Origin of the sequence: Aeromicrobium camelliae (genome assembly GCF_003850045.1) — a bacterium.
GTDB classification, from domain to species: domain Bacteria; phylum Actinomycetota; class Actinomycetes; order Propionibacteriales; family Nocardioidaceae; genus Aeromicrobium; species Aeromicrobium camelliae.
On the sequence record NZ_RQJX01000001.1, the window covers coordinates 110,209 to 309,915 of the forward strand.

Consider the following 199,707-nt stretch of genomic DNA (forward strand, 5'->3'; position numbering starts at 1 on the left):
CCGCGGCGTCGGCAACGGCATGTCGATCCTCATCTTCGCCCAGGTCGTCGCGACCTTCCCGAGCGCGATGTGGCAGATCCGCGTGCAGCACGGCTGGACGACCTTCACGCTCGTGACCCTGGTCGGTCTGGTGATCGTGGCTGCGGTCATCTTCATCGAGCAGGCTCAGCGCCGCATTCCGGTGCAGTACGCCAAGCGCATGGTGGGGCGCCGCATGTTCGGCGGGTCGGCGACGTACATCCCGCTCAAGGTCAACCAGGCCGGCATCATCCCGGTGATCTTCGCGTCGAGCCTGCTGTACATCCCTGCGCTGGTCGCGAACTTCAATCCAGGCAAGTCCTGGTCGCAGTGGATTCAGGACCACTTCGTCACCGGTGATCACCCGTACTACATGATCACCTTCTTGCTGCTGATCATCTTCTTCACCTACTTCTACGTCTCGATCACGTTCAACCCGACCGAGGTCGCGGACAACATGAAGAAGTACGGCGGGTTCATCCCGGGCATCCGCGCCGGCAAGCCGACCGAGGACTACCTCGCGTACGTGCTCAGCCGCATCACCGCGCCGGGTGCGCTGTACCTCAGCATCATCGCGTTGATCCCGATGCTGGCCATCGCGTTGCTCGGCGCCAGCCAGAACTTCCCGTTCGGCGGAACGTCGATCCTCATCATCGTGGGTGTGGGTCTCGACACGGTCAAGCAGATCGAGAGCCAGCTCCAGCAGCGCAACTACGAAGGGTTCTTGAAGTAATGCGTCTTGTCATCATGGGTCCGCCGGGGGCGGGCAAGGGCACACAGGCCGAGGGGCTGGCTCGTCGCATCGGCGGTGCTCACATCTCGACGGGCGACATCTTCCGCTACAACGTCTCGCAGCAGACCGAGCTCGGTCAGACGGCCCAGCGCTACATGGACGCCGGCGAGTACGTGCCCGACGAGGTCACCAACGCGATGGTGCGCGACCGCCTCTCCCAGGAGGACGCCCGCGAGGCCTTCCTGCTCGACGGGTACCCGCGCACGCCCGACCAGGTCGACGAGCTCGACTCGATCCTCGCCGATCTCGGCACGAGCCTCGACGGGGTGCTCGCGTTGACGGTCGACAGCGAGGAGCTCATCGCGCGTCTGCTCAAGCGGGCTGAGAGCAGCGGCCGCACGGACGACACCGAGGACGTCATCCGTCACCGCCAGGAGGTCTATACGGCCGAGACCGCGCCCTTGCTGGACGTGTACCGCGAACGGGGTCTGCTCATCGAGATCGACGGCATGGGCACCGTCGACGAGGTGGCGAGCCGCATCGACGCGGCCTTGCCGCGCACCTGACCTCACCCCCACCAGCTCCCCAGCGCAGCCGGCGCGGGTCGGCGCACCAGCGAGTGGTGCAGATTCGTCGCGAGATCGTCGATTTCGTCGCGCATCTGCACCACTCGCTGACGTTTCTGCGCCACTCGGCGCCGCCCGCGTCGACGCCTACGACAGCACGACCTTGGTCCAGCCGCTCTCGCGGCGATCGAACGTCTCGTAGGCCTCGAGGACCGATGGGATCGACTCCGCCTGCGTCAGCACGGTGGCCGGATCGACCGCCCCGGTGCGCACGAGGTCGATGAGTGTCGGCAGGTATCTGCGGTGGTGGCAGTTGCCCATCTTCACAGTCAGGTTCTTGTTCATCGCCTGACCGGTCGGGAAAGAGGTCATCTGCGGCGAGTAGACGCCGATGATCCCGATGCTGCCCGCCTTGGCCACGGCCTCCACCGCCCACTGAAGCGCTTGGCTCGGAGCATCACCGGCGACCCAGGTGTCGCCGTCCGGGTTCTGCTCGGGCGCGACCTGCTCACGCTCCTGCGCGAACGTGGACGCCTGCTGATCGGCCTTCTCGGCGGCGGGCCCGCTCTTCGGCCGCTGTGCGTCGACGCCGACCGCTTCGACGACGCGGTCCACGCCGATGCCGCCCGTGAGGTCCTTGACGACCTCGATCGGGTCCTCGGCGTTGAAGTTGATGATCTCCGCTCCCCGGCTCCTCGCCTGCTCCAGGCGGCTCGCGACCCCGTCGATGCACAGCACACGCCCGGCGCCCTGCTGGAACGCGCTCGTGATCGCGAACTGACCGACCGGTCCGGCACCGAGGACGAGGACGGTGTCTCCCGCACCGATCTCGGCGAGGCGGCAGCCGAACCACGCGGTCGGATAGATGTCCGAGAGCATGATGGCCTGAGCGTCGCTCACGTTCTCCGGTAGCCACACCGGACCGACGTTGGCGAAGGGGATCCGAGCGAACTCGGCCTGCAGGCCGTCCACCGGGCCGGTCGTCTGCGGACCGCCGAAGAAGCAGGTGCCGGCAGCCGGACCGTTCGGGTTGGCGTTGTCGCATTGCGCGAAGTAGCCGGCGCGGCAGTACGAGCAGTAGCCGCAGCCCACCGTCGAGGGAATCACCACGCGGTCGCCGGGGCGCAGATTGCGGACGTCGTCACCCACCTCGCGCACGATGCCGACGGCCTCGTGCCCGAGGATCGTGCCTTCGACCATGCCGCTCATGGTCCCGCGGACGAAATGCAGATCGGTGCCGCAGATCGCGCTCGTCGTGATCTCGACGATCGCGTCGGTGCGGTCCTGGATGGTCGGATCGGGAACCTCTTCGAGCCGGATGTCCCCGACTCCCTGCCAGACGACGGCCTTCATCGAGCAGCCTCCTTCGATCGGGTGTCAGTAGACTCGTGCCCGACATCGCGCGGCCCGACGCATGCGCGAGCGAATGGACGGGGTGGGCATGTTCGGCAGGGGACGGATCGAGACCAAGGGCGTCGACGAGATCGCGCTCATGCGTCAGGCGGGTCTCGTGGTGGCACGAACTCTGCAGTCGCTGCGCGACGCGGTGGCGCCGGGCGTCTCCACGGGGGACCTCGACGCGTTCGCGCACGAGCGCATCCGCGAACAGGGCGCGACCTCCAACTTTCTCGGCTACCACGGCTTCACCGGGGTGATCTGCACGTCGGTCAACGACGAGGTCGTCCACGGCATCCCCGGCGACCGCATCCTCCGCGAGGGCGATCTCATCTCCATCGACTGCGGGGCCGTCGTCGCCGGCTGGCACGGTGATGCGGCCATCACGGTCCCGGTAGGGGAGGTGGCGCCGGAGATGCTCGAGCTGTCCCGGGTGACCGAGGAGTCGCTGTGGCGCGGCATCGCGGCGATGGGCACCGGCAGCACCGTCGGCGACATCTCCCACGCCATCGAGACGTACGTGGACGACCAGGGCGAGTACGGCATCGTCGAGGGGTTCACCGGCCACGGGATCGGCACAGCCATGCATCTTCCGCCGGACGTGCCGAACTACGGTCGGCCCGGCCGCGGACCCAAGCTCGCGCCCGGCGTGACGCTCGCGATCGAGCCCATGGTCACGCTCGGCACTTCCCAGACCCGGATTCTCGAGGACGACTGGACGGCGGTCACGACGGACGGCTCCTGGGCCTCACACTGGGAACATACGGTCGCCCGCACCGAAACGGGCGTCTGGGTCCTCACCGCCGAGGACGGGGGAGCAGCCAAACTCGCCGAACTCGGCGTCCCGTTCGGCGGCGCCTAGAACCCCGATGTGCGCCCGATCCGGCCACCGAGGTGTCCCTCGGTGATCGAACTGGGCGCATATCGGGGTACGCCGGCCCTATGCTGAGCCTGGTCTGAGGAGGGCTTATGGCATCGGGAGTGCGTCGGCGCGCGTCAGTCGGAGCGGGCCTCGTCGGTGCGCTCGTGTTCGTGGAGTTCGTGAGCGGATTCCTCCAGGGTTTCTACACTCCGCTGGCCAGCGACATCGCCCGGCATCTGCAGGTCAACGACGCCGACGTCAACTGGCTCGAGGCGGCCCAGCTCCTCGTCTCAGCGCTCGTCGTCCCCGCGTTGTCCAAACTCGGCGACCTGTGGGGACACCAGCGGCTGCTGTTGTGGTCGGCCGTGGTCGTCGCCGTCGCGAACTGGGGCATCGCCTTCGCGCCGACCTTCCCCACCTATCTCGTGTTCTGGGCTCTGCAGGGCGTCTTCACGGTGTGGCTCCCGCTCGAGGTCGCACTCATCTACCTGCGTAGCCGCGGGCTCCTCGACCGCCCCTCCGCCACTCGTCGGGCGACCGGCGTCATCGTCGCCGCACTGCAGGCCGGTGCCATCGCCGGTGCGTTGGGAGCCGGGGCGGCGGCCGGTCTGTTCGACGAACTGTGGATGGTGCTCGCCATCCCGGCCGCGCTCAGCACGGCGGTCGTCGCGGTCATCCACTGGGGTGTCGAACGCGAGCACGAATGGCAGGCCGGCGTTCTCGACGGAACCGGCCTCGCGCTGGTGAGCGTCAGCCTCCTCCTCGTGACGGGTGGCCTGTCGCTCGTCCGGATCGTCGGGGTCGGATCGGTCTGGCCGTGGCTGGCCATCGTCGTCGGCCTGCTCGTGCTGGTCCCCTTCGGTCGCCATGAACTCCGCGCTGACGACCCGCTCATCGACCTGAGGGTCCTGCGTCAACCGGCCATGTGGCCCGTCCAAGCCACGGCGATGCTCTTCGGCGTGTCCGTGCTCGGTGCGCAGATTCCGTTGTCGACCTTCGCGCAGACCGACCCGGACGAGTACGGCTTCGGCCTCGGGCTGTCCGCCTCGCAGGTCTCACCGATCATCGGCGCCTACGTGGTGTCCCTCCTGGTCGGGGCGTTGGTGTTCGCCCGGGTGTCGCAGCGGTTCAGCCCGCGGTCGTGTCTCATCGGCGCGGCCGCGCTCGTCGGGATCGGGTATGGCATCCTCGTGCCGTTCCACGGGACCGTCGCCCAGGTCCTCGCCGGCATGATGGTGGCGGGACTCGGTTCGGGTGCGCTCGTCGCCGCGCTGCCGGCCGCGGCAGCCGCCGCGGCCCCCGAGAACCGTACTGGCGTCGCCACCGGGCTGACCAACACCACCAAGACGATCGGCGGATCGTTCGCCTCGTGCGTCTTCGGCGTGGCTCTCGCCGCCGGTGCGAGCGGTACCGCCGCATCGCTCTCGGGGTACTACACGGTGTGGCTCGTGTGCTCCGGCACGGCCTTCGTGGCTGCGATCCTGCTGCTGTTCGTGCCCCGACTCGCCTTCGCCGATCCCGAACCTTTCCAGGAGGTTGTCCCGTGACCACGGCCGCCGAACGGTTGTCCCGTCTCATCCAGTGCCGCACCGTCTCTGCGCCTGACGAGCGTGACGAGTCCGAGTTCGAGCGGTTCCGTGCCACCTTCGCCGAGCTCTACCCGCGACTGCACGCCGAGCTGGAGCTGACGCAGTTCGAGGGTGGGTCCCTGCTCTTCCGCTGGCCGGGGACCTTTGCCGAGCGCCCCATCGTGCTGATGGCGCACTACGACGTCGTGCCGGCGCCCCCCGAGCGATGGGTGAGCGACCCGTTCGGCGGGGAGATCCGCGATGGTCGGGTCCACGGGCGCGGGGCGCTGGACGACAAGGGCCCGCTGGTGACGGTCGCCGACGCGGTCGAGTCGCTGCTGGCGGAGGGCTTCGTCCCGGCGCACGATGTCTACCTCTCCTTCGGTGCGGACGAGGAGGTCTTCGGTACCGGTGCCGTCGCCGTCGTCGATCACCTCGAGGCGGCGGGCGTCCGGCCGTGGCTCGTGTCCGATGAAGGGGGAGCCGTCGTCGAAGGTGCGCTTCCCGGGGTCGAAGGTCGGACCGCCATGATCGCCGTCGTCGAGAAGGGCACCGTCGACGTCGAGTTGCTCGCGCGTGGGGGAGGGGGTCACGCGTCCACGCCGTCCAAGGGTGGTGCCACGGCGCGGCTCGCGCGGGCGATCACGCGGTTGGAGCGCCGCCCGGCTCCGCCGCGTCTCACCGAGCCGGTGACGCTCATGCTGACGACTCTGGCTCAACGGGCCAGCGGGCCGTTGGCCGCGGTGCTCGCCAACGTCCACCGGGCGCCCCGTCCGGTGGCGGAGTTGCTGGCCAGGCTCGGGCCCGAGACGGCCGCGATGGTGCGCACCACCGTCGCGGTGACCCAGCTGTCCGGCAGTCCTGCGCGCAACGTGCTGGCGACCGAGGCCCGGGCGACGCTCAACGTGCGTCTGCTGGTCGGTGACACGAAGGCCACGCTCGTGAAGCGCTTGACCCGCGTGCTGCGGGGACTGGACGTGGAGATCGTGAGTGTCCGCGGCGAGGACCCGCCGCCGATCTCCCGCACGGACAACGAGGCGTGGCAGGCCATGGTCGACGCGCTCGCCGTCGCGATGCCCGACGTGCTGGCGGTCCCGTACGCCCAGACAGGAGGCACCGACAGCCGGCACTTCACCCGCATCAGCGACTCGGTGTACCGGTTCGCGCCCCTGCTCATGAGCCGCGAGCAGCGCGACGCCATCCACGCGCCGAACGAGTACGTCGAGGTCGAGGCGCTCGAGCGAGGAAGCCAGTTCTTCCGCGCGCTGCTCACCGCCCACCGCTGAACCCAGATGTGCGCGCCATTCGTCGACCGCGCGCGGTCTGGGTTGACCGAACGCGCGCACATCTCGGGTCTCGGTGAGCAGGACGAATCCCGATTTGAGTCTGGCGCGGTCGGCTGAGTATCATGGGGAGTCGGCCTTGTCAGGCGCGTTTTCCCCTGCCCTCGGGTAGCCGCTTCGTGCGGTGGGTGACGCGCGTGGCGTGGTCAGGTCGATGAAGGCAACCGAAGAAGAGGTCATGGCGAAAAAAGAAGGCGTCATCGAGATGGAGGGCTCGGTCATCGAGGCCCTGCCCAACGCGATGTTCCGCGTGGAGCTGGCCAACGGCCACAAGGTCCTCGCGCACATCTCGGGCAAGATGCGTCAGCACTACATCCGCATCCTCCCCGAGGACCGCGTCGTGGTGGAGCTCTCGCCGTACGACCTCTCCCGCGGTCGCATCGTCTACCGCTACAAGTAAATCGTCACGTTCGCACCGAAGAGAGAGTTTCTCGATGAAGGTCAACCCGAGCGTGAAGAAGATCTGTGACAAGTGCAAGGTGATCCGTCGCCACGGCCGCGTCATGGTGATCTGCGAGAACCCGCGCCACAAGCAGCGCCAGGGCTGAGCAGCTGCGTCAGCAGCTTCTTCACACAGCACCCATCGTCTGACGGCTCGCCTGCGTGAGCAGGCGCCACCCCCGGCGCAGAGGCCGGGGCCCGGCCCGAGGGGAGTATCCCCTCGGAAGGCGGCCGGGATGCCTCAGGCGTCCACACCTCTGTTGAAGGAAAGGAACTGCCACCATGGCACGCCTCATTGGAGTCGATCTCCCGCGCGAGAAGCGCATCGAGATCGCACTCACGTACATCTTCGGCGTCGGCCGTACCCGCGCCGCCGAGACCCTTGCCGCGACCGGCATCGACCCGAGCACTCGCGTCCACGAGCTCACCGACGACCAGCTCGTCGCGCTCCGTGACCACATCGAGGGCAACTACCAGGTCGAGGGTGATCTCCGCCGTGAGATCACCGCCGACATCCGCCGCAAGATGGAGATCGGCAGCTACCAGGGTCGCCGCCACCGGGCGCACCTGCCCGTCCGTGGCCAGCGCACCAAGACCAATGCCCGTACGCGCAAGGGCCCGAAGCGCACCGTCGCCGGAAAGAAGAAGTGAGTTAGACGATGCCTCCCAAGAACACTGGCGCCAAGAAGGTGCGCCGCAAGGAGAAGAAGAACGTCGCTCAGGGCGAGGCCCACATCAAGAGCACGTTCAACAACACGCACGTGACGATCACCGATCCCTCCGGTGCGGTGATCGCGTGGGCCTCCGGCGGAACCGTCGGTTTCAAGGGCTCGCGCAAGTCGACGCCCTACGCCGCTGGCATGGCCGCCGAGGCCGCCGGCCGTCAGGCGATGGAGCACGGCATGAAGAAGGTCGACGTCTTCGTGAAGGGTCCGGGTTCGGGCCGCGAGACGGCGATCCGGTCGCTCAGTGGCGTCGGCCTGGAGGTCGGCACCATCTCCGACGTGACCCCCACGCCGCACAACGGCTGCCGTCCGCCCAAGCACCGTCGTCTCTGACGACCGCGTCGATTCTTTCCTAGGAGTTTTCACCCATGGCCCGTTACACCGGACCCCTCACCAAGAAGTCGCGCCGCCTCGGCGTCGACCTCGTCGGTGGGGACAAGGCCTTCGAGCGCCGTCCCTACGCCCCCGGCCAGCACGGCCGCGCGCGCGTCAAGGAGTCGGAGTACCGCACCCAGCTGCAGGAGAAGCAGAAGGCGCGTTACACCTACGGCGTGCTGGAGAAGCAGTTCCGCAAGTACTACGAGACCGCGCACCGCAAGCCCGGCAAGACCGGTGACAACCTGCTCGCGCTGCTCGAGAGCCGTCTCGACAACGTCGTGTACCGCGCCGGCCTGGCGCGTACGCGTCGTCACGCCCGCCAGCTCGTGACCCACGGTCACTTCCTGGTCAACGGCGTCAAGACGAACATCCCGTCCTTCCAGGTCAGCAAGCACGACATCATCGACGTGCGCCCCAAGTCCCTGGAGATGACGCCCTTCATCGTGGCGCGCGAGACCCACGACCCGGACACCGTTCCCGGGTGGCTGGACGTCTCGCCTGAGCGCGGTCGGATCCTGGTTCACCAGACCCCGGTCCGCGAGCAGATCGTCGTCCCGATCCAGGAGCAGCTCATCGTCGAGTTCTACTCGAAGATCTGATCGCTTCTACCACCGTCCATTGACCCGAGCCGTCAAATAGCGGTCGGCTCGGAAAGGAACAGTCACCATGCTGATTGCACAGCGTCCCGTCCTGACCGAAGAGGTCGTCGACGACTTCCGTTCGCGGTTCGTCATCGAGCCCCTCGAGCCGGGCTTCGGCTACACCCTCGGCAACTCGCTGCGTCGCACGCTGCTGAGCTCCATCCCGGGTGCGGCCGTCACGTCGATCAAGATCGACGGCGTTCTGCACGAGTTCTCGACCATCCCCGGTGTCACCGAGGACGTCACCGAGATCATCCTCAACCTCAAGAACCTCGTCGTCTCCTCCGAGAACGATGAGCCCGTCGTGATGTACCTGCGCTCCGAGGGCGCGGGCGACGTCACCGCGGCGGCCATCACGCCGCCGGCGGGTGTCGAGGTGCACAACCCCGACCTGCACATCGCGACCCTCAACGACAAGGGCAAGCTCGAGATCGAGCTCGTCGTCGAGCGGGGCCGTGGCTACGTGTCGGCCGCTCAGAACAAGACCGGCGAGGAAGAGATCGGCCGCATGCCGATCGACTCGATCTACAGCCCGGTCCTGAAGGTCACGTACAAGGTCGAGGCCACGCGTGTCGAGCAGCGCACCGACTTCGACAAGCTCATCATCGACGTCGAGACGAAGCCGTCGATCCTGCCGCGCGACGCGATCGCGTCGGCCGGTTCGACCCTCGTCGAGCTCTTCGGTCTCGCCCGTGAGCTCAACGTCGAGGCCGAGGGCATCGACATCGGTCCGTCGCCGGTCGACGAGGCGCTCGCCGCCGATCTCGCCCTGCCGATCGAGGATCTCGATTTCACGGTCCGCTCGTACAACTGCCTCAAGCGTGAGGGCATCCACACCGTGGGTGAGCTCATCGGGCGCAGCGAGCAGGATCTGCTGGACATCCGCAACTTCGGCTCGAAGTCGATCGACGAGGTCAAGGCCAAGCTGGCCGAGATGGGTCTGGCCCTCAAGGACAGCCCCGCCGGATTCGATCCCAGCGCGGTCGTCGACAACTACGACGACGACGCGAGCTACGCCGAGGACGAACAATACTGAACTGTTCCGTGGATCGTCCCCATGGAACCCAAGTTCTCTGAGACTGGAGTGACAACATGCCCACCCCCACCAAGGGAGCACGCCTCGGCGGCAGCCCCTCGCATCAGCGCCTGATCCTGGCCAACCTGGCTCAGTCGCTGTTCGAGCACGGCAAGATCACGACGACCGAGGCCAAGGCCCGCCGTCTGCGTCCGTACGCCGAGCAGCTCATCACCAAGGCCAAGGTCGACACGCTGGCCAACCGCCGTCAGGTGCTCAAGGTCATCCGTGACAAGGGCGTCGTGCACGCGCTCTTCACCGAGATCGGCCCGGCCATGGCCACCCGCCCGGGCGGCTACACGCGCATCACGAAGATCGGCCCCCGGAAGGGCGACAACGCCCCCATGGCCGTGATCGAGATCGTGGAGGCCAAGGAGTTCGACGCTTCGGCGCCCAAGGCTGAGACTGCCGCGGCCCCCGTCGAGGAGCCGGCTGCCGAGGCTCCGGCCGAGGAGACCGTCGCCGACGAGACCGCGGAGGCTCCGGCCGAGGAGTCGACCGAGGCTGACGCCGAAGACGAGTCCAAGTAAGTACCCGCTCGAAGGCCCCCGACACCGCTGGTGTCGGGGGCCTTCGGCGTTGCGGGTGCAGCGTCAGTCGAGGTGCAGGCGCATGAGCACGCGCGGGAATCCGTTGAGGACCGACGACGTGTCGGCGGCCTTGTGGAACCCGGCGCGTTCGAAGAGCCGTCGCGTACCCACGTAGGCCATGGTGAGGTCGACCTTCTGCCCTGCGTTGTCGACCGGGTATCCCTCGATCGCGGGCGCACCGCTCGCGCGGGCGTACGCCACCGCCCCCTCGAGCAGCTGATGGGAGATCCCGCGCCCGCGGAATCCCGGCCGGACGCGGAGGCACCACACCGACCAGACGTCGAGGTCGTCCACATGAGGGATCTTGCGGTTGGTAGCGAAGCTCGTGTCGCGGCGAGGGTGGACGGCGGCCCACCCGACGACGTCGCCCTCGTCGTACGCGAGCACGCCGGGTGGGCCCTCGCGCATCAGCTCGCGCACGTAGTCACCACGCGCGGTCCCGGTGAGTTCGCGGTTGAGCGAGTTGGGGATGCGATAACTCAGACACCAGCACACGTTGGCGTCCGGCCGTTTCGGGCCCACCATCGTGGCGAGGTCATCGAAAACCTCCGCCGGACGCACCTCGATCACCATGGTTCCACCATGGCGCTCAGCACCGACAGTGGCTAGGGGCGCCGGACCGACAGCACGCGGAAGCCTTTCTCACTGGCCTCACGGGTGGTGGGGTAGCCCTCGGACTCGAGCCAGCGGTGCAACGAGTCCGCGCCGAGATTCTTGCCCACCACGAGGCGGGCTTCGCCGCTCCCGCTGAGCCGGGGCAGCCAGGTCGACAGCAGCTCGTGCAGAGCCTGCTTGCCGATCCGGATCGGCGGATTCGACCAGATCGCGTCGAACGTGAGGTCGGGCGGCACCTCCTCAGGACGACACGCCGTGACGTCGAGGGCGTGGCGCTCGGCGTTGTAGCGAGTGAGTTCCAGGGCGCGGTCGTTGACGTCGACCGCCCAGGCCGTCAGTCCCTCCGCCGCGAGTGAGCACGCGATCGCGCCCCATCCGCAGCCCAGGTCGAGCACAGTGCCGGGGCTGAGCGGGGGAGTGCTGTGGCGCAGGAGGACGTCGGTGGCTTTGTCGAGGCCCTGGTGCGAGAACACCCCCGTCGCCGTGGTGTACGTGCGCTCCGTGCCCCAGACCGACACGGTGATGTCGCGGCGCCGTTCCGCCACGTTCGGGTCGGCGTCGAAGTAGTGATCGGCCACGGGTCCAGCCTACGGCGCACCCCGGCCCGCGCTTCCCCTCCCCGCGAGTGGCGCAAGATGGGGCTGATCGCGGGCCTAGCCGACCCATTCTGCGCCACTCGGCCCTCACTTTGCGCCACTCGCGGGCGGGCGAGCGGCGGCGGGCCGAGGGCGACAGACTCGTAGCATGCGTGAGTTCGTCGTCCTCGGGACCGCCTCCCAAGCGCCCACTCGCGAGCGCAACCACAACGGCTACGTGCTGTTGTGGGACGGGGAGGGCCTGCTGTTCGACCCGGGGGAGGGGACCCAGCGGCAGATGATCCGAGCAGGAGTCTCCGCGCACCAGATCCACCGCATCTGTCTGACGCACGTGCACGGCGACCACTGCTATGGCCTGCCCGGCGTGCTCTCACGGATGGCGCTCGACGGCGTCGACCATCCCGTGCACCTGCACTACCCCGCGACTGGCGAGGGGGTTGTGCGTGCCTTGGTCTCCGTCGCGTCGCCCGGCGTCGATCTTCGTCTGCACCCGCATGGCGTAGCGGGCGCCATCGCGCCAGGGCTGGAGGTGCATCCGTTGCACCACCGCGTCGAGACCTACGGGTACCAGCTCGCGGAACCGGCCGGACGCACGATGCTTCCAGGGAGGCTCGCCGCTAGCGGCATCTCGGGTGCAGACGTGGGGCGGTTGCAGCGCGAGGGGCGGCTCGGTGACGTCAGGCTGGAGGACGTCAGCGTGCACCGGCCTGGCCAGCGATTCGGCTTCGTGATGGACACCGCCTGGTGCGAGGGGGCCGAGCAGATCGCCGAGGGTGCCGATCTGCTCGTGACCGAGTCGACGTTCGCCGAGTCGGAGGCCGAGTTGGCCGTCGAGTACCGGCATCTCACCGCGCGGCAGGCCGGACGGCTGGCTGCCCGCGGCGGCGTGCGGCGGTTGGTGCTCACGCACTTCTCGGCGCGCTACCCCGATGCCGCGCCGCTGGGGGAGGAGGCACGCGCCGTGGCCGAGGATGCTGAGGTGCTCGTCGCGGAGGATCTGGATCGGATCGCCGTGCCGTCGCGGCGCCGGCTCGAAGCGGTCGACTGAGTCCTCTGCTCGTGTCGGCGAGTGGCGCAAAGTGACCACCGAGTGCCGCAGAATGGGTCAGATTATGCGCTGATCGTCCCCATTGTGCGCCACTCGGCGAGCACTGCGAACGAGACGAGCGCGACGGGAAGGGCGGCAGAACGCGGAGGCGGGCGAACGGGCTCAGCCGAGCTGCGCGCGCAGCCGGTCGAGGAGTGCGCGCTGGCCCGCCACGATGACCTCGGACGCGGTGTCGAGGTCGAACCACTCGACGCGATCGACCTCGGGGAACTGCTGCCTGGTGCCCGACCGAGGCGGCCACTCCATCTCGAACGTCCCCGGAGTGATCCTGGCCGGGTCGAGGTCTCCTTCCACAGCCCATGCCTCGACGAGCTTGCGCGACTGGCGCACCTCGCCGAGCGGAAGCCGTGTGCCGGTGGGGAGCGGCACGCCGAGTTCCTCCCCGAACTCGCGGCAGGCCGCCGCCCACGGATCTTCGTCAGGCTCGACCTCGCCCTTGGGGATCGACCACGCGCCCTCGTGCTTGCGCGACCAGAACGGACCACCCATGTGACCGAGCAGGACCTCGACATCGGGGCTGCGGCGGAACAGCAGGATGCCGGCGCTGCGGACGGTCATGGCTCGTCGCGCCGACGACGTGACTGCTGGACCCGCTCCGCGAGCTGGTCGTCGGCGGGGTAGCGGACCTCCTCGAGCACGAGGCCGTGCGCCGGCATGACCTTCACCCTCGGGTCCCGCTCACGTCCGGCGAGGATCTCGGCGGCGAACTCGGGCGGATACCGGCGCTCGCCCACGGCCACGAGGCACCCCATGAGCGACCGGACCATCGAGTGGCAGAACGCGTCCGCTCGCACCGTCGTCGCGAGGGTCTCGCCGCCGCGGATGGTGCGCAGGTCGAGGAGCGTGCGGACGGTCGTAGCCCCCTCGCGTCGCTTGCAGAACGCGGCGAAGTCGTGCTCGCCGAGCAGGTGCTGGGCGGCTTCGTTCATCAGGTCGATGTTCAGGGGCCGTGGATGCGCCACGATCATGCGTCGCGCGAGCGGATCAGGGCCCGCGGGGTGGTCCGTCATCCGGTAGATGTAGCGGCGTTCGAGTGCCGCGAACCGGGCGTCGAAGTGCTCGGGCGCGGCTGTGACCGACTTGATCCGGATGTCCTGCGGCACGATCCGGCGCAGGCGTCGTTCGAGCACGCCCGGATGAGAGTCGACGTCGACGTGAGCGACCTGCCCGCGAGCGTGAACGCCGGCGTCGGTGCGGCCCGCGCAGGTCACCTGCGGAGGCTCGGGGAGGCGCAGGACGGTCGCGAGCGCCGCCTCCAGCTCACCTTGCACCGTGCGTAGCCCCGGCTGGGTCGCCCATCCCCGAAAGTCGGTCCCGTCATAGGCGAGGTCGATCCGCATGCGCACCGCACCAGCCTAGCTTTCGCCGCTTCTGACGAGGTCACGGCGGCCGACCAACGACAACGGGGAGGATCGCGGTCAACTGCTGACCGCGATCTCCCCGTTGCGGGAAGTTTCTCTACTTCTCCTGGTAAACCTCAGCTCCAGCGCTGGGCGGCCGGGATGAAGTCGAGCTGGCGCTCGCCGGTGTAGATCTGCTTGGGGCGAGCGATCTTCTGCTCCGGGTCGTCGACGAGCTCCAGCCACTGGGCCAGCCAGCCCGCGGTGCGCGGGATGGCGAACAGCACCGTGAACATCTCCGGCGGGAACTGCAGCGCCTCGTAGATGAGACCCGAGTAGAAGTCGACGTTCGGGTAGAGCTTGCGCGACACGAAGTACTCGTCCTCGAGCGCGATCTTCTCGAGCTCCTGCGCGACCTCCAGGAGCGGATTGACGCCCGTGACCTCGAAGACGTCCTCGGTGGCCTTCTTGATGATCTTGGCCCGCGGATCATAGTTCTTGTAGACCCGGTGCCCGAAGCCCATCAGACGCTCGTCGCCGTTCTTGACGCCCTCGATGAAGGCCGGAACGTTGTCCTTCGTCTTGATGCGCTTGAGCATGCGCAGCACGGCTTCGTTGGCGCCGCCGTGCAGCGGGCCGTAGAGCGCCGCGATGCCCGCGCTGACCGCCGAGTACGGATCGACCTGGCTGGAACCGACCGAACGCACGGCGTTCGTGGAGCAGTTCTGCTCGTGGTCCGCGTGGAGGATGAACAGCACCTCGAGGGCCTTGCTGAGGCGCGGGTCCGGCTCGTACTTGGACTCGCTCATGCGGAAGAGCATCGAGAGGAAGTTCTCGGTGTACGTCAGATCGTTGTCCGGGTAGACGTACGGCTTGCCCTGCGCGTGGCGGAACGACCAGGCGCCGAGCGTCGGCATCTTGGCGATGAGCCGGACGATCTGCTCATGGCGGACCTGGGGGTCCTTGATGTTGCGGGCCTCGGGGTAGAACGTGGACAGGGCCCCCACGCTCGACAGCAGCATCCCCATCGGGTGCGCGTCGTAGCGGAAGCCCTGCATGAGCGATTTGAGGTTCTCGTGCACGAACGTGTGGAACGTGATCTCGTGCACCCACTGGTCATGCTGCTCCTTGGTGGGCAGTTCGCCGTGGATGAGCAGGTAGGCCACCTCGAGGAAGGTCGAGGACTCGGCCAGCTGCTCGATGGGGTAGCCGCGGTACTCGAGGATGCCGCGATCGCCGTCGATGTAGGTCACCGCGCTGCGGGTCGAGGCCGTGTTGGTGAAGCCGGGATCGTAGACGGCGAGTCCGGGCTCCTCACCGGTCTTGCCGATCTTGCCCACGTCGCTCGCGCGGATCGTGCCGTCGGTGATGTCGAGTTCGTACTCGTCGCCGGTACGGTTGTCGCGGACGGTCAGCGTCTGTTTCTGGGTCACGTTGGGTCTCCTGTGACGAAAGACGGTCGCGCTGCCCATGGTGGAGCAGCACCTCTAACCTAGTGGTCGTGCTCACATGATGCGATCGTGGGTCCATTTCCAGCACCCCGTTTTGACCGGGTTGGGGTCTGCCGGTTATTCTTGACTGTCGTGGTGCCCACGGCCGACGAGCCGGGCGCGCCCTCCATGAACCCAGTAACAGACAAGCGAGAAGGTCACGCCGTGCGCACGTACAGCCCGAAGCCTGCTGACATCGACCGTCGGTGGCACGTCATCGATGCCGAGGACGTCGTTCTCGGCCGTCTCGCCGTCCAGGCGGCGACGCTGCTGCGCGGCAAGCACAAGCCGACCTACGCGCCCCACGTCGACAATGGCGACTTCGTCATCATCGTCAACGCCGAGAAGGTCGCCCTGTCGGGCAACAAGCGCGGCGACAAGAACGTCTACCGTCACAGCGGGTACCCCGGTGGCCTCAAGCAGATCGCGTACGGCGACCTGCTCACCAAGGACGCCCGCAAGGCCATCGAGAAGTCGGTGCGCGGCATGCTCCCCAAGAACCGCCTGGGCCGTCAGCTCATGACGAAGCTGAAGGTCTACGCCGGCCCCGATCACCCGCATGCCGCCCAGAAGCCCCAGCCGTTCGAGATCACGCAGATCTCCCAGTAAGCGAGAAGAGCAGGTACATCGTGGCTGAGTCCACCACCGAAGAGGTCGAGTACACCACCAACGCCGAGGGCGTCGCCTACACCTCGGAGACCGTGGCGAGCGTCGGTTCGTCCGACAAGCCGTCCATCATCGCGCCCGCCGGCGCGACCGGTCGCCGCAAGGAGGCCGTTGCGCGCGTGCGCATCGTCCCGGGCACCGGCACCTGGACGGTCAACGGCAAGCCGCTCGAGGAGTACCTGCCCAACAAGCTGCACCAGCAGATCGCCAAGGAGGCCCTCGCGACGACGGGTCTCGAAGGCAGCTTCGACGTCATCGCCCGCGTCAGCGGCGGTGGCATGACCGGCCAGGCCGGCGCTCTGCGCCTGGGCGTGGCCCGTGCTCTCAACGCCGTCGACGTCGAGGCCAACCGCCCGACGTTGAAGAAGGCCGGCCTGCTGACCCGCGACGCGCGGATCAAGGAGCGCAAGAAGGCCGGTCTCAAGAAGGCCCGTAAGGCTCCGCAGTACAGCAAGCGCTGACCCGTCCGTGGGCCGAATTTTCGGTACCGACGGAGTTCGGGGCCTGGCGAACAGGGATCTGACCGCCGAACTCGCGGTCGATCTCTCCGTCGCTGCCGCCCACGTGCTGGGCGAGGCAGGAGCCTTCGCCGATCAACGGCCCACTGCGGTCGTCGCCCGCGATCCTCGCGCCTCGGGGGAGTTCCTCGAGGCCGCGGTGGTCGCGGGTTTGGCGTCCGCGGGGGTCGACGTCCACCGTCTCGGTGTCGTCCCGACGCCGGGTACGGCGTACCTCACCGCGCTGCTCGCGGCCGACATGGGCGTCATGATCTCGGCGAGCCACAACCCGATGCCCGACAACGGCATCAAGTTCCTCGCGCGCGGCGGGCAGAAGCTCGCCGACGAGATCGAGGAGGCCATCGAGCGCCGACTCGCCGAACCGTGGGACCGTCCGACCGGCGCGCACGTCGGCCGCGTCGGCGATAGCCACGCCGGGCTCGGTGCTTACGTCAAGCACCTGGCGGGCAGCGTCGAGGAGCGCCTCGAAGGACTCAAAGTCGTCCTCGACTGCGCGAACGGCGCGGCGGTCGAGGCCGCCCCGGAGGCGTTCCGCACCCTCGGCGCCGAGGTTGTCGCGATCCACGCGGAGCCCGACGGACTGAACATCAACGAGGGCTGCGGTTCCACCCATCCAGAGGACCTCCAACGGGCCGTCGTCGAGCTGGGCGCGGACGTCGGCTTCGCCTTCGACGGCGACGCCGACCGGTGCCTCGCGGTCGACGCGCAAGGCAATCTCGTCGACGGCGACCAGATCCTGGCGATCCTCGCGCTGCGCGCTCAACGCGACGGCCGGCTCGCCCACGACACCGTGGTCGCCACGGTGATGAGCAACCTCGGTCTCTCGCTCGCGTTGGACGCGGCCGGCCTCACCCTCGTGCGTACGTCCGTCGGTGATCGCTACGTGCTGGAAGCCATGCGCGCGGGCGGGTTCACCCTCGGTGGTGAACAGTCCGGTCATGTCATCATGAGCGACTTCGCGACGACGGGCGACGGCACGTTGACCGCGGTGCACCTCGCTGCCGAGATGGTGGTGTCGGGGCGCCCGATGAGCGACCTCGCCGCCGTCGTCACGCGTCTGCCGCAGGTCCTGGTCAACGTTGCCGACGTCGACAAGTCCCGCGCGGCCACCGACCCGGTGCTGCAGGGCGAGATCGCCGCGGCCACCGCCAAGCTCGGGGATACCGGCCGGGTGCTGTTGCGCCCGTCCGGCACGGAGCCGGTCGTCCGGGTGATGGTCGAGGCTCCGACGGAGTCGGAGGCGAACGAGGTGGCCGACCATCTCGCGGACGTCGTCCGCACCACGCTCGCTCTCTAACTTTCGGCGCCTCGGCGGCGATAGGCTCGCGCCGTGGTCATCATCACCGCGCTCGACGTCGCTGACGACGACGCCTACGCCGCCTTCCACGCGCTCTACGCCCGGTCGATCGATACAGAGCTGGACCCGCCGTGGGAGTTCCGTGAACTGCGGATGAAGCTCGCCGGCGACGAGTACGTGCAGTCGGTCGCGCTGGTGGCCGTCGACGGCGACGAGGCGGTCGGCGGTGCGTGGGCCGAACTGACGCTCAAGGACAACCTGCAGAACGCCTTCGCCACGATCTTCGTCGATCCCCAGCACCGCCGTCGCGGATTCGGTTCAGCGTTGTGGCGCGAGCTCGCCGTAGCGTTGCGCGACCAGGGCCGCACGGTCGTGGCGGGCGAGGCGGTCAAGCGCGTCGACGCCGTGGAGAGCGACAGCGAGCGGTTCGCCGAGACGCTCGGCTTCCACGTGGATCTCGTCAACGCCATCCGCGAGCTGCCACTGCCGGCCGACCCGCCGAAGGCGCCTGCACGGGACGGTTACCAGCTGGCGGCCTGGCGCGGTCTCGCGCCGGAGCAGTGGCGAGCGGAGTACGCCCACCTGCGCAGCCTCATCACCCAGGAAGCGCCGCTGGGGGAGGTCGCGTGGGAGAACGAGTTCTGGGACGCCGCCCGGCTCGAGCTCGAAGCGCGGCAGTGGCAGGAGAGCGGCCGCGTGGCACAGATCGTGGCGGCCGTCGCCCCGCACGGTGCGCTCGTCGGCCACACGCAGCTGATCGTGCCGGATGCGAGTGACGAGGTGTACCAGTGGGACACCCTCGTGCTTCCCGAACACCGCGGCCACGGACTGGGACTGAGCCTGAAAGCAGCCGCCATGCGCGAGGCCGCCGACCTGGTCGCGGGCCGGCGCCGCATCACGACATGGAACGCCGCGTCGAACGAGCCGATGATCGCCGTCAACGAGCGCCTCGGCTATCGACTCATCGGCTACGCCACGGAGTACGCGATCGACCTGTCGGACGCGTCACCCGCCGAGCGGTGAGACACCTGCTCGTCGACTACCGCTCGGGCAGGGGCTGGCGTGCGGGTGAGGCGGCGGCGATGTCGATGTCGACGACCTCGGAGTCGAGCGTCAGCAGGACCTTCCGGGCCCGCGCCTGGCCGGTGTGCGGATCGTATGCCGTGAGCACGTAACGGCCCGTCGGCGGAAGCTGGAAGACGTACCGCCCCTCGCCGTCGCAGCGGGTGGCGCCGACCTGCTTGCCCACCGCTTCGCTGAGCGCGACCAGGGCACCGGCGGCAGGCATCCCCTTGCGGGTCACGGTGCCGGACACGGTGAGCTCCTCCGAGAACGTCAGGTGCTGTTCGACCTCGCCGCCGGAGAACTCGAAGACCTCGGCGGCCGGTGCCCAGCCGACGGCGTTCGCGATGACGACGTAGGTGCCGGGGCCCGGAAGCACGACCGAGTACCGTCCGTCGTTGTCGGCCCGGCTCCAGTCGAGCTGTTCGCCGTGGGCGTCGAGCACCGAGACGAGGATCGTGCCACGGGCGCTGCCGTCCGCCCGGGCGAGCGTGATCCGGCCGCGGACCACGGCTTCCTGCTTCTCGCGACCCTGGGCCCGCGCGAGCTCCTGTTCCTGGTGGGTGCGACGGTCCCGCGGGATGAGCGTCGCGAGGCCGGTGCAGATACCGGCCGCGAGCGCGCCCAGCCACAGCACAGCGTGGAAGGCCTGCTGCGAAGCGAACGACATCCCGCCGGCCTCGATCGTGTAGGTCGCCATGATGGCCGCGACCACGGTGCTGGCCAGCGACGTGCCGATCGAGCGGACCAGGGAGTTCAGGCCGTTCGCGGACGCGGTCTCGGTGATCGGCACCGACGACATGATCAGCGTCGGCATCGCCGCGAACGCGAGCGCGGTGCCGATGCCGACCAGCGTCGAGCCGATCACGACCGCGGCCACCGAGTCGGCGTAGAAGACGCGACCGATGTACGTGAAGGCCATCAGGGCCGAGCCGACGAGCAGCACCAGCCGACCGCCGAAGCGCCCCAGCAGCCAGCCGGAGATGGGCGAGATGGCGACCATCGCGAGGCCCGACGGCACCATCGCCAGACCGGCCGACGTCACGTCGAGCCCGAACCCGACGCCGCTCTCGACGGGCTGCTGCAGCACCTGGACGGTGACGAGCATGTTCACGAACATCGCCATCCCCGCGAAGATCGAGGCGATGTTCGTGACGAGCACGGGGCGGCGAGCGCTCGTCCGCAGATCGACCATCGGCTGGTTGATCCGCAGTTCCACCGGGATCCACACGGCCAGCAGCGCCACCGACGAGGCCAGCAGCACGAGGACGACCGGCTCGCCCCATCCCCAGACACTGCCCTTCGAGATCGGCAGCAAGAGGCACACGAGCGCAGCAGAGAGCAGCAGGGCGCCGCCTACGTCGAAACGGCCGGGGGTGCGCACCGGGGACTCGTCGACGACGACCAGGAGCGATACGACGAGCGCCGCGCCGGCCACGGCGCCGAACCAGAAGATCGAGTGCCAGCCGAACACGTCGCTGAGCACGCCCGCCAGCGGGAGGCCGAGCGCCGAACCGATGCCCATCGTGGCGCTCATCAGCGCGACCGCCGTGCCGATGCGCTTGGGTGGCAGCTCATCGCGGAGGATGCTGATCCCCACGGCGATCAGCGACGCGCCGAAACCCTGCAGGGCCCGCCCGACGATCATGGTCAGGAAGGAGACCTCGAGGGCGCAGATGACCGAACCGAGGATCATCGCGCCGAGTGCGACCAGCAGCATGCGGCGTTTGCCGTACATGTCGGCCATCCGCGCGATGATCGGCGTACCCACCGCCGCGGTCAGCAGCGTCGCGGTGACGAGCCAGGACGAGTCCGAGGCGGAGATGTCGAGCAGCTCGGGGAATGCTGGCAGCAGCGGGATGACGAGCGTGAACTGCAGCGCAGAGACCATGCCGCACAAGGAGAGCACCAGGATCTTGAGCCAGGCTGGCGCACTGCGCGGCATATCGCTCCTTCGAGTCGGCGAAGTCGGTCGTCAGGGCCTGCTCCGAAGGGGACGGGCCTCGGAACGTCTGCGGCGCGCAGGGAGCGACAGCGCAGTCCGCCGCGGGGCGCAGGAAACCCACCCTAGCCGAGTGAGGACGAGGCGCCGCGCCCGCTCAGAGCTTGCGGAGACGAACCCACTTGACCGTGTGATCGGAGCCTTTGCGCAGCACGAGGTCGGCGCGGCCGCGGGTGCTGGCGATGTTCTCGCGCAGGTTCGGCCAGTTGATCGTGTGCCACAGTTCCTCAGCCCGGGCGACGGCCTGATCGTCGGTGAACGAGCTGTAGCGGTGGAAGTAGGAGGCCGGATCGGCGAACGCGGTCTCACGCAGCCGCAGGAAGCGTTCGATGTACCACCGGCGGATGTCCTTGCTCGAGGCGTCGACATAGATGCCGAAATCGAAGAAGTCGCTGATCGCAAGGCCCGGGCTGCCGTCTCCTCGTGCGCGTGCCGGTGCGAGGACGTTCAGGCCCTCGACGATGACGATGTCGGGCCGGCTGATGGTGACGACCTCGTCGGTGACGTCGTAGGTCAAGTGCGAATAGACCGGCGCCTCGACGTGGTCGGCGCCGCTCTTGACGCTCATGACGAAGCGCAGGAGTCGTTTGCGGTCGTAGGACTCCGGGAACCCCTTGCGGTCCAGGATGCCCCGCTTCTCGAGTTCGGCGTTCGGCAACAGGAAACCGTCGGTGGTCACGAGCGCCACGTTCGGATGTTCCTCGCGCTGCGCCAGCAGTTCACGCAGCAAGCGCGCGGTCGTGGATTTGCCGACCGCGACCGAGCCGGCCAGGCCGATGACGAACGGCACCTTGGTGGCCTGGGGATTGCCGAGGAAGCGTTCCGTCGCGCGGTAGAGCGTGTTGGCCATCCGCACGCGGAGGCTGATCAGCTGGGTGAGGGGGAGGTAGACCTGCCCCACCTCGTCGAGATCGAGCTCCTCGCCCAAGCCGCGGACGCGCGCGATCTCCGCCTCCGTCAGCGGCACAGGGGAGTCGTCGGCGAGCTCGGCCCAGGCAGACCGTTCCAGCTCGACGAACGGCGTCAGCTCGCGTGACATGGGGACCATTGTTGCGATCACGGCTCCTGACCTCGCACTGGGTACCCTGGAAGCTATGTGCGGAATCGTGGGATACGTGGGGACGCGCCCCGCCGTCGACGTCGTGATGGGTGGTTTGCGCCGCCTCGAGTACCGGGGGTACGACTCCGGCGGCGTCGCGCTCGTGACGGCCGAGGGCATCGCCAGCGCGAAGCGCGCGGGCAAGCTCGCCAATCTCGACGCCGTGCTGGCGGAGAAGCCGCTGCCGCACGCCACCACCGGGATCGGGCACACGCGCTGGGCGACCCATGGTGCGCCGAATGACGTCAACGCCCACCCGCACCTCGACGCGACCGGACGGATCGCAGTCGTACACAACGGCATCATCGAGAATTTCGCCCTGCTGCGCGAGGAGCTCGAGGCCGAGGGCTATGAGTTCCTCTCCGAGACCGACACCGAGACCGTCGCGCACCTCGTGCACCGTGCTCTGCAGGCCACGCCTGATCTCGGCGATGCGGTGCGCGAGGTCTGCCGCCGGCTCGAAGGCGCGTTCACGCTCGTGATCGCCGACGCCGACACACCCGACAAGGTGGTGGGCGCGCGCCGCAACTCCCCGCTCGTGGTCGGGCGCGGCGACGGCGAGAACTTCCTCGGCTCCGACGTCGCGGCGTTCATCGACTACACCAAGTCGGCCATCGAGCTCGGCCAGGACCAGGTCGTCGAGATCACCGCGGACGATGTCCGGGTCACCGACTTCCACGGCGTCCCGGTCGACACCAAGGAGTACACGGTCGACTGGGACGTGTCCGCCGCCGAGAAGGGCGGCTACGACTGGTTCATGGTCAAGGAGATCCACGAGCAGCCGCAGGCCATCGCCGACACGCTGCTGGGCCGCATCGGCTCCGACGGGCGCCTGCAGCTCGACGAGATGCGACTCTCCGACGGCGAGCTGCGCGAGGTCGACAAGATCATCGTCATCGCCTGCGGCACCTCGTACTACGCCGGCATGGTGGCCAAGTACGCGATCGAGCACTGGACCCGCATCCCGTGCGAGGTCGAGCTCGCCTCCGAGTTCCGCTACCGCGACCCGATCCTCGACCACACGACGCTCGTGGTGACGATCAGCCAGTCGGGCGAGACGATGGACACGCTCATGGCGATCCGGTACGCCCGCGAGCAGCGCGCCCGGGTGCTCTCGATCTGCAACACCAACGGCTCCACGATCCCGCGCGAGTCCGACGCCGTGATCTACACGCACGCCGGACCGGAGATCGCGGTCGCCTCGACCAAGGGCTTCCTCGCCCAGGTCGTCGCCTGCTATCTGCTCGCCCTCTACTTCGCCCAGGCCAAGGGAGTGAAGTACGGCGACGAGATCCGCTCGATCCTCGACGAGCTCGAGAAGATCCCCGCGGCGGTGCAGACCGTACTCGACCGCGGCGAGCAGGTGCGCAAGCTCGCCAACGACCTCTCCGACAGCCGCTCGATCATGTTCCTCGGCCGCCACGTGGGGTACCCGGTCGCGCTCGAAGGAGCGCTCAAGCTCAAGGAGCTCGCGTACCTGCACGCTGAGGGCTTCGCCGCCGGTGAGCTCAAGCACGGTCCCATCGCGGTGATCGAGGACGGCGTTCCGGTCTTCGTCGTCGTGCCGCCCAAGGCGCGCGACCAGTTGCAGGAGAAGATCCTGTCCAACATCCAGGAGGTGCGCGCTCGCGGTGCGCGCACGATCGTCCTGGTCGAGGAGGGCGACGACTCCGTCGTGGCCTACGCCGACGAGGTCATCCGGCTGCCGAAGGTGCCCACGCTGCTGCAGCCGCTGGTGGCGACCGTCCCGCTGCAGATCTTCGCGTGCGAGATCGCGACCCAGCTCGGTCACGACGTCGACCAGCCGCGCAACCTCGCCAAGTCGGTCACCGTCGAGTGACGGCATGCTGACCGCTCATCGGGTCGCCGACATCCGCGCTGCCGAGAAGGCTGCGGCGGCGTCCGCCGGGTGGGACGGCCTCATGCAACGCGCCGTCGCCGCCCTGACCGACGTCCTTGCCCGAGTCCTCCCCGAGGACGCCGTTCCGATCGTGCTCGTCGGTCCAGGCAACAACGGTGGCGACGCCCTGTTCGCTGCCGCCGCGTTGTGCCGTCGGGGGCGTCGCGTCGACGTCGCGCTGCTCGACCGCGGCCACGTCCATGAGGCGGGCCTCGCCGAGGCCCTCGCTTCGGGCGTCCGTGTAGTCGACGGACCCGTCGACCATGACCACGTCGTCGACGCCGTGTTCGGCATCGGTGCCCGCGCAGGGCTCGACGGGCGCGCCGCCGAGTGGGCCGGGTGGGTCGAGGGGCGACGACCGTTCGTCGTCGCGGTCGACGTGCCTTCCGGCATCGGCGTGGACGACGGCGTGCGACCGGGTCCGTCGATCCCCGCCGACGTGACGGTCACCTTCGGCACGGCGAAGGTCGGGTTGCTCGTCGGTCCGGGCGGACTGTCCAGCGGTCGCGTGCTGGTTCGTGACATCGGCCTCGCGCCGCACCTGAGCGCGCCTGCCGCCGAGGCGATCGAGGCCGGCGACGGACAGCGGTATCGGTCGATCGTTCCCGGTCCCGAGGCGCACAAGTACTCACGCGGCGTGGTCGGCATCGAGGCCGGCTCGCCGGCATACGCCGGAGCCGCGCATCTGTGCGTCGCCGGCGCCCAGGCCGGGCCGGCGGGCATGGTGCGGTTCGTGGGTGAACCCGACCTCGCGGCCCGCGTCGTCGACCGCGCTCCCGAGGTCGTGGCGGGCCGTGGCCGCGTCCAGGCATGGGTGGTAGGCCCCGGCGGCCAGGACAGTCCCGATCCGCTGATCTCGGCGCTCGCCGACGACGTCCCGGTGGTCGTCGACGCCTCCGCGCTCGCGCATCTGCCCGAACGGCTGCGGCCCGATGTCGTGCTGACCCCGCACGCGGGCGAGCTCGCGCGGCTGCTCGACGTCGAGCGTGCCGAGGTGGAGGCGGACCCGCTGCTGTCGGCGCGGCGCGTCGTGGAACGTTGGAACGCGACCGTGCTGCTCAAGGGCCCGCGCACGCTCGTCGTGTCGCCGGACGGGCGGGTGCGCGTCAATCTCTCAGGAACCTCCTGGCTCGGTACCGCCGGCGCAGGAGACGTGCTCGCCGGTTTCGTCGGATCGCTGCTGGCTTCCGGTCTCGACGCTCTCGAGGCCGCGTCGGTCGGCGCCTACCTGCACGGCGTCGCGGGAGCGCGGGCTGCGCGCGGCGGACCGTTCCCCGCCCACGTCGTCGCCGACGAGTTGCGCGGCGTGCTGCACGACTTCCTCGAGGGGACGCTCGACGACGAGGAGGCACGATGACACCGCAGGCTGAGCTCGTCGTCGACCTCGACGTCTACCGCCAGAACCTGGACGTCCTGCGTCGTTTGGCGCCCGGCGCCCAGCAGATGGCCGTGGTCAAGGCCAACGGCTACGGCCATGGCATGGTGCCGATGGCGCGGGCCGCGCGTGACGCGGGCGCCGAGTGGCTCGGCGTCGCCACCGCTGAAGAGGCCCTCGCGCTGCGATCCGCGGGGGACTCCGGGCCGGTGTTGTGCTGGCTCGCGGCGCCCGGCGCCCCGTTCGCCGAGTTGATCGACCAGGACATCGAGGTCACCGCCTCCTCGGCCGAACAGTTGGAGGAGATCCTCGCCGCGGCCCCACGACGGCCCCGCGTCCAACTCAAGGTCGACACCGGCCTGTCGCGCAACGGCGCCCGCTTCGGTCCGGACTGGACGGCGCTCGTGCATGCCGCGGCTCGTGCCCAGGCCCTCGGGCGCGTCGCGGTCACCGGCGTGTGGTCGCACTTCGCCTGTGCGGACGAGCCCGGGAACCCGGCGACCGACGAGCAGGAGAAGGTGTTCCGCTCCGCCGTCGACGAGCTGAGCGCGGCGGGTGTCGACCCGGGAACGCGCCATCTGTGCAACTCCGCCGGCGTCCTCACCCAGCCGAGTGCCCACCTCGATCTGGTGCGCGTCGGAATCGCCTCGTACGGCATCGCTCCGGACGCCGCCGTTCCGGTGCCCGGCGTCCGGCCGGTGCTGACCGCCCGGGCGCGGCTGGCCCACGTCAAGGACGTCGAGGCCGGAGCACGGGTCTCCTACGGCTACCGCTGGCAGGCCGAGCACGCGACGCGGCTCGGACTCGTGCCCGTCGGGTACGGCGAGGGCATTCACCGGACCGCCTCGAACCGCGCCGAGGTGGGGTTCGCGGGCGGGCGGCTCCCCGTGCGTGGAACGATCTGCATGGATCAGTTCGTCGTCGAACTCGGCGACGTGCCGGCACAGCGCGGTGACATCGTGACGCTGTTCGGCCCGGGTGATGACGGCGAACCGAGCGTCGAGGACTGGGCCGTCGCGGCCGGGACGATCGGCTACGAGATCGTCACGCGCCTTGCCGGCCGGTGGGCGCGCACCTACCGAGGAGAGCGATGAGCAAGTACGTCACCCGCGTGGCGGCCACTGCGGGGGCGTTTGCGGCGGCCGGCGCCGCGGCCACGCTCTTCAAGAACCGTTCCACGCAGCGCCGCCGACTGCGGCGGGCCGAGGAGATCCCCTTCGGCACCGTGCACGGCGAATCGCACGTCCTCGCCGCGCACGACGACGTCCCCCTGCACGTCGAGGTCGACGATGGCCCACCCCCCACGGTGGTCTTCCTCCATGGGTGGCTCTGTGACCTCGACACCTGGCACTACCAGCGCGTCGCGCTGCGCGGGGAGGCACGCCTCGTCTTCTGCGATCTGCGCTCGCACGGCCGCTCCGGCCGCACTGGACCGACCAACTCCAGTCTCGACGACCTCGCCGACGACCTCCTGACCGTCGTCGAGAGCCTCGTTCCCGAGGGCCCCATCCTCCTCGTGGGTCATTCCATGGGCGGCATGGCGGTCATGCGTTTCGCGGCCCGCCACCGTGCCGTGTTCGACGAGCGGGTCGCGGGCGTCGTCCTCATCGGCACGAGCGCGGGCAAGCTCATGCGCAAGAGCCCCGCGCTGCGGTACATCGCGGTCCTGATGAGGGCCACCACGCCGTTGCTGGACTGGGGCCGCCAGTTCAACAGCTATTCGATCATCAAGCGGTGGGCGCTCGGACCGAACGCCACGGAGACCGCCGCCGATCTCTCCAACGAGATGATCCTCCGAGCCCCGTCGCACGTCATCGCCGACTTCTATCCCAACTTCCTCGATCTGGACCTGGGGGAGGGGTTGGAGTCGATCTCGAAGGTGCCGACGGTCGTCGTGGGCGGAACGCGTGACGTCCTCACGCCGTTCTCGCACAGCCGCTGGCTCGCCGACCACATCGAGGGCGCCGAGCTCGTCATCATCAACGACGTCGGCCACATGATGATGTTCGAGGAGCCCGAGCAGGTGACGGAAGCGATCGAACGAGTGTTGAAGGAGGCCGTGTGACCGCGCTCGACGTCATCGAGGCGGGTCCGGAACACGCTGCGGCGATGGTGGAGGTCATCCATCGTTCGTTCGCCGCCCGCCCGCCGCTCGATCCGCCCACCACGGCCCTCGACGAGACGGTGGAGACCGTTGCGGAAGCGCTGCGCGCGTCCGGCGGGCTGCTGGCGCTGCGGCGAGAGCGGCCCATCGGCGCGATCCTGTTCGACGAGTCGCGTGCGGGCACCCTCGGTCTGCGCCGGGTGAGCGTTCACCCGCAGGGCCGTGACCGTGGCGTCGCGTCGGCGATGGTCGGCGTCGCCGAGGACATCGCCGAAGAACGCGGCAAGGACGGCATCTGGCTCGATGTGCGCGAGGAACTGCCGGACACCGTGCGGTTCTGGACGCGCAAGCTGTACCAGCCCGTCGGCAGGACCGGGACGATGATCCACATGGCGAAGACGCTCTGGCTGTCGCGCGAGGTCCCCGACGTCGACGCGATGCACGCGCTGGCCGACAAGCTCGCCACCTTGCTGCGAGCTGGGGACCTGCTGGTGCTGAGCGGTGATCTCGGCGCCGGTAAGACGACCTTCATCCAGGGTCTCGGTGAGGCGCTCGGAGTCCGTGGTCCCATCACCTCGCCCACGTTCGTCATCGCTCGCAATCACCCCTCGCTCCTCGGGGGTCCCGGGCTGGTTCACGTCGACGCTTACCGCCTGACCGACGCGGCCGAGATCGACGACATCGATCTCGACGCGACCACGGAGGAGTCGATCACGGTGGTCGAGTGGGGTGAGGGACGTGCCGAGCAGCTCGCCGACAGCTGGCTGTCAGTGACGATCGAGGCGCGAGAGGCTGACGACTCCGATCCGCTCGGTACGGCGGTGGGCGTGAAGTCGCCCGACATGAGGGTCGTGACGATCCGGCCGCACGGCCCGCGGTGGGTGGGCGTTCCGCTTCGCTCCACCCTGCTGTCCTGACGGCGGGCTCCTCCCGTCGTCGCCGAGCCGTCGAGGGGCGAAGCTAGGCTTGAGGCGTGCTGCTGCTCGCGTTCGACACCGCCACTCCCGCCATCACCGTCGCGGTGCACGACGGAACCGACGTGGTCGGCGAAGCGGAGGGACGTGGTGCCATGGCGCACGGCGAGCTTCTCGCCGCGCAGATCAAGAGCGCGCTCGACTCGGCGGGTGCGTCGATGCGCGACGTCACCGATGTTGCGGTCGGTGTCGGGCCCGGCCCGTTCACCGGGCTGCGTGTCGGCGTCGTGACCGCCTTGACGCTGGGACAGACGCTCGGTGCCCGCATCCACGGCGTGTGCTCGCTCGACATCCTCGCGGCCGACGTCGCCGGTATGGACGAGTTCGTCGTGGCCACCGACGCCCGCCGCAAGGAGGTCTACTGGGCCCGTTACCGCGAGGGTCGGCGGATCAGCGGCCCGGCGGTCGACCGGCCGGCCGTCGTCGCTGAGCTCGGCCTTCCGGTGCTCGGAAGAGGCGCGGAGCTGTATGCCGAGGTGCTCACCCGCGCGGACGGACCGCTCGATCCCTCCGCTGCCGCGCTGGCGCGGCTCGTCGCGAGCGGTGACGCGGCCGAATTGCCACTCGAGCCCCTCTACCTGCGGCGACCGGACGCCACCCCGCAGCCGAGCACGGCATGACCGTCAGGCCCGCCGTCCCCGCTGACCTCCCGTCGCTCGTCGCGCTCGAAGCGGCGTGCTTCGCGGCCGAGGCGTGGAGCGAGTCGCAGGTGAGGGAGGAGCTGACCGGCGGGCGGACCGTGCTCGCGCTCGACACGGAGTCCGCGCTCGCCGGTTACGCCTCCGTCTCGGTGGTGGCCGAAGATGCCGAGTTGTTGCGCATCGCGGTGGACCCCGGACAGCGTCGCGCCGGCTTCGGCCGATCACTGCTCGATGCCGCCCTCGACGCGGCGCAGCACCGCGGAGCTGCGCGCATGCTGCTGGAGGTCGATGCCGAGAACGTCGCGGCGATCGGCTTGTACGAGTCGCGCGGGTTCGCCACCCTCGCGCGGCGACGCGGGTACTACCGCGGGCGTGACGCACTCGTGATGGAACGCCTGCTGCCATGAGCGGCGTCATCGAACAGATGCAGTCCTGGCCCTGGTTCTGGGCCTGGCTGGGGTTCTTTGTGGTCGCTGTCCTGCGCGCGGGAGGCACGTACCTGATCGGCCGGGGCGTCACCGCCGGTCTCGTGCAGTGGCGCCGTCCCAACGAGCGTGTGCTCGCGATGATGGACCGTGTCGGCCGCTGGGGCCCGCCAGCCGTCACGGTGAGCTTCCTGACCGTCGGCGTGCAGACGGCGGTCAACCTCGCGGCGGGACTCATCGCGATGCCCTGGCCGCGCTACCTGATGGGGCTGATCCCCGGCGCCGCCCTCTGGGCCTCGATCTGGTCGACGATCGGGATGGCGGCGTTCATGGCGGCCCTCGCCGGACTGCGCGGCGAACCGTTGGTGCTCGTCGCACTCGCCGCCGGGATCCTCATCGTCGCGACGCTGATGTGGCGTTCGCGACGTCGTGCTCACTCGAGTTGAGATCACTCCCGATCGTGGCAGGGTGAAGACATGAGCACCGGACGCGACGACATCCCCGCCGACCCGCAGTACCCCAGCCAGGAGCCGGACTCGACGCTGATCGACCGTGGCGTCGACGACCCGCTCGACGAGGGCTTCGTGGCACCGGAGAAGTGGTCGGCCGGCGAGGGGTACGGCACGACGGCCGAGGAACAGCGCGAGGGGGAGTCGTTCGAGCAGCGCCTGAGCCAGGAGATCCCCGAGCCCGACCCGTACGAGCAGGCAGCCGTCGAGGAGGAGAACCTCGACGACGGCGAGGTCGGCTCCGAGCGTGCGGGCCGCTTGGCAGAGCCCAACGGCGGCATCGGTGAGGACACCGAGGGTGCCCTGGTGGGCGACGACGTGGGCATCGACGCCGGCGCGGCGAGCGCCGAGGAGGCCGCCGTCCACACCATCGATGACGAGGAGTGACAGCGCGCTCGTCGTCGGTTTCGACCTGGACATGACCCTGGTCGACTCCCGCGCGGGCATCAAGGCCGTCTACGACGAACTCTCCGCACGCACCGGTGTGACCATCGACTCCGATCTCGTGGTCTCGCGGCTCGGTCCTCCCTTGGAGACCGAACTGGCGCACTGGTACGAACCGGCTGATGTCCCTGCCGCTGCTGCCCTCTATCGCTCGATCTACCCCGATCTGGCGATCGACCGGGTGGCGACCCTGCCCGGGGCCCAGGACGCACTCGCGGCGGTGGCGGCGGTGGGCAGGGCCGTGGTCATCACGGCGAAGGCCGAGCAGAACGCCCGGCGACACGTCGAGCATCTCGGGCTGCCCGCCGACGACGTCGTCGGCGACGTGTGGCGGGCTCAGAAGGGCGAGGTGCTGCGGCGCATCGGTGCGGCGGCGTACGTGGGGGACCACGTCCACGACATGGACGCCGCACGACTCGCCAACGTCCCGGGCATCGGTGTCGCGACCGGCCCGTGTGACGCCGAGGCTCTCGAGGCCGCCGGTGCGAGCGTCGTGCTGCCGAGCCTCGCGGCCTTCCGCGACTGGTTCAGTGAACACCTGTTAGCTGTAGAGTGAACGAATGCGCGACCTCACGTATCCGCCGGTCATCGTCACGGCCAAGACGCTGTTCAAGCTCTTGGGGATGCGATTCCAGATGTCCGGCACCGAGCACATCCCTCGCAGCGGCGGTGCGGTGCTCGCGGCGAACCACGTCGGCTACGTGGACTTCGTCTTCGATGGGCTGGCAGCCCAGCCGAGCGGGCGTCTCGTGCGCTTCATGGCGAAGAAGGAGGCGTTCGAGCACCCGGTCTCCGGGCCGCTGATGCGCTCGTTCCACCACATCTCGGTCGACCGCGAGAACGGCGAGGACTCCTTCCGCCAGGCGGTCGACTACGCCCGGTCCGGCGAGATCGTCGGCATCTTCCCCGAAGCGACGATCAGCCGCTCGATGGAGATCAAGGAACTCAAGACCGGCGCCGTGCGCATCGCCGCGGAGGCCGGCGTCCCGTTGATCCCCATGGTCACCTGGGGCACGCAACTGCTGAAGACCAAAGACCACCCCAGTGATCTGTGGGGGAGGGGCAAGACCATCGCCCTGCACGTGGGCGAGCCGCTCATGGTCACGGGGGCCGACCCGGTGGCGGAGACCGAGCAGTTGCACGCGGCCATGAGCGCGTTGCTGGACAAGGCGATCACCGAGTACCCCATCGCGCCCGAAGGGCAGTGGTGGGCGCCGGCCCGTCATGGCGGACTCGCGCCGACGCCCGAGGAGGCCGCGCGGCTCGACGCAGAGGAGAAGGCGGCGCGAGCCGCGCGTCGCTCCGCTCCCGAGGCCTGACCCGGCTGCTGGCAGAATGGACCGATGAGCGAACCGCTGGTCCTGGGTATCGAGTCCTCGTGCGACGAGACCGGTGTCGGCATCGTGCGCGGCACCACCGTCCTCGCGCACGCCGTCGCCTCCAGCGTCGATGAGCACGTCCGCTTCGGCGGCGTGGTTCCTGAGGTCGCCAGCCGCGCGCACCTCGAGGCGATGGTCCCCACCCTCGAGCAGGCCTACGCCCAGGCGGGCGTCGACGTCAGCGAGGTCGACGCGATCGCCGTGACGTGCGGGCCAGGGCTGACCGGCGCGCTGCTCGTCGGCGTCGCCGCGGCCAAGGCTCTCGCCCTCGCCCACGACAAGCCGCTCTACGGCGTCAACCATCTCGCCGCCCACGTGGCCGTCGACCAGCTCGAGCACGGCCGCTTCGGAGAGCGGGTCGTGGCGCTGCTCGTCAGCGGCGGCCACACCGAGCTGCTGCTCGTCGACGACATCGCCACCGACATCACACTGCTCGGTTCCACCATCGACGACGCCGCCGGCGAGGCGTTCGACAAGGTCGCGCGTCTGCTCGGACTCCCGTACCCCGGCGGCCCGCAGATCGATCGGGCGGCGCGCGAGGGTGACCCGACGGCCGTCGACTTCCCGCGCGGTCTCACCACGGGCCGCGACGTCGAGCGCTACCGGTGGGACTTCTCCTTCTCCGGGCTCAAGAGCGCCGTCGCTCGCCATGTCCAGCACGAGCAGCGCATGGGACGGGAGGTCTCGGTGCCCGACATCGCCGCGTCCTTCCAGGACTCCGTGTGCGACGTCCTGAGCAAGAAGGCCATCGCGGCGTGCGTGGCCCACGACGTGCCCCGTCTCGTCCTCGGCGGCGGTGTGGCGGCCAATCAGCGGCTGCGGCACTTCATCCTCGAACGGGCCGAGGCGGCCGGTGTCGAGGTGCGCATCCCACCGCCCTCGCTGTGCACGGACAACGGCGCGATGGTCGCCGCCCTGGGCGCGGAGCTCGTCGCGCGCGGCGTCGCTCCGTCGTCGCTGGACCTACCGGTCGACTCCGGGATGCCGGTCACGCAGATCGTCGCCGCCTGAGGCTGGCGCGAGCAGACGGTCGAGCATCGCTTCGGCCGAGACGCCCTGTTCTGCAGCAAGTGTCCGCAGCCGCCTCGAGCGCGCAGCGTCGAGAGTGAGCGGAGCCTCGATCGGGTCGCGACGTTCCTCGCGGCCACCGAAGACGCGCAGGGCGATCAGCGTCAGGCTCCCGAGCGTGTCCAGGATGGCCAGGACTCCGAGGATCCTCATCACGCCGTCGCCGAACTCGCCGTTGCTCAGCACGAGCATGGTGATGAGCGCGGCCAGCGCGACCGCGACCGCCGCCGTGGCGATGAGGAGCCAGTCCAGCCGGCGCCGGGCCTTGCTGCTCAGCCCGCCCAGGAGGCTGAGCTGGGTCAGCGTCAGCGCCCACGTCACGGAGATGCCGTAGACGTCCCACCAGGCCTCCTGGCCCGAGACGTTCAGCCAGATCATCGCGAGGGACATCAGCACCGGGACGACGGTCACCGCTGCTGCGAGCGCACCGACCGGCCACCACCGACTGGAGGCGGAGGTCAGATGACAGAGGGCCGCCAGGGAGGCGAGCCCGACGACAAGCGTCGTCAGCAGGATGTCGGCTTCGAACGAGCCGAAGGGCCCGGGGCTCAGCAGCGCGTAGATGCCGAACGCCGCTGCCACGGAGAATGCGCCGATGACCAGCCAGGCGACGATCCGGCGCAGGGATTCCATGAGCCGAAGCATGGCATAGCCGCGACCTGCCGCCGGCCAAGCGGCCGCGGCGGCTGTGCCCGTCACCGAAAGGCCTCATCGCGCGCAGGGGCGGACCCAGAAGACGCGGCCGGCACCGTCGACGCGCGTGAGTACGAGGGTGGCCGGGACGGAACCGCGTGCTTTCAGCCGAGCGACCAACTGCTCGGGAATGATGTCGACCCCGCGTTTCTTGATGGTCAGTGTGCCGAGGTCGCGCTCGCGCAACGCCGACCGCAAGGCCTTCTCGCGGAACGGCAGCTCCTCGACGACCTCGAACCAGCGGCCGAGCTCCCCCTCGGGCGCGGTGTCGGTCGTGAGGTAGGCGATGTGCGGATCGAGCAGCGTCCCCCCGAGATCCTCGGCGAGCTCGGCCACGAGTCCCGCCCGGATCACCGCGTCGTCGGGCTCGACGAGGTAGCGACGCGGGGCACCGGTCACCGGGACCGTGCCGCGAGCTGTGAGCGTCGCGCCAGACGGGAGCGCCGTCGCCCTCCGTTCCACCTGCGCGAGCGGCTTTCCCCACAGACAGGCCTCGACGAGCGAGCCGCCGTCGCTCACCCACTCGGCTTCGACGCCCTCGGGGACCGCGTCGTGGGCGATCCCCGGCATGAGCTTGGCGACGGCAGGTCCGTCGAGCAGCGCGGCCACCCAGTCCCACGGCGGGACGAGACCATCCAGAGTCGTGACGCGACCCCGCCCGTCGCGGCGCGCGGGGTCGACGAACACGACCTCGTCGGAGCGAGGTGTGATGGTCATCGCGTCCGCTTCGACGACGTCGCCGGGAAGCCCGAGCGCCGCGAGATTGGCTCGGGCGATGGCCGCGCGGACGGGATCGAGTTCCACGCCGCGCACCTGGAGTCCGGCGCGGGCGCAGGCGATGAGGTCGCCACCGATGCCGCACCCCAGGTCGAGGACGGCGCGGACTCCGGACGCGACGAGGCGCGCGGCGCGGTGCCGGGCGACGGCGCCTCGGGTGGACTGCTCCAGGGCGTCGTGGGTGAAGTAGAGGTGCGCGGCGTCGGGCCCGAACTTGGCGGTCGCTCGTCCGCGCAGATGGCATTGGGTGACCGCCGCGGCCACCAGGGCCGCGTCGTACCGCTCGCGCAGGCGGCTTCCGAGCGCGAGGTCGGATTCAATCCCCGCCCGCGCTTGCACGTCGGCTAGCAGTTCCTGCCCCTCGGGCGACAGGAGGCGGTCGAAGGTCGCGCGGTCCACCCCGCCATTGTGCCGGGGAGTCACGCGCCAAAAGGGCGAGGCGTTCTTTAGCACTCCCTTGGGGCGAGTGCCAGGGTTTTGCTATCGTGCTGGTTAGCACTCCGGTTCGCCGAGTGCCAGCTTCATCGGTGGCCTCGACCCCCGCGACGGCGCGGCCACCGCCATACCTGAATTCGTAGCAGTAACCGTCGAAAGGGGAGGTCGACCAGTGTCGGTCACCATCAAGCCGCTCGAGGATCGGGTCGTCGTCAAGGCGCTCGAGGCCGAGCAGACCACCGCGTCCGGTCTCGTGATCCCGGACACCGCCAAGGAGAAGCCTCAGGAGGGCGAAGTCGTGGCCGTCGGCCCCGGCCGCTTCAACGAGGACGGCGACGACCGCATCCCGGTCGACGTCAAGGTCGGCGACAAGGTCATCTTCAGCAAGTACGGCGGAACCGAGGTCAAGTACGGCGGCGAGGAGTTCCTCATCCTCTCCGCTCGCGACATCCTCGCGATCGTCTCGTGATGTCCCGCCCCGGCGCCGTGTTGGCGCCGGGGCGCCCACACTTTCGTTGAACCCATCTGTCGAAGAGGTCTGATCCCTTAATGCCCAAGATCCTGGAATTCGACGAGGACGCCCGCCGCGCGCTCGAGCGCGGCGTCGACAAGCTCGCCGACACCGTCAAAGTCACGCTCGGCCCGAAGGGCCGCTATGTCGTGCTCGACAAGAAGTGGGGCGCCCCCACCATCACCAACGACGGCGTCTCCGTCGCACGTGAGGTCGAGCTCGACGATCCGTTCGAGAACCTCGGCGCGCAGCTCGCCAAGGAAGTCGCCACCAAGACCAACGACGTCGCCGGTGACGGCACCACCACCGCGACCGTTCTGGCGCAGGCGATGGTGCACGAGGGCCTGCGGGCCGTCGCCGCCGGCGCCAACCCCGTCGGACTCAAGAAGGGCATCGAGGCGGCCGTCGAGGCGGTCTCGAAGCAGCTCCTGGAGACGGCGCGCGAGGTCGACGACGTCGCCGACATGACCGCGGTCGCCACCGTGTCCTCGCGCGACGGCCACATCGGTGAGCTCATCGCCGAGGCCTTCGACAAGGTCGGCAAGGACGGTGTCATCACCGTCGAGGAGTCCAACTCGATGGGCACCGACCTCGAATTCACCGAGGGCATGCAGTTCGACAAGGGCTACCTGTCGCCCTACATGGTGACCGATACCGAGCGCATGGAGGCCGTCCTCGACGACCCCTACATTCTCGTCAACCAGGGCAAGATCTCGGCCGTCGCCGAGCTGCTGCCGCTGCTGGAGAAGGTCGTCCAGGCGGGCAAGCCGCTGTTCATCATCGCCGAGGACATCGAGGGCGAGGCGCTCTCGACGATCGTCGTCAACAAGATCCGCGGCACGTTCACGTCGGTCGCCGTCAAGGCTCCCGCCTTCGGTGACCGTCGCAAGGCCATGCTGCAGGACATCGCGACGCTCACCGGCGCCACGGTCGTCACGCCCGACGTGGGCCTCAAGCTCGACCAGGTCGGTCTCGAGGTGCTCGGCACCGCGCGTCGTGTCGTGGTCACCAAGGACGCCACGACCATCATCGACGGCGGCGGCGACCAGGCCGAGGTCGACGGCCGGGTTCAGCAGATCAAGGCCGAGATCGAGCTCACCGACTCCGAGTGGGACCGCGAGAAGCTCCAGGAGCGGCTCGCCAAGCTCGCCGGCGGCGTCTGCGTCATCCGTGTGGGCGCGGCCACCGAGGTCGAGCTCAAGGAGAAGAAGCACCGCATCGAGGACGCCGTCTCGGCGACCCGCGCGGCCATCGAGGAGGGCATCGTCCCCGGTGGCGGCTCCGCGCTCGTCCACGCGGTCAGCGTTCTCGGAGACGACCTGGGTCTCACCGGCGACGAGGCCGTCGGTGTGCGCATCGTCCGCAAGGGTGCCGACGCCCCGCTGGAGTGGATCGCCCGCAACGGCGGCCAGCCCGGCGAGGTCGTGGTGTCCAAGGTCCGCGAGAGCGGCGACGGCTACAACGCGGCCACCGGCGAGTACGGTGACCTGCTCGCGCAGGGCATCCTCGACCCGGTCAAGGTGACCCGGTCGGCGCTCGCGAACGCCGCGTCCATCACCGCCATGCTGCTCACGACCGAGACCCTGGTCGTGGACAAGCCGGCCGACGAGGACGACGATCACGCCGGTCACAACCACTGACCGTCACCCGTCACGCAGTAGGGCCCGGAGCCGTTCGGCTCCGGGCCCTACTGTCATGTCGACGACATGGCCGCTGGTCCTGAGCGAAGGCGCGAGCGCGTTGCGCGATAGCGTCGTAGCGCACCCGTGACCACACGGCGAGGAATGGGAGCATGAGCGCACCGATCGACCTGGCCTACCCGTTCGCAGGCCGGTGGCGCGTGCAGAACAGCCCCGCGAACCGGGTTCCCAGTCATGGAACGCGCGTGTTCGCGACGTCCCACGCCATCGACTTCGTGCCGGTCGCGGCCGACGGTCGGACTGCGCCGATCACGCTGTCGACCCTTCTGCGGCCCGAGCCTCCTCGCAGATTCCCCGGTTTCGAACGGCCGCTCCTGGCGCCTATCGACGGCATCGTGATCGCGGCGCACGACGGCGAGCCCGATCATCACGCCTACCGCGGACTTCCCTCGATCGTCTACGCGCTGACGCAGCGGCGTCGGGTCGCGGCCGGCTGGGCCGCGCTGGCCGGGAACCACGTCCTGATCGACAGGGACGGTGTCATCGTGGCGCTCTGCCACCTGCGGCAGGGCAGCCTCCAGGTCGAGGCCGGTCAGCAGGTGCGGACCGCCGATGTGCTCGCTGCGTGCGGGAACTCCGGAAACAGCACGGAACCTCACGTCCACGTTCAGGCGATCGACCACCCCGACATCGGGCGCGCCAATGCCGTGCCCGTGACGTTCAACGGGTCGTTACCGGCCAGCGGCGAGGTCGTGCACGCAGGAGAGCCGCGCGGTTAGCACGACTACCAGCTCCTGCTCTCATGACGCCGGGGCTGCGGAGCGCGTCGTCAGCCGGCGAGTCAGCGTCCCGGCGAGGACGAAGAGCGCGGCGAGCGCCACCCAGCCGGGAGTACCTCCCTCGACGGCGAGCACCGTCACCACGGCGGGAGCGATCATGGACGAGACCGCCGTGCAGCCGTTGAGCACCCCTTGGTACGCCCCCATCTGCTCGTGGTCGGCGAAGGCGTACCCCAAGCCCCAGCCGGCAGCGGAGCCGATCACCTCGGCGACCGAATGCACGCTCGCCGCGACGACCGCGATGACGACCGCCAGAAGCAACGGCGCCTCAGCGACCGCCGCCCACGTCAGGCTTGCGATGGCCATGAGCAAGCCGGCCCGCGCCATGAGTCGACCGGCGATGACGGGGTCGTCCGTGCCCCGGGAGAGCCGCACCTGCAGGGTCACCACGACGATGGTGTTGAGCACGAGTAGCGGAGACACCAGCGCGGCTGGAACCTCGGTGTGGTCCACCAGCCACAGCGGCACGGCGACCTCGTACACCGCGAACTGGAACATGAAGAGCGCGTTGAGTGCCGCGAACGTGACGTATCGACGGTCCCGCCAGGGCGAGCCTCCGCGCTGCGCCCTCGTCACCGCGCCGGCGTTGCTCGCGCCGGCGGGAAGTCCCAGGGCGACCATGGCGGCGACCGCGTACGCCGCCGCCGCGACCGCGAAGGCAGCCCGGAAGGCGCTGGCGGTCCCGATGGCGAGCGGAATCGCAGCGGCCAAGCTGCCGACGGCGATACCGGCGTTGACGGTGACGCGGAGTATCGCGCGCGCACTGACCCGGTCGGGTCCGCTGAAGGTGGTGCCGACGACCGTGCTGCGGACGGTGCTGCCGGCGCGGTTGCTGCCGGTCAGCACGCAAGCGGAGATCGTCGCCGCCACCAGGCCGGGGGACAGCGCCAGCGCGGCGAGGGCCACCGCTTCGCCGACGAGACAAGCGGGGAGGAGGCGCCGCGACGGAAGCCGGTCCGCGAGCCGCCCGGCCAGGATGCTCGTCGCCACGCCGATCGCCCCGGCCGCGGTGAGGACGGCGCCCACGACGGCCGGGCGGGCGTCGAAGGTGAACGCGAGGTGCAGTGCGAGAAGCACGACCGAAATGCCACGCCCGAGGGAGTTGACGGCTGTGGCGGTGACGAGCGGGGCGAAGGCTGGATGGCGACGCAGCGAGGAGGGCACGTGGCGATCCCACCGGCTCCTGCCGCGCAAGGGAATGGATGTAGCGTTCAGCTACATGCTCACGTACGAGCTCACCGGGCCATCTGTCGGAGACGTGCGATTCGGGATGTCGCCGCTGACCGAACTCACGCTCAGCCTGCGGACCTTCGTCGATCCGTCGCGCTACCCGCTGCAGCTTCCGTGGGTCCGGCGCACCGCGAGCGCCCGCCAGTCGCTGGACCGGCGAGCGCTCGCCGGCCTCGTGGACCGCCGTCTGTGGACGCCCGACTTCCTCAACCCGCGTCCATCGTCGCCACTGACCCGCATCGAGGACGAGTTCGACGCACTCGCCCGCATCGACGCCGCAGCATTTCGCGCCGGACTGAAGTCGGTCCACGGGATGGTGCCGCCGGTGTATCGAGGACCCCACGCGGCGGCGGTCGAACGGATGGTGGCCGCGCTGCGAGATCTGTGGGAGGCCTGTTTCGTGCCGTATTGGGACCGGATGCGGGCGGTGCTCGAGGCCGACATCGTGCATCGAGGCCGGGTGATCGTCACGGAGGGGCTCGGGACGATGGTCGCTCAGTTGAGCCCCGGCCGGATCACCTGGAGCGGGTCCGCCGTCCATGTCGCGCTGCGAGATCCGCGCGATCGTCGCGTCGAGGTCGGCGCCGAAGGCTTGATGCTGGTCCCGACGCTGTTCTCGACGGGAGCCTCGGCGCCGGTGGACGACGACGGTCCTCCGCAGGTGCTCTATCCGGCCCGCGGCCAGGCGGCATTGTGGGAGGCGCAGCCGCGGCGCGGACATCGCGAACTCGTCGACCTCCTGGGGGCGCCCCGGGCCGGCCTGCTCGCGCTGCTCAGTGAGCCGGCATCGTCCACCGAGTTGGGCATCCGTCTCGGGATCACCGCCTCCGCAGTGAACCAGCACCTTCGCGTGCTGCACCGGGCCGGCTTGTTGAGCAAGGCGCGCCACGGCCGCAGCGTGCTCTATCTGCGCAGTGAACTGGGTGAGCGGCTCGCCGTCGAATCCGACTGGTGACTCCCTCCCGCGCAACGGGTGACAGCGGACAGAGTCGATGTTACATTGGCAGTGTCACATCGAAGGGGATGATGCACGATGACCGCAACCGCCGTGGAGTTCCGCCAGCAGATCGACCCCGACGGCACGCTCGAGCGCTTGCTCGAGTCGGCCGCGACCCTCTCCTACGATCCCGACCAGGAGATCGACTGGGACGCCCCGCTCGACCCCACCAAGTACGGCCTCAATCCGGAGTGGTCGACGCTGTACGGCACGCGTCTGTGGGACGAGATGAGCGAGGAGCAGCGGATCGCGCTCACCCGCCACGAAGTCGGTTCGATCATGAGCACCGGCATCTGGTTCGAGATGATCCTTCAGCAGATGGTGCTGCGGGACCAGTACTGCGGCGTCTACGGGGGCTCGGAGTTCCAGTTCGCGCTCACCGAGATCGCCGACGAGTGCCGCCACTCCCTGATGTTCGCCAAGACGTGCTCCAAGATGGGCGTCCCGCACTACAAGCCCAAGCGGCATGTGCGGGAGCTCGCGCGAGGCCTCAAGACCTTGGCCGGCGGCGAGATCGCCTACGGCGGCATCCTCGTGGCCGAGGAGATCCTCGACGTCATGCAGCGGGACTGGCTGCGCGGCGAGAACGTGCTGCACGAGGTCCGCACGACGAGCAAGATCCACGTCGTGGAGGAGGCGCGGCACATGAAGTTCGCCCGCCACGAGATCCGCGAGCACCTCAAGGACGCCAGCCCGCTGCGCCGCAAGGCGAGCGCCGCGTTCATCGCCGGCGCGGCCAAGTTCGTCGTCGAGTCGATGGTCAGCGACGAGGTCTACGCCAACGTCGGCTTGGACCGCGAGCGAGCCATCGCCGAGGCCAAGGCGAACACGCACCACCACAACCTCATGCGGATGAGCTGCGTCCATCTCATGGACTTCCTGTCCGAGGCCGGCTTGCTGACCCCGTACGCCATGCGGTTGTACCGCAGCGTCCACATGCTCTGAGCGCCGTCCATGGCCTACGCGATCACGCAGAGCTGCTGCAACGACGCCTCTTGTGTGTCGGTCTGTCCAGTCGACTGCATTCACCCGACCCCTGACGAACCCGACTTCGGCACGACCGACATCCTCTACGTCGACCCCAAGGTCTGTATCGACTGCGGAGCCTGCGCGGACGCGTGCCCGGTGTCGGCCGTCAAGCCCGTCGACCTCTTACGCGGCGGCGAGGAGGTCTTCGCGCAGCTCAACGCCGACTTCTACGCCGACCGACCCGAACGCACCTCGCCCGCTCGGCACACGTGGGAGGACATGGGGCCGACGGTGGATCGCCCCTTGCGGGTCGCCGTGGTCGGCACCGGCCCGGCAGCGTCCTACGCGGCACGGCACCTGCTGCTGTCCACCGGCGCGTCGGTCACGATGCTCGACAAGTCGCCCGTCCCCGGTGGCCTCGTGCGCGGAGGGGTCGCGCCCGATCACGCGGACACGAAGGGGTTCTCCTCGCTGTTCGCCTGGGCCTATCAGCATCCGCGGACGTCGATGTACATGAACGTCGAGGTCGGCGAGCACGTCACGCACGAGGAACTGCTGCAGTTTCACGACGCGGTGATCTACGGGGTCGGCGCGCGGCTCGATCGGCCGCTCGGAGTGCCGGGTGAGGAGCTCGCCGGCGTCTACGGTTCTCCCGATGTCGTCGGCTGGTACAACGGGGCGCTCGACGTCGCGCCGGACACGGTCCGGCTCGACGGCGAACGGCTCGTCATCGTCGGCAACGGCAACGTCGCGCTCGACATCGCCCGGCTCGTGCTGTCGGACCCGCGGCAGTTGCGCCGCACCGACATGCCGGACGCCGCGGTCGACGAGATCGCCCGCAGCGCCATCCGGGAGGTCGTCCTGCTGGGGCGCCGTGGTCCCGATGTCGCCGCGTTCACCCGCCCCGAGCTGCTGATGATGCCGCCGGGCATCGAGGTCGTCGTCGCGCGCGATGAAGCCATCGAGGCGGTCCTGGACGCGGCGGAACCCGGCAGCAAGGCGGCGCTGCTGGCGGCGCTTCCGCGCCGTGACATCGACCTCGCCGCCGCCCCCGACCCCGGTGCTCGGCTCGTCTTCGCCTTTGGTCGGCAAGTCACCTCCGTCGAAGGCGGCGATCGCGTCGAGGCGGTCCAGATCGCGCCGACCGGCCGTCCCGACGAGGCCATCAAAGTGCCAGCGGGAACGCTGATCCGGTCCACCGGGCACCGCGGCCGGGCCATCCCGGGCCTGCCCTTCGACGAGCTGACGAGCACGGTGCCGAACGTCGATGGCCGCGTCATCGATCCCGCCACCGGCCAACCCGTCCCCGGCGCCTACGTCACCGGGTGGATCAAACGGGGTGCCAGTGGCGGTATCGGCACCAACCGGGTGTGCGCCCACGAGACGGTGACGGCGATGCTCGAGGACGCTGCCGCCGGTCGGTTGCACATGCCGTCGGGCTCGCGCCGGGCCCTCAGCGCGCTGCTGCGACGCCGCGTGCCACAGCTGGTCACCCGCCGCCGCATGCTCGCGATCGAGGAGGCCGAGCTCACGCGCGGTCGAGTGGCCGGGCGGCCTCGTGTCAAGTTCACGTCCGTCGATCAGATGCTGGCCGCCGCGGGAGGCGCCCGGCGCTGAGGCGTTCTTCACCTCCGCCCGCCTGGCCGCTCGTTCAGGGGTCGGGTTACGTTCGACCGGTGACGTCTGCGCAGGGCCATCGACCGGGCAGCGCGGCGTACCGACGACTGAACTGGGCCATGCTCATGGCGGGCATCGCCGCCTTCGGGATGCTGTACAGCACCCAGCCACTCCTACCGCAGATCGGCGACGCGTTCGCGGTGTCGCCGAGTTCTGCCGCGCTCACCGTCTCGGCAGGCACCGGCGGACTCGCCATCACAGTCGTCCTGGCCACCTGGATCGGCGAGCGGGTCGGACGTGCACGGGTGATGCGCCTCGGACTGGTCGTCGCCGTCGTCGCGCAACTCGTCAGCACCGCGATGCCGACCTTCGAGCTGCTGATCGCGGCGCGGGTGGTGCTCGGTCTCGCGCTCGCCGGGCTGGTGGGAGTGGCCATGGGACACGTCGGTGCCGAAGTGCATCCGGCCGGGCTCGGGCAGGCGATGGGCCTCTACGTGGCGGGTAACAGTATCGGTGGGGTTCTCGGCCGGCTCGTGACGGCGGGAGTGTCGGAGTTCGCCTCGTGGCGCCTCGCCGACGCGGCGCTGGGCATGTGCGCCGCTGCCGCCACCGTCGCCTTCATCGTGCTCCTCCCCGCGAGCGATCAGGTGCCGCGTCGACACCTGCCTCCGCAACCGCGGCCCGACCGTGCAGCGTGGCTACGGCCCCAGGTCTGGGCCCTGGCGCTCGTGCCGTTCCTGCTGATGGGCGGCTTCGTCGCGCTGTACAACTACCTGACCTATCGGCTGGTGGGTCCGCCATTCTCGCTCTCGCCGGCCGTCGTCGGGCTCGTGTTCCTCGCGTACCTGGCCGGCAGCGTCACCTCGGCAGTCGCGGGGCACGCCGCCGACCGGATCGGGCGCGTCCGGGCCATCACCGCGTGCCTCGCTCTCATGGCGCTCGGCATCGTCGCGACGTTGCCCGACGCCCTGTGGCTGGTCGTCCTGGGTCTCGTCGTGCTGACCGCCGGCTTCTTCGGTGCGCATGCCGTGGCCAGCGGCTGGATGCCCCTGGTCGGGCGGGGACTCGGGCCGCTCGCCAGCGGGGTCTACGTGTCGGCCTACTACGCGGGATCCAGCGTCCTCGGCGCCGCAGTCGGCATCGCGTGGACGCACGGAGGGTGGTCGGCCACCGCCGGGACCGTGCTCGGGCTCACAGCGCTGGCCGGGGTGTGTGTTGTTGTGGTGGCGGCTCGTAGAATCGATCCATGAGCGAGGTCGGAATCCCGGACAAGTTCGCGAGCCTCGGGCTCACCTATGACGACGTGCTGCTCCTGCCGGGCGAGACCGACGTCATTCCCAGTGAGGTCGACACCACGGCGCGCCTGACGCGTGAGATCAGCCTGCGCATCCCGCTGCTGTCCAGTGCGATGGACACCGTGACGGAATCGCGTATGGCGATCGCGATGGCGCGCGAGGGCGGGATCGGCATCCTGCACCGCAACCTGTCGATCGAGGATCAGGCCTACCAGGTCGACCTCGTCAAGCGCACCCAGACCGGCATGATCCCCAACCCGGTCACCATCAACCCCAAGGCGACCCTCGAGGAGCTCGACGAGATCTGCGGTGAGTACCGCGTCTCGGGCCTGCCGGTCGTCGACGCCGACAACACTCTCCTCGGCATCATCACCAACCGCGACCTGCGCTTCGTGCCGGTAGCGGAGTGGGCGCACAAGACCGTCGGCGACGTGATGACGCCGATGCCCCTCATCACCGGTCCGGTCGGCATCAGTCGCGAGGACGCAGCCGAGCTCCTGCGTGCGCACAAGCGCGAGCGGCTGCCGATCGTCGATGAGGACGGCCGCCTCGCCGGGCTCATCACGGTCAAGGACTTCGTCAAGTCCGAGCAGTTCCCGCTGGCGAGCAAGGACGCCGAGGGCCGGCTGCTGGTCGGTGCGGCGGTGGGCTTCTTCGGTGACGCGTACGAGCGTGCGGGCCGGCTCATGGAGGCCGGTGTCGACGTCCTCGTCGTGGACACCGCCCACGGACACGCCAAGGCCCTGCTGGAGATGGTGCGCAAGCTGAAGGCCGATCCGGCGTTCGATCGCGTGCAGATCGTCGGCGGCAACGTGGCCACGCGCGCCGGGGCCCAGGCCCTCGTCGACGCAGGCGTGGACGCGGTGAAGGTCGGCGTCGGTCCCGGCTCCATCTGCACCACCCGCGTCGTCGCGGGTGTCGGCGTTCCCCAGATCTCCGCCGTCTACGAGGCGTCGCTCGCCACCAAGCCGGCGGGTGTGCCGCTCATCGCCGACGGCGGCCTGCAGTACTCCGGCGACATCGCCAAGGCTCTGGTGGCCGGTGCCGACTCCGTCATGGTCGGCTCGCTGCTCGCCGGCTGCGAGGAGAGCCCCGGCGAGCTGATCTTCGTCAACGGCAAGCAGTACAAGTCCTACCGCGGTATGGGCTCGGTCGGCGCGATGGCCTCGCGCGGCAAGAAGTCCTACTCCAAGGACCGCTACTTCCAGGCCGACGTCACGAGCGACGACAAGATCGTGCCCGAGGGCATCGAGGGACGCGTCGCCTACCGCGGCCCGCTCGCCAGCGTGGCCCACCAGCTCGTCGGCGGTCTGCACCAGTCGATGTTCTACGTGGGCGCTCCGACGATCCCGGAGCTGCAGGAGCGCGGACGCTTCGTGCGCATCACGGCCGCCGGCCTGAAGGAATCGCATCCGCACGACATCCAGATGACGGTCGAGGCGCCGAACTACACGGTGCTCTGACCCGGACGGGGCACGACTAGGCTTGGTGGCATGAGCATCGACATCGGCATGGCCAAGCGAGGGCGGCAGGCGTACCACTTCGACGACATCGCGATCGTGCCGAGCCGCCGCACGCGTGACCCCGAAGAGGTCTCCACGCACTGGCAGATCGACGCCTACCGCTTCGAGCTCCCGGTCATGGCCGCGCCGATGGACTCGGTGATGAGCCCCGACACCGCGATCGCACTCGGTCGTTTCGGCGGTCTCGGCGTGCTCGACCTCGAGGGCCTGTGGACCCGGTACGAGAACCCCGAGAAGCTCCTCGAGGAGATCGCCACGATCGACGGCACCAGCGCGACCCGCCGGCTGCAGGAGATCTACAGCGAGCCCATCAAGCCCGAGCTCATCACCGCCCGCCTGCAGCAGATCCGCGAGGCCGGCGTGACGGTGGCGGGTGCCCTCTCGCCGCAGCGCACCAAGCAGTTCGCCGACACGGTGGTCGAGGCCGGTGTCGACCTCTTCGTCATCCGCGGCACGACGGTCTCGGCTGAACACGTCTCGGGCCAGACCGAGCCGCTCAACCTCAAGGAGTTCATCTACGAACTCGACGTCCCGGTCATCGTGGGCGGTTGCGCGACGCACCAGGCGGCCCTGCACCTCATGCGTACCGGTGCGGCCGGCGTGCTCGTCGGCTTCGGTGGGGGAGCGGCGCACACGACCCGTTCGGTGCTCGGTGTCGCGGTCCCCATGGCCTCGGCCATGGCCGACGTCGCCGCCGCGCGTCGCGACTACCTCGACGAGTCCGGCGGCCGGTACGTGCACATCATCGCCGACGGTTCCATCGGCCGTAGTGGCGATATCGCCAAGGCGATCGCGTGCGGTGCCGACGCCGTGATGATCGGCTCCCCGTTCGCCCGCGCAGCCGAGGCGCCGGGCCGCGGCTACCACTGGGGCGCCGAAGCGTGGCACCCCGACCTGCCCCGTGGCGAGCGCGTCGACATCGGCACGGTCGGCACGCTGGAGCAGGTGCTGTTCGGTCCCTCGTCGGTGCCCGACGGCACGATGAACCTCATCGGTGCGCTGCGTCGCGCGATGGCCACCACCGGCTACACCGACCTCAAGGAGTTCCAGCGGGTCGAGGTCGTCCTCGGGTGACCGAGTGGCGCGAGGTCGGCTTCGACGACCTTGCTGCTCGTGCCCTGCGCTCGCAGATGTCCGCAGAGATGAACGAGCTGTACGGGCGTCCCCGGGCGGCCGCCCAACCCGACGCGGGGATCGACCCGGACAGTGTTCTCGTCACTATCGTCGGCGACGAGGTGGGCGAGCCGGTGGCTACTGCATCGCTGCGCCAGCTCGGCGCTGACGTCGAGCTCAAGCGAATGTACGTCGTGCCGGAGGCGAGGGGGCGGGGACTCGCCAGCGAGCTGTTAGCGCAGCTGGAGGCGCGCGCAACGGCGTTCGGAGCGACTCGTTTGGTGCTCCACGCCGGGGAACGTCAGCGCGCTGCTGTCGACTTCTACCGCTCGCGTGGGTACGCGCCGATCCCTCTGCTGGCGCCCTACCGAGGGGTCCCGGAGTCCCTCTGTTTCGCCCGGGCTCTCGCCGGGCGGTGAGTTAGCGCGCAACGGCCGTGCTCCACGTGCTAGCTCGGTCGGCCGCGAATATGACATTGCCTATGTCATATTCCAGATACTCGCGGTATCCTGACCGACATGCTCGAAGCCAGCCAGACGACTCCGGTGCTGCCCGAACGACGGATCGCCGAGCTCACCGGGCTCGTGCGCACGTCGCTCACCGAGACCCGTCGCACGGTCTCTCCGCTGACCGGCGGGGAGGTCGCGACGATTCCTGTGTCGAGCGTCGACGACGTTGACACTGCGTTCGCCGCCGCACGCCGGGCGCAACGCGACTGGGCGCGCACGGCTGTGGCCTCGCGTCAGCGGATGCTCCTGCGCCTTCACGATCTGGTGCTGGACCACCAGGAGGAGCTGCTCGACCTCATTCAGCTCGAGTCGGGCAAGTCCCGTGCACACGCCTTCGACGAGGTCGCGCACCTGGCGCTGACCGCCCGGTACTACGGCCGCCGGCTCGCCAAGATCGTCGGGCCGCACCGTCGGTCGGGCGTGTATCCCGGTCTGACCCGGGTGCAGCAGGTGCAACAGCCCAAGGGTGTGGTCGGTGTCATCAGTCCCTGGAACTACCCGTTGACGATGGCGATCTCCGACGGGCTCGCCGCGGTCGCCGCCGGCAACGCCGTGGTCCACAAGCCCGACAGCCAGAGCCCGCTGACGGCGCTCGCCGGGGTCGAACTCCTCCGCCGCGCGGGCTTCCCGCCTGAGCTGTGGCAGGTCGTGAGCGGGCAGGGCTCGGTGGTCGGGCAGGCCATCATCGAACGCGCCGACTACATCTGTTTCACGGGCTCCACCGCCACCGGCAAGCGTGTCGCCGCCCAGTGCGCTGAGCGCCTCATCGGGTGCTCGCTGGAGCTCGGTGGCAAGAACCCGATGATCGTGCTGCCGGGGGCCGACGTGGAGAAGGCCGCGGCCGGCGCCGTCTCGGCGTGTTTCTCCTCAGCCGGGCAGCTGTGCGTCTCGATCGAACGGATCTACGTCCACCGGCGCCAGTACGACGCCTTCCGCGACGCGCTCGTGCGCCGGGTGCAGGCGATGAGCTTCGGCACGGCACTCGACTGGGACGCCGACATGGGCACGCTCGTGTCGCCCGCGCAGCTCGCGACGGTCGAGAAGCACGTGGAGGACGCCCGTGCGCACGGTGCGACGGTCCTCACCGGCGGGCGCGCGCGTCCCGACATCGGCCCGTGGTTCTACGAGCCCACGGTGCTGGAGAACGTGCCGCCGACGGCCGAGTGCTTCGCGGAGGAGACCTTCGGCCCCCTCGTCTCGCTCTACTCCTACGACTCCGTCGACGAGGCCGTCGCGTTCGCCAACGCCGGCGTCTACGGCCTGAACGCGAGCGTCTGGGGACCGTCGCGGACCGCACGTCGGGTCGCGTCCCGGCTCAAGGCGGGCACCGTCAACGTCAACGAGGGCTTCGCGGCGACCTTCGGCAGCATCGATGCCCCGATGGGCGGGATGCGCGAGTCCGGCATGGGTCGACGCCAGGGCGCCGAGGGCTTGCTGCGGTTCACCGAGAGCCAGGCGATCGGCGCTCAGAGCCTGTTGCCGGTCAGCGGTCCGGCCTTCGTGGGTGCCGGCCGTTTCGCACGGGTGCTGACCTTCGGCCTGCGCGTGCTGAAGGCGATGGGCCGCGCATGAGGGACTTCGACTACGACGTCATCATCATCGGGTCGGGCTTCGGCGGCAGTGTCGCGGCGCTCCGGCTCGTCGAGAAGGGCTATCGGGTCGCGGTGCTCGAGGCCGGTCGCCGGTTCCGCGACGACGAGTTCGCCAAGACCTCTTGGCACCTGCGCGACTACCTGTGGGCGCCGGCCCTCGGCTGCTACGGCATCCAGCGCGTCAACCTGCTCAAGGATTCGCTGATTCTGTCGGGCGCGGGGGTGGGCGGCGGTTCGCTGGTCTACGCGAACACGCTCTACGAGCCCCTCGACCCGTTCTTCAAGGACCCGGCGTGGGGCTACATCACGGACTGGAAGGACGAACTCAAGCCGTACTACGACCAGGCCAAGCGCATGCTCGGCGCCGTCACCTATGACCGCGAGACGCCCGCCGACCGCGTGATGCGCGAGGCTGCCGAGCGCATGGGCGTGGAGGGTACCTTCCACTACGCGCCCGTGGGCGTCACCTTCGGCGACCGGCCGGGCGCGGACGTCGGCGATCCCTACTTCGGCGGGGTGGGCCCGAGCCGGAACGCGTGCACGCACTGCGGCGAGTGCATGACCGGATGTCGCCACAACGCCAAGAACACGCTGGTGAAGAACTACCTGTACCTCGCGGAGCAGGCCGGCGCGGAGGTCCGGGCGCTCACCACGGTCACGCGCGTCCGGCCGCTGCGACGCGGAGGGTACGAGGTCACCACCAAGCCGACCAACAAGCGCTTCGGGGGGCGGCGCACCCTGACGGCCGAGCAGGTCGTGTTCGCGGCCAGCACTCTGGGCACGCAGCGACTCCTGCACGCCATGCGCGACTCCGGTGACCTGCCGCGCATCTCGCGCCGTCTCGGCATGCTCACCCGGACCAACTCCGAGGCGCTGCTGGGCGCCGTCGCGAGCAAGCGCGACATCGACTACTCGCAGGGCGTCGCGATCACGTCGTCGATCCACCCCGACGAGTACACCCACATCGAACCGGTGCGCTACGGCAAGGGCTCGAACGCGATGATGCTCGTCCAGTCAGCACTCGCGCCTGAGGGCACGGGCAAGCACCGGCTGCGAGTCTGGGCGACGAACATGCTCAAGCTCGTACCGTCGATCCTCAAGGTGTACGACTGGCGGCATTGGTCCGAGCGCACGGTGATCGCGCTCGTCATGCAGGCTCACGACAACTCGATCACGACCTTCACCCGGCGCACCCTGTTCGGCAAGCGCCGGCTCACCACCAAGCAGGGGCACGGGCTGCCCAACCCCACCTACATCCCGGAGGGGCATCGCGCGGTCGAGGAGATGGCCGACATCATGGGCGGCATCGCCGGCGGCACGGTGGGGGAGCCGTTCGGGATTCCCATGACCGCGCACTTCATGGGCGGGTGCGCGATCGGCGAGTCGGCCGCCGACGGCGTGATCGATCCCTACCACCGGCTCTTCGGGCATCCGGGCCTCCACGTCGTCGACGGATCGGCGGTGAGCGCCAACCTCGGCGTCAACCCTTCCCTCACCATCACCGCGCAAGCCGAACGTGCGATGGCGCTGTGGCCGAACAAGGGCGAGACCGACCCGCGACCGCCGCTCGGTGGGCGCTATCGACGAGTCGCGCCCGTCAGCCCGAAGAACCCGGTGGTGCCGGAAGCCGCACCGGCAGCGCTGCGACTGCCTATCGTCGAGGTGAGCTGACGTCCGCATCGTGGACGTGAAGCGCGAACTATCGGCGAGAAAGTGGCCGGAGTCCAGCACCGACACGCGTGTGACAGAAGATACTTCTGTGAAAGGAGTTTCCTCTGAGGCAGAAGACGACTAGCGTGAGGGGCTATGGCCGCTCGCCGTGTCCTCGTGTTTCCGATGGTCGCCGCCCTCGCCCTGCTCGGGGCGACGGCCGCGCCGTCCGTTGCTGCCCCCGATGACGAGGATCGCGTCGCCGCGATCCAAGTCGGACTCGTCGAGTCTCGCCAGAGCGTGAATGCGCTGTACGCCGAGGCGGCTGCTCTCTCCGAGCGGTTCAACGGCGCGGTCGTGGCCGCCGAGGATGCCGAACGCGAGCTCGCTGATCTTGACGGCCGGATCTCCGCTGCCGAGCGTGAGCTCGAGGGAGAGCGGGCCGTGGTCGAGGAACTCACCATCGACCAACTCACCGACCAGCGGCCGGTCGTGGTGTTCCAGTCGCTCCTCGACGCCGAGGACCCGTTGCAGTTGCTGGAGCGATCCTCGGCCTACGCGAGCACGCAGGATGCGATGGCCGGCCAGATCGCTCAGCTCGAAGCCAAGCAGGCCGTCGTCCGCAGCGTGCGTGCCCAGGCCGCAGCGGCTGCCGAACGCCACCAGCAAGCCGTCGACGAGCAAGCGGCGGCACGGACTCGTATCGAGAACCTCATCGCGACGGCCGAACAACGCCAAGACGAGCTGGTCGGTGAACGCGGTGACCTGCTCGCCGAGCTGGCCCGGCTCGAGAACAGCACTGTCGAAGAGGTCACGCAACGCCAGGACCGGATCGACGAGCGGCTCGATGCGGGCGGCGTAGCGCCCGACCCGCAGCGCGGCGAGACGGTTTCTCCGGTGCCCGCCCCTGCGCCAGCTCCGGCGCCGAAGCCCTCGACCCCGCCCCCGGCGCCGAAGCCCTCGACCCCGCCGCCGGCCAACGCCAGTGCCGTGGAAGCGATGATCGCCTACGCGCGAGCGCAGCTGGGTAAGCCCTACGGCTGGGGGGCGGCCGGGCCGGGCTCCTTCGACTGCTCGGGCCTCACGATGCGTGCGCTCGAAGCCGCAGGCAGGCCGGTGCCGCGCACCGCTGGGGCCCAGTACCAGGCGCTGACCGACGTTCCGGTGTCACAACGGCAACGAGGTGATCTCCTCTTCTACGCCAACGGCAGCGGGATCTACCACGTCACGATCTACCTGGGTGGCGGACAAATGATCCATGCACCCCGCCCTGGCCGCACGGTCGAAATCGTGCCCGACAGTTGGATGGGCGAGCCGACGTACGCCGCCCGCCCGTTCGCCTAGAACCCAGATTTGCGCCCAGTTCGTTGACGAGGGGTCGGGTCGGTTGACAATTGGCGCGCAAATCTGGGGTCTCGGCGTCAGCGCTCGGGCCGGAAGATCCCCGCGGGGGTGAGCGCGAGGTCGACCGGGACGTCGTGGGGCTCGGCGGGGATCGTCTCGAGCAGTTCATCGGAATAGACCACGGCGCAGACGAGCCCTGAGAAGCGCGCGAGAGCTCGGTCGTAGTAGCCGGCCCCGCGCCCCAGGCGCCGACCACGATGGTCGACCGCCAATGCCGGGACGAAGGCCACGGCACAAGACGACAGCGCCTCCGGCCCGAGCCGCTCGCCCGCCGGTTCCGGGATCCCGTAGGCGCCGGGCTGGTTGCCCTCGTCGCCGACAAGGACCCAGTCGAGGGTGTGATCGACCGGTCGGCTCGACGGCGCGATCACCTCGAGCCCGTGCCCTCGCAGTCCGGCGATGAGAGCCCCCGTGTCCGGCTCGTGCTCGAACGAGAGGTAGCACGCCACGCGCGCTCCGCGGGCCAACGCCGGGGTGGCGAGCGCGTGAAGGGCCAGGGCCTCACCGGCGTCACGGCGCTCCTCCGCGGTGCGCCGGGCGCGGCGGTCGAGAAGATCACGTCGCAGGGCGGCCTTCTCCGCGAGAACAGAAGCGGACATGCCATTAGCCTAGGGCGGGTGACAGGACTCAATGCAGCGCAGGATCGCATGCGGGCCGCGGGGCTCCCTGCGGCCGCGATCGACGTCTTCTCCTCCTTCTACGAGCAGCTCGTGCGCGGTGCCAGCGGGACGATTCGCGAGGCCGACGTCGAGCCGCTCACGGGTATCGACGCCGTCTCCGATCTCGCCTTCAGCGAGGACGAGCAGCGAGCTGCTGCCAAGGTCACCGCGGTCATCAAGCTCAACGGCGGGCTCGGCACCTCGATGGGGATGGATCGGGCGAAGTCGCTGCTCGAGGTGCGCGACGGCCTCACGTTCCTGGACATCATCGTCGGACAGGTCCGCTACGTCCGCGAGCAACTCGGCGTGCAGTTGCCACTGCTCTTCATGAACAGCTTCCGGACGCGGGAGGACACCCAGGCGGTGCTCGCGCGGTACCCCGATCTTCGAGCCGGTGACCTTCCCCTCGACTTCCTGCAGCACAAGGAGCCCAAGCTGCTCGCCGACTCGCTGGAGCCGGTCGACTGGCCCGCGGACCCGTCGATGGAGTGGTGCCCGCCGGGCCACGGTGATCTCTACACGGCCCTGCTGACGTCGGGCGTGCTCGACCGGCTCATCGACGAGGGCTACCGGTACGCCACCGTCTCCAACTCCGACAACCTCGGCGCCGCGCCCGACCCGCAGATGATGGCGTGGTTCGCGCAGTCCGGTGCCCCGTACGCGGCCGAGGTCTGCCGCCGCACCGAGGCCGACGTCAAAGGCGGCCACCTCGTGGTGCGCAAGTCCGACCGCCGGATCGTGCTGCGCGAGACGGCGCAGACCGCCAAGGAGGACATGGAGGCGGCGAGTGACCCCTCTGTCCACCGGTACTTCCACACCAACAACCTCTGGTTCGACCTCCGCGCGCTCCGCGACATCCTCACCGAGCGCCGTGGCGTCCTCGGCCTGCCGCTCATCCGCAACGAGAAGACGGTCGACCCGACCGACCCCGACTCGCCCGCGGTGATTCAGATCGAGTCCGCGATGGGTGCTGCCGTCGAGGTGTTCGACGGCGCGACCGCCATCGAGGTGGACCGCTCCCGGTTCCTGCCGGTGAAGACGACGAACGACCTCACCGTCCTGCGTTCGGACGTCTACGAGCTGGGAAGCAACGGCCGTCTTCGAGCGCGCGCGGAGGCGCCTCTGGTCTCCCTGGATCCCGCGTACTTCAAGCGAATCCGCGACTTCGAGCAGCGGGTGCCGTCGCCCCTCTCGCTGGTCCGCGCGCGCCGGTTCACCGTGGAGGGGGACTGGACCTTCGGCGAGGACGTCCAGGTCATCGGCGATGTCACGTTGTCGGCATCGCAGGGCGAATCGCGGACAGTCGCGTCGGGAACGGTACTGCGCGCGGGTTAGGCTGACTGTCATGCCAGCGGGAGACTCGACCAGCGGAACGTCCGCGACGCAGTCCAGCACCTCCGGATTGCCCCAGCGACCCCGCCCTCACAGCATCGCTCCGGGCCGGTTGACCGTCGAGGATCACCTCGAGACGATCCTGCGCGGTATCGGCCCGCTCGGCGCCTACGATCAGCCGGTCGTCGAGTCGCTCGGGCTCTCCCTCCACGAGGAGGTCGTGAGCGACATCGACCTGCCGCGCCATGACAGTGCGGACGTCGACGGCTACGCCGTGAGCTCCGCGGATCTTGCGCGTGCCAACACCAGCGACCCGGTGGAACTGCCGATCGTCGGTGAGATCGTGGCCGGGTCCGGCAAACCGTTCGCGATCAGCGCGGGCACGTGCGTCTCGATCATGACCGGCGCCCCGCTGCCGCACGGCGCTGATGCCGTGGTCCCGATGGGTGACGTCGAGGGCGATCATCAGCGCGTCGTCTTCCGCCGTCCCGCCTCGCCGGGGCAGCGCGTCCGGCGCCAGGGCGAGGACGTCACGGCCGGCTCCGTCGTGCTGCCCGAGGGCGCGGTCCTCGGTCCGCGCGAGATCGGCCTGCTCGCGGCCGTCGGTCGTTCGCGCGTCAAGGCGCGTCCCCGTCCCCGCGTGGTGATCCTGTCGACCGGCCGCGAGCTGCGCGAGCCGGGCGAGCATCTCGGCCACGACTCCGTCTACGACGGCAACTCCTCGATGATCGCCGCCGCCGTGCGCGCGGCCGGAGCGATCGCCTTCCGCGTCGGCGCGGTCGGGGACGACCCCCGGCAGTTCCAACGCGTCCTGTCCGACCAGCTGGTGCGCGCCGACCTGGTGATCACCACTGGAGGGCTCGGCCATTCGCGTCGCGACGTCGTCCGCCAGGTGCTCGGGAGTCTCGGGACCGTGCAGTTCCACGACGTCGCGCTCGAACCCGGCTCGGACCAGGGATTCGGCCGGGTGTACGACGAGCAGACCCCCATCATCACGTTGCCCGGCGACCCGGTCGCCGCGTTCGTGTCGTTCGAGGTCTTCGTCCTGCCGGCGATCCGCCGGCTCATGGGCCGCGTTCCGTATCGGCGTCCGCAGGTGCATGCCGTCCTGGCGCAGGACATCGTGTCCCAGCCCGGCCACCGCGAGTACGTCCGCGCGGTCTTCGAGGTCACCCACCGCGGCGCCAAGGTCACGCCCGTCGAGGGCCGCGGTGCACACCTCGTCGGGCGGCTCGCGCAAGCGAACGCGCTCATCGTGGTGGGAGAGGACGAGACCGCGCTCAACCTGGGCGACACGGTCCGCACGATCGTTCTCGATCGTTCGTTCTGATGGCGCTCGGCTGGCCGGTCACCCTGCGCCACGGCGATGTGGGCGTGCGGCCGTTGAGCCGACGTGATGCGCCGGTGTGGTCGCGTCTGCGGTCCGAGAACCTCGAATGGCTGACCCCCTGGGAGGCGACCATGCCGCCGGGGGCGGGACGACCGCCGCTGTCCTATGTGGCGATGATCGGGGCGTTGCGCCGGCGTGCACGTGAGGGGACCGCGATGCCGTTCGCGATCACCTGGCAGGGCGCCATGGTGGGCCAGCTGTCGGTCAACGGCATCACCGGCGGCTCGGCCCAGACGGCGAGCATCGGCTACTGGATCTCGCGATCGCACGCCGGCCGCGACATCGTGCCGACCGCGGTCGCTCTCGTCACCGATCACCTGCTCACGACCGTCGGGCTTCACCGGGTGGAGATCGCGATCCGTCCGGAGAACACTGCGAGCCTGCGCGTCGTGGAGAAGCTGGGCTTCTTCGAGATCGGGCTGGCGCCGCGCTACCTGCACATCGCCGGGGACTGGCGCGACCACCGGCTGTTCCAGATCACCGCGGAGGACGTTCCCGAGGGTCTGCTGGCGCGTTGGGCCGCTCGACGCGGATGAGGCGGGTGTGACGCGAGTGAACTCACGAGCGACACACGCCCGCTGCTCCCACAGAAACTCGCGCTCAAGGCCTACGGTTTTGACGTGGCCTCCAGCGGATTGATCGTCGCGTTCGTCGTCGCCTTGTGGGCGGCGTACTTCGTGCCGCTCGTGCTGCGGCGCTACGACGAAGCCAACAAGAACTCCGCACTCGACACGGAGGGCCCGATGCGACGCGTGGTGACACCCCCTCGTCCCGACCAAGCCGAGCCCGCACCGCCGCGCGCCGAGCGCGCACCGCGGCCGAAGCCGAAGCCCACCATCACGCGGGAGACCGCGCGGATCGCTGCACGCCGGCGCCGCCGCACCCTGCTGACGCTCGTCGCCGTGCTCGCCATCGTCGGTGGCGTCGCCGGATTCGGGTACCTGCCGCTGTGGTCGATCGCCGTTCCGGCGGGGCTCATCGTCGCCTGGCTCATCGCCTGCCGTCTGATGGTGCGCCAGGAGCTGGGTCTCGCCACCCCGCGCGAACGAGCCCCCAAACCCACGCGCGCGCCCAAGGAGCGGTCTGCAGCGACGGCTCCGCGACGCGGCGCCGGTCGCTGGTCGTCGGTCAAGAAGGCCGCCTCGTCGTGGGCGTCCTCGTCGACGGACTCCGGCTCGTCCCGTCAGCTCGAGGACGAGGACACGATCATCGTCCAGGTCGACGACATCGACCCCGACCGCAAGCACGTCATGGAAGACGTCCCGCTGACGTCCGACGCCCTCGACGAGCAGCTGCAGATCGCCGTGCCGAGTGTGGGCACGAGTGGCGAGATGCTCTGGGATCCGCTGCCGGTCACTCTTCCGACCTACGTCACCAAGCCGCGCGCCGGCCGCACCGTCCGCACGATCGATTTCACTCAGGCCGGCGCCTGGACGTCTGGTCACGTCGAAGGTGAGGACGTCGACTTCCCGGCGCCGAACGCCGACGAGAACCCGGACACCAACCGCCGTGCAGTCGGCCACTGAGGCAGTGGTAAACTCATCGGCGATGGGGCATTGGCGCAGTTGGTAGCGCGCTTCGTTCGCATCGAAGAGGTCAGGAGTTCGAATCTCCTATGCTCCACATCCAGAAGGGCCCGCCGCCGGCGGGCCCTTCGTCGTTTGTGCCGGACGGCCCGGCCTTGCGGGCGGGCAGCAACTCACGAGTCGTCGGAGTCGAGGATCAGCTGGCGCACCCGCGCCACCTCCGGAAGCTCCGCGGAGCCGTCGTGCTCGGAGGGTGGCTCGTCGGCGGCGCCCCGGGGATCGACGAGGCGTCGTAGCCCGGCGCGCAGCAGCGGGCCGTCGAGCGCGCTGATGCCGCCGAGCGTCAGCTTCGACACTCCCTGGTCGAGTGCAGCCATGAGCCGGGCGACATCGTCGACCGGAAGCTGTTCGTCGTCGGTGCGGTGGGCGGCGGCCACTTCGCGATAGCCGTCGATCATGAGCTGCACGCGTTCACGAAGGGCGTCGGTCAGCGTTGCGTCCCGCGCGGCAGTGGCGATGAATTCCAAGGTCGCGAGCCCGAGCCCCCGCACCAGCGCGGCGATGCTGCCGTTCGTCGTCGCCGTCCAAGCGCTCCTCGCAGCGGGCATCATCATCGGTTTCGGCTTTCTCATCCCCGGGATCGACACGGCGGCCGCCCAGTTCCTCTCGACGGGCGCCCCGACGGTGCTCCTCATGATCGCCGGTCTGGTGATGGTGCCGATGGGGGTGGCGCAGGCTCGCTCGAGCGGCACCTTCACCTACCTGCGTGCGCAGCCCGTTCCTCGACCTCTGCTGCTGGTGGCCGACCTGACGGTCTGGCTCGCGGTCGCGGTCCCGAGCGTCGCCGTGGCGGTGATCGTGGCCCAGTTGCGTTACGGCTTCCGGTACGACATCGACTGGCCGCTTCTGGTCCTGGCGGCGCTGCTGACGGCGCTCACCGCCGCGGCCGTCGGCTACGCGATCGCGGTCGTCCTTCCGCCGCTCCTGACGCAGATCGTCACCCAGGTGCTGGTGTTCTTCGTCATGCTGTTCTCGCCGGTCACCTTCCCGGCCGGCCGGCTGCCCGAGTGGTACCAGAGCATCCACGACTGGCTTCCGTTCCGGCCTGCGGCAGATCTCATCCGCGCGGGCCTGCTCCCGCAGACCCATGGTGCGAGCGACCGGGACCTGGTGGTGCTGCTGCTCTGGTGTGCTCTCGGCCTCGTCGTCAGCGTTCGGGCGATCGTGCGCCGCGCCTAGGGAGCACCCTTCTCGCTCGCGAGTCGACGTCGAACGCCCGGCGTGGGTTCTAGGGTGACCGTGTGGCTTTCGTCTTCATCCGTCCCGAGTCCCGCGAGTGGCTCGAGTCCGCCAGGACCGAGGGTGCCGCGCCTGCCTTCGCCGGACGTGCCGCGACGGCGTTGCGCGCGGACTACGAGCGCTGGGCGCGCTGGGCACTGGGCGTCGGGGCCTACCTGCTGGCCGTCGTCGGCGCGTTACTGACGGGTGGAGCGGTCCACGCCGTCCAGACGTCCGGGGCTGTCGTGCTGCTGGACGTCCTGTTGGGAGGGCTCGGCGTCATTCTCGGCGCGCTTGGAGCATTCCTGCTCATCCGGTTGTGGGTGACGGGTCGGCGGCTCACCACGGCAGCGTCATGGTGGATGCGATTGCCCTACGTCACCGGGGTCCGTCAGCGGCGCGCCCGTGGTTGGCTCGACGCTCGCACCGTCAACTTCGAGCCGCGGATCTTCGTGCGGTTGATGACCTGCTCGGTCACGTTCATCCTCGGTGTCTCGGGGTGGGCGGTCTTCGGCCGGGACGTCGCCAACGGGTTGTCCGGCCTGTCGCTCACCTTTCTCCTCGTCGGGGTCCTCAGCGTGAGTTGCCTGCTCGGTCAGGCAGGCGGCGTGATGCGGGTCGTGTCCGGGCTCGCCGAGGGCGATCCGTTATGGGTTCGGCTGCGAGGACTGATGAGCAGGTCGTGACGCCGGCTCAGATCCAGGTGCCGAGCCACATCCGCTGACGCCAGGAATCGTAGGGAAGCAGGACATCGGTCCAGATCGGGTAGAAGTACACGAACAGCCCGGCCACGACGAGGGCGTATGCGCAGATCGCGGTGAGGGACCAGGCGCCACGGCCCTGATCGGCGAGTCGGCGATGGACTCCGTTCGCCGCGAGCCCGACGGCGATGACGAGGAACGGCACCATCGCGACGGAGTAGAACGAGAAGATCGGGCGATCGGCCGTCGCGAACCAGGGGAGCCAGGTCGCCGCGAGTCCGACGAGCGGAATGCTCAGTCGCCACTGTCGTCGACGCAGAACGACGCCGAGGACGGCGACGATCGCCAGGGTGCCGATCCACCACACGGCGGGATTACCGAGAATGAGCACCTCGCTGATACAGCTCGAGTCCGAGGGCGCTCCGCACTGCTGCGCCGGCACGTCGGTGTTCGTGTCCACTGCCACGGGCCGCCACGGTAGGAGCCAGCCGATCGGGTGTGACGCGTACGGATGCGTCTTGTCGGCGAGGTAGTCCCCGGTGTGGAAGTCCCACGTCATGAGGTGGAACTGCCACCAGGAGCGCAGAGCATCCACGACGCCACCGATCGGGCCACCCGTCGGCTCAGCCAGGTGTCCCCACGCGGCGTAGTCCCCGTAGCCGTGACCGAAGCGCCGCTCGTACTCCTCACGATGCAGGAACCACCCGGTCCAGCTGATCAGATAGACGGCGCCCGCCACCAGGACGAGCCGCGCGAACGAGGGGAGTCCCGCCCGCAGCACTCCGTTCCACCACGGCGCGGGAGCCGCCCCCTGGGCGCGGGCCCAGCGCCGGCGGGCCGCCACCTCCCACACCACGACCGTCAGACCGAACGCCGCGAGGACGTAGAGCCCGCTCCACTTGGTGGCGGCCGCCATACCGAAGGCCAGACCGGCCGCGAGTTGCCAGGGGCGCCACCCGCGCCAGCGGTTCTCGACGGCGAGGCGACGCTCAAGCCAGTCACGATCTGCCACGAGGCACGCGACGGCGCAGACGAGCCAGAGCGTCAGGAAGATGTCCAGCAGTGCGAGCCTCGACATGACGAAGTGAACGCCGTCGAGAGCGAGCAGCAGACCGCCGAGCGCGCCCACCCAGATCGCGCCGGTCAAGCGGATCAGTAGCCGGGCGAGCACGAGGACCGTCAGCGCTCCCGCTACGGCCGCGCTGATGCGCCAGCCGACGGGAGTCAGTCCGAACAGCGCCTCGCCGAGGGCGATGAGCCACTTGCCGCCGTCCGGATGCACGATCCACGAGGGTTCGGCGGCGAACAGGCCGGACACGTCACCCGCGGCGATGCGGTCGTCCGCACCGTCGATGAAGTCGAGCACGTACCCGTGCTGGAGTAACGACCATGCGTCCTTGGCGTAGTACGTCTCGTCGAAGGCGAGCCGTTCGGGAGCGGAGAGCCTCACCACGCGGACCGCGAAGGCGAGCAGTGTCACGGCGACGGGGACGATCCACGACCAGGCACGCCAGGACACTCGCGACAGCACGGGCCCCAGCCTAGGGTGTGCGCCATGTTCGGACGGCCTGCGAGGATGACCACGTGTTGATCCTCGCCGGAACCCCGATCGGGCAGGCTGCCGATGCGTCGAGCCGGCTGGGCCCGGCGCTCGCGTCCGCGGACGTCGTCGCCGCGGAGGACACGCGCCGGCTGCGTCGACTGGCCGCTGATCTCGGCGTCGAGGTGCCCGGCCGGGTCGTGTCGTACTTCGAGGGCAACGAGGAGCGACGCACGGGCGAGTTGATGGAGGACCTGCGTGCGGGCCGCACCGTCGTGCTCGTCACCGACGCAGGAATGCCCAGCGTCTCCGACCCCGGCTACCGTTTGGTCGCCGCGGCGGTCGCAGAGGACGTCGAGGTCTCCGCCATCCCCGGCCCGTCCGCCGTGCTCACCGCGCTCGCCGTCTCCGGGCTCCCGGTCGACCGCTTCAGCTTCGAGGGGTTTCCGCCGCGCAAGCAGGGGGAGCGGTCCCGGTTCCTCGCCGACCTCGCAGCTGACCGTCGCACCATGGTGTTCTTCGAGTCCCCGCACCGGACGGCGGCGACGTTGCGCGCAATGGCCGACGCCTTCGGCGGCGACCGGCCGGCGGCGTTGTGCCGAGAGCTGACGAAGACCTACGAGGAAGTGGTCCGCCTTCCGCTCGCCGAACTCGCGACCTGGGCCGAGGAGCAGGAGCACGGAGTTCGCGGCGAAGTGACCCTGGTGGTCAGCGGAGCCGGTGATGCCCCGACGGTTGAATACGACGAGGAGACACTCGCGTCGCTGGTCGCCGAGGCCGAAGCGACCGGGCTCAGCCGCAAGGACGCGATCGCCGAAGTCGTCGCCCGCACCGGCATGCGGAAGAAGATCGTCTACGCCGCCGCCCACCGGGCCGACTGACGACCGGAGCTAGAGCGCGATCTCCGGCTTGATCTGCGAGACCCGCCAGAGCCGGCGCCGGTACGCCGCGGCGCAGGTGAGCGCCAGGCAGCCGACGAGGTAGGCCGACAGCACCGCGACGACGCGGGGAAGTCCCTCCAGGGACGCGCCGTACATCAGATGGCGCAGCCCGTCGACCGCGTACGTCATCGGCAGCACGTGGTGGACGGCCTGGAGCACCGGCGGGAGCGTCTGCCAGGGGAACGTGCCACCGGCGCTCGCCAGTTGCAGCACCAGGAGCACCAGTCCGAGCAACTGCCCGACCGGCCCCAACCAGGCATTGAGCGTGTGGACGATCGCGACGAACGTGACGCCCACCAAGGCGAGGAGCGCGGCGACGTATCCGGCTCGCACCCAGTCGATCTCGACCGCGAATCGCACCACGAGGAGCATCACGACGGTCTGCACCACGGCGATGGCCGCGGGCGTGAGCCACCCTCCGAGCGCAGTGCTCAACGGCGACTGGCGCGCCGCGATGGCCCGGTTCGACAGCGGGCGCACCAGCAGGAACATCACGTACGCCCCGACCCACGCACCGATCGACAGGAAGAACGGCGCGAGCCCGGCGCCGTAGGTGTCGGCGGAGGCCTGGGCGACGTCCTTCGTCGTGATCGGAGAGGCGATCGTGGAGGCGGTGTCCTCGCGACGCTGATCGTCCAGATCGGGAATCGAGGTGATGCCGTCACGCAAGCCGTCGGCGAGCCGCTGCGCGCCGGCGTCGGCGGTCTCGAGACCCTCGGCGAGCTCACCAGCGCCGGACGCGAGTTGCTGGGAACCGGAAAGGGCCTCCTGCTGGCCGCCGACGAGTCGAGCGTTGCCCGCGGTGGCCGCGTCGAGCCCGTCAGCGAGGCGGGTGCTGCCGGCAGCGAGCCGATCGGCGCCGTCGGCCACCTGACGCGATCCCTCCGCGAGCCGGTCGAGTTCTCCAGCGGTGGTCTGGATGCGCGTGTCGAGATCGTCGAGCGGTGCGGCGAGGCTGTCGAGCCGCTGCAGGATCGCGGCGCGTTCGTCCGCCGGGACTCCGGCGTCGATCAAGCTCTGCTCGATGTCGGACCGGATGCGTCCAAGGTTCCCGTTCGTCGCGCGTGAAGCGCCGGCCACGGCGTCGGCGATGCGGGCGATCTCGGCGTTGCCGTCGGCCACCTGCCGCGCTCCCGCCGCGAGTTGCGCGCTGCCGTCGCGGAGCTGATGTGCGCCAGCGGCCGCCTGGCCGAGCCCGTCGCCGAGCTCCTGCTGCCCCGCGAGCAGTTGCTGCTGCCCGGCGCTCAGCTGCTCGGCACCCGCCTGCAGCTGGCCCGCGCCGGCGCGCGCATCGCCGAGCCCGTCGGCAAGGCGTTGCGCGCCTTCACCGGCCTGGCTGAGCTGGTCGTGGAGGGTCGAGAAACCGAGGAGGAAGGCGCTCGCCGCCTTCTCGCTGACGTTGGCGGCGATCGAGGAGCTGACGCGGGTGAGCACCTGGTCGGCGATCGTGGCGGAGAGATAGTTGTTGGCCTCGTTCGTCGTGAGGACGAGTTGGGCCTGACGCGGTTCGAAGTCCGACGTCGAAGCGAGCGCGCTGGAGAAGTCGCGGGGAATGGTCAGCGCGAACAGGTAGGTGCCGTCCTCTACTCCACGGGCCGCCTCAGCGTCGCTGACCTCCCGCCAGTCGAACGAACCGTCCTCCTCGAGATCGTGGGCGATGTCGCGGCCGGCGTGCACCTCGCCGGCCTGGGCGGATTGCGCAGGGACGTCGTCCACGACGAGGGCCGCCTGCACCGACCCGAGCTTGCCGTAGGGATCGTGATTGGCCCATAAGTAGAGCGACGCGTACAGCGTGGGGATGAGGGCGATGGCCAGGACCGCGAGCGCCGGGAGCCGTCCCGCGGTCAGCCTCCGGAACTCGCTGATCGCCATGCGCACGGACGTCATGCGACCACCTCCTCGCCCGCGCTGCCGAGCGCGAACCGATCGTTTTCGAGAACGCGAGCCGTCGTGGCCATGAGTTGCAGAATGACGATGAGGTGCCGCTGCGCGAGGCGCTCCGCGACGGCGTAAGCGTCGTCGGCGCTGGTGCCGTAACGGTCGGGACAGCAGATGACCAGGGCTTCCGTTCCCGGACGCAAGGCGGCGAGTTCGGCCAACATCATCACCCGCACGGCTCCGGGAACCTCTTCCATGCGGGTGCCGTGCCATGCGTCCGCGTCGTGGCGATCGAGCCAGGTGCGCACCGCCCGCTGTCCGGCGGGCCGGCCGGCCATCGCCAGTTCTTCGGCGACGATGGTCGAGAGCTTCAGCACCTCGTCGGGTTCGGAGACGTCCGGGACGTCGACGAGCGCGACGGACTCGCGGAGGGTCTGCGCCGCGCGCGCACCGTCCACGAGCACCTTCCCGCCGTCTGGCCGAAGGCGGCCGCCGAGGACGAGCGACAAGGCCGTATGCCCTGCACCGGGCGGCCCTTCGACGACGCAGACGTCGCCGCTGCGCGCCTGCAGGTCCGTGGGGCGCAGGACCGTGGCGTGCGGTCCTTCGACCGAGATCGCGATGGCCTCGAGTTGCATGCTCTCCGCTCCTTCACAGGCCCCGCCGCGGTGGCGGAGGGGTTCGACCGCACCATCGTCCTCCATCGCCACGACGGCGACGAGACAGGCCGGAGGGGTGAGGGGTGCGTCTCACTAGACTGGAGCCCATGGCCGATCGGACCTTCTACGTCACCACGCCCATCTACTACGTCAACGACGCGCCGCACATCGGCCACGGCTACACGACGGTGATGGGCGACATCCTCACCCGGTGGCATCGCCAGCGCGGCGAGCGGGTCTGGTACCTCACCGGAGTCGACGAGCATGGGCAGAAGGTGCTGCGCAAGGCCGAGGCCAACGGCGTCTCCCCGCAGGAGTGGGTCGACCGGCTCGTCGAGGACGAGTGGAAGCCGATGCTCCAGACCATCGACGTCGCCAACGACGACTTCATCCGCACCACCGAGGCGCGACACGAGGCCGGGGCTCAGGCCTTCTGGCAGGACCTCTACGACCGAGGCGCGGTCTACAAGGGCTCGTTCTCGGGGTGGTACAGCGTCAGCAGCGAGGAGTTCGTCGGTGACGACGACGTCGTCGACGGCGAGGGTGAGGACGAGGGCTTCAAGGTCTCAGCGCTCGACGGCAGCCGCCTGGAGTACATGACCGAGGAGAACTACTTCTTCCGGCTCAGCGAGTACGCGGACCGGCTGCTCGCGCTCTACGAGGAGCATCCGGAGTTCATCCAACCCGAGTCCAGCCGCAACGAGATCATCTCCTTCGTCAAGCGCGGCCTGAAGGACTTGTCGATCTCCCGGTCGACCTTCGACTGGGGCATCCCTGTGCCGTGGGACCGCGAGCACGTCATGTACGTGTGGATCGAGGCGCTGCTCAACTACGTGACCGCCGCCGGGTACGGCGTCGACCCGGAGCGTTTCGAGGAGCTCTGGCCGGCGAACGTCCACATCGTCGGCAAGGACATCGCCCGCTTCCACGCGGTCATCTGGCCGGCCATGTTGATGGCCGCCGGTCAGCCCGTGCCGCATCGTGTCTTCGCCCATGGCTGGCTGCTCGTCGGCGGGCAGAAGATGTCCAAGAGCAAGGCCAACGGCATCCACCCCAACGAGATCGTCTCGACGTTCGGGTCGGACGCCTACCGCTACTACTTCAGCCGGGCGCTCACGTTCGGCAGCGACGGCTCCATCTCGTGGGAGGACATCCACGCGCGCTACCACGCCGAGCTCGCCAACGGCTTCGGCAACCTCGCCTCGCGGGTAGCGGCGATGATCGGCAAGTACTTCGGCGGCGCGCTTCCCGCGGCTGGCGAGCAGGGGCCGGCGGAGAAGGCGCTCATCGACACGATCGGCGCCGCCGTGTCGGCCGCGGACGCCGCGATCGAGCGCATCGCGCCGCAGGAGGCGATGGTCGAGGTCTGGCGGATCGTCGACGCGCTCAACGGCTATCTCACCGAGCAGGCCCCGTGGAAGGTGGCCAAGGACGAGAGCCAGGGCGATCGCCTCGCGACCATCCTGGCGACCGCCGCGGAGGGACTGCGCGTCCTGGCCGTCGTACTCAATCCGGTCACCCCCAAGGCCTGCGCTTCGCTGTGGGAGTCCCTGGGCGCCGAAGGTCCGCTGGGCCCGCTCGCCGATCAGCGTCTCGACGACGTCGCTCGGTGGGGCCAGTTGCCTGCGGGGACGCCGATCACGAAGGTCCCGTCCCTCTTCCCGCGCATCGAGTTGCCGGAGCAGGACAGCTGATGACCGATCTCACCGAGGGCTGGCCGGACGCGCCCGAGCCATTGCCCTCACCCGTAGTCGACAACCACTGCCATCTCGACCATCGGGTGCGCGGCGGCCTGGTGATTCCGACGGAGGAGGCGCTCGATCGCGCCGCCGCGGTCGGCGTCACGCGGATCGTGCAGGTGGGCTGCGATCTGCCCAGTAGCCGATGGGCGGTGGACGCTGCGCGCCGCTTCGCATCGGTCGTGGCGGCTGTCGCGATGCACCCCAATGACGCCGCCCGGCTCGACGACGTCATGTTAGATGGCGCACTCTCGCAGATCGACGAGATGGCGGCGGATCCGGTCGTCCGGGCGGTCGGGGAGACGGGGCTGGATTACTTCCGCACGGGCCCTGAACTGCGGCCGCGGCAGCACCGTTCCTTCCGCGAACACATCCGGATCGCCAAGCGTCACGACCGGACCCTGGTGATTCACGATCGCGACGCGCACGACGACGTGCTGGCCATCCTCGACGACGAAGGCGTGCCCGATCGCGTCGTGATGCACTGCTTCTCCGGGGGCCCGGATTTCGCCAGAGAATGCCTGGAACGCGGGGCTTTCCTCTCCTTCGCCGGCGCAGTGACGTTCAAGAACGCGGCGTACCTGCGCGAGGCGTTGCAGGTGACGCCGCTCGACCGCATCCTCGTCGAGACCGACGCGCCTTTCCTGACCCCCGAGCCGCATCGTGGACGCCCCAACGCCTCCTTCCTCGTGCCCCACACCGTGCGCCTCATCGCGGAGGTCCTGAAGGTCGATCTGACCACCCTGTGCGAGCAGATCAACGCCACCACCGATCGAGCGTTCGGGGGGCCCTGGCCGTCCAGAAACTGACGAGAAACTTGACTGCCCGTGGCAGCCTCGGACAAGGTGAACAGGTTGTCAACGATGTTTGTCGAGGTTTGATCCGTGCAGTTGTCCGTTCCCGAACTCCATCCGAAGAACGTGCTCAAGCTCGTCGCCGCGGTCGTCGCGGTGGTGATCGCCACGGCCGGGCTGGTGGCTGCGGCCGAGTTCGACCAGAAGGTCACGCTCGACGTCGACGGTGAGATCACCACCACGCGGACGTCGGCGGAGACCGTCGACGAGCTCCTCACCAGCCAGGGTGTCGAGCCGCGTCCGGAGGACAAGGTCTCCCACAAGCTCGACGCTCCGCTCCCGGACGACGAGACCATCACGGTGCGCTACGCCAAGCCGGTCACCGTCGTCGTCGACGGCCAGACCACCGACGAGGTCACGCACGCCACGTCTGTCAAGGAGCTGCTGTCCGATCTGGACGTCGACCCGGCCAAGGGTGCGTACGTCTCGGAGAAGCTCGACGCCAAGCTCAACCGCTTCGGCGAAGAGATCGTCGTGAGCAGCCCCAAGACCATCACCGTCACCGCGGACGGCAAGGACCAGCAGGTCGAGACCAACAAGCCCACGGTCCAGGACGTCCTGGACGAGGCCGGGGTCAAGGTTGACGAGGACGACGAGGTCGAGCCCGGCCTCGAGAGCTACCTCGCCAAGGACACCAACGCCCTGCGCGTCGTGCGGATCGAGAAGGTCACCCGCACCGAGACCGTCCCGGTCGACTTCGAGGTGCAGGTCCAAGAGGACGCCTCCTTGCCGAAGGGCGAGAAGGAGGTCGTCACCGAGGGCCAGCCCGGTGAGGCCACCGAGGAGGTCCAGCTCGTGCTGGCCGACGGCCAGGTCCGCGAGCGCACCGTCGTCTCGCGGAGCACGGTCCGTGAGCCCGTCTCCCAGGTCGAGAAGCGCGGCACGAAGCAGCCTGACACCGCTCCCGCGGTCGCCGACGGCAGCGTCTGGGACCGGCTGGCGCAGTGCGAGTCCGGTGGTAACTGGGCCGCCAACAGCGGCAACGGTTACTACGGCGGCGTCCAGTTCAGCGCGCAGACCTGGCGTTCGGTCGGCGGAACCGGTCTGCCGCACGAGCACAGCCGCGAGGAGCAGATCCACCGCGCATCGATCCTGCAGCAGCGTGCCGGCTGGGGTCAGTGGCCCGCCTGCTCGGCGAAGCTGGGCCTGCGCTGACGACGTTCGAGCCCCCGCGCCTGCTGGGCGCGGCGGACATTCGTCGCATCGCTGGCGAGGTCGGGCTGCGTCCGACCAAGCAGCGAGGGCAGAACTTCGTCACGGACGGCAACACTGTTCGCCGCATCGTGCGTGAGGCCGGGATCGGTCCCGACGACGTCGTCGTCGAGATCGGTCCCGGTCTCGGCTCGCTCACCCTCGCCTTGCTGGGTGAAGCGGCCCACGTCACCGCGATCGAGATCGACGACGTGCTGGCCGCGCGCCTTCCTGCGACGGCGGCAGAGTTCGCCGGCCTTTCGGCCGATCGGCTGACGGTGGTGCATGCGGACGCGTTGCGCGTGGAGACGTTGCCCGGCCCTGCTCCGACGGCGCTGGTCGCCAACCTGCCCTACAATGTCTCGGTCCCGGTGCTGCTGCACATGCTCCAGACTTTCGAGTCCATCACGTCCGTACTCGTCATGGTGCAGGCGGAGGTCGCGCATCGGCTTGCGGCAGGCCCTGGTTCGCGGACGTACGGCGTGCCCAGCGTCAAGGCGTCCTGGTACGCCGACGTGCGGTTGGCGGGAGCGATCGGCAGGACGGTCTTCTGGCCGGTACCCAACGTCGACTCCGCGCTGGTCCGGTTGACGCGTCGTACCCCGCCCGACGCCGACCGCCAGGCCACCTTCGACCTCGTCGACGCCGCCTTCGCGCAGCGCCGCAAGACACTGCGGGCGGCACTCACCGGCCACTTCGGCGGTGCGGACGCGGCCGAGCAGGCGCTCCACACGGCCGGCATCGACCCGCGCGCCCGGGGCGAGCAGCTCACCGTCGAGGACTTCGCCCGGCTCGCGAGCGAGCGCCGCTAGGCGAATGCCCTACGTTGGTGCGGTGCGAAGTGTGAAGGTGCGCGTCCCGGCGAAGATCAATCTGGCGCTGCATGTCGGTGCCGCTCGCGCCGACGGCTACCACCAGCTCTCCACCGTCTTCCATGCCATCGACATGTACGACGAGATCACCGCGACGGCCACCCACGACGGAGCGATCAACGTCGAGGTGGTCGATGTGCAGGGGCAGCCGATGCCTCACGTGCCGGTCGACCGCACCAACCTCGCCGTCCGCGCTGCCGCCGTGCTGCGCGACCGTCTCGACGAGCCCGACTTGGGTGTTCATCTGCACATCCGCAAGACCATCCCGGTGGCTGGAGGCATGGCCGGCGGTTCCGCCGACGCCGCCGGTGCGTTGCTCGCGTGCAACGACGTGTGGCGCGGAGCGCTGTCGCGGGACGAACTCGACGCGCTCGCGGCGACGCTCGGCAGCGACGTGCCGTTCCTGCTGCACGGCGGCAACGCGCTGGGGGCAGGTCGGGGTGAACTGATCACCCCGGTGTTGTCGCGCTCGACGTTCCACTGGGTCCTCGGGGTGTATGCCGAGGGCATGTCGACGCCTGCGGTGTACGCCGAGTTCGACCGGCTGGCCGGCGGGCGCGGCGTCAATACGCCCGATGAGCCTCGCGATGTCCTCGCAGCGCTCGGCAGCGGCGACCCCGACGCGCTCGCGGTGGCGCTGCGCAACGACCTCGCGCCTGCCGCACTCTCGTTGCGTCCCGAACTGCTGCGCGGTATCGAGGCCGCGGGCCCCGCACCTGCGCTCGCCGCCGTGATTTCCGGATCGGGACCGACGACGGTCTTCCTGGTTCCGGACGCCGAGAGCGCCGAGCTGCTCGCGCTCGACCTGCGGACCCAGGCCGTCTTCGACGACGTGCTGATCGCGCGAGGGCCCGTTCCCGGAGCGCGGGTGGTCGGCTGATGCCACCGCTCATCGTGGGAGAGCGGCTCGCCATGTCGTTCCCCACCAAGGACGTGCTGTCTGACGTCACGCTCGGGATCGCCGAGGGCGACCGCATCGGCGTGGTGGGCCGCAACGGCGACGGCAAGTCGACGTTGCTGCGCATCCTCGGTAAGCGCATGGAACCCGACGAGGGGCGCGTGACATGGCGCCGCGACCTGCGGGTCGGCTATGTCGACCAATCCGATGCCATCGACACGGAGCTGACGGTCGGCGCCGCCGTCGTCGGCGATCGCGCCGAGCACGAATGGGCCGGTGACGCGCGAGTCCGCGACGTCATCGACGGGCTCCTCCCGCAGGACGTGTCGTGGGACGCGACGATCGGGAGGCTCTCGGGCGGACAGCGGCGGCGCGTCGCACTCGCTGCCGCGCTGATCGAGTCGTGGGACGTACTGATCCTCGACGAGCCCACCAACCATCTGGATATCGACGCCGTGGTGTGGCTCGCGGAGCACCTGAAGAAGCGTTGGCCGGCGGGAACCGGTGGATTCGCCGTCGTCACGCACGACCGGTGGTTCCTCGATGAGGTGTGCACCACCACCTGGGAGGTGCACGACCGCACGGTCGATGCCTTCGAGGGCGGTTACGCCGCGTACGTCCTGCAACGCGTCGAACGGGACCGGCAGGCCGCCGCCAGCGAGGCTCGCCGTCAGAACCTCATGCGCAAGGAGCTCGCGTGGCTGCGGCGCGGTGCGCCGGCGCGCACGTCGAAGCCCAAGTTCCGGATCGACGCGGCGAACGAACTGATCGAGCGCGAACCGCCTGTCCGCGACAGCGTCGAGCTGACGCAGCTGGCGACCGCGAGGCTCGGCAAGGACGTCGTCGACCTGCTCGACGTGAGCGTGCAGGCTCCGGACGGTCGGACGATCCTGCGCGACGTCGAGTGGCGGATCGGGCCGGGGGAGCGGGCCGGCATCCTCGGCGTCAACGGGGCCGGCAAGAGCACGCTGCTGGGCGTCGTGACGGGTGAGGTGAAGCCCTCGGCAGGACGGGTGAAGCGGGGCAAGACGGTGCGCATCGCGACCCTCAGTCAGTCGCTGCACGAGCTCGACGCGATCGCCGACGAGCGGGTCAGCGACGTCATCGGCCGGCAGCGGGCAACGTACGTCGCGGGTGGCAAGGAACTCACGCCCGGACAGTTGCTCGAGCGGCTCGGGTTCCGCACGCAGCAGCTCTCCACGCCGATCCGCGACCTGTCGGGCGGTCAGCGCCGGCGGCTCCAGCTCCTGCTGATCATCCTGCAGGAGCCGAACGTGCTGATCCTCGACGAGCCGACGAACGACATGGACACCGACATGCTGACCGCGATCGAGGACCTCCTCGACACGTGGCCCGGGACGCTGCTCGTCGTCTCGCACGACCGGTACCTGATGGAGCGGGTGACCGACCACCAGTACGCGGTGATCGGCGGCCATCTGCGCCATCTTCCTGGTGGTGTGGACGAGTACCTGCGGCTGCAGCGTGCCGTCGAAGCGCGTGAAGCGGCCGAGGTGGCCGAGGCCGCTTCGGCGAGCGCTCCGGTGTCCCGTCCGTCCGCCCGGCGCGAGCGCGAACTCAAGAAGGAACTTGCGCGCGCCGAACGGCAGGTGGAGCGTTTGACGGCGCAGGTCGAGGACCTCGACGCCCAGATGGCGCAGGCCGCCACCGACCCCGATCGCCTCATGTCACTCGACGCCGAACGGCGGGCGGCGGCTGGAGAGCTGGAGGCTGCGGAGGCGGCCTGGCTCGACGCTGCCAGTGAACTCGACGCCCTCTGACGCCATCCCCGTCACTGCCCGCCGGTCTCTGCGCCGGTCACTGCCCGCCGATCTCCGCGAGTGGCGCAAACTGGGGCCATTGCGGCCCCGGACGTCCCCATCCTGCGCCACTCGGTGTCCACTTTGCGCCACTCCCCGGGGGAGCGGAGTGCCACTCGCGGGGGAGCAGAGAGGAGCTCGCGAGGAGCAGGTGCCGACGGAGACGAGCCGGCCGTTACTCCGAGAAGGGTTGCGTCAGCACCCGCAGCGACGAGGCGATCGACTCCCGGTCGGCGGCCGGCAGACCGGCCAGCAGCCGCGACTCATGGTTCATCAGCTCGTCGAGCGCCGCATCGACGCGCTCGCGCCCGGCGGTGGTCAGTCGTACCAGGACACCGCGCCGATCGGACGGGGCTGGCCGCCGTTCGACGAGGCCCTTGCTCTGGAGCCGATCGACGCGATTGGTCATCGTTCCGCTCGTCACCATGGTGGCGGTGACGAGTTGGCCCGCCGAGAGCTCGTACGGCTCGCCGGCCCGTCGAAGGGCGGCCAGGACGTCGAATTCCCAGGGCTCGAGCCCTTGCGCGGCGAAGGCCTGCTTGCGCAGCCGGTCGAGATGTTTGGCGAGACGAGTGACGCGGCTGAGCACCTCCATGGGGGACACGTCGGTCTCCGGGCGCTCGCGGCGCCACGCGGCGACGATCCGATCGACCTCGTCCATGGCGGGAGTCTACCCGTCAAGAATCTTGAGGCCGAGAATCTCGGTCTGCGACGACGGTCACCGTCACCTGGGACGCGTCGCGGTCGGTTCGGTACGCTGGACGCGCTTTCCCCGGTTGGTCTGTCGGCAGGGCCCGCCTGACTTTGAATCAGGACTAGCGACGTAGGTTCGACTCCTACCCGGGGAGCCACGCTCTCGACTTTCCCCGCTCTCGACCACGAAGGAGCCGCGCGTGGACGCGAACGTCACCGCGATCGTGCTGGCGGCGGGTGCCGGCACCCGCATGAAGTCCGAACGAGCCAAAGTCCTCCACGAACTGGCCGGCCGTCCGATGCTCGGCCACGCGCTGGCCGCCGTGCAGGAGTTCGGAGCTCGACGACGCGTCGTGGTCGTCGGCCACCAACGTGAACAGGTCGAGGAGGCGCTGACCACCTTCGACACCGATGCCGTGGTGGCGGTGCAGCACGAGCGCAAGGGCACCGGCGACGCCGTGCGCGCCGCCCTCGATGCTCTCGGCGCGGAGCCCGAGGCGCTCGGCACCGTTCTCATCACCTACGGTGACGTCCCCCTCCTCCAGCCGCAGACGCTCGCCGACGTCGTGACCGCGCATCGCGAGGCAGGTCGCGCCGTGACCATCCTGTCGGCCCACGTCGGCGATCCCACCGGCTACGGGCGCATTCTCCGCGACGATGCCGGTGGCGTCGTGGCCATCCGCGAGCACGAGGACGCCACCGACGCCGAACGTGAGGTGCGCGAGATCAACAGCGGCATCCTCGCCGTCGACGGCGCCTTCCTCGTGCAGGCCCTGGCTCGATTGACGCCGCAGAACGCGCAAGGCGAGCTGTACCTGACCGACATCGTCGGCTTCGCGGTCGAGGACGGGCTGCCCGTCGGCGCGCACGTGCTCGAGGATGTGTGGCAGACCGAGGGCGTCAACGACCGCGCCCAGCTCGCGCGCCTCGCTCGCGAGCTCAACCGGCGCATCACCGACCACTGGATGCGTGAAGGGGTCACGATCGTCGATCCGGCCACCACGTGGATCGACTCGGACGTCACCCTCGCTCCCGACGTGACGGTCCTTCCCGGCACGCAACTCCTCGGCGCGACCTCCATCGCGACCGGCGCCACGATCGGCCCCGACACCACGCTGCGCAACGTGGAGGTCGGCCCGGGCGCGAGCGTCGTGCGGACCCACGGAAGCGACTCGGTGATCGGCCCCGACGCGTCCGTCGGTCCGTTCGCCTATCTGCGCCCTGGAACCGAACTCGGCACGGCCAGCAAGGTCGGGACATTCGTCGAGACCAAGAACTCGACGCTCGGCGACGGCGCCAAGGTGCCGCATCTGTCGTACATCGGTGACGCCACCGTCGGTGAGGGCACCAACCTCGGTGCCGGCGCGATCACGGCCAACTACGACGGCCAGCACAAGCACCGCACGACGATCGGCCGCCACGTCAAGACCGGCTGCGACAACGTGTTCGTCGCGCCGGTCGAGATCGGCGACGGGGCGTTCACGGGGGCAGGCACGATCGTGCGCGACGACATTCCCCCGGGGGCGCTTGGCGTGAGCGCTGGGCCACAGAGGATCATGGAGGGGTGGGTCGCACGTCGTCGGCCCGGCTCGGCGTCGCACGAGGCCGCCTCCGCAGCACAGCAGGAAGAGAACAACCGGTGACCAGCAGTAGTCTCAGCGAGCGCACGCCGACCCGCAACCTCATGCTCTTCTCGGGCCGGGTGCACCCGACCCTGGCCCACGAGGTCGCCGAGCTGTTGCAGGTCGACCTCGTGCCCACCACCGCGTACGACTTCGCCAACGGCGAGATCTACGTCCGGTTCGACAAGTCGGTGCGCGGCTGCGACGCCTTCGTCATCCAGAGCCACGCAGCTCCCATCAACGAGGCGATCATGGAGCAGCTCATCATGATCGACGCGCTCAAGCGCGCCTCGGCCAAGCGCATCACCGTGGTGCTCCCGTTCTACGGCTACGCCCGCCAGGACAAGAAGCACCTCGGCCGTGAGCCCATCTCGGCGCGACTGATCGCCGACCTCTTCCTCACCGCCGGCGCTGACCGGCTCATGACCGTCGACTTGCACACGGCGCAGATCCAGGGCTTCTTCGACGGCCCGGTCGACCACCTGCTGGCGATGCCGATCCTCACCCGGCACGTCAAGAAGAAGTACGCCGACAAGCCGCTCGCCGTGGTCTCGCCCGATGCCGGTCGCATCAAGGTCGCCGAGTCCTGGGCCAACTCGCTCGGGGGAGCGCCGCTGGCGTTCATCCACAAGACGCGCGACATCTCCCGTCCCAACGAGAGCAAGGCCAACCGCGTCGTGGGCGACGTCAAGGGCCGCATCTGCATCCTCGTCGACGACCTGATCGACACCGGCGGCACGATCGTGCAGGCCGCCGAGGCGCTGATGGCCGAGGGTGCGGCCGAGGTCGTCATCGCCGCGACCCACGCGGTGTTCTCCGGCCCTGCGGTCGACCGGCTCAAGAACTGCAGCGCGCGCGAGGTCATCGTGACCAACACGCTCCCGCTGTCGGACGACAAGCACTTCGACAAGCTCACGGTGCTGTCCATCGCGCCGCTGCTCGCGCAGGCCGTGTCCGCGGTCTTCGAAGACGGATCGGTCACCAGCCTCTTCACGGAGTGACTCCGTGCTCCACCGCGGCCGGGCCCTCGGTCTCGCGATGCTCATCGGGGTGCTTTACTCCCTGATCGCGGTGGCGGGAGCCTTCCTCGTCGGTGCCGAGAGTCCGGCGCTCGCCGCGGCGACCGCCGTCGTCGCGGTCATCGGCCTGGTGGGCGGCTGGCTCACGACGGGTGTGGCGGTGCTGACGTTGCGCGCGACGCGTGACCGCGACCCGGACGACGACGTCGCCGTGTCGATGGCGACCCTGGCGGGGAGTGTGTTCATCGCGGTCTTCGGCTTCCTCGCCCTCCGCGCGCTCGGAGCATTGCCTGCGGTGGTCGCGGTGGCTGTCCTGACCGTCGCGACGCACGTCGTGCTGCGCCGCGGGCTGCCCCGGTTGCTGCTCTGAGCGGGGCTGAACGGAGCGATTTCCGTGCCCGACCTGCCGTGGGGTAGACTCTCCGGGTTGCCTCGGCGAGGGCCCACGCGGCCGTGATCGACGCGGCGCTCGAGTGCGAGTGCTGAGTCGAGCCTTGTCCAAGGCGGCCGAGACCACCTGAATGACGACGTATTCGAGGAGCTTCACCCCCGTGGCCGAGATCAAGATCGCCGCTGAAACCCGTACCGAGTTCGGCAAGGGCGCTGCGCGCCGCATCCGACGCGCCGACAAGGTGCCCGCAGTCCTCTACGGTCACGGCACCGATCCGGTGCACGTGACGCTGCCGGGCCACGACCTCATGCTGGCTCTCAAGAATTCCAACGCGCTGCTCACGATCGAGCTGGGCTCCGAGAGCCACCTCACCATCCCCAAGCAGGTGCAGCGCGACCCGCTCAAGGGCTTCATCGAGCACGCCGACCTCCTCATCGTCAAGCGTGGCGAGAAGGTTCAGGTCGACGTTCCGATCACCGTCGTCGGTGAGCCCGGACCCGACGCGCTCCTCGTGACCGAGAACGCGTCCGTCTCGATCGAGGCCGAGGCCACGCACATCCCGTCCGAGATCGAGGTCTCCGTCGCGGGTCTCGAGGCCGGCGCTCAGGTGACCGCCGCCGACCTGCACCTGCCCGAGGGCGCTGCGCTCGCGGTCGAGCCCGAGCTCCTCATCATCAACGTCACCCACGCTCCCACGGCCGCCGAGGTCGAGGCGGAGCTCGAGGAGGCGGAGGCCGACGCGGGCATCGAGCACGACGCGCCCGAGGCCGAGGTCGGCGCCTCCGAGGAGAGCTCCGAAAGCTGATGACGTGGCTCATCGTCGGGCTCGGGAATCCGGGCCCGACGTACGCTGCGACCCGGCACAACGTCGGGTATCTGGTCGCCGACGCGCTCGCGGAGCGCGTCGGCGGTCGTTTCACCACGCACAAGTCCCGGCGCGCCGACGTCGTGGAGGGACGGCTCGCCGGTGAGCGGGTGGTGCTGGGCCGAGCGCGCTCCTACATGAACGAGAGCGGGGGACCGGTCGCCGGTCTCGCCCAGTACTACGACGTCGCTGCGGACCATCTCGTCGTCATCCACGACGAACTGGACATCGACTTCGGCGCGCTGCGCATCAAGTTCGGCGGTGGCGACAACGGCCACAACGGGCTCAAATCCATCCGGCAGGCGCTCGGTACCGGTGACTACTACCGCGTGCGCGTCGGCATCGGCCGGCCCCCGGGCCGCCAGCCCGTCCACGACTTCGTGCTGAAGCCGTTCTCGTCGACCGAGCGTCGCGAGCTCGGGGTGAACGTCGAGGAGGCGGCCGACGCTGTCGAGAGCCTGCTCGTCGACGGTCTGGTCAAGACCCAGAGCGCGTTCAACCGCTGAGCCAGGTTCTCCGGCAGCCCTCCGGCCCGAGATGTGGTCGCTTCTCGGTCACCGGCCTGCAGTTCAGTGACCCGAAACTGACCACATCTCGGGCCGGAGGCCGTCCGGGTGAGGTGTGGAACCACGGCGTAATCTGGATACGATGACCTCCCCCTCCTCTCAGCGCGCCCTCGTCGGTGCGGTGTCGCACGAGCCCGCCGTCGCCAAGGCGCTCGCGGACCGTCACGACGGTGCCCCCGACGTCCGGCTCACCGCCCCCGCGGCCCTCAACCCGTTCCTGGCCGCGGCGCTCGCGCGCGACGAGGCCTGCGTCCTCGTGGTCACCGCCACCGCCCGCGACGCCGAGAACCTCGTCGACCACGTGCGCACGCTCGTCGACGACCCCGATCACGTGGCCTACTACCCCGCCTGGGAGACGCTGCCGCATGAGCGTCTGTCGCCGCGGTCGGACACCGTCGGGCGTCGACTCGCCGTGCTCCGCCAGCTCGTCCACGGGGGAGACCAGCGGCCCCGAGTCGTGGTCGCTCCCGTCCGTTCGGTGTTGCAGCCGCAGGTCAAGGGGCTCGCCGATATCGAGCCGGTCGAACTCGTCACCGGCCAGGACATCGAGCTCGACGAAGTCGTGCGTCGGCTCGCCGGCGCTGCCTACACCCGCGTCGACCTCGTCGAACGCCGAGGCGAGTTCGCCGTCCGCGGCGGCATCGTCGACGTGTTCCCGCCCACCGAGGAACACCCGATCCGCGTCGAGTTCTGGGGCGACACCGTCGACGAACTGCGCCACTTCTCGATCGCCGACCAGCGCACCGTCGAGCCGGTCGAGCGGCTCTGGGCCCCGCCGTGCCGCGAGCTGCTGCTGACCGACGAGGTCCGCCACCGCGCTGCCGTGCTCGCCCAGGAGCATCCATCGCTGCACGAACTCTTCGGCAAGCTCGCCGAGGGGCACGCGGTCGAGGGCATGGAGTCGCTGGCCCCGGTGCTCGTCGGCGAGATGGAGTTGCTGGTCGACCTCCTTCCGAAGTCGTCGACGGTCCTGGTCTGCGACCCCGAACGTGTCCGAGGACGTGCTCAAGACCTCGTCACCACGAGCGAGGAGTTCCTCGCGGCCTCGTGGGCGGCCGCAGCGACGGGCGGCGAGTCGCCGATCGACCTCGGCGCCGCGGCATTCAAGGATCTGGAAGAGGTGCGCGAACACGTCGCCACCGCCGGCCACACCTGGGCCGACGTGGGACCGTTCGCGATGGGCGACGAGAGCCTCGTCGTCGCGGTGGAGCCCGCTCCCCGCTACCGCGGCGACACCGAAGCCGCGCTCGCCGATCTCCAGACGTGGCAGCAGGCGGGGCACGCCGTGCTGTTGACCGTCCCCGGTCCCGGCCAGGCGCAACGAACGGTGGAGTGGCTGGCCGAGCACGACGTCGCCGCCCGCCATGTCGAGGTGCTGGAGCCTGGCGCGGGTAGTTCCGAGCGGATCGTGCAGGTCGCGGTGGCCGATCTCGACGAGGGCTTCATCGCGGCCGATCTCGGCTTCGTCGTGCTGACGTACGACGACCTCGTCGGGCAGAAGGCCGCCGACCGCGCGGAGCGGCGCATGCCGGCCCGGCGCCGCAAGCAGATCGATCCGCTCGAGCTCAAGGCCGGCGACCCTGTCGTCCACGAGCAGCACGGCGTTGGTCGCTACATCGAACTCGTCAACCGTGTCGTGCACGGCGCCGAACGCGAGTACCTGGTCCTCGAATATGCGCCCAGCAAGCGCGGCCAGCCGCCGGACCGCCTGTTCGTGCCGATGGACCAGCTCGACCAGGTCAGCCGGTACGTCGGCGGTGAGGCGCCGACCCTCGACCGGCTCGGCGGCAGCGACTGGACGCAGCGGAAGAACAAGGCGCGCAAGGCCGTCCGGCAGATCGCCGGCGAACTCATCAAGCTCTACGCGGCCCGCCAGTCCACGAAGGGGCACGCGTTCGGGCCCGACAGTCCCTGGCAGCGTGAGCTCGAGGATGCGTTCGCGTTCGTCGAGACGCCCGACCAACTGTCGACCATCGAGGACGTCAAGCGCGACATGGAGCGGGTCGTCCCGATGGATCGCCTCGTCTGCGGCGACGTCGGTTACGGCAAGACCGAGATCGCCGTGCGGGCGGCGTTCAAGGCGATCCAGGACGGCAAGCAGGTCGTGTTGCTGGTGCCCACGACCCTGCTCGTGCGTCAGCACTACGCGACGTTCGCAGAGCGCTTCGGCCAGTTCCCGGTCACGATCCGCGCGCTCTCGCGCTTCCAGTCGGAGAAGGAGTCTCAGGCCACCCTCGAAGGGCTCGCCGACGGGTCGGTCGATCTCGTGATCGGCACCCACCGCCTGCTGCAACCAGGCATCCGGATCAAGGACCTCGGGCTCATCATCGTCGACGAGGAGCAGCGCTTCGGCGTCGAGCACAAGGAGGCGCTCAAGCACCTGCGCGCCTCCGTCGACGTGCTGAGCATGTCGGCCACCCCGATTCCCCGGACGCTGGAGATGGCGATCACGGGCATCCGCGAGATGAGCACGATCGCGACGCCACCGGAGGAACGGCACCCCGTGCTGAGCTTCGTCGGGCCGTACGAGGACCGGCAGGTGGCCGCCGCCATCCGCCGCGAGCTGTTGCGCGAGGGTCAGGTCTTCTACATCCACAACCGGGTCAAGAGCATCGACAAGGTGGCGCAACGGCTGCGCGACCTCGTGCCCGAGGCCAGGATCGCCACGGCGCACGGGCAGATGAGCGAGCAGCAGCTCGAGAGCGTCATGGTCGACTTCTGGGAGAAGCGGTTCGACGTCCTCGTGTGCACCACGATCGTCGAGTCGGGCATCGACGTGTCGAACGCCAACACGATGATCATCGAGCGGGCGGACATGTTCGGCCTGTCGCAGTTGCATCAGCTGCGCGGACGAGTCGGCCGGAGCCGGGAGCGGGCGTACGCCTACTTCCTGTATCCGCCCGACAAGCCGCTCACCGAGACGGCACACGACCGGCTCGCCACGATCGCACAGTTCTCCGAGCTCGGCGGCGGCATGGCGGTCGCGATGAAGGACCTCGAGATCCGCGGCGCTGGCAACCTGCTGGGCGGCGAGCAGTCCGGACACATCGCCGACGTCGGGTTCGACCTGTACGTGCGTCTGGTGGGGGAGGCCGTCGCGGAGTTCCGCGGCGAGGGCGAGCCCGAGCGCGAGGTCAAGATCGAGTTGCCGATCGAGGCGCATCTCCCGCACGACTACGTGCCCAGCGAACGCCTCAGGCTGGAGATGTACAAGCGGCTCGCCGACGTGCGGGCGCTCTCGGACGTCGATGAGCTGCGGGCCGAGCTCGACGACCGGTACGGCACGCCGCCCACGCCGGTCGAGGTGCTGCTCGACGTGGCGCGGCTGCGGGTCAAGGTGCGCGAGAGCGGGCTCAGCGAGGTCACCGCGGCCGGATCGAACATCCGCTTCGCTCCGGTCAAGCTCCCCGAGTCCGCGCAGCTTCGGCTCGCCCGGGTGTACCCGAAGAGCCTGTACAAGCAGGCCGCGGAGGTGGCGCTGGTCCCGCATCCGAAGACGGCGCCGGTCGGCGGCAAGCCGCTGCGCGACCGGGAGCTCATCGAGTGGGTCTCCGGCGTTCTCGACACCCTCGCGGGCTGAACCGACGTGATCTGGGTCATGGGTAGTCTGGTCTCGCCCGTGTCCCGAGGAGGTTCCATGAGCGCTCGCTCTCGTCTCGTCGTCCTTGCCGCCGCAGCGGCCGCAGCGCTGACCGCCTGCGGTCCCGTGCAGCCCGGCAGCGCCGCGGTGGTGGGCGACGCGCGCATCTCGATGGCGGAGGCCGACGAGGTGAGCGAAGGGTACTGTGCGCTCTCGCTCGCGACCGCCACCGCTCAGGGCACCTCGTCGCTCCCCAACGGCGACGTACGGCGACAGGCGTTGTCGCTGCTGATCATCGAGTCGGTCGCTGAGCAGGTAGCCGACGACCAGGGGCTCACCGTCCCGTCGGCAGGACTCAGCGACCAGGAGACCGAACAAGCGCGTCAGCTGTTCGGCGAACGCACCGATCTCGTCATCGCGACCATCGCGCGCAACGAGCGGGCACTGGCGGTCGCCCGACAGCTCGCCGAGCGCGAGCTCGGGCCCCGTGCCGAGCAGATGAGCGAGCAGGAGCTCGCGCAGGCCGGTCAGCAGCTCCTCGTCGAGCGGGCTGACGAGCTGGACATCGAGATCGATCCGCGCTTCGGTATGAGCGGGATCGGTGAGGTCGTCGCGCCGACGGGTTCGCTGTCGGTTCCGGGGCCCGCCGTGGACGGTCAGGAGCTTCCCGAAGCCCTGACGTGCCGCGCATGAGCGACTCCCTGCGCGAGCTCGTCGAGGTCATGGCGCGGCTGCGGGCCGAATGCCCGTGGACGCGCGAGCAGACGCACGAGAGCCTGCGCCGTTACCTCATCGAGGAGGCCTACGAGACACTCGAGGCGCTCGATGCGGGCGACTCGGATCACCTCCGCGAGGAGCTCGGCGACCTGCTCATGCAGGTGGTGTTCCACGCGGAGATCGCCGCTTCCGACGGCGAGGGCTGGGGGATCGACGAGGTCGCGGCCGGTATCCGCGACAAGCTCGTGCATCGCAATCCGCACGTGTTCGGGGACGTCACCGTCAGTTCGGCCGCGGAGGTCGACGCCAACTGGCAGCGGCTCAAGGCCGAGAAGAAGCAGCGCACGCATCCGATCGAGGGCATCCCCTCGGAGCTCCCCGCCCTCATGTACGCCGACAAGGTGCTGGATCGCGTCGCGTCGCAGCCTGCCCAGAGCGACGACATCGGAGACCGGTTGCTCGCCCTCGTCGCCGAGGCGAAGGCGCAGGGAGTGGACGCCGAAGCCGCCCTCAAGAGCGCCGCGCGCCGCCACGCCGACCAGGGCTGACCCACCGCGCGGCTGCCCCGAGCACGGTGAGCCCACGCGCTAGGCTGAGGTCGTTCCCACCCGACCCACCACAGGAGCACGGTCTTGGCCATCATCGACGCAGTCGGCGCACGCGAAATCCTGGACTCCCGAGGCAACCCGACCGTCGAGGTCGAGGTCGCTCTCGACGACGGCACGATCGGTCGCGCGGCCGTCCCTTCGGGCGCGTCCACCGGCCAGTTCGAGGCCGTGGAGCTGCGCGACGGTGACTCCCGCTACGGCGGCAAGGGTGTCCTCAAGGCGGTCGAGGCCGTCAACGGTCCGATCGCCGACGCGCTCGCCGACCTCGACGCTGACGACCAGCGCGCCATCGACGCCGTGATGATCGACCTGGACGGCACCGCGAACAAGGGCGGCTTCGGTGCGAACGCCATCTTGGGCGTCTCCCTCGCCGTGGCCAAGGCGGCGGCCGAGTCGGCCGGGCTCCCGCTGTTCCGTTACGTCGGCGGCCCGAACGCGCACGTCCTGCCCGTGCCGATGATGAACATCCTCAACGGCGGGGCGCATGCCGACTCGAACGTCGACATCCAGGAGTTCATGATCGCGCCGATCGGCGCCGAGACGTTCGCCGAGGCGTTGCGCCAGGGCACCGAGGTCTACCACGCGCTGAAGGCCGTCCTCAAGGACGAGGGCCTGTCGACCGGCCTGGGCGACGAGGGCGGTTTCGCTCCGAACTTGCCGTCCAACCGCGCCGCGCTCGACCTCATCGCCAAGGCCGTCGAGAAGGCCGGATACCGCGTCGGCACCGACATCGCGTTCGCGCTCGACGTCGCGGCGAGCGAGTTCGAGTCCGACGGCGTGTACACCTTCGAGGGCGAGTCGCGCACGGCCGAGCAGATGACGGCGTACTACGCCGAGCTCGTCGACGCCTACCCGATCGTCTCGATCGAGGACCCGCTGAACGAGGAGGACTGGGACGGCTGGGTCACGATCACGCAGGAACTCGGCGACCGCGTCCAGCTCGTCGGCGACGATCTCTTCGTCACCAACGTCGAGCGCCTCACGCGCGGCATCGAGCAGGGCGCGGGCAACGCGCTGCTGGTCAAGGTCAACCAGATCGGGTCGCTCAGCGAGACCCTCGACTCGGTCGACCTCGCGCACCGCGCCGGATTCGCGTGCATGATGAGCCACCGGTCGGGCGAGACCGAGGACACCACGATCGCCGACCTCGCTGTCGCGACGAACTGCGGCCAGATCAAGACCGGCGCGCCGGCTCGTTCGGACCGCGTAGCCAAGTACAACCAGCTGCTGCGCATCGAAGAGCTGCTCGGCCCGGCGGCGGTGTACGCCGGTGCCGGCGCGTTCCCGCGCCTGTCGCGCTGACGTCCGATGCCCGCGTCCCGACGTCCCCCGGCGCGAGGCGCGGCTCCGTCTCGTGGGAGCCGCGGCGCCTCTTCGCAGGCGCCGCGGCGGCCCACGCCCACCCGCACCCCGGTCAGCCGGCCCACGGGCACCCGGTTCACCGCCCGCGCGCTCATCCTGCTGGCCGTCGTGGTGCTGCTCGTCGCCTCGTACACCGCCACGCTGCACGCCTGGTGGCAGCAGCGCAGCGAGATCAGCGCGTTGGAACGAGCCAACCGGCAGGCCGAGCAGGACATCGAAGACCTGCACGACGAGATCGACCGCTGGGAGGACCCGGCGTTCATCAAGCAGCAGGCCCGTGACCGCTTCGGGTGGGTGATGCCCGGCGAGGTCGGATACCGGGTCATCGGAGTGGACGGTCAACTGCAGGGCGAGGTCGGCCGGCTCGACGACCCTCCCTCGCAAGCGGACCGGGCCTGGTACGGCAAACTATGGGGAAGCGTGGAGCAGGCCGGTGAGCCACCCACGAGCCCCCAGGAGCAGGACCCCGACGAGGTGTTGGAGAACCCGTGACCTTGAACGACGACGACGTCGCGACCATCACCGAACAGTTGGGACGTCCGCCGCGGGCGATGGTCGAGGTGTCATCGCGCTGTCCGTCCGGCCACCCCAACGTCGTCAAGACGGAGCCGCGGCTGCCCGACGGCACCCCGTTCCCCACGCTCTACTACCTGACGTGCCCGCGCCTCGCGGGCGCCATCGGCACGCTCGAGGCGTCGGGGCTGATGGCCGAGTGGACCGAGCGGCTGGCCGAGGACGAAGAACTCGCCGCCGCCTATCGCCGCGCGCACGAGAGCTACCTCGCCGAACGTGAGGCGCTCGGCCACGTCGAGGAGATCGCCGGCATCAGTGCCGGCGGTATGCCCACGCGGGTCAAGTGCCTGCACGTGCTCGCCGGACACTCCCTCGCTAAGGGACCCGGCGTCAACCCGCTCGGCGACGAGACCCTTCGCCTGCTCGGCGACTGGTGGACCGGCACGTCCTGCGCCTGACCCGAGTGCTGCGGCGGCTGAGGCGCGTGGAGGATTACCAGGTGATGTAGGTTTTCCCTCACTCCTCCCGGAGAGTTCGCCCGGAGGAGTGTCAAAGAACCTACATCACCTGGTAATCCGCGGACCCGGCCCCGGCCGCTCGGCGCGGGTCACCAGATGGTGACGCGTTCCTCGGGGTCGAGCCAGAGTGCGTCGTCGGGGGTCACGTCGAAGGCGGCGTAGAAGGCGTCGATGTTGCGCACCACCTGGTTGCACCGGAACTCCGGCGGCGAGTGCGGGTCGACGGTGAGTCGGCGGATGGTCTCGGCCGGCCGCGTCTTGCCCTGCCACGCCTGCGCCCACGAGAGGAAGAAGCGCTGATCGGCGGTCAGCCCGTCGATGGGGTCGGGCTCGTCGTCGCCGAGGGCGAGACGCAGCGCCTTGTAGGCGATACCGAGGCCGCCGAGGTCGCCGATGTTCTCACCGATCGTGAGGGCGCCGTTCACCGTCTGCCCGTCCGCCCCCTCCGGTGACAGCCCGTCGTACTGGGCGATGAGCGCGGCGGTCAGCTGCTCGAACGCCGACCGGTCCCCGTCGGTCCACCAGTTGCGCAGCGCGCCGGTGCCGTCGTACTGCGACCCCTGATCGTCGAAGCCGTGACCGATCTCGTGGCCGATCACCGCCCCGATCGCGCCGTAGTTGACCGCGTCGTCGGCGTCGGCGTCGAAGAACGGCGGCTGGAGGATCGCGGCGGGGAACACGATCTCGTTCATCGTGGGGTTGTAGTAGGCGTTGACGGTCTGCGGCGTCATGTACCACTCGTCGCGGTCGATCGGCTGCCCGATCTTGGCGAGTTCGATGTCCATGCCGAACGACAGCGCGCGCCGGGCGTTGCCGAGCAGGTCGTCGGGCTCGGCGACGAGCGCGGAGTAGTCGCGGAAGGTCTCCGGGTGCCCGATCTTGGGCGTGAAGGCGTCGAGCTTCTCGTGCGCGCGCTTCTTCGTCTCGTCGCTCATCCACGACAGTTCGCTGATGCTGCGCCGGTAGGCCTCGATGAGGTTCTCGATGAGCTCGGTCATCCGCTCCTTGGCGGCGGGCGGAAACTCGCTGCGGACGTAGATCTTGCCGACCGCCTCGCCCATGGCGCCCTCGACGAACCCGACACCGCGCTTCCAGCGCGGTCGCAGCTCGTCGGTGCCCTGCAGGGTGCGCCCGTAGAAGGCGAAGTTCTCGTCGACGAACGCCGAGGAGAGATACGGGGCCGCCGCGTGCACGACGTGCCAGCGCAGCCAGTCCGCCCACGCGGGGACGAGCTCGTCGGTCAAGACGGTGGCGAGCCCCTCGAGATACGACGGCTGCGACACCACGACCTCGGCGAGCACCTCCGGACCGATCCCCGCGGCCTCGCGCCACGCGGTCCAGTCGAAGACCGGCAGCATCGCGCTCAGCTCGTCGGCGCTGCGCAGGTTGTAGGTCTTCTGCGCGTCACGCGTGGCGACCCGGTCCCAGTGCTTCGCCGCGATCCGCCGCTCGAGGTCGAGCACCCGCTCGGCCCGCTCGCGTGCGGCGTCGAAGCCCGCGAGTTCGAGCATCGTGGCGACGTGCCCGACGTATGCGTCGCGGATCGGGGCGAAGGAGTCGTCGCGGTAGTAGGACTCGTCGGGCAGACCGAGGCCGCTCTGCACGAGGTGCGCGATGTAGCGGTCCGGATTGCCGCGGTCGGGCGCGATGTAGACGCCGATGATGCTGGCCACGCCCGAGCGCTCGAGCGACCCGAGCGTCCGCACGACGTCGGCCACCGAACCGATCGCGTCGACGCGATCGAGGTCGGACGCGAGGGGAGCAGCGCCCACCTGCTCTACCCGCTCGACGTCCATGAAGCTGCGGTACAGCGCCCCGATCGTGCGCTCCTCGTCGGATGCGGGTTCGTCGGCGCATCGCTCGACGATCCCGCGCACGATCTTCTCCGCCTCGTCGAGCAGCTTGACGAAGGCGCCCGCCGTCGCACGGTCGGCCGGAATCGGGGTCTCCCGCAGCCATGGGCCGTTCACGTGGCGGAAGAGGTCATCTTGCGCGCGGATCTGCGGATCGAAGGCGGTGGTGTCGAGTCCATGCGTCACGCGGCCAGGCTAACAGCGACGCCGAGTCCCCACGTCCCACTCATGAATGGGCGGGAGCGTCCGGCCGCGGAAAGGCGAGGGCGGTGACCCGCCGCGCGAGCGAGAGGTAGGCTCGCGGCGTGTCGAAGAACGTCGCGGTAGCCCTGGAAGTCGTTCGCACCGAGCAGATCGCGCCGAAGTTGCGCCGGCTCGTGTTCGGAGGGCCCGGCTTCGCCGCCTACCGCGATCGCGACATCGCCGCGACCGACAAGTACGTCAAGCTCATCTTCCTCGCTGACGGGGTGGAGTACCCCGAGCCGCTGGATCTCGATGTCGTCCGCTCGTCCTTCCCGCGCGAGGCTCAGCCCGTCCTGCGTACGTACACCATCCGCTGGGTCGACGAGGAAGCCGAGGAACTGGCGATCGACTTCGTGGTCCACGGCGACGAGGGCATCGCCGGGCCGTGGGCCGCGCAGGCGCAGCCGGGCGACGTCATCCACGTGAGGGGGCCGGGCGGTGCTTACGCTCCCACACCGGACGCCGATCACCACCTGTTCGTCGGCGACGAGTCCGCCTTGCCGGCGATCGCCGCGTCGGTGGCCGCGTTGCCCGCCGGGGCGCCGGCTACCGCGTTCCTCGAGGTCGACGGACCGGCGGACGAGATCGAGCTGCCGACCGACGGACACCTCGAGGTGCGGTGGCTGCACCGCGAGGGTGCGCACGCGGGTGCCACCACGCTGCTCGACGACGCCGTGCGGGCGTGGACGTGGCCGGAAGGCCGGGTCCAGGCCTTCGTGCACGGGGAGTCCGCCTTGCTCAAGAGCGTGCGCCCCTACCTGCTCGACGGCCGGGTGGACCGCAAGGACCTCTCCGTCTCGGCGTACTGGCGCGTCGGGGAGACCGAGGAGGGCTTCCGGGTGTGGAAGTCCACCCAGGAGGAGGCCGTCATGCGGCCGGGCGCATGACCTCGCCCCGTGTCGTCGCCGTCCTGCTGGCCGGCGGTACCGGGACCCGGGTGGGCCACGAGACTCCGAAACAGTTGCTCGAGGTCGCGGGACGGCCGGTCATCGCGCACGCGCTCGGCGCCTTCGATCGGTGCGACGCGGTCGACGAGATCGTCGTGATGATGGCGGCCGGCCACGTGGAGGATGTCGAGCGGATCGTCGAGGAGTACGGATTCGCGAAGGTCAGCCGGGTGCTTCCCGGCGGCGCGACGCGAACGGACTCCACCCGGCGAGCCCTCGACGCCGTGCACGAGGACTGCCTGGTGCTGTTCCATGACGCGGCACGCCCCTTCGTCACTGAGCGCATCATCGTCGAATGCGTCGAGGCACTGCGAGGCGGTTACCGCGCCGTCACGACGGCCATCGACTCGGCCGACACCGTGGTGACGGTGGAGGGCGGACGCATGACCGGCAGCCTGCGGCGCGCGTCGCTGGCGCGCTGCCAGACGCCTCAGGGATTCGCGTGCGCCACACTTGTCGAGGCCTACCGCCGCGCCGACGCCGACCCGGAGTTCACGGCGACCGACGATGCCTCGGTGGTGTCGCGTTACCTGCCCGACGAGCCCATCGGGATCGTGGCGGGTGACCCACGTAACTTCAAGATCACCGACGCCATCGACCTGCGCATCGCCGAGGTGCTGGCGGACGAGTCGTAAGGTCTGGGGAGTGGCCGCCCGGCTTGCGATACTGGGTAGTATTCCCCAGGCGCATCCCGGGTACCTTGCCTGACACAGAAAGCCATCGAGAGCACGTGACGACCTCCGTAGACCTGACCGAGTATCGGCAGCCCGGCCGTGGCCGGGGACTGCTCGACGTCTTCAGCTGGCGGTACCTGCTGCGGCTCCTCGTCCGGCAAGGAACGCAGACCCGCTACCGCAACTCCGTGCTCGGCTGGACTTGGTCCTACGTCAAGCCCGCGGCGCAGTTCCTCGTGTTCTACATCGTGATGGGCGTGTTCTTGCAGTTCCATCGCGACATCGAGAACTTCGCGGTGTACCTCTTCGCCGGCATCGTGGTGGTCAACTTCTTCAACGAGGCCTTCGGCAACGCGACGCGGTCGATCGTCGACAACGGCGCGCTCGTGAAGAAGATCTATCTCCCGCGCGAGCTGTTCCCGATCGCGGCGATCCTCGTGGCCTTCATCCACTTCCTGCCGCAGGCCGCGATCCTGCTCGTGGTGTGCATCCTGCTCGGCTGGATGCCGAGTGTCGCCGGAATCTGCGGAATGCTGCTCGCGATCGCCATCGTCGCGGCGATCGCCCTCGGACTCGGGCTGTTCTTCGGCGCCCTCAACGTGGCATACCGCGACGCCCAGAACTTCGTCGAGCTGATCCAGTTGTTCTCGACGTGGTCGGTTCCCGTGCTCTACACCTGGCAGATGCCTGCCGCGCAGCTTCCCGACTGGCTGTTCGCGATCTACATGTCGAATCCGCTCGTCGTGGCCGTCGAGTTGTTCCACGAGGCGATGTGGCGGCCCACGACGTCGTCGGCGTTCCCGCCGGCGGAGGACATGCTGCTGCACGGTGGCGTGGCGATCGCGATCTGCATCGTCGCGCTCACCATCGGTCAGGCTGTCTTCCGCCGCTTCGAGCGTCGTTTCGCCCAGGAGCTCTGATTCCGTGACCCACGAGGCCGCCTCCCCCGAACAGTCCCTGAGCCCAGCGCGCAAGCCGAGCATCATCGTCGAGGGGGTCCGCAAGACCTTCCTGCTGCGCCGTTCCCACTCCTTCAAGGAGGCGGCGATCGGCTGGATCCGCGGCAAGGATGTGTGGTCCAAGAAGTTCCAGGCGATCGACGACGTGAGCTTCGTGATCGACGAGGGCGAGTCCGTCGCGATCCTCGGCTACAACGGTTCCGGCAAATCCACCATGCTGAAGATGATCTCGGGCGTGCTGGAACCGGATGCGGGGCGTGTCCTGGTCCGTGGCCGGCTCGCCGGCCTGATCGAAGTCGGCGCGGGGTTCCACCCGGATCTGTCCGGCCGAGAGAACGTCTACCTCAACGCCGCCATCCTCGGCATGAAGAAGCATGAGATCGACGCGCGCTTCGACGACATCGTCGAGTTCAGCGGCATCGAGCCGTTCATCGATCAAGAGGTCAAGCACTACTCGTCGGGCATGTTCATGCGGCTGGCCTTCTCGGTCGCGATCCACGCCGAGCTCGACATCCTGCTCGTCGACGAGATCCTCTCCGTCGGTGACGCCCCGTTCCGCGCCAAGTGTCAGGAGAAGATCCACTCCCTGGCCGAGGCGGGCAAGACGATGGTGATCGTGAGCCACGACCTGGAGATGGTGCGCGACCTGTGCGAGCGGGGCATCGTGATCCGGGAGGGGCGACAGATCTTCGACGGCCCGATCGAAGAGGCCCTGAAGAAGCTCGCCGGTTAGGCCGGCGCGAGCTGGTCCGCTGACGTGCGGCTCGATCGGTGCTGCACGTACAGGGTGAGGCACGCCAGGAGGGCGCCCACCGTGAGCATGGCGAACCCCGTCCAGACGACCGCGGGGTAGACCGGCGCCTGAGGCCGATCCCACACTCGCGCCAGCACGGCGTCGAACTCCGCTGCCGTCATCGCGAGCCGGGCCCCGAGCCACGCGAGGATCACCAGCCAGCGCAGCGGCGCGCGCCAGAGTGCGAGTGCGATCAGCGGCGCGACGAACGGCACCCATGCGAAGAAATAGCGCGGCAGGGCGGAGCCTGCTCCCGCGACGTGCTGGATCTGCATCGCGGCGACGACGGTGAACACCAGCAGTGCGATGACCAGCGCGAGCGGGTGGAAACCGGACCGCCGCGGCCGCAGGGCGATGAGCAGTCCGGCGAGCGCGGGAAGGACGAGCAGGACGAGAGTTCCGTACTGCGGCGCCAGCGTCCACGGCATGGCATCGATCGTGCTCGTCGCGAACTGCTGGAGCATGGTCGTCCAGAATTCGCTGTCGGACGCGACCTCGAGGAACGGGCGGGGGACGCGCGAGGTGTGAGCGACCGCCCAGTCGGGGTGTCTGCCCGAGAAGTTCCCCGTCAGTTGGAGATTGCGCACGTAGAACCATCCGCTCGCGACGAGCACCGCGCAGCCGGCGGCGAACGGCAGCGCGACGGCGCGAAGGAACGGTCGCTTCTCGCGCCACCACCGCTGGATCAGGAGCAGGACGAGCAGCACGAAGCACAGCGGGAGGAGTGAGATCCGGGTCAACGCGGCTGCACACAGCGCCAGGATGAAGCCGATCGTGTACCAGCGATGGGACGGTGAGCGGGTCATCGCCAGCAGGAACGCCGCGGCGAGCGTGATAGCGAGGGCGGCGAGGATGTCGTTGTAGACCGAACCGCCGAGGCGGATGAACCAGACCGAGGCACCGGTGACCACGGCCGCGAGCGTGCCCACAGCAGGAGTCCCCGGGAGGGCCAGTCGCCCGAACCAGCGCACGGCGAGCACCAGGGCCGCCGCGAGGCAGCACACGACCGCCCGGGCGGCGAGCCCGGCCGCGTCGACGTGACCGGCGTCCGCGAGCGGACCGACCACGGGGGCCAGCAGCAGATAGAACAGCGGCGGGTGGTGCGCCGTCCACTGCACCGGCGGATGCACCCCGGTCGTGTTGTCCAGGCTCAGGCCGTCCTCGAAGACGGGGAGCCGGCCCTGCCACACCTGGTAGGCGTAGTCGACATGGGCGGCCTCGTCACCGCTGGAGTACACCGGGGACACCGCCAGATAGGCGAGCGGACCCCCGAGCCCGATCAGCAGGAGGGCCAAGGTCTCCAGATGACGAGTCCAGGCGCGCACGTCAATTCCGCCGTCCGCTGAGCAGGCCCACGCCGGCATAGCCGAAGTCGCACAGCGTCAGCAGGAACCGGCTGAGCAGCACGAGGGTCAGCACCTGGCCGGTGTCGAGCCCGGCACCGGCGAGTCCGGCCGCGAGGATCGCTTCGCGCACGCCGACACCCGCGGGGGAGACGACCACCACGAAGCCCGCGACCCACGCCAGGGCGTAGCTCGCGGTACCGAGCAGCCAGGTGCGGACGGACAGGTCGAGTCCGAGGTCGACGGCGAGGAACCAGATGTGCAGTCCGGCGACCAGCCAGCCGAGGATCGCCCAGCCGGCTGCGCGAGCAAGCCCGCGCGACGTGAGCGCGTGCTCGAGCGCGGGACGTCGCGTCACGGTCAGTAGGAGGCCGATCAGACGGTTCATGACGGGCGGCAGCAGCATCACGAGGAGTACCGGGGCCAGGACGAGGAGCCATTCCCATCGTTGCAGAGCGGCGGCGGGGGAGAGCACGAACGCCAGGGTGCCGAGCGCGAGACCCGTCATGAGCGACACGAGGACACTGACCGCCATAGCGCTCACCGAGCGGCGGCGCGGGATCTGGTGCTCCGCGCCGAGCTCGGCCGCGGCGAGGAAGTTCCACACTCCACCCGGGATGTACTTGCCGATCTGGCTGACGCCGAACATTCGCACCGAGACGGGAACGCTGAGGGGAGACCCGAGATCGCGCAGGACGGCCCGCCAGGACAGCATCGTGCACCAGATATAGACGATGCTGGCAAGCACGGAGCCGACGATCGCCGGCCAGTGCAGCTGCTGGATCGCCACGCCGATCTCGTCCCAGTTCCGGGCCACGGCGACCGCTCCGAGAACGATCGCCACGGCGAGGAACGCCCATTTCACGGCGGGGGACCGCAGCGCGGTCAGCACTGCGCTCATGCGGCGAGGGACCTCAGGGCGGCTTCGAGTGGTTCGACGACCCGCTCGGCACGGAAGGAGGCCCCCTTGGCGGCGCACGCGGCACGCGCGCGTTGCAGGGTCTCACGGTCGCGGGCGATCGCGACGAGAGCGTCGGCGAGCGCTCGGGAGTCCGCCGGCGGCACGAGGACGCCGTCATCGCCCAGTGCGCGCCGCTGCGGCGGCGTGTCGCTGGTGATGACGGCGCAGCCCGCCGCGAGGCCTTCGTACACCTTGTTCGGCACGACGCGGCGCGCCTTGTGGGAGTCGCCGAAAATCCCCAGGCACACGTCGTGCCGGGCGACGAGGCCGGGAAGATCGGCCGGATCGACCCAGTCCACCCACGTGACGGCCTCGTCGTCGGCCAGGATGCGTCGTGCTTCGGGGTAGTCCTGACCGGTGCCGACCATGGTGACCTGGAGTTCGGGCAGTCGTTGGCGGGCCGATCGGACCGCCTCGGCGATGACCGGCGCGCCCTGCAGCGGCGTGAACAGGCCGAAGAACACCGCGCTGGGCGAGGCGTCCTGCGAGGCGTCGTGTCCGGCCGCGTACCACTCGCTCGTGGCGCCGACGGGGACGACCAGCCCGCGGATGCGACGGGGAAGCAGCGCGCGATGCTCCTCGGTGTCGACGACGGCGAGGTCGCAGCATGCGAGCGCGAGCCGGTCGAGCAGGCCGAGCAAGCGCACGCGAAGTCCACGCGCTCCGCGGTCCTGAGCGGTGTCGGCGGCGAAGATGAGGTGATCGAGGACGATCGGCGTGCGGGGGAACAGCAGCCGGGCGAGGACGACGTCGAAGTGACCGAGATAGCCCACGATCACGACATCGGGCCGGTGCGACCGCGCCGTACGCCGAGACGCCACCGCGAGCGACGTCCAGCGCGCGAGGAGCCGCAGAACGAGCAGCGGCAGCCGCCACGGCTGCTGGAGCATCGTCACCCGCTCAGCGGTGGACAGACCGAGCGGCCGGTTGGCCTCCGCGACGTCGTGGCCGCGCTGGCGCAAGCCGTCGAGCAGGATGCCGACGCGCGGATGCTTGGCCCGTTCGTACGTGCCGAAACCGAGGACTCTCAACGCCAGTGCTCGCTGCTGGTCTTCACCGGCGGCTGCAGCTGGTCGTCCTCGATGCTGCGGGCGAGCGGGGAGTCGGTCTCGTCCGCCTCGGGCACGGGCGGCAGAAGCCGCTCGGGGGAGTATTGGAGTCTCTTGATGCGTTCGAGCGACTCCTCGATGAGGGTGCGGTTGGTCGCCAACAGGTCGGAGATGACCAGGAGCGCGAACGACAGCAGGGCGCCGACGAGCATCGCCGTCCCGAAGATCAGGGACTGGATGTGGCCGCCGCCTTCGCCACTGACGAAGTAGTAGAGGAATCGGACGAACGGGATCATGGCCGCGACGAAGAACAGCATGGCCAGCGTCAGGAACACCGTGTGCGGCTTGAACATGATGTAGCTGCGCATGATGGCCTGACCAGACTTGGCCATGTGCTGGAAGATGTTCGCGAACAGCCGCGATTCGCGCGTCTTCGGGTTGGTCGTGATCGGGACGCTCTCGATCCGCAACCGCTTGTTGCCCGCCTGGATGATCGTCTCCATGCAGTAGCTGAACTGCGTGATGATGTTGAGCCGGATCAGCGACTCGCGGGTGTACGCGCGAAAACCGCTCGCCGCGTCGGGGAGCTCGGTGCCGGCCGCCTTGTTGACGACCTGGCTTCCGACGGCCTGCATGAACTTCTTGAAGGCCGAGAAGTGCGCGATGGTCTTGGTCTGCCGGTCGCCGATGACGATGTCGGCACGGCCCTCGAGGATCGGCTGGACGAGGTCGCCGATCCGCTCCTGCGGGTACTGGTTGTCGCCGTCGGTGTTGATGACGACGTCGGCGCCGTGCTGAAGCGCGTAGTCGACGCCGTCGCGGAAGGATCGCGCCAGGCCCATGTTGCGCGTGTGCTGCACGAAGTGCCGTACGCCGTGCTCGCGGGCGACCTCCACCGTGCGGTCGGTCGACCCGTCGTCGATGACCAGCACCTCCAACTCGTCGACGCCGGGGATCGACTCGGGAATCGTCTCCAGCACCGCCGGGAGGGTCGACTCCTCGTTGAGGCAGGGAATCTGTACGAAAACGCGCATGTCTACTTTCGAGTGAGCTCGGGGATCGACGCGTGCTACGCCTCGGACATGGTAACCGAGGCGAAAAGAGCTGAGGTCCCGTTGACGGGCCGACGAGGCCCGAACGTCTAGGCTGGGTCCTCGGCACACGCCCGACCGAGGCCAGGAGGCTCCCTCCACATCATGAGCACGCGAGAACGTCACGCCACCGGCGCCGAGCCGGGGGGTGCGGCGGACGCACCCCAGCAGGGGGCGCCGCCACGCGACGATCGACGGTCCTGGTGGATGTTCTCCGCGATCCTGGCGGTCATCGCCGCAGCAGGAACGCACATCACGGTGGCATGGAGTGCGCGTTCGCCCTCGTTCCCGTTCGATGAGATCACGTACCTGCAGATGGCACGGCTGATCGCCGGAGATCCTCCGGCCGGTCCCGTCGACAGCGGCGGGTACTACCCGGGGTGGTCGGCCGTCATCGCCCCGGTGTGGTGGGTGACGCAGGACCCGCTCACGGTGTACCGAGCCTCGATCGCGATCGCCGTCGTGCTGGCGGTGCTGACCATCTGGCCGCTCTCGACCCTGGTGCGTCGGTGGGGGCTGACCTGGCCTCAGGCCGTGACCGTCGCGGCAGTGGTGATGTGCCTCCCGAGCCGCGCACTGCAGTCGGACTACGTGCTCAGCGAGAGCCTGCTGATGCTCCTCGTGGTCTGCGCCGTCCTGGCCGGAATGCGGCTCTGGGAACGCCCGAGCGTCGCCCGGGCGCTGCTGCTCTCGACAGTGGTCGCGCTCGCGTATCTCACGCACGCCCGGGTTCTTCCGTTCGTCCTCGCGGCCGGCATCTGGCTGCTGTTCTTCTTCCGCCGCTCCTGGCTCCCGGCGCTGTGCGGGCTCGTATCCCTGGCGGGTCTCAGTTGGGGTGTCGGCGAGCTCGCGACGGCGCTGAACGATCGACTGGTCGAAGGCGCGTTCGCCCAGACCGAGGGGTTCACCCAGAACCTCGAGACGACGACGGCCGGGTTGCTGGCGGTCGCGGGGTCGGGTCAAGTCTGGTACCAGCTCGTCGCGTCGTTCGGCGTCGTCGCCCTCGGTGCGATCGCGGTCGTCGTGGGGGTGGCGCGCGATCTGCGGCACTGGATGGTCGGACCCGCGGGGTTGGTTCTCGGCGTGGTCCTCGCGATGGTGCTGCTGTCGATCCTGGCGTGGTCCGGAGAAGCCAACCTGTACCTGAACGAATGGCGTCGTCTCGATGCCTGGCTGTACGGGCGCTACGCCGATCCCTTCACGGCGGTGGTCGTCGCGATCGGTCTGGCCGTGATCGTACGGGGGGCGTCCTGGAAGGTCCTGGTGAGCAGCGCGGTGGCGGCCGCGGGTGTGCTCGCTGTCGTGCTCGTCAAGGTCGCGCCCCTCGCACCCACTTGGGGCTTCATCACCCCGGCGCACATCCCCGGCGTGATGCCGTGGTGGTGGTTGCTGCCGGACGAGCCGTTCGCGCCCGGACTGCTGCCGTCGTTCACCAACGAGAACCGGTTCTGGCTGGTCGCCTCCCTGTCGGTCGTCGTCGGTCTGGGGCTTGCCATGGTCCTGCGGCGCCGCCCGCTGGCGTTCATGGCGATCTTCGCCGTGGCGGCGGTGACGGCCAGCGTGGTCGCCAACGAGGCCTCCGGCGGCTTCCAGGCCCGCGAGGGCGGACAGCCCGGCATGGTCCAGACGCTGCAGGAGGTCGAGCGAGTCGCCGGAACGCCCATCGACGAGGTCGACTTCGACCGCGAGTGCCGCGTCCCGGGGAACCTGTCGCCCGAAGCGCAGAATCTCCTCGGGTTCTGGCTGAGCCCCCGCGACTTCGAGGTCGTCTGGCCGTCGAAGGAGGACTTCACCGCCGATCTGGTCGTCTCCTGTCAGGAATGGCCCGAGGCCGAGGCTCTCGGGGCGAGGGCGGTGCGGGGCGGCCGCGATTACGGCAGCCAGCTCTGGGTGCTCCCCGGTGAACTGCAGGACCGCCTCGATCGCGCCGGACTTCTCACCGCGCCGACCAACTGACGCGGGCCGATTTCGGCTCGCACGCCTACGTTAGACTGACGCGGTTCGTCCCTCGACAAGACTGGAGTGCGCACTGATGCAAGCTGACCTCGTGGTCGTCGGATCGGGCTTCTACGGCCTGACGATCGCCGATCGGGCCGCCGATGAACTGGGACTGAAGGTCCTCGTCGTCGAGCGTCGTGAGCACATCGGTGGCAATGCCTACAGTGAGGACGATCCGGACACCGGGATCGAGGTGCACCGCTACGGCGCGCACCTGTTCCACACCTCCAACGAGCAGGTCTGGGAGTACGTCAACCGCTTCACGAGCTTCACGAACTACCAGCACCGCGTCTACACGAACCACCGCGGCGTTGTGTACCCCTTGCCGATCAACCTCGGCACCATCAACCAGTTCTTCGGGGCGGCGTACTCGCCGGCCGAGGCCCGCCAGCTGATCGCCTCGCAGGCGGAGGAGTTCGACACCGCCAGCGCGAGCAACCTCGAGGAGAAGGCGATCTCGCTCATCGGACGACCGCTCTACGAGGCGTTCATCCGCGACTACACCGCCAAGCAGTGGCAGACCGATCCCACAGAGTTGCCCGCCGAGATCATCACCCGGCTTCCCGTGCGCTACACCTACGACAACCGGTACTTCAACGACCGCCACGAGGGTCTGCCGGTCGACGGTTACACGGCGTGGCTGGAGCGCATGGCCGACCACCCGAACATCGAGATCCGGCTCGACTCGGATTTCTTCGATGCGTCGCAGCCGGTGAACAAGGGCTCCGTCGTGGGCCAGGTGCCGGTCGTCTACACCGGTCCCGTCGATCGCTACTTCGACTACGCCGAGGGTGCGTTGTCGTGGCGAACCCTGGATTTCGAGCGCGAGGTCGTGGACGTTCCCGACTTCCAGGGCACCTCGGTCATGAACTATGCCGACCGTGACGTGCCGTTCACGCGCATCCACGAGTTCCGTCACTTCCACCCCGAGCGGGCGGACCGTTACCCCAACGACAAGACCGTCGTCATGCGCGAGTTCTCGCGGTTCGCGGAGTCCGGCGACGAGCCGTACTACCCGATCAACACGGCAGCGGACCGCGAGGGCCTGCTCAAGTACCGCGAGCTGCAGAAGGGTGAAGACCGGGTGCATTTCGGCGGCCGCCTGGGCACCTACCAGTACCTCGACATGCACATGGCGATCGGCTCCGCGCTGTCGGCGTTCCGCAACACGATCGCGCCGATGTTCGGACGCAGCGAAGCCTGACCGCTCCAGTGACAGGAGAAGGGCGCACCCGCGATCGGGTGCGCCCTTCTCCTGTCACTGGACCTTCATCCGCGTGCTGTCCCGGATCAGCGGACGATGAGTGAGGTCTGATCCGGATAAGGAAGGGTGGGCGTCAACCCTGGTAGACGCCGCTCCTGCACCTGGGCCGCACGGATCGCGCGACGGTAGCGTGCACGGCGACTGTTGTCGAAAACGATGAGCCCGTCCGGGGCGAGTCGTTCCAAGGCGATGGTCAGACACGCCTCCCGTGCGCGGCCGTCGATGACGATGAGATCGAACTCCCCTGGGACGTTCTCGATCGAACGGACGTAGGCGGTGAAGTCGAGGCCGCCGTGGCCTTCCTTGGCGGAGGGCGTGACCACCACGTCCGAGGTGATCGGTTCGACGATCTGCATGGCGCTGTTGCCACGGGCATCGAAAGCCGTGCGCATCCCCTCGGCGAATCCACGATGGTGCTCGACGGTGAAGACCTCGTCGGCCCGGCGGGAGAGCCACAACGTGCTCGCGCCCGAGCCGTACTCGAACACCCGGACGGGCGACCGTCGAGCTGACAGCCACGCTTCGGTGATGTCGATCGCGCGGTATGTCCACCAGGGCACATCGAGTTCAGCCATCGCCAGCGAGTCGTGAACGCGCGTGAGGCTGAACGCCCAGTGCTTGAGGCGATGGTCACGCGACGGTGGTGTCTCTCCGAGCACACCGACGGCGGTGAGTGCTCGACCGAGTCGCCGAGCACCGACTGCGTAGCTCGACTTCGCCTGCGTCAGCAGATCAGCACTTCTCATCTGGCGTCTCCTGGGACTCTGCGTTGTCGAGAAAGTGTCTCAGATCACGTGAGCCGACCCGCCGACTGATCCCCGCGAGTCCGACGAGCCCACCGATTCCGTCCGCGATCATGAGAGCAACGCGCGAAACGAGAGCGATCGCTGCAGCCGGACCGGCGCTGAGGCCGGCGAGCGCGATAAAGACGACTTCCCGTACTCCGGCACCTGCGGGGACCGGAAACAGTAGGAAACCGAGGATCCACGCCGTCACGGCCGCAAAGGCCACGTCAGGAAAGCGGCCAGGGAACGCCAACGCTTGCGCGATGCACCAGGCCGCTCCTCCCAGGAGCAACCACGCAGGGATGCCCCAGACGATGAGCGCGATCATCTGACCCCATCGCGCGGGATGGAGATCCAGCTTTCCTCCCGTGGCCCTGCGACCGAGAGCGAGGATGCGGCCGAACGGCACGGGGTGGACGATGCCGACTCCCAGCGGGACCAGGACGACCGTGACGACATACCACCCAGGATCGCCGCCCCCGACGAACACCCACGGGATGAGCGCCGCACACACGAAAGCCGCGCTCAAGCACATCGTTCCGTATGAGACCAACGTGGTCCCGTACGCCACGGATCGCGGTACCCCAGCGAGGCGGTACGCGAGCTCTCCACGACCGAGGACCGCCCACACTCCGCCGGGAACGTACTTGCCGAGTTCCCCAGCGAAGTACCAGGAGATCGTGGCGCCCAGCGGCGTCCGGTGACCGAAGACGGCCAAGCACCGCTGCCAGAGCACACCCAGCGAGGCCATCGATGCGCCACTCAGCGCGAGGGCTGCCACAAGCCAACGCACATCCGCTCGACGGACCGCGGTCGAGATGTCGGCCCACTCCTGAACGATGGCGCGGATGCACAGCGTCAACGCGAGAACGCCGAGGACGATGCCACCGATCCGCACCAGCTTCATCGATCGAGGACGACGATCATCCGCCGTCATCCCTGTCCACTCCTGACAACCCGTCGTCTCGGGTAGCGAAGCGCTCGTCTCATTCGGTCGAACCACCAGGCGTGTCGGAAGCGGGGCGGGCGAGCGTCACTCTACGCGACGGCGGCGGCGTGTCGGACCCTCATGGGGAGCGGAGCATCCGGACCTTAGACTGGGCGCGCCCAGGACGACGCGCTGCGACGCGGGGCGGAGAGGAGCGCCGGCTGCCGTGCACACCGTAGATGACCTTCCTCCGACACACGAGGCAGCCGTCGCGCCCTCGCCTCCTGGTTCAGGCGTCTGGCGGGCCTTGGCCGTCGTCGCGGTCGCAGCGGCCGCGGCAGCACATGCGTGGGTCGCACGCGGCGCTCGTCATCCCTCGTTCCCGTTCGACGAGATCATGATGTTGCAGATGTCGTGGTCGATCTCCGGCGGGGAGCCGCCTTATGTCGTCGGGGCCGGCTACTATCCCGGATGGTCGTTCGTCATGGCGCCGCTCTGGTGGATCACGGACGACCCGATGGTGGTGTATCGAGCCGCGATCTGGCTCGGCGTCGTCGTCTCACTCGTGACGATCCTTCCGCTCGGTCGGGTGATCGAGCGCTTCGGCCTGACGCGACCTCAGGCGGTCGTCGTGGCATCGATCGTGGTCGCGCTCCCGGCTCGGGCGATCCAATCGGACTACCTCTTGAGCGAGCGGCTGCTCTTCCTGTTCGTCGTACTGTCCGCGTTGGCCGTCATGAGGGTGACGGAGCGCCCCACCGTGTTCCGCGCCGTCGCCGTGTCTGCTGCGCTGGCGTTCACGCTCTTCACTCATGCCCGCGTCCTGCCGGTGCTTCTGGCGGCCGCGATCTGGATGGGCCTCTTCGCCGTACGGCATCGGCGCGTTGGCATCGCTGGCCTGGTGAGCCTCGTCGCGTTCGGCGTGGTCACGCATTACGGCACCCGGGCGCTCATCGTGACGTTGCTCGGCAAGGAGTTCACCCAGGACGAGCACCTCGGCGAGCTTCTCGCGTCCGTCACATCGTCGTCGGTGTCTCAAGCGGCCCTCGGTCAAGCGTGGTACCAACTGGTGGCGTCCTTCGGGGCGATCGCGCTCGGCGTGGTGGTCCTCGTGGCGGTCGTGTGGCGAGAACTTGTGGTTCAGCGTGTGCGAGCCGGTTGGGGCACGTACCTGTTCGGGACGACGACCGCCATCTTCCTCGTCTCGTCGCTTCGATGGGCCGACCCCTGGTGGCGCGAGGAGAACCCGTGGGTACGACTCGATGTCTGGGTGTACGGCCGCTACATCGATCCGTTCGCTGCGCTCGTCGTCGCTCTCGGCGTCGCGGCGCTCGTTGCCGGTCTTCGTCTGCGCACCCTCGGCGTGTCCCTCGGCGTGTCCGCAGCGGTGGTCGTGCCCACCGTTCTGTGGGTCGCGCCGCAGGCGCCCACCTGGGGGTTCGTCACGCCCGCGCATATTCCGGGCATCCTCCCCTGGACATGGTTGTTGCCCGATCACGACTGGGCGCGGGACGTGTGGGTCTGGCCCACTCTGGTCAACGAGAACAGATTCTGGCTCGTGGCGTCGCTGGCGGTCCTTGTCGCTCTGGCGATCGCGGCCGGAGTCCGACGACATCCGCGCGTCGTCGCGACTGCGGCGCTCGCCGTGGCGGTGGCTTCGACCGTCGTGGCGAACCGCGCATCGGACGTCTTCCACGACGAGCAAGGGAGATCACCCGAAGGACTGGAGGTGGTCGACCGACTGCGAGCGTTGGACGAGGACCTCGTCATTGGATTCGACAAGACGTGTCCGGAGCGCCCACGAAGCGCGCGTCCCAGTAGCGAGAACTACCTGGGCTACTACATGCTGCCGTCTACGGTCCACTTCTTCGCGCCGCCCGACGAGCCGATCGTGGGCGACGTGGTGATCGCCTGTGAAACCTGGGAGCTGGGCGCGCAGGCCGGAGCCCGTCGCATCGAGGGATTCAGTTATCCGTTCAGTCGGCTCTGGGTGATGCCGGGAGCACTCCAGAACGAACTGGACGAACGAGGCCTGCTCGACGACGCCGGACAGTGATCCTCCACCGCCAAGCCTTCATCCGCCGGGATTCAGGGTCTTTCGCCACATCTCGGGGGACGTGATGTCGGCCATGGCGGCGCGGTACTCCTGCGCGAGGCGATTCCAGTTCTTCTCGACCTCGTGCAGTGCCGCTCGGTTGCGGCGGAACTGCACGCGGAAGAACTCGCGGTCGCGGCGGTAGATCACCGCGGAGGTGCGCTGCGCGTCGGTCACGACCGCGGACTCGTAGCGCGGCATCCGCCACCAGGTCGCGTCGCGGCGCACGAGCTCGACCTGCGGCTCGGCGTCCTGCGGCTCCGACGGCATCGACCAGTGACGTGCGAAGTGGCGCGCCGTGAAGGCCGGCAGCATCGGGCGCAACGGGGGAGCGTCGATCTCGATGTCGAAGGTCAGACGACCTTCCCGCGAGAAGGGGATGTCCTGAGGAGCGTTGTGCACCTGGTTCTCGACGAAGCGGCCACGTTCGGCCCGCAGCTCGCCCAGGATCGTGCTGATCTCCTCGTGCAGATGCTCGGGACCGCGCAGCACGTCGCGGTAGGCCCGCTCGCGGATATGGGCGGCGTAGTACTCCATGCACAGCAGGTGCTTGACGTCGATGCGGCCGAGGTTGGAGAACAACCGGCCGCCGGACGGATAGTCCGAATGCACGAGCGCGGCGATGAGTCGGTTGCGCGCGTGGAAATAGGCCTGCCAGTCGCGGGAGTCGTCCTTGTCGACCCAGGAGACGTGCCACAGCGCGCTGCCGGGCAGGGAGACCGTCGGGACGCCGATCGCCCGGGCGCGGACCGAGTACTCGGCATCGTCCCACTTGATGAAGACCGGCAGCGACAAGCCGATGCGCTTGATCGCCTCGACCGGAATGAGGCACATCCACCAGCCGGTGTAGTCAGCGTCGTCGCGGCGATGCGTCCAGGGGGTCGCGCGCAGGTTGCGTTCGCGGAAGTTGTGGCGCGAGTGAGCCGGCGGACCGGGACGCCACATGAAGTACTTGAGGTCGAGGATCTCGGCCCAGGCGTGCAACACCGACGGGTTGAGCAGATCGAACATGTGGCCGCCCACGATCGTCGGTCGCGTGGTGAACCGGCCGAACTGCACGATGCGGTAGATGGCCTCGGGCTCGATCTCCACGTCGTCGTCGAGCAAGAGGGTGAAGTCGCTCGCGCCCGCGTCGAGCGTCTCGAGCATCGCGCGCGAGAACCCGCCCGAACCACCGAGGTTGGCCTGATCGATGACCTGCAGCTGCGAGGACAGCTGTGCTGCCGCGTCCGCGAAACCGGGCTCGTCGGCGACCTTCGCCGTGCCCTGGTCGACGAGGTAGATGGTGTCGAGGACGGAGAGGGCGGTCGGAGCGTCAGCCAGGGCGCGGAGGGTGTCGACGCAGTAGTCGGGCTTGTTGAACGTCGTGATACCGATCGACGCCTTGCCCTGCGTGCGAGGGGTCGCCTCCGTCGACCAGGTGGCGCCGACGAGCTCGATCGGGGTGCCGGTGTCGGCCGGCAGGAGATCGAACCAGAACCAGCCCCCGTCGTTGTGCCCCTGAAGGGAGAGGTCCACGCGGGTCGTGTGGCGGCCCGAGAGCGTCTCGGTGTGGGTCACTCGGGACTGCGAGCTCGCGTCGGAGGTGAAGACCTCGAGTGTGCCCTCGCCCTGCGTCTCGACCGTCAAGGTCACCTGCTGGACGTTCGTCCACTGACTCCAGTAACCCGCCGGGAAGGCGTTGAAGTACGTGGCGTAGGAGACGCGCTTGGGCGCGCCGGTGTGGTCGACGTACAGCGCCGAGAGGTCACGGTCGTCGGTCGGTCCCGGTACGACGTGGGCCAGCACAGTCACGAGGCATCAACTTCCTTGCAGATCGAGGGCCGCAACGGAGCGAGCGTACTGGGATGACCCAACGCCCCCCGTCGCTGGTTGAGTCAATTCTCGCCTGTCCCGGGCGAGGTGCTGAGGGCGGGCATGGGTCGCCACGATCGGTCGCGCCAGATGGTCCGTCCGTCGCGCCACCCCTTGACCAGCACGCCGACCCCCTTGAGGCTGCGTTCGACGGCGACGAGCCGGAAGACCTCCTTGGCGAAGGTCAGGGCGGTGCCGAGAGCGAACCCGACCCGGTTCAACTGCCCGTGCTCGGCGAAGTACCGGCCGACGTAGGCGCGATTGCGCATGACGTGGTACTTGGCCAAGGGACTCGAGTCGTTGAGGTGGCGCAGGCCGAGGTTGATCTGGCGCTGCTCGCGTTTGCGCTTGAGGACGAACGCGTCGACGTACGCCACCTGCGTGTAGCGCGAGGCGAGCCACGCGTAGACCGCGTCGTCCCAGGAGATGAAGAATCGGGGGTCGGGCAGCCCGATGCGGCGCACGATGTCGGCGCGGATGAGCATGCCCTCGAACGTTCCGGAGTTCGTGATCGCGTACCCCTCGGGGTTGAACGCCTTGCTCGTGTAGGGCAGCGGCACGCCGAGGAACTGGTTGAACTTCGCCTGCCAGAAGAACGGCGAGCCGTCGACGTCGTAACGGCGCCCGTGCAGCACCGCGAAGCGCTCCATCCACGGGGCGAAACGTTCGAGCGCCTCGGGGAGGATCTCGACGTCGTCGTCCATGAGCCAGACCCACTCGGCACCGTGATCGAGGGCGACGCGTGTGCCCTCGCTGAAGCCGCCCGCGCCGCCGGTGTTGATGTCGAGACGGTGGTTGACGAGGACGCCGTCGGCGAAACGGTCGCGGTACGACTCGATGATCGCGGGGGTGTCGTCGGTACTCGCGTTGTCGACGACCACCACCCGGAACGGCTGCGTCTCCAAGCGAGCCGCGCTGTCGAGCAGCTCGGCGAGGAGGGCCGATCGGTTGAAGGTGACGATGGCGATGGCCAGCCGGTCGGTCGTCGAGGTCACCGCATCAGGGTAGCGGTGCGGCCGAACGCCGCGTCTGATCGCCGTCTGCGCCCCGCACGCGGTACGGTCGTGCGGTGGTGAGCTCCTCGTGGCGCTGGCGCATTCCGCCTGGCATAGCGCACCCCGTGCGGTTGCTTCCGCTCGTGTTCCTGGGACTCATCCTCGTCGGCACGGTGTTGCTGCTCATGCCGTTCGCGCGCGAGGGCGATTCGGCACCCACCTTCATGGACGCCTTCTTCACGGCGACGTCCGCGGTCACCGTCACCGGTCTGGCCACCGTGGACACGGGCACCTACTGGTCGATGATCGGCCAGATCATCATCCTGGTCCTCGTCGAGATCGGCGGCATCGGCATCATCGCGCTGGCCACGATCCTCGGCCTGTTCGTCGGAGGCCGCTTGGGTCTGCGCACGCAGATGCTCGCCCAGGTCGACATGCACGTCGTGAGTCTCGGCGAGGTCAGGCCGCTGTTCCGACGCGTCACCGTGACCCTGGTGAGCTTCCAGGCAGTCACCGCTCTCATCCTCACCATCCGCTACCGCCTCGTGTACTTCGACTCCCTGCCCGAGGCGGTCTGGCACGGCGTGTTCGACGCGGTGATGGCGTTCAACAACGCGGGATTCTCGCTCAACTCCGACAGCCTGACCCGCTACGCCGGCGACGTGGCCGTCATCATCCCGATCTCCGTCGCCGTCTTCATCGGCGCCGTCGGGTTCCCCGTGCTCGCCGAGCTGTACCGCGGCTGGCGGCGCCCCAGTCGTTGGACCATCCACACCCGTCTGACGGTGTGGGGGTCGTTGATGCTCTTCGCCATCGGCTCGCTGGCGTTCCTCACGATCGAGTGGGCCAATCCCGCGACGCTCGGCAACATGCCGCTCGTCGAGAAAGTCGTCACGGCGATCGAGGGCGGCATCATGCCGCGGTCGGGCGGCCTGCAGAGCTTCGACTGGAATCACGTCGAGGCGGAGACGCAGGGCATCGCCGTCGTCATGATGTTCATCGGTGGAGGCAGCGCGAGTACGGCCGGCGGCATCAAGGTCACGACGTTCCTGCTCCTGGCCTTCGTCATCCTCGCCGAGCTGCGGGGCGACCCGGAGGTGCAGATCGGCCGTCGCTCGGTCAGCGGTCGCACCGTCCGCACGGCGGTCAGCATCGCGCTGCTGGCCGTGATGCTCGTCTACGGCGGGACGTTGCTGCTGATGCTCATGTCCGGTGCCTCCTACATCGAGGCGCTGTTCGAGACGACGTCCGCCTTCGGCACCACCGGCCTGTCGACGGGCCTGACGCCCGAACTCAACGCGCCGTCGCAACTCGTGCTCATCGTCTTGATGTTCGTCGGGCGAGTGGGCACCATTGCGGCAGCGTCCGCGTTCGTACTGCGGCGTCGTCAGCCGCGGTACCACCTTCCCGAGGAGCAACCGATCATTGGGTAAGAACGACAATCCCCTCACCGCCCCCGTCCTCGTGGTCGGGCTCGGCCGGTTCGGCTCCTCGGTCTCGCGTTCGCTCGAGCGCCTCGGTCACGAGGTGCTCGCCGTCGACGAACGTCCCGACATCGTGCAGAAGTACGCGAGCGACTTCACCCACGTGGTGGCGGCGGATACGACGGACACCGAGGCGTTGCGCCAGATCGGCGCCGAGCAGTTCGATCGCGCGGTCGTCGGCATCGGGACCGACATCGAGGCCAGCGTCCTGACCGTCCTGAGCCTCGTCGAGCTCGGCGTCGAGGAGGTCTGGGCCAAGGCCATCAACGCCAAGCACGCGCGCATCCTCGAGCGGGTCGGTGCCACCCACGTCGTGCGACCCGAGTCCGCCATGGGCGAGCGGGTCGCGCACATGGTCACCGGGGCAATGATCGACTACATCGAGTTCGACGACGGCTTCTCGATCGCGCGGACCCGCGCGCCCCGGGTCGCCTTCGACCAGACGCTCGCCGAGGCCGCGCTGCGCAGCAAGTACGGCATCACGGTCGTCGGAGTCAAACGGCGGGGCGAGGACTTCACTTACGCCCGGCCCGAGACGCTCGTCAACGCCTCCGACGAGCTCATCGTCTCCGGCCCCACCCGCAAGGTCGAGGAGTTCTGCGCCCTTCGTGGATGAACCGGCTCTCGTTTGCCGTGCGGTTGTGCTGCGACGGGAGTAGCGTCACCGACTGTGATCGCAGCAGACTCGACGTTCCGGTTGGACGCGAACTTCGTCGACTACCTCATCGTGGTCGCGTACTTCGCCGTGGTCTTGGGCATCGGGCTCTTGGCGCGACGACAGGTCTCGTCCAGCATCGACTTCTTCCTCTCCGGCCGGTCGCTGCCGGCGTGGGTCACCGGCCTGGCCTTCGTCGCCGCCAACCTCGGCGCCGTCGAGATCATGGGCATGTCGGCGAACGGCGCGCAGTACGGCATGGCGACGGCGCACTACTTCTGGGTGGGCGCGGTGCCGGCGATGCTGTTCCTCGGCGTCGTGATGATGCCGTTCTACTACGGCTCCGGTGTCCGCAGCGTGCCCGAGTTCATGCGCAAGCGGTTCGGTACGGGCGCGCACCTCGTCAACGCCCTCAGCTTCGCGATCGCCCAGCTGCTGATCGCCGGCATCAACCTGTTCCTGCTCGCGACGATCGTCAATCGTCTGCTCGGGTGGTCGCTGTGGGTCTCGCTCGTCGTCGCCGCGGCGATCGTGCTGAGCTACACCGCCCTGGGCGGGTTGTCCGCGGCCATCTACAACGAGGTCCTGCAGTTCTTCGTCATCGTCGCCGCCCTCGTGCCGCTCACCACCATCGCGCTGCACAAGGTCGGCGGCTGGGACGGCATCCGCGAGCAGATCCAGCCCGGACCTGAGCAGCTCAGCTCGTGGCCCGGCACCGACCTCACCGGTATCGACAATCCGTTCTGGTCGGTCGTGGGCATCGTCTTCGGCCTCGGCTTCGTGCTCTCGTTCGGTTACTGGACGACCAACTTCGTCGAGGTCCAGCGCGCGATGGCGGCGGACTCGATCTCGGCGGCGCGACGTACGCCGATCATCGGCGCGTTCCCCAAGATGTTCATCCCCTTCGTCGTCATCATCCCCGGCATGATCGCCGCGATCATCGTGCCGGAGCTCGCAGCGCTCAAGGGCGGTGACGCGGTCGAGGGGGTCACCTACAACGACGCGATCCTGCTGCTCATGCGCGACCTGCTGCCCAACGGCATGCTCGGCATCGCGATCGCGGGTCTGCTGGCCTCGTTCATGGCGGGCATGGCGGCCAACATCTCGGCGTTCAACACGGTCTTCAGCTACGACCTGTGGCAGCAGTACGCGGTCAAGGACCGCGAGGACAGCTACTACACGAAGGTCGGCCGGCTGGCGACCGTCGCCGCCACGGTCGTGGCGATCGGCACCGCCTTCATCGCCTCGAACTACAGCAACCTGATGGACTACCTCCAGACGCTGTTCGGGTTCTTCAACGCACCGCTGTTCGCCACCTTCATCCTCGGCATGTTCTGGAAGCGGATGACACCGACGGCGGGCTGGACGGGTCTGGTCTCCGGCACCCTCGCTGCGATCGTGGTGGCGATCCTCAGCCAGGATGCGCTCGGCGGACTGAGCCTGGGCGTGCTGCCGTTCAGCGGTCAGGGCGCGAGCTTCGCTGCGGCCGGCGCGGCCTTCGTGGTCGACATCGCCGTCAGCGTCGCCGTCACCTTCGTGACCGCTCCGAAGCCGGAGAAGCAGCTCGTCGGGCTCGTCTACTCGCTGACGCCCAAGGAGTCGCTGACCGACCCCGACCAGGCGTCGCTGCCCTGGTACCAGTCGCCGGTCAAGCTGGCCGGTATCGCGCTGGTCATCGTCATCATCTTCAACGTGATCTTCTGAGGACACCACCATGAGCGAACCGACTACCAAGAAGACCGCCGGCGCCTTCGACATCCGGTACATCATCGGAGGGCTGCTCGGCTTCTACGGCGTCGTCCTCGTCGTCGTCGGCCTGTTCTTCACGTCCGAGGAGGATCTGGCCAAGGGCGACGGATTCCACGTCAACCTCTGGACCGGGATCGCGCTGCTCGTGACCTCTGCGATCTTCGCTGCCTGGGCCCGCTGGCGGCCCATCATCGTCGAAGAATCGTGACACCGGGCCGAGGTCCGGTCGTGATGGCGGCGCCGATGCTCGTCCTGTCTCCGGGCGCACGCGGGCGCCTGGCTAGCATTGACAGGTGACCACGACCCCGCAGCACTCCGCGTCCACGACCGAATCCGGCCACCGCTACACCAGCGAGCTCGCCGAGCGGATCGAGCTGCGCTGGCAGGACCGCTGGGAGTCCGAGGGGACGTTCGACGCACCCAACCCGGTCGGCGACCTCGCCGAGGACGGCGCCGCCGAGCGTCTCGAGGGCGACAAGTACTTCATCATGGACATGTTCCCGTACCCCTCGGGAGCCGGTCTCCACGTCGGTCACCCCTTGGGGTACATCGCCACGGACGTCGTCGGCCGTTACCGCCGCATGCGTGGGGACAACGTCCTGCACGCGCTCGGGTACGACGCCTTCGGACTGCCCGCCGAGCTGTACGCGGTGCAGACCGGGCGCCACCCGCGCGAGACCACGCTGGAGAACATCGCCAACATGCGGCGTCAGCTCCGGCGGCTGGGCCTCGGCCACGACCCCCGCCGCTCGTTCGCGACGATCGACCCCGACTTCGTCCGCTGGACCCAGTGGATCTTCCTGCAGATCTTCAACGCCTGGTACGACGAGGAACTCGATCGCGCCCGCCCCATCTCCGAGCTCATCGAGGAGTTCGAGAATGGGGCGCGGGACGTCCCCGGCGGCGCCGTGTGGGCTGACCTCTCGGCCAAGGAACGCGCCGACGTCATCGACGGCTACCGGCTGGCCTACCTGAGCGAGGCGCCGGTCAACTGGGCCCCGGGCCTGGGCACCGTGCTGGCCAACGAGGAGGTCACCGCCGACGGCCGCAGCGAGCGCGGCAACTTCCCGGTCTTCCGCCGCAACCTCAAGCAGTGGCAGATGCGCATCACGGCCTACGCCGACCGGCTGCTGGACGACCTCGACCGCGTCGACTGGCCGGAGCCGGTCAAGCTCATGCAACGCAACTGGATCGGTCGATCGCACGGCGCCCACGTCCAGTTCGAGGTCCCCGGCATCGACGAGCCGATCGTCGTCTTCACGACCCGTCCCGACACCCTGTTCGGCGCGAGCTACATGGTGCTGGCGCCCGAGCACGACCTGGTCGAGGCCCTGACCACGGACGCCTGGCCCGAGGGCACCGACGCGCGCTGGACCGGGGGAGCGGCGACGCCGGCGGAGGCGATCGCCGGCTACCGTGCCGCCGCCGCGGCCAAGTCCGACGTCGAGCGTCAGGAGAACAAGGAGAAGACCGGCGTCTTCACCGGCTCCTTCGCGATCAATCCGGTCAACGGCGAACGCATCCCCGTGTTCGTCGCCGATTACGTGCTGATGGGCTACGGCACCGGCGCGATCATGGCGGTTCCCGGTCACGACGAGCGCGACTTCGAGTTCGCTGAGTCGTTCGGCCTGCCCACCCCCCGCGTCGTGCAGGGCGAGGGCGAGGACGCGCTCCCGTTCACCGGCGACGGTGTCGCGGTGAACTCGGCGAACGACGAGGTCAGCCTGAACGGCCTCACCGTCGCCGACGCGAAGTCCCGCATCATCGCGTGGCTGGAGGAGAAGGGGCAGGGCGAAGGCACCACGACCTACCGGCTGCGCGACTGGCTGTTCAGTCGCCAGCGCTACTGGGGCGAGCCGTTCCCGATCGTCTACGACGAGAACGACGTGCCGATCGCGCTGCCCGAGAGCATGTTGCCGGTCGACCTGCCCGACGTTCCCGACTACTCGCCGCGCACCTACGCGCCCGACGACGCCGAGAGCGAGCCGGAGCCGCCGCTGGCGCGTGTGCGCGAGTGGGTCGAGGTCGAGCTCGACCTCGGCGACGGCCCGAAGAGGTACCGGCGCGAGACCAACACGATGCCCAACTGGGCGGGATCGAGCTGGTACGAGCTGCGGTACACCGATCCGCACAACCGCGACCGCCTCGCCGACCCGGCGAACGAGAAGTACTGGCTGGGCCCCCGCACTCCGGGCGGCACCGGCGGCGTGGACCTCTACGTCGGAGGCGTGGAGCACGCGGTGCTCCACCTGCTGTACGCGCGGTTCTGGCACAAGGTGCTGTTCGACCTCGGGCACGTGACGAGCGAGGAGCCCTTCCACCGACTGTTCAACCAGGGGTACATCCAGGCCTACGCCTATACGGACGTCCGCGGCACGTACGTCCCGGCCGACGAGGTGACCGAGGCCGACGACGGCACCTACTGGTACAACGGCGAACGCGTCGAACGCGAGTACGGCAAGATGGGCAAGTCGCTCAAGAACGTCGTCACGCCCGACGAGATGTACGAGGCCTACGGCGCCGACACGTTCCGCGTGTACGAGATGAGCATGGGTCCGCTGGACGTCTCGCGGCCCTGGGAGACCCGCGCGGTCGTGGGCTCGCAGCGGTTCCTGCAGCGCGTGTGGCGCCTTGTCGTCGACGAGGAGACCGGCGCTACCCGGGTCACCGACGACGCGCTCGCGCCGGCGACCCTGGGGGTTCTGCACCGGACGATCGACGGCGTGCGCGGCGACATGGAGGAACTGCGCTTCAACACCGCGATCGCCAAGCTCATCGAGCTGACCAACCACCTCACCAAGGAGTCGGTGACCGGCCGGGCCGCCATCGAGCCGCTCGTGAAGATGCTGGCGCCGTTCGCGCCGCACCTCGCCGAGGAGCTGTGGGAACGGCTCGGACACACCGAGACGATCACGTACGCGCCCTACCCGGAGGCCGACGCGCAGTACCTGGTGGCCGAGCAGGTGACGTGCGTCGTCCAGGTGCAGGGCAAGGTCCGCGGCAAGCTGCAGGTCAGCCCGGACGTCTCCGATGACGAACTCACCGCACTCGCCCTCGCGGAGCCGAACGTCGTGCGCACGATCGACGGCCGGGAGATCCGCAAGGTCATCGTGCGGGCGCCCAAGCTCGTCAACGTCGTCGTCTGACTCCCTCCCGGGCACCGCACCGCGGCGATCGCGGGTGGTTAAGGTGACGCCATGACCATTGCGATCGTCACGGATTCGACGGCATCGCTCGATCCGGACGACGCGCGTCGCGAGAAGATCGCGGTCGTGCCGACGACGGTCGTGGTCGGGTCCGAGGTCTTCACGGAGGGGGTCGACATCACGGCCGACCGGATCGCGGAGGCGCTCGCGCAGAAGGTGAAGGTCAGCACCTCGCGCCCGTCGCCGGAGACGTTCGCCGCCGTGTACGCGGGCCTGGTCGCCGACGGCGCCACCGAGATCGTCTCGGTCCATCTCAGCTCCAAGGTCTCCGGCACGATCGATTCGGCCAGGATGGCCGCCGCACGCTGCCCTGTGCCGGTGCACTTCGTCGACACCCGCCAGGTCGGTATCGCCACCGGCTTCGCGGCCGCCGCGGCAGCGCGTCTTCGCGACCTCGGCGCGTCGAGCGCCGAGATCGTGGCGGCGGCTCGCGCGGCGGGGGAGCGGTCGACCGTGCTGCTGTACGTCGACACCCTCGAGTACCTCAAGCGCGGAGGCCGGGTGGGCGTCGCCGCGTCCGTCATCGGCTCCGCCCTCGCCGTGAAGCCGATCCTCACCGTCCGCGACGGCGAGGTCGTTCCGTTGGAGAAGGTGCGGACCGCGTCGAAGGCGCTCGCCCGAGTCGTGGAGCTCGCGCGGCAGGCCACCGAGCGGTTCCCGGCAGGCTTCGTCGCCGGGGTGCAGCACCTCGCGGCCCGCGAGCGCGCGGAGGATGTCGCTGCCCAGCTCGCCGAAGTGTGGGGGTGGGACCACGTTCCGGTCGACGAGGTCGGTGCGGACATCGGCGCTCACGTGGGGCCGGGGATGATCGCGGTGACGGTCACGGGCCGGTAGACGAGCGCCGTCCACAGCTCGCTCGGGTCCACAACAGCGGTCGCACGGCCTGACGGCGTCGACCGCATCCGCCTAGCGTCGGCGACGTGGTTCAGGGTCCAGCTCCAGAGGAGACGCGCGCGGAAGTGGCGCGGCGTCGGCTCGCCGAGCTCGCCGCGGCCTTCGACGCCCAGTGGCAGCCCGACGACGAGCCCGCTGACGACGACGCTTCGCCTCCCCGTCATGCTCGCCTCCGCGACCGTCACCTCGCGCTCGTCGGCATCGCGGGGGTCGCGGTCCTCGTCCTCGTCGGTTGGTGGGTCCTGGCCGGCCGGCCTGAGCGCATCGACGAGCCTGTCGCGATCGCCCCGTCGTCCGAATCGGCCACCGCGCCGGTCGTCGACGAGCTCGTCGTCGACGTGGTCGGTGCGGTCGCGCGTCCGGGGATCGTCACGGTGCCACCGGGCAGCAGGGTGCACGAGGCGATCGAGGCCGCCGGCGGCCTCGTCGGCCAGCCGGACACGACGTCGCTCAACATGGCCCGGGAGCTGACCGACGGCGAACAGCTACTGGTCGGCATCGCGCCGCCCGCCGCAGGGCCGACCGGGACGGGCGAGGGGCAGGCGCTCGACCTCAACCGGGCGGATCAGCCCGCGCTCGAGGAGCTGCCGGGCATCGGCCCGGTCACGGCCACGGCGATTCTGGACTGGCGCTCCGAGAACGGGCCGTTCCGCAGCGTGGAGGACCTGCTCGACGTCAAGGGGATCGGCGAGGCCACCCTCGCGGAACTGCGCGACCACGTCGTCGTGCGATGACGCAGTTCGTCGCAGGCCCTCGCGGGCTCCACGACCTGCGCGTGGTTCCCGCGGCCGTCCTGGCCTGGGGTGCGACGGCGTGGGCTGTCGACCAGACAGCCGGATCGGTCGTCGTCCTCACTCTCGCTGCGCTCGCCGTCGCGGCGCTCTTGGTGCGCCGCTCCGTCCTCGCGTTCCCGATGCTCGTCCTCGCGATCGTTCTTCTCGGGACCGCCGCACGGGTGGCGGTCGTCGAGGCCGACCCGCTTCGGCTCTGGGCCGAGGAGGGGCGATACGTGACGGCCGAGGTCGAGGTGCGTCAGGACGCGCGCATCGTCGGACACCTCGGCCAGCAGTCCGCTGTCGTCGCGGTGCTGGTCCGCGAAGCGGAGAGCAGCGCGGGCGGAGTGCGGACCAGAGCCCGGGCCACGGTCTTCGTCCGCGACGACCCGACCGAGCTCGTGGTCGGCCGCCGTGTCCTGCTGGAAGGGCGACTAGCGCCGGCGGAGCGCTCGGACGAGGTGGCGACCGTGAGTGCGACGCGCGTCAGCCCAGCACGCGAGGGACCGTGGTGGTGGGAGGCGAGCGAACGGGTGCGTGAGGGCATCCGGACGGCCGTCGCCCACCACGACGGCTCCGCCGCTGCCCTCGTCCCCGCGTTGGTCAGCGGCGACGTCTCCGGTATCGACGAAGCGCTCCAGGACGACTTCCGGCGCGCCGGACTCACTCACCTGACCGCGGTCTCCGGCAGTAACCTCACCATCGTCCTGGGCGCCGTGCTCCTGGTCGTGCGCCGGACCCGCCGCACCGGTGTGATCCTGCTGGCGGCGCTCGCGGCGATCGCCGTCTTCGTGCTTGTCGCCCGGCCCGAACCGAGTGTGCAACGGGCGGCGATCATGGGCACCGTCGCGGTCATCGCGATGGGCCGCGGCACGCGCGACGGTCTCCGCGCACTCGCATGGGCCGTGCTCGGCGTCCTCGTGCTCGATCCGTGGATGAGCCGGCAGGCCGGGTTCATTCTGTCGGTGTGCGCGACGAGCGGCATCGTCCTCCTGGGTCCGCCGCTCACCGATCGCCTGGAGCGGTGGATGCCCTCGTGGGCTGCGATGGCGCTCGCCGTGCCGCTGAGCGCTCACCTGGCCTGCGTTCCCACCATCGCGGCGATCTCCGAGGAGGTCTCGCTGGTCGCGGTGGCGGCCAACGTCGCCGCCGCGCCCGCCGTCGCGCCGGCCACGGTGCTCGGCCTGCTCGGCGGGCTGCTCGCGCTCGTCGCAGAGCCGCTGGCACGGGTCAGCGGCTCCCTGGCGGTCGCAGCAGCCTCCCTCATCGTGGCGGCCGGCCGGCAGGCGGCGTCCTTCGACGGCGCCGCGGTGGCGTGGACGCGCCCGTGGTGGGTGCTCGTCCTGCTGCTTCCCCTCATCGTCGTCGGCATCCTGGCGGTCGCCCGCCGGCCCGTGATCGCCGCCGGTCTGACCGTCGGGCTGCTCGTCGGCATCGTGCGGCCGCCGCAGACCGGATGGCCGCCCTCGCAGACCGTGATGGTCGCGTGCGACGTCGGTCAGGGCGACGCCAGCGTCGTTCCCACGGCACCCGGCGAGGCCATCGTCGTCGACGTCGGGATCGAACCGGGGCCGGTCGACAGGTGCCTGCGTCGCTTGGGGGTCGAGCGGATCCGACTTCTGATCTTCAGCCACGCCGATGCCGACCATGTGGCGGGATGGCGCGGAGCGATCAGGGGACGGACAGTCGATCAGGTGCTTGTCGGGCCGTCCGGTGGCCCGGAGGTGCCGGGCGTCCCGCAGGTCATCGCGGCGCCCGGAGACACCCTCCGCGTCGGTGACGTGACGGTCGAGACGTTGTGGCCGCCCACGCAGGGCGACGCGGCGCCCTCCGATCGCAACGACGTCAGCCTGCTGCAACGCGTCACCGTGCACGGGGTGCGCGTGCTGTTCACGGGAGACTTGGGCGAGAAGGCCCAACGGCGAGCGATGCGATCAGCGGACATCACGGCGGACGTGCTCAAAGTCGCCCATCATGGCAGCGCGGACCAGTCGGCGGAGTTCATCGAGCGGACCGGAGCGCGGGTCGCCACCGTGAGCGCCGGGGCCGGCAACGACTACGGGCATCCCACGGCGACGGCGCTGCGGCTCTTGCGCGAGCACGGCGTTCAGTGGTGGCGCACCGACGTGCACGGTGACGTGGCCGTCACGCGGGACGGGGGAGCTCTGCGCGCCGTCACGCCGTGACGGACCTGTCGGCCGGCGTCGTTATCCTCGAGGCGTGGCCACGGCATTCGGCAAGATCCTCCTCATCACCGGCAATGCCGAGTTCCTGGCCGAGCGCACGCGGATCCGCGCCGTGCGGGCCGTGCGTGAGGAACAGCCCGACGTCGAGCTGACCGAGGCCGTGGGCGGCGCCGTCGTCGCCGGTGAGCTGGCTGCGCTGACGAGCCCGTCACTGTTTTCCGCCGCCACCGCACTCGTGCTCACCGAGCTGGAGAACCTGCCCGAGGCGCCGGCCACCGAGCTGATCGCCTATGCCGCCGACCCGCAGCCGGACGTGGCGGTGATCTTGATCCACAGCGGAGGCAACAAGGGCAAGGGCGTGCTCGACAAGCTCCGCAAGGCGTCGGCCGTGCACGAGGTCAAGGTCCAGGCGCCCAAGTACGAGCGCGACTACGCCGCATGGGTCCGCACCGAAGCCCGTGACCTCGGCCGCTCGATCGACGAGCAGGCCGCGGGGCTCCTGGTCACCTCCGTGGGCCAGGACCTGCGCGCCCTCGCGGGCGCACTCGATCAGCTCGCCGTCACCACTGAGGCTGGAGCCCCGATCACCGGCGCCGTCGTGCGCCAGTACTTCGGCGGCCGAGCGGAGGTCCGCGGCTACGAGATCGCCGATGCCGCCATCGCCGGGCAGCTCGCCGACGCCCTCGAACGCGCCCGCTGGGCCGAAGCCGCCCGGGTCGCGCCCGTGCTCATCACGTCGGCCTTCGCGTCGGGGCTGCGCCAGCTCGCCACCCTCGCCAGCGCGCCGGGCGGGCTACGCGACCAGGACCTCGCCGCCCAGGTCGGTGCTCCACCCTTCAAGATCCGGGTGCTGCGTCAGCAGCTGCGCTCCTGGGACAGCGACGGTCTGCGTCGAGCCCTGGACGCGGTCGCCGACGCCGATGTCGAGGTCAAGGGCGGAGGCTCGGAGCCCGGCTATGCCATCGAGCGCATGATCCTGCGCGTCGCGGCGGCCCGTCAGCGCGCCTGAACGCAAGCGCACGCCCCCGGGAACGACGATGCCCCGCTCCCTGGGGAGCGGGGCATCGATGTCAGCGCGGGTGCGTCAGAGCGCAGCGGCCTTCTTGGCGATCGCGGACTTGCGGTTCGCCGCCTGGTTCTTGTGGATGACGCCCTTCGAGGCGGCCTTGTCGAGCTTGCGGCCGGTCTCGCGAGCGAGCTCCTTGGCCTTGTCGAGCTCTCCGGCCTCGACGGCCTCGTTGAAGCGGCGGACCGAGGTCTTCAGAGCCGAACGCACGGACTTGTTCCGCTGGCGCGCAAGCTCATTCTGACGGTTGCGCTTGATCTGCGACTTGATGTTCGCCACGGGGCAAAACCTGTTCTCTCATGAAACGACGGGTGACGCGGTGATCGCGGCCGGCCGGCTTGAGGCGCGGTCGAACACGCGATCGTCAACGTTACCAGTCCCAGGGGCACCGACTCAAATCGAGGCGACCCCTAGGATGGTCGACGTGTCCATTCTCTACACCGTCCTTGTCGTCCTGCACATCGTGTGCTGGGCCGCCGCCCTCGTGGTGTACCTGCGCGACATCCGTGCACCGCGAGTCGCGCCGGGGATCGCCCACAGCATCGCGGGCGCTCTCGTCACGGGTCTGATCCTGGTGGCGATGTGGGAGATGACCGATGTCAAGGACGGCGACCCCAATCACGTCAAGATCGGGATCAAGCTGGTCGTGGCGCTGATCGCGACCATCCTGGCGTTCACCCAGCAGAAGAAGCCGGCCCCGAATCCGATGGCGCATGTCGTCGCGGGCCTGGTCGTGGTGAACATCGTGATCGCTCTGGTCTGGTAGACGGTAGGTGACCTCCATGTTGGGCCCGGAACCCGGCTCCACGCCCCCCGCGCTGCTGCGGAACTTCTGCATCATCGCGCACATCGACCACGGCAAGTCCACGCTCGCCGACCGCATGCTCCAGCACACCGGCGTCGTCGACGAGCGTGCGATGCGCGCTCAGTACCTCGATCGGATGGACATCGAGCGCGAACGCGGCATCACGATCAAGAGCCAGGCTGTGCGCATGCCGTTCGCCAAGAGCACGGGCGACGATGCCGGCACGGTGTACGTGCTCAACATGATCGATACGCCCGGACACGTCGACTTCACGTACGAGGTCAGTCGCAGCCTCGAGGCGTGCGAGGGCGCGATCCTGCTCGTCGACGCCGCTCAGGGCATCGAGGCGCAGACGCTCGCCAACCTCTACCTCGCACTCGACGCGGATCTGCACATCATCCCGGTGCTGAACAAGATCGACCTCCCCGGCGCGCAGCCGGAGAAGTACGCCGAGGAGATCGCCGGGATCCTCGGCGGCGACCCCGACGACGTCCTGCGGGTCTCGGCGAAGACCGGCGAAGGCGTGGAGAACCTCCTCAACGTCATCGTCGACCAGGTGCCGCCGCCGGAGGGCGACGCCGACGCGCCCGCTCGCGCCCTGATCTTCGACTCGGTCTACGACACCTACCGTGGCGTCGTCACCTACGTCCGGGTCGTCGACGGCAGCCTCAGCCATCGCGACCGGATCAAGATGATGTCGACCGGCGCCGTCCACGAGATGCTCGAAGTCGGCGTCATCAGCCCCGAACCGCTGAAGGAGAGCCGCCTGCGCGTCGGCGAGGTCGGCTACCTCATCACCGGCGTGAAAGAGGTTCGGCAGTCGCGCGTCGGTGACACCGTCACGTCGGCCGGCAAACCCGCCGCCGAGCCGCTGGGCGGCTACCAGCACCCCAATCCGATGGTGTTCTCCGGTCTGTACCCGATCGACGGCGACGACTACCCGACACTGCGCGATGCGCTCGAGAAACTGCAGCTCAACGACGCGGCGTTGCAGTTCGAGCCCGAGTCGTCCGGCGCCCTGGGCTTCGGCTTTCGCATCGGCTTCCTCGGGTTGCTGCACCTGGAGATCGTGCGGGAGCGACTCGAGCGAGAGTTCAACCTCGACCTCATCTCTACAGCACCCAACGTCGTCTACCGCGTCGAGATGGAGGACGGCAGCGAGGTCGTCGTGACCAACCCGAGCGAGTACCCGACCGGGGGCAAGATCGCCAAGGTCTACGAACCGATCGTCGACGCGACGGTGCTCGCGCCCTCGGAGTACATCGGCGCGATCATGGAGCTCTGCCAGATGCGTCGCGGCAAGCTCCAGGGGATGGATTACCTGTCCGAGGACCGCGTGGAGATCCGCTACACGCTCCCGATGGGCGAGATCATGTTCGACTTCTTCGATCAGTTGAAGTCGCGCACGAAGGGCTACGCCTCGCTGAACTACGAGCCGTCCGGGGAGCAGCCTGCCGACCTCGTGAAGGTCGACATCCTCCTGCAGGGCGAGATCGTCGACGCCTTCAGCGCGATCGTCCACCGCGACAGCGCGTACTCGTACGGGGTGGCGCTGGCGGGCAAGCTCAAGGAGCTCATCCCGCGCCAGCAGTTCGAGGTGCCCATCCAGGCGGCGATCGGGGCGCGCATCATCGCCCGCGAGACGATCCGCGCCATGCGCAAGGACGTGCTCGCCAAGTGCTACGGCGGCGACATCAGCCGCAAGCGCAAGCTGCTGGAGAAGCAGAAGGAAGGCAAGAAGCGCATGAAGATGGTGGGGCGGGTCGAGGTGCCGCAGGAAGCCTTCATCGCCGCGCTCTCCACGAGCGAACCCAAGTCGTCCTGACCGGCGTCGATGCGAAGCAGGTCGGGCGCGAAAGCACTGTGTGAAGCGGGCCGGATGGGTTAGGGTGATCCACACCACAACCCCCTGGTGAAGGAGCACGATGTCCGCTGCCACTCCCACGCCCGAACAGCTCGAGATCGTCAACAGCCGCGCTCGCAACGTGGGCGAGATGTTCTTCGACCGCGTCGCGAAGTCCGGGAGCCGCGAGGCCTTCCGGTTCCCTGATGCGAACGAGAACTGGCAGTCCATCACGTGGGCCGAGGCCGGTGAACACGTGACGAAGCTCGCGGCCGGGCTCATCGCGCTGGGCATCGAGCGCGAGCAGCGTGTCGCGATCGCGTCCAACACCCGCTACGAGTGGATTCTGGCCGATCTCGCGGTCAACGCCGCCGGCGCGGCCACCACGACCGTCTACCCGACCACGGTGGCCGACGACGTCGAGTACATCCTGGCCGACTCCGACAGCCGCGTCGTGTTCGCCGAGGACGACGAGCAGATCGCCAAACTGCGCGAGAAGCGCTCCGAGCTGCCGAGCGTCGTCAAGGTCGTGACCTTCGACGGCCAGGTCGACGGCGACTGGGTCATCGGCCTGAGCGAACTGGAGGAGCTCGGCGAGAAGCACCTGCAGGACCACCCCACGGTCGTCCAGGACCGCGTCGCCGCCACGCAGCCCGACGACCTCGCCACCCTGATCTACACGTCCGGCACCACCGGTCGCCCCAAGGGCGTCCGGCTGAGCCACGACGGCTGGACCTACGAGGGCGCCGCGGTCGCGGCGGGCGGGTTCCTGTCCGTCGACGACCTCGAGTTCCGCTGGCTGCCGATGGCGCACTCGTTCGGCAAGGTCCTGCTCACCACCCAGTTGCAGGTCGGGTTCCCGGCCGCGATCGACGGCCGCGTCCCCAAGATCGTCGAGAACCTGGCGATCGTCCAGCCCACCTTCATGGGTGCTGCCCCGCGCATCTTCGAGAAGGCCTACGGCCGCATCGTCGGCATGATGGAGGAAGAGGGCGGCGTCAAGCTCAAGCTCTTCCGTTGGGCCGAGAGGGTGGGCCTGCAGCATTCGCGTCTGGAACGTGCCGGCAAGCCGATCCCCGCGCCGCTCAAGATCCAGTACGCCCTCGCCGACAAGCTCGTGTTCACCAAGATCCGCGCGCGCTTCGGTGGCCGGGTGCGGTTCTTCATCTCCGGCGCCGCGGCCCTGTCCAGCGATATCGCCGAGTGGTTCCACGCTGCCGGCGTCCTGGTGCTCGAGGGCTACGGCCTGACCGAGACCTCCGCCGGGTCGTTCGTCAACCACCCCGACAACTTCAAGATCGGCACGGTCGGCCTCCCGATGCCCGGTACCGACGTCATGATCGCCGAAGACGGCGAGGTCCTGATCAAGGGTCCGGGCGTCATGCGCGGGTACCACAACCTCGAGGCCGAGTCGGCGTCCTCGCTCACCGAGGACGGGTGGCTGGCCACCGGCGACATCGGCCACGTCGACGCCGACGGTTTCCTGACGATCACCGACCGCAAGAAGGACCTGTTCAAGACTTCGGGCGGCAAGTACGTCGCACCCTCCCACATCGAGGGCATGTTCAAGGCGGTCTGCCCGTTGGCCAGTCAGATGGTGGTGCACGGCAGCGAGCGCAACTTCTGCTCGGCGCTCATCACCCTCGATCCGGACGCCGTCGACGGCTGGGCGCAGCAGCACGGCATGGCGGGCAAGTCCTACGCCGAGGTCGTCTCCTCGCCGCAGATGCAGCAGGAGATGGAGGGATACATCGCCGAGCTCAACAGCAAGCTGAACCGCTGGGAGACGATCAAGAAGTGGGCGATCCTCGACCACGACCTCTCGGTCGAGTCGGGCGAGATCACCCCGAGCCTCAAGGTCAAGCGGCGTGTGGTGGAGGAGAACTACAAGGACATCCTCGACGGCTTCTACACCGCCTAGAATCTTGCTGCCGGCCGCTAGGCTGGCTCGCGTGACCGCCGAAGGAGCGACCGCCAGGGAGTGGGGTCGCTCCTTCGGCCTGTATCTGCACGTGCCGTTCTGCGACGTCCGCTGCGGCTACTGCGACTTCAACACCTACACCTCCGACGAGCTCGGCGAGGGTGCGACGCGGGCGCAGTACGCGGACTCGGCGCTCGCCGAGATCGCCCTCGCACGTGAGGCGGTAGGACAGCGCCGGGTCGACACCGTCTTCGTCGGCGGGGGAACCCCCACGCAGCTTGCCTCGTCCGAGCTCGTGCGGATGCTGCGGGGCATCGAGGACGCCTTCGGGTTCGCGCCCGACGTCGAGGTCACGACGGAGGCCAACCCCGACAGCGTCACGCCCGCCTCGCTGGCCGAGCTGCGCGACGGCGGGTTCACGCGGATCTCGTTCGGCATGCAGTCGGCGGTGCCGCACGTGCTGGCGATGCTCGACCGGACCCACGACCCGGCCGGGGTGCCGCAGGCCGTGCGCTGGGCGCGCGAGGCCGGGTTCGACCAGGTCAGTGTCGACCTCATCTACGGCACGCCCACCGAGAGCGTGGACGACTGGCGCCGCACGGTCGAGGACGCGCTCGCCATGGAGCCCGACCACATCAGCGCCTACGCGCTCATCGTCGAGCAGGGCACGGCCTTCGCCCGCAAGGTCAACCGCGGCCAGGTCACGATGCCCGACGACGACGAGACGGCTGACAAGTACGTCCTCGCCGATGATCTGTTCGCGCAGGCCGGGCTGCAGTGGTACGAGCTGTCGAACTGGGCTCGCGACGACGCAGCCCGCTGCCGGCACAACCTCGGGTACTGGTACAGCGGCGACTGGTGGGGGATCGGGCCGGGCGCCCACTCCCACGTGGCAGGGGAGCGGTGGTGGAACGTCAAGCACCCCGCTGCCTACGCGCAGCGAGTGTCCGCCGGTGCGTCCCCGCGCATGGACGGCGAGCGCCTCGACGACGCGTCACGCCGACTCGAGGACGTCATGCTGCGCATCCGGTTGCGCGAGGGGATCGAGCGGAGCGCGCTGGCGGGCGACCCGGAACCGCTGATCGCCCAGGGTCTGCTCGAACCGCGCGGTGATCGCGTCGTGCTGACGCTCGACGGCCGGCTCCTCGCCGACCACGTCGTCCGCGAACTCACCTAGCGGTCCGTCACCCCACGGTGGCGAAGTCGATGAGTTCCTCGACCCGGCCGAGGAACGCCGGTTCGAGGTCGGTGTAGGTCCGCACCCGCGACAGGATGTGCTTCCACGCCCGGGCGATGTCCGCCTGGTCCGCGTGCGGCCAGCCGAACGCGGCGCAGATGCCGCGCTTCCAGTCCGTGCCACGGGGGATGGTGGGCCACTCCCGGACGCCGATCCGTTCGGGTTTGACCGCCTGCCACACGTCGACGTAGGGGTGGCCGACGACGAGGACGTGCGGATGAGCACTGAACTGCTCGGCGATCCGCGACTCCTTGGACCCGGGGACGAGGTGGTCGACGAGGACACCGAGTCGTCGCTCGGCGGTGGGCGCGAAGTCGGCCACGATGGCGGCGAGATCGTCGATGCCGCCCAGGTACTCCACGGCGACACCTTCGGCGCGCAGATCATCGCCCCACACCTTCTCGACGAGCTCGGCGTCGTGGCGCCCCTCGACGTAGATCCGGCTCGGCAAGGCGACCTTGGCGCGCGTGTCAGCCGCCACCCGCGACCCCGATGCCGTGCGGGTGGGTGCGGCGGGGGCGTTGCGGGCGGGGGCGACGAGCACGACCGGCTTGCCCTCCATGAGGAAACCTGGCCCGAGCGGGAACGTCTTGCGACGCAGTCGGCGATCCTCGAGTTCGACGACGCCGAGGTCGCGCTCCACCCGCATGATCTCGCCGACGAAGCCGGTGGTGGCCTCCTCGACGACCAGGCCGGGATCGGCGGCCAGCTCGATCGAGCGGCCGCGCGGCGGGCGGCGCCAGTCGCCGGACAGCACGTCCTGGCCGTAGCGGTCAGAGCCCATGAACGACCTCCAGGAGTCGCTGGTGGAACCGCTCGACGTCGTCCTTGGAGCCGGAGTCGAGCGTGGTGTCGACGATGAGTCCGAGCGCGAGGTCGATGGCGGCGGGCCAGCTCGGCGGAACGTCAGCGGGCACCTGCTCGGTGACGAGGGCCCCGAGCGCCACGTGGGTGTCGCCGCCGTCGCTCACGACCATCGCGAGTTCTCCGCCTTCGGGTCCGTCGCCGAGGAACGAGACCTCCACGAAGGCCGTGCCGAGCTGCGTCGCCCACGCTCCGGCGAGGGAGCCGCCACGCGACTCGTGCGCGACCACCGAGCCGTCGGGCGCGGTGACGCGGTACGGCGTGTACACCAGCGTCGCGCCCTGCGAGCTCACCGCGATCGCGCCGTCGTCGCGCACCTCGAGATCGACCACCTCGCTAGAGTGGCACTTGGAATCCACGAGTGCCAGTGCGACACGGGGAGGTGAGCGCGATCATGTCGGAGGAACGTCGGCTCGAGGTGCTGCGCGCCATCGTCGAGGACTACGTCGCGACGCAGGAACCCGTCGGATCGCGCGCGCTCGTCGAGCGGCACCACCTCGGCGTCTCGCCTGCGACGATCCGCAACGACATGGCCACCCTCGAGGACGAGGGCTACATCACCCAACCGCACACCAGCGCGGGGCGCATCCCGACCGACAAGGGCTACCGGATGTTCGTCGACCGCCTGGCCACGGTCAAGGCGATGTCGCCGGCGGAGCGGCGGGCCATCGAGACCTTCCTGGCCGGCGCGGTCGACGTCGACGACGTGATCCAGCGCAGCGTGAAAGTCCTCGCGCAACTGACCAACCAGGTCGCGATCGTGCAGTACCCCTCGCTGACCCGCTCCACCGTGCGGCACATCGAGCTCGTGGCGCTGGAGTCCGCGCGGATGCTGCTCGTCGTCATCACCAGCAGCGGCCGCGTGGAGCAGCGCATCGTCGAGCTGGAGGAGACCCCGAACGAGGAGCTCGTCGCCGATCTGCGGTCCCGCATCATCCGCGCGACGGTGGGCGAGCGGCTTCCCGAAGCCTCGCTCAACCTCGCCGAGATCATCGGCACCTTCGCCCCCGGCGACCGGCCGATCGTCACGAGCATCGTCACGACATTGAGCCAGACGTTCTCCAACGAGCGATCCGACGAACGCATCGCTGTCGGCGGCACCGCCAATCTGGCGCGGTTCGGCGCCGATTTCGACACCGCCATCCGGCCCGTGCTGGAGGCGCTGGAGGAGCAGGTCGTGCTGCTGAAGCTGCTCGGCGAAGCCAGCCGGCCGCGCCCCACCGACCATCCGCAAGTGCGGATCGGCTCCGAAACAGGTCACGAGGGCTTCGCCGGAACCGCCGTCGTCTCCAGTCCGTACGGGTCGGACGCGGAGATCCTGGCGACGCTCGGTACCGTCGGACCCACCCGCATGGACTACCCGGGCACGATCGCCGCCGTCGGTGCGGTCGCCCGTTACGTCGGCCGGATCCTCGCGGACGGCTGAGGAAGAGACATGGCACAGGACTATTACGAACTCTTGGGCGTGACGCGTCAGGCGACGCCCGAGGAGCTGAAGAAGGCGTACCGCAAGCTCGCGCGCCGACTGCACCCGGACGTCAACGACGCTCCCGACGCGGCAGAGCGGTTCAAGGAGGTCTCGCAGGCCTACGAGGTGCTGTCGGACCCGCAGAAGCGTGCGGTCTACGACCGCGGCGGCGACCCGTTCGGTGGCCGCGGCATGGGCGGCGGCTTCGGCCAGGGCTTCAGCTTCGACGACATCATGGACGCGTTCTTCGGGCAAGGGGCGTCGTCGCGCGGCCCTCGCTCGCGCGTCCAGCGCGGCTCGGACGCCCTGTTGCGGGTGGCGATCACGCTCGCCGACGCGGCGTTCGGCGTGACCCGCGAACTCAAGGTCGACACCGCGGTCGTCTGCGACGTGTGCGCGGGCTCGGGGGCTCGCGAAGGCTCGGAACCGGTCACCTGCGGTACCTGTCACGGTCACGGCGAGGTGCAGTCGGTCCAGCGGTCGCTGCTCGGTGACATCCGCACGTCCCGACCCTGCCCGACCTGCCACGGCTTCGGCACCGTGGTCCCCGACCCGTGCCAGGAGTGCGGCGGTGACGGGCGTGTCCGGGCGCGGCGCAGCATCACCGTCAACATCCCCGCCGGCGTCGATGACGGCAACCGCATCCAGCTGGCGGGTGAAGGTGAGGTGGGCCCTGGCGGCGGGCCGGCGGGCGATCTCTACGTCGAGGTTCGCGTCCAGCGGCATGAGTTCTTCACCCGCAAGAGCGACCAGTTGGCCTGCCAGGTGACCGTCCCGATGACGGCGGCGGCGCTCGGCACGCGGATCGAGATCCCGACCTTGGAGTCCGAGCGGGCCGACCTCGCGGACACCGCCCCTTCGACCGTGCCGATCGACGTCCCCCCGGGAACCCAGTCCGGCGAGACGATCGTCGTTCGCGGTCAGGGCGTGACCCGGTTGCGCGGCAGCGGCCGCGGCGACCTGGTCGTTCAGGTCGTCGTCGAGACGCCGAGCGGCCTGGACGAGCGGCAGCGCGAGCTGCTTCTCGAACTCGCCCGCCTCCGCGACGAGGAGCGTCCCGAGACGGTCGTCAGCCACGCGCACAAGGGCGGGGTTTTCGGTCGCATCCGCGACGCCTTCAAGTGACGTTCCGGCCACTCATCCGCACGTGAGCAGGTGACGGACCGCCCGGCGTTCGTACACTGACGCCATGGCCTCCGACTGTGTGTTCTGCAAGATCGTCGCGGGAGAGATCCCGGCCGAGATCGTTGCCGAGTCCGACCAGACCATCGCGTTCCGCGACATCAACCCCAAGGCGCCCGTGCACGTCCTGGTGATCCCGCGCGAACACCAGCCCGACATCGCCAGCCTCGCCGCTGCGTCTCCCACCGTCGCGGCGGAGATGCTCGAGCAGAGCCGCGTGGTCGCGCGGCAGGAGGGCTACGAGGACTACAACCTCGTGTTCAACACCGGCGCCGACGCTGGGCAGACGGTCTTCCACGCACATGCGCATGTGCTCGCGGGAGTGGACGTCGCCAAGCTCTTCCTCGCCTGATCGTGCTGTCGGCGCGAATGGCGACGCGACAGTGCGCGGCCCCGTAGACTGGACAGCGTATGACTGATGACATTCGCGCTCGCCACGTGTTCACCGTGCCGTCGAGCGTCCCGGCAGTGGCCCTGTTCGGTCCTGCCGACGAGTTCCTGCGCCTCATCGAGGACTCCTTCGAGGCGCGTATCCATGCCCGCGGCAACGAGATCACGGTCGAGGGCGAGCCGCCCGAGGCCGCCCTCGTCGAGCGCCTGCTCGACGAACTCGTCACGATTCTGCGCACCGGGCAGTCGCTGAGCCGCGAGACGGTCGAGCGCAGCATCTCGATGCTGCGCGCCGAGACCCAGGAGCGTCCCGCCGAGGTGCTCAGCCTCAACATCCTGTCCAACCGCGGCCGCACGATCCGGCCCAAGACTCTCAACCAGAAGCGGTACGTCGACGCGATCGACGAGCACACCATCGTGTTCGGGATCGGTCCGGCCGGCACCGGCAAGACGTATCTCGCGATGGCCAAGGCCGTGCAGGCGCTGCAGGCCAAGGAGATCACCCGCATCATCCTGACCCGGCCGGCGGTCGAGGCAGGCGAGCGACTCGGCTACCTGCCGGGCACGTTGAGCGAGAAGATCGATCCCTACCTGAGGCCGCTCTACGACGCGCTGCACGACATGCTCGACCCCGACTCGATCCCCAAGCTGCTGACCAGCGGGGTCATCGAGGTCGCGCCGCTGGCGTACATGCGCGGGCGCACCCTCAACGACGCGTTCATCATCCTCGACGAGGCGCAGAACACCACCGCCGAACAGATGAAGATGTTCCTCACCCGCCTGGGATTCAACTCCAAGATGGTCGTCACGGGCGACGTCACGCAGGTCGACCTCCCCGGCGGTGCCACGAGCGGCCTTCGGGTGGTCGAGGGCATCCTCGGCGACGTCCGCGACATCCACTTCTCGCGGCTGACCAGCAACGACGTCGTCCGGCACAAGCTCGTCGGGCGCATCGTCGCGGCCTACGACACCTACGAGGCCGGTCGCCGTGACGTCAAGGGAGCTCATGAGCGAGCCTGAGCGACGCGGGACGTCGGCATGAGTGTCGACGTCCTCAACGAGTCCGGGGTCGACGTCGACGTCACCACGTTGACCCGGCTCTGCCGGTTCGTGCTGCGGCGCATGCGGTTGCATCCGCAGACGGAGATGACGATGCGGCTCGTCGAGCCCGCCACCATCGCCACGCTCAACGAGCAGTGGATGGGCAAACAGGGGCCGACCGACGTGCTCTCCTTCCCCATGGACGAGCTCACGCCCGGCCGGGATGAGCCCGATGACGACGAGGACCCGGGCTACCTCGGCGACATCGCGTTGTGCCCGCAGATCGCCGAGCAGCAGGCGCCCGCCGCCGGGCACGACCGCGACGACGAGATCGCGCTGCTGACGGTCCACGGGATGCTGCACCTCATGGGGTACGACCACGCGACGCCCGAGGAGCACGCCGAGATGTTCGGCATCCAAGGGCGCTTGCTGGTCGAGTGGCACGAGACCGCCGCAGGGAAGGACCCTGACGCGCCGTGACCGTGACGCCGTTGCTGCTCGCCGTGGTGCTGGCCGTGGTGGCCGGCGTCCTCGTCAGCATCGATGCGGCCATCTCGTCGTTCTCGCGCGCTCGCGCGGAGGAGTTGGCGGAGTCGGGCAGCGCCGGGGCCAAGCGGCTCGGCACGATCCTGGAGGACCCGGCCCCGTACCTCAACACCGTCCTGCTGCTGCGCATCCTCGCCGAGACGGCGAGCATCGTCCTGGTCGCCGCCGTGATCGCCGATCAGGTCGAGGGCCTGTGGAGCAACGTCCTCATCGCCGTCGCGATCATGACCGTGGTCAGCTTCGTCGCGATCGGCGTCGGGCCGCGCACGGTCGGCAAGCAGCACGCCGAACGCATCGCGATCGCGTCCGCGTGGCCGGTCATCGTGCTCACCGCGCTGCTCGGCCCGTTGCCGAAGTTCCTCATCCTCGTCGGTAATGCCCTGACCCCCGGTAAGGGGTTCAGCGAGGGACCGTTCGCGTCCGAAGTCGAGGTCCGCGAACTCGTCGATCTCGCCGCCGCCTCCGCCGTCATCGAGAGCGACGAGTCGCGCATGATCCAGTCCGTCTTCGAACTGGGCGACACCATCGTGCGCGAGGTCATGGTGCCGCGCCCTGACCTCGTCTTCATCGAGCAGCACAAGACCCTGCGCCAGGCCATGAGCCTTGCTCTGCGCAGCGGGTATTCCCGTATCCCCGTGGTGGGGGAGAACCTCGACGACGTCGTGGGCATGGCGTACCTCAAAGACATCACCAAGCGCGTCTTCGACAACCACGTCGCCGAGACCACTGAGAAGGTCGACTCCATCAGCAGGCCGTGCATGTTCGTCCCCGACACGAAGAAGGTCGACGACCTGCTGCGGGAGATGCAGGCCGAGCGCACCCACGTGGCGATCGTCGTCGACGAGTACGGCGGGACCGCCGGGATGGTGACGATCGAGGACATCCTCGAGGAGATCGTCGGCGAGATCACCGACGAGTACGACACCGAGCCCGACGAGCGGGAGCGGCTCTCCGACGGCTCCTGGCGGGTGAGCGCGCGCTTCGAGGTCGACGATCTCGAGGACCTGTTCGGCACACCCGTTGAGGACGACGACGTCGACTCGGTCGGCGGTCTCATGGCCAAGCACCTCGGCAAGGTGCCGATCCCGGGCAGCGTGGTGGAGGTCGACGGTCTGCGTTTCGAGGCTCAGGCGCCAGCCGGTCGGCGCAACCGCATCGGGCGGGTGCTGGTCAGCCGTGCCGAACCGGTGGACGGCGAAGCGCCGGAGCGCTGAGGTCGAACAGCACGATCGTCTCGTCCCGACCGTCGGCGGCGGCCAGGAGTGTGCCTCGATCCCACGCACCGCTGCGGCCCGCGGGGGCCCACCCGCCCGTCGGGGCGGCATGATTGGCGAACGCGACGACGCCGCCGAGCAGCGTCGAGGCGGATGCGGCCTGACGCGCCTCCAGTTCGTAGCCCTCCGCCGAGACGAGCGAACCGAGCAACCAGGCGTCGGCATCGAGCGTGGCCGCTTCCCTCACCTGCTCCTGCGAGCCCAGGTCGGCGCACACGCCCACGGCGATCCGGCTGTCGCCGACCGACACCACGAGCGGCGTGGTTCCCGGCGTGAAGACGTCCGTCTCGCGGCCGAAGAGCCGCCGTTTGGCGTAGACGCGGATGTGCTCGCCGTCCACGACGAGCGCGGCGAGCCGCCGTCGCCCGTCGAGCATGGTCGGCGCACCGACGATCGCGGTCGCGCCGGTCGCGGCGCACGCCTCCCGCAGCGGCGCGAGCCGCGGGTCGTCGGAGGTGAGGGTGAGGGCGGGGTCGGCCGCCACGCGATCGAGCTCGTAGCCCGTGAGCGAGAGTTCCGGATAGCCGACCAGGCGGGCGCCGCGCGCCGCTGCCTGCCCGATCCACGCGGCGTGGCGCTCCACGTTGCCCGCGAGGTCGCCGGGGACGCTGGCGGACTGGACGAGAGCGACGTGCACGATGCGAGGGTAGCGGGGGTCGCCCGTTACCCTTCACCTCATGGACTTGTCGGCTGAAGACGCCAAGCTCGTCACGCTCGCCCGGGCTACCCGCGCGCGTAACGGGGTCTCGCAGGGTGCGGCCGTGCGCGACCTCGACGGCCGCACCTACGCCGCGTCCACCGTGGCGATGGACGCGCTGCAGCTCTCCGCACTCGACCTCGCCGTCGCGATGGCCGTGTCGTCGGGCGCCAAGGGCCTGGAGGCCGCGGCGGTCGTCACCGAGGGCGACGTCCCCATCCGCACCGACACCGTCGCGGAGTTCGGCGGGGCCGGCGTCCCGGTGATCGTCGCCGACGCTGCGGGCACCGTCGACACCGTGCTGGACGCCTGATGAGCGAGGTCTTCCGCTCCGGATTCGTCTGCTTCGTCGGCCGTCCCAACGCCGGCAAATCGACGCTCACCAACGCGCTCGTGGGTGACAAGATCGCGATCACCTCGTCGCGTCCGCAGACCACACGGCACGCGGTCCGTGGTCTCGTCCACCGTCCCGACGGCCAGCTGGTGCTCGTCGACACTCCGGGGCTTCACAAGCCGCGGACGCTGCTGGGCGAGCGGTTGAACGACCTCGTCCGTTCGACCTGGTCCGAGGTCGACATCGTCGGTATGTGCTTCCCGGCCGACCAGCGGATCGGCCCGGGCGACCGATTCCTCGTCCGCGAGCTCTCCTCGCTGCGTCGCAAGCCGATGTTCGCCATCGCCACCAAGACCGACCTCGTCTCGCCCGAGCGGCTCGCCCAGCACCTGCAGGCCATCGTCCAGGCGGGACAGGATGAGGGCATCGAATGGGCCCAGATCGTGCCGGTGTCGGCCGTCGCCGGCGAGCAGGTCGAGCTTCTCGCCGACCTGCTCCTCGACGCCCTGCCCGAAGGTCCTGCCTTCTACCCGGAGGGGCAGCTCACCGACGAACCGGAAGAGACCCTCGTCGCGGAGATCGTGCGCGAGGCAGCGCTCGAAGGCGTTCACGACGAACTACCCCACTCGCTCGCCGTCACGGTCGAGGAGATGGTTCCGCGTGAGGACCGGCCCGCGGACAAGCCGTTGTTGGACGTACGGGTCAACGTCTACGTCGAGCGTGACAGCCAGAAGGGCATCATCATCGGCAAGAAGGGTGCGCGGCTGCGGGAGATCGGGGCGACCTCCCGGCAGCAGATCGAGCGTCTGCTCGGAACCCCGGTGTACCTCGACCTGCACGTCAAGGTCGCGAAGGACTGGCAGCGTGACCCCAAGCAGCTGCGCAAGCTGGGCTTCTAGCGCGTCGTGAACTGCTGCGCGCCGGTGGGCTCGTCGTCGTTGACCTCGACCGACTCGACCTGAGCGCGGCTCGGGCCGGTGTGACACCAGTCGATCAGCTGCTGCACCGCGGCCGACGGCCCTTCGAACACCGCCTCGACGCTGCCGTCGGAACGGTTGCGCACCCAGCCGGCGACACCGGCACGATGCGCCTCCTGTTCGCACGACGCGCGGAAGAACACCCCCTGGACGAGGCCGCGGACGATGACATGGCGAGCGATCACGTCGTCGGTCATGACTCCATCACACCATCGCGAGGCGCGTGGCGTGCTCCGATGGCACGATGCGGGCATGGATCCCGTCGAAGCCCTGCGCGAGATCGGTTTCTGGCTCGAGCGTGAGCGGGCCACGTCGTACCGGGTCGAGGCCTTCCGGCGTGCGGCGGCCGTCCTGGCGCCGCTGAGCGCGGAGGAGGTGGCACGCCGGGCCGAGCGCGGCGAGCTCGCGAGGATGAAGGGGATCGGCCCCAAGTCTCTCGCCGTCGTGGAGGAGGCGCTTGCCGGCGAGGTGCCGGCCTATCTGGCTGACCTCCGTTCCCGCAACGATGCGCCGCTCGCTGACGGCGGCCGGGACCTGCGGGCGCAGCTGCGCGGCGACCTTCACATGCACTCGGACTGGTCCGACGGAGGCTCGCCGATCGAGGAGATGGTGCGGGCGGCGCGGTGGCGTGGCCGTGAGTACGTCGCGCTCACCGACCACTCGCCGCGCCTGACGGTGGCGAACGGGTTGAGCGCCGATCGCCTGCGCACCCAACTCGACGTCGTCGACGCCATCAACGAGGAGTCCGATGACCTGGTGCTGCTGAGCGGCATCGAGGTCGACATCCTCGAAGACGGCCGGCTGGATCAGGACGACGACCTTCTCGATCGGCTCGACGTCGTCGTGGCGAGCGTCCATTCGAAGCTGCGGATGGATCGCGGTCCCATGACACGCCGCATGATCCGAGCCGTCGAGCACCCCCGGACCACGGTCCTCGGGCACTGCACGGGTCGACTCGTGGAAGGTAGCCGCGGCAAGCGGCCGGAGTCGCAGTTCGACGCGAAGGCGGTGTTCGAGGCGTGTGCCGCGAACGGCGTGGCCGTCGAGATCAACTCACGGCCGGAGCGCCAAGATCCGCCCGAGCGTCTCATCGAGGTCGCGCTGGAGGCGGGTTGTCTCTTCGCGATCGACACCGATGCTCACGCGCCCGGCCAGCTCGACTTCCTCGACTACGGTGCGGAGCGAGCGGCGGCGGCTGGGATTCCCGCAGAGCGCATCATCACGGCCTGGCCCCTCGACCGTCTCCGCGCCTGGGCCCGGGGTAGTTGAGGGAGATTCGCAGTCACGCAGTGACGTCGATCCTCCCCGCAGGTGACAGATTCCCTACTGAACCTGGTAAACCGTCACGGGTCAGGAGGTGAGGACGGCGCCGAGGGTGCCGCCGAGTTCGTAGGCGCGCTCGAGGTGGTGCTCGGTGACCTCGCCAGTGAACACGAGGGGTTCGGCGGCCAGTCGCCAGCCCAGCCCGGTCGTGATCGACTCCATCGCCCGTTCGGCGCCGGTCGTGTCGTAACCGCCGTGAATCCAGTAGGAGAACGGGCGCTGCGCGGTCGGCTCACGCACCGCGTCATAGGTGGTGTCGAAGAAGTGCTTGAGCGCGCCGCTGATGTACCCGAAATTGGCGGTCGTGCCGAGGAGGTAGCCGTCAGCGGCGAGAACGTCGTCGACGGTCGCCTCCAGCGCCGGACGTTCGACGACCTCGACGTCCTCGAGGGCGTCGTCGCGCGTCCCGGCCAGCACGGTGTCGGCGAGCCGTGCGACGTTCTCCGTGGGCGAGTGGTGGACGACCAGTAGACGAGGCATGGCCCGACGGTAATCGCACCGCTCGTTCTCGCGCACGCCGACCACGAGGTGCCTAGGATCGTTTCATGGATCTCGCCGCGGCAGCCCGCGCCCTCCACGACAACGTGAGTCGGGTCATCGACGGCAAGCCGGATGCCATCGACACGGCCATCGTCGTGCTGCTGGCCGAAGGTCATCTGCTCATCGAGGACGTCCCGGGCGTGGGCAAGACCGCCCTGGCCCGCGCGCTCGCTCGTTCCGTGGACGGCAGCGTCAACCGGGTCCAGTTCACCCCCGACCTCCTCCCCTCGGACATCACCGGCGTCTCGGTGTTCGACCAGGCCACGGCCCGTTTCGAGTTCCGCCCCGGAGCCGTCTTCGCCCACGTCGTGATCGGCGACGAGATCAACCGCGCCTCGCCCAAGACGCAGTCGGCCCTGCTGGAGGCGATGAGTGAGCGCCAGGTGTCGGTCGACGGCACGACGTATCAGCTCAGCCGGCCGTTCATGGTCGTCGCGACGCAGAACCCGCTCGAGATGGAGGGCACGTACGCCCTGCCCGAGGCGCAGCGCGATCGGTTCATGGCCCGCATCTCCATGGGATATCCCGACGCCGCCGCCGAGTTGGACATGATCCACGGTCACGACCGCACCGAGCCGATCGACGCCCTCGAGCCGGTGGTGTCACTGGAGGACTTCGCCGCCATGATCGCTGAGGCGCGCGCTGTCCACGTGTCCGACGCGGTCGGCCGCTACGTCGTCGACATCGCCACCGCCACGCGCTCCGACGAGCGCCTCCTGCTCGGCGCCAGCCCGCGCGCCACCCTCCAGCTGGTCCGTGCGGCCAAGGCCTATGCCGCCGTGCGCGGGCGCGAGTTCGTGGTGCCGGACGACATCGACGCCCTGGCGGTGTCGGTTCTCGCGCATCGCCTCATCGTCCAGCGCGGCGAGCCAGAGGCCGAGCACATCGTCCGTTCCATCGTCGACCGCACGCCGGTGCCGACAGGTTCGTGACCGTGTCCTGGTCACGCTGGCCGACGCCGACCCGACGTGGGGCCGCCTTCCTCGTCGCGGCGGTCCTCGCGGTCGTGTGCGCGTTCGCGTGGTCGGTGCCGGTCCTCGTGCAGGTGGCCGGGGTCCTCGTCGGCATCCTCGCGTTGGCGCTGATCGCCGTCGCCTTCGGTCGTCCCGCGTGGAGCGCCGAGCGCGACGTGGATCCGCGAGTCGCCGATCCCGGCGAGCCGATCGGGGTCCACGTCCGTCTGAGGCGCGAAGGGCACAGTGCGCTCGACGTCGTCGAGTGGTGGGAGGACGCGTCGGGCGGTGGTCACAGCGGCGTGCTGCTCGACGAGGGCCGCGGCCGCGCCCCGGGCGCCCGTTACGAAGTCCGGCTCTCGCAGCGCGGCCGCCACCGGATCGGTCCGACGAGCGTGCGGGTCAGTGATCCCTTCGGCCTGGCTAGCCGCTGGGTCGAACTGCCGGGGGAGTCCTCTGTCGTCGTGCTTCCGCGGCGCGTGCCGCTCTCGTCCGACAGTCCGCTCATGCAGGTCCTCGGCGGCCGCGACCATCTCGTGGAGCACCGGGCCAGTGCGCGTGGTCTCGGCGAACCCGACGTCCTGGCCCGCCCGTACCGCTTCGGCGACCCGGTCAAGCTGCTGCACTGGAAGGCCACCGCCCACCGCGGTTCGCTCATGGTGCGTCAAGAGGAGCAGCAGACCCGCCGGCGCGTGGTGCTGGTCGTCGACACGCGCGGCGGCGACGAACGCGACCTCGACTGGCGAGTCGATGCGGCGGCGTCGGTGCTCGAACGGTTGCACCGCGACGATGCCGACGTCCAGGTCGTCGTCGACGAAGCGACGGTGGACGTGGCACCCGACGTGGCACCGCAGGAGGCGCTGATCGCGCTCGCCCTCGCCGCGCCGAGCGCGAGCATCGCCCGATGGGGCGATCTCGGTGCCGATCGACTCGTCTTCGCGGGACGCATCGACGTCGAGACGGCTCGCCATTGGCTCGGCCAACCCGATCGCGCCCCGGCCGCCGTCTTCGTCCACGCCTCGAGCGACGCCGACGCTGTGGAGATGCTGCGGCGCGAGGGGTGGGCGTGCGTGCGGTACCGCGACCGTGACGACGTGGCACAGCTCTGGATCGAAGCCGAGGTGCGGTCATGACGCCGAGGCCGGGCAACGGCGCCAGCCTGGCGGCTCTCGTCGGCCTCCTCGGTGTGCTGTGGGGATTCGGCAACGTGCTGCAAGGCGACGTCTGGTGGTGGCGCGTCGCCCTGGTGATGGTCGGCGTGCACGCGGTCCTGTTCCTCCTTCGCCGCCGCGGGCTCCGGTTGGCGCCGCTCGCCGGTCTGGTCGCGCTCGGGCTGCTGGTGGTGTGGGTCTTCGTGCCGGGCAGCACCCTGCTCGGTATCCCGACGCCGGCGACGGCGCACGCGCTGCGGCAGCATCTCAGCCTCGCCATCGCGGTCGTCGCCGAGGAGCAAGCACCTTTGATCCCGCCCGAGCCGCTGATGACCGGCATGGCGCTCGGTTTCGGCATGTTGGTGATCGTGGTGGACGCCTTCGCGCGGTCCCGCCGGTTCGCGCTGTGGGGCGTCGGCGCCGTGTACGCGACGGGGCTCGGGATCGCGTCACTCATCGTCGGTGCGAACCCGCCGCTCCTGGCGTTCGTCGTCGCTGCAGCGGGCTGGCTCGCCATCGTCGCGGCGCGCTCGTCCGTCCCGTCCACGTCCCGGCTGGTACTCGCCTCGGTCATGGGAACCGTGGCGCTGGTCGCCGGCGTCCTCGCTCCCTCGGTCGTGGCCGCCGATCTCACGCCCGCCGCCTCGACGTGGGGTCGGGCGCCCGTGGACGTCTTCGGGCGCGGCATCAACCCCATGGTGCGGCTGGGGGAGAACCTGCGGCGCGGGGACTCGGTCGAAGTGCTGCGCTCCATCACCACCGCTGAGGAACCGCCCTACCTGAAGGTCGCGACCTTGGTGGACATGGAGGGCGGCACGTGGGCGCCGATCGACGATCCCGACGGGCTCCCTTACGAGCAACCGCTCGAGGACATCGATCCGGACATCGAGAGCACCGTGGAGGAGATCAGCATCGCGGTCGACGACCTCGACTCGACGATGCTGCCGATGCCGTACCCCGCCGAAGGCGTCCGCGGACTGGTGGGCACGTGGTCCTGGCATCCCGTCGGCGGAACGGTGCGGTCGCGAACCGAGACCACCCGCGGCCAGACCTACGTCGCCGACTACGTGGAGCTCGACCCCGATGCGAATCAGATGCGCGAGCGCCAGGCGCTGCTGCCGCCGGCGATGATGGGGCGCTATCTCGCCCTGCCCGACGACACGCCACCGCAGATCGCCGCCGTGGCGCGCTCCCGGACGGCAGGGCTGACCAACGACTACGACCGCGTCGTCGCGCTCCAGGACTGGATGCGCGAGGACTTCAGGTACTCCGAGACCTCCCCGGTGGCGGAGGGCTACGACGGCAACGGCGTCGAGGTCATCGAGCGCTTTCTGGTGGAGGAGCAGGCCGGCTACTGCGTCCACTTCTCCTCCGCGCTCGCCGTGATGGCTCGCTCGCTCGGTATCCCGGCTCGCATCGCCGTGGGGTACGCACCGGGTGAGCCGGCCGGGCGAACCAACGACGGCGAGCGTGTCTACTCCACGTCGTCTGATGCGCTTCACGCCTGGACGGAGATCTACTTCGAGGGCGCAGGCTGGGTGCGGTTCGACGCGACCCCCGGGGTGGGCCGGGCAACCGGCTTCGACGAGCCCACGATCTCAGGGCAGGCTTCCGTCGGTGATCTGCCCAACGCGGGCAACGCCACCGGCGGGACGCCGCAGGACCCGCGGTCGTTGACGGAGGGGGAGCAGGGAGCGGACGCCGCGGACGAGGGTGCGGCGGGCGGTCCCTCGCAGGCGGTCGTCGCGGCCGTCGGCGGCATCGCGGTGACACTCCTGCTGCTCGTCCCCGGAGTTGCTCGACGCGCACGGCGATGGTGGCGCTGGCGCCGAGGCCGGGACCAGGCCGAACCGCTCTGGCGCGAGATCACCGACACCGCCACGGATCTCGGGATCGACGTCCCGATCCGAGCCACGATGCGGCGCCAGGCCGAGCCGCTGAAGGACCACGCCGGTCCCGGGCTCGTGGCCGTCGTCGCATCGGTCGAACGCGAACGGTATGCGGCGTCGCCGGGGAACGTCGCGGTGCTGGACGAAGCCCGATCCAGCGTTCGTGCTCTGGAGGATTCCGTGCCCACTTGGCGCCGCTGGCTGGCCCGGTACTTCCCGCGGTCGCTCGTCCGCCGCTCAAACTGAGTCCTATCCGCGCCCGTGCGGCTCCAGCCAGACCGAGGCGTCCGGGCCCTTGGGCACGATCTGCGTCGGGTTGATGTCGGTCTGCACGACGTAGTAGTGCGCCTTGATCTGCTCGAAGTCGATCGAGTCGCCGAAGGCCGGAATCTGGTAGAGGTCGCGAGCGTAGCCCCACAGGTTCGGCATCTCGGTCAGCTTGTTGCGGTTGCACTTGAAGTGGCCGTGATACACCGCGTCGAAGCGCGCGAGGGTGGTGAACAGCCGGACGTCGGCTTCGGTGACCGCATCGCCCATGAGGTAGCGGCGCGTGGAGAGACGGTCCTCCAGCCAGTCCATCGCGGTCCAGAGCCGGTCGTAAGCCGCGTCATAGGCCTCCTGGGAACCGGCGAAACCGCAGCGGTATACGCCGTTGTTGACCTCGTGGAAGACGCGCACCATGAGGTCCTCCATCTCGTCGCGCACGTCGTCGGGCCACAGGTTCGGCGCGTCCGGCTTGTGGTGGTCGCGCCACTCGAAGAAGAAGTCGTGGGTGATCCACGGGAAGTCGTTGGTCACGACCTTGCCGGTCTCGACCTCGACGATCGCGGGAACGGTGATGCCGCGCGGGTAGTCCGGGTACCGGGCGAAGTAGGCGTCCTGCAGTCGCTCGATGCCGAGGACGGGGTCGACGCCGTCGGGATCGAGATCGAACGTCCAGCTGCGCTTGTCGTGGGTCGGGCCGGGCATACCGAGGCTGATGACCTCCTCGAGTCCGAGCAGTGAGCGCACGATGATCGATCGGTTGGCCCACGGGCAGGCCTTGGCCGCGATGAGCCGATAGCGGCCCGGCTCGACCGGCCAGCGCGGCGCGTCCGAGGGGCTGCTCTTGCCCGTTCCCGCGCGGTCGTCAACCGGCGCGCCACCGTGCGCCGTGATGCGGTCGGGGATGTAGTTCATGTCGCGGTCGAACTCCTCGCCCGCGGTGACGTAGGCGCCGGAGGTGGAGTGGTCGGACTCGGTCGAGGAACTCATGCCACCAGTCTGCCCCAGGGGCGCGATCACGGCCTTCGATCCATGAGGTGCTACTGTGGCCGTGACATGCGCTACGCGAACCTCCTCCTTCGCTGCCGCGTCGAGGTCCACTAGGTCGGGCCCCTCGGCGCGGAGTTCGTCGTGACCGGCCGCACGTGACGAACCACATGTCCCCGAGGAGCCCATCGTGAAGAACAACATCGTCTCTGCCCAGCAGACCTCTCCCATGCCGTTCGGGCGCTACCGCGCCTTCGAGCCCATCGATCTGCCCGACCGCACCTGGCCGTCCCAGACGATCACCGCAGCGCCGCGCTGGCTGTCCACCGATCTGCGCGACGGCAACCAAGCCCTCATCGACCCCATGACGCCCGCGCGCAAGCGCCGCATGTTCGACCTGCTGCTGCGCATGGGCTTCAAGGAGATCGAGGTCGGCTTCCCGTCGGCCAGCGACACCGACTTCCAGTTCGTGCGCGACCTGATCGAGCAGGACCTCATCCCCGATGACGTCACCATCTCGGTGCTGACCCAGGCCCGCGAAGACCTCATCGAGCGCACCACGCAGTCCCTGCGGGGCGCGAAGCGCGCGAACATCCACCTGTACAACGCCGTGGCCCCGCTGTTCCGGCGCGTGGTGTTCAACGCCTCGCGTGACGAGGTCCGCGCCATCGCCACCCGCGGGACCGAGATGGTCATGAAGTACGCCGAGCAGAACATGGGCGACACCGCGTTCGGCTACCAGTACAGCCCGGAGATCTTCACCGGCGCCGAGCTGGATTTCTCCGTCGAGGTCTGCAACGCGGTCATGGACGTCTGGCAGCCCGAGGACGGCCGCGAGATCATCCTCAACCTGCCGGCCACGGTCGAGATGGCGACGCCCAACACGTACGCTGATCAGATCGAGTGGTTCAGCCGCAACGTCGAGCACCGCGAGCACGTGGCGATCAGCCTGCACCCGCACAACGACCGCGGCACCGCGGTCGCGGCGACGGAGCTGGCGATGATGGCCGGAGCCGACCGCGTCGAGGGCTGCCTGTTCGGCCACGGTGAGCGCACCGGCAACGTCGACCTGGTGACGCTCGGCATGAACCTGTTCAGCCAGGGCATCGACCCGCAGCTGGACTTCAGCGACATCGACGAGATCCGCCGCACGGTGGAGTACTGCACCAACCTGCCGGTCCACCCGCGCCACCCGTACGCCGGCGACCTCGTCTACACGGCCTTCAGCGGCTCGCACCAGGACGCGATCAAGAAGGGCCTGGAGGACCTCGAGCGGGCCGCCGCCGAGCAGGGCGTGCCCGTGGCCGAGGTCGCGTGGGAGGCTCCGTACCTGCCGATCGACCCGCACGACGTCGGCCGCACCTACGAGGCCGTCATCCGGGTCAACAGCCAGTCGGGCAAGGGCGGCGTCGCCTACATCCTCAAGGCCGAGCACCAGCTGGACCTGCCGCGCCGGCTCCAGATCGAGTTCAGCCGCGTCGTCCAGCACATGAGCGAGGGCGAGGCCGGCGAGATCGAGGCGTCCCGGATCTGGGAGGCGTTCCGCCGCGAGTACCTGGATCGCGAGGAGCCGTACGCGCTGGAGAGCTTCAGTTCCACGACGACGGCCGAGGGTTACGACGAGCAGATCGTCGACCTGATCGTCCGCGGCGAGCACCGTTCGTTCAAGGGTGAGGGCAACGGCCCCGTGGCGGCGTTCGTCGACGGCATGCGGCAGGCCGGCGCCGACATCCGCGTGCTCGACTACAGCGAGCACGCGCTGTCTGCCGGCGGCGACGCTCTCGCCGCCGCGTACGTCGAGTGCGACATCGCCGGTGAGGTCGTGTGGGGTGTGGGCATCCACGCCAACATCGTCACGGCGTCGCTGCGCGCGGTGGTCTGCGCCGCGAACCGCGCCGCCGCCACCACCATCCCCGCCGTCTGACCCGCGCTCCGCACCGCGGGGAGCGTCAACCTCCGCGAGTGGTGCAGCTTCGTCACTCAGCCGCGTCACACGCGACGAATCTGCACCACTCGCGGATCAGGTCAGGGGAGCAGCAGGAGCTTTCCGGTCGTTCGGCGCCCGGCGAGATCCTCGTGCGCGCGGCCGGCGTCCTGCATCGGATAGGTTCCGCCGATCCGTACGTCCAGCTCGTCGGCGGCGATCGCCTCGAACAGGTCAGATGCGCGTCGCTCCAGCTCCTCGCGGTCGGCGATGAAGTGCGCGAGCGACGGGCGGGTGAGGACGAGGGACCCCTTGGCGTTGAGCGTCTGCGGGTCGACGGGGGAGACCGGCCCGCTCGAGGCGCCGAACAGCACCAGCGTCCCGCGGGTGCGGAGCGCGTCGAGGCTGCCGTCGAACGTGTCCGCTCCGACCCCGTCGAAGACCACCCGCGCGCCAGTACCGCCGGTCAACTCACGCACCCTTTCGGTGAATCCGTCGTATCCGACGATCACCTCGTTGGCACCGGCGGCCCGCGACAATGCGGCCTTCTCCTCGGTCGAGACCGTCGTGATGACCCGAACGTCTTCGCGGGTGAGGAGCTGGGTCAGCAGGAGACCCACCCCGCCGGCGCCCGCGTGCACGAGCACGGTGTCGCCCGGTTCGAGCGCGACGATCGAGTGCGTGAGAAAGTGAGCGGTCATACCCTGCAGAAGCACGGCGGCTGCCTGCTCGTCGCTGACGCCGTCAGGAACCGGCACCGCGAGCGCCCCCGGCACCGTGGCGAACTCCGCGTACCCACCCGTGCCCATCGCCCAGGCGACTCGGTCGCCCTCCGCAAATCGATCGCGCAAGTGCTCGCCGACGTCGACCACGCGACCGGCGCCCTCCTTGCCGGGGGTGAACGGCAGCGGCGAGTCGTAGATTCCGGTGCGCAGGTAGATGTCGATGAAGTTGACCCCGGCGGCCCCGACCTCGACCAGGAGCTCATCGGGCCCCGGCGTCGGCCGCGGCACCTCCTGCCAGGTCATGACCTCCGGTCCGCCGGTCAGTTCGATGACGATCGCGTGGCTCATGGCGCCAGCCTAGGCCTCGGCGGGTTTCTCCCGGGCGGCGTCGACGCCGAGGGCCGCGAGAAGCCGCGGCAAGGCGAGAGCGGCCACCGATGACACCGCCCACACCACCAGGGCACCCCAGAACCAGGCGCTCAGCCCCGAGATCCAGATGGCCCCGCCGAACCACGAGGCGATGACGAGTGCGATCACGGTGGCGCCGATACCGCTCAGCCCCACGAGCGCGCGAGCTCGGGCTTCCGCCACCCGGCCGAGCCACGCGGTCACGACACTCTGCACGATGGCGTAGATCACGACCGTGGTGACGAAGCCGAAGAGCCGCACGCGGAACCCGTCCACGAACCCTGCGGCGGCGAGCAGCCCGAGGGCGGCGGAACCGAGGAAGACGCCGATCATGACGAGAAGCCTGGCCATGGCGGTCAGCCTACGGTGTCGTACCGGCTCCCCCGAGGTGGTTCGCGGCACAATGGACAGGTGAGCCTCTACCGTGATGCCGCCATCGTGCTGCGCACCCACAAGCTGGGTGAAGCCGATCGCATCATCACGCTCCTCACCCGCGAACGCGGCGTGGTCCGGGCGGCGGCGCGCGGCGTCCGCAAGACCTCGAGCCGGTTCGGCGCCCGGCTGGAGCCGTTCATGCACGTCGATCTGCAACTCGGCGAAGGCAAGTCGCTGGACTTCATCACCCAGGCCGTCACCATCACGCCGTTCGCCAAGTGGCTCGGCGACGACTACGGCGCCTACACAGCAGGCTGTGCGATGCTCGAGACCGCTGAGCGCCTCGTCGCCGACACCGCCGAGCCCTCCGTGCCGCAGTTCACGCTCCTCGTCGGCGCCCTGCGCGCGCTCACCGAGAAGCGACACGACCCCGGCCTCATCCTCGACTCGTTCCAGCTCCGCTCGCTCGCGATCGCGGGCTACGCGCCCTCGTTCGGTGCATGCGCGCGCTGCGGCCGGGAGGGTCCGCACCGGTTCGTGCACGTGCCGTCCGGGGGTGTCCTGTGCGATCACTGCCGGGTGGCCGGTTCGACCGTGCCGTCGCCGGCCACGATCGCGCTGCTCGGCGCCCTGCTCGCCGGGGACTGGCCGTCCGTCGACTCCTCCGACGACCGCTCCCGGCGCGAGGCCACCGGTATCGTGGCCGCTTACTTGTCCTGGCATCTCGAGCGCGGCCTGCGCTCCCTGGCTCACGTGGATCGATACTCATGACCCAGCCGGCACCCCGGCCTCCGCGTCCGCACCCCTCCGGTGCGCGTCCCCCTCACCTCGCTCCCGATCAGGTTCCGGCCCACGTCGCCATCGTCATGGACGGCAACGGCCGCTGGGCCAAGCAGCGCGGGCTTCCGCGTACGGCCGGCCACGAGATGGGGGAGGCCGCGCTCTTCGACGTCGTCGAGGGGGCCATCGAGATCGGCGTCAAGGCCGTCTCGGCCTACGCGTTCTCCACCGAGAACTGGAAGCGCTCGCCCGACGAGGTGCGGTTCCTCATGGGCTTCAACCGCGACGTCATCCGCCGGCGCCGCGACGAGATGCACGAGCTCGGCGTCCGCGTGCGCTGGGCCGGACGGCGGCCGCGGTTGTGGCGCAGCGTCATCCGCGAGCTCGAGATCGCCGAGGAGATGACCCGGCACAACACGGTGATGACGCTGACGATGTGCGTCAACTACGGCGGCCGAGCCGAGATCGCCGATGCCGCCGCGGCGCTCGCCCGCGACGTCAAGGCCGGACGTGTCGACCCCGACCGCATCACCGAGACCACGTTCGCCCGGTACCTGGACGAGCCGTGGATGCCCGACGTCGACCTGTTCTGGCGCACGTCGGGCGAACAGCGCACGAGCAACTTCCTGCTGTGGCAGTCGGCGTACGCGGAGATGGTGTTCAGCGACATCGCCTGGCCCGACGTCGACCGCCGTGCGCTGTGGGCCGCCGTCGAGGAGTACGCTGCGCGCCAACGCCGCTTCGGGTCGGCGTAAGGAACAGCGCCCGCAGCGTGACCGTGTCGCCTGGGTAGGGTGAGGGCATGCGCGTGGCTCGTTTCTCCCTGGACGATGAACCCCGATTCGGCGTGGTCGGTGACGATGGCGGAACGACCGTCGTCGCCCCGCTCAAAGGCGATCCGCTCTACGCGGGCTTCGACCTGACCGGGCAGAAGCTCCCGATCGACGACGTCCGCCTCCTGGCGCCGGTCATCCCGCGCAGCAAGGTCATCTGCGTGGGCAAGAACTACGCCGACCACGCCGCGGAGATGGGCGGCGAGGTGCCGGCGGAGCCGCTGATCTTCCTCAAGCCCAACACCAGCGTCATCGGCCCCGGCGATCCGGTGTTCTACCCGCAGCAGACCGAGAACCTGCACTTCGAGGGTGAGCTCGCCGTGGTGATCGGCCGCATCTGCCGCAAGGTCGCTGCCGCCGACGCCTCGAAGGTGATCTTCGGCTACACCGTCGCCAACGACGTCACAGCTCGCGATCTGCAGGCGCGTGACGGCCAGTGGGCGCGGGCGAAGGGCTTCGACACGTTCTGCCCGCTCGGCCCGTGGATCGAGACCGAGCTCGACCCCGCCGACCTGCGGGTCACCACCGAGCTCAACGGCGACGTGAAGCAGGACGGCCGCACGAAGGACATGATCTTCTCGGTGGCCGACGTCATCGAGTACGTCACGAGCTTCACCACCTTGCTGCCCGGTGACGTCGTGCTCACGGGCACGCCGGCGGGCGTCGGACCCATGCAGGTCGGCGACACCGTCAGCGTCACCGTCGAGGGCATCGGCACACTCACCAACCAGATCGTCGCCGATGAGGACGACGAGGAAACGGAGACCTACGCATGACCGCCAGCGGCAAGCCCGTCGTGGCTCGCTTCTGCCCTTCGCCCACCGGCAACCCGCACGTCGGGATGGCCCGTACGGCGCTGTTCAGCTGGGCCTTCGCCCGGCACCACGGCGGCACGTTCGTCTTCCGGATCGAGGACACCGACAGCGCTCGCGACACCGAGGAGTCGTATGGGCTGCTGGTCGACGTCATGCGCTGGCTCGGCCTGGACTGGGACGAGGGCGTCGAGGTCGGCGGCCCGAACGGTCCCTACCGTCAGTCCGAGCGCATGGACATCTACGCGGACGTCGCGCAGCGGCTCATCGACGCGGGGTGGGCGTACAAGGCGTACGACACCGCCGAGGAGCTCGAGGAGCGCCGCGAGAAGGCGCGCGCCGAGGGGCGCCCCAGCGGTTACGACGGTCTCCACCGCGACCTGACGCCCGAGCAGCAGGCGGCGTTCGAGGCGGAGGGCCGTCAACCGGTCATCCGCTTCAAGATGCCCGAGAAGGACTGGACGTTCGACGACCTCGTCCGCGGTCCGATCACCTTCGGCGCGGAGAACGTGCAGGACTTCGTCATCGTGCGCGCCAACGGCCAGCCGCTGTACACCTTGACCAATCCCACGGACGACGCCCTCATGGGCATCACGCACGTGCTGCGGGGCGAGGACCTCCTGAGCTCGACGCCCCGGCAGATCGCGATGTACGAGGCGTTCGCCGAGATCGGCGTCGGCGACGGCTCCACGCCGCGGTTCGGCCACCTGCCCTACGTCATGGGCGCGGGCAACAAGAAGCTGTCCAAGCGCGACCCCGAGTCCAACCTGCTGGCGTACCGCGATCAGGGCTTCCTGCCCGAGGGGCTCTTGAACTATCTCGCGCTGCTCGGCTGGGCGATCGCCGAGGACCGCGACGTGTTCACGCTCTCGGAGATGGTGGAGGCGTTCGACGTCTCCCGCGTCAACCCCAACCCCGCGCGTTTCGACCTCAAGAAGTGCGAGGCCATCAACGGCGACCACGTGCGGATGCTCTCGGTGGAGGAGTTCACCGAGCGGTTGATCCCGTACTTCCAGAGCGCCGGCCTCGTCGCCGACCCGATCACGGACGACCAGCGCGCCGCGCTCGCCGCCGCGGCCCCGCTCGTCCACGAGCGCACCAACCTCCTCACCGAGGCGGTGTCGATGCTGCGCTTCCTGTTCGTGAGCGATGACGCGTTCACGATCGACGAGGCCGACCGCGCCAAGCAGCTCGACGACAACGGGCTCCAGGTCGCGCGCGCGGCGCACGAGGCGCTCGCGGGTCTCGACTCCTGGACGACCGACGAGATCGAGGCTGCACTCCGTGCCGCGCTCATCGACGGTCTCGGGCTCAAGCCCCGCCTGGCCTTCGGGCCGGTGCGCGTGGCCGTCACCGGAAGCCGGGTCTCTCCGCCGCTGTTCGAGTCGCTCGAACTGCTCGGTCGCGAGACCTCGCTCGCGCGATTGGCGGCAGTCCTAGACTGATCGCCGATGCCGCGACCCCGGTTTGGGGGAGCGTGGGGGCGTCGGGTAAAGTCGTCCTTCGGTTCGAGGCGTTCCTCGGAACGGCCGAACCAGTGGGGTATGGTGTAATTGGCAACACGGCTGATTCTGGTTCAGTTGTTCTAGGTTCGAGTCCTAGTACCCCAGCGGAGACCTCCTCAGCAGCGTCTGATAAGGTTTTCACCGCCTGGCCCCGTTGTGTAGCGGCCTAGCACGCCGCCCTCTCAAGGCGGTAGCGCGGGTTCGAATCCCGTCGGGGCTACCAGTGCGACACACCCCCGGTCTCCTTCCGAGACCGGGGGTGTGCTGGTTTTCGGGCCCCCTAGGATCGGTGCCCATGGACGTCCTGCGCTCGGTCCCGCTCTTCGTGCTCGCGGCGTTGTTCGAGATCGGCGGGGCATGGCTCGTCTGGCAGGGGATCCGCGAGCACCGCGGGTGGCTGTGGATCGGCCTCGGCGTCATCGCCCTGGGCCTGTACGGCGCCGTGGCCACGCTGCAGCCCGACGCGAACTTCGGCCGCATCCTCGCGGCCTACGGCGGGGTGTTCGTCGCAGGCTCGCTCTTGTGGGGGATGGTGGTCGACGGTTTCCGCCCCGACCGTTGGGACGTCATCGGCGCGCTCGTGTGCCTGGCCGGCGTCGCCGTGATCATGTACGCCCCGCGCCCCGCCTGAGGGTCGTGTCCGATTTCCGCCAGTAACGGTTCCGCGCACGGGTCATGATGGTGGCGTGCTCGATGATCAGCGGTACCGCGCCGTGCAGGCCAAGGACGGTCGTTTCGACGGGGTGTTCTACACCGCCGTGCGGACCACCGGCATCTTCTGCCGCCCGTCGTGCCCTGCGCTGACTCCACGACGCGAGAACGTGACATTCTTCTCCACCCCGGCCGCGGCGGTGGGCGCTGGATACCGCGCGTGTCGGCGCTGCCGTCCCGATCGCACGCCAGGCTCACCGGAGTGGAACGTGCGGGGCGACCTGGTCGCACGCGCGATGCGGCTGATCGCGGACGGCGTGGTGGAACGGGAGGGCGTGCCCGGGCTGGCGCGCCGACTCGGGTACAGCGAGCGTCAACTGCACCGCTCGCTCACCGCCGAGGTGGGTGCGGGCCCCCTCGCGATCGCCCGCAGCAACCGGGCGCAACTCGCCCGGACGCTCATCGAGACCACCGACCTGCCCCTGTCCGACATCGCCTTCGCCGCCGGTTTCGGGTCGATCCGTCAGTTCAACGACACGATCCGCCGGGTCTACGCGGTCAGCCCCCGAGAGCTGCGCCGAGGGCCGCGCGGCGCCACGAATCGTCTGACGCTCCGCCTGCCGGTCCGTCGACCGTTCGACGGTGAGGGGCTCCTGGCGTTCCTGCGGCCACGGGCCATCGAGGGCGTCGAGCTCATCGGTGACGACACGTATGCCCGGGTCATGGCGCTGCCGCATGGCCCCGCAGTCGTTCACCTGACCCTCGCCGACGACCACGTGCGCGCCGATCTGGAACTCACGGATCTGGCCGACACGCAAGCCGCAGTCCAGCGCTGCCGCCGCCTGCTGGACCTCGACGCCGATCCGCTCGCCATCGATGCCGCGCTCGCCGCCGACCCGGTGCTGGCGCCGCTGGTGGCCGCGCACCCCGGCGTGCGCCTCCCCGGTCAGGTGGACGGTTTCGAGGTGGCGGTCCGCGCCATCGTGGGCCAGCAGGTGTCGGTCGCGGGCGCACGGACGATCCTCGGACGCATCGCCGCGCGTTACGGCGCCGACGCCCCCCTGCCGATGGCCGCGGAACTCGGGCTGCGGCGCACGTTCCCGCGCCCGGAGGACCTCGCTGATGCTCCCGACGACGAGTTCTCCATGCCGCGGTCGCGGGCGGCGGCATTCGTGCGGATCGCGCGGGCGATGGCTGACGGGGAACTGACGCTCGATCCGGGGGCCGACCGCGACGAGGCGCGTCGGCGTCTCCTCGCCGTTCCCGGGATCGGTCCCTGGACGGCTGACTACATCGTCCTGCGGGCGTTGTCCGACCCGGACGTCCTCATGACCACCGACCTCGTGCTGCGCCGCGAACTGACCGCGCGCGGCATCACCACCGAACAGACCCACCGTTGGCGCCCCTGGCGCTCGTACGCGGCCGTGCACCTGTGGCGCGCGCCCACCGAGGAGAGGACCGACTGATGAGCACACGCTGGATGGACTCACCGATCGGCGGACTGCGCATTCACGTGGCCGCCGGGCTCGTCACCCGGATCGAATTCGACGCACAACGGCGAGGCCGGCGGATCGACGACCTGCTGCTCGACTGCGCCGAGGCGCAGCTGAGGGAGTACTTCGCCGGCGAGCGACGCGAGTTCGACCTTCCGCTCGCGAACGACGGAACGGAGTTCCAGCAGAAGGTCTGGAACGCGCTCCGGTCGATCCCGTACGGGCAGACCGCGACCTACGGCGAGATCGCGGCGCGTCTCGGGTACACGCCCGGGATCTCCCGTGCGGTGGGCGCCGCGAACGGTGCCAATCCGATCCCGATCGTGGTGCCGTGTCACCGGGTGATCGGAGCCGACGGCACCCTCACGGGATACGCGGGCGGGGTCGAGCGCAAGAGGGTGCTGCTGGAGCTGGAGCAGCCGGCGCTGTTCTGAGCCTGTGGATGAAGCGCTCGACGTGGGGGCGGGCGCGATGGAGGCTGAGGCCATGATCCTCGTGCAGACCGAAGCCGACCTCACCCGCTTCTGGCGTCTCGTCCGTGCCGGACTCGACGTCCCGAGTCCCCAGGTCTCGTTCGTCCTCATCGACGCCCACGGCGCTCCCTGCCCGCAGGTGACGACGATCGACGGACTCCCTTCACGGCCCACGACTCAGGTCGTGGAGCAGCTCGCGGAGGTCGTCGAGGAGTCGTACCGGCGCCTCACTCCGGGCGGGACGGCGGGACTGCTGTGGTCCCGGCCGGGGCGCGGTCCGATCCGTGCCGGTGAATCCGCATGGATGCGCCTGGTGGGGGACAGTCTCCGGCGCCGGCGGGTGGTCGCCTGGCCGGCGCACGTCGCCAACGACGCATACCTGCGCATCGTGGGCGCGGACGATCTCGCCGCGTGACCCGGTCAGCGACGAAGGTTCTGGGAGAGCCGTTCGGCAGCCGCCACCACCGCGGGGGCGTGCATCCGACCGGGCTGGCGCGTCAGGCGCTCCAACGGGCCGGACACCGACACCGCGGCGACGACCTTGCCGGAGGGTGAGCGCACCGGAGCCGAGACCGAACCCACGCCGGGCTCGCGCTCGCCGACACTCTGCGCCCAGCCGCGGCGGCGCACCGCGGACAGCTCGGCTGCGGAGAACGTCGCCTTGAGCAGGCCTTTGTTCATCCGCTCCGGGTCCTCCCACGCGAGCAGGATCTGCGCCGCCGAGCCGGCCGCCATGGTGAGCTGACCACCGACGGGGATGGAGTCGCGCAGACCGGTGGGACGGTCGGCCGCCGCCACGCAGACGCGGAAGTCGCCCTGTCGGCGGAACAATTGTGCGGACTCGCCCGTGATGTCACGCAGGCGCGCGAGGACGGGGCCGGCGGCCGCGAGCAGCCGGTCCTCACCGGCGGCAGCGGCGAGTTCGCCCAGCCGCGGGCCGAGGATGAAGCGCCCCTGCATGTCGCGAGCAACCAGGCGGTGATGTTCGAGGGCCACCGCGAGACGATGGGCGGTGGGACGGGCGAGCCCGGTCGCGGCGACGAGGCCGGCGAGGGTGGCCGGACCCGGTTCCAGAGCGGCCAGGACGAGGGCGGCTTTGTCCAGAACGCCGACTCCGCTAGAGTTGTCCATGCCTTGATACTGCCGTATCGCATGTTGAGACGCAAGTTCCCCGTCGTAGAAGGGCACCGTGATGCCGAAGACACTCGCCGAGAAGATCTGGGACGACCATGTCGTTCGTCAGGCCGAGGGAGAGCCTGACCTGCTCTTCATCGATCTCCACCTCATCCACGAGGTCACGAGCCCCCAGGCGTTCGACGGCCTCCGGCTCTCGGGCCGCACCGTGCGCCGCCCGGATCTGACCCTGGCGACCGAGGACCACAACATTCCCACGACGGACCTCGACAAGCCGATCGCCGACCCGGTGTCGCGCACGCAGGTCGAGACGCTGCGCCGCAACGCCGAGGAGTTCGGTGTGCGCCTGCACCCCATGGGCGACATCGACCAAGGCATCGTCCACGTCGTCGGCCCGCAGCTGGGTCTGACGCAGCCGGGCATGACGATCGTGTGCGGCGACTCGCACACCTCCACGCACGGCGCGTTCGGGTCGATCGCCTTCGGCATCGGCACGAGCGAGGTCGAGCACGTGCTGGCGACCCAGACGCTGCCGCAGGCCAAGCCGAAGATGATGGCCGTCGAGGTCACCGGCGAACTGCCCGCGGGCTCCACCGCCAAGGACCTCATCCTCGCGCTCATCGCGCAGGAGACCACCGGCGGCGGGCAGGGTTACATCGTGGAGTACCGCGGTGAGGCCATCCGCAAGCTCTCGATGGAAGAGCGCATGACGATCTGCAACATGTCGATCGAGTGGGGCGCGAAGGCCGGTCTCATCGCGCCCGACGAGACGACCTTCGAGTACATCAAGGGCCGCGCTCACGCACCGGCCGGCGACGAGTGGGATGCCGCCGTGGCCTACTGGAAGGGCCTCGTCACGGACGAGGGCGCGACCTTCGACAAGGTCGTCACCCTCGACGCCTCCGCCGTCACGCCGTTCGTCACATGGGGCACCAACCCCGGTCAGGGCGTTCCGTTGTCGGAGCGCGTGCCGGACCCCGCCTCCTTCGAGGACCCGATCGAGCGCGAGGCGGCCGAGAACGCGCTGCGCTACATGGGCCTGGAGGCCGGGACGCCGATGCGCGACATCGCCGTCGACACCGTCTTCATCGGTTCGTGCACCAACGGCCGCATCTCGGACCTGCGTCGCGCCGCCGAGCTCATCAAGGGCCGCAAGGTCGCCGAGAACACGCGCGTCCTGGTCGTGCCGGGCTCGGTCCGGGTCCGGCTGCAGGCCGAGGAAGAGGGCCTCGACGTCATCTTCAAGGAGGCCGGCGCCGAATGGCGAGGGGCCGGATGCTCGATGTGCCTGGGGATGAACCCCGACCAGCTCACGCCGGGGGAGCGCAGCGCCTCCACCTCCAACCGCAACTTCGAGGGCCGGCAGGGCAAGGGCGGTCGCACGCACCTCGTCTCGCCCGATGTCGCCGTCGCCACCGGGGTCTTGGGCCATCTGGCCAGCCCCGCCGACCTGGACAAGGCAGGAGTCTGACCATGGAACGCTTCACGACCCACACCGGCGTCGGCGCTCCGCTGCGGCGCAGCAACGTGGACACCGACCAGATCATCCCCGCGGTCTACCTCAAGCGGGTCACCCGCACGGGGTTCGAGGACGGATTGTTCGCCGCCTGGCGAAACGATCCGGAGTTCGTCCTGAACCAGGACGCCTACCGCAACGCCACCGTGCTGGTGGCCGGGCCGGACTTCGGTACCGGCTCCTCGCGCGAGCACGCCGTCTGGGCGCTGCAGAACTACGGCTTCAAGGTCGTCATCAGCCCCCGCTTCGGCGACATCTTCCGCGGCAATTCGGGGAAGGCGGGCTTGCTCGCCGCGCAGGTCGACGACAAGGTCGTCACGGCGTTGTGGGAGTACCTCGAGGCGAACCCGGGCGCCCCGGTCACGGTCGACCTCGAAGCGCGCACGGTCAGTGCCGGGGAAGGGCTCGATCGCATCGAGGACTCGTTCACGATCGACGACTACACGCGCTGGCGTCTGCTTGAAGGGCTCGACGACATCGCCATCACGTTGTCCCACGCCGACGAGATCGCGGCCTATGAGGCCGCGCGCCCGTCGTTCAAGCCCGCGACACTCTGACGTTGCTCCGTCGCGCTGACGAGCCCCCGGTGATCAGATCACCGGGGGCTCGTCGCATCTCGTCGGCAGGAAACGGTCGAAGAATAACCATATAAAGCTCGCCATATGGTTATGGTGTGTGGTGGCGATGGCGGCCTGGGGATAAACCGGGCCGGACACCCCCGATCTGTCAGCTCGGCTCCCTACCGTCATCGCCACTACCCGTCTGCAACGAAGGGACACCCGGTGACCAGCACTGTTCAGGAGACCTGCCCGCGGTGGTGCGAACGCGACCACGCCACCGACGACCCGCCCGAGTCGCGCTTCCACGAGCAGGTGCTCGCGGACTTCCCGGCCGTCGTGGGCCACCGTCCCGACCTCGCCGACCCGCCCGTCGGCCTCGCCGAGGACGTCGTCGTCCGGCGCGTCCGCTACTTCCATGCGCCCCAGACGTGGCTCGTGATCGAGGAGGCCGAGGACGCCGCGCGGCATCTGGTGCTCTCTCTCGACGCCGCGGCCCCGCTGATGTCGGCGCTGCAACTGGTGACGCGCGACGGCGGCTGACAGCGGGAGGCCGTCCGATCCCGGTAGTCTCGGGGCATGCCTGCCCCACCGATGTCGCGCACCATGCGCGTGATCATCTGGGTGCTGCGTCCCCTCCTGATGGTGCTCACCCGGCGCGACTGGCAGGGCGCGGACAAGCTGCCCGAGCCCGGGTACATCATCGCGGTCAACCACCTGTCGTGGACCGACCCCGTGCTGTTCGGACACTGGCTCGCCGACCACGGCATCGCTCCGCGGTACCTCGCCAAAGACCCGCTCTTTCGCGTCGCGGGCCTCGGCCCGATCCTGCGGGCGACCCACCAGATTCCGGTGTACCGCGGCACGGCGGGGGCGGCGCAGTCGCTGCGGGCCGCCATCGACGCGGTCGACGAGGGTGGCATTCTCACGATCTACCCCGAGGGCACCATGACCCGCGACCCCGCTGCCTGGCCGATGAGCGGCCGCACGGGCGCGGTGCGCATCGCGCACGCCACCGGGCGTCCCCTCGTGCCCGTCGCGCAATGGGGGCCGCAGCAGATTCTCTGGCCGTACGCCAAGCGGCCACGGATCTTCCCCCGGGCCACGATCCACGTCCGGGTGGGCGACCCGCTCGACCTGTCCGACCTGGGCGCCCACCCCACCGAGGCGCAGATCGTCGCGGCCACGGAGCGGCTCATGGACGCGATCACCGACTTGCAGGCCGACATCCGCGGTGAGCGTCCGACTACGCCGCGCATCGACATCCACACGCTCGGGGCGCCCCGCACGAGCTACCGTCCCGAGGAGGAACGCTGATGGTCGCGACCGCTGTGATGGGAGCGGGGTCGTGGGGGACGGCGTTCTCGATCGTCCTGGCCGACGCCGGCAACGACGTCCGGCTGTGGGGTCGTCGTCCCGAGCTGTGCGAGCAGATCAACGCCACGCGTCAGAACGGCGACTACCTGCCGGGTATCGAGCTCCCCGAGGGCATCACCGCCTCGCATGACGCCGCGGAGGTGCTCGCCGGCGCCCGTGTCGTGGTGCTGGCGGTTCCGTCGCAGCAGTTGCGACCGAACCTCGAGAAGTGGGCTCCGCACATCCCCGAGGACGCGGTGTTGGTCAGCCTCATGAAGGGCGTGGAGCTGGGCACTCGTCAGCGCATGACGCAGGTCATCGCCGAGATCACCGGCGCCGGTCCCGAGCGGCTCGCCGTGGTGACCGGGCCCAACCTCGCCAAGGAGATCGCGCGCCGGGAGCCGGCAGCGAGCGTGGTGGCGTGCGCTGACCCGGACGTTGCGGAGTTCCTGCAGAAGTGGTGCCACACGCCCGGCTTCCGCCCGTACACCAACACGGACGTGGTCGGCTCCGAACTCGCCGGCGCCACCAAGAACGTCATCGCGCTCGCCGTCGGTGTCTGCGACGGTCTGGGCTACGGCGACAACTCCAAGGCCTCGGTCATCACTCGCGGGCTGGCCGAGACCACGCGCCTGGGCATGAAGATGGGCGCCGACCCGATGACCTTCGCCGGTCTCGCCGGACTCGGCGACCTCGTCGCCACCTGTTCGTCCCCGTTGTCGCGCAACCGCACGTTCGGCCAGAAGCTGGGAGAGGGGCTCACCGTCCAGGAGGCCAGCGGTCACACCCGCCAGGTCGCCGAGGGTGCCAAATCCTGCACCTCGATTGCCGAGCTGGCCGAACTGCACGGCGTGGACATGCCGATCGTCGAGCACGTGCGGGCCCTCGTCGAGGGACGGATGGGCCCGCAGGAACTGGTTGCGGCGATGATCAGCCGCGAGGCCAAGCCCGAAGTCCGCTGACTCAGGCGCCCAGCGCGGCCTCGATATCGGTCCACAGATCGTCGACGTCCTCGATGCCCACCGAGAGGCGGATGAGCCCGGCCGGGATCGTCGGCGCTTCGTTGGCATGGCGGCGCCGCCGTTCCCAGGTCGACTCCACGCCGCCGAGGCTCGTCGCGTAGCGCACGAGGCTGCTGGCCTCGGTGGCACGCTGCGCGCGGTGCGGATCGTCCAGGACGATGCCGACGATCGTGCCGAAGCCGGGGTAGCGGATCTCGTCGACGAGCGTGCTCTCGCGCAGCCGCTCCACGAGCTCGCGGGCGTTCTGCTCGGCGCGGTCGAGCCGCACATGCAGGGTGCGGATGCCACGGGTGGTCAACCAGGACTCCAGGGCACCCGGGATGGCGCCGTGGTCGTGCCGGTGCGCGCGCAACCGCTCGTACAGGTCGGGGTCGCGGGTCACGGTCAGGCCGAGGATGACGTCGCTGTGCCCGGCGAGCAGCTTGGACGCCGAGTGCGTCACGATGTCGGCACCGAGTTCGAGCGGCTGGGCGCGCAGCGGTGAGTTGAAGGTGTTGTCGACGGCCACGAGGGCACCGGCGTCGTGGGCGGCCCCGATGAGGGTGGGCAGATCGGCCACCTCGAGGGCGGGGTTGGTCGGCGACTCGAGCCACACGAGCGCCGCGCCGCTCATCGCCTCGATCGTCGCTCCCGTGTCGGACACGTCGACGAGCTTGACGTCGAGGTCCGGGCGCGAGGTCAGCTGCTTGGCCGTGCCGTAGTAGCCGTGGTGGGGCGCGACGACGCGGCTCCCGGACGCGACGAGGGAGAAGACCGCCGACGACGCCGCGATCCCCGAGGCGAACGCGAGGGCCTGTCCCTTCTCCAGCTCCCCGACGACCTGTTCGAGCGGCGCCCACACCGGGTTGCCCGCCCGTGCGTAATCCGCGGCCCCGCCGGGGACGAGCGCGCTCGCCAAGGTGATCGGCGCGGAGAGCGGATCGCCCGGTTCGTGGGGTCGTCCGACCGAGACGGCGATGGACGAGGGGGTGAGGTCGCGTGGCGTCATGAGTCCATTGTCCTCGCCCCGGTACGCTGCTGGACGATGACCGGTTCAAAGCGCGTGCGTGTGGCAGTCGTGTTCGGCGGACGATCCAGTGAGCACGGCGTGTCGTGCCTCACCGCCCGCGAGGTGATGGCGGTGATCGACCGCGACCGTTACGAGGTCCTCCCGGTCGGCATCACCCCCGACGGCCGGTGGGTCGAGGAGACCGGCGAGTGGGACGACCTCGCGCCCGGCACTCTCCCGCAGGTCCGTGTCGACCGCCCGGCGTTCTCCTGGGACCGCCTCCGAGACGAGGTCGATGTGGTCTTCCCGCTGCTGCACGGCCCGTGGGGCGAGGACGGCACCATCCAGGGTCTGCTCGAGATGGCGGACGTCCCGTACGTCGGCGCGGGTGTGCTCGCCAGCGCGGCCGCCATGGACAAGCCCTTCACCAAGACGGTGTTCTCCGCCGCGGGGCTGCCCCAGCTCCCGTACGTGACGGTGCTCCCGTGGGAGTGGGAGGCCAACCCCGGCCGCGCCATCGACCGTATCCACGCTCTCGGCCTGCCGGTCTTCGTCAAGCCCGCCCGCGCCGGCTCGAGTTCGGGCGTGACGATGGTGAACGACTGGGCCTACCTCGAGGACGCTGTCGAGGCGGCTCGCAAGCTGGACCCGAAGATCGTCGTGGAGGCCGCCGCGCACGGCAAGCGGGAGGTCGAGTGCGCTGTGGTGCAGGACCTCGACGGCATGCCCGTGGCCAGCGAGGTCGGTGAGATCGTCGTCGACGAATCCGCCTCGCACGACTATTACGACTTCTCGGCCAAGTACCTCGACGGCAGCAGCCAGAACGTCATTCCGGCCGACATCGATCCCACGACGCGGGAGCGGATCCGCGCCTACGCCTTGCAGGCCTTCGACGCCATCGGTTGCGAGGGGCTCGCGCGCGTCGACTTCTTCCTCACCGACTCGGCCGACGGCGGGCTGGTGATCAACGAGATCAACACGATGCCCGGCTTCACGCCGTTCTCGATGTTCCCCAAGGCCTGGGAGGCGTCCGGTCTGGCCTACGCCGACCTGGTGGAGCGGCTGCTGCAGCTCGCGCTCAAGCGGCCGACCGGCCTGCGCTGAGCGCGCCCGGCTCAGAGCCGGACGACGGGGCAGGTGAGGGTGCGGGTGATGCCGTCGACCTGCTGGATCGACGCGACGACGAGGGTGCCGAGTTCGTCCATGTTCGGGCCTTCGACCCGCACGATGACGTCGTAGGGGCCGGTGACGTCCTCCGCCTGGATGACGCCGTCGATGGCCGCGATCTCGCGGGCGACCTCGGCGGCCTTGCCGACCTCGGTCTGGACGAGGATGTACGCCTGAACAGCCATCGATAGCTCCTTTCTGCGCGACATCGCTGGGACACGCTACCGCAGAGACCGCGGTGGGGCACACCAGGCTGGGAGAATGGGCAAGGTGAGCTCAGCTGATCAGACCATCGCCGCAGTCGGGGAGTTCGGCCTCATCGACCGAGTCACCGAACAGATCGGATCGAGCGAGTACGTGCTGCTCGGTCCCGGAGACGACGCCGCGCACGTGGCCACCGCCGACGGCACCTTCGTCGTGAGCACCGACATCCTCGTCGAGGGGCGGCACTTCCGCCGCGACTGGTCGTCGGCTGCCGACGTCGGCCATAAGGCCGCCGCGGCCAACCTCTCGGACATCAACGCGATGGGCGGGGTCGCCACGGCGCTGACCATGGCGTTCGCCGCACCGGCCGATCTGCCCGAGCAGTGGGCTCTGGAGATGGTCGCCGCGTTCGAGGCCGAGTGCGCCACGGTGGGCGCGCATCTGGTCGGGGGCGACGTGTCCTCGGCCGACCAGGTCGTCATCTCGGTCACCGCGTTCGGCGACGCGGAGCGGCCGGTCACCCGCGCGGGCGCCCAGCTGGGTGACGTCGTCGCCTACGCCGGCACGCTCGGTCTGTCCGCCGCCGGCTACGCCGCGCTGAGCCGCGGCTTCCGCTCGCCCAAGGTCGCCGTCGACGCGCACCGCCGGCCGGTTCCGCCGTACGCGGCTGGGCCCGCTGCCGCGGCGGCCGGCGCCACCGCGATGATCGACGTGAGCGACGGCTTCGTCGCCGACCTCGGTCATCTCGCGCGAGCCAGCAAGGTCGCCGTCGACGTCCGTTCCGAGGCGTTCGTGCTGCCCGAGGCGGTCGAGACGCTCGCCAGCGCGCTCGGCGGGCTCGACCCGCTGTCGTTCGTGCTGGGCGGGGGAGAGGACTTCGCCCTCGTCGCCACGTTCCCGAGCGCCTCGTCGCTTCCCGAGGGCTGGACCGTCGTCGGCGAGGTGCGTGAGGGCGCCGGCGAGGTCACCGTCGACGGCGAGCCCTACGCCGGCACCCCCGGCCACCGCCACTTCGCCTGACCGAGACCGCACGACAACGGCGGTGGCTCCACGCCCGTTCCCAGGAGGAAACGTACGCGGCGCCACCGCCGCTGTGCAGTGACCGGGCGCTGAGGTCAGAGCTTGGTGGTGCCGTACGCGACGTCGGCGTCGAGTGCCGCCTTGATCGCCTTGGCCACCTCGGGTTCGATCTTGCGGCCGATGATCGGCAGCGAGACCTTGACGTCGCCGTCGACGGTGAACTCGGTCGCCTCGAGCCCGCCGGTGAGCGTGGCCGTGCCCTTCATCTGAGCGGGCTGACCGACGATCTCGACCTTGACGTCGGCGGCGCGGTTGCCGGAGGAGTCGGCGGGGCCCCAATTCTCAGTCTGGACGACCTTGACGGTGTCGCCGGTGATCTTCTTGACGAACTCGGGCATCTGCGCCGGCATGGTGCGCTTGATCGTGACGACGTGGCCGTCGCCGTCGGACTCGACGCTGACGTCGTAGTCGAGCGAGCCCTGCTGCTCGCACGCCTCGGAGCGGAACGCCTTGTCGGTGATCAGCGCGTCGACGGCGTCGATGCCGGCGGGGTAGGAGTAGCTCTGCTGGATCTTCACGCGGGGTTCTCCGTCTCCTCACGCTGCTGGGTCTCGAGCGACGGCTGGCTGCCACCGGCGCCGAGCTGCTTGAGCTCCGCGAGCCGGGCCTCGACCTCGAGCTGCGTGCTGTCGAGCTCGAGCTCCTCGAACTGCGCATCGATGCTGGACGCGTTGAGCTCGGCCTGACCGGCGACCTGCGCCTCGACGCGGCGGATCTTCTCCTCGAAGCGGGAGATCTCGCTGGTCGGGTCGAGGATGTCGATCGACTTGACGGCCGACTGCACGCGGGCCTGCGCCTCGGCGGTCTTCTGCCGGGCGACGAGCTGGTCGCGCTTGACCTGGAGTTCGCCGAGCTTGGAGCGCATCTGCACCAGGCCGGTCTTGAGCTTCTCGACGACCTCGTTCTGGGACTCGATCATCGGCGCGGCCTGCTTGGCCTCGTTCTCGTGCTGGATCTGCTTGCCCAGCGCGACCTTGGCGAGGTTGTCGAAGCGCGCGGCCTCCGCGGACTGCCCCTGCGCACGCAGCGCGTCGGCCTTCTGCGAGGCGGCGAGCGCCTTGTTGCCCCACTCGCGGGCGTCGCGGACGTCCTCGGCGTGGTCGGCCTCGGCGAGGCGGAGGTTGCCGATGGTCTCGGCCACGGCCTTCTCGGCCTCGGCGATCGAGTTGGTGTAGTCGCGGATCATCTGGTCGAGCATCTTCTCGGGATCCTCGGCCTTGTCCAACAACGCGTTGATGTTGGCACGGGTCAGCTGGGCGACGCGCCCGAGAATGGACTGCTTCTGCGCCATCGGTCACTCCTTAGTGTCGACGTTAGAACGAACCTACCGGGTCGACACGAGACGCGTAACGCGCTGCGCCAGGGAGTCAGGCGTAGCGCCGTGCGGCGTCACCGGCGAGCTTGTCGGCGGCCTCGTTGAGCGGGTGATTGTTGTGGCCCTTGACCCACTCCCACGTGGTGGCGACGCCGGCGGCCTTGCGCTCGGCGACGAGGGAGTCGAGTTCCTTCATGAGTTCGACGTTGGCGACGGGCTTGCCGGCGGCGGTCTTCCAGTTCTTGCGCTTCCAACCGGGGATCCACTTGGTGACCGAGTTGAGCACGTACTGCGAGTCGAGCTGGATGTGCAGGTCGTTGTTCGGGTGCGCCTGCAACGCGTTGATGAGAGCGAGCAACTCGCCGATGTTGTTGGTCCCGGACGCCAGGCCGCCGTGGTCGGAGCGGCCGTCGCTGGCGACCCAGGCCCAGCCGGTCGGGCCGTCGGGGTTGGACAGGCACGAACCGTCGCATGCGATGGTGAGCGTCCCCTCGACCATGGAGGCCGCGACCTGCGGGCTGGCCGGCGGCGCGAGTACGGCTTCGAGCTCGTCGACGAGTGCGGCGGCTTCCGCGGCAGTGAGGTGCTGTCGCCCGGCGTCGATCGGGTCGAGCGTGACCGACTGGAACCGTGAGATGAGTTCGTCGCGCTGGTCGGTGCTGAGGTTCACGGGTATCCGTTCTTCCAATGGGCGATCGTGGGTCGGCGTTGTCCTGCTCGATCCTCGTATGGATGTCTGCGCGGCGGGTACTCGGGGCTCACTGTCCTAACGAGGAGCGCCGACTGCCGCGATAGGCCGGGCGCCGAAGCGGACCGTTGCCTTGAACCCTCGGATGGTTGTCTCGTAGTCCTCAAGAGCCCAGGATCCCCGGGCGCGCGCGTCCTTGTCGGGTTCGGCATACACGATCAGTCCGTCGTGGTCGGGGGCCGGCCCTGCTCCCCACACCGTGGCGTCGCCGACCCTGGTGCCAGAGAGTTCGTGGGCGATGGCAACGAACTCCTGCCTCGAGTGCTTCGCACGTCGGATCGTCACTCGCTTGTCGAGGGCCTGGATGTCGCCGATGTCGGCTCGGTCGGCGTAAGGGGACATGAGGACGTCAACTGTGTCCGTGGCGCGGTCGTAATTCACCGAGTTGACGATGTCGCCACCCCATCTCGCGCTGATCTTCTCGGTGAGCGTGAGGACGTCGTCGGGGATCCCGCTGCCGTTTTCGGACGCCAGAGAACTGAGCATGTCGTCCTCGAGGTCCTCGAGTGGTTCGGCTGGAAAAAGACCATCGTGGATCTCCGGCGTCGAGCCACCGGACGCAGGTGCATCCTCGTGCGCGGCGGCAGTTGCCGCGAAAGGAATCGTGAGCGCGAGTAGCGCCGCGTATGTCACCGCCTTGATACGCGTCAACCGCATACGGCTGAGTGAATCAGACCGATGCGTGGTTTCGCTCCGCTTTTCATGAGGGGGTTCTTTCCACAGCCTGAGATCGAGGGGTAGCCAAAGCGGACGAGATCGTGCAGGATCGCGAGAAACAGCTCGGCTTTCGGGGGAAGGCGGTAGGCCGTGGACGCAACGGCGCTGTCTCAGCAGGTGCGTCAGCTGGTGCGCGATCGTCGGATCGACCCGCGCACCGACGGTGAGTCGGTGCGGCGTGCTGCGGCCGATGTGGTGGCCCAGCACGAGGCCCGCAGCCTGACCGGGGCCGTACCGTCGCTCGACGATCCGGAGGTCGTGGTCGGGCAGTTGGTCGCCGACGTCGCCGGCTTCGGACCGCTGCAGCGATTCCTCGACGACCCGGCCGTCGAGGAGATCTGGATCAACGAACCGGACCGCGTGTTCGTCGCCCGCGATGGCCAGCACGAGCTCACTCCGGTGATGCTGACCGCGGACCAGGTGCGCGAGCTGGTCGAGCGGATGTTGTCGAGTACCGGGCGCCGGCTCGATCTGAGCCAGCCGTTCGTCGACGCGATGCTGCCCGGCGGTCACCGGCTCCACGTCGTCCTCGCCGGCATCAGTCGCGGGTTCAGTGCGGTCAATATCCGCAAGTTCGTGGCGAAAGCCAAGAGCCTCGACGACCTGGTGCAGCTCGGCACCCTCGACGAGCACGCGGCCGCCTACCTCGCCGAGGCGGTCGCCGCGGGACGCAACATCGTGGTCTCCGGCGGCACACAAGCCGGTAAGACCACCCTCGTCAACTGCCTCGCATCGGCCATTCCTGGGACACAGCGACTCATCACCGTCGAGGAGGTCTTCGAGTTGCAGTGCGGTCACCCCGACTGGGTGGCGATGCAGACGAGACAGGCAGGCCTCGAGGGCACCGGGTCGATCACGCTGCGGATGCTCGTCAAGGAGGCGCTGCGCATGCGGCCGGACCGCATCGTGGTGGGGGAGGTGCGCGCCGAGGAAGCGCTCGACCTGTTGCTCGCCCTCAACTCCGGACTGCCGGGCATGGCGACGATCCACGCGAACTCCGCCACCCAAGCTCTCACCAAGTTGTGCACGCTGCCGCTTCTGGCAGGAGAGAACATCTCACCGCGCTTCGTCGTGCCCACGGTCGCGTCGAGCGTCGACCTCGTCGTCCACACCGCGATCGGCCAGGACGGACGGCGGGCGGTCCAGGAGATCGTTCGCGTGACCGGACGCGCCGAGGGGGACGTGATCGAGACCGAACCGCTTTTCGCTCGGCGGGACGGGGTGCTGCAGCGGGGTCTGTCCCGACAGGAGCGGTCATGGGAGCCCTGATCGGTCTGATCTTCGGGATCGGCGTTCTGATGATGCTGACGGCTGGTGATGCGCCCCGCCGCAGGCGCTCCGTCAATAGGCCTCGCATCCCGTTGCGCCTCATCGCCGGATCACTGGCTGCTGCGTTTGCCGCCACCTTGATCGGACTCGTCGTCACCGGTGTCCCGGCGATCGCTGTGGTGGCCGGCGCGGCGGCCGCGTTTCTTCCACGGACGCTCGCCGCAGGGGCCGAACGCCGCCGCAGGCGCGAGCAGGCTGAGGCCTGGCCGGACGTCGTCGACCACCTCGCCTCGGCGATCCGAGCGGGACTGTCCCTGCCCGAAGCTGTCGTCGGGCTCTCCATCCACGGCCCGCAGCAACTGCGCGAGCCCTTCACAGCGTTCGCACGCGACTATGAGGCGAGCGGTCGATTCTCCGAATCCCTCGACCGGCTGAAGGACCGACTCGCCGATCCCACCGGCGACCGCGTGGTCGAGGCCCTTCGCTTGGCCCGGGACGTCGGCGGCGGTGACCTCGGGCGCATGCTGCGCTCGTTGTCAGCCTTCCTGCGCGAGGATGCCCGCACCCGCGCGGAACTCGAGGCCCGTCAATCGTGGACAGTCTCGGGTGCCCGACTCGCTGTCGCCGCGCCCTGGATCGTGCTGCTGATGATGTCTGGGCAACGCGATGTCATCGCCCGCTTCGGCGAGCCGGCTGGAGTCCTCGTGCTCGCCGTCGGCGCGGCGGCATGTGTCGTGGCGTACCGACTCATGCGGTGGGCCGGTCGGCTTCCCCTGGAAGAGAGGGTGCTGGCGTGATCGGGGCGCTGGTCGGGCTGATGTTCAGCGGCGGCCTCGTGCTGATGGCCGACGGATGGCGCCGATCCCGCCGCCCGCCGCTCGTCGCCCGCGTCGCCCCGTACATTCGCGACCTTCGCGGTGCCCCTTCCGCAGCCTCGTCGACTGACGACCTGGTGACCTCGGCACGTCGCCGGCTGACGCGGGCAGCCGCCACCATCGGAGAGACAGTCGGCAGTTCGGTGAGCGTCCGCCGACGGTTGATCAGGCTGGGGGTCGCTCCGGATGTGGAGGCTTTCCGGATGACGCAGGCGCTGTGGGCGCTGGGCGGTTTCGCCGCCGGCTTCGCCCTCAGTCTCGCGGTGGCATCACGGGGCGCGCCGATAGCGCTCCTGCTGTTCCTCTGTTTTCTCGGTGCGACGATCGGGCTGGTCGGTTGCGATCACCGGCTCAGCGCACGGGTTCGCGAACGCGAACGGCTCATGGTGCGGGAGTTTCCGGCCATCTCGGATCTGCTCGCCTTGGCCATCGCGGCCGGCGAGAGCCCTACGGCTGCAGTCGACCGCGTTGCTCGAGCGACGTCGGGCCCGCTCGGCGACGAACTCCTCCACGTGCTCGCCGACATCCGGTCCGGCATCGCTGTGCCGGTCGCCTTCCAATCACTCGCGCAACGCACGGGGATCCCGAGTCTCTCACGGTTCGCCGAGGCCGTGGCGGTGGCCGTGGAGCGCGGCACCCCGCTCATCGACGTCCTCCACGCTCAGTCCGAAGACGTACGCGATGCCAGCCGTCGCGAACTCGTCGAGACCGCCGGACGCCGCGAAGTGCTGATGATGGTCCCCGTCGTGTTCCTCGTGCTTCCCGTGACGGTCATTTTCGCCTTCTATCCCGGGTGGATCGGCCTTTCCCTCAGCTCAGGCCCCTAGGAAGACAAAGGAGTGGAACATGAGCAACTGGTGGAGAAAACCCCGCCGCGAACGGGGCGACGTCCCCGGCTGGGTCATGGTGACATTGATGACCGCGGGGATCGTCGCAGCGCTGACCGCGATAGCCGGACCTCGGCTCAGCGCGATGCTGGACAGCGCGCTCACCGCAGTCGGGGGATGAGGGAGCGAGCAGCGGCGGTCCCCGAGTTCGTCCTCGTGCTGCTCGTGTTGCTCCCGCTCGTGTTCGGTCTCGTGCAGTTGGGGCTCGTCCTGCACGTCCGCACGACTCTCACCGCGGCCGCTTCGGAGGGTGCTCGCTCCGGGTCGCCGCTCGGTGCCGGCCCGCACGAGGCCGAAGTGCGCACGCGACACCTCATTCAGGCCACGCTCGCGGACCGCTTCGCCCGAGACGTGTCTGCTGAGCCGGTGGTGATCGATGGCGTGCCGGCAATGACCGTGACGGTGGAGGCGGAGGTCCCGGCTCTCGGCGTCGCCGGTCCTGCCGTTCCGCTGTCGGTCTCTGCTCACGCGATCCGCCAGGAGGAGCCATGAAGGAACGGGGGAGCGCCACCATCGAGTTCACCTGGTTGACGCTCCTTCTCCTCGTCCCCTTCGTGTATGCACTCCTCGCGGTGTTCGAGACGCAGCGCGCGGCCTACGCGGTCAACGCGGCGAGCGCGGCAGCAGGACGAGCTTTCCATCAGGCCGCAGATGCTCAAAGTGCGGAAGCGAGGGCACGCCACGCAGCGCGGATCACTTTGCAGGACTTCGACGTCCACGACGTGCGCATCGACGTGCGCTGCCACCCGGCCTGTTTTCAGCCGGGTTCATCCGTCGAGGTGCTCGTCGCGACTCGTCAACCGCTTCCGTTGGTTCCCGACGCCTGGGGCACCTCGCTGGCGGCCATCGAGGTCGAAGCCCAACATTCGGAGCCCTACGGCACCTACCGGGCGCAGCGATGAAGCGCGGGCCCGAGCACGGACAGATCACGGTGCTCACGGTCGGATTCCTCCTCATCCTCGGCCTGCTGACCGTGGTGGTGATCAATGCGTCGGCCGCCTTTCTCGAGCGGCGCGAACTCCTCAACCTGGCCGATCGAGCAGCCCTCACGGCGGCCGACGGCCTGGCTCGCGATCAGCTCTATCGTCAAGGGGTCGACAGCGAGGTGCCGATCGATGTCGCCGAAGCGCAGCGCCTCGCCGCGTCGGTGGTCCCCACGGACGCCGCGCTTGACGTGCGGGTCGAGGACGGCACCGTCCACGTCCGTCTCGAGCGCACCTACGGCCTGCCCATCACGCCACCGGGCTGGCGCGACAGCGCGCGGATCGGAGCAGAGTCGACGGCCCAGTTACAGGTGGCGCAGAGGCCCTGAGGCTCAGCCGATGCTGGCGAGGAGTTCGGAGCATGCCTGCTCGCACGCGTGGCAAGCCTCGGCGCAGATCCGGCAGTGCTCGTGGTGGGTGGAGTGCCGCTCGCACTCCTCGCCGCAGGTCTTGCACGCCTGGATGCAGGCCTGCAGTTGAGCCTTGGTGATGTCGGCGTCATAGCTGGTGTGTCGCGAGAGAACCCGCGCGGTCGTAGCGCAGATGTCCGCGCAGTCGAGGTCGGTGCGGATGCAGTGGCGCAGATCGGCCACCATCTCCTCGCTCAGGCACGCGTCCGCGCACGCCGTGCAGGTCTGGCTGCAAGAGACGAGTGCGTTCACGGCGCGGGCGAGCAGGTCGCGATCGAGTCCGATGTCGTTCGGGTAGGCGTTGATCATCTCGGCGGTCTTCATCAGCTTCTCCTTCTCACAGGTCCGCTTTCGACGCTAAGAGCGCTAGCCGGTGAGCGCATCTGGGGGGAGAATCGCAGTCGCGGGGTGGCTGCAGATCTCCCATGAGGTGTCGGAATATCTACTGAACCTGGTAATCCGCGGCTGCGGGGGGAGGGGGCTCGGGTCGGGGCGATAACCTTCGAGGGTGGCACTACCTGACCTGTCCGAACGCCTCAAGCACCTCGACGCGACGCTGACGTCGATCGAGAAGGTGCTCGACCTCGACAAGCTCCGCGCGGAGATCGCCGACCTGCAGGAGCAGGTGGGCGCCCCCGACCTGTGGGACGACCAGGCCAACGCCCAGCGCGTCACCGGCCGGCTCTCCGCCCTGCAGGCCGAGCTCGAGCGGGCGACGAACCTGCGTCAGCGGCTCGACGACGTCGAGGTCCTGCTCGAACTCGCCGCCGAGGAAGGCGACGAGGACTCCCGCGCCGAAGCCGAGGCCGAGATCAACCGGCTCGCCGGCTCGATCGAGAGCCTCGAGGTCCGCACCCTGTTGTCCGGCGAGTTCGACGAGCGCGAGGCGCTCGTGACCATCCGCTCCGGCGCCGGCGGTGTCGACGCCGCGGACTTCGCCGAGATGCTGCAGCGCATGTACATCCGCTGGGCCGAGCGTCACGAGTACCCGGTCGAGGTCTACGACACCTCGTACGCGGAGGAGGCCGGTCTCAAGTCGACGACCTTCGCGGTCAAGGCCCCCTACGCCTACGGCACGCTCTCGGTCGAGTCCGGCACCCACCGCCTCGTGCGCATCTCGCCGTTCGACAACCAGGGCCGCCGCCAGACGTCGTTCGCCGCCGTCGAGGTCGTGCCGGTGCTGGAGGAGACCGACGAGATCGACATCCCCGACGAGGAGATCCGTGTCGACGTCTACCGCTCCAGCGGCCCGGGCGGTCAGAGCGTCAACACCACCGACTCGGCGGTGCGCCTGACCCACATCCCCACCGGTGTCGTGGTCAGCTGCCAGAACGAGAAGAGCCAGCTGCAGAACAAGGCCAGCGCCATGGTCATCCTCAAGGCGAAGCTGCTGGCGCTCAAGAAGGCCGAGGAGCGTGCCCAGCTCGACGAGCTGCGCGGCGACGTCCAGGCGTCTTGGGGTGACCAGATGCGCAACTACGTGCTCAATCCGTACCAGATGGTCAAGGACCTGCGGACCGAGTACGAGACCGGCAACACGCAGGCCGTGCTCGACGGCGAGATCGACGACTTCATCGAGGCCGGCATCCGCTGGCGTCGGGGGCAGTCGCTCAACTGAGCGCGGGCGGTCGTACGTCACACGCGCGACCGCCCCGCCTCCCGGCTTTTCTCAGGTGCCGGGCCTACACTCGTTCGAGTGATTCGCTTCGACAAGGTCAGCAAGACCTACCCCGGGCAGAAGCGCGCGGCCCTCGACGGCATCGATCTCGAGGTCACCAAGGGCGAGTTCGTCTTCCTCGTCGGCGCCTCCGGTTCGGGCAAGTCCACCTTCTTGCGACTCATCCTCCGCGAGACGCGCCCCAGCACCGGCAACGTGTACGTCGCCGGCAAGGAGATCAACAAGCTGTCGTCGTGGAAGGTGCCCAAGCTCCGCCGCGAGATCGGCACGGTGTTCCAGGACTTCCGGTTGCTGCCGAACAAGTCCGTCACCGAGAACGTCGCCTTCGCGCTCCAGGTCATCGGCAAGTCGCGCCAGGAGATCGACGAGCTCGTCCCGGAGACGCTCGAACTCGTCGGGCTCGAGGGCAAGGGCCACCGTATGCCCGAAGAGCTGTCCGGCGGTGAGCAGCAGCGCGTTGCGATCGCCCGCGCCTTCGTCAACCGGCCCAAGATCCTCATCGCCGACGAGCCCACCGGCAACCTCGACCCGGCCACGAGCGTCGGCATCATGAAGCTGCTGGACCGGATCAACCGGACCGACACGACCGTCATCATGGCGACCCACGACTCCTCGATCGTCGATCAGATGCGTAAGCGCGTCATCGAGCTCAACGAGGGCCGCCTTGTGCGCGATGAAGCCCGCGGCATCTACGGCTACCAGAACTGAGACCCATGCGAGCGATCCTCTCTGAACTTCGCGCGAGCCTGTCGCGCAACACCTCGATGACGATCTCCCTGATCGTCACGATGTCCGTCTCCTTGATGCTGGCGTCCCTGGGCCTGCTGATCCAGGCCCAGGCCGACCGCACCGAGCGGTACTTCGGTGACCGCCTCCAGTTGCAGGTCAACCTGTGCACCAAGAACTCGCCCGCCGCCACGTGCGTCGGGGGAGTGGCGACCGACGAGCAGAAGCTGGCCGTGCAGGACGCCCTCGACTCCAACCCGGAGGTCAAGAGCTTCTCGGTGCGTTCTCCGGAGGACAACTTCGAGCAGGCCCGTGAGCTGCTCGGCCAGACCGACACGGGCCGCAAGCAGCTCGAGACGCTCGGTCCGGACTCGTTCCCCGAGTCGTACTTCGTCACCCTCAACGACCCGCAGGACTTCGACGGCGTCGTGAGTCAGGTGTCGGGCATGGACGGCGTGGGCAACGTCAACTCCCTGCGCGAGCTGCTCGGTCCGCTGTTCGAGATGCTCGACAAGCTGCAGTGGGCGTCTCTCGGCACCGCGCTGCTGCTCATCGTCGCGGCGATTCTGCAGGTGTCGAACACGATCCGGATGACCGCGTTCGCGCGGCGCCGCGAGATCGGCATCATGCGCCTCGTCGGCGCATCGAGCTGGCACATCCAGTTGCCGTTCGTCCTCGAGTCGCTGGTCGCCGCGCTCGTCTCCGCGGCCCTGGCGGCCAGCGGTCTGGCGGCGTTCATGCACTTCGTCGTCTACGGCTACCTGCGCGACACGCTCGGCACCATCACCACGTGGGTGCGATGGCAGGACGCGTTCGTCGTGATGGGCTGGACCACCGCCCTGTCGATCGTCCTCGCTCTCATCCCGACGCTGGTCATGACGCGCAAATACCTCAACGTCTGATCGAAGGTTCTCCGCGCGTCCTGGTCATCTGGGCGCGAGCATGACGTAGAGTCACACCAGTCACACAAGTTCGATTCCGTCCCACACCCGTGGGACCTTCCCCGGATCGAGGATGTCTGGACGATGCTCGCGTCAGCACGTAAACCACTGCTGGCGGCGTTGCTCATGGTCGGCCTGCTGGCCGGCTTCGCAGCGCCGTCGGCCTTTGCCGATTCCAAGGACGACCTGCGCCGCCAGCAGGGACAAGTCGACGAGAAGCGCCAGCAGGCGCAGCGCGAGTTGGAGCACTCCACCGCCAGGTTCCAGGAGGCCAACGCCGCGCTGAACGCGGCCAGCGCCCGGCTGCGTGAGGCCGAGACGGTGCTCGGTCAGACCCGCGGCGAACTCGCCGTGGCCCAGGCGCGCGACGCCGAACTGCGCGAGGAACTGGCCAAGGCCGAGGCCGAACTCGACGCGGCCGAGGAGAGGGTGGCGAAGGCGGAGAAGGACCTCGCCGCCTCCGAGGCGGAGGTGGAGCAGTTCGCGGTCGACAGCGTCATGCAGGGCGATCAGGGGCTCCGGGCCTTCGGTGGTCTGCTGCAGGGTGAGGACCCCAACGTCTTCTCCGAGCGCGTCCAGATCAACAGTTCGATCGGCGACGCCCAACTCGCCAAGATGCAAGAACTCGAGGCCTCGCGCGTCATGCTCGAACTCGAGCGTCAGCGCGTCGAGAAGCTGCGCGACCAGGTCGCGGCCCAGAAGAAGGAAGCCGAGGCCAACGTCGCCCGCATGCAGGAACTGACTGCGCAGGCCGAGGCGCAGGCTGCGCAGGTCTCCGAACTCGTCAGCACGCGCCAGGCCGCGCAGGCGGAAGCCAATGCGGCTCGCCAGGAGGACCAGCGCTTGCTCGCCGCTCTCGAAGCCGAGCGCGCTGCGCTGCAGAACCGGATCAACGCGATCGTGGCCGAGGAACTCCGCAAGGCCCGCGAGGCTGCTGCCGCCGGCGGTGGCGGCGGTGGCGGTGGTGGTGGCGGCGGTGGTGGCGGCGGCGGGGGAGGTAACTCCCTCAGCTACCCGGTCAGCGGTCCGATCACCTCGCCTTACGGCATGCGCCTGCACCCGGTCACCGGCGTGTACAAGCTGCACGACGGCACGGACTTCGGCGTCGGCTGCGGCACGCCGATCCGCGCCGCCGCGTCCGGCACGATCATCCAGCAATACTTCAACGCCGGTTACGGCAACCGGGTGATCATCAACCACGGCGTGATGCGCGGCGCCAGCGTCATCACGACGTACAACCACTTGTCGGGGTACGCGCGCGGGACGGGCCAGTACGTCAACCGCGGGGACGTCATCGGCTACGTCGGCACGACCGGCTACTCCACGGGCTGCCACCTGCACTTCATGGTGCTGCAGAACGGCCAGACCGTGAACCCGATGGGTTGGCTCTGAGACAATGGACGTATGGCCAAGGAGACCGGTCGCAAGCTGATCGCGCAGAACAAGAAGGCACGCCACGACTACCACATCGAGGACACCTTCGAGGCGGGCCTCGTGCTCACGGGTACCGAGGTCAAGTCGCTGCGCGCCGGACGCGCCTCACTCGTCGACGGTTTCGGGGAGATCGACAACGGCGAGGCGTGGTTGCTGCAGGTGCACATCCCGCACTACGACAACGGCACCTGGACCAATCACGAGACGCGGCGCAAGCGCAAGATGCTCCTGCACCGGTCCGAGATCGAGAAGATCGACCAGCGCACGCAAGCCAAGGGCCTGACGCTGGTGCCGCTGTCGCTGTACTTCAAGGACGGCAGAGCCAAGGTCGAAATCGCACTGGCCCGCGGTAAGAAGGAGTTCGACAAGCGCCACGCGATCGCGGAGCGGCAGGCCAAGCGCGAGGTCGAGCGCGAGATGGGCCGCCGCTTCAAGGGCATGTGATGCTGCGCGACGAGGACGTTCCGGGTCTGATCGAACGGCTGGGCATCCCGGGGATCGTGGACGTCCATGTGCACTTCATGGCGCCGCAGGTGCTCCGCAAAGTGTGGGCCTACTTCGACGCTGCCGGGCCCTTGCTGGGGCGTCCCTGGCCCATCACCTACCGCTGGAGTGACGACGAGCGTGTCGCGCACCTGCGGTCGATGGGGGTCGCCGCGTTCTCGGCGCTGTCCTACGCGCACAAGCCGGGCGTCGCGACTTTCATGAACGACTGGAATCGCGACTTCGCCGCCCGGGTGCCCGACAGCCTGTGGTCCGGGACCTTCTATCCCGAGCCCGAGGCCGCCGACTACGTTCGGGCCTTGATCGGCGAAGGCGTCCAGGTCTTCAAGGCTCACCTTCAGGTCGGCGACTTCGCCGCGGACGACCCGCTGCTCGACCCTGTGTGGGCCGGGGTGGAGGAGTCCGGCGTCCCCGTCGTGCTGCACGCCGGTTCAGGCCCGGCTCCGGGCACCCACACGGGTCCTGGGGGCGTGGCCGACGTGCTGGCGCGGTACCCGCGACTCCCGCTGATCGTCGCTCATCTCGGGATGCCGGAGGTCCACGAGTTCCTCGATCTGGCCGAGAAGTACGAGAACGTGCATCTCGACACCACCATGGCGTTCGTCGGCTTCCTCGACGACCACGCGATCCCCGACGGCGTCCCCGCCCGGTTGGCCGAGTTGTCCGACCGCATCGTCTTCGGCACCGACTTTCCCAACATCCCGTACGTCTACGCCCACCAGATCGAGGTGCTCGAGGGGCTCGGCCTCGGGGACGACTGGCTGCGGGCGGTGCTCTGGCACAACGGCGCCCGGCTCTTCCAGGTGGCTCCGCCCTCGACGGAATAGGGTGGGGGCCGCCGGGGTTGTAGACTGGTGAGAGCCGGTTCGCCGGTGATTGACAATTCCAGAGGGGCTGATCGGTTTCGACTGTGGTCGTTCGGATCAGGAGAAGCGGGTAGAGAAGGCAACGTCATCTCTTAAACGATCGTTGCAAACCCATAAGTGCCGAATCCAAGCGCACTGACTTCGCCCTCGCTGCCTGACAGCGACTGGTGAAGGGCAGACCCGGGAGCGTCCCCGTCCCGGATCGTCTGTCTCATCGAGGGGACTTGCTGGTCACGTCGTGCCGTAGGGCGTGACCGGGACTTTTCTACGGCTGAGCCTGTCGGTGACGCGTTCGTCCGAGCACCGGGGCTGAGAAAAGCGACAGACGGACTGCACCCGGAGAAGTCCTGATTCAGCGCCAGAGGACCCGGGTTCGATTCCCGGCAGCTCCACTCGTCAAAAGCCCCGGCCGCCCGGCCGGGGCTTTTGACGTGGTACACCACGAGTTCTGGGTGGTATTCGTCGGTGAGAGATGGATCACGACTGTTGGCCGCGCTCCGCCCTTGCCAGGTTAGGCACGCCTTTGTAAGGATCTCCTAAGCAGCGCCGCGGCTGGGATTCCGGCCCCGCGCTGTCGTTCTGTTACGACCGGAGGAGATTCTCGATGTCTGTCCCTGTTCGCCGTCTCACGGCCACGCTCGGCGCCGGAGCGCTCGCCCTCGTACTCGCAGCCTGCGGCGGTGGAAGTTCGAGCGGGGACGAGGACACGACGGCCTCCACGGAGACCGTGACGATCGAGGACAACCACGGAACCGTCGAGGTGCCGGTGAAGCCGGAGCGCGTGGTGGCGCTCGACAACCACGTGTTCGAGACGCTCTCAGAGTGGGACGTCCCGCTTGTCGCGGCGCCGAAGGCGATCATGGGCAAGGATCTGTGGCCCGAGTACACCGACGACGAGGAGGTTCTCGACGTCGGATCGCACCGCGAACCGAATCTGGAATCGATCGTCGCCGCCGAGCCCGATCTGATCATCGGCGGCTTCCGCTTCAGCGAGTCCTACGACGAGATCAAGGCGCAGAACCCTGACGCCGTCGTGATCGAAATCGAGCCGCGTGAGGGCGAGGACCACGCGACCGAGCTCAAGCGTCAGGTGGAGATCCTCGGCAAGATCTTCGATCGCGAGGACGACGCCGAGGAGATCAACGCCGAGTACGACAACGCCGTGGCTGCGGCGAAGGACGCCTACAACGGTGAGGACACCGTCGTCGGACTCATCACCTCCGGCGGGGAGATCAGCTACAGCGCTCCGGTCACCGGTCGCAGCATCGGCGCTCTCTACCCGACGCTCGACCTGGTTCCGGCCATCGATCAGAAGGCCGACGACACCTCCCACGGCGACGACATCAGCGTCGAGGCCATCGCCGCCGCCAACCCGGACTGGATCGTCGTGCTCGACCGTGACGGCGCGGGGGTCGGCGAGGGTGAGTACCGCCCGGCCAAGGAGCTGATCGGCGAATCGCAGGCGCTCGCGTCGGTCACCGCGGTGACCGAGGACCAGGTCGTCTACCTCGATCCGAACTTCTACCTCACCGAGGACATCCAGGCGTACACCTCGCTGTACCAGCAGCTCGCCGAAGCGTTCTCCGCGTCCGCCTGAGTGATCCCTTCGTGGTGATGACGTCACCGCCGACCGCCGCCACCAGCTCGCCGAGCTGGTGGCGGCGGTCCGGTGGTCTGATGGCGCTCGCCGTGGTCACGGCGGGCCTTGTCGTGCTCTCGCTGTTCGTCGGCGTGTACGACCTCGGTGCCGAAGGCGGCGGCGAGATGTTCCAGATCACGCGCGTGCCGCGCACGCTCGCGCTGGTCCTGGCCGGCAGCGCGATGGCGGTCAGCGGGCTCGTCCTGCAGCAACTGACACAGAACCGCTTCGTCGAACCGACGACGACCGGCACGAGCGAGTGGGCGGCACTCGGCCTCCTCGTCTCGGTGATCGTCGTGCCCTCGGCCGGTCTCACCGAGCGGATGATCATCGCCAGCGTCTCGGCCTTCCTCGGGACGATGATCTTCATGGCGATCCTGCGCCGGGTGCAGCTGCGGACCACGCTGATCGTCCCGATCGTCGGCATCATGCTGGGCGCCGTCGTCAGCGCGCTGACGACCCTGATCGCGATCTCCACGAACTACCTGCAGATGCTCGGCACCTGGTTCATGGGCAGTTTCACGAGCGTGGTGCGCGGCCAGTACGAGGTGCTCTGGGTGGTCGCGGCGGTCTGCGCGGCGATCTTCCTGCTCGCCGACCGGCTGACCGTCGCCGGTCTCGGCAAAGACGTCTCGACGAACGTCGGCCTCAACTACGAGCGCGTGCTGCTGCTCGGCACGCTCATGGTCTCGGTCGCGACGGGCGTCACCACCGTCGTCGTCGGGTTCCTGCCGTTCATCGGGCTCATCGTTCCCAACGTGGTCTCCATGCTCCGCGGCGACGATCTGCGGTCCAACCTCCCCTGGGTCTGCCTCGGGGGAGTGGCGATCGTGACCGCCAGCGACCTCGTCGGCCGGACGATCCGCATGCCCTTCGAGGTGCCCGCCTCGGTGATCCTCGGTGTCCTCGGCGCGGCCGGGTTCATCGCGCTCGTCCTGCGATTGAGGCGTCATGGCTGACGTGAGCATGCGGGCGACGGCCCGAGCCTCCGCCGAAACGTCGCGTGTGCTGGCGGCCTTTCGTCCGCGGCTGATCGGCATCTCCGTCCTCGCCGTACTGGCGGCCCTGGCGATCCTGTTCTACGGCAACCCGGCTCCCGTGGGCAGCCGCGGCTACTGGATCATCGCCGAGTCGCGGATGGTGTCGGTCGGCACGATCCTCATCGTGGCCTTCTGCCACGGTGTCGGCACCGTCGTGTTCCACGCGGTGACGAACAATCGCATCCTGACTCCGTCGATCCTCGGCTTCGACGCGCTGTACCGGGTGATTCAGACCGCCCTCGTCTTCTTCTTCGGCGCCGGCGCGGTCGCGGCCACTGACGGCCTGTTCAAGGTCGTCGTGCAGAGCGTGCTCATGGTCGCGTTCGCGGCGTTGCTCTACGGCTGGCTGTTCTCCGGGACGCACACGAGCCTGCACGTCCTGTTGCTCGTCGGCGTGGTCATGGGCATGGGATTCGCGTCGTTGTCGACGTTCATGCAGCGGCTGCTGACGCCGAGCGACTTCGACATCCTCACCGCTCGGCTCTTCGGCAACATCAGCGTCTCCAACGTCACCTACCTGCCGTGGGGCGGTCTCGTCTGCGTCGTCGTGGGCGTGGTGCTCTGGCGGCGCCGTCACGTCCTCGACGTCGTGGCGCTGGGACGTGAGACCGCCATCAGCCTGGGCGTCGGCTACCGACGCGAGGTGCTCATCGCGCTCACCCTGGTCGCGGTGCTGATCTCCGTGTCGACGTCCCTCGTCGGGCCGATGACGTTCCTCGGGTTCGTCGTCGCCCTGCTGACGTACCAGATCGTGGGCTCCAGTGAGCACAGCCGCACGCTGCCGATGGCGGTCGCGGTCGGCGCTTCCACCCTGCTGATCGCGTACTTCATCCTGCGGCACGTGTTCTACGCCGCCGGACTCATCAACGTCATCATCGAACTGGTCGGTGGCCTGGTGTTCCTGGTCTACCTCCTGCGGAAGGGTCTGCGATGATCACCGTCTCGAACCTCACGAAGCGCTACGGCAGCGTGCACGCGCTCGGACCGATCGACCTCGAGATCCCTCGCGGCGGCGTCACCGCGCTCATCGGCCCCAACGGGGCGGGCAAGTCGACGATGCTCACGATCATCGGCCGGCTGCTCTCGGGCGACTCCGGGCGCGTGGAGGTCGGCGACCTCGACGTCGTCACGTCCGACTCGCGCGAGCTGGCCAAGAAGCTCGCGATCCTGCGCCAGGAGAACCACTTCGTGGCGCGCCTCACCGTGCGACAGCTCGTGGGTCTCGGGCGCTTCCCCCACTCCCAGGGCCGGATGCACCCGCACGATGTCGACGCCGTGGACATGGCGCTGGAGTTCCTCGACCTGGTGCACCTGCAGGATCGCTTCCTCGACGAGCTCTCGGGCGGCCAGCGTCAGCGCGCCTACGTCGCGATGGTGCTCGCGCAGGAGACCGACTACGTCCTCCTGGACGAGCCGCTGAACAACCTCGACATGCGCCACGCCGTCGCGATGATGCGACAACTGCGCAGGGCGGCCGACGAGCTCGGCCGCACGATCGTCGTGGTCGTGCACGACGTCAACTTCGCCGCGGCCTACGCTGATCTGGTCGTCGCGATGGTCGACGGCCGGATCGCGCACGTGGGGTCCCCGCACGAAGTCATCACGCCGCACGTGCTGACCGAGGTGTTCGGTACGCCGGTGGACGTCATCCAGCACCGTGAGCACCCGGTCGCGGTCTACTACCAGTGACCGACCTGACGAGAGGTACGACATGAGCGCAGTGATCGCCGGATGCGGGGACCTCGGAACTCGCATCGGGTTGCGTCTCGCCGAGCGCGGCCACCGCGTCCTCGGCCTGCGTCGTCACGCCGACGAGGTGCCGGCACCGATCGACGGCCGCTCGATCGACCTCGCCACCGAGTCGCCCGACTTTCCCGACGACACGAAGTACGTCGTCGTCGCGACGGCGGCCGGTGAACGGAGCGTCGAGGGGTACCGCCGTGCCTACGTCGACGCCCTCGGCAACGTGCTCGACGCCGTCGACCGGCTCGCTGAGCCGCCGCGAGTCGTCCTGGTGTCCTCGACCGGCGTCTACGGAATCAGCGACGGCAGCTGGGTCGACGAGCGCACCCCCACCGCCGCCGCGACAGGCACATCCGCCGTGCTCGTCGAAGCCGAGGACTTGCTGCGCCGCCGGGCTCCCGAAGCGGTCGTCCTGCGCCTCGGCGGGATCTACGGCCCGGGGCGTGATCGGCTCCTGCGCCAGGTGGAGGCCGGCGGCCCGCTGGCCAACGCGGGGCGGTTCCTCAACCTCATCCACGTCGACGATGCCGCGGCCGCCGTCGTTCACTTACTCCTCGAAGCCGCGGCGCCCGCACCGGTCTATCTCGGAGTCGACGGAGTGTCGGCGACCCGCGCCGAGATCGCCGAGTTCATCGCCGCTGAACTGGGCATCGCTCCACCGGCGCATGATGTCGAAAGGGCCGCGGTGGGCGGTAAGCGCTGCCGGGGCGACCTGCTGCGTTCGACCGGCTTCTCGTTCGCGTACCCGAGCTACCGGGAAGGGTACGGCGCGCTCATCCGCGCACGTGGGCGTTGAGCCATTGCAGCACGGCCGCGCGCGTGGTCCGCGTGCCCCATGTCGCGGTCCCGCCGAAGTCGCCGGCCCCGTGTTCGCTGGCCGGCAGCGCCACGTAGCGGGTCGGCACGCCGAGCTCGCGGACTCCGTGGGCGAAGCGTTCGACCGGTTGGGGGAGCACCAGGTGGTCACGAGTGCCCTGAATGACGAGCGTAGGCGGAGACGACGGGCGCGCGTGCGTGAGCGGATGGGTGAACGCGTACCGCTCGGGGTACTCCTCGGGTGATCCGCCGGTGTACCCGGCGCTCAATCGCCGCCCGAAGACGGTGCGTGTGTCGGTCAGATCGACGGCAGGGTAGCTGCCGAGCACGGCGCGGACGGTCGGCAGTTCGCCGGCGGCCCCGCAGGACGGTTCGAGCTCGCCCGCTTCAGTGAGGTAGCCGGCGTTGTAGGCGAGGTTGCCACCGGCCGACTGCCCGAAGATCGCCACTCGGTCATGATCGAGGCCGCGGTCGTCCGCGTGACGCGTCACCCACGTCAGCGCGCAGCCCACATCGCTCACCGCGAGGTCCCAGGTCGGTCGGCCCGGCGCCGCCAGGCGGTACTGCACGTCCAGCACGGCGTAGCCGTGATCGGCGAGATACCGGTGATAGGGCGAGGGACCCTTGTCGCCTCCGTCGAAACCGCCGCCGTGCACGTAGACCACGACGGGCCATGGATCGGCACTCTGTGCGTCCGGCAGGTAGAGGTCGGCCCGCAGCGTCTCGTCGCCGAACTGGGTGAGGGTCACCGTCTCGTCCGGAGCGCCGAGGTCAGAACGGAAGGGCAGCGTCGGCGCGAACGGGCGGACACCGGCTCCGTGGTCGGCGGCGACGACCGTCAAGGTGCCGGCTGTGGTGCCGGACGCGACGAGCGCGACGGCGGCGAGCAACGTCATGACCCGTCGAGCTGCCGAGGAGTGAGCACGCACCGCACGGACGGCCAGTACGAGCCCGAGGACCGCCAGCAGGACGAGCCAGATTCCCAGTTCGTCGCGTACGACGCCGAGCACGATGATTGCGTACTGCAGCCACGGCACGTCCAGTGCCGGGCCCCACCATGACGGGGGAACCAGCGCCACCACCTGAGTCGCGAGGATCACGAGGGCGACGGTCCAGGCCGCGACGGCCGACAGCCGACGGGTGGGTCGCTGCGATGTCGTCTCGGTCGAGGGCATCGTCGTCCTCCCGCGTCGTCCTGCTGGCCACGCGGCACGTTACCGGCGTCGGCCGTCTCCTGCTGGGGACGAGCCGACCGCGGGCGTCACGCCCAGAGGGTGTCGCCGAAGACGAAGAAGATCGTCGCCGCGATCGCGATGTACCACAGCGCGATGATCAGTCCGGACCAGTTGCGCAGGAATCGTCCGGGGACGTTGCGTGCGGTGACGAGGACGAAGATCGGGATCATCATCGACCACACGACCATGCACCACGGGCAGAGCCGACCGATGGTGAAGATGCTCTGGTACTGCAGCCACGTCACGAAGGCGATGCCGAAGACGGTGCCGGCCTGCAGGCCGCCCCACACCCAGCCCGGCAACCGCAGTCCGCTGGCGAGCAGCACGCCCAGCGTTGCGACCACGGCGAAGCCGGCGATGCCGATGAGGGGGTTGGGGAAGCCGAACGCCTCCGCCTGCTCCGAGGCGATGACGCCGCTGCAGCTGACGAACGCGTTGAGATCGCAACCGAGGGCGAGCTGCTCACCCGCGGCCTCGGCCTCGAGGAGGTTGATCTTGTCGATCGTCAGGATGGCTGAGGCGAGCACGCCGATGCCGCCGGCGATCGCGAGGAACAGGCCCAGTCCGCGATGCTGCCCGTCCCGCGGGCGCGTGTCATCCTGGAAGTCGCCCGGCGCGGTGCCCTCGGCTGCTGTCGTCATGGGCTCATCCTAAGTCGCCCGCGGTAGCCGCGAAGCCGCTTCATGGGCAGTTTCGGATACTGTGAGTATCTGTTAATGTGACACTGCCGATGTCATATACGGTGACCAGCATCGGCGGATCGGAGATCGAGGCACATGAGCACAGATCACGTGGACGTCCTGATCGTCGGGGCGGGCCTGTCGGGCATCGGCGCTGCCTACCGCCTGCAGGAGATGAGTCCTGGCAAGACCTACGCGGTCCTCGAGCAGCGTGAGCAGATCGGCGGCACGTGGGACCTGTTCCGCTACCCGGGTGTCCGCTCCGACTCGGACATGTACACGCTCAGCTACCCGTTCCGTCCGTGGACCAACGAGAAGGCCATCGCGGACGGTGGCGACATCCGCCAGTACATCGTCGACACGGCACGTGAAGCGGGAATCGCCCCGCACATCCGCTACGGCCGTCGCGTCGAGTCCGCGTCCTGGTCCAGTGAGGATGCGCTCTGGACCGTGACCTCGCGCTTGGATGACGGATCGACCGAGACGGTCACGGCGTCCTTCCTCTACCTGTGCAGCGGCTACTACAGCTACGACGAGGGCTACACTCCGCCGTTCCGCGGAATCGAGGACTACGAGGGACGGGTCGTGCATCCGCAGTTCTGGCCCGAGGACCTCGATTACGCCGGGAAGAACGTCGTGATCATCGGATCGGGCGCCACGGCGATCACGCTGCTGCCGTCGATGGCGCGCGACGCCGCCAAGGTGACGATGCTCCAGCGCTCGCCCACCTACATCCTGTCCCAGCCGGGTAAGGACCCGATCGCCAACGTCGCGCGTCGCCTCCTGCCCCAGCAGCTGGTCCACCGGGCCACCCGACTGCGCTATGCGGTCGTGACCGTGGGGTTCTACGTCTTCTGCCGCACCTTCCCCAAGCTCGCCCGCCGCATCCTCCTCGGCCTGGCTCAGCGTCAAGCGCCGGAGCTCGACAGCAAGCACCTGTCGCCGTACTACAAGCCGTGGGACCAGCGACTGTGCGTCGTGCCGGGTGGCGACTTGTGGCGGGTGGTGCGCGAAGGCAAGGCCGACATCGTGACCGACCACATCGAGGAGTTCACTCCGAAGGGCATCGCGTTGAAATCCGGCGAGCACCTCGATGCCGACATTGTGGTCACCGCCACGGGGCTTCAGCTGGTCGCGCTGGGGCAGATCGACGTCTCAGTCGACGGTCGCACCATCGACCCGCACGAGCTTTACACCTACAAGGGCCTCATGTTCAGCGGTGTGCCGAACCTCGCCTGGTGCGTCGGGTACACGAACGCGTCGTGGACGTTGCGCGCCGACCTCACCTGGAAGTACGTCGCCCGCTACCTCAACCACCTCGATGAGCACGGGTACGCGTACGGCATGCCCGATCCGGCCGGCGCCAGCGGCGACCCGGCGCCCATCCTCGACCTGGAGTCCAACTACATCAAGCGGGTGGAGGACAAGCTCCCGTTGCAGGGGTCGCGCCGGCCGTGGACGATCCGGCAGAACTGGTTCCTGGACGCCTGGGACGCCCGGCGCACCGACCTCGACGAGGAGATGATCTGGGTCCGGCGCTCCGAGCTCGGCGGCGAAGACCCCAGATTTGCGCGCAGTTCGTCGACCGCGACCCTGGGTGGTTGACGTTGAGGGCGCACATCTGGGTTCTCGGTCAGGTCTGGCACCGCGGGCACCAGAAGGTGACGCGCTCGCGGGTGGGATCGTCACCGAGGTGACCTTGGTGGATGGCGGTGCCGCAACGGCGGCACGGTCGTCCGGCCCGCCCGTACACCCAGCGCGGCTCGTCGCCGCGTCTGCGCCCGCGTAGATCCACCCCGAACGAGCGATCGACCTGGCGAGCGTTCGCGGACAGCAGCCGCTGGCCGAGTTCGATGAGGCCGTGCACGTCGGGAACCTCGCCGACCGGGCGCGTGGGTGCGAGCCGACGCAGGAACAACAGCTCGTTGACGTACTCGTTGCCGAACCCGGCCACGTTGCGCTGGTCGAGCAGGGCGAGGAAGACCGGTCGGTCCGGGTCGCTGCTGACCCGGCTGTCGGCCTCCTCGGCATCGAAGTCGTCGCCGAGTAGATCCGGGCCGAGGTGGCCCACGACGTCCGTTTCACGGTCGCGGGGGAGTACCTCGAGGAGCCCGAGGGAGAAGCCCACAGCCTGCCAGTCGTTGTTCTCGAGCACCGCTCGAGCGCTGTGCGCCGGTCGGCGCCAGCGCGGGCGGGGGAGGCGGTAGAGGTGCCAGGAGCCTTCCATCTTGAGATGGGAGTGCACCGTGAAGGCCTCGGTGCGCATCAGCAGGTGCTTGCCGTAGCTGACAACCTCGTCGACGCGCTGACCCACGAGGTCGACCGTGGCGTACTGCGGAACCCGGAAGTCCGTCCGCGTGAGCGTCGTGTTCGCGAACGCCTCGTGAAGGTGGTGGGCCGTGCGCCAGACGGTGTCACCCTCAGGCATCGAGCCGCAGACCCTTCAGGTGGGCCTCGAAGCCGGCCGCGGCCAGGGCCTTGCCGATCGGTGTGTCCGCCACAGGCTGGCCGTCGGCGGTGTGGATCGTGAGTCGCCCGAGCCGCAGGCCGCGGGCGGTGCGGACGAATCCCTCAGCCGCGAGGTCGAGGCGCGCCGGATCGTCGCTGAACGTCAGCAGGGTCTTGCCGCCGCGCTCCAGGTACAGCACGAGGTGCCCGTCGTGCAGCACCACGAGGGCCCCGGCCTTGCGGCCCGGGCGGTGTCCGCCCGTCTCGCGCTCGGGCCACGGCAGCGCGGCGCCGTACGGGTTCGCCGGGTCGGTGGCCGCGAGGACGACGGGCGCGTCCCGAGACGGGGCGTCGTCGTCGCGGGCATGGGCGCGCAGGCGGTCGATCGCCCCTTTGGCGGCGAACTGCGCACCGCCGAGGCCGTCGACGAAGTACCCCCGCAATGCCGCGCCGGAGGTCTCCATCTCGCGCAGTACCCGGTACATCGCGGCGAATCCGCCGGGCGGGCTTTCGACGGCGACCGCCCCCTTGGTGACGACGCCGTGGCGGTGGAGCGCGAGTTCGGTGCGCAGCAGTTGCGCGGCGGTCGTGTCGGCGGGTGCGTCGAGGGCGAACCAGCGTCCGGAGGCCACCGGCGGAAGAACGGCGCGAGCCGGGCGCCGCGCACCGCGGTGGAGCCGGGCTCTGGGCGGAGTGCGGCGCGTGCGGTGAGCACCCCCGCCGCGGATGCGGGCGCGCACCGGCGCGAACGTGTCGTTGGAGACCTGACCGGACCAGACGAGGTCCCAGAGGGCGTTGACGACCTCGTCGGTCTCGTTGCTGTGCTCCACCAGTTCGACCAGTTGACTGAACAGGAACGCCCCCGAGCCCTGCATGGCGTCCAGCAGCGCCGCGGCGGTGGACTCGGGAATCGGAGGTTCACCACGGTGCAGGCCGCCGAGGTCGCCGGGCGTGATGAGCACCCAGCCGTCGTTGCCGGCAAGCGTGCCTGCTCCCGTCCAGCTGACTTCGCCGGCGGCGAGCAGTTCATCGAGCATGGCGGGCTGGTAGTCAGCGACCCGCGAGGGGAGGATCAGCGACTCCCAGGCCGAGGCCGGCAACGGCACCCCGGCGAGTTGATCGACCGCCGTGAGCACGGCATCGAGTCCGCGCTGGCGGCTGCCGACCTGCTGCCAGGCGGGGAGGAACCGGGCGAAGGTCAGCGCGTCGACCGGCTCGACCTGCTGGCGCGCCGCAGCCAACGAACGGGCCCGGAGCCTGCGCAGGACGCCGGCGTCGATCCACTCGTCGCGCCCGATGGCGGACGGGTGGAATTCGCCGTGCACCACCCGCCGCTGGTCAGTGAGGCGTGCCAGCGTTGCGCCCACGACCGCGATGCCCAAGCCGTAGCGAGAGGCCACATCGTCAGTGGTGAAGGGGCCGTGGCACCGCGCGTAGCGCGCGACCAGGTCCGTCAGCGGATCGCCGGCGGCCTCGAGGTGGGCCGCGGCGATGCCCATCGGCAAGGCGGTGCCGAGGGCGTCGCGCAGCCGCGCCGCGTCCTCCACCGCTGCCCAGCGCAGGACGCCGCCGACCGGCACCTCGATGGCGCGGCGCTGATCGCGTAGACCCGACAGCCAGCCCGCGACCTCGGCGCGATGTTCCGGAGCGGTGCGCGCGACGACCTCGTCGGCATCGAGCGGTCCGATGAGGCGCAGCAGGTCCGCAACGTGTTCGAGCGAGCGGGCAGCGCGCTCCGGCGTGAGGCGCTGCAAATCGCGTTCGGTGGTCTCGACAACCTCCGGATCGAGCAGTTCACGAAGGTCGGTCCGGCCGAGCAGTTCAGCGAGCAGTTCCGGATCGAGGGTCAGCGCAGCGGCGCGCCGTTCGGCGAGGGGAAGGTCCCCGTCGTAGAGGAACGCGCCGACGTACCCGAAGAGTTGAGTCTGTGCGAACGGCGAAGCGACATCGGTGGTGACCTCCAGCAGACCGACCTCACGCCCAGCGATCCGGCGAGCGAGGTCCTGCAACGCCGGAAGGTCGTAGACGTCTTGCAAGACTTCGCGAGCGGTCTCCAGCAGGATCGGGAAGGTGGGGAACTGCCGGGCGACGTCGAGGAGTTGGGCTGACCGTTGCCGCTGCTGCCACAGCGGTGCCCGCGACCCTGGATTGCGGCGGGGGAGCAGGAGCGCGCGGGCCGCGCATTCGCGGAATCGCGAGGAGAAGAGTGCGGAGCCGCCGACCTCCTGGGTGACGATCTCCTCGAGCTCGTCCGGATCGAAGACGAAGAGGTCCGCCCCGGGCGGGTCGGTATCGGTGTCGGGGATGCGGGCCACGATGCCGTCGTCCCCGGCGACGACGGAGCCGTCGACGCCGTAGCGCTCGAGAATGCGCGCACCGACGGCGAGCGCCCACGGTGCGTGCACGGCACGTCCGTACGGCGACAGCAGCACGACCCGCCAGTCGCCCAGCTCGTCGCGGAAACGCTCGAGGATGAGCGTCTGGTCGGTGGGCAGATGACCGGTGGCTGCGCGTTGATCGGCCACGAGAGCGCTGAGGTTGGCGACCGCGTGGTCGTCGAGGCCGATGTCGGCGGGGGGGAGCCGCCTGCTCGAGCTCGCGCAGGAACTGCCCGATGGCGCGGCCGAGCTCGTACGGGCGGCCGACCGCGTCGCCGCGCCAGAACGGGAGCCTGGCCGGCAGACCGTACGCGGGGACGACGATGACGCGATCGTGGGTGATCTCCTGGATGCGCCAGCTCGTCGCACCGAGCGCGATGACGTCGTCGACGCGCGACTCGTAGACCATCTCCTCGTCCAGCTCACCGACCTTGCGGCCGCCGGACGCGTCCTCGCCGGCCAGGACCACCGAGAACATGCCGCGGTCGGGGATCGTGCCGCCGCTCGTGACGGCCAGGCGCTGAGACCCGGGCCGCCCCGTCAGGGTGCCGGCGTCGCGGTCCCACACGAGTCGCGGACGCAGCTCGCCGAACTCGTCGGACGGATAACGGCCCGAGACGAGGTCGAGCGTGGCGTCGAAGGCGGAGCGCGGCAGGCCGGCGAACGGGGCGCTACGGCGCACGGTGTCGAACCACTCCTCGACGTCGAGGGGTTCGAGCGCCGCGGCCGCGACGGTCTGCTGGGCGAGGATGTCCAGCGGGTTGGCAGGCACGCGCAGCTGCTCGATGTCGCCGGACCGCATGCGGGACGCGGTGACGGCGGCGGCGACCAGGTCATGACGGTTGGTGGGGAACATGACGCCCTGCGAGAGCTCGCCGACCTGGTGTCCGGCGCGCCCCACACGCTGCAGGCCGGCCGCGACGGAGGGCGGCGAGGACACCTGGATCACAAGGTCGACGGCGCCCATGTCGATGCCGAGCTCCAGGCTCGACGTGGCGACGACGCAGCGCAGCCGACCAGACTTGAGGTCGTCCTCGATGATCGCCCGTTGCTCCTTGCTGACCGACCCGTGATGGGCCCGTGCCAGCGTGGCCGGGGCGCCGTCGGACTGCCCCGAGAGACCGCCCATGTGCGCGGGCTGCCGCGTGTCCGGCTGCAGGCGCTGGCCCTCGAGGCGCTCGACGTAAGCCTCGTTCAGCCGCGCGGTGAGCCGTTCGGCGACTCCGCGGGAGTTGGCGAAGACGATGGTGGAGCGTGCGTCGAGCACGCGGTCGACGATCGCCTCTTCGACGTGCGGCCAGATGGTGCCGCCGGATTCTCGGTCGGTATCGGGGTCGCGCAGCGCCTGGGCGGCCGACCCCTCCGGTGGCCCTTCGCGAAGAGGACGGGGGCCGAGCTGGGTCATGTCCGGGACGGGGACCACGATCTGCAGGTCCATGCGCGACGGCGAGGTGGGCGCGACGACGCTGACGGGGGATTGACCGCCCAGGAACCGGGCCACCTCCTCGTGTGGACGGACGGTGGCGCTGAGCCCGATCCGCTGCGCCGGGCGTTCGAGGAGGGCGTCGAGGCGCTCGAGCGACAGGGCCAGGTGCGCTCCGCGTTTGGTGCCGGCGACGGCGTGGATCTCGTCGACGATGACGGTGTCGACGGTGCGCAGCGTCTCGCGCACCGAGGACGTCAGCATGAGGAAGAGCGACTCGGGCGTGGTGATGAGGATGTCGGGAGGGTGCGCCTGAAGGCGGCGCCGCTCGGCCGGCGGGGTATCGCCCGAGCGCACCCCCACGGACACCTCGCGGAACGGCGTTCCGTCGCGCACTGCCACGTTGGAGATGCCGACCAGGGGAGATCGGAGGTTGCGTTCGACGTCGACAGCCAGGGCCTTGAGCGGCGAGACATACAGGACCCGGACACCGGGGGCATCGTCCTCGCGGGGGCGCAGCAGCCGGTCGATCGCGGAGAGGAACGCGGCGAGCGTCTTGCCCGAGCCGGTGGGCGCCACGACGAGCGTGTGGTGGCCCGCAGCCACCGAGTCCCACGCGCCGATCTGCGCAGGCGTGGGAGCGGAGAACGACTCGGCGAACCAGGCGCGGGTGGCCGCGGTGAAGTCCGCGCTCTCCGGCAGGATCGACATGCTCCCATGGTGGCAGGAGACACCGACACGGGCTCCCCGGTCGCCGGAGGAGAACCAGCCGTCATGCATGCTGGCGTCTATGAAGTTGCGCGCGATCGTGTCGATGGTGGCTGCTGCGGCCCTCCTGGCCGCATGCTCGTCGGGGGACGACGACACCGCCCAGGACCCGAACAAGAAGGACGGCTCGGACCTCGTCCAGATCTCCCCGCTCACCGGAGAGCGGCTCGAGGACGGTCTGCCCGAGCACGCACCGTTCGCGGTGAAGATCGACAACACCGGCTCGGCCGCTCCGCAGACGGGTCTGGACCAAGCCGACCTCGTCGTCGAGGAGACGGTCGAGGGCGGAGCCACCCGCCTCGCTGCGATCTTCTACTCGCAGATGCCCGAGTCGGTCGGCCACGTCCGCTCGGTCCGCGCGACCGACATCGGTATCGCCAAGCCGGCCAGTGCCCACATCGTCGCCTCCGGTGGCGCACCGCAGACGTTCGATCGTCTTCGCGAAGCGGAGGTGCCCATCGTCAGTGAGGACGGCGGAGCCGGCGGGTTCAGCCGCGAGGCGGGCAAGGCGGCCCCGTACAACGTGCTCGTCAACCTCCGTCACCTCACCGAGCAGATCGGTCCGGTGCGCCCGGCGGTGCCGTATCTCCCGTGGGCGGAGTCGGAGGAGAAGGCGACTCCTGCCCCGACGCCCGTCACCGCCGCGTCGGTGCGGTTCTCCAACTTCCACACGACGGAGTGGGCCCACGGCGAGGGCGGTTGGACCCGGACCAACGGCATCGCGCAACCCGAGTTCTCGGCGCGTAATCTGCTCGTCCTGTTCGCCGACGAGGTCGACGCCGGGTACCGCGACCCTGCCGGCAACGCCGTGCCCGAGACCAACTTCGTCGGATCGGGACGCGCCGTCGTCTTCGCCGGCGGCGGCGTCATCGAGGGCACGTGGTCCAAGCAGGATCACGCCTCGCAGATCCAGCTCGCCGACGGCGAGGGCAAGCCGGTCGAGCTCGCGCCGGGCAAGACCTGGATCGAGCTCGTCAACAACTCGACCGCCGACGTCAGCTGGCGCTAGCGGTGCCCTCGGGGCCGGACTCGCCCATCTGCTGGAGCTTGTCGCCGACCTCGATCTCGATCGACTCCTGCAACTCGCTGCGGAACAGCGCGAGGATGACCTGGCTGGCGATGGGGAGGAGTTCCTCGACGGCACCGAACACGCGCGGCCAGTCGTGCTCGGGCAGGCCCTGATCCACGAACGGCTGCACGATCTCGTCGGAGACCTGCTTGACGAGGTGGTCGGCGATCGCGCGCAGATGTTCGCGCAGGATCGGCACGGCATTGATGACGGTTTCGGGGGCGAGACCCAGGGCTACCGCGGCCGCGCCGGGGCGCACGACCTGCGGGTCGAGGATGCGCAGCGTGGTCTCGTCGACGCGTTCGACGAGACCGAGCTCGGCCAGCGCGTCGATGAGCGGATCGGCGTGCTGCACGTTGGCCAGCGCTGCGAGGTCGTCCGGTGACATGAGCACGCTCGGGTCGTCGTCGCCGGTGTGCCCGAGCAGGGTCATCAGCTCGAGAGCGTGACCGGGAGCGGTCGTCGGCGACTTGACGATCGCATCCTCGACCGCCGCGAGCGTGAACCCGCGGTCGAGGAGCTGGCGGATGAGCTGGAGCCGCTGCAGGTGCGACAAGTTGTAGTAGCCGGTGCGGCCCTCGAGCCGGGGCGGATCGATGAGCCCGCGGCTGGCGTAGGCGCGCACGTTGCGCACCGTCATGTTCGCGCGTGAGGCGAGCTCGTCGACGGTGAACTCCTCGGCGTCCGACGTGGGTTCACGCATGGGCGACAGCATAGGCGACGAGACCTCGGCGGCGGCCCGCGCGCCGGACTACGCCCGTCATCCACCGAAGATCGGTACACAGGGGCATCATGGAGTTATGAGTACCGTCGACGTCCGCGGACGACTGCTCGTCGCGACCCCCGCCATCGAGGGCGGTCTGTTCTATCGCAGCGTCGTGTACATGCTCGACCACGACGACGAAGGGGCGGTCGGTGTCATCGTCAACCGCCCGCTCGATTCTGGTGTCGACGAGGTGCTGCCCGAGTGGGGCGACGCCGTGAACGCACCCGGCTGCCTGTTCAGCGGCGGTCCTGTCTCGACCGACGCCGCTCTCGCGGTCGGCGTCATCGGTACCGCGAGTCTCGTTCCGAGCGGCTGGCGTCCGACGTACGGGCGCGTCGGCCTGGTCGACCTCACCGGGCCCGTCCCCCCGCAGGGCACCCTGCAGGGCCTGCGGGTCTTCGCCGGGTACGCGGGCTGGGGGCCGGGACAGCTCGAGGAGGAGCTCGACGAGGGTTCCTGGGTCGTCGTCGACGCCGAGGAGCGCGACCTGCTCTCGGCCACTCCGGAGCTGCTGTGGTCGAGCGTGCTGCGCCGCCAGGACGACGATCTGCGCCTGATGTCCACCTACCCCGAGGATCCGACGTTCAACTGACGCGGTGCTGCTCGGCGCGTGGGTGGGACGTGCCTAGGATGGGTCCGTGGGATTCTTCGGACGCGGAACGCAGACCGTCTACGACGAGCGCACGGAGCAGCGCACCGACAACGGTGACCACGAGCGCTTCAGCCACTACGTGCCCAAGGACAAGCTGACCGAGGCGATGGTCATGGGCACGCCCGTCGTCGCTCTCTGCGGCAAGGTGTGGGTGCCCAGCCGCGACCCGCAGCGTTACCCCGTCTGCCCCGAGTGCAAGGAGATCTGGGACTCCCTGCGCGATGAGGACGGCGACGAAGACGACGCCCAGTGAGCGCCGGCCAGCGCCTCCGGGCCTGGCAGCGCGAAGCCCTCGAGCAGTACCAGCGCACGCAGCCGCGTGACTTCCTCACGGTGGCGACGCCTGGTGCCGGTAAGACGACCTTCGCGCTGACCATCGCCGCCGACCTGCTGCACCGCCGCGTGGTCGAACGCGTCGTGGTGGTCGCGCCGACCGAGCACCTCAAGACGCAGTGGGCGCTGAGCGCCGCCTCGATGGGCATCTCGCTGGACCCGAACCTCTCGGGCGCGCTCGCTCCGCAGTTCCAGGGCTACGCCGTCACGTACGCGGGTCTCGCGACGAACCCGATCGCTCACCGGGTCCGGATCGAGCGGCAGCGCACGCTCGTCATCCTCGACGAGATCCACCACGCCGGCGACGCGCTGAGTTGGGGCGAGGCCGTGCAGGAGGCGTGCGAACCGGCGGTGCGGCGGCTCGCGCTGACCGGTACGCCGTTCCGGTCCGACGACAACCCGATTCCGTTCGTGACGTACGCGCCGCAGAGTGACGGGTCCATCGCGAGCGTCGCCGATTACGCGTACGGCTACGGGTCGGCATTGCGCGACGGCGTCGTCCGGCCGGTGCTCTTCATGGCCTACTCCGGCCAGATGCAGTGGCGCACGAGCGCCGGGGACGAGGTCAGCGCGCGCCTCGGCGAACCGCTCACGCGCGACCAGACCGCGCAAGCCCTCCGCACCGCCCTCGATCCGCAGGGCGCGTGGATTCCGGCCGTCCTCCAGGCCGCTCATCGGCGCCTTCAGGAGGTGCGACGCGACATCCCTGACGCCGGGGGGCTGGTGATCGCCACCGATCAGACGGCGGCGCGCGCCTACGCGGCGCTCTTGCGTGATCTGACGGGTACCGAGCCCACGCTCGTGTTGTCGGACGAGGCCGGGTCCAGCGCGCGGATCGCGGAGTTCTCGGCGAACAGCGACCCGTGGATGGTCGCCGTGCGCATGGTGAGTGAGGGCGTCGACGTGCCCCGCCTCGCCGTGGGCGTCTACGCGACGACGACCGCGACTCCGCTGTTCTTCGCCCAGGCGGTCGGCCGTTTCGTCCGCGCCCGCCGGCGCGGGGAGACCGCGTCGATCTTCGTTCCGAGCGTGCCCGGGCTGCTCGGTCTCGCCGCCGATCTGGAGGCCGAGCGCGATCACGTCATCGGGCGGCCGGTCAAGGACGAGGACGATCTGTTCGCCGCGGAGGCCGAGATGCTCGCACGCGCTCAGCGCGAGGAGCCGGCGATGCCCGAGGAGTTGGGCACGTATCGCGCGCTCGGCAGCGAGGCGGCGTTCGACCGTGTCGTGTACGATGGCGGCGAGTTCGGCTACGACGCGATCGCCGACGATCCCGAGGAGTTGGACTTCCTCGGCATCCCCGGTCTACTCGAGCCCGACCAGGTGGCGGAGCTGCTGCGGTCGGCGCGGTCGAAGAAGGCGCGTGAGGAGTTGGCTCAGCGCCGGGAGACCGTCGAGGTCGAGCGCGACGTGGCGTTCGAGCGGCGTGCGGAACTGCGCCGCGAGCTCAACTCCCTCGTCGCGGCGTGGCACCACCGGACGGGCACCCCGCACGGGGTGGTGCACAACAAGCTGCGGTCCGAATGCGGGGGGCCGCCGGCGGCCGCCGCGACGGCCGAGCAGTTGCAGCGCCGCATCGATCGGCTCCGTGAGTGGGCGTTGCGCGCGAGTTGATCCCGCACACGACGCGAAGTCGCTAAGGTGGCGCGCATGAGCGTGCGCGTGCGTCTGCTGGGCCTGGTCCTCAACCGCGTGACCCAACCGATCGAGGAGGTCACCGACCACGCGGCACAACGCGCGAAGCGATTGGCGTTGCAGCGGTCCGTGGTCGGCAGATGGGTGTTCGGGCGGCCGGATCGGCGGGTCACGGTGGAGGAACTCGACGTCACGCTGCCCGGTCGCACCCTTCCCGCGCTCGTCTACCGCCCGAAGGCCGCGGGGACCGGTCCTCGCCCCGTGGTGGTGAACTACCACGGCGGCGGGTGGGTCCAGGGCAACACCGAGCAGTCGGGCTGGTTGGCGAGCCGCGTCGCCGCCCGCACAGGCGCCGTGGTGATTTCGCCGTCGTACCGGTTCGCACCCGAGCACCCGTTCCCGGCGGCGGCGGACGATGCGTGGGAGACCCTGCGGTGGATCATCGACCGCGCTGCGAGGATCGGCGTCGATCCCGAGCGCGTCGCGGTGATGGGCGACAGCGCCGGCGGCAACCTCGCCGCCGTCACGGCGCTCACGACGCGGGACGAGGGGGAGCCGCGGCTACGGGCGCAGGTGCTGATCTACCCGGCGGTGGAGATGTACGAGAAGTACCCCTCGGAGCTGCGGATGCCCAAGGCACCGGTGCTCACCTCGGCCAACATGAGGACGTTCGTCCAGCTCTACCTGCAGGACGCCTACGGCACGGACGACTGGCGAGCTTCGCCGTTGCGCGCCACCAAGCACGAGGATCTGCCGCCGGCTTTCATCCTCACCGCCGAATTCGACCCGCTGCTCGACAACGGCAGCCGCTATCGCGATGCTCTGCAGCGCGCCGGCGTTCCGGTCCGCTATCGCATGTACACCGACGCCATCCACGGCTTCGTCAGTCTGCCCGGCCTCGTCGGCAAACAGGCCCGCCAGGCCGTGGACGACATCACCGACTTCCTGGCCGAGCGCTTGGCACCCTGAGTCGCCTCTTGGGGCCGGTGGGACAGTTGAAGGGTGAAGCTCTCGGTCCTGGATCTCGTCCCCGTCCGCAGCGATCAGACCACCGGCGACGCCCTCGCCGCCACGGTCGAGCTGGTGCAAGCAGCCGACGCTCTCGGCTACGAGCGGTACTGGGTGGCCGAGCATCACAACATGCCGGCCGTCGCCGCCACGTCCCCGCCGGTCCTCATCGCTCAGCTGGCCGCCCGTACCGAGCGCATCCGGATCGGGTCGGGGGGCGTGATGCTGCCGAATCACGCGCCGCTGGCGGTCGCCGAGCAGTTCGCGCTCCTCGAGGCCGCCCATCCGGGTCGGATCGATCTGGGCATCGGTCGTGCGCCGGGGTCCGACCCCGTCACGTCCTGGGCGCTTCGCGGAGCAGCCGGACGCGACGACTCCGACATCGAGAAGTTCCCGCAGTACCTCGACGACGTCATGGCGCTGATGGGTACCGAAGGTGTCCGCGTGCCGATTCCGCGCGAGCAGTACATCCTCAAGGCCACCCCTGCGGCGGCCAGCCGGCCACGGTTGTGGTTGCTCGGTTCGTCGATGTACTCCGCCCATCTGGCGGCCGCCAAGGGGCTCCCGTACGTCTTCGCCCACCACTTCTCGGGCCAGGGCACAGATGAAGCGCTCGCGACCTACCGACGCGAGTTCCGGCCGAGCGACCAGTGCGCTCAGCCGACGACCTTCCTCACCGTCAACGCCTCGGTCGCCGACACGACGGAGGAGGCGGCGGCCCTCGCGCTGCCGAACCTGCTGACGATGGCGCGGTTGCGCACCCGCAAGCCGCTCATCCCGCTGCAGTTGGTCGAGGAGGCCGAGGCCACGGAGCTGACCGAGGTCGAGGAGGAGATCGTCGAGTCGGGACTGGCGCGCACCGTGTACGGCACTCCCGAGCAGGCCGCTCGCCAGGTGCGCGAGCTCGCGACCCGCTTCGACGTCGACGAGGTCATGATCAACCCCCTGGGATCGGCCCGTCAGGGTACGGACCCGTCGACCGCTCCGGCGCGCGAGCAGACACTGCGGTTACTCGCCGAGGCGCTGGGCTGAACGAGGTCGGCGCGCAGAGTTCGGGCCACGTTCACACGTGTGTGACTGACCGTTCGTCCGCTGCGACGACGCTGGCGACATGACGCGACTTGGCATCGTCCTCGCAACGTCGGGTGCGGCAGCGATCGTGGCCGCGGCCAGCCTCACCCTCCAGCCCGGCGTCGTGACCGGCACGGCAGCGGACCTGCTGCCGGCGTCGGACACCACGGTCCCCACGACCACCAATGTCCTCGCGCTGACCCCGTCGGTCGAGGCGGGCGACACGGTGCGGGTGGCGGCGGGCGTCGCCGCCGCCGGTGCGCGGCCCGAGGGCACCGTCGAGCTGCGGGTGGGCGAGGAGATCGTCACCCGTGAGCTCTCGGTGGGGACGGCGGTCGCCGGCGTCCGCGTCGACGATCCGGGCACCGTCGACGTGCAGGCGCGTTACCTCGGCGCCGACGGCACCATGAGTTCCTGGAGCGATCCCGTCGAGGTCGTGGTCCGCGCCCGCTGACCGTCCTCAGCGAGTCGTGATGCCGGCCTCGGCCCACTCGGCCTCCACTCGTGCGATGTTCTCGGGTGAGACCGCGGCGACGTAGTCGCGCAGCACCGTGACGTCGAGTCCGGCCTTCGCCGCGTCGAGAGCCGTGGCGCGGACGCAGTGATCCGTCGCGATGCCCACGATGTCCACCGCGTCGATGCCGTGCGCCTGCAGGTACGTCGTGAGGTCCGTCCCCGTCGACGTGACGCCCTCGAAGCCCGAGTAGGCCGCGGCGTATTCGCCCTTGTCGAAGACCGCATCGAACATGCGGCTGGTCAGCGGGGCGTGCAGGTCCGCGCCGGGCGTGCCTGCCACGCAGTGCCGCGGCCAGGAGTCGACGTAATCGGGGGTGTCGGAGAAGTGGGCGCCCGGGTCGATGTGGTGGTCGCGCGTCGCCACGATGGCTGCGTAGTCGCCGCGGGACCGCTCGATGAGCTCGTGCACGTCTGCGGCGACCTTGGCTCCGCCTTGCACGGCGAGAGAGCCGCCCTCGCAGAAGTCGTTCTGAACGTCGACGACGATGAGTGCCGTGGTTGCCATGTCAGTGCTCCTCGTAGACGGTGGGAAGTGCCGGGTCGCCCTTGCTCAGCCGCAGCGCTCCGGCGGGAAGCTCACCGATCGCGGACCGGAAGTGACGACGCGCGTCCTCGAGTGAGGCGCGGTCGACACGTTCGCCCTTGGTGACGAGCGGGACCAGGAGCGTCCGGTCGTCGTGGTCGCTGTCCGGCTGCTCGCCGACGCCGATGACCTCGGCGGTGGCGATGCCGCGCTCGTCGCGTCGGCGGACGGCGAACTTACGCCCGCCGACGGAGATCTTGTCCTTGCTCTTCTTGGCCACGGAGACGAGCGATCCGTCCGCGCCCTCCCGGGCCACCAGCTTGTAGACGAAGCCGCTCGTGGGCACCCCCGAACCGGTGACGAGCGAGGTGCCGACGCCGTAGCCGTCCACGGGCGCCACTGCGAGTGCCGCGATCGCATACTCGTCGAGGTCGCTGGTGACTGTGATCCGGGTCGTCGTCGCGCCCAGGGAGTCCAGTTGAGCCCGCACGCTCGCCGCGACCTGGGCGAGGTCTCCGGAGTCGAGGCGCACAGCACCGAGGTCGAGTCCGCCGGCAGCGATCGCGTTGCGGACCCCCTCGGCGATGTCGTACGTGTCGACGAGCAACGTGGTGCCGGAGCCGAGCGCGGCGACCTGCGCCTCGAACGCCTCCTTCTCCGAGTCGTGGACGAGGGTGAAGGAGTGCGCGGCGGTGCCGGTGGTCGGGATTCCGTAGGTACGACCCGCCTCGAGGTTGGAGGTGGCCGCGAAACCCGCCACGTACGCAGCGCGCGCGGCGGCGACGGCCGACCACTCCTGGGTGCGGCGTGACCCCATCTCGATGCACGGTCGATCACCCGCGGCCGCGGTCATGCGAGCCGCAGCGGTCGCGATGGCGGAGTCGTGGTTGAGCACCGAGAGAGCGACGGTCTCGAGCACCACGCATTCGGCGAAGGTGCCTTCGACCACGAGGACGGGGGAGCCGGGGAAGTAGAGCTCGCCCTCGGGGTAACCCCACACGTCGCCGGTGAAGCGGAAGTCCGCCAGCCAGTCGAGGGTGGCGTCGTCGACCACGGCGGCGTCGCGCAGGAACCGCAGTTCGTCGTCACCGAAGCGGAAGTTCTCGAGGGCGTCGAGGAACCGTCCCGTACCCGCGACGACGCCGTATCGACGCCCACCGGACAACCGGCGAGCGAACAGCTCGAACACGCTGCGGCGCTGCGCGGTGCCGTCGCACAGCGTGGCCTGGAGCATCGTGAGCTCGTAGTGATCGGTGAGCAGGGCGGTCGACAGCCCGGTGCGTGTCCCCATGTTCTGAGAATAGGGGGCCCGGGCAGAGTCGGTTTCGGTACGCGACCGGACTCGGCAACAATGGGGTGCGTGACCGCCGCAGCCACCGGGCCCGCGCCCGCCGAGATCGCTCCCGACCGCGAGCACGACGCCATGGTCGAGCTCGAGGACCCGTGGGTGACGATCGTGTGGAACGACCCGGTCAACCTCATGTCCTATGTCGCCTTCGTCTTCCGCACCTACTTCGGCTACACGGAGGAGAAGGCCACCGAACTCATGCTCGCCGTCCACCACGAGGGCAAGGCCGTCGTGTCGAGTGGTCGCCGCGAGGAGCAGGAGCGCCACGTGCAGGCGATGCACGAGTACGGGCTCTGGGCGACCCTGGAGAGGAGCCAACTGTGAGGCCCTTCGTACGACGCCGGCAGACCGTCGTGGGCGTGTTCGAGCAGAACGAGGCGCAACTCGTGGCGAATCTGACGGCGCAGGTCGTCGAGCTGCTGCGTGACCGCAACGGACCGCCCGAGTCGTCCGCTGACCCGCTCGCCGCGATGGTCGGGATGTCCGGTCCGGTCCAGCCGCCCGAAGACCCGGTCCTCGCCCGCCTGCTGCCCGACGCCTATCGCGACGATCCCGAGGACGCTGCGGAGTTCCGCCGGTACACCGAGCAGGCGCTGACCTCGACCAAGGTCGCCAACGCCGAGACGGTCATCACCACCCTTGCTGACGGCGGCATGTCGGAGGACGCGCGCGACGACGCGGACGTCGAGGTCGAGCTCGACGACGGCCAGGTGCTCTCGTGGCTGCGGGCGCTGACCGACGTCCGGTTGGCGCTCGCGGTGCGCCTCGGCATCGAGAGCGAGGAGGACGCCGAACGCGTGGCAGAGTCCGACGACCCGGGCACCGCGGCGATGGCCGACGTCTACGACTGGCTCGGCTTCGTGCAGGAGACGCTCGTGGAGGCGGCGGGCTGAGTGCCCGTGTCCGTCTGGCGGTCGCCCGGTCCGGGGCCTGAACCGCGCCGATAAACTGGCGATGTGTTGACCATCGACCGTGAGACGCACGACGCGATCGTCGCCCACGCGCGCCGCGACCACCCCGACGAGGCCTGCGGTGTCGTCGCCGGACCCATCGGATCGGACGTACCGGCCCGCTTCATCCCGATGCTCAATGCCGCGATGTCGCCGACGTTCTACGAGTTCGACTCCGGCGATCTGCTCAAGCTCTACCGCGAGATGGACGACAACGACGAGGAGCCCGTCGTGATCTACCACTCGCACACGTCGACCGAGGCGTACCCCTCGCGCACCGACATCGCGCTCGCCTCCGAGCCCGGCGCCCACTACGTCCTCGTCTCGACCCGCGACGGTGCCCATGAGGAAGGCGCGCCGATCGACTTCCGGTCCTTCCGGATCGTCGACGGCGAGGTCACCGAGGAAGAAGTCCGCGTCGTCGAGCGTTACACCACCGGAACCACCCCCGACGAGAAAGCAGAAGTCTGATGGCCATCGAGGTCCGCATCCCCACGATCCTGCGCACGTACACCGACGGTGAACGTGCCGTCGAGGCCAAGGGCGACACCGTCGCCGGGCTCATCGACGACCTCGAGTCGCGCCATGACGGCATCAAGGAGCGTCTGCTCGAGAACGGCGAGGCACGCCGCTTCGTCAACATCTACGTCAACGACGAGGACATCCGCTTCACCGGCGGTCTGCAGACGGCCCTCTCGGACGGCGACACCGTCGTCATCCTTCCGGCGGTCGCCGGCGGCGCCCGCTGACGTGACGCGCTACGACTCGCTGGTCGACTCGGTCGGCCACACACCGCTCATCGGTCTGCCGTCTCTTTCGCCCTCGTCCGAGGTGCGCCTGTGGGCGAAGCTCGAGGACCAGAACCCGACCGGCTCGATCAAGGATCGCGCGGCGCTGGCGATGATCGAGAAGGCCGAGTCGGAGGGCCGGCTGAGCCCGGGCGCGACGATCCTCGAACCCACGAGCGGCAACACCGGCATCTCGCTGGCGATGGTGGCCTCGATGCGGGGCTACCGGCTGGTCTGCGTCATGCCGGAGAACACGTCCGAGGAGCGGCGGCAGCTGTTGCGGATGTGGGGCGCGGAGATCATCTCCTCGCCCGCGGCCGGTGGGTCGAACGAGGCGGTCCGCGTGGCCAAGAGCCTCGCGCTCGAGCATCCCGACTGGGTGATGCTCTACCAGTACGGCAATCCGGCCAACGCCGAGGCGCACTACCGCGGGACGGCGCCGGAGATCCACGCCGATCTGCCCGAGATCACTCACTTCGTCGGCGGGCTCGGGACTACCGGCACGCTCATGGGCGTCGGTCGCTACTTCCGCGAGCACAAGCCCGAGGTGCGGATCGTGGCGGCCGAGCCGCGATACGGCGAGCTCGTCTACGGCCTGCGCAACCTCGACGAGGGCTTCGTGCCCGAGCTGTACGACGAGTCGCTCATCGACTCGCGCTTCAGCGTCGGGCCGCGGGATGCGGTGCGTCGGGTCCGTGAGCTCATCGCGGCCGAGGGCGTCTTCGCCGGGATCTCGACCGGCGCGATCCTGCACGCCGCGATCGCCCAGGCGAACAAGTGCGTCAAGGCGGGCGAGAGTGCCGACATCTGCTTCGTGGTGTGCGACGGCGGGTGGAAGTACCTGTCCACCGGCGCGTACGAGGGCACGCTCGACGAGGCCGAGGACCGCCTCGACGGTCAGCTCTGGGCTTGACGCCCGCGAGCGTCGCTACGCTGACGCCGTGAAGCGTTACGCCGGAGCCTTCGGGGTCCTCGCCGCGTGGTGGGTCGTGCCCTGGCTCATCGTCCTCGTGCTGCGCTCGCAAGCGGCGACCGAGAACCCCGACGGCCAGTGCTCGGGTATCGGGTTCGGCTGCTCCCTCACGCCGTACGACAGTTACACGTTCGTCATGGTCTTCTTCCTCGCGCCGCTGACGCTCGTGGCGGTGCTTTCGGCCGCGTTGTGGCTCGCGTTGCGCCGGCGTCCGCTCCGCCCGGTCCGCGACGGCAGCGTCGCGGCGCTGATCGGGATCGGGTGCGCGGCGGTCGGCGGCTTCGTCCTGGCCGCGCTCGGGTCGCTCACCTGACGTTTCGCCGAACCCGCGATGTCCACTAGCCTCAGGGGCGTGAACCAGATCGTGGTGTTCTCTGGCAGCGCTCATCCGCAGTTCGCCGACGCGATCTGTGACCACCTCGGCATCCGTCGCTCGCCGGCGGACACCCAGCGCTTCAGCAACGACTGCCTGCAGGTCCAACTGCTCGACAACTGCCGCCAGCGCGACGTCTACATCGTTCAGCCCCTCGTGCCGCCGACGCAGGACCACCTCATGGAACTGCTCCTCATGGTCGACGCGGCGCGAGGGGCCTCCGCGGCCTCGATCACGGTCGTCATTCCGCACTACGCGTACGCGCGCTCGGACAAGAAGGACGCCTCGCGCATCTCGATCGGTGGCCGGCTCGTCGCCGACCTGCTCGAGACCGCTGGCGTCAACCGGGTCGTGACGATGACTCTCCACGCTCCGCAGGTGCACGGCTTCTTCGCCGTCCCGCTCGACCACCTGACCGGCCTCGGCGAGCTTGCCGACTACTTCCGCGGCACCGATCTGACCGACGCCGTCGTCGTCTCGCCCGACTTCGGCAACGCGAAGACCGCTTCGCAGTTCGCTCGGCTCCTCGGTCTCCCGGTGGCCGCGGGAAGCAAGCAGCGCAAGGCCGACGACCGGGTGGTCATCGACGCGATCGTCGGCGACGTGGCCGGCAAGCGCGCGATCGTCCTCGACGACGAGATCGCCACCGGCGGCTCCATCCTCGAACTCGTCTCGATGCTGCAGCAGCAGGGTGTCACCGACGTCTCGGTTGCCTGCACCCACGGGCTGTTCACCGGCAAGGCGGTGGAGCGTTTGCGCGACCATCCGGGCATTCGCGAGGTCGTCACCACCGACACGGTGCCGGCGCCCAAGGACTGGCCCGAGCTGCGCGTCCGATCGGTCGCCCCGCTGTTCGCCGAGGCGATCGCCCGCATCCACGCCGGCGAGTCGGTCTCCAGCCTGTTCGACGGCGTCGATCCCACGCACGCGCCGCCGCAGCCGAAACTGCCGCTGTAGGGCGACGCGCCTCACAGCGGTTTACTTCGCGTTCATCCGCGCGGACCCGTACTCTCGGTTGATGTGGCAGACGCACCCATCGGCATCTTCGACTCGGGCTTCGGTGGCCTGACGGTCGCTCGTGCCGTGTTGGACCAGCTGCCGCACGAGCCTGTCGTCTATCTCGGCGACACCGCGCGGCAGCCGTACGGCCCCAAGTCGATCTCCGAGGTGCGCGAGTACGCCCTCGATTGCCTCGATCACCTCGTGAGTCAGGGCGTCAAGGTGCTCGTGATCGCGTGCAACTCCGCGAGCGCGGCCGTCCTTCACGATGCGCGCGAACGGTACGACGTCCCCGTGGTCGAGGTGATCGTCCCCGCCACACGCCGCGCCGTGAACGCCACCCGCAACGGCAAGGTCGGCGTCGTGTGCACCCAGGCGACGGCCACGTCGCGCGCCTACGACGACGCGTTCGCCGCCAACCCTTCGATCGAACTCGTCACGCAAGCGTGCCCGCGCTTCGTCGACTTCGTCGAGGCCGGGGTGACTGGCGGGCCAGAACTCCTCGCCGTCGCGGAGCAGTACCTGCAGCCGGTCAAGGACGCCGGGGTCGACACCCTCGTCCTCGGCTGCACGCACTACCCGCTGCTCACCGGCGTGCTCTCGTACGTGATGGGCGACGGCGTCACGCTCGTGTCGTCGGCCGAGGAGACCGCGAAGGACGTCTACCGGTTGCTGGTGCGCGAGGGCCTCGAGCGCGACCCGTCGTTGCCGCGGCCGCAGCACCGTTTCCTCACCACCGGCCAGCCCGAGGAGTTCGCCGCGCTCGGCCGGCGCTTCCTCGGCCCCGAGATCGAGTCGGTCGACCAGTTCGCGTGGGTGACGGTGTGAAGCTGACGATCATCGGGTGCGCCGGCTCGTATCCGGGGCCGGACTCTGCCGCCAGCTGCTATCTGGTGGAGGCGCCCTACGAGGGTCGCGTCTTCCGCATGCTCCTCGATCTCGGCAGCGGCGCCCTCGGTCCACTGCAGCGCTACATCGATCTGCGCGACATCGACGCGATCAGCCTGTCGCACCTGCATCCCGATCACTGCTTCGACATGAGCGGGCTGTACGTCGTGCGCAAGTACCACCCTGCCGGCCCGCTGCCGCGCGTGCCGGTCTACGCGCCGGCTGGCAGCGACTGGCACCTCTCGGACGCGTACGGCACCACGAATCCGAACGGCATGACGTTGCCCTTCGAGTTCCGCGACTTCTCCGACGGCATGGAGACGACGATCGGTCCGTTCACGATGCGGGCGATGCTCACCTCCCATCCCGTCCCGGCGTACGCCGTCCGGCTCGAACTCGGCGACCATGCGGTCGTCTACACCGGCGACACGGGTCCCATGGACGAGCTCGCTGACTTCGCCCGGGGAGCGGACCTCTTCCTCTGCGAGGCGTCGTTCGTCGAGTCCGCCACCAACCCGCCCGAGCTGCATCTGACCGGTGCCGAGGCCGGCAAGATCGCGGCCGAGGCGGGCGTCGGTCGACTGCTGATCACTCACATTCCCGCCTGGACCGACCGCGACGAGGTCGAGCGCGATCTGCTGTCGACCTACGACGGTCCGTACGAGCTCGTCACTGCCGGACGGGTCTACGAACTCGCCTGATTCGCGGCGCGCTACGGTCGTATCTATGACCCGCGAGGACGGCCGCGCGCCCGATCAGCTCCGCCCCATCACCATCACTCGCCAGTGGCTCGACCACGCCCAAGGCTCGTGTCTCATCGAGTTCGGCCGCACCCGCGTGCTCTGCGCGGCGAGTGCGACTGAAGGCGTTCCGCGCTGGCGCAAGGGCTCCGGCCTCGGGTGGGTGACCGCCGAGTATGCGATGCTGCCGCAGGCGACCCACGAGCGGTCTCCGCGAGAGTCGGTCAAGGGGAAGGTCGGCGGACGTACGCACGAGATCAGCCGCCTCGTCGGCCGCTCCCTGCGCGCCGCCATCGACTACACCGCCCTCGGCGAGAATACGATCGCGATCGACTGTGACGTGCTCCAGGCCGACGGCGGCACCCGCACCGCCGCGATCACGGGCGCGTACATCGCGCTCGCGGACGCGGTCGCGCACCTCGGACGAGAGGGCGCACTGCTCGGTGAGCCGCTGACCTCGTCGGTCGCCGCGGTGAGTGTCGGGATCGTGGACGGACAGCCTGTGCTCGACTTGCCCTACGTGGAGGACGTCCGCGCGGAGACCGACATGAACGTGGTGATGACCGGCGACGGCAAGTTCGTCGAGGTGCAGGGCACGGCCGAGGGCGCGGCGTTCGACAAGAACGAGCTCGACGCGATGCTCGCGCTGGCCGCCAAGGGTTGCGCCGAGCTCACCGCACTGCAGCAGGAGGCTCTGAGCCGATGAAGGTCGTTCTCGCATCGCACAACGCCAAGAAGCTCGAGGAGCTGCACCGCATCCTCGCTCCGCTGGATCCCGACATCGAGGTGCTCGGCCTGTCCGACGTCGCCGACTACCCCGAACCGGTCGAGACCGAGGCGACGTTCGAGGGCAACGCCTTGCTCAAGGCTCGCGCGGCTCTCGCTGCCACCGGCCTTCCGTCGCTCGCGGATGACTCTGGTCTGTGCGTCGACGCGTTGAACGGCATGCCCGGCGTCCTGTCGGCGCGCTGGTCCGGTGTCCCGAAGTCCGAGGGCGGCGACGCGGCCAACAACCGCCTCTTGCTGTCGCAGCTGTCGGACGTCCCGGATGAGCGCCGCGGCGGCACATTCCGTTGCGCCATGGCGTTCTGCGCCCCTGGGGTGGAGATCGTCGAGGTGGGCGAGATGCCGGGCCGGATCCTGCGCGAGGAGCGTGGTGACGGCGGCTTCGGCTACGACCCCCTGTTCGCGGCCGAGGGCTACGACGTATCGACCGCCGAGCTCAGCCGCGAGGAGAAGGACTCCATCAGCCACCGCGGACGTGCCCTGCGCGCCATCGCACCGCGCATCGCCGAGCACCTCCAGGGCTGAGCTACTCGGTCAGGATCGTGCCGCCGACGTCCCAGGCCCAGCTGTCCTCGTGTGGGATGGGCACGGCATGGTCGAAGGTTTTGAGTTTGTGGTGGTGCCGGCATAACGCCCAGAGGTTGTCGCCTGAGGTGGGCCCGTTCGGTAACGGTTGCCGGTGGTCGAGGTCGCAGTTGGCGGCTTTGGTGGTGCATCCGGGGTATCTGCAGGTGCCGTCGCGGAAGCGGATTGCGTTGCGTA

200 protein-coding genes, 4 tRNA genes, 1 other RNA gene and 2 pseudogenes (1 of these 207 only partly in view) are annotated in these 199,707 nt (G+C 69.3%); 156 read left to right on the forward strand and 51 right to left on the reverse strand.

Going from position 1 to position 199,707, the window contains the following annotated elements:
- Both secY and EHW97_RS00615 read left to right on the forward strand, forming a co-directional pair.
- On the forward strand, window positions 1–751 hold the 3' portion of the coding sequence (gene secY, locus EHW97_RS00610) for a preprotein translocase subunit SecY (protein ID WP_124235234.1). The gene continues 554 nt to the left of window position 1, outside the view; the window shows 751 of its 1,305 coding nt (coding positions 555–1,305); its start codon lies off the left edge, out of view; the stop codon is at window positions 749–751.
- Window positions 751–1,317, forward strand: coding sequence for an adenylate kinase (locus EHW97_RS00615; RefSeq protein ID WP_124235235.1), 567 nt, complete (start codon window positions 751–753; stop codon window positions 1,315–1,317). The genes secY and EHW97_RS00615 overlap by 1 nt, the downstream gene beginning before the upstream one ends.
- A gap of 147 nt (window positions 1,318–1,464) precedes the next feature.
- Here the strand turns inward: EHW97_RS00615 and EHW97_RS00620 are convergent, their stop codons facing one another.
- Window positions 1,465–2,670, reverse strand: a complete 1,206-nt coding sequence (locus EHW97_RS00620; RefSeq protein ID WP_124235236.1) for a zinc-dependent alcohol dehydrogenase — start codon at window positions 2,668–2,670, stop codon at window positions 1,465–1,467.
- Window positions 2,671–2,758: 88 nt separating this feature from the next.
- Here EHW97_RS00620 and map point away from each other — a divergent pair, with 88 nt between their 5' ends.
- From map to rplQ, 10 genes are all read left to right on the forward strand, one after another.
- Entirely contained in the window at window positions 2,759–3,574 is an 816-nt protein-coding gene (gene map / locus EHW97_RS00625) for a type I methionyl aminopeptidase (protein ID WP_124235237.1), read from the forward strand.
- 107 nt (window positions 3,575–3,681) lie between these two features.
- Window positions 3,682–5,121, forward strand: coding sequence for an MFS transporter (locus EHW97_RS00630; RefSeq protein WP_124235238.1), 1,440 nt, complete (start codon window positions 3,682–3,684; stop codon window positions 5,119–5,121).
- Window positions 5,118–6,428, forward strand: a complete 1,311-nt coding sequence (locus EHW97_RS00635) for a M20/M25/M40 family metallo-hydrolase (RefSeq protein WP_124235239.1) — start codon at window positions 5,118–5,120, stop codon at window positions 6,426–6,428. Before EHW97_RS00630 ends, EHW97_RS00635 begins: the two co-directional genes overlap by 4 nt.
- Before the next feature lie 235 nt (window positions 6,429–6,663).
- Complete coding sequence (gene infA / locus EHW97_RS00640) at window positions 6,664–6,885, forward strand: translation initiation factor IF-1 (protein WP_121793521.1); 222 nt, start codon at window positions 6,664–6,666, stop codon at window positions 6,883–6,885.
- Window positions 6,886–6,919: 34 nt separating this feature from the next.
- Window positions 6,920–7,033, forward strand: coding sequence for a 50S ribosomal protein L36 (rpmJ, locus tag EHW97_RS00645; protein WP_008361054.1), 114 nt, complete (start codon window positions 6,920–6,922; stop codon window positions 7,031–7,033).
- Between the two features lie 175 nt (window positions 7,034–7,208).
- A complete protein-coding gene (gene rpsM, locus EHW97_RS00650; protein ID WP_124235240.1) occupies window positions 7,209–7,577 on the forward strand; it encodes a 30S ribosomal protein S13 in 369 nt (122 codons plus the stop codon).
- Window positions 7,578–7,585: 8 nt separating this feature from the next.
- Entirely contained in the window at window positions 7,586–7,984 is a 399-nt protein-coding gene (gene rpsK, locus EHW97_RS00655) for a 30S ribosomal protein S11 (protein WP_121793523.1), read from the forward strand.
- A 35-nt stretch (window positions 7,985–8,019) separates the two neighbouring features.
- A complete protein-coding gene (gene rpsD, locus EHW97_RS00660; RefSeq protein ID WP_121793524.1) occupies window positions 8,020–8,628 on the forward strand; it encodes a 30S ribosomal protein S4 in 609 nt (202 codons plus the stop codon).
- 67 nt (window positions 8,629–8,695) lie between these two features.
- A complete protein-coding gene (locus tag EHW97_RS00665; RefSeq protein ID WP_124235241.1) occupies window positions 8,696–9,706 on the forward strand; it encodes a DNA-directed RNA polymerase subunit alpha in 1,011 nt (336 codons plus the stop codon).
- A gap of 56 nt (window positions 9,707–9,762) precedes the next feature.
- Window positions 9,763–10,275: a 50S ribosomal protein L17 gene (rplQ, locus tag EHW97_RS00670; protein WP_124235242.1), complete on the forward strand. Its 513-nt coding sequence runs from the start codon at window positions 9,763–9,765 to the stop codon at window positions 10,273–10,275.
- 63 nt (window positions 10,276–10,338) lie between these two features.
- Here rplQ and EHW97_RS00675 read toward each other — a convergent pair whose 3' ends face one another.
- Both EHW97_RS00675 and EHW97_RS00680 read right to left on the reverse strand, forming a co-directional pair.
- Window positions 10,339–10,908 carry a GNAT family N-acetyltransferase gene (locus tag EHW97_RS00675; protein ID WP_124235243.1) on the reverse strand — a complete coding sequence of 190 codons (570 nt, stop codon included), beginning with the start codon at window positions 10,906–10,908 and terminating at the stop codon, window positions 10,339–10,341.
- A 32-nt stretch (window positions 10,909–10,940) separates the two neighbouring features.
- Complete coding sequence (locus tag EHW97_RS00680; protein ID WP_124235244.1) at window positions 10,941–11,528, reverse strand: class I SAM-dependent methyltransferase; 588 nt, start codon at window positions 11,526–11,528, stop codon at window positions 10,941–10,943.
- A 166-nt stretch (window positions 11,529–11,694) separates the two neighbouring features.
- Here EHW97_RS00680 and EHW97_RS00685 point away from each other — a divergent pair, with 166 nt between their 5' ends.
- On the forward strand, window positions 11,695–12,594 hold the full coding sequence (locus EHW97_RS00685; RefSeq protein ID WP_124235245.1) for a ribonuclease Z: 900 nt from the start codon (window positions 11,695–11,697) through the stop codon (window positions 12,592–12,594).
- Between the two features lie 162 nt (window positions 12,595–12,756).
- On the opposite strand, the gene EHW97_RS00690 is transcribed toward EHW97_RS00685, so the two are convergent.
- The 3 genes from EHW97_RS00690 to EHW97_RS00700 all read right to left on the reverse strand — a co-directional run bounded on the left by EHW97_RS00690 (window position 12,757) and on the right by EHW97_RS00700 (window position 15,427).
- A complete protein-coding gene (locus tag EHW97_RS00690) occupies window positions 12,757–13,212 on the reverse strand; it encodes an NUDIX hydrolase (RefSeq protein ID WP_124235246.1) in 456 nt (151 codons plus the stop codon).
- Window positions 13,209–13,994: a tRNA pseudouridine(38-40) synthase TruA gene (truA, locus tag EHW97_RS00695; RefSeq protein ID WP_124235416.1), complete on the reverse strand. Its 786-nt coding sequence runs from the start codon at window positions 13,992–13,994 to the stop codon at window positions 13,209–13,211. The genes EHW97_RS00690 and truA overlap by 4 nt, the downstream gene beginning before the upstream one ends.
- A gap of 137 nt (window positions 13,995–14,131) precedes the next feature.
- Window positions 14,132–15,427, reverse strand: coding sequence for a citrate synthase (locus tag EHW97_RS00700; RefSeq protein WP_243696245.1), 1,296 nt, complete (start codon window positions 15,425–15,427; stop codon window positions 14,132–14,134).
- A 222-nt stretch (window positions 15,428–15,649) separates the two neighbouring features.
- Here EHW97_RS00700 and rplM point away from each other — a divergent pair, with 222 nt between their 5' ends.
- From rplM to EHW97_RS00720, 4 genes are read left to right on the forward strand one after another with little or no spacing between them, the layout of a single operon-like run.
- Window positions 15,650–16,093, forward strand: a complete 444-nt coding sequence (gene rplM / locus EHW97_RS00705; RefSeq protein ID WP_124235248.1) for a 50S ribosomal protein L13 — start codon at window positions 15,650–15,652, stop codon at window positions 16,091–16,093.
- A gap of 20 nt (window positions 16,094–16,113) precedes the next feature.
- Window positions 16,114–16,611 carry a 30S ribosomal protein S9 gene (gene rpsI / locus EHW97_RS00710; protein WP_124235249.1) on the forward strand — a complete coding sequence of 166 codons (498 nt, stop codon included), beginning with the start codon at window positions 16,114–16,116 and terminating at the stop codon, window positions 16,609–16,611.
- Window positions 16,612–16,618: 7 nt separating this feature from the next.
- On the forward strand, window positions 16,619–17,965 hold the full coding sequence (gene glmM / locus EHW97_RS00715; RefSeq protein ID WP_124235250.1) for a phosphoglucosamine mutase: 1,347 nt from the start codon (window positions 16,619–16,621) through the stop codon (window positions 17,963–17,965).
- Between the two features lie 33 nt (window positions 17,966–17,998).
- On the forward strand, window positions 17,999–18,988 hold the full coding sequence (locus tag EHW97_RS00720; protein ID WP_124235251.1) for a GNAT family N-acetyltransferase: 990 nt from the start codon (window positions 17,999–18,001) through the stop codon (window positions 18,986–18,988).
- A gap of 16 nt (window positions 18,989–19,004) precedes the next feature.
- Here the strand turns inward: EHW97_RS00720 and EHW97_RS00725 are convergent, their stop codons facing one another.
- On the reverse strand, window positions 19,005–20,972 hold the full coding sequence (locus EHW97_RS00725; protein ID WP_124235252.1) for an MFS transporter: 1,968 nt from the start codon (window positions 20,970–20,972) through the stop codon (window positions 19,005–19,007).
- Window positions 20,973–21,126: 154 nt separating this feature from the next.
- Complete coding sequence (gene coaA, locus EHW97_RS00730) at window positions 21,127–22,077, reverse strand: type I pantothenate kinase (RefSeq protein WP_124235417.1); 951 nt, start codon at window positions 22,075–22,077, stop codon at window positions 21,127–21,129.
- Window positions 22,078–22,123: 46 nt separating this feature from the next.
- Between coaA and glmS the strand changes: the two genes are divergently transcribed.
- From glmS to tsaD, 12 genes are read left to right on the forward strand one after another with little or no spacing between them, the layout of a single operon-like run.
- A complete protein-coding gene (gene glmS, locus EHW97_RS00735) occupies window positions 22,124–23,968 on the forward strand; it encodes a glutamine--fructose-6-phosphate transaminase (isomerizing) (RefSeq protein WP_124235253.1) in 1,845 nt (614 codons plus the stop codon).
- A 4-nt stretch (window positions 23,969–23,972) separates the two neighbouring features.
- Complete coding sequence (locus EHW97_RS00740) at window positions 23,973–25,385, forward strand: bifunctional ADP-dependent NAD(P)H-hydrate dehydratase/NAD(P)H-hydrate epimerase (RefSeq protein ID WP_124235254.1); 1,413 nt, start codon at window positions 23,973–23,975, stop codon at window positions 25,383–25,385.
- The gene (alr, locus tag EHW97_RS00745; protein ID WP_124235255.1) at window positions 25,382–26,497 is read left to right on the forward strand and encodes an alanine racemase; all 1,116 of its coding nucleotides are present in this window, start codon (window positions 25,382–25,384) and stop codon (window positions 26,495–26,497) included. The genes EHW97_RS00740 and alr overlap by 4 nt, the downstream gene beginning before the upstream one ends.
- The gene (locus EHW97_RS00750; RefSeq protein ID WP_124235256.1) at window positions 26,494–27,468 is read left to right on the forward strand and encodes an alpha/beta fold hydrolase; all 975 of its coding nucleotides are present in this window, start codon (window positions 26,494–26,496) and stop codon (window positions 27,466–27,468) included. Before alr ends, EHW97_RS00750 begins: the two co-directional genes overlap by 4 nt.
- Entirely contained in the window at window positions 27,465–28,424 is a 960-nt protein-coding gene (gene tsaE / locus EHW97_RS00755; RefSeq protein WP_243696246.1) for a tRNA (adenosine(37)-N6)-threonylcarbamoyltransferase complex ATPase subunit type 1 TsaE, read from the forward strand. Before EHW97_RS00750 ends, tsaE begins: the two co-directional genes overlap by 4 nt.
- A gap of 56 nt (window positions 28,425–28,480) precedes the next feature.
- A complete protein-coding gene (tsaB, locus tag EHW97_RS00760; RefSeq protein WP_124235257.1) occupies window positions 28,481–29,101 on the forward strand; it encodes a tRNA (adenosine(37)-N6)-threonylcarbamoyltransferase complex dimerization subunit type 1 TsaB in 621 nt (206 codons plus the stop codon).
- Window positions 29,098–29,529 (forward strand): ribosomal protein S18-alanine N-acetyltransferase, encoded by a 432-nt coding sequence (gene rimI, locus EHW97_RS00765; protein WP_124235258.1) that lies wholly within the window; start codon window positions 29,098–29,100, stop codon window positions 29,527–29,529. Before tsaB ends, rimI begins: the two co-directional genes overlap by 4 nt.
- The gene (locus EHW97_RS00770; protein ID WP_208001807.1) at window positions 29,526–29,993 is read left to right on the forward strand and encodes a DedA family protein; all 468 of its coding nucleotides are present in this window, start codon (window positions 29,526–29,528) and stop codon (window positions 29,991–29,993) included. The genes rimI and EHW97_RS00770 overlap by 4 nt, the downstream gene beginning before the upstream one ends.
- A gap of 30 nt (window positions 29,994–30,023) precedes the next feature.
- Entirely contained in the window at window positions 30,024–30,443 is a 420-nt protein-coding gene (locus EHW97_RS00775; protein ID WP_124235259.1) for a DUF5709 domain-containing protein, read from the forward strand.
- Window positions 30,430–31,056, forward strand: coding sequence for an HAD family hydrolase (locus EHW97_RS00780; protein ID WP_124235260.1), 627 nt, complete (start codon window positions 30,430–30,432; stop codon window positions 31,054–31,056). Before EHW97_RS00775 ends, EHW97_RS00780 begins: the two co-directional genes overlap by 14 nt.
- A gap of 4 nt (window positions 31,057–31,060) precedes the next feature.
- Complete coding sequence (locus tag EHW97_RS00785; protein ID WP_124235261.1) at window positions 31,061–31,819, forward strand: lysophospholipid acyltransferase family protein; 759 nt, start codon at window positions 31,061–31,063, stop codon at window positions 31,817–31,819.
- 24 nt (window positions 31,820–31,843) lie between these two features.
- Window positions 31,844–32,890, forward strand: coding sequence for a tRNA (adenosine(37)-N6)-threonylcarbamoyltransferase complex transferase subunit TsaD (gene tsaD, locus EHW97_RS00790; RefSeq protein ID WP_124235262.1), 1,047 nt, complete (start codon window positions 31,844–31,846; stop codon window positions 32,888–32,890).
- Here tsaD and EHW97_RS00795 read toward each other — a convergent pair.
- Together EHW97_RS00795 and EHW97_RS00800 are read right to left on the reverse strand one after the other, a co-directional pair.
- The gene (locus tag EHW97_RS00795; protein WP_124235263.1) at window positions 32,843–33,580 is read right to left on the reverse strand and encodes a hypothetical protein; all 738 of its coding nucleotides are present in this window, start codon (window positions 33,578–33,580) and stop codon (window positions 32,843–32,845) included. The genes tsaD and EHW97_RS00795 overlap by 48 nt on opposite strands.
- A gap of 75 nt (window positions 33,581–33,655) precedes the next feature.
- The gene (locus EHW97_RS00800) at window positions 33,656–34,816 is read right to left on the reverse strand and encodes a class I SAM-dependent methyltransferase (protein ID WP_208001808.1); all 1,161 of its coding nucleotides are present in this window, start codon (window positions 34,814–34,816) and stop codon (window positions 33,656–33,658) included.
- A gap of 208 nt (window positions 34,817–35,024) precedes the next feature.
- Between EHW97_RS00800 and groES the strand changes: the two genes are divergently transcribed.
- The 3 genes from groES to EHW97_RS00815 all read left to right on the forward strand — a co-directional run bounded on the left by groES (window position 35,025) and on the right by EHW97_RS00815 (window position 37,782).
- Window positions 35,025–35,321 (forward strand): co-chaperone GroES, encoded by a 297-nt coding sequence (groES, locus tag EHW97_RS00805; RefSeq protein ID WP_124235265.1) that lies wholly within the window; start codon window positions 35,025–35,027, stop codon window positions 35,319–35,321.
- Between the two features lie 80 nt (window positions 35,322–35,401).
- Complete coding sequence (gene groL, locus EHW97_RS00810; protein ID WP_124235266.1) at window positions 35,402–37,003, forward strand: chaperonin GroEL; 1,602 nt, start codon at window positions 35,402–35,404, stop codon at window positions 37,001–37,003.
- A 152-nt stretch (window positions 37,004–37,155) separates the two neighbouring features.
- Window positions 37,156–37,782 carry a M23 family metallopeptidase gene (locus EHW97_RS00815; protein ID WP_124235267.1) on the forward strand — a complete coding sequence of 209 codons (627 nt, stop codon included), beginning with the start codon at window positions 37,156–37,158 and terminating at the stop codon, window positions 37,780–37,782.
- Window positions 37,783–37,803: 21 nt separating this feature from the next.
- Here the strand turns inward: EHW97_RS00815 and EHW97_RS00820 are convergent, their stop codons facing one another.
- A complete protein-coding gene (locus tag EHW97_RS00820) occupies window positions 37,804–39,006 on the reverse strand; it encodes an MFS transporter (protein ID WP_166367336.1) in 1,203 nt (400 codons plus the stop codon).
- A gap of 55 nt (window positions 39,007–39,061) precedes the next feature.
- On the opposite strand from EHW97_RS00820, the gene EHW97_RS00825 reads away from it, so the two are divergent.
- From EHW97_RS00825 to EHW97_RS00870, 10 genes are all read left to right on the forward strand, one after another.
- Window positions 39,062–40,027 (forward strand): ArsR/SmtB family transcription factor, encoded by a 966-nt coding sequence (locus EHW97_RS00825; RefSeq protein ID WP_124235269.1) that lies wholly within the window; start codon window positions 39,062–39,064, stop codon window positions 40,025–40,027.
- 78 nt (window positions 40,028–40,105) lie between these two features.
- Window positions 40,106–41,014: an AurF N-oxygenase family protein gene (locus tag EHW97_RS00830; RefSeq protein ID WP_124235270.1), complete on the forward strand. Its 909-nt coding sequence runs from the start codon at window positions 40,106–40,108 to the stop codon at window positions 41,012–41,014.
- A 9-nt stretch (window positions 41,015–41,023) separates the two neighbouring features.
- Window positions 41,024–42,655 carry a 4Fe-4S binding protein gene (locus EHW97_RS00835; RefSeq protein ID WP_124235271.1) on the forward strand — a complete coding sequence of 544 codons (1,632 nt, stop codon included), beginning with the start codon at window positions 41,024–41,026 and terminating at the stop codon, window positions 42,653–42,655.
- A 59-nt stretch (window positions 42,656–42,714) separates the two neighbouring features.
- Complete coding sequence (locus EHW97_RS00840) at window positions 42,715–43,905, forward strand: MFS transporter (protein WP_124235272.1); 1,191 nt, start codon at window positions 42,715–42,717, stop codon at window positions 43,903–43,905.
- A complete protein-coding gene (gene guaB, locus EHW97_RS00845; protein WP_124235273.1) occupies window positions 43,902–45,413 on the forward strand; it encodes an IMP dehydrogenase in 1,512 nt (503 codons plus the stop codon). The genes EHW97_RS00840 and guaB overlap by 4 nt, the downstream gene beginning before the upstream one ends.
- 30 nt (window positions 45,414–45,443) lie before the next feature.
- Window positions 45,444–46,547, forward strand: a complete 1,104-nt coding sequence (locus EHW97_RS00850; protein WP_124235274.1) for a GuaB3 family IMP dehydrogenase-related protein — start codon at window positions 45,444–45,446, stop codon at window positions 46,545–46,547.
- On the forward strand, window positions 46,544–47,005 hold the full coding sequence (locus EHW97_RS00855; RefSeq protein WP_208001809.1) for a GNAT family N-acetyltransferase: 462 nt from the start codon (window positions 46,544–46,546) through the stop codon (window positions 47,003–47,005). Before EHW97_RS00850 ends, EHW97_RS00855 begins: the two co-directional genes overlap by 4 nt.
- A gap of 99 nt (window positions 47,006–47,104) precedes the next feature.
- On the forward strand, window positions 47,105–48,667 hold the full coding sequence (locus EHW97_RS00860) for a succinic semialdehyde dehydrogenase (protein WP_124235275.1): 1,563 nt from the start codon (window positions 47,105–47,107) through the stop codon (window positions 48,665–48,667).
- Window positions 48,664–50,358: a GMC oxidoreductase gene (locus EHW97_RS00865; protein WP_124235276.1), complete on the forward strand. Its 1,695-nt coding sequence runs from the start codon at window positions 48,664–48,666 to the stop codon at window positions 50,356–50,358. The genes EHW97_RS00860 and EHW97_RS00865 overlap by 4 nt, the downstream gene beginning before the upstream one ends.
- A 135-nt stretch (window positions 50,359–50,493) precedes the next feature.
- On the forward strand, window positions 50,494–51,681 hold the full coding sequence (locus EHW97_RS00870) for a C40 family peptidase (RefSeq protein WP_124235277.1): 1,188 nt from the start codon (window positions 50,494–50,496) through the stop codon (window positions 51,679–51,681).
- A gap of 77 nt (window positions 51,682–51,758) precedes the next feature.
- Here the strand turns inward: EHW97_RS00870 and EHW97_RS00875 are convergent, their stop codons facing one another.
- Window positions 51,759–52,340, reverse strand: a complete 582-nt coding sequence (locus EHW97_RS00875) for a 5-formyltetrahydrofolate cyclo-ligase (RefSeq protein ID WP_124235278.1) — start codon at window positions 52,338–52,340, stop codon at window positions 51,759–51,761.
- Between the two features lie 48 nt (window positions 52,341–52,388).
- On the opposite strand from EHW97_RS00875, the gene EHW97_RS00880 reads away from it, so the two are divergent.
- The 5 genes from EHW97_RS00880 to EHW97_RS00900 all read left to right on the forward strand — a co-directional run bounded on the left by EHW97_RS00880 (window position 52,389) and on the right by EHW97_RS00900 (window position 56,745).
- Window positions 52,389–53,735, forward strand: a complete 1,347-nt coding sequence (locus EHW97_RS00880; protein ID WP_124235421.1) for a UTP--glucose-1-phosphate uridylyltransferase — start codon at window positions 52,389–52,391, stop codon at window positions 53,733–53,735.
- 10 nt (window positions 53,736–53,745) lie between these two features.
- The gene (gene glp / locus EHW97_RS00885; protein WP_124235279.1) at window positions 53,746–55,062 is read left to right on the forward strand and encodes a molybdotransferase-like divisome protein Glp; all 1,317 of its coding nucleotides are present in this window, start codon (window positions 53,746–53,748) and stop codon (window positions 55,060–55,062) included.
- A complete protein-coding gene (locus EHW97_RS00890; RefSeq protein ID WP_124235280.1) occupies window positions 55,062–55,658 on the forward strand; it encodes a GNAT family N-acetyltransferase in 597 nt (198 codons plus the stop codon). Before glp ends, EHW97_RS00890 begins: the two co-directional genes overlap by 1 nt.
- A gap of 84 nt (window positions 55,659–55,742) precedes the next feature.
- A complete protein-coding gene (sepX, locus tag EHW97_RS00895) occupies window positions 55,743–56,648 on the forward strand; it encodes a divisome protein SepX/GlpR (protein ID WP_124235281.1) in 906 nt (301 codons plus the stop codon).
- A gap of 24 nt (window positions 56,649–56,672) precedes the next feature.
- Window positions 56,673–56,745, forward strand: a tRNA-Ala gene (locus EHW97_RS00900).
- Window positions 56,746–56,821: 76 nt separating this feature from the next.
- Here EHW97_RS00900 and EHW97_RS00905 read toward each other — a convergent pair.
- On the reverse strand, window positions 56,822–57,175 hold the full coding sequence (locus tag EHW97_RS00905; RefSeq protein WP_124235282.1) for a hypothetical protein: 354 nt from the start codon (window positions 57,173–57,175) through the stop codon (window positions 56,822–56,824).
- Here EHW97_RS00905 and EHW97_RS00910 point away from each other — a divergent pair.
- Entirely contained in the window at window positions 57,165–57,887 is a 723-nt protein-coding gene (locus tag EHW97_RS00910; RefSeq protein ID WP_124235283.1) for an ABC transporter permease, read from the forward strand. The two genes, EHW97_RS00905 and EHW97_RS00910, sit on opposite strands and share 11 nt — an antisense overlap.
- Before the next feature lie 62 nt (window positions 57,888–57,949).
- Window positions 57,950–58,612 (forward strand): hypothetical protein, encoded by a 663-nt coding sequence (locus EHW97_RS00915; protein WP_124235284.1) that lies wholly within the window; start codon window positions 57,950–57,952, stop codon window positions 58,610–58,612.
- A gap of 7 nt (window positions 58,613–58,619) precedes the next feature.
- Here EHW97_RS00915 and EHW97_RS00920 read toward each other — a convergent pair whose 3' ends face one another.
- On the reverse strand, window positions 58,620–60,158 hold the full coding sequence (locus EHW97_RS00920) for a dolichyl-phosphate-mannose--protein mannosyltransferase (protein WP_124235285.1): 1,539 nt from the start codon (window positions 60,156–60,158) through the stop codon (window positions 58,620–58,622).
- Window positions 60,159–60,211: 53 nt separating this feature from the next.
- Here EHW97_RS00920 and rsmI point away from each other — a divergent pair, with 53 nt between their 5' ends.
- Window positions 60,212–61,048: a 16S rRNA (cytidine(1402)-2'-O)-methyltransferase gene (gene rsmI / locus EHW97_RS00925; protein ID WP_124235286.1), complete on the forward strand. Its 837-nt coding sequence runs from the start codon at window positions 60,212–60,214 to the stop codon at window positions 61,046–61,048.
- Window positions 61,049–61,057: 9 nt separating this feature from the next.
- On the opposite strand, the gene EHW97_RS00930 is transcribed toward rsmI, so the two are convergent.
- Window positions 61,058–62,995, reverse strand: coding sequence for a YhgE/Pip domain-containing protein (locus EHW97_RS00930; protein WP_166367337.1), 1,938 nt, complete (start codon window positions 62,993–62,995; stop codon window positions 61,058–61,060).
- On the reverse strand, window positions 62,992–63,624 hold the full coding sequence (locus tag EHW97_RS15215) for a hypothetical protein (protein ID WP_166367338.1): 633 nt from the start codon (window positions 63,622–63,624) through the stop codon (window positions 62,992–62,994). The genes EHW97_RS00930 and EHW97_RS15215 overlap by 4 nt, the downstream gene beginning before the upstream one ends.
- A 128-nt stretch (window positions 63,625–63,752) precedes the next feature.
- Between EHW97_RS15215 and metG the strand changes: the two genes are divergently transcribed.
- From metG to EHW97_RS00960, 6 genes are all read left to right on the forward strand, one after another.
- Complete coding sequence (gene metG / locus EHW97_RS00935; RefSeq protein WP_124235288.1) at window positions 63,753–65,339, forward strand: methionine--tRNA ligase; 1,587 nt, start codon at window positions 63,753–63,755, stop codon at window positions 65,337–65,339.
- Window positions 65,339–66,193 carry a TatD family hydrolase gene (locus EHW97_RS00940; protein ID WP_124235289.1) on the forward strand — a complete coding sequence of 285 codons (855 nt, stop codon included), beginning with the start codon at window positions 65,339–65,341 and terminating at the stop codon, window positions 66,191–66,193. The genes metG and EHW97_RS00940 overlap by 1 nt, the downstream gene beginning before the upstream one ends.
- A 75-nt stretch (window positions 66,194–66,268) precedes the next feature.
- Window positions 66,269–67,393 (forward strand): resuscitation-promoting factor, encoded by a 1,125-nt coding sequence (locus tag EHW97_RS15845; RefSeq protein ID WP_124235290.1) that lies wholly within the window; start codon window positions 66,269–66,271, stop codon window positions 67,391–67,393.
- Entirely contained in the window at window positions 67,357–68,241 is an 885-nt protein-coding gene (rsmA, locus tag EHW97_RS00950) for a 16S rRNA (adenine(1518)-N(6)/adenine(1519)-N(6))-dimethyltransferase RsmA (protein ID WP_208001810.1), read from the forward strand. Before EHW97_RS15845 ends, rsmA begins: the two co-directional genes overlap by 37 nt.
- A 22-nt stretch (window positions 68,242–68,263) precedes the next feature.
- Window positions 68,264–69,181 (forward strand): 4-(cytidine 5'-diphospho)-2-C-methyl-D-erythritol kinase, encoded by a 918-nt coding sequence (locus EHW97_RS00955; RefSeq protein ID WP_243696248.1) that lies wholly within the window; start codon window positions 68,264–68,266, stop codon window positions 69,179–69,181.
- Window positions 69,181–70,977, forward strand: a complete 1,797-nt coding sequence (locus tag EHW97_RS00960; protein WP_124235292.1) for an ABC-F family ATP-binding cassette domain-containing protein — start codon at window positions 69,181–69,183, stop codon at window positions 70,975–70,977. The genes EHW97_RS00955 and EHW97_RS00960 overlap by 1 nt, the downstream gene beginning before the upstream one ends.
- A 214-nt stretch (window positions 70,978–71,191) precedes the next feature.
- Here the strand turns inward: EHW97_RS00960 and EHW97_RS00965 are convergent, their stop codons facing one another.
- Window positions 71,192–71,677: a MarR family winged helix-turn-helix transcriptional regulator gene (locus EHW97_RS00965; RefSeq protein WP_124235293.1), complete on the reverse strand. Its 486-nt coding sequence runs from the start codon at window positions 71,675–71,677 to the stop codon at window positions 71,192–71,194.
- Between the two features lie 108 nt (window positions 71,678–71,785).
- Here EHW97_RS00965 and EHW97_RS00970 point away from each other — a divergent pair.
- The 12 genes from EHW97_RS00970 to EHW97_RS01025 all read left to right on the forward strand — a co-directional run bounded on the left by EHW97_RS00970 (window position 71,786) and on the right by EHW97_RS01025 (window position 83,410).
- Window positions 71,786–71,867 (forward strand) — tRNA-Gln (locus EHW97_RS00970).
- 42 nt (window positions 71,868–71,909) lie between these two features.
- Window positions 71,910–73,352, forward strand: a complete 1,443-nt coding sequence (gene glmU, locus EHW97_RS00975) for a bifunctional UDP-N-acetylglucosamine diphosphorylase/glucosamine-1-phosphate N-acetyltransferase GlmU (RefSeq protein ID WP_124235294.1) — start codon at window positions 71,910–71,912, stop codon at window positions 73,350–73,352.
- Window positions 73,349–74,332, forward strand: coding sequence for a ribose-phosphate diphosphokinase (locus tag EHW97_RS00980; RefSeq protein ID WP_124235295.1), 984 nt, complete (start codon window positions 73,349–73,351; stop codon window positions 74,330–74,332). Before glmU ends, EHW97_RS00980 begins: the two co-directional genes overlap by 4 nt.
- Before the next feature lie 4 nt (window positions 74,333–74,336).
- Window positions 74,337–74,720: a hypothetical protein gene (locus EHW97_RS00985; protein ID WP_124235296.1), complete on the forward strand. Its 384-nt coding sequence runs from the start codon at window positions 74,337–74,339 to the stop codon at window positions 74,718–74,720.
- Between the two features lie 181 nt (window positions 74,721–74,901).
- Window positions 74,902–75,546: a 50S ribosomal protein L25/general stress protein Ctc gene (locus EHW97_RS00990; RefSeq protein ID WP_124235297.1), complete on the forward strand. Its 645-nt coding sequence runs from the start codon at window positions 74,902–74,904 to the stop codon at window positions 75,544–75,546.
- Window positions 75,546–76,112: an aminoacyl-tRNA hydrolase gene (pth, locus tag EHW97_RS00995; protein ID WP_124235298.1), complete on the forward strand. Its 567-nt coding sequence runs from the start codon at window positions 75,546–75,548 to the stop codon at window positions 76,110–76,112. Before EHW97_RS00990 ends, pth begins: the two co-directional genes overlap by 1 nt.
- Window positions 76,113–76,254: 142 nt before the next feature.
- Complete coding sequence (mfd, locus tag EHW97_RS01000; protein ID WP_124235299.1) at window positions 76,255–79,752, forward strand: transcription-repair coupling factor; 3,498 nt, start codon at window positions 76,255–76,257, stop codon at window positions 79,750–79,752.
- 57 nt (window positions 79,753–79,809) lie between these two features.
- On the forward strand, window positions 79,810–80,445 hold the full coding sequence (locus tag EHW97_RS01005; RefSeq protein WP_124235300.1) for a SurA N-terminal domain-containing protein: 636 nt from the start codon (window positions 79,810–79,812) through the stop codon (window positions 80,443–80,445).
- Window positions 80,442–81,017, forward strand: a complete 576-nt coding sequence (locus tag EHW97_RS01010; RefSeq protein WP_124235301.1) for a nucleoside triphosphate pyrophosphohydrolase — start codon at window positions 80,442–80,444, stop codon at window positions 81,015–81,017. The genes EHW97_RS01005 and EHW97_RS01010 overlap by 4 nt, the downstream gene beginning before the upstream one ends.
- 84 nt (window positions 81,018–81,101) lie before the next feature.
- Window positions 81,102–82,379: a phosphopyruvate hydratase gene (gene eno, locus EHW97_RS01015; RefSeq protein WP_124235302.1), complete on the forward strand. Its 1,278-nt coding sequence runs from the start codon at window positions 81,102–81,104 to the stop codon at window positions 82,377–82,379.
- Between the two features lie 6 nt (window positions 82,380–82,385).
- A complete protein-coding gene (locus tag EHW97_RS01020) occupies window positions 82,386–82,931 on the forward strand; it encodes an FtsB family cell division protein (protein ID WP_124235303.1) in 546 nt (181 codons plus the stop codon).
- Entirely contained in the window at window positions 82,928–83,410 is a 483-nt protein-coding gene (locus EHW97_RS01025; protein WP_243696249.1) for a DUF501 domain-containing protein, read from the forward strand. Before EHW97_RS01020 ends, EHW97_RS01025 begins: the two co-directional genes overlap by 4 nt.
- A gap of 149 nt (window positions 83,411–83,559) precedes the next feature.
- On the opposite strand, the gene EHW97_RS01030 is transcribed toward EHW97_RS01025, so the two are convergent.
- A complete protein-coding gene (locus EHW97_RS01030; RefSeq protein ID WP_124235304.1) occupies window positions 83,560–85,509 on the reverse strand; it encodes a M13 family metallopeptidase in 1,950 nt (649 codons plus the stop codon).
- A 119-nt stretch (window positions 85,510–85,628) separates the two neighbouring features.
- On the opposite strand from EHW97_RS01030, the gene EHW97_RS01035 reads away from it, so the two are divergent.
- The 4 genes and pseudogenes from EHW97_RS01035 to EHW97_RS01050 form a co-directional block, all read left to right on the forward strand.
- A complete protein-coding gene (locus EHW97_RS01035) occupies window positions 85,629–86,453 on the forward strand; it encodes a siderophore-interacting protein (RefSeq protein ID WP_124235305.1) in 825 nt (274 codons plus the stop codon).
- Window positions 86,450–87,148 (forward strand): 2-C-methyl-D-erythritol 4-phosphate cytidylyltransferase, encoded by a 699-nt coding sequence (gene ispD / locus EHW97_RS01040; RefSeq protein ID WP_124235306.1) that lies wholly within the window; start codon window positions 86,450–86,452, stop codon window positions 87,146–87,148. Before EHW97_RS01035 ends, ispD begins: the two co-directional genes overlap by 4 nt.
- Before the next feature lie 95 nt (window positions 87,149–87,243).
- The gene (locus tag EHW97_RS01045) at window positions 87,244–88,107 is read left to right on the forward strand and encodes an ABC transporter permease (RefSeq protein ID WP_124235307.1); all 864 of its coding nucleotides are present in this window, start codon (window positions 87,244–87,246) and stop codon (window positions 88,105–88,107) included.
- 181 nt (window positions 88,108–88,288) lie between these two features.
- Window positions 88,289–88,879 (forward strand): annotated as a pseudogene (locus EHW97_RS01050) (ABC transporter ATP-binding protein); the annotation flags it as partial.
- Here the strand turns inward: EHW97_RS01050 and EHW97_RS01055 are convergent.
- The 4 genes from EHW97_RS01055 to EHW97_RS01070 are packed head-to-tail and all read right to left on the reverse strand — an operon-like array spanning window position 88,876 to window position 93,326.
- Window positions 88,876–90,264 (reverse strand): hypothetical protein, encoded by a 1,389-nt coding sequence (locus EHW97_RS01055; RefSeq protein ID WP_124235308.1) that lies wholly within the window; start codon window positions 90,262–90,264, stop codon window positions 88,876–88,878. The pseudogene EHW97_RS01050 and the gene EHW97_RS01055 sit on opposite strands and share 4 nt — an antisense overlap.
- A 1-nt stretch (window position 90,265) precedes the next feature.
- On the reverse strand, window positions 90,266–91,183 hold the full coding sequence (locus EHW97_RS01060; RefSeq protein WP_124235309.1) for a lysylphosphatidylglycerol synthase domain-containing protein: 918 nt from the start codon (window positions 91,181–91,183) through the stop codon (window positions 90,266–90,268).
- Window positions 91,180–92,274, reverse strand: coding sequence for a glycosyltransferase family 4 protein (locus EHW97_RS01065; RefSeq protein ID WP_124235310.1), 1,095 nt, complete (start codon window positions 92,272–92,274; stop codon window positions 91,180–91,182). Before EHW97_RS01065 ends, EHW97_RS01060 begins: the two co-directional genes overlap by 4 nt.
- Window positions 92,271–93,326 carry a glycosyltransferase family 2 protein gene (locus tag EHW97_RS01070; protein WP_124235311.1) on the reverse strand — a complete coding sequence of 352 codons (1,056 nt, stop codon included), beginning with the start codon at window positions 93,324–93,326 and terminating at the stop codon, window positions 92,271–92,273. The genes EHW97_RS01065 and EHW97_RS01070 overlap by 4 nt, the downstream gene beginning before the upstream one ends.
- A gap of 162 nt (window positions 93,327–93,488) precedes the next feature.
- Here EHW97_RS01070 and EHW97_RS01075 point away from each other — a divergent pair, with 162 nt between their 5' ends.
- Both EHW97_RS01075 and glf read left to right on the forward strand, forming a co-directional pair.
- Window positions 93,489–95,339: an ArnT family glycosyltransferase gene (locus EHW97_RS01075; protein WP_124235312.1), complete on the forward strand. Its 1,851-nt coding sequence runs from the start codon at window positions 93,489–93,491 to the stop codon at window positions 95,337–95,339.
- Window positions 95,340–95,415: 76 nt separating this feature from the next.
- A complete protein-coding gene (gene glf / locus EHW97_RS01080) occupies window positions 95,416–96,585 on the forward strand; it encodes a UDP-galactopyranose mutase (RefSeq protein WP_124235313.1) in 1,170 nt (389 codons plus the stop codon).
- An 86-nt stretch (window positions 96,586–96,671) separates the two neighbouring features.
- On the opposite strand, the gene EHW97_RS01085 is transcribed toward glf, so the two are convergent.
- Window positions 96,672–97,391 carry a class I SAM-dependent methyltransferase gene (locus tag EHW97_RS01085; protein WP_124235314.1) on the reverse strand — a complete coding sequence of 240 codons (720 nt, stop codon included), beginning with the start codon at window positions 97,389–97,391 and terminating at the stop codon, window positions 96,672–96,674.
- A complete protein-coding gene (locus EHW97_RS01090; protein ID WP_166367339.1) occupies window positions 97,378–98,337 on the reverse strand; it encodes a lysylphosphatidylglycerol synthase transmembrane domain-containing protein in 960 nt (319 codons plus the stop codon). Before EHW97_RS01090 ends, EHW97_RS01085 begins: the two co-directional genes overlap by 14 nt.
- Before the next feature lie 247 nt (window positions 98,338–98,584).
- Here EHW97_RS01090 and EHW97_RS15220 point away from each other — a divergent pair, with 247 nt between their 5' ends.
- Window positions 98,585–100,414 (forward strand): glycosyltransferase family protein, encoded by a 1,830-nt coding sequence (locus EHW97_RS15220; protein WP_166367340.1) that lies wholly within the window; start codon window positions 98,585–98,587, stop codon window positions 100,412–100,414.
- An 18-nt stretch (window positions 100,415–100,432) separates the two neighbouring features.
- Here EHW97_RS15220 and EHW97_RS01100 read toward each other — a convergent pair whose 3' ends face one another.
- Together EHW97_RS01100 and EHW97_RS01105 are read right to left on the reverse strand one after the other, a co-directional pair.
- Window positions 100,433–102,247 (reverse strand): glycosyltransferase, encoded by a 1,815-nt coding sequence (locus tag EHW97_RS01100; protein ID WP_208001812.1) that lies wholly within the window; start codon window positions 102,245–102,247, stop codon window positions 100,433–100,435.
- A gap of 83 nt (window positions 102,248–102,330) precedes the next feature.
- Window positions 102,331–103,302 carry a glycosyltransferase gene (locus EHW97_RS01105; RefSeq protein ID WP_124235316.1) on the reverse strand — a complete coding sequence of 324 codons (972 nt, stop codon included), beginning with the start codon at window positions 103,300–103,302 and terminating at the stop codon, window positions 102,331–102,333.
- A gap of 74 nt (window positions 103,303–103,376) precedes the next feature.
- Here EHW97_RS01105 and EHW97_RS01110 point away from each other — a divergent pair, with 74 nt between their 5' ends.
- The 9 genes from EHW97_RS01110 (at window position 103,377) to holA (ending at window position 115,258) form a co-directional block, all read left to right on the forward strand.
- Window positions 103,377–104,735 (forward strand): TrkH family potassium uptake protein, encoded by a 1,359-nt coding sequence (locus EHW97_RS01110; RefSeq protein ID WP_243696251.1) that lies wholly within the window; start codon window positions 103,377–103,379, stop codon window positions 104,733–104,735.
- Window positions 104,728–105,402 carry a potassium channel family protein gene (locus tag EHW97_RS01115; RefSeq protein ID WP_243696252.1) on the forward strand — a complete coding sequence of 225 codons (675 nt, stop codon included), beginning with the start codon at window positions 104,728–104,730 and terminating at the stop codon, window positions 105,400–105,402. The genes EHW97_RS01110 and EHW97_RS01115 overlap by 8 nt, the downstream gene beginning before the upstream one ends.
- Before the next feature lie 54 nt (window positions 105,403–105,456).
- Window positions 105,457–107,145 (forward strand): sodium:solute symporter family protein, encoded by a 1,689-nt coding sequence (locus tag EHW97_RS01120; protein ID WP_208001813.1) that lies wholly within the window; start codon window positions 105,457–105,459, stop codon window positions 107,143–107,145.
- A gap of 10 nt (window positions 107,146–107,155) precedes the next feature.
- The gene (locus EHW97_RS01125) at window positions 107,156–107,398 is read left to right on the forward strand and encodes a hypothetical protein (RefSeq protein WP_124235318.1); all 243 of its coding nucleotides are present in this window, start codon (window positions 107,156–107,158) and stop codon (window positions 107,396–107,398) included.
- An 85-nt stretch (window positions 107,399–107,483) separates the two neighbouring features.
- On the forward strand, window positions 107,484–110,336 hold the full coding sequence (gene leuS, locus EHW97_RS01130) for a leucine--tRNA ligase (protein WP_124235319.1): 2,853 nt from the start codon (window positions 107,484–107,486) through the stop codon (window positions 110,334–110,336).
- 51 nt (window positions 110,337–110,387) lie between these two features.
- Entirely contained in the window at window positions 110,388–111,230 is an 843-nt protein-coding gene (locus tag EHW97_RS01135) for a DegV family protein (protein WP_124235320.1), read from the forward strand.
- A gap of 86 nt (window positions 111,231–111,316) precedes the next feature.
- Window positions 111,317–112,024, forward strand: coding sequence for a ComEA family DNA-binding protein (locus tag EHW97_RS01140; protein ID WP_124235321.1), 708 nt, complete (start codon window positions 111,317–111,319; stop codon window positions 112,022–112,024).
- Window positions 112,021–114,249: a ComEC/Rec2 family competence protein gene (locus EHW97_RS01145; protein WP_124235322.1), complete on the forward strand. Its 2,229-nt coding sequence runs from the start codon at window positions 112,021–112,023 to the stop codon at window positions 114,247–114,249. Before EHW97_RS01140 ends, EHW97_RS01145 begins: the two co-directional genes overlap by 4 nt.
- Window positions 114,250–114,283: 34 nt before the next feature.
- The gene (holA, locus tag EHW97_RS01150) at window positions 114,284–115,258 is read left to right on the forward strand and encodes a DNA polymerase III subunit delta (protein WP_124235323.1); all 975 of its coding nucleotides are present in this window, start codon (window positions 114,284–114,286) and stop codon (window positions 115,256–115,258) included.
- 75 nt (window positions 115,259–115,333) lie between these two features.
- Here holA and rpsT read toward each other — a convergent pair whose 3' ends face one another.
- A complete protein-coding gene (gene rpsT / locus EHW97_RS01155; protein WP_124235324.1) occupies window positions 115,334–115,594 on the reverse strand; it encodes a 30S ribosomal protein S20 in 261 nt (86 codons plus the stop codon).
- Between the two features lie 145 nt (window positions 115,595–115,739).
- On the opposite strand from rpsT, the gene EHW97_RS01160 reads away from it, so the two are divergent.
- The 4 genes from EHW97_RS01160 (at window position 115,740) to hemW (ending at window position 121,061) form a co-directional block, all read left to right on the forward strand.
- Window positions 115,740–116,081, forward strand: coding sequence for a hypothetical protein (locus EHW97_RS01160; protein WP_124235325.1), 342 nt, complete (start codon window positions 115,740–115,742; stop codon window positions 116,079–116,081).
- Window positions 116,082–116,097: 16 nt separating this feature from the next.
- A complete protein-coding gene (gene lepA, locus EHW97_RS01165; RefSeq protein WP_124235326.1) occupies window positions 116,098–117,945 on the forward strand; it encodes a translation elongation factor 4 in 1,848 nt (615 codons plus the stop codon).
- A gap of 100 nt (window positions 117,946–118,045) precedes the next feature.
- Window positions 118,046–119,884: an AMP-dependent synthetase/ligase gene (locus EHW97_RS01170; RefSeq protein ID WP_124235327.1), complete on the forward strand. Its 1,839-nt coding sequence runs from the start codon at window positions 118,046–118,048 to the stop codon at window positions 119,882–119,884.
- Window positions 119,885–119,915: 31 nt separating this feature from the next.
- Complete coding sequence (hemW, locus tag EHW97_RS01175) at window positions 119,916–121,061, forward strand: radical SAM family heme chaperone HemW (RefSeq protein ID WP_243696253.1); 1,146 nt, start codon at window positions 119,916–119,918, stop codon at window positions 121,059–121,061.
- A 7-nt stretch (window positions 121,062–121,068) separates the two neighbouring features.
- Here the strand turns inward: hemW and EHW97_RS01180 are convergent, their stop codons facing one another.
- Together EHW97_RS01180 and EHW97_RS01185 are read right to left on the reverse strand one after the other, a co-directional pair.
- Window positions 121,069–121,905, reverse strand: coding sequence for a DUF3097 domain-containing protein (locus EHW97_RS01180; RefSeq protein ID WP_124235328.1), 837 nt, complete (start codon window positions 121,903–121,905; stop codon window positions 121,069–121,071).
- A complete protein-coding gene (locus tag EHW97_RS01185; RefSeq protein WP_124235329.1) occupies window positions 121,895–122,317 on the reverse strand; it encodes a hypothetical protein in 423 nt (140 codons plus the stop codon). Before EHW97_RS01185 ends, EHW97_RS01180 begins: the two co-directional genes overlap by 11 nt.
- Window positions 122,318–122,379: 62 nt before the next feature.
- Between EHW97_RS01185 and hrcA the strand changes: the two genes are divergently transcribed.
- The 6 genes from hrcA to EHW97_RS01215 all read left to right on the forward strand — a co-directional run bounded on the left by hrcA (window position 122,380) and on the right by EHW97_RS01215 (window position 127,826).
- Window positions 122,380–123,411, forward strand: coding sequence for a heat-inducible transcriptional repressor HrcA (hrcA, locus tag EHW97_RS01190; RefSeq protein ID WP_124235330.1), 1,032 nt, complete (start codon window positions 122,380–122,382; stop codon window positions 123,409–123,411).
- Between the two features lie 9 nt (window positions 123,412–123,420).
- On the forward strand, window positions 123,421–124,578 hold the full coding sequence (gene dnaJ / locus EHW97_RS01195) for a molecular chaperone DnaJ (RefSeq protein WP_124235331.1): 1,158 nt from the start codon (window positions 123,421–123,423) through the stop codon (window positions 124,576–124,578).
- A 64-nt stretch (window positions 124,579–124,642) separates the two neighbouring features.
- The gene (locus EHW97_RS01200; RefSeq protein ID WP_124235332.1) at window positions 124,643–124,987 is read left to right on the forward strand and encodes a histidine triad nucleotide-binding protein; all 345 of its coding nucleotides are present in this window, start codon (window positions 124,643–124,645) and stop codon (window positions 124,985–124,987) included.
- A gap of 59 nt (window positions 124,988–125,046) precedes the next feature.
- A complete protein-coding gene (locus EHW97_RS01205; protein WP_124235333.1) occupies window positions 125,047–126,045 on the forward strand; it encodes a PhoH family protein in 999 nt (332 codons plus the stop codon).
- Window positions 126,046–126,063: 18 nt separating this feature from the next.
- Window positions 126,064–126,546, forward strand: coding sequence for an rRNA maturation RNase YbeY (gene ybeY / locus EHW97_RS01210; RefSeq protein WP_124235334.1), 483 nt, complete (start codon window positions 126,064–126,066; stop codon window positions 126,544–126,546).
- Window positions 126,543–127,826, forward strand: coding sequence for a hemolysin family protein (locus EHW97_RS01215; RefSeq protein WP_124235335.1), 1,284 nt, complete (start codon window positions 126,543–126,545; stop codon window positions 127,824–127,826). Before ybeY ends, EHW97_RS01215 begins: the two co-directional genes overlap by 4 nt.
- Here EHW97_RS01215 and EHW97_RS01220 read toward each other — a convergent pair.
- Entirely contained in the window at window positions 127,783–128,523 is a 741-nt protein-coding gene (locus EHW97_RS01220; protein WP_166367341.1) for a carbon-nitrogen hydrolase family protein, read from the reverse strand. The two genes, EHW97_RS01215 and EHW97_RS01220, sit on opposite strands and share 44 nt — an antisense overlap.
- 40 nt (window positions 128,524–128,563) lie before the next feature.
- Here EHW97_RS01220 and EHW97_RS01225 point away from each other — a divergent pair, with 40 nt between their 5' ends.
- Together EHW97_RS01225 and era are read left to right on the forward strand one after the other, a co-directional pair.
- Window positions 128,564–128,896, forward strand: coding sequence for a cytidine/deoxycytidylate deaminase family protein (locus tag EHW97_RS01225; protein ID WP_124235337.1), 333 nt, complete (start codon window positions 128,564–128,566; stop codon window positions 128,894–128,896).
- Window positions 128,896–129,816: a GTPase Era gene (era, locus tag EHW97_RS01230; protein WP_124235338.1), complete on the forward strand. Its 921-nt coding sequence runs from the start codon at window positions 128,896–128,898 to the stop codon at window positions 129,814–129,816. Before EHW97_RS01225 ends, era begins: the two co-directional genes overlap by 1 nt.
- On the opposite strand, the gene EHW97_RS01235 is transcribed toward era, so the two are convergent.
- Window positions 129,813–130,091 (reverse strand): acylphosphatase, encoded by a 279-nt coding sequence (locus EHW97_RS01235; protein ID WP_124235339.1) that lies wholly within the window; start codon window positions 130,089–130,091, stop codon window positions 129,813–129,815. The genes era and EHW97_RS01235 overlap by 4 nt on opposite strands.
- Before the next feature lie 55 nt (window positions 130,092–130,146).
- On the opposite strand from EHW97_RS01235, the gene EHW97_RS01240 reads away from it, so the two are divergent.
- The gene (locus EHW97_RS01240) at window positions 130,147–131,163 is read left to right on the forward strand and encodes a PHP domain-containing protein (protein WP_124235340.1); all 1,017 of its coding nucleotides are present in this window, start codon (window positions 130,147–130,149) and stop codon (window positions 131,161–131,163) included.
- Window positions 131,164–131,244: 81 nt separating this feature from the next.
- Here the strand turns inward: EHW97_RS01240 and EHW97_RS01245 are convergent, their stop codons facing one another.
- Window positions 131,245–131,697 (reverse strand): flavodoxin family protein, encoded by a 453-nt coding sequence (locus tag EHW97_RS01245; protein WP_124235341.1) that lies wholly within the window; start codon window positions 131,695–131,697, stop codon window positions 131,245–131,247.
- Window positions 131,698–131,762: 65 nt separating this feature from the next.
- Here EHW97_RS01245 and EHW97_RS01250 point away from each other — a divergent pair, with 65 nt between their 5' ends.
- From EHW97_RS01250 to EHW97_RS01260, 3 genes are read left to right on the forward strand one after another with little or no spacing between them, the layout of a single operon-like run.
- Window positions 131,763–132,689: an AAA family ATPase gene (locus tag EHW97_RS01250; RefSeq protein ID WP_124235342.1), complete on the forward strand. Its 927-nt coding sequence runs from the start codon at window positions 131,763–131,765 to the stop codon at window positions 132,687–132,689.
- Window positions 132,690–132,691: 2 nt separating this feature from the next.
- The gene (locus EHW97_RS01255) at window positions 132,692–133,843 is read left to right on the forward strand and encodes a DUF58 domain-containing protein (protein WP_124235343.1); all 1,152 of its coding nucleotides are present in this window, start codon (window positions 132,692–132,694) and stop codon (window positions 133,841–133,843) included.
- Window positions 133,840–135,996 carry a transglutaminase TgpA family protein gene (locus EHW97_RS01260; RefSeq protein WP_124235344.1) on the forward strand — a complete coding sequence of 719 codons (2,157 nt, stop codon included), beginning with the start codon at window positions 133,840–133,842 and terminating at the stop codon, window positions 135,994–135,996. Before EHW97_RS01255 ends, EHW97_RS01260 begins: the two co-directional genes overlap by 4 nt.
- Window positions 135,997–135,999: 3 nt before the next feature.
- Here the strand turns inward: EHW97_RS01260 and EHW97_RS01265 are convergent, their stop codons facing one another.
- A complete protein-coding gene (locus tag EHW97_RS01265; protein ID WP_124235345.1) occupies window positions 136,000–137,004 on the reverse strand; it encodes a glutathione S-transferase C-terminal domain-containing protein in 1,005 nt (334 codons plus the stop codon).
- A gap of 226 nt (window positions 137,005–137,230) precedes the next feature.
- Between EHW97_RS01265 and leuA the strand changes: the two genes are divergently transcribed.
- Entirely contained in the window at window positions 137,231–138,925 is a 1,695-nt protein-coding gene (leuA, locus tag EHW97_RS01270) for a 2-isopropylmalate synthase (protein WP_124235430.1), read from the forward strand.
- A gap of 101 nt (window positions 138,926–139,026) precedes the next feature.
- Here leuA and EHW97_RS01275 read toward each other — a convergent pair whose 3' ends face one another.
- Together EHW97_RS01275 and EHW97_RS01280 are read right to left on the reverse strand one after the other, a co-directional pair.
- A complete protein-coding gene (locus EHW97_RS01275) occupies window positions 139,027–139,998 on the reverse strand; it encodes a quinone oxidoreductase family protein (protein WP_124235346.1) in 972 nt (323 codons plus the stop codon).
- 9 nt (window positions 139,999–140,007) lie between these two features.
- Window positions 140,008–140,409, reverse strand: coding sequence for a hypothetical protein (locus EHW97_RS01280; protein WP_124235347.1), 402 nt, complete (start codon window positions 140,407–140,409; stop codon window positions 140,008–140,010).
- 60 nt (window positions 140,410–140,469) lie between these two features.
- On the opposite strand from EHW97_RS01280, the gene recO reads away from it, so the two are divergent.
- From recO to EHW97_RS01330, 10 genes are all read left to right on the forward strand, one after another.
- Window positions 140,470–141,204 (forward strand): DNA repair protein RecO, encoded by a 735-nt coding sequence (gene recO, locus EHW97_RS01285; protein ID WP_124235348.1) that lies wholly within the window; start codon window positions 140,470–140,472, stop codon window positions 141,202–141,204.
- Entirely contained in the window at window positions 141,201–141,968 is a 768-nt protein-coding gene (locus EHW97_RS01290; protein WP_124235349.1) for an isoprenyl transferase, read from the forward strand. The genes recO and EHW97_RS01290 overlap by 4 nt, the downstream gene beginning before the upstream one ends.
- Before the next feature lie 47 nt (window positions 141,969–142,015).
- The gene (locus EHW97_RS01295) at window positions 142,016–142,822 is read left to right on the forward strand and encodes a fumarylacetoacetate hydrolase family protein (RefSeq protein WP_124235350.1); all 807 of its coding nucleotides are present in this window, start codon (window positions 142,016–142,018) and stop codon (window positions 142,820–142,822) included.
- Window positions 142,819–144,303: a glutamate--tRNA ligase gene (gltX, locus tag EHW97_RS01300; protein ID WP_124235351.1), complete on the forward strand. Its 1,485-nt coding sequence runs from the start codon at window positions 142,819–142,821 to the stop codon at window positions 144,301–144,303. The genes EHW97_RS01295 and gltX overlap by 4 nt, the downstream gene beginning before the upstream one ends.
- 93 nt (window positions 144,304–144,396) lie before the next feature.
- A tRNA-Gln gene (locus tag EHW97_RS01305) sits at window positions 144,397–144,468 on the forward strand.
- Between the two features lie 42 nt (window positions 144,469–144,510).
- A tRNA-Glu gene (locus EHW97_RS01310) sits at window positions 144,511–144,586 on the forward strand.
- Between the two features lie 72 nt (window positions 144,587–144,658).
- Complete coding sequence (locus tag EHW97_RS01315) at window positions 144,659–144,994, forward strand: YnfA family protein (protein WP_124235352.1); 336 nt, start codon at window positions 144,659–144,661, stop codon at window positions 144,992–144,994.
- Window positions 144,995–145,049: 55 nt separating this feature from the next.
- Window positions 145,050–146,480, forward strand: coding sequence for an AlkA N-terminal domain-containing protein (locus EHW97_RS01320; protein ID WP_124235353.1), 1,431 nt, complete (start codon window positions 145,050–145,052; stop codon window positions 146,478–146,480).
- Window positions 146,480–146,941 carry a methylated-DNA--[protein]-cysteine S-methyltransferase gene (locus EHW97_RS01325; RefSeq protein ID WP_124235354.1) on the forward strand — a complete coding sequence of 154 codons (462 nt, stop codon included), beginning with the start codon at window positions 146,480–146,482 and terminating at the stop codon, window positions 146,939–146,941. The genes EHW97_RS01320 and EHW97_RS01325 overlap by 1 nt, the downstream gene beginning before the upstream one ends.
- 4 nt (window positions 146,942–146,945) lie before the next feature.
- A complete protein-coding gene (locus tag EHW97_RS01330; RefSeq protein ID WP_124235355.1) occupies window positions 146,946–147,395 on the forward strand; it encodes a hypothetical protein in 450 nt (149 codons plus the stop codon).
- A 5-nt stretch (window positions 147,396–147,400) separates the two neighbouring features.
- On the opposite strand, the gene EHW97_RS01335 is transcribed toward EHW97_RS01330, so the two are convergent.
- Window positions 147,401–148,111 carry an IclR family transcriptional regulator gene (locus EHW97_RS01335; protein WP_124235356.1) on the reverse strand — a complete coding sequence of 237 codons (711 nt, stop codon included), beginning with the start codon at window positions 148,109–148,111 and terminating at the stop codon, window positions 147,401–147,403.
- 61 nt (window positions 148,112–148,172) lie between these two features.
- Between EHW97_RS01335 and leuC the strand changes: the two genes are divergently transcribed.
- The 5 genes from leuC to EHW97_RS01360 all read left to right on the forward strand — a co-directional run bounded on the left by leuC (window position 148,173) and on the right by EHW97_RS01360 (window position 152,505).
- Entirely contained in the window at window positions 148,173–149,585 is a 1,413-nt protein-coding gene (leuC, locus tag EHW97_RS01340) for a 3-isopropylmalate dehydratase large subunit (RefSeq protein ID WP_124235431.1), read from the forward strand.
- A gap of 2 nt (window positions 149,586–149,587) precedes the next feature.
- On the forward strand, window positions 149,588–150,187 hold the full coding sequence (gene leuD / locus EHW97_RS01345) for a 3-isopropylmalate dehydratase small subunit (protein WP_124235357.1): 600 nt from the start codon (window positions 149,588–149,590) through the stop codon (window positions 150,185–150,187).
- A gap of 225 nt (window positions 150,188–150,412) precedes the next feature.
- On the forward strand, window positions 150,413–150,730 hold the full coding sequence (locus tag EHW97_RS01350) for a hypothetical protein (RefSeq protein ID WP_124235358.1): 318 nt from the start codon (window positions 150,413–150,415) through the stop codon (window positions 150,728–150,730).
- 36 nt (window positions 150,731–150,766) lie between these two features.
- Window positions 150,767–151,504, forward strand: a complete 738-nt coding sequence (locus tag EHW97_RS01355; protein WP_124235359.1) for a lysophospholipid acyltransferase family protein — start codon at window positions 150,767–150,769, stop codon at window positions 151,502–151,504.
- Window positions 151,504–152,505, forward strand: coding sequence for an NAD(P)H-dependent glycerol-3-phosphate dehydrogenase (locus tag EHW97_RS01360; RefSeq protein ID WP_124235360.1), 1,002 nt, complete (start codon window positions 151,504–151,506; stop codon window positions 152,503–152,505). Before EHW97_RS01355 ends, EHW97_RS01360 begins: the two co-directional genes overlap by 1 nt.
- 1 nt (window position 152,506) lies before the next feature.
- Here the strand turns inward: EHW97_RS01360 and EHW97_RS01365 are convergent, their stop codons facing one another.
- Window positions 152,507–153,553 (reverse strand): trans-sulfuration enzyme family protein, encoded by a 1,047-nt coding sequence (locus EHW97_RS01365; RefSeq protein WP_124235361.1) that lies wholly within the window; start codon window positions 153,551–153,553, stop codon window positions 152,507–152,509.
- A gap of 36 nt (window positions 153,554–153,589) precedes the next feature.
- On the opposite strand from EHW97_RS01365, the gene EHW97_RS01370 reads away from it, so the two are divergent.
- Window positions 153,590–154,657 carry a D-alanine--D-alanine ligase family protein gene (locus tag EHW97_RS01370; protein WP_124235362.1) on the forward strand — a complete coding sequence of 356 codons (1,068 nt, stop codon included), beginning with the start codon at window positions 153,590–153,592 and terminating at the stop codon, window positions 154,655–154,657.
- Between the two features lie 11 nt (window positions 154,658–154,668).
- Here the strand turns inward: EHW97_RS01370 and EHW97_RS01375 are convergent, their stop codons facing one another.
- Window positions 154,669–154,905, reverse strand: coding sequence for an Lrp/AsnC family transcriptional regulator (locus EHW97_RS01375; protein WP_121793650.1), 237 nt, complete (start codon window positions 154,903–154,905; stop codon window positions 154,669–154,671).
- 76 nt (window positions 154,906–154,981) lie between these two features.
- On the opposite strand from EHW97_RS01375, the gene EHW97_RS01380 reads away from it, so the two are divergent.
- Entirely contained in the window at window positions 154,982–155,944 is a 963-nt protein-coding gene (locus tag EHW97_RS01380) for a thiamine-phosphate kinase (protein ID WP_124235363.1), read from the forward strand.
- 95 nt (window positions 155,945–156,039) lie between these two features.
- Here EHW97_RS01380 and EHW97_RS01385 read toward each other — a convergent pair whose 3' ends face one another.
- The 4 genes from EHW97_RS01385 to EHW97_RS01400 form a co-directional block, all read right to left on the reverse strand.
- Window positions 156,040–156,522, reverse strand: coding sequence for a DUF2505 domain-containing protein (locus EHW97_RS01385; protein WP_124235364.1), 483 nt, complete (start codon window positions 156,520–156,522; stop codon window positions 156,040–156,042).
- Window positions 156,519–157,295: a PspA/IM30 family protein gene (locus tag EHW97_RS01390; protein WP_124235365.1), complete on the reverse strand. Its 777-nt coding sequence runs from the start codon at window positions 157,293–157,295 to the stop codon at window positions 156,519–156,521. Before EHW97_RS01390 ends, EHW97_RS01385 begins: the two co-directional genes overlap by 4 nt.
- 76 nt (window positions 157,296–157,371) lie before the next feature.
- The gene (locus EHW97_RS01395) at window positions 157,372–157,989 is read right to left on the reverse strand and encodes a ribonuclease H family protein (RefSeq protein WP_208001814.1); all 618 of its coding nucleotides are present in this window, start codon (window positions 157,987–157,989) and stop codon (window positions 157,372–157,374) included.
- Between the two features lie 96 nt (window positions 157,990–158,085).
- Window positions 158,086–158,724, reverse strand: a complete 639-nt coding sequence (locus EHW97_RS01400; RefSeq protein ID WP_124235366.1) for a hypothetical protein — start codon at window positions 158,722–158,724, stop codon at window positions 158,086–158,088.
- Window positions 158,725–158,874: 150 nt separating this feature from the next.
- On the opposite strand from EHW97_RS01400, the gene EHW97_RS01405 reads away from it, so the two are divergent.
- Genes EHW97_RS01405 through EHW97_RS01430 form a run of 7 tightly spaced genes read left to right on the forward strand, consistent with a single transcriptional unit; the run spans window position 158,875 to window position 163,127 of the window.
- Window positions 158,875–160,053 carry a TadA family conjugal transfer-associated ATPase gene (locus EHW97_RS01405; RefSeq protein ID WP_124235367.1) on the forward strand — a complete coding sequence of 393 codons (1,179 nt, stop codon included), beginning with the start codon at window positions 158,875–158,877 and terminating at the stop codon, window positions 160,051–160,053.
- The gene (locus EHW97_RS01410) at window positions 160,041–160,850 is read left to right on the forward strand and encodes a type II secretion system F family protein (protein WP_124235368.1); all 810 of its coding nucleotides are present in this window, start codon (window positions 160,041–160,043) and stop codon (window positions 160,848–160,850) included. Before EHW97_RS01405 ends, EHW97_RS01410 begins: the two co-directional genes overlap by 13 nt.
- Window positions 160,847–161,755: a type II secretion system F family protein gene (locus EHW97_RS01415; RefSeq protein ID WP_166367342.1), complete on the forward strand. Its 909-nt coding sequence runs from the start codon at window positions 160,847–160,849 to the stop codon at window positions 161,753–161,755. The genes EHW97_RS01410 and EHW97_RS01415 overlap by 4 nt, the downstream gene beginning before the upstream one ends.
- Before the next feature lie 19 nt (window positions 161,756–161,774).
- Entirely contained in the window at window positions 161,775–161,936 is a 162-nt protein-coding gene (locus EHW97_RS15225; protein ID WP_166367343.1) for a hypothetical protein, read from the forward strand.
- On the forward strand, window positions 161,933–162,307 hold the full coding sequence (locus EHW97_RS01420) for a TadE/TadG family type IV pilus assembly protein (RefSeq protein WP_124235370.1): 375 nt from the start codon (window positions 161,933–161,935) through the stop codon (window positions 162,305–162,307). Before EHW97_RS15225 ends, EHW97_RS01420 begins: the two co-directional genes overlap by 4 nt.
- Window positions 162,304–162,717 (forward strand): hypothetical protein, encoded by a 414-nt coding sequence (locus EHW97_RS01425; protein ID WP_124235371.1) that lies wholly within the window; start codon window positions 162,304–162,306, stop codon window positions 162,715–162,717. The genes EHW97_RS01420 and EHW97_RS01425 overlap by 4 nt, the downstream gene beginning before the upstream one ends.
- Window positions 162,714–163,127, forward strand: a complete 414-nt coding sequence (locus EHW97_RS01430) for a Tad domain-containing protein (RefSeq protein ID WP_124235372.1) — start codon at window positions 162,714–162,716, stop codon at window positions 163,125–163,127. Before EHW97_RS01425 ends, EHW97_RS01430 begins: the two co-directional genes overlap by 4 nt.
- Before the next feature lie 3 nt (window positions 163,128–163,130).
- Here EHW97_RS01430 and EHW97_RS01435 read toward each other — a convergent pair whose 3' ends face one another.
- Complete coding sequence (locus EHW97_RS01435; protein WP_124235373.1) at window positions 163,131–163,532, reverse strand: four-helix bundle copper-binding protein; 402 nt, start codon at window positions 163,530–163,532, stop codon at window positions 163,131–163,133.
- Window positions 163,533–163,716: 184 nt separating this feature from the next.
- Here EHW97_RS01435 and prfB point away from each other — a divergent pair, with 184 nt between their 5' ends.
- The 12 genes from prfB to EHW97_RS01495 all read left to right on the forward strand — a co-directional run bounded on the left by prfB (window position 163,717) and on the right by EHW97_RS01495 (window position 174,575).
- Window positions 163,717–164,826, forward strand: coding sequence for a peptide chain release factor 2 (gene prfB, locus EHW97_RS01440; protein ID WP_124235374.1), 1,110 nt, complete (start codon window positions 163,717–163,719; stop codon window positions 164,824–164,826).
- Window positions 164,827–164,904: 78 nt separating this feature from the next.
- The gene (gene ftsE, locus EHW97_RS01445; RefSeq protein ID WP_124235375.1) at window positions 164,905–165,594 is read left to right on the forward strand and encodes a cell division ATP-binding protein FtsE; all 690 of its coding nucleotides are present in this window, start codon (window positions 164,905–164,907) and stop codon (window positions 165,592–165,594) included.
- A gap of 5 nt (window positions 165,595–165,599) precedes the next feature.
- Entirely contained in the window at window positions 165,600–166,514 is a 915-nt protein-coding gene (ftsX, locus tag EHW97_RS01450) for a permease-like cell division protein FtsX (protein WP_124235376.1), read from the forward strand.
- A 123-nt stretch (window positions 166,515–166,637) separates the two neighbouring features.
- Window positions 166,638–167,945: a M23 family metallopeptidase gene (locus EHW97_RS01455; protein ID WP_124235377.1), complete on the forward strand. Its 1,308-nt coding sequence runs from the start codon at window positions 166,638–166,640 to the stop codon at window positions 167,943–167,945.
- A 12-nt stretch (window positions 167,946–167,957) separates the two neighbouring features.
- Window positions 167,958–168,431 carry an SsrA-binding protein SmpB gene (smpB, locus tag EHW97_RS01460; protein WP_124235378.1) on the forward strand — a complete coding sequence of 158 codons (474 nt, stop codon included), beginning with the start codon at window positions 167,958–167,960 and terminating at the stop codon, window positions 168,429–168,431.
- Entirely contained in the window at window positions 168,431–169,318 is an 888-nt protein-coding gene (locus tag EHW97_RS01465) for an amidohydrolase family protein (RefSeq protein ID WP_124235379.1), read from the forward strand. Before smpB ends, EHW97_RS01465 begins: the two co-directional genes overlap by 1 nt.
- A 63-nt stretch (window positions 169,319–169,381) precedes the next feature.
- Window positions 169,382–169,752, forward strand: a transfer-messenger RNA (tmRNA) gene (gene ssrA / locus EHW97_RS01470).
- A 209-nt stretch (window positions 169,753–169,961) separates the two neighbouring features.
- On the forward strand, window positions 169,962–170,954 hold the full coding sequence (locus tag EHW97_RS01475) for a siderophore ABC transporter substrate-binding protein (RefSeq protein ID WP_124235380.1): 993 nt from the start codon (window positions 169,962–169,964) through the stop codon (window positions 170,952–170,954).
- 17 nt (window positions 170,955–170,971) lie between these two features.
- Window positions 170,972–171,955, forward strand: coding sequence for an ABC transporter permease (locus EHW97_RS01480; RefSeq protein WP_124235381.1), 984 nt, complete (start codon window positions 170,972–170,974; stop codon window positions 171,953–171,955).
- Window positions 171,948–172,970, forward strand: coding sequence for an iron chelate uptake ABC transporter family permease subunit (locus tag EHW97_RS01485; protein ID WP_124235382.1), 1,023 nt, complete (start codon window positions 171,948–171,950; stop codon window positions 172,968–172,970). The genes EHW97_RS01480 and EHW97_RS01485 overlap by 8 nt, the downstream gene beginning before the upstream one ends.
- Window positions 172,967–173,725, forward strand: a complete 759-nt coding sequence (locus tag EHW97_RS01490) for an iron ABC transporter ATP-binding protein (RefSeq protein ID WP_124235383.1) — start codon at window positions 172,967–172,969, stop codon at window positions 173,723–173,725. Before EHW97_RS01485 ends, EHW97_RS01490 begins: the two co-directional genes overlap by 4 nt.
- Window positions 173,726–173,747: 22 nt before the next feature.
- Window positions 173,748–174,575 (forward strand): NAD-dependent epimerase/dehydratase family protein, encoded by an 828-nt coding sequence (locus tag EHW97_RS01495; RefSeq protein ID WP_124235384.1) that lies wholly within the window; start codon window positions 173,748–173,750, stop codon window positions 174,573–174,575.
- Here EHW97_RS01495 and EHW97_RS01500 read toward each other — a convergent pair.
- Window positions 174,553–175,770 (reverse strand): alpha/beta hydrolase, encoded by a 1,218-nt coding sequence (locus tag EHW97_RS01500; protein WP_124235385.1) that lies wholly within the window; start codon window positions 175,768–175,770, stop codon window positions 174,553–174,555. The two genes, EHW97_RS01495 and EHW97_RS01500, sit on opposite strands and share 23 nt — an antisense overlap.
- 86 nt (window positions 175,771–175,856) lie before the next feature.
- Window positions 175,857–176,471, reverse strand: coding sequence for a vitamin K epoxide reductase family protein (locus EHW97_RS01505; protein WP_124235386.1), 615 nt, complete (start codon window positions 176,469–176,471; stop codon window positions 175,857–175,859).
- Between the two features lie 135 nt (window positions 176,472–176,606).
- On the opposite strand from EHW97_RS01505, the gene EHW97_RS01510 reads away from it, so the two are divergent.
- A complete protein-coding gene (locus EHW97_RS01510) occupies window positions 176,607–178,115 on the forward strand; it encodes a flavin-containing monooxygenase (protein ID WP_124235387.1) in 1,509 nt (502 codons plus the stop codon).
- Window positions 178,116–178,143: 28 nt separating this feature from the next.
- Here the strand turns inward: EHW97_RS01510 and EHW97_RS01515 are convergent, their stop codons facing one another.
- The gene (locus EHW97_RS01515) at window positions 178,144–178,938 is read right to left on the reverse strand and encodes a DNA-formamidopyrimidine glycosylase family protein (RefSeq protein ID WP_124235388.1); all 795 of its coding nucleotides are present in this window, start codon (window positions 178,936–178,938) and stop codon (window positions 178,144–178,146) included.
- Window positions 178,931–183,470: pseudogene (locus EHW97_RS15910) on the reverse strand (ATP-dependent helicase). Before EHW97_RS15910 ends, EHW97_RS01515 begins: the two are co-directional and overlap by 8 nt.
- 79 nt (window positions 183,471–183,549) lie before the next feature.
- Between EHW97_RS15910 and EHW97_RS01525 the strand changes: the two are divergent.
- Window positions 183,550–184,536 (forward strand): DUF3048 domain-containing protein, encoded by a 987-nt coding sequence (locus EHW97_RS01525; protein ID WP_124235389.1) that lies wholly within the window; start codon window positions 183,550–183,552, stop codon window positions 184,534–184,536.
- Here the strand turns inward: EHW97_RS01525 and EHW97_RS01530 are convergent.
- Window positions 184,523–185,299, reverse strand: a complete 777-nt coding sequence (locus tag EHW97_RS01530) for a MerR family transcriptional regulator (RefSeq protein WP_166367344.1) — start codon at window positions 185,297–185,299, stop codon at window positions 184,523–184,525. The genes EHW97_RS01525 and EHW97_RS01530 overlap by 14 nt on opposite strands.
- Before the next feature lie 97 nt (window positions 185,300–185,396).
- On the opposite strand from EHW97_RS01530, the gene EHW97_RS01535 reads away from it, so the two are divergent.
- The 6 genes from EHW97_RS01535 to EHW97_RS01560 all read left to right on the forward strand — a co-directional run bounded on the left by EHW97_RS01535 (window position 185,397) and on the right by EHW97_RS01560 (window position 190,515).
- Window positions 185,397–185,954 carry a YqgE/AlgH family protein gene (locus tag EHW97_RS01535; protein WP_124235391.1) on the forward strand — a complete coding sequence of 186 codons (558 nt, stop codon included), beginning with the start codon at window positions 185,397–185,399 and terminating at the stop codon, window positions 185,952–185,954.
- A gap of 46 nt (window positions 185,955–186,000) precedes the next feature.
- Window positions 186,001–186,267 (forward strand): DUF3039 domain-containing protein, encoded by a 267-nt coding sequence (locus EHW97_RS01540; protein WP_124235392.1) that lies wholly within the window; start codon window positions 186,001–186,003, stop codon window positions 186,265–186,267.
- The gene (locus EHW97_RS01545) at window positions 186,264–187,961 is read left to right on the forward strand and encodes a DEAD/DEAH box helicase (RefSeq protein ID WP_124235393.1); all 1,698 of its coding nucleotides are present in this window, start codon (window positions 186,264–186,266) and stop codon (window positions 187,959–187,961) included. Before EHW97_RS01540 ends, EHW97_RS01545 begins: the two co-directional genes overlap by 4 nt.
- A 36-nt stretch (window positions 187,962–187,997) precedes the next feature.
- Window positions 187,998–188,951 carry an alpha/beta hydrolase gene (locus EHW97_RS01550; protein WP_124235394.1) on the forward strand — a complete coding sequence of 318 codons (954 nt, stop codon included), beginning with the start codon at window positions 187,998–188,000 and terminating at the stop codon, window positions 188,949–188,951.
- A 33-nt stretch (window positions 188,952–188,984) separates the two neighbouring features.
- Window positions 188,985–190,022, forward strand: coding sequence for an LLM class flavin-dependent oxidoreductase (locus tag EHW97_RS01555; RefSeq protein ID WP_124235395.1), 1,038 nt, complete (start codon window positions 188,985–188,987; stop codon window positions 190,020–190,022).
- A 79-nt stretch (window positions 190,023–190,101) separates the two neighbouring features.
- Complete coding sequence (locus EHW97_RS01560; protein ID WP_124235396.1) at window positions 190,102–190,515, forward strand: Ig-like domain repeat protein; 414 nt, start codon at window positions 190,102–190,104, stop codon at window positions 190,513–190,515.
- Between the two features lie 6 nt (window positions 190,516–190,521).
- Here the strand turns inward: EHW97_RS01560 and EHW97_RS01565 are convergent, their stop codons facing one another.
- Together EHW97_RS01565 and EHW97_RS01570 are read right to left on the reverse strand one after the other, a co-directional pair.
- Window positions 190,522–191,082, reverse strand: a complete 561-nt coding sequence (locus EHW97_RS01565; protein WP_124235397.1) for an isochorismatase family protein — start codon at window positions 191,080–191,082, stop codon at window positions 190,522–190,524.
- Between the two features lies 1 nt (window position 191,083).
- Window positions 191,084–192,391, reverse strand: coding sequence for a nicotinate phosphoribosyltransferase (locus EHW97_RS01570; RefSeq protein ID WP_124235398.1), 1,308 nt, complete (start codon window positions 192,389–192,391; stop codon window positions 191,084–191,086).
- A gap of 132 nt (window positions 192,392–192,523) precedes the next feature.
- On the opposite strand from EHW97_RS01570, the gene clpS reads away from it, so the two are divergent.
- From clpS to rdgB, 11 genes are all read left to right on the forward strand, one after another.
- Entirely contained in the window at window positions 192,524–192,772 is a 249-nt protein-coding gene (gene clpS, locus EHW97_RS01575; RefSeq protein WP_243696259.1) for an ATP-dependent Clp protease adapter ClpS, read from the forward strand.
- Window positions 192,769–193,341 carry a DUF2017 domain-containing protein gene (locus tag EHW97_RS01580; RefSeq protein WP_124235400.1) on the forward strand — a complete coding sequence of 191 codons (573 nt, stop codon included), beginning with the start codon at window positions 192,769–192,771 and terminating at the stop codon, window positions 193,339–193,341. Before clpS ends, EHW97_RS01580 begins: the two co-directional genes overlap by 4 nt.
- A gap of 63 nt (window positions 193,342–193,404) precedes the next feature.
- On the forward strand, window positions 193,405–193,869 hold the full coding sequence (locus EHW97_RS01585) for a M67 family metallopeptidase (RefSeq protein WP_124235401.1): 465 nt from the start codon (window positions 193,405–193,407) through the stop codon (window positions 193,867–193,869).
- On the forward strand, window positions 193,869–194,147 hold the full coding sequence (locus EHW97_RS01590) for a MoaD family protein (RefSeq protein WP_124235402.1): 279 nt from the start codon (window positions 193,869–193,871) through the stop codon (window positions 194,145–194,147). Before EHW97_RS01585 ends, EHW97_RS01590 begins: the two co-directional genes overlap by 1 nt.
- Window position 194,148: 1 nt before the next feature.
- Window positions 194,149–195,099 (forward strand): PLP-dependent cysteine synthase family protein, encoded by a 951-nt coding sequence (locus tag EHW97_RS01595; protein ID WP_124235403.1) that lies wholly within the window; start codon window positions 194,149–194,151, stop codon window positions 195,097–195,099.
- A gap of 28 nt (window positions 195,100–195,127) precedes the next feature.
- Window positions 195,128–195,472, forward strand: a complete 345-nt coding sequence (locus EHW97_RS01600) for a hypothetical protein (RefSeq protein ID WP_124235404.1) — start codon at window positions 195,128–195,130, stop codon at window positions 195,470–195,472.
- A 39-nt stretch (window positions 195,473–195,511) separates the two neighbouring features.
- The gene (locus EHW97_RS01605; RefSeq protein WP_124235405.1) at window positions 195,512–196,489 is read left to right on the forward strand and encodes a ribose-phosphate diphosphokinase; all 978 of its coding nucleotides are present in this window, start codon (window positions 195,512–195,514) and stop codon (window positions 196,487–196,489) included.
- A gap of 63 nt (window positions 196,490–196,552) precedes the next feature.
- A complete protein-coding gene (gene murI / locus EHW97_RS01610) occupies window positions 196,553–197,359 on the forward strand; it encodes a glutamate racemase (RefSeq protein WP_124235406.1) in 807 nt (268 codons plus the stop codon).
- A complete protein-coding gene (locus EHW97_RS01615; RefSeq protein ID WP_124235407.1) occupies window positions 197,356–198,120 on the forward strand; it encodes an MBL fold metallo-hydrolase in 765 nt (254 codons plus the stop codon). The genes murI and EHW97_RS01615 overlap by 4 nt, the downstream gene beginning before the upstream one ends.
- A 25-nt stretch (window positions 198,121–198,145) precedes the next feature.
- Entirely contained in the window at window positions 198,146–198,865 is a 720-nt protein-coding gene (rph, locus tag EHW97_RS01620) for a ribonuclease PH (protein WP_124235408.1), read from the forward strand.
- Window positions 198,862–199,470 (forward strand): RdgB/HAM1 family non-canonical purine NTP pyrophosphatase, encoded by a 609-nt coding sequence (gene rdgB, locus EHW97_RS01625; RefSeq protein WP_124235409.1) that lies wholly within the window; start codon window positions 198,862–198,864, stop codon window positions 199,468–199,470. The genes rph and rdgB overlap by 4 nt, the downstream gene beginning before the upstream one ends.
- 1 nt (window position 199,471) lies before the next feature.
- Here rdgB and EHW97_RS15445 read toward each other — a convergent pair.
- The coding region (locus tag EHW97_RS15445; RefSeq protein WP_208001815.1) for an HNH endonuclease signature motif containing protein at window positions 199,472–199,707 on the reverse strand (236 nt) is incomplete at its 5' end.

What these genes read in the sequence shown, in the direction of transcription:
- EHW97_RS01005 (WP_124235300.1), top strand. Translation starts at nt 79,810, where the DNA reads ATGAGCGCTCGCTCTCGTCTCGTCGTCCTTGCCGCCGCAGCGGCCGCA.
- EHW97_RS00775 (WP_124235259.1), top strand. Translation starts at nt 30,024, where the DNA reads ATGAGCACCGGACGCGACGACATCCCCGCCGACCCGCAGTACCCCAGC.
- EHW97_RS01370 (WP_124235362.1), top strand. Translation starts at nt 153,590, where the DNA reads ATGACCGGTTCAAAGCGCGTGCGTGTGGCAGTCGTGTTCGGCGGACGA.
- EHW97_RS01145 (WP_124235322.1), top strand. Translation starts at nt 112,021, where the DNA reads ATGACGCAGTTCGTCGCAGGCCCTCGCGGGCTCCACGACCTGCGCGTG.
- EHW97_RS01570 (WP_124235398.1), bottom strand. Translation starts at nt 192,391, where the DNA reads ATGGGGACACGCACCGGGCTGTCGACCGCCCTGCTCACCGATCACTAC.
- era (WP_124235338.1), top strand. Translation starts at nt 128,896, where the DNA reads ATGAGCGAGGTCTTCCGCTCCGGATTCGTCTGCTTCGTCGGCCGTCCC.
- EHW97_RS01515 (WP_124235388.1), bottom strand. Translation starts at nt 178,938, where the DNA reads ATGCCTGAGGGTGACACCGTCTGGCGCACGGCCCACCACCTTCACGAG.
- EHW97_RS00830 (WP_124235270.1), top strand. Translation starts at nt 40,106, where the DNA reads ATGACCGCAACCGCCGTGGAGTTCCGCCAGCAGATCGACCCCGACGGC.
- rpsM (WP_124235240.1), top strand. Translation starts at nt 7,209, where the DNA reads ATGGCACGCCTCATTGGAGTCGATCTCCCGCGCGAGAAGCGCATCGAG.
- EHW97_RS01535 (WP_124235391.1), top strand. Translation starts at nt 185,397, where the DNA reads ATGAGTACCGTCGACGTCCGCGGACGACTGCTCGTCGCGACCCCCGCC.
- EHW97_RS01505 (WP_124235386.1), bottom strand. Translation starts at nt 176,471, where the DNA reads ATGACGACAGCAGCCGAGGGCACCGCGCCGGGCGACTTCCAGGATGAC.
- EHW97_RS01335 (WP_124235356.1), bottom strand. Translation starts at nt 148,111, where the DNA reads ATGGACAACTCTAGCGGAGTCGGCGTTCTGGACAAAGCCGCCCTCGTC.
- EHW97_RS00665 (WP_124235241.1), top strand. Translation starts at nt 8,696, where the DNA reads ATGCTGATTGCACAGCGTCCCGTCCTGACCGAAGAGGTCGTCGACGAC.
- EHW97_RS01085 (WP_124235314.1), bottom strand. Translation starts at nt 97,391, where the DNA reads ATGAGAAGTGCTGATCTGCTGACGCAGGCGAAGTCGAGCTACGCAGTC.
- EHW97_RS00615 (WP_124235235.1), top strand. Translation starts at nt 751, where the DNA reads ATGCGTCTTGTCATCATGGGTCCGCCGGGGGCGGGCAAGGGCACACAG.
- leuC (WP_124235431.1), top strand. Translation starts at nt 148,173, where the DNA reads ATGCCGAAGACACTCGCCGAGAAGATCTGGGACGACCATGTCGTTCGT.
- EHW97_RS00870 (WP_124235277.1), top strand. Translation starts at nt 50,494, where the DNA reads ATGGCCGCTCGCCGTGTCCTCGTGTTTCCGATGGTCGCCGCCCTCGCC.
- EHW97_RS01295 (WP_124235350.1), top strand. Translation starts at nt 142,016, where the DNA reads ATGCGCGTGGCTCGTTTCTCCCTGGACGATGAACCCCGATTCGGCGTG.
- EHW97_RS00685 (WP_124235245.1), top strand. Translation starts at nt 11,695, where the DNA reads ATGCGTGAGTTCGTCGTCCTCGGGACCGCCTCCCAAGCGCCCACTCGC.
- lepA (WP_124235326.1), top strand. Translation starts at nt 116,098, where the DNA reads ATGTTGGGCCCGGAACCCGGCTCCACGCCCCCCGCGCTGCTGCGGAAC.
- EHW97_RS00890 (WP_124235280.1), top strand. Translation starts at nt 55,062, where the DNA reads ATGGCGCTCGGCTGGCCGGTCACCCTGCGCCACGGCGATGTGGGCGTG.
- EHW97_RS00750 (WP_124235256.1), top strand. Translation starts at nt 26,494, where the DNA reads ATGAGCAAGTACGTCACCCGCGTGGCGGCCACTGCGGGGGCGTTTGCG.
- EHW97_RS01400 (WP_124235366.1), bottom strand. Translation starts at nt 158,724, where the DNA reads ATGCGGTTGACGCGTATCAAGGCGGTGACATACGCGGCGCTACTCGCG.
- EHW97_RS01525 (WP_124235389.1), top strand. Translation starts at nt 183,550, where the DNA reads ATGAAGTTGCGCGCGATCGTGTCGATGGTGGCTGCTGCGGCCCTCCTG.
- EHW97_RS01240 (WP_124235340.1), top strand. Translation starts at nt 130,147, where the DNA reads ATGGATCCCGTCGAAGCCCTGCGCGAGATCGGTTTCTGGCTCGAGCGT.
- EHW97_RS15215 (WP_166367338.1), bottom strand. Translation starts at nt 63,624, where the DNA reads ATGCAACTCGAGGCCATCGCGATCTCGGTCGAAGGACCGCACGCCACG.
- guaB (WP_124235273.1), top strand. Translation starts at nt 43,902, where the DNA reads ATGAGCGAGGTCGGAATCCCGGACAAGTTCGCGAGCCTCGGGCTCACC.
- EHW97_RS01360 (WP_124235360.1), top strand. Translation starts at nt 151,504, where the DNA reads ATGGTCGCGACCGCTGTGATGGGAGCGGGGTCGTGGGGGACGGCGTTC.
- EHW97_RS01590 (WP_124235402.1), top strand. Translation starts at nt 193,869, where the DNA reads ATGGCCATCGAGGTCCGCATCCCCACGATCCTGCGCACGTACACCGAC.
- rpsD (WP_121793524.1), top strand. Translation starts at nt 8,020, where the DNA reads ATGGCCCGTTACACCGGACCCCTCACCAAGAAGTCGCGCCGCCTCGGC.
- clpS (WP_243696259.1), top strand. Translation starts at nt 192,524, where the DNA reads ATGGTCGAGCTCGAGGACCCGTGGGTGACGATCGTGTGGAACGACCCG.
- EHW97_RS01430 (WP_124235372.1), top strand. Translation starts at nt 162,714, where the DNA reads ATGAAGCGCGGGCCCGAGCACGGACAGATCACGGTGCTCACGGTCGGA.
- EHW97_RS00815 (WP_124235267.1), top strand. Translation starts at nt 37,156, where the DNA reads ATGAGCGCACCGATCGACCTGGCCTACCCGTTCGCAGGCCGGTGGCGC.
- metG (WP_124235288.1), top strand. Translation starts at nt 63,753, where the DNA reads ATGGCCGATCGGACCTTCTACGTCACCACGCCCATCTACTACGTCAAC.
- tsaD (WP_124235262.1), top strand. Translation starts at nt 31,844, where the DNA reads ATGAGCGAACCGCTGGTCCTGGGTATCGAGTCCTCGTGCGACGAGACC.
- EHW97_RS00690 (WP_124235246.1), bottom strand. Translation starts at nt 13,212, where the DNA reads ATGACCGTCCGCAGCGCCGGCATCCTGCTGTTCCGCCGCAGCCCCGAT.
- EHW97_RS01410 (WP_124235368.1), top strand. Translation starts at nt 160,041, where the DNA reads ATGGGAGCCCTGATCGGTCTGATCTTCGGGATCGGCGTTCTGATGATG.
- gltX (WP_124235351.1), top strand. Translation starts at nt 142,819, where the DNA reads ATGACCGCCAGCGGCAAGCCCGTCGTGGCTCGCTTCTGCCCTTCGCCC.
- EHW97_RS00740 (WP_124235254.1), top strand. Translation starts at nt 23,973, where the DNA reads ATGCTGACCGCTCATCGGGTCGCCGACATCCGCGCTGCCGAGAAGGCT.
- EHW97_RS01475 (WP_124235380.1), top strand. Translation starts at nt 169,962, where the DNA reads ATGTCTGTCCCTGTTCGCCGTCTCACGGCCACGCTCGGCGCCGGAGCG.
- glp (WP_124235279.1), top strand. Translation starts at nt 53,746, where the DNA reads ATGCCAGCGGGAGACTCGACCAGCGGAACGTCCGCGACGCAGTCCAGC.
- EHW97_RS01355 (WP_124235359.1), top strand. Translation starts at nt 150,767, where the DNA reads ATGCCTGCCCCACCGATGTCGCGCACCATGCGCGTGATCATCTGGGTG.
- EHW97_RS01260 (WP_124235344.1), top strand. Translation starts at nt 133,840, where the DNA reads ATGACGCCGAGGCCGGGCAACGGCGCCAGCCTGGCGGCTCTCGTCGGC.
- glf (WP_124235313.1), top strand. Translation starts at nt 95,416, where the DNA reads ATGCAAGCTGACCTCGTGGTCGTCGGATCGGGCTTCTACGGCCTGACG.
- EHW97_RS00785 (WP_124235261.1), top strand. Translation starts at nt 31,061, where the DNA reads ATGCGCGACCTCACGTATCCGCCGGTCATCGTCACGGCCAAGACGCTG.
- EHW97_RS01090 (WP_166367339.1), bottom strand. Translation starts at nt 98,337, where the DNA reads ATGAAGCTGGTGCGGATCGGTGGCATCGTCCTCGGCGTTCTCGCGTTG.
- EHW97_RS01500 (WP_124235385.1), bottom strand. Translation starts at nt 175,770, where the DNA reads ATGCCCTCGACCGAGACGACATCGCAGCGACCCACCCGTCGGCTGTCG.
- EHW97_RS01010 (WP_124235301.1), top strand. Translation starts at nt 80,442, where the DNA reads ATGAGCGACTCCCTGCGCGAGCTCGTCGAGGTCATGGCGCGGCTGCGG.
- EHW97_RS01530 (WP_166367344.1), bottom strand. Translation starts at nt 185,299, where the DNA reads ATGCGTGAACCCACGTCGGACGCCGAGGAGTTCACCGTCGACGAGCTC.
- pth (WP_124235298.1), top strand. Translation starts at nt 75,546, where the DNA reads ATGACGTGGCTCATCGTCGGGCTCGGGAATCCGGGCCCGACGTACGCT.
- EHW97_RS01425 (WP_124235371.1), top strand. Translation starts at nt 162,304, where the DNA reads ATGAAGGAACGGGGGAGCGCCACCATCGAGTTCACCTGGTTGACGCTC.
- truA (WP_124235416.1), bottom strand. Translation starts at nt 13,994, where the DNA reads ATGCGGATCGACCTCGCCTATGACGGGACCGACTTTCGGGGATGGGCG.
- EHW97_RS01510 (WP_124235387.1), top strand. Translation starts at nt 176,607, where the DNA reads ATGAGCACAGATCACGTGGACGTCCTGATCGTCGGGGCGGGCCTGTCG.
- dnaJ (WP_124235331.1), top strand. Translation starts at nt 123,421, where the DNA reads ATGGCACAGGACTATTACGAACTCTTGGGCGTGACGCGTCAGGCGACG.
- EHW97_RS00940 (WP_124235289.1), top strand. Translation starts at nt 65,339, where the DNA reads ATGACCGATCTCACCGAGGGCTGGCCGGACGCGCCCGAGCCATTGCCC.
- coaA (WP_124235417.1), bottom strand. Translation starts at nt 22,077, where the DNA reads ATGGTCCCCATGTCACGCGAGCTGACGCCGTTCGTCGAGCTGGAACGG.
- leuD (WP_124235357.1), top strand. Translation starts at nt 149,588, where the DNA reads ATGGAACGCTTCACGACCCACACCGGCGTCGGCGCTCCGCTGCGGCGC.
- EHW97_RS00960 (WP_124235292.1), top strand. Translation starts at nt 69,181, where the DNA reads ATGCCACCGCTCATCGTGGGAGAGCGGCTCGCCATGTCGTTCCCCACC.
- EHW97_RS01455 (WP_124235377.1), top strand. Translation starts at nt 166,638, where the DNA reads ATGCTCGCGTCAGCACGTAAACCACTGCTGGCGGCGTTGCTCATGGTC.
- rdgB (WP_124235409.1), top strand. Translation starts at nt 198,862, where the DNA reads ATGAAGGTCGTTCTCGCATCGCACAACGCCAAGAAGCTCGAGGAGCTG.
- EHW97_RS01365 (WP_124235361.1), bottom strand. Translation starts at nt 153,553, where the DNA reads ATGACGCCACGCGACCTCACCCCCTCGTCCATCGCCGTCTCGGTCGGA.
- EHW97_RS01070 (WP_124235311.1), bottom strand. Translation starts at nt 93,326, where the DNA reads ATGCGCGTTTTCGTACAGATTCCCTGCCTCAACGAGGAGTCGACCCTC.
- EHW97_RS01225 (WP_124235337.1), top strand. Translation starts at nt 128,564, where the DNA reads ATGGACTTGTCGGCTGAAGACGCCAAGCTCGTCACGCTCGCCCGGGCT.
- EHW97_RS01205 (WP_124235333.1), top strand. Translation starts at nt 125,047, where the DNA reads ATGACTGATGACATTCGCGCTCGCCACGTGTTCACCGTGCCGTCGAGC.
- alr (WP_124235255.1), top strand. Translation starts at nt 25,382, where the DNA reads ATGACACCGCAGGCTGAGCTCGTCGTCGACCTCGACGTCTACCGCCAG.
- infA (WP_121793521.1), top strand. Translation starts at nt 6,664, where the DNA reads ATGGCGAAAAAAGAAGGCGTCATCGAGATGGAGGGCTCGGTCATCGAG.
- EHW97_RS01560 (WP_124235396.1), top strand. Translation starts at nt 190,102, where the DNA reads ATGACGCGACTTGGCATCGTCCTCGCAACGTCGGGTGCGGCAGCGATC.
- EHW97_RS01265 (WP_124235345.1), bottom strand. Translation starts at nt 137,004, where the DNA reads ATGAGTTCCTCGACCGAGTCCGACCACTCCACCTCCGGCGCCTACGTC.
- rimI (WP_124235258.1), top strand. Translation starts at nt 29,098, where the DNA reads ATGACCGTCAGGCCCGCCGTCCCCGCTGACCTCCCGTCGCTCGTCGCG.
- EHW97_RS01325 (WP_124235354.1), top strand. Translation starts at nt 146,480, where the DNA reads ATGAGCACACGCTGGATGGACTCACCGATCGGCGGACTGCGCATTCAC.
- EHW97_RS01485 (WP_124235382.1), top strand. Translation starts at nt 171,948, where the DNA reads ATGGCTGACGTGAGCATGCGGGCGACGGCCCGAGCCTCCGCCGAAACG.
- rph (WP_124235408.1), top strand. Translation starts at nt 198,146, where the DNA reads ATGACCCGCGAGGACGGCCGCGCGCCCGATCAGCTCCGCCCCATCACC.
- EHW97_RS01280 (WP_124235347.1), bottom strand. Translation starts at nt 140,409, where the DNA reads ATGGCCAGGCTTCTCGTCATGATCGGCGTCTTCCTCGGTTCCGCCGCC.
- EHW97_RS00770 (WP_208001807.1), top strand. Translation starts at nt 29,526, where the DNA reads ATGAGCGGCGTCATCGAACAGATGCAGTCCTGGCCCTGGTTCTGGGCC.
- EHW97_RS00835 (WP_124235271.1), top strand. Translation starts at nt 41,024, where the DNA reads ATGGCCTACGCGATCACGCAGAGCTGCTGCAACGACGCCTCTTGTGTG.
- hrcA (WP_124235330.1), top strand. Translation starts at nt 122,380, where the DNA reads ATGTCGGAGGAACGTCGGCTCGAGGTGCTGCGCGCCATCGTCGAGGAC.
- EHW97_RS01170 (WP_124235327.1), top strand. Translation starts at nt 118,046, where the DNA reads ATGTCCGCTGCCACTCCCACGCCCGAACAGCTCGAGATCGTCAACAGC.
- EHW97_RS01135 (WP_124235320.1), top strand. Translation starts at nt 110,388, where the DNA reads ATGACCATTGCGATCGTCACGGATTCGACGGCATCGCTCGATCCGGAC.
- smpB (WP_124235378.1), top strand. Translation starts at nt 167,958, where the DNA reads ATGGCCAAGGAGACCGGTCGCAAGCTGATCGCGCAGAACAAGAAGGCA.
- EHW97_RS00825 (WP_124235269.1), top strand. Translation starts at nt 39,062, where the DNA reads ATGCTCACGTACGAGCTCACCGGGCCATCTGTCGGAGACGTGCGATTC.
- ftsX (WP_124235376.1), top strand. Translation starts at nt 165,600, where the DNA reads ATGCGAGCGATCCTCTCTGAACTTCGCGCGAGCCTGTCGCGCAACACC.
- EHW97_RS00850 (WP_124235274.1), top strand. Translation starts at nt 45,444, where the DNA reads ATGAGCATCGACATCGGCATGGCCAAGCGAGGGCGGCAGGCGTACCAC.
- EHW97_RS01315 (WP_124235352.1), top strand. Translation starts at nt 144,659, where the DNA reads ATGGACGTCCTGCGCTCGGTCCCGCTCTTCGTGCTCGCGGCGTTGTTC.
- EHW97_RS01250 (WP_124235342.1), top strand. Translation starts at nt 131,763, where the DNA reads ATGGATCTCGCCGCGGCAGCCCGCGCCCTCCACGACAACGTGAGTCGG.
- map (WP_124235237.1), top strand. Translation starts at nt 2,759, where the DNA reads ATGTTCGGCAGGGGACGGATCGAGACCAAGGGCGTCGACGAGATCGCG.
- EHW97_RS01275 (WP_124235346.1), bottom strand. Translation starts at nt 139,998, where the DNA reads ATGAGCCACGCGATCGTCATCGAACTGACCGGCGGACCGGAGGTCATG.
- EHW97_RS00780 (WP_124235260.1), top strand. Translation starts at nt 30,430, where the DNA reads ATGACGAGGAGTGACAGCGCGCTCGTCGTCGGTTTCGACCTGGACATG.
- EHW97_RS01480 (WP_124235381.1), top strand. Translation starts at nt 170,972, where the DNA reads ATGACGTCACCGCCGACCGCCGCCACCAGCTCGCCGAGCTGGTGGCGG.
- EHW97_RS01180 (WP_124235328.1), bottom strand. Translation starts at nt 121,905, where the DNA reads ATGGGCTCTGACCGCTACGGCCAGGACGTGCTGTCCGGCGACTGGCGC.
- EHW97_RS00725 (WP_124235252.1), bottom strand. Translation starts at nt 20,972, where the DNA reads ATGCCGCGCAGTGCGCCAGCCTGGCTCAAGATCCTGGTGCTCTCCTTG.
- EHW97_RS01435 (WP_124235373.1), bottom strand. Translation starts at nt 163,532, where the DNA reads ATGAAGACCGCCGAGATGATCAACGCCTACCCGAACGACATCGGACTC.
- EHW97_RS00795 (WP_124235263.1), bottom strand. Translation starts at nt 33,580, where the DNA reads ATGGAATCCCTGCGCCGGATCGTCGCCTGGCTGGTCATCGGCGCATTC.
- mfd (WP_124235299.1), top strand. Translation starts at nt 76,255, where the DNA reads ATGACCTCCCCCTCCTCTCAGCGCGCCCTCGTCGGTGCGGTGTCGCAC.
- ispD (WP_124235306.1), top strand. Translation starts at nt 86,450, where the DNA reads ATGACCTCGCCCCGTGTCGTCGCCGTCCTGCTGGCCGGCGGTACCGGG.
- EHW97_RS00930 (WP_166367337.1), bottom strand. Translation starts at nt 62,995, where the DNA reads ATGACGTCCGTGCGCATGGCGATCAGCGAGTTCCGGAGGCTGACCGCG.
- EHW97_RS00910 (WP_124235283.1), top strand. Translation starts at nt 57,165, where the DNA reads ATGAATTCCAAGGTCGCGAGCCCGAGCCCCCGCACCAGCGCGGCGATG.
- EHW97_RS01565 (WP_124235397.1), bottom strand. Translation starts at nt 191,082, where the DNA reads ATGGCAACCACGGCACTCATCGTCGTCGACGTTCAGAACGACTTCTGC.
- rpsK (WP_121793523.1), top strand. Translation starts at nt 7,586, where the DNA reads ATGCCTCCCAAGAACACTGGCGCCAAGAAGGTGCGCCGCAAGGAGAAG.
- EHW97_RS00875 (WP_124235278.1), bottom strand. Translation starts at nt 52,340, where the DNA reads ATGTCCGCTTCTGTTCTCGCGGAGAAGGCCGCCCTGCGACGTGATCTT.
- EHW97_RS01490 (WP_124235383.1), top strand. Translation starts at nt 172,967, where the DNA reads ATGATCACCGTCTCGAACCTCACGAAGCGCTACGGCAGCGTGCACGCG.
- EHW97_RS01375 (WP_121793650.1), bottom strand. Translation starts at nt 154,905, where the DNA reads ATGGCTGTTCAGGCGTACATCCTCGTCCAGACCGAGGTCGGCAAGGCC.
- EHW97_RS15225 (WP_166367343.1), top strand. Translation starts at nt 161,775, where the DNA reads ATGAGCAACTGGTGGAGAAAACCCCGCCGCGAACGGGGCGACGTCCCC.
- rplQ (WP_124235242.1), top strand. Translation starts at nt 9,763, where the DNA reads ATGCCCACCCCCACCAAGGGAGCACGCCTCGGCGGCAGCCCCTCGCAT.
- EHW97_RS01245 (WP_124235341.1), bottom strand. Translation starts at nt 131,697, where the DNA reads ATGCCTCGTCTACTGGTCGTCCACCACTCGCCCACGGAGAACGTCGCA.
- EHW97_RS00620 (WP_124235236.1), bottom strand. Translation starts at nt 2,670, where the DNA reads ATGAAGGCCGTCGTCTGGCAGGGAGTCGGGGACATCCGGCTCGAAGAG.
- groL (WP_124235266.1), top strand. Translation starts at nt 35,402, where the DNA reads ATGCCCAAGATCCTGGAATTCGACGAGGACGCCCGCCGCGCGCTCGAG.
- EHW97_RS01465 (WP_124235379.1), top strand. Translation starts at nt 168,431, where the DNA reads ATGCTGCGCGACGAGGACGTTCCGGGTCTGATCGAACGGCTGGGCATC.
- EHW97_RS00860 (WP_124235275.1), top strand. Translation starts at nt 47,105, where the DNA reads ATGCTCGAAGCCAGCCAGACGACTCCGGTGCTGCCCGAACGACGGATC.
- EHW97_RS01420 (WP_124235370.1), top strand. Translation starts at nt 161,933, where the DNA reads ATGAGGGAGCGAGCAGCGGCGGTCCCCGAGTTCGTCCTCGTGCTGCTC.
- EHW97_RS01200 (WP_124235332.1), top strand. Translation starts at nt 124,643, where the DNA reads ATGGCCTCCGACTGTGTGTTCTGCAAGATCGTCGCGGGAGAGATCCCG.
- EHW97_RS00630 (WP_124235238.1), top strand. Translation starts at nt 3,682, where the DNA reads ATGGCATCGGGAGTGCGTCGGCGCGCGTCAGTCGGAGCGGGCCTCGTC.
- EHW97_RS01380 (WP_124235363.1), top strand. Translation starts at nt 154,982, where the DNA reads ATGGGCAAGGTGAGCTCAGCTGATCAGACCATCGCCGCAGTCGGGGAG.
- EHW97_RS01075 (WP_124235312.1), top strand. Translation starts at nt 93,489, where the DNA reads ATGAGCACGCGAGAACGTCACGCCACCGGCGCCGAGCCGGGGGGTGCG.
- EHW97_RS01550 (WP_124235394.1), top strand. Translation starts at nt 187,998, where the DNA reads ATGAGCGTGCGCGTGCGTCTGCTGGGCCTGGTCCTCAACCGCGTGACC.
- EHW97_RS00880 (WP_124235421.1), top strand. Translation starts at nt 52,389, where the DNA reads ATGCGGGCCGCGGGGCTCCCTGCGGCCGCGATCGACGTCTTCTCCTCC.
- leuA (WP_124235430.1), top strand. Translation starts at nt 137,231, where the DNA reads ATGCCGTTCGGGCGCTACCGCGCCTTCGAGCCCATCGATCTGCCCGAC.
- EHW97_RS01125 (WP_124235318.1), top strand. Translation starts at nt 107,156, where the DNA reads ATGAGCGAACCGACTACCAAGAAGACCGCCGGCGCCTTCGACATCCGG.
- rpmJ (WP_008361054.1), top strand. Translation starts at nt 6,920, where the DNA reads ATGAAGGTCAACCCGAGCGTGAAGAAGATCTGTGACAAGTGCAAGGTG.
- EHW97_RS01235 (WP_124235339.1), bottom strand. Translation starts at nt 130,091, where the DNA reads ATGACCGACGACGTGATCGCTCGCCATGTCATCGTCCGCGGCCTCGTC.
- EHW97_RS01290 (WP_124235349.1), top strand. Translation starts at nt 141,201, where the DNA reads ATGACCCAGCCGGCACCCCGGCCTCCGCGTCCGCACCCCTCCGGTGCG.
- glmS (WP_124235253.1), top strand. Translation starts at nt 22,124, where the DNA reads ATGTGCGGAATCGTGGGATACGTGGGGACGCGCCCCGCCGTCGACGTC.
- ybeY (WP_124235334.1), top strand. Translation starts at nt 126,064, where the DNA reads ATGAGTGTCGACGTCCTCAACGAGTCCGGGGTCGACGTCGACGTCACC.
- EHW97_RS01390 (WP_124235365.1), bottom strand. Translation starts at nt 157,295, where the DNA reads ATGGCGCAGAAGCAGTCCATTCTCGGGCGCGTCGCCCAGCTGACCCGT.
- EHW97_RS01060 (WP_124235309.1), bottom strand. Translation starts at nt 91,183, where the DNA reads ATGAGCGCAGTGCTGACCGCGCTGCGGTCCCCCGCCGTGAAATGGGCG.
- EHW97_RS00865 (WP_124235276.1), top strand. Translation starts at nt 48,664, where the DNA reads ATGAGGGACTTCGACTACGACGTCATCATCATCGGGTCGGGCTTCGGC.
- EHW97_RS00675 (WP_124235243.1), bottom strand. Translation starts at nt 10,908, where the DNA reads ATGGTGATCGAGGTGCGTCCGGCGGAGGTTTTCGATGACCTCGCCACG.
- EHW97_RS00965 (WP_124235293.1), bottom strand. Translation starts at nt 71,677, where the DNA reads ATGGACGAGGTCGATCGGATCGTCGCCGCGTGGCGCCGCGAGCGCCCG.
- EHW97_RS01020 (WP_124235303.1), top strand. Translation starts at nt 82,386, where the DNA reads ATGCCCGCGTCCCGACGTCCCCCGGCGCGAGGCGCGGCTCCGTCTCGT.
- EHW97_RS01495 (WP_124235384.1), top strand. Translation starts at nt 173,748, where the DNA reads ATGAGCGCAGTGATCGCCGGATGCGGGGACCTCGGAACTCGCATCGGG.